At 46.8% G+C, this 230,686-nt stretch carries 233 protein-coding genes, 1 other RNA gene, 4 pseudogenes, 2 riboswitches and 1 other annotated feature (2 of these 241 running past the window's edge); of the genes and pseudogenes, 62 read left to right on the top strand and 176 right to left on the bottom strand.

The annotated features are described in order from the left end of the window. From RUW00_RS12730 to RUW00_RS12700, 7 genes are all read right to left on the bottom strand, one after another. On the bottom strand, window positions 1-227 hold the 5' portion of the coding sequence (locus RUW00_RS12730) for an amino acid adenylation domain-containing protein (protein WP_280144588.1). It extends 6,901 nt beyond the left edge of the window; only the first 227 of its 7,128 coding nucleotides appear in the window; the start codon lies at window positions 225-227; the stop codon falls past the left edge of the window. A gap of 14 nt (window positions 228-241) precedes the next feature. Next, a complete protein-coding gene (locus RUW00_RS12725; RefSeq protein WP_072176762.1) occupies window positions 242-1,168 on the bottom strand; it encodes an isochorismatase in 927 nt (308 codons plus the stop codon). A gap of 18 nt (window positions 1,169-1,186) precedes the next feature. Next, window positions 1,187-2,812 carry a (2,3-dihydroxybenzoyl)adenylate synthase gene (locus RUW00_RS12720; protein ID WP_280144589.1) on the bottom strand — a complete coding sequence of 542 codons (1,626 nt, stop codon included), beginning with the start codon at window positions 2,810-2,812 and terminating at the stop codon, window positions 1,187-1,189. Between the two features lie 18 nt (window positions 2,813-2,830). Further along, entirely contained in the window at window positions 2,831-4,027 is a 1,197-nt protein-coding gene (gene dhbC / locus RUW00_RS12715) for an isochorismate synthase DhbC (protein WP_021495377.1), read from the bottom strand. Between the two features lie 23 nt (window positions 4,028-4,050). Further along, window positions 4,051-4,836 (bottom strand): 2,3-dihydro-2,3-dihydroxybenzoate dehydrogenase, encoded by a 786-nt coding sequence (locus RUW00_RS12710; RefSeq protein ID WP_025650209.1) that lies wholly within the window; start codon window positions 4,834-4,836, stop codon window positions 4,051-4,053. Window positions 4,837-4,971: 135 nt separating this feature from the next. Further along, on the bottom strand, window positions 4,972-5,841 hold the full coding sequence (locus tag RUW00_RS12705; protein WP_123117423.1) for an alpha/beta hydrolase: 870 nt from the start codon (window positions 5,839-5,841) through the stop codon (window positions 4,972-4,974). A gap of 176 nt (window positions 5,842-6,017) precedes the next feature. After that, window positions 6,018-6,614: a sulfite oxidase-like oxidoreductase gene (locus RUW00_RS12700; protein ID WP_280144590.1), complete on the bottom strand. Its 597-nt coding sequence runs from the start codon at window positions 6,612-6,614 to the stop codon at window positions 6,018-6,020. Window positions 6,615-6,713: 99 nt separating this feature from the next. Between RUW00_RS12700 and RUW00_RS12695 the strand changes: the two genes are divergently transcribed. Next, window positions 6,714-7,307, top strand: a complete 594-nt coding sequence (locus tag RUW00_RS12695) for a biotin transporter BioY (RefSeq protein WP_007408702.1) — start codon at window positions 6,714-6,716, stop codon at window positions 7,305-7,307. 47 nt (window positions 7,308-7,354) lie between these two features. Here the strand turns inward: RUW00_RS12695 and RUW00_RS12690 are convergent, their stop codons facing one another. Both RUW00_RS12690 and RUW00_RS12685 read right to left on the bottom strand, forming a co-directional pair. After that, on the bottom strand, window positions 7,355-8,683 hold the full coding sequence (locus RUW00_RS12690; RefSeq protein WP_022553722.1) for a Na+/H+ antiporter NhaC family protein: 1,329 nt from the start codon (window positions 8,681-8,683) through the stop codon (window positions 7,355-7,357). Between the two features lie 132 nt (window positions 8,684-8,815). Continuing rightward, window positions 8,816-10,306, bottom strand: a complete 1,491-nt coding sequence (locus RUW00_RS12685; protein ID WP_007613484.1) for a leucyl aminopeptidase — start codon at window positions 10,304-10,306, stop codon at window positions 8,816-8,818. Between the two features lie 147 nt (window positions 10,307-10,453). On the opposite strand from RUW00_RS12685, the gene RUW00_RS12680 reads away from it, so the two are divergent. Then, a complete protein-coding gene (locus RUW00_RS12680) occupies window positions 10,454-10,930 on the top strand; it encodes a divergent PAP2 family protein (protein ID WP_021495380.1) in 477 nt (158 codons plus the stop codon). A 29-nt stretch (window positions 10,931-10,959) separates the two neighbouring features. Here RUW00_RS12680 and RUW00_RS12675 read toward each other — a convergent pair whose 3' ends face one another. The 4 genes from RUW00_RS12675 to RUW00_RS12660 all read right to left on the bottom strand — a co-directional run bounded on the left by RUW00_RS12675 (window position 10,960) and on the right by RUW00_RS12660 (window position 13,610). Further along, complete coding sequence (locus RUW00_RS12675; protein WP_280144591.1) at window positions 10,960-11,601, bottom strand: 3D domain-containing protein; 642 nt, start codon at window positions 11,599-11,601, stop codon at window positions 10,960-10,962. A 100-nt stretch (window positions 11,602-11,701) separates the two neighbouring features. After that, window positions 11,702-12,022, bottom strand: coding sequence for a YuiB family protein (locus RUW00_RS12670; protein ID WP_280144592.1), 321 nt, complete (start codon window positions 12,020-12,022; stop codon window positions 11,702-11,704). A gap of 68 nt (window positions 12,023-12,090) precedes the next feature. Further along, window positions 12,091-12,216, bottom strand: a complete 126-nt coding sequence (locus RUW00_RS12665) for a YuiA family protein (RefSeq protein ID WP_007408708.1) — start codon at window positions 12,214-12,216, stop codon at window positions 12,091-12,093. 173 nt (window positions 12,217-12,389) lie between these two features. Beyond that, on the bottom strand, window positions 12,390-13,610 hold the full coding sequence (locus RUW00_RS12660; protein WP_007408709.1) for an NAD(P)/FAD-dependent oxidoreductase: 1,221 nt from the start codon (window positions 13,608-13,610) through the stop codon (window positions 12,390-12,392). 310 nt (window positions 13,611-13,920) lie between these two features. Here RUW00_RS12660 and yumC point away from each other — a divergent pair, with 310 nt between their 5' ends. Then, window positions 13,921-14,916 (top strand): ferredoxin--NADP reductase 2, encoded by a 996-nt coding sequence (yumC, locus tag RUW00_RS12655; RefSeq protein WP_007613496.1) that lies wholly within the window; start codon window positions 13,921-13,923, stop codon window positions 14,914-14,916. Window positions 14,917-14,954: 38 nt separating this feature from the next. Here yumC and RUW00_RS12650 read toward each other — a convergent pair whose 3' ends face one another. After that, complete coding sequence (locus tag RUW00_RS12650) at window positions 14,955-15,098, bottom strand: hypothetical protein (RefSeq protein WP_003151982.1); 144 nt, start codon at window positions 15,096-15,098, stop codon at window positions 14,955-14,957. A 217-nt stretch (window positions 15,099-15,315) separates the two neighbouring features. On the opposite strand from RUW00_RS12650, the gene guaC reads away from it, so the two are divergent. Further along, window positions 15,316-16,296, top strand: a complete 981-nt coding sequence (gene guaC, locus RUW00_RS12645) for a GMP reductase (protein WP_053285183.1) — start codon at window positions 15,316-15,318, stop codon at window positions 16,294-16,296. A gap of 62 nt (window positions 16,297-16,358) precedes the next feature. Here guaC and RUW00_RS12640 read toward each other — a convergent pair whose 3' ends face one another. The 7 genes and pseudogenes from RUW00_RS12640 to RUW00_RS12610 all read right to left on the bottom strand — a co-directional run bounded on the left by RUW00_RS12640 (window position 16,359) and on the right by RUW00_RS12610 (window position 21,329). Continuing rightward, window positions 16,359-16,580: a DUF5970 family protein gene (locus tag RUW00_RS12640; RefSeq protein WP_003151978.1), complete on the bottom strand. Its 222-nt coding sequence runs from the start codon at window positions 16,578-16,580 to the stop codon at window positions 16,359-16,361. A 16-nt stretch (window positions 16,581-16,596) separates the two neighbouring features. After that, complete coding sequence (locus tag RUW00_RS12635; protein ID WP_110124330.1) at window positions 16,597-17,124, bottom strand: stage II sporulation protein M; 528 nt, start codon at window positions 17,122-17,124, stop codon at window positions 16,597-16,599. Next, a complete protein-coding gene (locus RUW00_RS12630) occupies window positions 17,121-17,825 on the bottom strand; it encodes an ABC transporter ATP-binding protein (protein ID WP_007613514.1) in 705 nt (234 codons plus the stop codon). Before RUW00_RS12630 ends, RUW00_RS12635 begins: the two co-directional genes overlap by 4 nt. Next, complete coding sequence (locus tag RUW00_RS12625; RefSeq protein ID WP_280144593.1) at window positions 17,818-19,473, bottom strand: hypothetical protein; 1,656 nt, start codon at window positions 19,471-19,473, stop codon at window positions 17,818-17,820. Before RUW00_RS12625 ends, RUW00_RS12630 begins: the two co-directional genes overlap by 8 nt. Window positions 19,474-19,555: 82 nt before the next feature. After that, entirely contained in the window at window positions 19,556-19,891 is a 336-nt protein-coding gene (locus RUW00_RS12620; protein ID WP_003151973.1) for an uberolysin/carnocyclin family circular bacteriocin, read from the bottom strand. A 67-nt stretch (window positions 19,892-19,958) separates the two neighbouring features. Continuing rightward, window positions 19,959-20,531: a hypothetical protein gene (locus RUW00_RS12615; protein WP_007613520.1), complete on the bottom strand. Its 573-nt coding sequence runs from the start codon at window positions 20,529-20,531 to the stop codon at window positions 19,959-19,961. A gap of 258 nt (window positions 20,532-20,789) precedes the next feature. Then, window positions 20,790-21,329, bottom strand: a pseudogene (locus RUW00_RS12610) (GNAT family N-acetyltransferase). Window positions 21,330-21,621: 292 nt separating this feature from the next. Between RUW00_RS12610 and RUW00_RS12605 the strand changes: the two are divergent. Further along, a complete protein-coding gene (locus RUW00_RS12605) occupies window positions 21,622-22,383 on the top strand; it encodes an SDR family oxidoreductase (protein ID WP_014418789.1) in 762 nt (253 codons plus the stop codon). Between the two features lie 142 nt (window positions 22,384-22,525). Here RUW00_RS12605 and RUW00_RS12600 read toward each other — a convergent pair whose 3' ends face one another. The 4 genes from RUW00_RS12600 to RUW00_RS12585 form a co-directional block, all read right to left on the bottom strand. Further along, the gene (locus RUW00_RS12600; RefSeq protein WP_003151967.1) at window positions 22,526-22,888 is read right to left on the bottom strand and encodes a HesB/IscA family protein; all 363 of its coding nucleotides are present in this window, start codon (window positions 22,886-22,888) and stop codon (window positions 22,526-22,528) included. 76 nt (window positions 22,889-22,964) lie between these two features. Then, window positions 22,965-23,819 carry a diaminopimelate epimerase gene (gene dapF, locus RUW00_RS12595; RefSeq protein WP_280144594.1) on the bottom strand — a complete coding sequence of 285 codons (855 nt, stop codon included), beginning with the start codon at window positions 23,817-23,819 and terminating at the stop codon, window positions 22,965-22,967. Between the two features lie 123 nt (window positions 23,820-23,942). Then, window positions 23,943-25,160 carry a NupC/NupG family nucleoside CNT transporter gene (locus tag RUW00_RS12590; protein ID WP_012118346.1) on the bottom strand — a complete coding sequence of 406 codons (1,218 nt, stop codon included), beginning with the start codon at window positions 25,158-25,160 and terminating at the stop codon, window positions 23,943-23,945. A gap of 134 nt (window positions 25,161-25,294) precedes the next feature. Next, window positions 25,295-25,531 carry a YuzB family protein gene (locus RUW00_RS12585; RefSeq protein ID WP_007408721.1) on the bottom strand — a complete coding sequence of 79 codons (237 nt, stop codon included), beginning with the start codon at window positions 25,529-25,531 and terminating at the stop codon, window positions 25,295-25,297. Between the two features lie 266 nt (window positions 25,532-25,797). Between RUW00_RS12585 and RUW00_RS12580 the strand changes: the two genes are divergently transcribed. Continuing rightward, window positions 25,798-26,865 carry an NAD(P)/FAD-dependent oxidoreductase gene (locus RUW00_RS12580; RefSeq protein WP_014418791.1) on the top strand — a complete coding sequence of 356 codons (1,068 nt, stop codon included), beginning with the start codon at window positions 25,798-25,800 and terminating at the stop codon, window positions 26,863-26,865. A 37-nt stretch (window positions 26,866-26,902) separates the two neighbouring features. On the opposite strand, the gene RUW00_RS12575 is transcribed toward RUW00_RS12580, so the two are convergent. Further along, window positions 26,903-27,229: a YuzD family protein gene (locus RUW00_RS12575; RefSeq protein ID WP_017419453.1), complete on the bottom strand. Its 327-nt coding sequence runs from the start codon at window positions 27,227-27,229 to the stop codon at window positions 26,903-26,905. Between the two features lie 79 nt (window positions 27,230-27,308). Between RUW00_RS12575 and RUW00_RS12570 the strand changes: the two genes are divergently transcribed. Then, window positions 27,309-27,644 carry a NifU family protein gene (locus RUW00_RS12570; RefSeq protein WP_169510385.1) on the top strand — a complete coding sequence of 112 codons (336 nt, stop codon included), beginning with the start codon at window positions 27,309-27,311 and terminating at the stop codon, window positions 27,642-27,644. A 40-nt stretch (window positions 27,645-27,684) separates the two neighbouring features. On the opposite strand, the gene RUW00_RS12565 is transcribed toward RUW00_RS12570, so the two are convergent. The 5 genes from RUW00_RS12565 to cotNH all read right to left on the bottom strand — a co-directional run bounded on the left by RUW00_RS12565 (window position 27,685) and on the right by cotNH (window position 34,267). Beyond that, window positions 27,685-29,661, bottom strand: coding sequence for a S9 family peptidase (locus RUW00_RS12565; protein WP_280144595.1), 1,977 nt, complete (start codon window positions 29,659-29,661; stop codon window positions 27,685-27,687). A 102-nt stretch (window positions 29,662-29,763) separates the two neighbouring features. After that, window positions 29,764-30,693 (bottom strand): homoserine kinase, encoded by a 930-nt coding sequence (gene thrB, locus RUW00_RS12560; protein ID WP_014418794.1) that lies wholly within the window; start codon window positions 30,691-30,693, stop codon window positions 29,764-29,766. Beyond that, window positions 30,690-31,748 (bottom strand): threonine synthase, encoded by a 1,059-nt coding sequence (thrC, locus tag RUW00_RS12555; RefSeq protein WP_154817939.1) that lies wholly within the window; start codon window positions 31,746-31,748, stop codon window positions 30,690-30,692. The genes thrB and thrC overlap by 4 nt, the downstream gene beginning before the upstream one ends. Next, a complete protein-coding gene (locus tag RUW00_RS12550; RefSeq protein ID WP_007613551.1) occupies window positions 31,748-33,049 on the bottom strand; it encodes a homoserine dehydrogenase in 1,302 nt (433 codons plus the stop codon). The genes thrC and RUW00_RS12550 overlap by 1 nt, the downstream gene beginning before the upstream one ends. Before the next feature lie 201 nt (window positions 33,050-33,250). Next, window positions 33,251-34,267 (bottom strand): spore coat-associated protein CotNH, encoded by a 1,017-nt coding sequence (cotNH, locus tag RUW00_RS12545; protein WP_029973819.1) that lies wholly within the window; start codon window positions 34,265-34,267, stop codon window positions 33,251-33,253. Between the two features lie 153 nt (window positions 34,268-34,420). Between cotNH and RUW00_RS12540 the strand changes: the two genes are divergently transcribed. Continuing rightward, window positions 34,421-34,921, top strand: coding sequence for a phosphatidylglycerophosphatase A family protein (locus tag RUW00_RS12540; RefSeq protein ID WP_315956625.1), 501 nt, complete (start codon window positions 34,421-34,423; stop codon window positions 34,919-34,921). 26 nt (window positions 34,922-34,947) lie between these two features. Here the strand turns inward: RUW00_RS12540 and RUW00_RS12535 are convergent, their stop codons facing one another. From RUW00_RS12535 to lipA, 4 genes are all read right to left on the bottom strand, one after another. Next, complete coding sequence (locus RUW00_RS12535) at window positions 34,948-35,718, bottom strand: TIGR01457 family HAD-type hydrolase (RefSeq protein WP_007613557.1); 771 nt, start codon at window positions 35,716-35,718, stop codon at window positions 34,948-34,950. Window positions 35,719-35,751: 33 nt separating this feature from the next. Then, window positions 35,752-36,186, bottom strand: a complete 435-nt coding sequence (locus RUW00_RS12530) for a DUF86 domain-containing protein (protein ID WP_280144596.1) — start codon at window positions 36,184-36,186, stop codon at window positions 35,752-35,754. Between the two features lie 25 nt (window positions 36,187-36,211). Then, on the bottom strand, window positions 36,212-36,487 hold the full coding sequence (locus RUW00_RS12525) for a YutD family protein (RefSeq protein WP_003151928.1): 276 nt from the start codon (window positions 36,485-36,487) through the stop codon (window positions 36,212-36,214). 217 nt (window positions 36,488-36,704) lie between these two features. After that, the gene (lipA, locus tag RUW00_RS12520; protein ID WP_003151923.1) at window positions 36,705-37,601 is read right to left on the bottom strand and encodes a lipoyl synthase; all 897 of its coding nucleotides are present in this window, start codon (window positions 37,599-37,601) and stop codon (window positions 36,705-36,707) included. Window positions 37,602-37,803: 202 nt separating this feature from the next. Between lipA and lytH the strand changes: the two genes are divergently transcribed. Next, window positions 37,804-38,781 (top strand): L-Ala--D-Glu endopeptidase, encoded by a 978-nt coding sequence (gene lytH, locus RUW00_RS12515; protein ID WP_280144597.1) that lies wholly within the window; start codon window positions 37,804-37,806, stop codon window positions 38,779-38,781. A gap of 37 nt (window positions 38,782-38,818) precedes the next feature. On the opposite strand, the gene yunB is transcribed toward lytH, so the two are convergent. The 6 genes from yunB to RUW00_RS12485 form a co-directional block, all read right to left on the bottom strand. Further along, entirely contained in the window at window positions 38,819-39,577 is a 759-nt protein-coding gene (yunB, locus tag RUW00_RS12510) for a sporulation protein YunB (RefSeq protein WP_280144598.1), read from the bottom strand. A 126-nt stretch (window positions 39,578-39,703) separates the two neighbouring features. After that, the gene (locus RUW00_RS12505; protein WP_315956624.1) at window positions 39,704-41,098 is read right to left on the bottom strand and encodes a bifunctional metallophosphatase/5'-nucleotidase; all 1,395 of its coding nucleotides are present in this window, start codon (window positions 41,096-41,098) and stop codon (window positions 39,704-39,706) included. Between the two features lie 17 nt (window positions 41,099-41,115). Next, a complete protein-coding gene (locus RUW00_RS12500) occupies window positions 41,116-41,937 on the bottom strand; it encodes a sulfite exporter TauE/SafE family protein (protein WP_007613562.1) in 822 nt (273 codons plus the stop codon). 19 nt (window positions 41,938-41,956) lie between these two features. Continuing rightward, complete coding sequence (locus RUW00_RS12495; protein WP_014418802.1) at window positions 41,957-42,808, bottom strand: DUF72 domain-containing protein; 852 nt, start codon at window positions 42,806-42,808, stop codon at window positions 41,957-41,959. A gap of 26 nt (window positions 42,809-42,834) precedes the next feature. Continuing rightward, a complete protein-coding gene (locus tag RUW00_RS12490) occupies window positions 42,835-43,188 on the bottom strand; it encodes a YunG family protein (RefSeq protein WP_007408736.1) in 354 nt (117 codons plus the stop codon). A gap of 72 nt (window positions 43,189-43,260) precedes the next feature. Continuing rightward, window positions 43,261-44,625, bottom strand: coding sequence for an allantoinase (locus RUW00_RS12485; RefSeq protein ID WP_280144599.1), 1,365 nt, complete (start codon window positions 44,623-44,625; stop codon window positions 43,261-43,263). Between the two features lie 179 nt (window positions 44,626-44,804). On the opposite strand from RUW00_RS12485, the gene RUW00_RS12480 reads away from it, so the two are divergent. Next, the gene (locus RUW00_RS12480; protein WP_280144600.1) at window positions 44,805-46,400 is read left to right on the top strand and encodes a PucR family transcriptional regulator; all 1,596 of its coding nucleotides are present in this window, start codon (window positions 44,805-44,807) and stop codon (window positions 46,398-46,400) included. A gap of 186 nt (window positions 46,401-46,586) precedes the next feature. On the opposite strand, the gene RUW00_RS12475 is transcribed toward RUW00_RS12480, so the two are convergent. The 6 genes from RUW00_RS12475 to allC form a co-directional block, all read right to left on the bottom strand. Further along, a complete protein-coding gene (locus RUW00_RS12475; protein ID WP_021494572.1) occupies window positions 46,587-46,718 on the bottom strand; it encodes a hypothetical protein in 132 nt (43 codons plus the stop codon). A 134-nt stretch (window positions 46,719-46,852) separates the two neighbouring features. Then, window positions 46,853-47,983 carry a response regulator aspartate phosphatase gene (locus RUW00_RS12470; protein ID WP_110124335.1) on the bottom strand — a complete coding sequence of 377 codons (1,131 nt, stop codon included), beginning with the start codon at window positions 47,981-47,983 and terminating at the stop codon, window positions 46,853-46,855. A gap of 439 nt (window positions 47,984-48,422) precedes the next feature. After that, window positions 48,423-49,556: a hypothetical protein gene (locus tag RUW00_RS12460; RefSeq protein ID WP_280144601.1), complete on the bottom strand. Its 1,134-nt coding sequence runs from the start codon at window positions 49,554-49,556 to the stop codon at window positions 48,423-48,425. A gap of 57 nt (window positions 49,557-49,613) precedes the next feature. Beyond that, on the bottom strand, window positions 49,614-50,810 hold the full coding sequence (locus RUW00_RS12455; protein ID WP_094296266.1) for an MFS transporter: 1,197 nt from the start codon (window positions 50,808-50,810) through the stop codon (window positions 49,614-49,616). A gap of 121 nt (window positions 50,811-50,931) precedes the next feature. Beyond that, window positions 50,932-52,143 (bottom strand): pyridoxal-phosphate-dependent aminotransferase family protein, encoded by a 1,212-nt coding sequence (locus tag RUW00_RS12450; protein WP_396334719.1) that lies wholly within the window; start codon window positions 52,141-52,143, stop codon window positions 50,932-50,934. A 60-nt stretch (window positions 52,144-52,203) separates the two neighbouring features. Then, window positions 52,204-53,445 (bottom strand): allantoate deiminase, encoded by a 1,242-nt coding sequence (gene allC, locus RUW00_RS12445; RefSeq protein ID WP_280144603.1) that lies wholly within the window; start codon window positions 53,443-53,445, stop codon window positions 52,204-52,206. A 195-nt stretch (window positions 53,446-53,640) separates the two neighbouring features. Between allC and RUW00_RS12440 the strand changes: the two genes are divergently transcribed. Continuing rightward, entirely contained in the window at window positions 53,641-54,510 is an 870-nt protein-coding gene (locus tag RUW00_RS12440) for an endonuclease I family protein (RefSeq protein WP_007410107.1), read from the top strand. Between the two features lie 49 nt (window positions 54,511-54,559). Here RUW00_RS12440 and RUW00_RS12435 read toward each other — a convergent pair whose 3' ends face one another. Beyond that, entirely contained in the window at window positions 54,560-55,666 is a 1,107-nt protein-coding gene (locus RUW00_RS12435; protein ID WP_280144604.1) for an ABC transporter ATP-binding protein, read from the bottom strand. Between the two features lie 155 nt (window positions 55,667-55,821). On the opposite strand from RUW00_RS12435, the gene frlR reads away from it, so the two are divergent. Continuing rightward, window positions 55,822-56,550, top strand: coding sequence for a transcriptional regulator FrlR (frlR, locus tag RUW00_RS12430; protein WP_012118372.1), 729 nt, complete (start codon window positions 55,822-55,824; stop codon window positions 56,548-56,550). Window positions 56,551-56,574: 24 nt separating this feature from the next. On the opposite strand, the gene RUW00_RS12425 is transcribed toward frlR, so the two are convergent. From RUW00_RS12425 to RUW00_RS12405, 5 genes are all read right to left on the bottom strand, one after another. Then, entirely contained in the window at window positions 56,575-57,429 is an 855-nt protein-coding gene (locus tag RUW00_RS12425; RefSeq protein ID WP_103526640.1) for a PfkB family carbohydrate kinase, read from the bottom strand. A gap of 13 nt (window positions 57,430-57,442) precedes the next feature. Next, window positions 57,443-58,327 (bottom strand): carbohydrate ABC transporter permease, encoded by an 885-nt coding sequence (locus tag RUW00_RS12420; RefSeq protein ID WP_280144605.1) that lies wholly within the window; start codon window positions 58,325-58,327, stop codon window positions 57,443-57,445. 3 nt (window positions 58,328-58,330) lie between these two features. Next, window positions 58,331-59,221, bottom strand: a complete 891-nt coding sequence (locus RUW00_RS12415; protein WP_012118373.1) for a carbohydrate ABC transporter permease — start codon at window positions 59,219-59,221, stop codon at window positions 58,331-58,333. 24 nt (window positions 59,222-59,245) lie between these two features. Next, window positions 59,246-60,511, bottom strand: coding sequence for an ABC transporter substrate-binding protein (locus RUW00_RS12410; RefSeq protein ID WP_029973610.1), 1,266 nt, complete (start codon window positions 60,509-60,511; stop codon window positions 59,246-59,248). 73 nt (window positions 60,512-60,584) lie between these two features. Continuing rightward, window positions 60,585-61,571, bottom strand: a complete 987-nt coding sequence (locus RUW00_RS12405; RefSeq protein ID WP_014418814.1) for an SIS domain-containing protein — start codon at window positions 61,569-61,571, stop codon at window positions 60,585-60,587. 196 nt (window positions 61,572-61,767) lie between these two features. Between RUW00_RS12405 and RUW00_RS12400 the strand changes: the two genes are divergently transcribed. Continuing rightward, window positions 61,768-62,694, top strand: a complete 927-nt coding sequence (locus RUW00_RS12400) for a MerR family transcriptional regulator (RefSeq protein ID WP_017418972.1) — start codon at window positions 61,768-61,770, stop codon at window positions 62,692-62,694. A 33-nt stretch (window positions 62,695-62,727) separates the two neighbouring features. On the opposite strand, the gene RUW00_RS12395 is transcribed toward RUW00_RS12400, so the two are convergent. The 3 genes and pseudogenes from RUW00_RS12395 to RUW00_RS12385 all read right to left on the bottom strand — a co-directional run bounded on the left by RUW00_RS12395 (window position 62,728) and on the right by RUW00_RS12385 (window position 64,782). Then, window positions 62,728-63,318, bottom strand: a complete 591-nt coding sequence (locus RUW00_RS12395) for a sporulation delaying protein family toxin (RefSeq protein ID WP_017418971.1) — start codon at window positions 63,316-63,318, stop codon at window positions 62,728-62,730. 84 nt (window positions 63,319-63,402) lie between these two features. After that, window positions 63,403-64,219: pseudogene (locus RUW00_RS12390) on the bottom strand (sporulation-delaying protein SdpB family protein); the annotation flags it as partial. A gap of 32 nt (window positions 64,220-64,251) precedes the next feature. Beyond that, window positions 64,252-64,782 (bottom strand): SdpA family antimicrobial peptide system protein, encoded by a 531-nt coding sequence (locus tag RUW00_RS12385; RefSeq protein WP_137987873.1) that lies wholly within the window; start codon window positions 64,780-64,782, stop codon window positions 64,252-64,254. A gap of 123 nt (window positions 64,783-64,905) precedes the next feature. On the opposite strand from RUW00_RS12385, the gene RUW00_RS12380 reads away from it, so the two are divergent. Continuing rightward, complete coding sequence (locus RUW00_RS12380; protein ID WP_007410095.1) at window positions 64,906-65,178, top strand: DUF1648 domain-containing protein; 273 nt, start codon at window positions 64,906-64,908, stop codon at window positions 65,176-65,178. Window positions 65,179-65,216: 38 nt separating this feature from the next. Here the strand turns inward: RUW00_RS12380 and RUW00_RS12375 are convergent, their stop codons facing one another. From RUW00_RS12375 to RUW00_RS12360, 4 genes are all read right to left on the bottom strand, one after another. After that, window positions 65,217-65,591, bottom strand: a complete 375-nt coding sequence (locus RUW00_RS12375; protein ID WP_095270506.1) for a nucleotide excision repair endonuclease — start codon at window positions 65,589-65,591, stop codon at window positions 65,217-65,219. Window positions 65,592-65,657: 66 nt separating this feature from the next. Further along, window positions 65,658-66,773: an NAD(P)/FAD-dependent oxidoreductase gene (locus RUW00_RS12370; RefSeq protein ID WP_094296272.1), complete on the bottom strand. Its 1,116-nt coding sequence runs from the start codon at window positions 66,771-66,773 to the stop codon at window positions 65,658-65,660. Between the two features lie 382 nt (window positions 66,774-67,155). Beyond that, window positions 67,156-67,890, bottom strand: coding sequence for a DUF6060 domain-containing protein (locus RUW00_RS12365; protein WP_021493999.1), 735 nt, complete (start codon window positions 67,888-67,890; stop codon window positions 67,156-67,158). A gap of 71 nt (window positions 67,891-67,961) precedes the next feature. Then, entirely contained in the window at window positions 67,962-68,462 is a 501-nt protein-coding gene (locus RUW00_RS12360; protein ID WP_280144606.1) for a hypothetical protein, read from the bottom strand. Window positions 68,463-68,590: 128 nt separating this feature from the next. On the opposite strand from RUW00_RS12360, the gene RUW00_RS12355 reads away from it, so the two are divergent. Then, complete coding sequence (locus RUW00_RS12355) at window positions 68,591-69,052, top strand: DUF2691 family protein (protein WP_071181967.1); 462 nt, start codon at window positions 68,591-68,593, stop codon at window positions 69,050-69,052. A gap of 136 nt (window positions 69,053-69,188) precedes the next feature. Beyond that, the gene (gene csn / locus RUW00_RS12350) at window positions 69,189-70,025 is read left to right on the top strand and encodes a chitosanase (RefSeq protein WP_003151879.1); all 837 of its coding nucleotides are present in this window, start codon (window positions 69,189-69,191) and stop codon (window positions 70,023-70,025) included. Window positions 70,026-70,060: 35 nt separating this feature from the next. Here the strand turns inward: csn and sufB are convergent, their stop codons facing one another. The 19 genes from sufB to RUW00_RS12255 form a co-directional block, all read right to left on the bottom strand. Further along, the gene (sufB, locus tag RUW00_RS12345) at window positions 70,061-71,458 is read right to left on the bottom strand and encodes a Fe-S cluster assembly protein SufB (RefSeq protein ID WP_007410090.1); all 1,398 of its coding nucleotides are present in this window, start codon (window positions 71,456-71,458) and stop codon (window positions 70,061-70,063) included. A 19-nt stretch (window positions 71,459-71,477) separates the two neighbouring features. After that, window positions 71,478-71,921 (bottom strand): Fe-S cluster assembly sulfur transfer protein SufU, encoded by a 444-nt coding sequence (gene sufU, locus RUW00_RS12340; protein ID WP_003151877.1) that lies wholly within the window; start codon window positions 71,919-71,921, stop codon window positions 71,478-71,480. After that, a complete protein-coding gene (gene sufS / locus RUW00_RS12335; RefSeq protein ID WP_014418823.1) occupies window positions 71,911-73,131 on the bottom strand; it encodes a cysteine desulfurase SufS in 1,221 nt (406 codons plus the stop codon). The genes sufU and sufS overlap by 11 nt, the downstream gene beginning before the upstream one ends. Continuing rightward, window positions 73,131-74,444, bottom strand: coding sequence for a Fe-S cluster assembly protein SufD (gene sufD / locus RUW00_RS12330; RefSeq protein WP_014418824.1), 1,314 nt, complete (start codon window positions 74,442-74,444; stop codon window positions 73,131-73,133). The genes sufS and sufD overlap by 1 nt, the downstream gene beginning before the upstream one ends. Before the next feature lie 17 nt (window positions 74,445-74,461). Continuing rightward, a complete protein-coding gene (sufC, locus tag RUW00_RS12325; RefSeq protein ID WP_003327022.1) occupies window positions 74,462-75,247 on the bottom strand; it encodes a Fe-S cluster assembly ATPase SufC in 786 nt (261 codons plus the stop codon). 176 nt (window positions 75,248-75,423) lie between these two features. Continuing rightward, complete coding sequence (locus RUW00_RS12320; RefSeq protein ID WP_003151857.1) at window positions 75,424-75,576, bottom strand: YuzK family famiily protein; 153 nt, start codon at window positions 75,574-75,576, stop codon at window positions 75,424-75,426. A gap of 192 nt (window positions 75,577-75,768) precedes the next feature. Further along, window positions 75,769-76,146, bottom strand: coding sequence for a carboxymuconolactone decarboxylase family protein (locus RUW00_RS12315; RefSeq protein WP_029973602.1), 378 nt, complete (start codon window positions 76,144-76,146; stop codon window positions 75,769-75,771). Window positions 76,147-76,238: 92 nt separating this feature from the next. Beyond that, a complete protein-coding gene (gene metQ / locus RUW00_RS12310) occupies window positions 76,239-77,054 on the bottom strand; it encodes a methionine ABC transporter substrate-binding lipoprotein MetQ (RefSeq protein ID WP_014418825.1) in 816 nt (271 codons plus the stop codon). 13 nt (window positions 77,055-77,067) lie between these two features. Then, window positions 77,068-77,736 carry a methionine ABC transporter permease gene (locus RUW00_RS12305; protein ID WP_012118383.1) on the bottom strand — a complete coding sequence of 223 codons (669 nt, stop codon included), beginning with the start codon at window positions 77,734-77,736 and terminating at the stop codon, window positions 77,068-77,070. Next, a complete protein-coding gene (gene metN, locus RUW00_RS12300; RefSeq protein WP_003151850.1) occupies window positions 77,729-78,754 on the bottom strand; it encodes a methionine ABC transporter ATP-binding protein MetN in 1,026 nt (341 codons plus the stop codon). The genes RUW00_RS12305 and metN overlap by 8 nt, the downstream gene beginning before the upstream one ends. 105 nt (window positions 78,755-78,859) lie before the next feature. Continuing rightward, window positions 78,860-78,966, bottom strand: a riboswitch (SAM riboswitch). A 111-nt stretch (window positions 78,967-79,077) separates the two neighbouring features. Further along, complete coding sequence (locus RUW00_RS12295; protein ID WP_007410085.1) at window positions 79,078-79,428, bottom strand: SCP2 sterol-binding domain-containing protein; 351 nt, start codon at window positions 79,426-79,428, stop codon at window positions 79,078-79,080. A 96-nt stretch (window positions 79,429-79,524) separates the two neighbouring features. Further along, window positions 79,525-79,845 carry a thioredoxin family protein gene (locus RUW00_RS12290; protein WP_003151847.1) on the bottom strand — a complete coding sequence of 107 codons (321 nt, stop codon included), beginning with the start codon at window positions 79,843-79,845 and terminating at the stop codon, window positions 79,525-79,527. A gap of 2 nt (window positions 79,846-79,847) precedes the next feature. Continuing rightward, window positions 79,848-80,213 (bottom strand): toprim domain-containing protein, encoded by a 366-nt coding sequence (locus RUW00_RS12285; RefSeq protein ID WP_280144607.1) that lies wholly within the window; start codon window positions 80,211-80,213, stop codon window positions 79,848-79,850. A 69-nt stretch (window positions 80,214-80,282) separates the two neighbouring features. Then, complete coding sequence (locus tag RUW00_RS12280; protein ID WP_003151845.1) at window positions 80,283-80,519, bottom strand: YusG family protein; 237 nt, start codon at window positions 80,517-80,519, stop codon at window positions 80,283-80,285. Window positions 80,520-80,573: 54 nt separating this feature from the next. After that, window positions 80,574-80,957, bottom strand: coding sequence for a glycine cleavage system protein GcvH (gene gcvH, locus RUW00_RS12275; RefSeq protein WP_003151844.1), 384 nt, complete (start codon window positions 80,955-80,957; stop codon window positions 80,574-80,576). 59 nt (window positions 80,958-81,016) lie between these two features. Next, window positions 81,017-81,373: an arsenate reductase family protein gene (locus RUW00_RS12270; RefSeq protein ID WP_003151843.1), complete on the bottom strand. Its 357-nt coding sequence runs from the start codon at window positions 81,371-81,373 to the stop codon at window positions 81,017-81,019. Window positions 81,374-81,486: 113 nt separating this feature from the next. Further along, window positions 81,487-83,271 carry an acyl-CoA dehydrogenase family protein gene (locus RUW00_RS12265; RefSeq protein WP_017418961.1) on the bottom strand — a complete coding sequence of 595 codons (1,785 nt, stop codon included), beginning with the start codon at window positions 83,269-83,271 and terminating at the stop codon, window positions 81,487-81,489. Between the two features lie 19 nt (window positions 83,272-83,290). Then, on the bottom strand, window positions 83,291-84,466 hold the full coding sequence (locus tag RUW00_RS12260) for an acetyl-CoA C-acetyltransferase (protein WP_280144608.1): 1,176 nt from the start codon (window positions 84,464-84,466) through the stop codon (window positions 83,291-83,293). Window positions 84,467-84,476: 10 nt separating this feature from the next. Further along, window positions 84,477-86,846 carry a 3-hydroxyacyl-CoA dehydrogenase/enoyl-CoA hydratase family protein gene (locus RUW00_RS12255; RefSeq protein WP_280144609.1) on the bottom strand — a complete coding sequence of 790 codons (2,370 nt, stop codon included), beginning with the start codon at window positions 86,844-86,846 and terminating at the stop codon, window positions 84,477-84,479. A gap of 190 nt (window positions 86,847-87,036) precedes the next feature. On the opposite strand from RUW00_RS12255, the gene RUW00_RS12250 reads away from it, so the two are divergent. Beyond that, on the top strand, window positions 87,037-87,177 hold the full coding sequence (locus tag RUW00_RS12250) for a YuzL family protein (RefSeq protein ID WP_003151836.1): 141 nt from the start codon (window positions 87,037-87,039) through the stop codon (window positions 87,175-87,177). A 29-nt stretch (window positions 87,178-87,206) separates the two neighbouring features. On the opposite strand, the gene RUW00_RS12245 is transcribed toward RUW00_RS12250, so the two are convergent. Further along, window positions 87,207-88,115, bottom strand: coding sequence for a proline dehydrogenase family protein (locus tag RUW00_RS12245; RefSeq protein WP_144664277.1), 909 nt, complete (start codon window positions 88,113-88,115; stop codon window positions 87,207-87,209). Between the two features lie 89 nt (window positions 88,116-88,204). On the opposite strand from RUW00_RS12245, the gene RUW00_RS12240 reads away from it, so the two are divergent. From RUW00_RS12240 to RUW00_RS12225, 4 genes are all read left to right on the top strand, one after another. Then, a complete protein-coding gene (locus RUW00_RS12240) occupies window positions 88,205-88,462 on the top strand; it encodes a hypothetical protein (RefSeq protein WP_061862549.1) in 258 nt (85 codons plus the stop codon). An 11-nt stretch (window positions 88,463-88,473) separates the two neighbouring features. Then, window positions 88,474-88,806: a spore coat protein gene (locus tag RUW00_RS12235; RefSeq protein WP_003151830.1), complete on the top strand. Its 333-nt coding sequence runs from the start codon at window positions 88,474-88,476 to the stop codon at window positions 88,804-88,806. Between the two features lie 138 nt (window positions 88,807-88,944). Continuing rightward, window positions 88,945-89,406, top strand: coding sequence for a MarR family winged helix-turn-helix transcriptional regulator (locus RUW00_RS12230; RefSeq protein WP_003151828.1), 462 nt, complete (start codon window positions 88,945-88,947; stop codon window positions 89,404-89,406). A 20-nt stretch (window positions 89,407-89,426) separates the two neighbouring features. Further along, window positions 89,427-91,022: an MDR family MFS transporter gene (locus RUW00_RS12225; protein WP_007410079.1), complete on the top strand. Its 1,596-nt coding sequence runs from the start codon at window positions 89,427-89,429 to the stop codon at window positions 91,020-91,022. A 112-nt stretch (window positions 91,023-91,134) separates the two neighbouring features. Here RUW00_RS12225 and RUW00_RS12220 read toward each other — a convergent pair whose 3' ends face one another. Beyond that, window positions 91,135-92,022, bottom strand: a complete 888-nt coding sequence (locus RUW00_RS12220) for a LysR family transcriptional regulator (protein WP_163094188.1) — start codon at window positions 92,020-92,022, stop codon at window positions 91,135-91,137. 121 nt (window positions 92,023-92,143) lie between these two features. Here RUW00_RS12220 and RUW00_RS12215 point away from each other — a divergent pair, with 121 nt between their 5' ends. Together RUW00_RS12215 and RUW00_RS12210 are read left to right on the top strand one after the other, a co-directional pair. Further along, window positions 92,144-92,890, top strand: coding sequence for an acetoacetate decarboxylase (locus RUW00_RS12215; protein ID WP_014418833.1), 747 nt, complete (start codon window positions 92,144-92,146; stop codon window positions 92,888-92,890). Between the two features lie 13 nt (window positions 92,891-92,903). Continuing rightward, window positions 92,904-93,944 carry a ketopantoate reductase family protein gene (locus RUW00_RS12210; RefSeq protein ID WP_280144610.1) on the top strand — a complete coding sequence of 347 codons (1,041 nt, stop codon included), beginning with the start codon at window positions 92,904-92,906 and terminating at the stop codon, window positions 93,942-93,944. A 189-nt stretch (window positions 93,945-94,133) separates the two neighbouring features. On the opposite strand, the pseudogene RUW00_RS12205 reads toward RUW00_RS12210, so the two are convergent. From RUW00_RS12205 to RUW00_RS12190, 4 genes and pseudogenes are all read right to left on the bottom strand, one after another. Beyond that, window positions 94,134-94,401, bottom strand: a pseudogene (locus tag RUW00_RS12205) (YusU family protein). A 2-nt stretch (window positions 94,402-94,403) separates the two neighbouring features. Continuing rightward, complete coding sequence (locus tag RUW00_RS12200; RefSeq protein WP_280144611.1) at window positions 94,404-95,228, bottom strand: ABC transporter ATP-binding protein; 825 nt, start codon at window positions 95,226-95,228, stop codon at window positions 94,404-94,406. 155 nt (window positions 95,229-95,383) lie between these two features. Further along, window positions 95,384-95,821: a YusW family protein gene (locus RUW00_RS12195; protein WP_280144612.1), complete on the bottom strand. Its 438-nt coding sequence runs from the start codon at window positions 95,819-95,821 to the stop codon at window positions 95,384-95,386. A 118-nt stretch (window positions 95,822-95,939) separates the two neighbouring features. Next, the gene (locus RUW00_RS12190; protein ID WP_280144613.1) at window positions 95,940-97,721 is read right to left on the bottom strand and encodes a M3 family oligoendopeptidase; all 1,782 of its coding nucleotides are present in this window, start codon (window positions 97,719-97,721) and stop codon (window positions 95,940-95,942) included. Window positions 97,722-97,852: 131 nt separating this feature from the next. On the opposite strand from RUW00_RS12190, the gene RUW00_RS12185 reads away from it, so the two are divergent. Together RUW00_RS12185 and RUW00_RS12180 are read left to right on the top strand one after the other, a co-directional pair. Further along, on the top strand, window positions 97,853-98,695 hold the full coding sequence (locus RUW00_RS12185; RefSeq protein ID WP_280144614.1) for an oxidoreductase: 843 nt from the start codon (window positions 97,853-97,855) through the stop codon (window positions 98,693-98,695). An 89-nt stretch (window positions 98,696-98,784) separates the two neighbouring features. Continuing rightward, a complete protein-coding gene (locus RUW00_RS12180) occupies window positions 98,785-99,249 on the top strand; it encodes a Dps family protein (protein WP_007410071.1) in 465 nt (154 codons plus the stop codon). Between the two features lie 46 nt (window positions 99,250-99,295). Here RUW00_RS12180 and RUW00_RS12175 read toward each other — a convergent pair whose 3' ends face one another. Beyond that, a complete protein-coding gene (locus RUW00_RS12175; RefSeq protein WP_032863908.1) occupies window positions 99,296-100,657 on the bottom strand; it encodes a S1C family serine protease in 1,362 nt (453 codons plus the stop codon). 277 nt (window positions 100,658-100,934) lie between these two features. On the opposite strand from RUW00_RS12175, the gene cssR reads away from it, so the two are divergent. Together cssR and cssS are read left to right on the top strand one after the other, a co-directional pair. Beyond that, the gene (cssR, locus tag RUW00_RS12170) at window positions 100,935-101,612 is read left to right on the top strand and encodes a two-component system response regulator CssR (protein ID WP_003151813.1); all 678 of its coding nucleotides are present in this window, start codon (window positions 100,935-100,937) and stop codon (window positions 101,610-101,612) included. Next, a complete protein-coding gene (gene cssS, locus RUW00_RS12165) occupies window positions 101,609-102,964 on the top strand; it encodes a two-component system sensor histidine kinase CssS (RefSeq protein WP_024085775.1) in 1,356 nt (451 codons plus the stop codon). The genes cssR and cssS overlap by 4 nt, the downstream gene beginning before the upstream one ends. Before the next feature lie 27 nt (window positions 102,965-102,991). On the opposite strand, the gene spxO is transcribed toward cssS, so the two are convergent. Then, a complete protein-coding gene (gene spxO / locus RUW00_RS12160; protein WP_007410067.1) occupies window positions 102,992-103,156 on the bottom strand; it encodes an anti-adapter protein SpxO in 165 nt (54 codons plus the stop codon). A 178-nt stretch (window positions 103,157-103,334) separates the two neighbouring features. On the opposite strand from spxO, the gene RUW00_RS12155 reads away from it, so the two are divergent. Next, the gene (locus RUW00_RS12155) at window positions 103,335-104,210 is read left to right on the top strand and encodes a TetR/AcrR family transcriptional regulator (protein WP_014305782.1); all 876 of its coding nucleotides are present in this window, start codon (window positions 103,335-103,337) and stop codon (window positions 104,208-104,210) included. 36 nt (window positions 104,211-104,246) lie between these two features. Here the strand turns inward: RUW00_RS12155 and fumC are convergent, their stop codons facing one another. Together fumC and RUW00_RS12145 are read right to left on the bottom strand one after the other, a co-directional pair. After that, a complete protein-coding gene (gene fumC / locus RUW00_RS12150) occupies window positions 104,247-105,635 on the bottom strand; it encodes a class II fumarate hydratase (protein WP_007410064.1) in 1,389 nt (462 codons plus the stop codon). Between the two features lie 67 nt (window positions 105,636-105,702). Further along, window positions 105,703-105,888: a YvzF family protein gene (locus RUW00_RS12145; RefSeq protein WP_003151806.1), complete on the bottom strand. Its 186-nt coding sequence runs from the start codon at window positions 105,886-105,888 to the stop codon at window positions 105,703-105,705. 116 nt (window positions 105,889-106,004) lie between these two features. Here RUW00_RS12145 and gerAA point away from each other — a divergent pair, with 116 nt between their 5' ends. Genes gerAA through RUW00_RS12130 form a run of 3 tightly spaced genes read left to right on the top strand, consistent with a single transcriptional unit; the run spans window position 106,005 to window position 109,631 of the window. Beyond that, a complete protein-coding gene (gerAA, locus tag RUW00_RS12140; protein ID WP_280144615.1) occupies window positions 106,005-107,447 on the top strand; it encodes a spore germination receptor protein GerAA in 1,443 nt (480 codons plus the stop codon). Next, a complete protein-coding gene (locus RUW00_RS12135) occupies window positions 107,422-108,522 on the top strand; it encodes a spore germination protein (protein ID WP_014418846.1) in 1,101 nt (366 codons plus the stop codon). Before gerAA ends, RUW00_RS12135 begins: the two co-directional genes overlap by 26 nt. Then, entirely contained in the window at window positions 108,519-109,631 is a 1,113-nt protein-coding gene (locus RUW00_RS12130; RefSeq protein ID WP_095270539.1) for a Ger(x)C family spore germination protein, read from the top strand. Before RUW00_RS12135 ends, RUW00_RS12130 begins: the two co-directional genes overlap by 4 nt. Window positions 109,632-109,672: 41 nt before the next feature. On the opposite strand, the gene liaR is transcribed toward RUW00_RS12130, so the two are convergent. The 11 genes from liaR to RUW00_RS12075 all read right to left on the bottom strand — a co-directional run bounded on the left by liaR (window position 109,673) and on the right by RUW00_RS12075 (window position 119,508). Then, the gene (liaR, locus tag RUW00_RS12125; protein ID WP_003151798.1) at window positions 109,673-110,305 is read right to left on the bottom strand and encodes a two-component system response regulator LiaR; all 633 of its coding nucleotides are present in this window, start codon (window positions 110,303-110,305) and stop codon (window positions 109,673-109,675) included. Continuing rightward, complete coding sequence (liaS, locus tag RUW00_RS12120) at window positions 110,283-111,365, bottom strand: two-component system sensor histidine kinase LiaS (RefSeq protein ID WP_003151796.1); 1,083 nt, start codon at window positions 111,363-111,365, stop codon at window positions 110,283-110,285. The genes liaR and liaS overlap by 23 nt, the downstream gene beginning before the upstream one ends. Then, complete coding sequence (liaF, locus tag RUW00_RS12115; protein ID WP_003151794.1) at window positions 111,362-112,093, bottom strand: cell wall-active antibiotics response protein LiaF; 732 nt, start codon at window positions 112,091-112,093, stop codon at window positions 111,362-111,364. The genes liaS and liaF overlap by 4 nt, the downstream gene beginning before the upstream one ends. Window positions 112,094-112,119: 26 nt before the next feature. Then, the gene (gene liaG / locus RUW00_RS12110; protein WP_094296281.1) at window positions 112,120-112,989 is read right to left on the bottom strand and encodes a LiaG family protein; all 870 of its coding nucleotides are present in this window, start codon (window positions 112,987-112,989) and stop codon (window positions 112,120-112,122) included. A gap of 105 nt (window positions 112,990-113,094) precedes the next feature. Then, a complete protein-coding gene (gene liaH, locus RUW00_RS12105; protein ID WP_207169007.1) occupies window positions 113,095-113,772 on the bottom strand; it encodes a stress responsive protein LiaH in 678 nt (225 codons plus the stop codon). A gap of 13 nt (window positions 113,773-113,785) precedes the next feature. Next, window positions 113,786-114,166 carry a protein liaI gene (locus tag RUW00_RS12100; protein WP_007410056.1) on the bottom strand — a complete coding sequence of 127 codons (381 nt, stop codon included), beginning with the start codon at window positions 114,164-114,166 and terminating at the stop codon, window positions 113,786-113,788. Between the two features lie 166 nt (window positions 114,167-114,332). After that, window positions 114,333-115,601: an MFS transporter gene (locus tag RUW00_RS12095; RefSeq protein ID WP_014418851.1), complete on the bottom strand. Its 1,269-nt coding sequence runs from the start codon at window positions 115,599-115,601 to the stop codon at window positions 114,333-114,335. Between the two features lie 164 nt (window positions 115,602-115,765). After that, window positions 115,766-116,335 (bottom strand): cob(I)yrinic acid a,c-diamide adenosyltransferase, encoded by a 570-nt coding sequence (locus tag RUW00_RS12090; protein WP_315956622.1) that lies wholly within the window; start codon window positions 116,333-116,335, stop codon window positions 115,766-115,768. Continuing rightward, a complete protein-coding gene (locus RUW00_RS12085) occupies window positions 116,332-117,558 on the bottom strand; it encodes an ABC transporter ATP-binding protein (protein WP_104678950.1) in 1,227 nt (408 codons plus the stop codon). Before RUW00_RS12085 ends, RUW00_RS12090 begins: the two co-directional genes overlap by 4 nt. Then, window positions 117,555-118,601 (bottom strand): FecCD family ABC transporter permease, encoded by a 1,047-nt coding sequence (locus RUW00_RS12080; RefSeq protein ID WP_014721787.1) that lies wholly within the window; start codon window positions 118,599-118,601, stop codon window positions 117,555-117,557. Before RUW00_RS12080 ends, RUW00_RS12085 begins: the two co-directional genes overlap by 4 nt. Next, window positions 118,564-119,508, bottom strand: coding sequence for an ABC transporter substrate-binding protein (locus RUW00_RS12075; RefSeq protein ID WP_012118415.1), 945 nt, complete (start codon window positions 119,506-119,508; stop codon window positions 118,564-118,566). The genes RUW00_RS12080 and RUW00_RS12075 overlap by 38 nt, the downstream gene beginning before the upstream one ends. Before the next feature lie 187 nt (window positions 119,509-119,695). Between RUW00_RS12075 and RUW00_RS12070 the strand changes: the two genes are divergently transcribed. Further along, entirely contained in the window at window positions 119,696-120,487 is a 792-nt protein-coding gene (locus RUW00_RS12070; RefSeq protein ID WP_003151783.1) for an SDR family NAD(P)-dependent oxidoreductase, read from the top strand. Window positions 120,488-120,538: 51 nt separating this feature from the next. Here the strand turns inward: RUW00_RS12070 and RUW00_RS12065 are convergent, their stop codons facing one another. The 5 genes from RUW00_RS12065 to RUW00_RS12045 form a co-directional block, all read right to left on the bottom strand. Continuing rightward, complete coding sequence (locus RUW00_RS12065) at window positions 120,539-121,417, bottom strand: SMP-30/gluconolactonase/LRE family protein (protein ID WP_017418936.1); 879 nt, start codon at window positions 121,415-121,417, stop codon at window positions 120,539-120,541. 63 nt (window positions 121,418-121,480) lie between these two features. Then, window positions 121,481-123,223 (bottom strand): HAMP domain-containing sensor histidine kinase, encoded by a 1,743-nt coding sequence (locus tag RUW00_RS12060; protein WP_128496878.1) that lies wholly within the window; start codon window positions 123,221-123,223, stop codon window positions 121,481-121,483. After that, window positions 123,220-123,939, bottom strand: a complete 720-nt coding sequence (locus RUW00_RS12055; protein ID WP_003151779.1) for a response regulator transcription factor — start codon at window positions 123,937-123,939, stop codon at window positions 123,220-123,222. The genes RUW00_RS12060 and RUW00_RS12055 overlap by 4 nt, the downstream gene beginning before the upstream one ends. Before the next feature lie 172 nt (window positions 123,940-124,111). Continuing rightward, window positions 124,112-124,348 carry a sigma-O factor regulator RsoA gene (gene rsoA, locus RUW00_RS12050; protein WP_003151778.1) on the bottom strand — a complete coding sequence of 79 codons (237 nt, stop codon included), beginning with the start codon at window positions 124,346-124,348 and terminating at the stop codon, window positions 124,112-124,114. Between the two features lie 3 nt (window positions 124,349-124,351). Further along, a complete protein-coding gene (locus tag RUW00_RS12045; RefSeq protein WP_315956630.1) occupies window positions 124,352-124,882 on the bottom strand; it encodes a sigma-70 family RNA polymerase sigma factor in 531 nt (176 codons plus the stop codon). A gap of 242 nt (window positions 124,883-125,124) precedes the next feature. Here RUW00_RS12045 and RUW00_RS12040 point away from each other — a divergent pair, with 242 nt between their 5' ends. From RUW00_RS12040 to RUW00_RS12030, 3 genes are all read left to right on the top strand, one after another. Continuing rightward, window positions 125,125-125,280, top strand: coding sequence for a YvrJ family protein (locus RUW00_RS12040; RefSeq protein WP_012118419.1), 156 nt, complete (start codon window positions 125,125-125,127; stop codon window positions 125,278-125,280). A 117-nt stretch (window positions 125,281-125,397) separates the two neighbouring features. Beyond that, a complete protein-coding gene (locus tag RUW00_RS12035; protein ID WP_007410043.1) occupies window positions 125,398-126,558 on the top strand; it encodes an oxalate decarboxylase family bicupin in 1,161 nt (386 codons plus the stop codon). A gap of 66 nt (window positions 126,559-126,624) precedes the next feature. Then, window positions 126,625-127,047 carry a regulatory YrvL family protein gene (locus RUW00_RS12030; protein ID WP_315956621.1) on the top strand — a complete coding sequence of 141 codons (423 nt, stop codon included), beginning with the start codon at window positions 126,625-126,627 and terminating at the stop codon, window positions 127,045-127,047. Between the two features lie 37 nt (window positions 127,048-127,084). Here the strand turns inward: RUW00_RS12030 and RUW00_RS12025 are convergent, their stop codons facing one another. Genes RUW00_RS12025 through RUW00_RS12015 form a run of 3 tightly spaced genes read right to left on the bottom strand, consistent with a single transcriptional unit; the run spans window position 127,085 to window position 129,954 of the window. After that, the gene (locus tag RUW00_RS12025; protein ID WP_007613715.1) at window positions 127,085-127,888 is read right to left on the bottom strand and encodes an ABC transporter ATP-binding protein; all 804 of its coding nucleotides are present in this window, start codon (window positions 127,886-127,888) and stop codon (window positions 127,085-127,087) included. 18 nt (window positions 127,889-127,906) lie between these two features. Next, window positions 127,907-128,917 carry a FecCD family ABC transporter permease gene (locus RUW00_RS12020; protein ID WP_025649272.1) on the bottom strand — a complete coding sequence of 337 codons (1,011 nt, stop codon included), beginning with the start codon at window positions 128,915-128,917 and terminating at the stop codon, window positions 127,907-127,909. Beyond that, window positions 128,917-129,954 (bottom strand): FecCD family ABC transporter permease, encoded by a 1,038-nt coding sequence (locus RUW00_RS12015; RefSeq protein WP_029973587.1) that lies wholly within the window; start codon window positions 129,952-129,954, stop codon window positions 128,917-128,919. Before RUW00_RS12015 ends, RUW00_RS12020 begins: the two co-directional genes overlap by 1 nt. 247 nt (window positions 129,955-130,201) lie before the next feature. Here RUW00_RS12015 and RUW00_RS12010 point away from each other — a divergent pair, with 247 nt between their 5' ends. After that, the gene (locus tag RUW00_RS12010; protein ID WP_280144619.1) at window positions 130,202-131,140 is read left to right on the top strand and encodes an iron-hydroxamate ABC transporter substrate-binding protein; all 939 of its coding nucleotides are present in this window, start codon (window positions 130,202-130,204) and stop codon (window positions 131,138-131,140) included. Between the two features lie 146 nt (window positions 131,141-131,286). Then, window positions 131,287-132,201, top strand: coding sequence for a class I SAM-dependent methyltransferase (locus tag RUW00_RS12005; RefSeq protein WP_280144620.1), 915 nt, complete (start codon window positions 131,287-131,289; stop codon window positions 132,199-132,201). A 51-nt stretch (window positions 132,202-132,252) separates the two neighbouring features. Here RUW00_RS12005 and RUW00_RS12000 read toward each other — a convergent pair whose 3' ends face one another. Together RUW00_RS12000 and sspJ are read right to left on the bottom strand one after the other, a co-directional pair. After that, window positions 132,253-133,665, bottom strand: coding sequence for an amino acid permease (locus RUW00_RS12000; RefSeq protein WP_007410036.1), 1,413 nt, complete (start codon window positions 133,663-133,665; stop codon window positions 132,253-132,255). A 111-nt stretch (window positions 133,666-133,776) separates the two neighbouring features. Continuing rightward, window positions 133,777-133,957: riboswitch (Lysine riboswitch) on the bottom strand. A 122-nt stretch (window positions 133,958-134,079) separates the two neighbouring features. Further along, window positions 134,080-134,220 carry a small acid-soluble spore protein SspJ gene (gene sspJ, locus RUW00_RS11995; RefSeq protein ID WP_021494114.1) on the bottom strand — a complete coding sequence of 47 codons (141 nt, stop codon included), beginning with the start codon at window positions 134,218-134,220 and terminating at the stop codon, window positions 134,080-134,082. A gap of 183 nt (window positions 134,221-134,403) precedes the next feature. On the opposite strand from sspJ, the gene RUW00_RS11990 reads away from it, so the two are divergent. Continuing rightward, entirely contained in the window at window positions 134,404-134,886 is a 483-nt protein-coding gene (locus RUW00_RS11990; protein WP_003151759.1) for a metal-dependent hydrolase, read from the top strand. 42 nt (window positions 134,887-134,928) lie between these two features. Next, on the top strand, window positions 134,929-136,785 hold the full coding sequence (locus RUW00_RS11985; RefSeq protein WP_280144621.1) for an LTA synthase family protein: 1,857 nt from the start codon (window positions 134,929-134,931) through the stop codon (window positions 136,783-136,785). 30 nt (window positions 136,786-136,815) lie between these two features. Here the strand turns inward: RUW00_RS11985 and RUW00_RS11980 are convergent, their stop codons facing one another. After that, a complete protein-coding gene (locus RUW00_RS11980; protein ID WP_014418869.1) occupies window positions 136,816-137,742 on the bottom strand; it encodes a substrate-binding domain-containing protein in 927 nt (308 codons plus the stop codon). Window positions 137,743-137,859: 117 nt separating this feature from the next. Between RUW00_RS11980 and modA the strand changes: the two genes are divergently transcribed. The 7 genes from modA (at window position 137,860) to RUW00_RS11945 (ending at window position 144,492) form a co-directional block, all read left to right on the top strand. Further along, on the top strand, window positions 137,860-138,657 hold the full coding sequence (modA, locus tag RUW00_RS11975) for a molybdate ABC transporter substrate-binding protein (protein ID WP_025649275.1): 798 nt from the start codon (window positions 137,860-137,862) through the stop codon (window positions 138,655-138,657). Continuing rightward, the gene (modB, locus tag RUW00_RS11970; RefSeq protein WP_017418930.1) at window positions 138,638-139,321 is read left to right on the top strand and encodes a molybdate ABC transporter permease subunit; all 684 of its coding nucleotides are present in this window, start codon (window positions 138,638-138,640) and stop codon (window positions 139,319-139,321) included. The genes modA and modB overlap by 20 nt, the downstream gene beginning before the upstream one ends. A gap of 94 nt (window positions 139,322-139,415) precedes the next feature. Next, window positions 139,416-140,063 (top strand): response regulator transcription factor, encoded by a 648-nt coding sequence (locus RUW00_RS11965; RefSeq protein WP_003151754.1) that lies wholly within the window; start codon window positions 139,416-139,418, stop codon window positions 140,061-140,063. 5 nt (window positions 140,064-140,068) lie between these two features. Continuing rightward, the gene (locus tag RUW00_RS11960; RefSeq protein ID WP_174747447.1) at window positions 140,069-141,172 is read left to right on the top strand and encodes a sensor histidine kinase; all 1,104 of its coding nucleotides are present in this window, start codon (window positions 140,069-140,071) and stop codon (window positions 141,170-141,172) included. Window positions 141,173-141,291: 119 nt separating this feature from the next. Then, a complete protein-coding gene (locus tag RUW00_RS11955; RefSeq protein ID WP_014418872.1) occupies window positions 141,292-142,227 on the top strand; it encodes an ABC transporter ATP-binding protein in 936 nt (311 codons plus the stop codon). A 23-nt stretch (window positions 142,228-142,250) separates the two neighbouring features. Continuing rightward, window positions 142,251-143,345, top strand: coding sequence for an ABC transporter permease (locus tag RUW00_RS11950; protein WP_061862563.1), 1,095 nt, complete (start codon window positions 142,251-142,253; stop codon window positions 143,343-143,345). 1 nt (window position 143,346) lies between these two features. Continuing rightward, complete coding sequence (locus RUW00_RS11945; protein ID WP_233662451.1) at window positions 143,347-144,492, top strand: ABC transporter permease; 1,146 nt, start codon at window positions 143,347-143,349, stop codon at window positions 144,490-144,492. 32 nt (window positions 144,493-144,524) lie between these two features. Here RUW00_RS11945 and RUW00_RS11940 read toward each other — a convergent pair whose 3' ends face one another. Continuing rightward, window positions 144,525-145,355 (bottom strand): aldo/keto reductase, encoded by an 831-nt coding sequence (locus RUW00_RS11940; RefSeq protein WP_007410023.1) that lies wholly within the window; start codon window positions 145,353-145,355, stop codon window positions 144,525-144,527. Between the two features lie 221 nt (window positions 145,356-145,576). On the opposite strand from RUW00_RS11940, the gene RUW00_RS11935 reads away from it, so the two are divergent. Further along, window positions 145,577-146,062, top strand: coding sequence for a hypothetical protein (locus tag RUW00_RS11935; RefSeq protein WP_025649280.1), 486 nt, complete (start codon window positions 145,577-145,579; stop codon window positions 146,060-146,062). 36 nt (window positions 146,063-146,098) lie between these two features. Here RUW00_RS11935 and RUW00_RS11930 read toward each other — a convergent pair whose 3' ends face one another. From RUW00_RS11930 to RUW00_RS11910, 5 genes are all read right to left on the bottom strand, one after another. Beyond that, entirely contained in the window at window positions 146,099-148,114 is a 2,016-nt protein-coding gene (locus tag RUW00_RS11930) for a Na+/H+ antiporter (RefSeq protein WP_280144623.1), read from the bottom strand. Window positions 148,115-148,462: 348 nt separating this feature from the next. Next, a complete protein-coding gene (cysI, locus tag RUW00_RS11925; RefSeq protein WP_021494124.1) occupies window positions 148,463-150,178 on the bottom strand; it encodes an assimilatory sulfite reductase (NADPH) hemoprotein subunit in 1,716 nt (571 codons plus the stop codon). A 27-nt stretch (window positions 150,179-150,205) separates the two neighbouring features. Beyond that, window positions 150,206-152,014: an assimilatory sulfite reductase (NADPH) flavoprotein subunit gene (locus RUW00_RS11920; protein ID WP_280144624.1), complete on the bottom strand. Its 1,809-nt coding sequence runs from the start codon at window positions 152,012-152,014 to the stop codon at window positions 150,206-150,208. Window positions 152,015-152,188: 174 nt separating this feature from the next. Next, a complete protein-coding gene (gene helD / locus RUW00_RS11915; RefSeq protein WP_280144625.1) occupies window positions 152,189-154,504 on the bottom strand; it encodes an RNA polymerase recycling motor HelD in 2,316 nt (771 codons plus the stop codon). A gap of 171 nt (window positions 154,505-154,675) precedes the next feature. Beyond that, window positions 154,676-155,284 (bottom strand): trimeric intracellular cation channel family protein, encoded by a 609-nt coding sequence (locus RUW00_RS11910; protein ID WP_007410017.1) that lies wholly within the window; start codon window positions 155,282-155,284, stop codon window positions 154,676-154,678. Between the two features lie 222 nt (window positions 155,285-155,506). On the opposite strand from RUW00_RS11910, the gene RUW00_RS11905 reads away from it, so the two are divergent. Further along, entirely contained in the window at window positions 155,507-156,307 is an 801-nt protein-coding gene (locus RUW00_RS11905) for a zinc-dependent metalloprotease (RefSeq protein WP_031378345.1), read from the top strand. 33 nt (window positions 156,308-156,340) lie between these two features. Here the strand turns inward: RUW00_RS11905 and RUW00_RS11900 are convergent, their stop codons facing one another. The 6 genes from RUW00_RS11900 to csoR all read right to left on the bottom strand — a co-directional run bounded on the left by RUW00_RS11900 (window position 156,341) and on the right by csoR (window position 162,900). Next, entirely contained in the window at window positions 156,341-156,760 is a 420-nt protein-coding gene (locus RUW00_RS11900; RefSeq protein ID WP_014305812.1) for a disulfide oxidoreductase, read from the bottom strand. Further along, complete coding sequence (bdbD, locus tag RUW00_RS11895; protein WP_032869683.1) at window positions 156,750-157,421, bottom strand: disulfide bond formation protein BdbD; 672 nt, start codon at window positions 157,419-157,421, stop codon at window positions 156,750-156,752. The genes RUW00_RS11900 and bdbD overlap by 11 nt, the downstream gene beginning before the upstream one ends. Before the next feature lie 117 nt (window positions 157,422-157,538). Further along, window positions 157,539-159,650, bottom strand: a complete 2,112-nt coding sequence (locus RUW00_RS11890; RefSeq protein WP_280144626.1) for a heavy metal translocating P-type ATPase — start codon at window positions 159,648-159,650, stop codon at window positions 157,539-157,541. A 149-nt stretch (window positions 159,651-159,799) separates the two neighbouring features. Further along, entirely contained in the window at window positions 159,800-162,229 is a 2,430-nt protein-coding gene (locus RUW00_RS11885; protein ID WP_280144627.1) for a heavy metal translocating P-type ATPase, read from the bottom strand. Window positions 162,230-162,312: 83 nt separating this feature from the next. Next, on the bottom strand, window positions 162,313-162,519 hold the full coding sequence (gene copZ, locus RUW00_RS11880; protein ID WP_015240581.1) for a copper chaperone CopZ: 207 nt from the start codon (window positions 162,517-162,519) through the stop codon (window positions 162,313-162,315). Window positions 162,520-162,594: 75 nt separating this feature from the next. Further along, the gene (gene csoR / locus RUW00_RS11875; RefSeq protein WP_003151723.1) at window positions 162,595-162,900 is read right to left on the bottom strand and encodes a copper-sensing transcriptional repressor CsoR; all 306 of its coding nucleotides are present in this window, start codon (window positions 162,898-162,900) and stop codon (window positions 162,595-162,597) included. A gap of 137 nt (window positions 162,901-163,037) precedes the next feature. Between csoR and RUW00_RS11870 the strand changes: the two genes are divergently transcribed. After that, window positions 163,038-164,078, top strand: a complete 1,041-nt coding sequence (locus tag RUW00_RS11870; protein ID WP_280144628.1) for an oxidoreductase — start codon at window positions 163,038-163,040, stop codon at window positions 164,076-164,078. A 45-nt stretch (window positions 164,079-164,123) separates the two neighbouring features. Here RUW00_RS11870 and azoRB read toward each other — a convergent pair whose 3' ends face one another. The 10 genes from azoRB to RUW00_RS11820 form a co-directional block, all read right to left on the bottom strand. Further along, on the bottom strand, window positions 164,124-164,759 hold the full coding sequence (gene azoRB, locus RUW00_RS11865) for an FMN-dependent NADH-azoreductase AzoRB (RefSeq protein ID WP_003151719.1): 636 nt from the start codon (window positions 164,757-164,759) through the stop codon (window positions 164,124-164,126). Window positions 164,760-164,952: 193 nt separating this feature from the next. After that, entirely contained in the window at window positions 164,953-166,281 is a 1,329-nt protein-coding gene (locus tag RUW00_RS11860; RefSeq protein WP_280144629.1) for an LLM class flavin-dependent oxidoreductase, read from the bottom strand. After that, a complete protein-coding gene (locus RUW00_RS11855) occupies window positions 166,278-166,565 on the bottom strand; it encodes a glutaredoxin family protein (RefSeq protein ID WP_021494131.1) in 288 nt (95 codons plus the stop codon). The genes RUW00_RS11860 and RUW00_RS11855 overlap by 4 nt, the downstream gene beginning before the upstream one ends. Before the next feature lie 11 nt (window positions 166,566-166,576). Next, window positions 166,577-167,584 (bottom strand): LLM class flavin-dependent oxidoreductase, encoded by a 1,008-nt coding sequence (locus RUW00_RS11850; protein ID WP_094296291.1) that lies wholly within the window; start codon window positions 167,582-167,584, stop codon window positions 166,577-166,579. Beyond that, on the bottom strand, window positions 167,581-168,360 hold the full coding sequence (locus RUW00_RS11845; protein ID WP_072177462.1) for an amino acid ABC transporter ATP-binding protein: 780 nt from the start codon (window positions 168,358-168,360) through the stop codon (window positions 167,581-167,583). The genes RUW00_RS11850 and RUW00_RS11845 overlap by 4 nt, the downstream gene beginning before the upstream one ends. Next, complete coding sequence (locus tag RUW00_RS11840) at window positions 168,357-169,064, bottom strand: amino acid ABC transporter permease (protein WP_280144630.1); 708 nt, start codon at window positions 169,062-169,064, stop codon at window positions 168,357-168,359. The genes RUW00_RS11845 and RUW00_RS11840 overlap by 4 nt, the downstream gene beginning before the upstream one ends. 15 nt (window positions 169,065-169,079) lie before the next feature. After that, a complete protein-coding gene (locus RUW00_RS11835) occupies window positions 169,080-169,802 on the bottom strand; it encodes an amino acid ABC transporter permease (protein WP_017418910.1) in 723 nt (240 codons plus the stop codon). A 22-nt stretch (window positions 169,803-169,824) separates the two neighbouring features. After that, the gene (locus tag RUW00_RS11830) at window positions 169,825-170,637 is read right to left on the bottom strand and encodes an amino acid ABC transporter substrate-binding protein (protein WP_280144631.1); all 813 of its coding nucleotides are present in this window, start codon (window positions 170,635-170,637) and stop codon (window positions 169,825-169,827) included. 25 nt (window positions 170,638-170,662) lie between these two features. After that, complete coding sequence (locus RUW00_RS11825; RefSeq protein WP_014418889.1) at window positions 170,663-171,475, bottom strand: amino acid ABC transporter substrate-binding protein; 813 nt, start codon at window positions 171,473-171,475, stop codon at window positions 170,663-170,665. Next, the gene (locus tag RUW00_RS11820) at window positions 171,472-172,011 is read right to left on the bottom strand and encodes a GNAT family N-acetyltransferase (RefSeq protein ID WP_003151702.1); all 540 of its coding nucleotides are present in this window, start codon (window positions 172,009-172,011) and stop codon (window positions 171,472-171,474) included. Before RUW00_RS11820 ends, RUW00_RS11825 begins: the two co-directional genes overlap by 4 nt. A gap of 151 nt (window positions 172,012-172,162) precedes the next feature. Between RUW00_RS11820 and RUW00_RS11815 the strand changes: the two genes are divergently transcribed. Further along, the gene (locus tag RUW00_RS11815) at window positions 172,163-173,053 is read left to right on the top strand and encodes a LysR family transcriptional regulator (protein WP_094296294.1); all 891 of its coding nucleotides are present in this window, start codon (window positions 172,163-172,165) and stop codon (window positions 173,051-173,053) included. Between the two features lie 38 nt (window positions 173,054-173,091). Here the strand turns inward: RUW00_RS11815 and RUW00_RS11810 are convergent, their stop codons facing one another. The 8 genes from RUW00_RS11810 to RUW00_RS11775 form a co-directional block, all read right to left on the bottom strand. Next, a complete protein-coding gene (locus RUW00_RS11810) occupies window positions 173,092-173,886 on the bottom strand; it encodes an SDR family NAD(P)-dependent oxidoreductase (RefSeq protein WP_014721805.1) in 795 nt (264 codons plus the stop codon). A 114-nt stretch (window positions 173,887-174,000) separates the two neighbouring features. Beyond that, the gene (locus tag RUW00_RS11805) at window positions 174,001-174,306 is read right to left on the bottom strand and encodes a barstar family protein (RefSeq protein ID WP_014418893.1); all 306 of its coding nucleotides are present in this window, start codon (window positions 174,304-174,306) and stop codon (window positions 174,001-174,003) included. A 74-nt stretch (window positions 174,307-174,380) separates the two neighbouring features. Further along, window positions 174,381-174,743, bottom strand: a transfer-messenger RNA (tmRNA) gene (gene ssrA / locus RUW00_RS11800). A 167-nt stretch (window positions 174,744-174,910) separates the two neighbouring features. Next, window positions 174,911-175,381 carry an SsrA-binding protein gene (gene smpB / locus RUW00_RS11795; protein WP_003151688.1) on the bottom strand — a complete coding sequence of 157 codons (471 nt, stop codon included), beginning with the start codon at window positions 175,379-175,381 and terminating at the stop codon, window positions 174,911-174,913. A 139-nt stretch (window positions 175,382-175,520) separates the two neighbouring features. Beyond that, a complete protein-coding gene (gene rnr / locus RUW00_RS11790; protein WP_021494134.1) occupies window positions 175,521-177,854 on the bottom strand; it encodes a ribonuclease R in 2,334 nt (777 codons plus the stop codon). Between the two features lie 18 nt (window positions 177,855-177,872). Continuing rightward, window positions 177,873-178,613, bottom strand: a complete 741-nt coding sequence (locus RUW00_RS11785; protein ID WP_121984745.1) for an alpha/beta hydrolase — start codon at window positions 178,611-178,613, stop codon at window positions 177,873-177,875. A gap of 118 nt (window positions 178,614-178,731) precedes the next feature. Further along, on the bottom strand, window positions 178,732-178,962 hold the full coding sequence (secG, locus tag RUW00_RS11780; protein ID WP_003151681.1) for a preprotein translocase subunit SecG: 231 nt from the start codon (window positions 178,960-178,962) through the stop codon (window positions 178,732-178,734). 123 nt (window positions 178,963-179,085) lie between these two features. Next, on the bottom strand, window positions 179,086-179,271 hold the full coding sequence (locus RUW00_RS11775) for a helix-turn-helix domain-containing protein (protein ID WP_087920807.1): 186 nt from the start codon (window positions 179,269-179,271) through the stop codon (window positions 179,086-179,088). A gap of 195 nt (window positions 179,272-179,466) precedes the next feature. On the opposite strand from RUW00_RS11775, the gene rghR reads away from it, so the two are divergent. The 3 genes from rghR (at window position 179,467) to catR (ending at window position 180,731) form a co-directional block, all read left to right on the top strand. Further along, window positions 179,467-179,877: a transcriptional repressor RghR gene (rghR, locus tag RUW00_RS11770; protein WP_003151677.1), complete on the top strand. Its 411-nt coding sequence runs from the start codon at window positions 179,467-179,469 to the stop codon at window positions 179,875-179,877. A 24-nt stretch (window positions 179,878-179,901) separates the two neighbouring features. Next, window positions 179,902-180,333 (top strand): helix-turn-helix domain-containing protein, encoded by a 432-nt coding sequence (locus tag RUW00_RS11765; protein ID WP_003151674.1) that lies wholly within the window; start codon window positions 179,902-179,904, stop codon window positions 180,331-180,333. Between the two features lie 80 nt (window positions 180,334-180,413). Further along, a complete protein-coding gene (gene catR / locus RUW00_RS11760; RefSeq protein ID WP_007613812.1) occupies window positions 180,414-180,731 on the top strand; it encodes a catDE operon transcriptional regulator CatR in 318 nt (105 codons plus the stop codon). A gap of 97 nt (window positions 180,732-180,828) precedes the next feature. Here catR and RUW00_RS11755 read toward each other — a convergent pair whose 3' ends face one another. From RUW00_RS11755 to RUW00_RS11715, 9 genes are all read right to left on the bottom strand, one after another. Beyond that, window positions 180,829-182,232 (bottom strand): sensor histidine kinase, encoded by a 1,404-nt coding sequence (locus RUW00_RS11755; protein WP_014418896.1) that lies wholly within the window; start codon window positions 182,230-182,232, stop codon window positions 180,829-180,831. Continuing rightward, complete coding sequence (locus tag RUW00_RS11750) at window positions 182,223-182,885, bottom strand: response regulator transcription factor (RefSeq protein ID WP_280144632.1); 663 nt, start codon at window positions 182,883-182,885, stop codon at window positions 182,223-182,225. Before RUW00_RS11750 ends, RUW00_RS11755 begins: the two co-directional genes overlap by 10 nt. Window positions 182,886-182,906: 21 nt before the next feature. Continuing rightward, window positions 182,907-183,680 (bottom strand): lantibiotic immunity ABC transporter MutG family permease subunit, encoded by a 774-nt coding sequence (locus tag RUW00_RS11745; protein WP_022553800.1) that lies wholly within the window; start codon window positions 183,678-183,680, stop codon window positions 182,907-182,909. Continuing rightward, window positions 183,677-184,411: a lantibiotic immunity ABC transporter MutE/EpiE family permease subunit gene (locus RUW00_RS11740; protein ID WP_022553801.1), complete on the bottom strand. Its 735-nt coding sequence runs from the start codon at window positions 184,409-184,411 to the stop codon at window positions 183,677-183,679. Before RUW00_RS11740 ends, RUW00_RS11745 begins: the two co-directional genes overlap by 4 nt. After that, window positions 184,408-185,121, bottom strand: coding sequence for a lantibiotic protection ABC transporter ATP-binding protein (locus RUW00_RS11735; RefSeq protein ID WP_022553802.1), 714 nt, complete (start codon window positions 185,119-185,121; stop codon window positions 184,408-184,410). The genes RUW00_RS11740 and RUW00_RS11735 overlap by 4 nt, the downstream gene beginning before the upstream one ends. A gap of 110 nt (window positions 185,122-185,231) precedes the next feature. Further along, window positions 185,232-185,909 (bottom strand): ABC transporter permease, encoded by a 678-nt coding sequence (locus RUW00_RS11730; protein ID WP_021494139.1) that lies wholly within the window; start codon window positions 185,907-185,909, stop codon window positions 185,232-185,234. A gap of 18 nt (window positions 185,910-185,927) precedes the next feature. Next, the gene (locus tag RUW00_RS11725) at window positions 185,928-186,845 is read right to left on the bottom strand and encodes an osmoprotectant ABC transporter substrate-binding protein (protein ID WP_022553803.1); all 918 of its coding nucleotides are present in this window, start codon (window positions 186,843-186,845) and stop codon (window positions 185,928-185,930) included. A gap of 14 nt (window positions 186,846-186,859) precedes the next feature. Next, window positions 186,860-187,513, bottom strand: coding sequence for an ABC transporter permease (locus tag RUW00_RS11720; protein WP_017418898.1), 654 nt, complete (start codon window positions 187,511-187,513; stop codon window positions 186,860-186,862). Between the two features lie 16 nt (window positions 187,514-187,529). After that, complete coding sequence (locus RUW00_RS11715) at window positions 187,530-188,675, bottom strand: betaine/proline/choline family ABC transporter ATP-binding protein (protein ID WP_014418902.1); 1,146 nt, start codon at window positions 188,673-188,675, stop codon at window positions 187,530-187,532. Window positions 188,676-188,960: 285 nt separating this feature from the next. Here RUW00_RS11715 and RUW00_RS11710 point away from each other — a divergent pair, with 285 nt between their 5' ends. Further along, complete coding sequence (locus RUW00_RS11710) at window positions 188,961-189,494, top strand: GbsR/MarR family transcriptional regulator (RefSeq protein WP_003151660.1); 534 nt, start codon at window positions 188,961-188,963, stop codon at window positions 189,492-189,494. A 33-nt stretch (window positions 189,495-189,527) separates the two neighbouring features. Here RUW00_RS11710 and opuCD read toward each other — a convergent pair whose 3' ends face one another. The 4 genes from opuCD to opuCA are packed head-to-tail and all read right to left on the bottom strand — an operon-like array spanning window position 189,528 to window position 192,964. Beyond that, on the bottom strand, window positions 189,528-190,202 hold the full coding sequence (gene opuCD, locus RUW00_RS11705) for a glycine betaine/carnitine/choline/choline sulfate ABC transporter permease OpuCD (protein ID WP_012118473.1): 675 nt from the start codon (window positions 190,200-190,202) through the stop codon (window positions 189,528-189,530). Window positions 190,203-190,219: 17 nt separating this feature from the next. Next, complete coding sequence (gene opuCC, locus RUW00_RS11700; RefSeq protein WP_089072489.1) at window positions 190,220-191,113, bottom strand: osmoprotectant ABC transporter substrate-binding lipoprotein OpuCC; 894 nt, start codon at window positions 191,111-191,113, stop codon at window positions 190,220-190,222. Between the two features lie 37 nt (window positions 191,114-191,150). After that, window positions 191,151-191,804, bottom strand: coding sequence for an ABC transporter permease (locus RUW00_RS11695; RefSeq protein ID WP_280144633.1), 654 nt, complete (start codon window positions 191,802-191,804; stop codon window positions 191,151-191,153). Window positions 191,805-191,824: 20 nt separating this feature from the next. Continuing rightward, a complete protein-coding gene (gene opuCA, locus RUW00_RS11690; RefSeq protein ID WP_003151651.1) occupies window positions 191,825-192,964 on the bottom strand; it encodes an osmoprotectant ABC transporter ATP-binding protein OpuCA in 1,140 nt (379 codons plus the stop codon). Window positions 192,965-193,224: 260 nt separating this feature from the next. On the opposite strand from opuCA, the gene RUW00_RS11685 reads away from it, so the two are divergent. After that, window positions 193,225-193,782 carry a GbsR/MarR family transcriptional regulator gene (locus tag RUW00_RS11685; RefSeq protein WP_014418904.1) on the top strand — a complete coding sequence of 186 codons (558 nt, stop codon included), beginning with the start codon at window positions 193,225-193,227 and terminating at the stop codon, window positions 193,780-193,782. A gap of 20 nt (window positions 193,783-193,802) precedes the next feature. Here RUW00_RS11685 and RUW00_RS11680 read toward each other — a convergent pair whose 3' ends face one another. Further along, window positions 193,803-194,435: an NAAT family transporter gene (locus RUW00_RS11680; RefSeq protein WP_025649294.1), complete on the bottom strand. Its 633-nt coding sequence runs from the start codon at window positions 194,433-194,435 to the stop codon at window positions 193,803-193,805. 434 nt (window positions 194,436-194,869) lie between these two features. Between RUW00_RS11680 and RUW00_RS11675 the strand changes: the two genes are divergently transcribed. Continuing rightward, window positions 194,870-195,580: a hypothetical protein gene (locus RUW00_RS11675; RefSeq protein ID WP_014418906.1), complete on the top strand. Its 711-nt coding sequence runs from the start codon at window positions 194,870-194,872 to the stop codon at window positions 195,578-195,580. 40 nt (window positions 195,581-195,620) lie between these two features. On the opposite strand, the gene RUW00_RS11670 is transcribed toward RUW00_RS11675, so the two are convergent. After that, window positions 195,621-197,399, bottom strand: a complete 1,779-nt coding sequence (locus tag RUW00_RS11670) for a zinc ribbon domain-containing protein (RefSeq protein ID WP_159354597.1) — start codon at window positions 197,397-197,399, stop codon at window positions 195,621-195,623. A 132-nt stretch (window positions 197,400-197,531) separates the two neighbouring features. On the opposite strand from RUW00_RS11670, the gene RUW00_RS11665 reads away from it, so the two are divergent. After that, window positions 197,532-197,993, top strand: coding sequence for a GNAT family N-acetyltransferase (locus tag RUW00_RS11665; RefSeq protein ID WP_280144634.1), 462 nt, complete (start codon window positions 197,532-197,534; stop codon window positions 197,991-197,993). Between the two features lie 59 nt (window positions 197,994-198,052). On the opposite strand, the pseudogene RUW00_RS23010 reads toward RUW00_RS11665, so the two are convergent. The 14 genes and pseudogenes from RUW00_RS23010 to araE all read right to left on the bottom strand — a co-directional run bounded on the left by RUW00_RS23010 (window position 198,053) and on the right by araE (window position 218,518). Next, window positions 198,053-198,922 (bottom strand): annotated as a pseudogene (locus RUW00_RS23010) (IS3 family transposase). Window positions 198,923-199,236: 314 nt separating this feature from the next. Beyond that, entirely contained in the window at window positions 199,237-199,407 is a 171-nt protein-coding gene (locus tag RUW00_RS11655; RefSeq protein WP_155238646.1) for a glycine zipper domain-containing protein, read from the bottom strand. Window positions 199,408-199,420: 13 nt separating this feature from the next. Beyond that, window positions 199,421-201,595, bottom strand: a complete 2,175-nt coding sequence (locus tag RUW00_RS11650) for a peptidase domain-containing ABC transporter (protein WP_315956620.1) — start codon at window positions 201,593-201,595, stop codon at window positions 199,421-199,423. Then, the gene (locus RUW00_RS11645; RefSeq protein ID WP_095270656.1) at window positions 201,592-204,543 is read right to left on the bottom strand and encodes a type 2 lanthipeptide synthetase LanM family protein; all 2,952 of its coding nucleotides are present in this window, start codon (window positions 204,541-204,543) and stop codon (window positions 201,592-201,594) included. The genes RUW00_RS11650 and RUW00_RS11645 overlap by 4 nt, the downstream gene beginning before the upstream one ends. Before the next feature lie 68 nt (window positions 204,544-204,611). Then, entirely contained in the window at window positions 204,612-204,818 is a 207-nt protein-coding gene (locus tag RUW00_RS11640; protein ID WP_025854095.1) for a class II lanthipeptide, LchA2/BrtA2 family, read from the bottom strand. A gap of 49 nt (window positions 204,819-204,867) precedes the next feature. Beyond that, window positions 204,868-207,954, bottom strand: a complete 3,087-nt coding sequence (locus tag RUW00_RS11635; protein WP_021495219.1) for a type 2 lanthipeptide synthetase LanM family protein — start codon at window positions 207,952-207,954, stop codon at window positions 204,868-204,870. 72 nt (window positions 207,955-208,026) lie between these two features. Continuing rightward, a complete protein-coding gene (locus RUW00_RS11630) occupies window positions 208,027-208,257 on the bottom strand; it encodes a plantaricin C family lantibiotic (protein WP_021495220.1) in 231 nt (76 codons plus the stop codon). A gap of 1,385 nt (window positions 208,258-209,642) precedes the next feature. Next, complete coding sequence (gene eno / locus RUW00_RS11625) at window positions 209,643-210,935, bottom strand: phosphopyruvate hydratase (protein ID WP_007409956.1); 1,293 nt, start codon at window positions 210,933-210,935, stop codon at window positions 209,643-209,645. A gap of 27 nt (window positions 210,936-210,962) precedes the next feature. Continuing rightward, window positions 210,963-212,498 (bottom strand): 2,3-bisphosphoglycerate-independent phosphoglycerate mutase, encoded by a 1,536-nt coding sequence (gene gpmI / locus RUW00_RS11620; RefSeq protein WP_003151620.1) that lies wholly within the window; start codon window positions 212,496-212,498, stop codon window positions 210,963-210,965. Next, window positions 212,491-213,252 (bottom strand): triose-phosphate isomerase, encoded by a 762-nt coding sequence (tpiA, locus tag RUW00_RS11615; RefSeq protein WP_003151618.1) that lies wholly within the window; start codon window positions 213,250-213,252, stop codon window positions 212,491-212,493. The genes gpmI and tpiA overlap by 8 nt, the downstream gene beginning before the upstream one ends. A 25-nt stretch (window positions 213,253-213,277) precedes the next feature. After that, window positions 213,278-214,462, bottom strand: a complete 1,185-nt coding sequence (locus tag RUW00_RS11610) for a phosphoglycerate kinase (protein WP_025649298.1) — start codon at window positions 214,460-214,462, stop codon at window positions 213,278-213,280. 321 nt (window positions 214,463-214,783) lie between these two features. Beyond that, window positions 214,784-215,791: a type I glyceraldehyde-3-phosphate dehydrogenase gene (gap, locus tag RUW00_RS11605; RefSeq protein WP_003151611.1), complete on the bottom strand. Its 1,008-nt coding sequence runs from the start codon at window positions 215,789-215,791 to the stop codon at window positions 214,784-214,786. A gap of 33 nt (window positions 215,792-215,824) precedes the next feature. After that, a complete protein-coding gene (cggR, locus tag RUW00_RS11600) occupies window positions 215,825-216,859 on the bottom strand; it encodes a gapA transcriptional regulator CggR (protein ID WP_003151607.1) in 1,035 nt (344 codons plus the stop codon). Between the two features lie 264 nt (window positions 216,860-217,123). Continuing rightward, the gene (araE, locus tag RUW00_RS11595) at window positions 217,124-218,518 is read right to left on the bottom strand and encodes an arabinose-proton symporter AraE (RefSeq protein WP_003151605.1); all 1,395 of its coding nucleotides are present in this window, start codon (window positions 218,516-218,518) and stop codon (window positions 217,124-217,126) included. 256 nt (window positions 218,519-218,774) lie between these two features. Between araE and araR the strand changes: the two genes are divergently transcribed. Further along, complete coding sequence (gene araR, locus RUW00_RS11590; protein ID WP_022553808.1) at window positions 218,775-219,863, top strand: arabinose utilization transcriptional regulator AraR; 1,089 nt, start codon at window positions 218,775-218,777, stop codon at window positions 219,861-219,863. A gap of 34 nt (window positions 219,864-219,897) precedes the next feature. On the opposite strand, the gene RUW00_RS11585 is transcribed toward araR, so the two are convergent. Together RUW00_RS11585 and RUW00_RS11580 are read right to left on the bottom strand one after the other, a co-directional pair. Next, the gene (locus tag RUW00_RS11585; protein WP_129091113.1) at window positions 219,898-220,905 is read right to left on the bottom strand and encodes an LLM class flavin-dependent oxidoreductase; all 1,008 of its coding nucleotides are present in this window, start codon (window positions 220,903-220,905) and stop codon (window positions 219,898-219,900) included. 113 nt (window positions 220,906-221,018) lie between these two features. Further along, a complete protein-coding gene (locus tag RUW00_RS11580; protein WP_014418914.1) occupies window positions 221,019-221,912 on the bottom strand; it encodes a LysR family transcriptional regulator in 894 nt (297 codons plus the stop codon). Window positions 221,913-222,009: 97 nt separating this feature from the next. Here RUW00_RS11580 and RUW00_RS11575 point away from each other — a divergent pair, with 97 nt between their 5' ends. Continuing rightward, window positions 222,010-222,927, top strand: a complete 918-nt coding sequence (locus tag RUW00_RS11575; RefSeq protein ID WP_003151595.1) for a DMT family transporter — start codon at window positions 222,010-222,012, stop codon at window positions 222,925-222,927. Between the two features lie 34 nt (window positions 222,928-222,961). Here the strand turns inward: RUW00_RS11575 and RUW00_RS11570 are convergent, their stop codons facing one another. From RUW00_RS11570 to RUW00_RS11555, 4 genes are all read right to left on the bottom strand, one after another. Beyond that, window positions 222,962-224,302, bottom strand: a complete 1,341-nt coding sequence (locus tag RUW00_RS11570; RefSeq protein ID WP_003151592.1) for an amino acid permease — start codon at window positions 224,300-224,302, stop codon at window positions 222,962-222,964. A gap of 61 nt (window positions 224,303-224,363) precedes the next feature. Then, window positions 224,364-224,603, bottom strand: a binding site (T-box leader). 343 nt (window positions 224,604-224,946) lie between these two features. Beyond that, complete coding sequence (locus RUW00_RS11565) at window positions 224,947-225,921, bottom strand: LacI family DNA-binding transcriptional regulator (protein ID WP_209387601.1); 975 nt, start codon at window positions 225,919-225,921, stop codon at window positions 224,947-224,949. A gap of 68 nt (window positions 225,922-225,989) precedes the next feature. After that, a complete protein-coding gene (locus RUW00_RS11560) occupies window positions 225,990-226,658 on the bottom strand; it encodes a YczE/YyaS/YitT family protein (RefSeq protein ID WP_280144637.1) in 669 nt (222 codons plus the stop codon). Further along, complete coding sequence (locus RUW00_RS11555; protein ID WP_209387603.1) at window positions 226,655-227,542, bottom strand: Cof-type HAD-IIB family hydrolase; 888 nt, start codon at window positions 227,540-227,542, stop codon at window positions 226,655-226,657. Before RUW00_RS11555 ends, RUW00_RS11560 begins: the two co-directional genes overlap by 4 nt. Window positions 227,543-228,018: 476 nt before the next feature. Between RUW00_RS11555 and RUW00_RS11550 the strand changes: the two genes are divergently transcribed. From RUW00_RS11550 to RUW00_RS11540, 3 genes are all read left to right on the top strand, one after another. After that, a complete protein-coding gene (locus tag RUW00_RS11550) occupies window positions 228,019-228,876 on the top strand; it encodes a MurR/RpiR family transcriptional regulator (protein ID WP_017418881.1) in 858 nt (285 codons plus the stop codon). Between the two features lie 184 nt (window positions 228,877-229,060). Next, a complete protein-coding gene (gene gntK, locus RUW00_RS11545; protein WP_007407372.1) occupies window positions 229,061-230,605 on the top strand; it encodes a gluconokinase in 1,545 nt (514 codons plus the stop codon). 26 nt (window positions 230,606-230,631) lie between these two features. Further along, window positions 230,632-230,686, top strand: the beginning of a protein-coding gene (locus tag RUW00_RS11540) for a GntP family permease (protein ID WP_014418918.1). It continues 1,274 nt past the right edge of the window; only the first 55 of its 1,329 coding nucleotides appear in the window; it begins with the start codon at window positions 230,632-230,634; its stop codon lies beyond the right edge, outside the window.

The following is a 230,686-nucleotide window of genomic DNA, read 5'->3' as shown; positions in this document are numbered from 1 at the left end:
TTGATGATCTGCTTCGGCCCGTCTGCTCCCTCTTCGAAGCGGGCGTGTAATGACGCGGCTTCCGTCAGCACGCGTTCGAGAGCGGTTTTAAATATGTTCACATCGATCGCGCCGTTTATCTCAACGTACTCGCCTGTATTGTAAATCGGATTATCAGGATCAAGCTGCTGCGCAAACCAGATACCGGCCTGTGCGCCTGTCAGAGGCAGCTGTTGTGTATCATGCATTCTATTCTCTCCCTTTATAAATAATCTGCGTTCGGCAAGACTTTTTGAGATCGGGAAGAAAGAAGTCTCCACCACTCTTCCAGCGTCGGGTTCTCCGCCAGTTCCACAAACGTCACTTCAGCTCCGTCACGGCGCCATTGTTCGACAAGGCTCATGATTCTGACGGAGTCAAGACCTCTGTCCAGCAGGTCTTCATGATCCGGAATATCAGACGGTGATTCTTGAAGAATCGCCGCAATTTGTTCCCGCACCCGGTCTTTTGTCAATACGGCGGAAACCTTCTCTTCTCCTTCAGAAACCGGCGCGCCGCCCAGCAGCTCCAGTACTTCGTTTGTCAAAGCCGTGTAAGCGCAGCGCTGAGACGCATATTCGATGGCCATCTTATGTTTTTCTGAAGAAAAATCAGCAACGGCGTCTCCGATAAAGAAGCTTTGGATATCATCCATAAATGCTTCACAGGCTGTGACGAGACAGCCGATGTGTGCATAAATTCCCGTAATCATGAGCTGGTCTCTGCCGCTTTCACGCATGATCTCAAGGAGATTCGTCCGTTTAAACGCGCTGTATCTCCACTTTGTGAGGACAATGTCCTGATCATCCGGGGCAAGCTCCGGAATGACCTTTTCTTCATAAGGCCCGCTTTTTAGCCCCGGCCCCCAAAAATCCGTCAGCAGCGCGCGGTCCGCCGGGTCTTGGCTGCCCGGCTGCGCGGTATACACCACCGGAATGCCGAGTGCTTTGCATTGCTCTTTTATTTTTTTGATATTCTGAGCCGCCTCCGTGATCGGAGCCTCACCTTTCGCAAAAGCATCGACGAAATAATTCTGCATGTCATGGATCAGAAGCACCGCGCGTTTCGGATTCAGCGTCCACGATACTTTATTTTCAGGCATATCTGACGCTGTCGGCAGCGCATATGCGGGAATAGACGGTATAGCCAATGTAAACACTTCCTTTTTTTAAGATTGTTTGATTTCAGCCGGCTTTACTTTTTGGGCGATCGTTTCGCGAAGATCCTTTTTACTGACCTTGCCGACGCCGGTTTTCGGGAAAGAAGCGATAAATTCAATCCGGTCGGGGATTTTATATGCCGCCAATCCGCGCTCACGTAAAAATGCTTTCAGCTCTCCCGGTTTCGGCGCTTCTCCTTTCGGGATGACGAACACACAGGATCGCTCCCCGAGAAAATCATCCGGCATTGAAACCATGGCCGCATCATGAACGGCAGGATGCGCAAGAAGGTGATTTTCCACCTCCTCAGCGGCTATTTTTTCACCGCCCCGATTGATTTGATCTTTCGCACGTCCTTCGACGATGATATAGCCGTCCGCCGTCAGTTTAACGATATCGCCGGTCTGATAAAATCCGTCGGCTGTGAATGATCTTTCATTATGTTCTGGCGCTTTATAATATCCGCGAATCGTGTAAGGGCCGCGTGTAAACAAATGTCCTGCTTCACCAGGGGCGACATCCCGCCCGTCATCGTCTAAAACCCTGACCTCATCAAAAGGTGACATCGGTCTGCCTTGCGTATTGACTATGATCTCTTCAGGATCATCCAGTCTCGTATAATTCACCAATCCTTCCGCCATTCCGAAAACCTGCTGGAGGGTGCATCCGAAAGCGCTCTTTACACGGCGGGCCGCCTCAGCGCTGAATTTGGCGCCTCCCACCTGCAGCACTTGAAGGCTTGATAAATCATCACTTCGCGAACCGGATGCGTCCATCCACACCATCGCAAGCGGCGGGACGAGCGCTGTAATCGTGACACGTTCTTTTTCAATTAACGGGAAGCAGTCATCCGGACTCGGCGTCGGTGACAGAACGACCCGGCCTCCGGCATATAAAGTTCCCAGCACACCTGGCGAGCTGAGCGGATAATTATGCGCTGTCGGCAGAGCGGCCAAATAAACGCTGTGATGATCCAAGCCGCATATTTCCGCGCTGATGCGCAAACTGTATATGTAATCGTCGTGTGTTCGCGGAATCAGCTTGGACAGCCCCGTACTGCCTCCTGAAAGCTGTAAAAAGGCGACTTCCGCCGGGCTTACTTCTTCCAGCTGAACAGGCTCTCTATGCAGGCTGCTCAGTTCTTGAAACTCTTCAGCTTCGCCGGCCACAATGACATGCGCTAAATCCGGAAGTTTGTCTTTCACCTGTCTGGCAAGCGCTCTGTAATCAAAACCTGAATGCATATCAGGAATGATGTATGCTTTCGCCTCTGCAAACTCGCAGAAATACGTAATCTCACTGCTTCTATGAGAAGGCAGCGCGAAAACGGGCAGTGCTCCGAGGCGGAACAGCGCGAAAATCACTTCAAAAAACTCAGCGATATTCGGCAGCTGAACGACAACGCGGTCTTCCTTTTGAATTCCGAGCTTATGCAGTCCCGCCGCTAAACGATCGGCCCTTTCATCTAATTCTTTGTAGCTCCAATGTACATCTTTACACGTCACGGCAGTTTGATTTCCGTATAAAGCCGCGCGCTCTTTCAGCATTCCTCCGAACGTCTCACCCTTCCAGCAGCCGTCTTTTCGGTATTTGTCAGCCCATTCTTCCGGCCATGGCGTAAATCCAGTCAGCACGATCCGTTCCCTCCTTTTTTACAACTCATCTTGGTAAAGCCCCATCGCCCGGAGCATGGTGCGGAATTTGGCCGAGGTCTCGTCCAGTTCATCCTGCGGCTTTGATCCGGCGACAATCCCGGCACCCGCAAAGAGCCGGAGAGACCTTGTTTCCGCTTCGGCGCAGCGGAGTGCGATAATCCATTCTCCGTCACCCTCAGCATCACACCAGCCCGCCATTCCCGTGTAGAAATTGCGGTCAAACGGCTCAATATCCTGAATCGCTTCTCTCGCCGCATCCGTCGGCGTTCCGCATACCGCGGGTGTCGGATGCAGGGCGATGGCCAGCTCAAGTGATGTCGTTGACGGATCACGCAGCTCTCCCTTTACCTCGGTGGACAGGTGCCACATCGCCTCAGTTTTAATGAGTGACGGTTTTTCCGGCACATCAAGCACACGGCAGAACGGTTTAAGGGCGGCGGCCACGGCGGCCACGACTACGGCATGTTCATGCAGATCTTTTGCTGATTGCAGCAGTTCTTCCGCTCTTCTCTGATCCTCGGCGGGATCTGTGCTGCGAGGTCTGGAACCTGCCAGCGGATTGGACAGAATTGATGTTCCGTTTTTGGACAGCAGCAGTTCAGGACTTGCGCCGAAAAGCGTTTTTCTTGTTTCTGACGTTCCCGTCACATCCGCAGCGAATGTATAGCCGCGCGGGTTGTGCTGCGCCAAATGCTTGACGGCCTGAGGAATGTCGATATCCTTTTCAGCGGTCAGATGAAGCGTCCTTGACAGCACGATTTTGCTGAGCGGACCGTCCGTAATGTTGAATACGCCTTGTTCCACACCGCTCATAAAGCCCTCAGGCTCCGGAACGGGACAGATGTCATATGTATTGGATTGCGGCTTTTCTGCGGAAGATACCGCAAACGAAAGCGGGCCTGCCGTATGGACATTCTTCGGTACAAAAAGCCGGGAAGCTTTTCTGCTGTCAAAAGGAATGGCGCCGGCCGCAATCGGATGTTTGATACCGGCTTGCTTTGCCTCAAGAAGCGTCTGTCTCACGCGTTCAGGCAGTGAATCCAGCTGATTTTCCGCGTCTGTATCAGGCACTTCCGCAAACATTCCTTCCGCAAGCATCGTACTTTTCGGGGAAGCTAAAAAGAACGCCCCGGGCTTGTAAGCGTCCAGCACCTCTTTTGCTGACACTTCCGCCAATAAATGTTGATTTGTCATGTTTGTCCCTCCTTCTCGTTAAATCAAACGCCTAAAGTAGCGCCGCCATCAACGCATAAATCATGCATCGTAATATGGTTTGCCTGTTCAGAAGCCAGAAACAAAACGGCATTTGCAATATCAGAAGGCTTCGCCAGCTTTTGAAGCGGAATTCCCGTTTTATATGTATCAAGCGAACCTCTGATGACGTCCCGGGCTCCGTTCTCGTCCTGCCACAGCGCCCGCTGCATGTCGGTTTCCGTTGAACCCGGAGATACGATGTTGCAGCGGATATGATGGGCCGCAAGCTCCAGTCCGAGGCATTTCGTAAACATGACGGCAGCCGCTTTTGACGCCGCATAAGCCGCCATGGAAGCACGCGGAACGCCGGCTGCATTCGAACCGACCGTAACGATGGCGCCTTTTTGACGCTCAATCATGTACCGGCTTACAGCCCGCGATACATGAAAAACGCCGGTCGTATTAACAGAAAATGTTTGATCCCAATCTTCATCACTGAGGGATTGCACCGGACCCGGCCGCAGCACGCCCGCAACGTTCGCCAATATTTCAATAGGCCCCATGTCGCGTTCAACGGCGGCGATGATATCATTGACAGCCGCACTGTCAGATACATCTGCGGCAAACCCCTGCGCCTGCACTTCTTTTTTCCGAAGTCTGTCAGTAAGCCCGAGAAGCAGGTCTTCATTTGTATCTATAGCTGCCACATTTACGCCTTGTTCAGCAAGGGCAAGCGCTGTTGCTTCTCCGATGCCTTGAGCGGCGCCGGTGACAACGGCCGTTTTCCCTTTCATTCCCAATGCGTCCATATTATCATTCCCTTTCTATATTGATAATGATTATCATTATCAATTATGATTCAAGACAATCATATCCAAATCAAAACACGCAGTCAATTAGAAAATTAGAATCAGCCGCATTTAGTTCGAAGGGCCTGTTTTTTCTCATGCGGGAGAATACGGGGTATGCGGCCCTCCCGGATTCAGGCAGAAACGCAGGGCTCTGCTGATTAAAACGGGCAGGACAGAAATATGGCCTTCTCCTTCAAACTCGCTGTATTCAGCACGGACTCCTTCATCTTCAAACCCGGATAATAAAGAGTACAGCGCCTCTGCGTGCTGCGGGATTCTGCTTTTATGTGTTTTTTCAATTTCTCCCGCAGCCAGCAATACGCTGACTTGAAGATTTTCCGCAGAGAGCCGGTCTGACAAACGTTCCGCTTTTTCCTGAATAAAACGCTTGTTCCAGTGAATTGACGGACTCCCGGCAACATAGGTCTGAAACATGTCCGGCCTCGTCAAAAGCACTTGCAGCACAAAAAGACCGCCCAGCGAATGGCCGAAAATCGTCTGCCTGCCTCTGTCGATCGGATAATCCCGCTCCATCGCGGGCTTTACTTCATCTTCTATAAAACTCAGAAACGCTTCCGCCCCTCCCTGTTCGGGCCATGCCGCGCCGCGCGGATGCACCGGCAGTTCTGATTCAGAAAGCGGCATCGTAAAATCACTGTGACGTTCGGCGGAAAACGGCTGATCTGTCGGGTAGCCGATTCCGACAATCACCGCCGGAACAACGCCTGTTTTTTCAGGCCGTCGGCTTTGCACCCGCAAAGCTTCGGCCATTGTGCCGAACACGGAATTCGCATCGAGCAGGTATATGACGGGGAAGCCGGATGCAGGCGGTTCTTCCTGAGGAAAAGAGACAAAGATACGATACGTACGGCCTCCTTTTGAGCGCATTTCTCTTACTTCTGTGCCCGGAACCGCGTATCGGCCGGCCGGCGCGAAACCCCGCTTTATTTGTTTTCCGTCCATTATGTGTTCATCCCCTTTGCGGCAATTGCTTTATCTTTGCTTATTGATAATGATTTTCAATATCAAAAGACACCTCAAATAATAGGTTTTTTGCCAAACAAAGTCAATGGATTTTTGATATAAAAAAAGCACCTTATTTCAATAAGGTACCTAAGAACTATATAGTGATAGGAGGCTTAATCCCATGTAAAGCGCTCATTCTTCCATGGATCTCCCCTCATATGGTAGCCGTTTTTCTCCCAAAAGCCGGGGTGGTTTTCCTTTGTAAACTGAATGCCGCGCAGCCATTTTGCGCTTTTCCAAAAATAAAGATGGGGGAAAACGCCTCTGAGCGGATAGCCGTGCTCTGGCGTTAACGGCTCGCCGTTATGCGCATATGCCAGCAGGGATGTTTCCCGCGTAAAATCAGAAAGCGGCAGGTTGGCCGTCCAGCCCTCTTCAGCGTGCAGAATGACGAATCCCGCTTCTTTGTGCACGCCCGCTTTCTCAGCGATGTCTTTGGCGCATATTCCCTGCCAGATATTATCAAGACGGGACCAGCCCGTGACGCAATGAATATCATTTTTCACTTCGGCTTCCGGAAAGGCTTTGATATCTTCAAAGCTTAACAGCATAGGACGGTCAACAAGTCCGTACACTTGCAGATTCCATTTTGACATATCTTCATAATAAGGAACATTTCCGGCGTGAAGCACGGGAAACTTCGTTGTGACATTTTGGTTTGGCGGAATCCGTTCCGACTGTTTTGTTTGTTTCGTTTTCCCAAAAAACATATGGCTCCCTCCATTTAGTAAACCTGAATTAAATCTTTGTTGACAATCAATCACCCTTCGATTACGCTAATCTGGTACAAGTGTAAGGGGGAAAAACAAATGAAACAACGCAACCTTCGCGCGGGCGATATGGCGCTTATCGGCATGTTTGCCGCACTGATGGCCGTCGGCGCCAACATTACATCAATGGCTCCTTTTTTGCAAGTTGCGGGAATTCCGTTATCGCTGCAGCCTTTCTTTTGTCTGTTAGCCGCGATGCTTCTCGGCGCCAGACGGGCAGCCATTGCAATGACGGTATACGCATTGGCCGGACTCGCGGGTGCGCCTGTTTTCGCTCAATTCTCAGCAGGCTTTGCGCCGTTTATCGGAAAGAGCGGCGGATTTATTCTCGCTTACATCCCGGCGGCATTTGCAGCCGGATGGCTGCTGGAAAAAACAAAAAAACCCGGCCGCCTGCATTATGCATGGGCCTCTTTGATCGGTACCGCCGTCATTTATATCATTGGCACGACCTATACGTATATTGCGCTGAAATTATGGCTTCATGCTCCGATCAGCTACGGAATGGCCTGGTTTTACATGATATGGTTTTTCATAAAAGATATCGTTTTAGCACTGTTACTGGCATCAATCGCGCCTGCCGTTTACAGGTCTATTCATAAAGCGACGGGGTTCAGCAGAAATCCGGCGTAAGATGTTCTCAGCATACAAAAAGGCTCCCCTTTCCGGGAGCCTTTTTTTTACAGGACAAGCGCGGCAATCCAGCCGAATATCACAAGCGGAATGTTATAGAAAATAAATGTCGGTACGCACGTATCCCATATGTGGTGGTGCTGTCCGTCGGCGCTGAGGCCTGAAGTCGGTCCGAGCGTACTGTCACTTGCAGGAGAACCCGCATCACCGACCGCGGCGGCCGCTCCGATTACGGCGATCGTCGCCATCGGGCTGAATCCGAGCTGAGCGCACAGCGGAACGAATATGGTCGTAATGACGGGTACGGTTGCAAATGATGATCCGATTCCCATCGTGATTAATAAACCGACCACCAGCATCAGGAGCGCGCCTACTGATTGACTGTGACCGATAAAGCCTGTTGATGCTTTGACCAAGGAAGCCACATCGCCCGTTTTATTCAATACATTTGAAAAACCGGCCGCAACAAGCATGACAAACCCGATAAAAGCCATCAGAATCATACCGTCCGTGATCAGCTTATCCGCTTCATTGCGCTTCATGACTCCGCTGATAAACAGCGTAAACAAGCCGGCAAGCGCGCCCATGATCATACCTTCCACTCCGAGCACTTGTGACAGATAGAGCTGAACGGCAAGCGACACGGCAATGGAGATCAAGGCGATGGCAATGCTTTTTTTCGTATAAGGAGAAGACGATAGTCCGGCAATCTCCTTCGTCTCATATTTCTTCGGTTTCCGGAAGACGATGACGGCTAAAATTAAACCGACCGCCATCCCGGCCGTCGGGATGATTAAAGCATACGGGATATCACTGAGCGGCACCTTTAAACCGGCTGACGCCATATTATCTCTCAGCATCCCCTGGAAAATCTGTCCGAATCCGACAGGCAGAACGATATACGGCGCAGTCAGTCCGAATGTCATCACACACGCGATCAGCCTGCGGTCTATTTCAAGTTCATTAAATATTTTTAAAAGCGGCGGAATCAATACAGGAATAAACGCAATATGAACGGGCACCACGTTTTGCGAGAAACAGGATATGATTAAAATAATCAGTACGATTAATACTTTTGACAGTGCTTTTTTCCGCGAATCTTCCTTTTTTCCGATTAGTTTGACAGACGCTTCCACCATTGCATCGGGAAGCCCCGTCTTTGTCAGCGCCGCGGCAAATGCTCCGAGCAGCGCGTAGCTGACCGCGACGGTGGCATTTCCGCCGAGACCGTCCGTAAAAGCCTTCACCGTCTCTCCGAGGCCTAAGCCGCCGGTCAGCCCGCCGGCAAGCGCGCCGATCATTAAAGCTATAATAATATTGACACGCAGCAGGCTTAAGACGAGCATGAGCAATACTGCGACAACAACAGCATTCATTGATGAGTCCCTCCAAAAATCCTTTAGTTTGCTAATGTAGTAGATAATTAAAGTTACCATAGATTCTGCGCTTTAGTCAACTAAAGATTTTGGAAATCAAAAAACCCGCTGCATCAAGGCAGCGGGATGCTGTTATCTTTCGGGCGTAAACCGCTCAGTCAAAACAGCCAACGTCCTTGCCATGACGCCTGTTGCGCCGGCAGGGCCGAAGCATGTCGCTTTATTCGCCGTCGCGGTTCCCGCAATATCGAGATGAACCCACGGCGTGTTTTCCGCGAATTCACCAATGAATGCCCCCGCCATAATCGCGTGGCCTTCTCTTCCCGGAGAATTGTTCAAATCAGCCATCTGACTGTTTCTCACCCGTTTTTTATCCTTTTCTGTAATCGGAAGCTGCCAGATCGGCTCGCCGGATTCTTTCGCCGATTCCGCCACCTGTTCATAAAACGCGGCGTGATTAGTCATAGCGCCCGTCATTTCGTTCCCTAAGGCGACAATGACACCGCCCGTTAACGTTGCGACGTCTACGAGGACAGAGGCTCCGTGCTGCTTGGCGTATGTGATGCCGTCGGCAAGCACGAGACGCCCTTCCGCATCGGTGTTCAGGATCTCAATGGTTTTTCCGCTGAGCGAAACGATGACATCATCCGGCTTCATCGCATCGGACGAAATCATGTTGTCCGTAGACGGTATGACGGCGAGCACGTTTTGTTCAGGCCGCAGTTCGCCGATAATCTCCATCGCGCCCAATACCGAGGCGGCCCCTCCCATATCGCTTTTCATGCCGACAATGCCGGTTTTCGGCTTAATTGAATATCCGCCCGTATCAAAGGTAATTCCTTTACCGACCAGGCCGATGACGTCTTCCCACTGATCTTTGCCCTGATACTTCAGAACGATCATTTTCGGCGGTTCGGATGAGCCCTTGTTAACGGCAAGCAGCCCGCCCATGCCGAGCTCTTCCATTTCATCTTTTTCTAAAATTTCACACTCGAAATCGTATTTCGCCGCAAGCTCGGCGGCATATGACGCCAAATCAGTGGCCGTCAGCATATTACCCGGCATATTCACAAGCGTGCGGGCTGAATTCGTCCCTTGGCCGTATGCCGCTCCGACGTTCAGGCCGGCCTGCACTTCCCTCAGGTCTTCTTCGGTCACGGCGCAGACTGATTTCAGTTCCTGATCCGGCTCATTCGATTTATGTTTATAATCCTGCACTTCGTAAACCGCAAGCAGACAGCTTTCTGAAAGCGCATGAGCGGCATCGGCGGCAGGCACTTCACCGGAGACGAATGTATCGAGCAACACGGATACTTCCTGTTTTTTATCTTGATGAATCTGCTGAAATACTCGTGCAAAGCATTCTTTCGTATCTTCAAACGAATAATCCGCTTCTCTTCCCAGACCGATAAAATAAATACGTTTCATACCGGTCGCAGCCGGAGGGTATACTTTTGATACACGATTGCGTTTGGCGGACACATCACCATCCTTTAACAGCTGGGTCAGATGACCGTCCAATTTATCATCCAATTCCTTCGTAAATCCGTTCAGCGTGCTTTTTTGAAAAAGACCGATGACCAGTGTTTCGGGATGCCGCAGTTGATCAGATGCATAAAACATGAGTACACACTCCTTATGTGGGTATTTGTTATGTAAAGTGGTATAATGAAAAAACATTTTTCATTGATTTTATTTTACCAAACTAAGGGCGTTTTCTGCAGTTTTTCGATACGATCGGAATCAGCAGATACAGAAAGGATGTCGCATATGGATGTACTTATGAATTTTCCTTTACTGGCGAGTTTTGCCGCCATTATTTTTGCCCAAGTTGTAAAAGTGCCTATTCAATTTATCGTATCCAAAAAACTTGACTGGTCTCTTGTGACGAGCACCGGCGGCATGCCGAGCTCCCATTCCGCCGCCGTCACCGCGCTGTCAACCGGAGTCGCTTTGGAACAGGGACTGGACTCGCCCCTGTTTGCAGTCGCCGCGATTTTCGCCGTCATTACGATGTTCGACGCTACAGGTGTCAGGCGGCATGCGGGTGAACAGGCGACGGTCATTAATAAACTGGTCATCGACTTTAATCGGTTTGTCAGCGAAGCGAAGGACTTTCAGAAAGCGGAAGAGAAGGAAAAACAGAAGAAACTGAAAGAACTGCTCGGCCATCAGCCGATTGAAGTGTTCTTCGGCGGCGTCACCGGTATTGTGCTGACATTGATTTTAGATTATTTCTTTATGTAAAAAACGCTTCAGCGGACGCTGAAGCGTTTTTATTCTTTTACCGTTTTGTATTGATTTCTGAACACTTGCAGCGACTTGGTTTCGTTCAGCTTTACAAGTTCGTCCTCGGTCACTGTGCCGTTCCCTTTTTTAATAATGTAGACCTCAAGTGTTTTTTTGCCCCAATTGTTATAGACGTCCTTGACGGTGTCAAAGTAGAGGTCAAGGCGGCTGCCTTTAATTTTTGAGCCGGTATCGGCGACAACCCCGTAACCGTAATTCGGTATAAACAGAATCGTCCCGATCGGGAAAACAGACGGATCGGCCGCAACAGTTGAATATAAATCTCGTTTGACCTTCACGCCTGAATATGTAATTCCGTACTGCGGATGCCCGGGAGATTTTCCGGTAGATTCCGCTCCGGCGGTATAACCGGTGGCCGTCACCTTTTGTGACGGATAGCGTTCCCAGTCAAAAGCTTCTTCCAGCGGTTTTACCCTGCCTGATGCCTTCTGATCCGGCTGATTCTGTAAGGATTGAAACGGAGTGCCGATGTTTTTCAAAACGGCGCCGCGATGTTCTGTCATCCAATTAGTCAGATCCTTTGCTTCAACACCTGTTATGGAAAAGTATGTCGCATGGCATGCGCCCAAAAAGAGCACGATCATGAATACGCGTCTGATTATCGTCAATCTGAAATCACTCTCCTCCGAGTCATTGTTCCCAACTCGGTGAGGTGCTATACAAAAAGCGCCGCGACACAAAAAAAGCTTTCTCGAATAAGAAAGCGGCTTAAAACATTTGATATCCTCTTTTTCTGAGCGCCTTTATGGCAATGCCTGACATGATGGCTCCCGCCAGTCCGCCCGCCAAAATCACGACATCCGCAACCGCTAATGACATGATGCGCTGAAACAGGCTTTGAAAGGATTCCCCCGGCGCCTGCACGTAACTGATCATCTTTTTATTGCTGATAATGAAAAGGCATACAATCGGATAGACAACAGCCATAATCCACGACATTCTAAGCAGCATGTTCAACAGAAAGCCTATGCCGAAAAACAGTATAAAAAATAGTACGATTGAGATCAGGACAACCGGCAAACTAATCACAAACATCCACCCCCTACAGCACTTTCAGTGTACCTCGGGGGCGGTAAAAAAGTCAACGTCTGGAAAAATCAGCGTCTCTCTTTGCCGCTTCCCTGGCAGGAGGGACATGTTTCGGAGCCGCCAAGAAGCAATTGAAAATACCCTTTACCTGAGCAGAACGGACACGCCGCCGTGCTTTTTGCTGTCGTTTTCATGCGGATCACCCTTTTCTTAATTTTCTGATAATATATCATATTTACTTGTCAAGCACCAAGTCAGAATATGTAACAAATCAACTCATGTAAGCGGAAACATTCATTTTTTTCTCTTACATGCTTTTTATAGCGCTCTTTTCTAAAAAAAAGAGAAAACCCGCGGGCGCGGGTTTTCAGAAGAATTTAAACTTCCCTTTTTTCAGCGTCAGGCCCAGACCGCCGATCATAAAGAGCGAGCGGTTGTCAATGACCTTTTTCATAAAGGACGCCGGCATGCCTTTGAGCTTCCTGCCGTATACGACTCCGACAGCGTTATGCTCACCGAGGGAGGCGACGGTTCCTTTAATGTCAGGCTTGAACTCTTCAAGCTGGCCTCCTTTAATCAAACCGCCCAGATTTTTGGCGACCGTTTCTCCTTGCTGCATCGCGATCTGAGCAGTCGGCGGGTACGGCCGTTCCGTCTCTTCATTGATAAAGAGCGAGCTGTCGCCGAGAATAAAAACGTCATCATGTCCCGGCGCCCGAAGATCAGGGTTGACCTTGACACGGCCGCGCATATTTTCAAAACCCGCTTCCTCCACGATCGGATGTCCGCGCACGCCCGCGGCCCAGACAACAGTCTGCGATTTGATTTCTTCCGGCTCTTCATCTTTCTTGCCGACTGTGACACCGTCTGCGCGGCATTCTTGAACCGCGGTGCCGATTTTAAATTCAACGCCTTTGCTCTCAAGGTATTGAACGGCGTAATCGACAAGCTCCGGATCAAATCCCGGCAAAACCGTCGGGGCGGCCTCGACACAGACGATCCGGACGAGACTTTCATCTATATCATAATATCTGCATAACTCCGGCTTGCGGTTCGCAAGTTCACCGAGAAATTCAATTCCCGTAAAGCCCGCTCCGCCGACAACGATGGTTAAGCGGTCAGGGCGTTTTTCAGCCTCCGTATTGTATGTCGCAAATTGGAGCTCAATATGGTCTTTCAGCTGGCGCGACGTATTAATATTCGCGATCGGAAAAGCGAATTCTTTTAAGCCTTTAATCCCGAATGTTTCAGGGACGGCGCCAAGCCCGATGACAAGATAATCATAAGGGATGTCCCCTTGTGAAAGCGTCACCTTTTTATTTTGCACATCTATCGCTTTTACGGTATCCTGCACAAATTTGACCCGTGATTCATTGATTACATCTTTTATTTGATATCTGCAGCGGTCATGATGCAGCGTTCCTGCGCTCGCTTCATGCATCCATGTCGTTTCATAATGATAATTGTGTTTATTGACCAAAGTAATGTCAGCGTCATTTGCCCCGATATGCTTCGGAAGCCTTGTTACTGTCATTAATCCACCATAACCTGCACCTAAAACCACGATTTTGGGTTTATTCAATGCCATCACATCCACCTTCTTTTTTTTGCTGTTAGACGCATAATCAAATCAACATTTGTATTAGCTTCAGCTTATTGGCGGGATTTTATGAAATGAAATATAAAATTTTTTAGAAAACCGCACATGTCTGCATATCACCATACTATCCGGAAGAATCAGAAAACATTCAGGAAAAAACAGATTGGAATTTGTCCCCATATTAGCGCGGCCGCAATTTTTTTCAAGAATGAAGCGGCCGGGCGGTTTTCGGCACTCGTCATCCTTTTAAATTGTATGTTATAATTAATAACAATTTTCAATTAGGAGGCAATTTGGTATGCAAGAGGATTCAAAGGTTTATGATATTACGGTCATCGGCGGCGGCCCGGTCGGCCTGTTTACCGCTTTTTACGGGGGAATGAGACAGGCGAGCGTCAAAATCATCGAGAGCCTGCCTCAGCTTGGCGGCCAGCTCAGCGCGCTGTACCCTGAAAAATATATTTATGATGTAGCCGGATTCCCGAAAATCCGCGCCCAAGAACTTGTGAACAACTTAAAAGAGCAAATGGCAAAGTTCGATCAGACCATCTGCTTAGAGCAGGCCGTTGAATCTGTTGAAAAACAGGCGGACGGTGTGTTTAAGCTTGTCACGAATTCAGAAACGCATTATTCAAAAACGGTTATTATCACCGCGGGAAACGGCGCATTTAAGCCGAGAAAGCTTGAGCTGGAATCAGCGGAACAATATGAGGGCAAAAACCTGCACTACTTCATTGACGACCTCAATCAATTCGCAGGCAGACGCGTTGCCGTTCTGGGCGGCGGCGATTCTGCGGTGGACTGGGCGCTCATGCTTGAGCCGATCGCGAAAGAAGTCAGCATCATCCACCGCCGTGATAAATTCCGCGCGCATGAGCACAGTGTCGAAAACCTGCATAATTCTAAAGTCAACGTGCTGACACCGTTTGTTCCCGCTGAACTTGTCGGTGAAGACCGGATCGAACAGCTCGTTCTCGAAGAAGTGAAAGGCGACCGTAAAGAAATCATTGAAATTGATGACCTGATCGTAAACTACGGCTTTGTTTCTTCTCTCGGCCCGATTAAAAACTGGGGCCTTGAAATCGAGAAAAATTCCATCGTCGTCAAAAGCACAATGGAAACGAATATCGAAGGCTTCTTTGCCGCCGGAGATATCTGCACATATGAAGGCAAGGTCAAGCTGATCGCCAGCGGTTTCGGCGAAGCTCCGACAGCCGTGAACAACGCGAAGGCTTACATGGACCCGAAAGCGCGCGTCCAGCCTCTGCATTCTACAAGCATGTTTGAAAAATAATAAAAAAGAGTCTGTGTCATACCGGCACAGACTCTTTTTTATTTAAACATCCAAATATAATTCATGACGGTTCCGACAACAAGCGCAATGACAAGCGCCGACACGACCCAAATCGTGCCTAAAATAATCCGGTCCTGAATTTTCTGGGCTTTCGGGCTGTGCCCGGGCTGTTTTTGTTCCACACCGGCCCCTCCCTTCTTCTGCAAATCTATCTATCGTAACAAATGTCTTACAACACCCAATACTACTATGATAACCAAACTGCAAATGGATGACAAGCTGACCGCATATGAGGCGGCATGAAATCATTTGACATTCCTGACAAAACAAAGTACATTATAAAAAGACGAACATTTTAATTTTATTTAATTATATTATTCGCTTTTAGGGGTGTTATATATGGAAAATGTATTTGATTACGAAGATATTCAGCTGATTCCTGCAAAATGCATTGTTGAAAGCCGATCTGAATGTGATACATCAGTTACGTTGGGCGGACACACGTTTAAACTTCCGGTCGTACCGGCCAACATGCAGACGATTATAGATGAAAACATCGCGGCCTGGCTCGCGGAAAACGGGTATTTTTATATCATGCACCGCTTCGAGCCGGAAAAACGCCTGGCTTTTGTCCGGGATATGAAAGCGCGCGGACTGATTTCTTCCATCAGTGTCGGCGTGAAGGAAAATGACTATGAATTCATCCGGGAGCTGAAAGCACAGGAGCTTGTGCCGGATTATATTACCATTGATATCGCGCACGGCCATTCCAATGCCGTGATCAGCATGATTCAATTTATTAAAGAACATGTCCCGGAAAGCTTTGTCATCGCAGGGAATGTCGGGACGCCTGAAGCCGTAAGGGAGCTGGAACGCGCGGGCGCCGACGCGACAAAAGTGGGAATCGGCCCCGGGAAAGTCTGCATCACCAAAATTAAAACCGGCTTCGGAACCGGCGGGTGGCAATTAGCCGCGCTTCGCTGGTGCGCAAAAGCGGCGAGCAAACCGATCATTGCTGACGGCGGCATCCGCACGCACGGCGATATCGCGAAATCCATCCGTTTCGGCGCATCTATGGTCATGATCGGATCATTATTCGCCGGCCACGAAGAATCACCGGGACAAACGATCGAAATCGATGGAAAGCTGTACAAAGAATATTTCGGCTCCGCTTCTGAATTTCAAAAAGGCGAAAAGAAAAACGTCGAAGGCAAAAAAATGCATGTCGAACATAAAGGGTCTTTACAGGACACGCTGGTTGAAATGGAGCAGGATCTGCAATCTTCCATCTCTTACGCCGGCGGCAATACACTCGAAGCCATCCGCAATGTCGACTACGTGATCGTAAAAAACTCCATTTTCAACGGCGACAGATTTTAACACGCAGCAGAGCCGCAAAAAAGATAAAAAAATGACATTCAATATGAATGTCATTTTTTTTATTAGATACCGAAATAAAGAGCCGCACTGGCCAACAGATTAATCACAAAAATAAACAAAAAGATGTAACGAATGAATTTATTTTGCACCGGAGCAAATATAAAGAGATATAGTCCTGCCACCCCAAAAGTAAGAACAGGAAACAGCCACTCAAAGGATAAAGAAATGATATAACCGATAATCATAACAATCGGCACACCGATTAATGATAATTTACTTCTCATATGATTTCTGCCCCTTTTACTTAAAAATTGGTGTGATGTAAGCTTCAATAATGGCAGCGGCGATCAGCAGACAAATAATAAGCAGCACCAATATTCCAATATGCCTGAACATTGAAGCGATTATCTTTTTTTCCTTAGAAAAACACAGCCTGATGACCAATTCAACGCCCTTAAAACCAATGGCGCCACTTAATAATAACGCAGGAACTTCAAATATACCATGAGGAATTAGCAGTAAAAAAATCTGATAAAAAGGAACCCCGCTATGCAGATTTTCTATAATAGAGCCGCTTAAAATAAACCCGTTGGTGAATAAATAAAAGATTGAGGTCAACCCAAAGGTAAAAAAACCCGCGGCTAAAAACAGACAAGCTATTGCATTATTTTTCAGCAGTTCAACTGCGCCTGACGAGCCGTTGTAAGACGCTGATGAAACAAAGTGATCGGAAAAAAACGCAGCGATCACACCCCCTGAAAAAAACAGCAATGACGCGGTTAACGGAATGGCGGACGTCCTGATTGCCGGCAACAGGCGGTTCATCATGTATAGATACTCTCAGCCAATTCTTCAATCTCTTCTAATGAATGCTCGGATGACTGATACTCCGCCGCAAAAACGCCCTCATGTATAATACCGATCGTATCGCACAGCGAATGCGCCAGCTCCAGCAGGTGAGTCGATAACAGGACCGTATTTCCCTGCTTGACGTACTCCTTTAATAACGTCCGTATCGTTTTACCGCTGATTAAATCAATGCCCGTCAGCGGCTCGTCAAGAATTAATATCTTTGGCTGATGAATGAGCGCGGCCGCAATTGATAATTTTTGTTTCATTCCGTGTGAATATGTTTTAATCAGCTGATTTCCGTCTTGAGCAAGCTTCAGCGTCTCTAACATATTCTTTATATAATCATTTGTCCGCTGAGACGGCACTTGAAACATCTCCGCTGTAAAACGCAAGTATTCGACTCCCGTTAAATAATCATATAAAAAAGCATGGTCGGGCACAAAACCGATATCAGCCGATATTTGCCCCCCCTCTTCTGAATCCAGTTCCTTGCCGTCAATCATGACGCGGCCTGAAGTCGGTTTAAGCAGGCCCGAAATGATTTTCAAAGTCGTTGTTTTCCCGACTCCATTAGTCCCCAGCAAAGCATAGATTGAGCCTTTTTTCACCTCAAACGAAATATCTTTCAACACCTGTTTTTCACTATAGTTTTTTTGTATATTCACTAATTTAATCATTGTTCGCAAACCTTTCCGCCATATTGATTCTGCGAAGAAACAGAAACATGACTCCATAGTTTAATAGTGTGAACAGGACAAAAATACCTGATGCAGAATGAATAAGCATCGTTTCAAGTTCCGGCTTTTTATAGATAAAATAGGACGTGATCGCAGCGATTTGAAGCGACACAATGAAAATGAAAGAACTGTATAAGTTGTTATACGTCTTTGCTTTCCCCGCTTCTCCAATTTCGTACAGATGCTCCCAGTTTTTCTTAGGATACAGGGCGGTGCTTGAAATCTGGACAAGACTGTATAAAAAACCCGAACATAAAAACACAATAAACAAGTAAATCGTCAGCGCCGCGGAAGACGGAAAAAACACCGTAATCAAAATGGTGATGATGAACGAATAGATAAGAGCGGCGAGATTATAAATACATACTTTCGGAAACACCAGCTGCCACGCATGTTTGATATTCCGGTGAAACAAATGCTGATTTTTTATTTCCCCGTCTACTGATAATACTGTTTTGAGCGCATCTCCGACGAGCTGATACGAAAAGTTCGCAATGATAACCGCCGCAGACACGATGGCGGCTGCCGAATACCCGATAAAGTGATGCGATAAAAGCGGAATACAAAAACCTAAAAACAGCATGAACAAATACAGCATACTGCCGAAATTCCTGATAAAAAACCCGTCAATTCTCGATAAGAACAGGAGGTCCTTTTGAAAAACGGCATGAAATATTTTGTTATTTCTATATAATTTCAGCTTTGGCGCAAAATCTGCGTTTGTCAAAAACATATAAGGAATAAGGTCCATTTTCTTCAGGGTGGCCGACCACAGTTTAAACATCCCCGCCGTTAAAAGGACGGCGACCGCTAACACCGCAGCGAAAACGAGCACGGAATGTGAGCGGAATGCTAACCATACATACGGCGTATTCATGAGGATGTTCCGGAAAGCCGGTGACTCCGTAAAGCTAGAAATATCCTTTGCGGTATACTCCCCAAACACGAGAAGATAAACGGCATACCCGACTGCAAGCGGAACCAGCAGGCTGACGCTGAATAAAATGCCTTTCATGATTTTCAAGTAAAACAATTTGCTCCACATATTTGTAAGAAGATAAACAACATAAGAAAACAGCATAGATAAAAATAAATTGAGAAGAAAATAAACGAAGCCCAAGAAAAATACGATGATCGCCGCAGACCCGGTCATGCCTGCGCTTGATAAAAACAAAAAGACCGGAAAAACAAAAAGATACCATACGAAAATGGTTTTTTTGATCGCCTGGCCGGCAAAAACAGAAAACAGCTGTAGAAAACGCACCTTTTTTAATTGATGAATGACCTTACGCGTATCCAGCAGAAAGGCATTGTGATGTTCTTTAAAGAAGCCGGCAGCCCAAAAAAGCTGCTCAAGTGAAACGGCGATTAAAACAAATTGCCCCCATGCGCTGAGGGGCAGCTGAATCAGTTTTGTCCCGAATACTACACCGCATCCCAGGAAAACGAGATATAAACATAACAGAGAAATAATAATGGCAGACAGCAGTTTGCTGTTGAGTTGAGGAATGCCCCAATCTTCCTTTCTTTTTCGAAACGATGACAGGGTATTATATTTGATAAGAGCCGCAATTTGTTTGACTATCATACTTTCAATCCTTACATATGTATTTGGGAGAGAGGCTCTTTTTGCAGCTTGTACAAAAAGAGCAATTATTTATTGATCGATTTTACCAAGCAGCTGCGTATTTTTTGCCGTATTTCTTAATCATTGTTTTTGCTGTTGCAACGATTGCATAAGAAATCGCGCCTGCGCCTGTAACGATACCGATAAGAGAAATGATAGAAGCAATTGTTGATGCCGCATCAATAATATCAATTGCTTTTTTAGCTGCTGCTGTAGAGATGCCGAGAGTAGAAGCTAATTCAGCATTGGCTGAGAATGCATGAGCCGCCGCCACGTTTAATTCAGTTCCCGTTAATAATAGTGCATAAACCAATGTTGCTGCAGCAAGAGCCGCGCCAAACAAAATGAAAGACTTTTTATTAGATTTTACTAAGTTCATCATAACATCTCCCTACTCTGTTTTTTTAATTTATAATAAAATTCAGCTTAATTGACTCTCTCCCGAGCTAAATTTTATCCGCCATAAAATAGTTTAAGAAAATAGTAAAGAGTTTTAGTAAAACAAAACATCCAGTCAAAATGATTCTCTTGCCTTTACTGAGATCGGTCAGTTTTCCTGCGGCAGCATAAAGAGCCGCGATTGATATGAGCAGAAATGGGTCCAGCAGCTGCAGACTCAAGCTGGTGCCGCCGGCAGAATATATAAGCGAGGAATCAGCCGTTAAGTAGTTAACAACTGAAAGAATCAACATTTTAAATGCCGAGATTAAAGAAGTCAGCGTATATAGAAGCAAATATATTTTTTTCGGTTTTTTTGTACCGAGAATAAAAGCGGCAACGAATAACAGAAATCCGCCTATCAGAATTTCCACAAAAGTTGTGAAGATCATAAACCCTTGCAGAAACATGACAATCGTACGAACACTTTTCTCCCCGATATCGTAGGTACTTTCTCCGACGGAAGAATAATACGACTGCAGAACTTTATCTGAAATACTGAATTGGAAGAGTAATGAACAGATCAAAATGATGAAAAAAGAACTTAAAAATATTTTTTTATTGCTCAATTGACCTATCATATTATCATCCTTTTCTTACAAAATAAATTAACTATTCTATACTTTTACAATTTAGTTTAATCCTATCAAAAAATCAATATCCTTTCGAAAAATATGACTTTAGGACGTGTTGACAATGAGCACATCTTTCAGAGTTTTCAGTTCTATATACCCTTTATTTTTTTTTGAATTTGCAAATAGTATGATTTAGACAATTGATTTGAAGTTTTAGGAAGAACCTGTCGAAAGAGACGAAGGATATAAAAAAGGAGGATATCGTCATGTATCCTCCGGATGTATGATCGCCAGCACCTGATGATCTTCCCATTTTCCATTTATTTTTACATTTTTTCTCGCAATGCCTTCTTTATGAAAACCAGCTTTTTCGAGCACCCGGATTGACGACTTATTGTGCGGCATGACTCCGGCTTATATCCGATGCAGTTTCAGCTCATTGAATGCATAATCGACTGCCAGCTTGACAGCCTTCGTCGCATAGCCTTTCCCGTTATGTTTGCCATCTAAAAAATAACCGATAAAAGCGCTTTGGAGGGAACCCCGAACCACCTGAAAAAGGCTGATCGTGCCAATCAGGGTCTGATCTTGAAGAAAAATGCCGAAGCTGTATTCTGTGTCATTTTCCGCATTCTTCAGTGATTGTTCAATTCGTCTTTTCCGGCCTTCCAGCGTATAAAAATCCTCTTGTCTCGACATGGCAAACCGTTCAAAGAACATGCGGTTTTCCGTCTGCAAAACCAGTTCCTGCTCTGCATCATTCAGGCTGAGCGGCCTGATATCAACGCTGTTTCCTTCCTGCATATGCATCGCCGTCCTTTTGTTTTGATCAGAAACGTTTTTTAATTGCCTCTCACCCATGTGATACGGTACGCTTTATCGCATCAATAAAGATCCCAGAATTTTACCAAACAAGTTTTTTTGTTGACTTAAACCGTGCTTTAAGCCGTATCATCATATTGTGACAAGGAAAGAATAACTTTGGCGGTTTCCCGATCATCCAAAAAATATATTGATTGGATTGCAGCTGAAGGATAGAAGCGGGAGCTGAAATGTTATCTAAGAAGCATGAAACAATCGGAAAAGAGGAGTTAATATGAAACTGACGGGAAATACAATACTGATTACAGGCGGAAATGCCGGAATAGGATTGGCTTTCGCAGAACGGTTTTTAAAAGCGGGAAATAAAGTCATTGTGACCGGACGGCGTGAGCACGCTCTTCAAAAAGCAAAGGAAACATTCCCGGATCTTATTACATATGTCAGTGATTTGAGCATTCCATCTGAACGTATATCACTGTTTGATTGGGTGAAAGAAAATTATCCGGAAGTGAATGTGTTAGTAAACAACGCGGGGATTCAACAACGTTTTCACGTGCTGAAAGCGGATGCGAAGGACAATTGGGACTATTTCAATAAAGAAATCACAACGAACATTGAAGCTCCCTTCCACCTGTCTATGCTGTTCGCTCCGTTTTTTGCCGGAAAAAAAGATGCGGCTGTCATTAACGTCTCTTCGGGATTGGCTTTTACACCGCTTGCTATTGCACCGATCTATTCAGCAACGAAAGCAGCGCTTCATTCATTTACAATGAGTCTGAGACATCAGCTTTCTGATTCATCTGTAGAAGTGATTGAAGTTGCGCCTCCGGCGGTGAATACAGATTTAGGCGGAGCAGGGCTGCATACTCAAGGAGAACCGCTGGATGAATTCGCTGATGGGATTTTTAAAGGACTGAAAGAGGGCAAACAAGAAATCGGATATGGTTCTTCAGCGGAACGGCTGCGCATGTCACGGGATAAAGCCGATGAACATACGGCAAATATGTACAATGCAATGAAACATACAATTGAATAACATCTTTGAAAAAGCAAAACCCGCTTCTGTTGAGCGGGTTTTATTTTTATTAAACAGATAAACGCCTTTCTTAACAATGGTGCAAGCGCCATCGAAAAGAAAGACGTCATATTTTTTCATCCTAAGAATGGCGGGTTGACCCTTAGCACTCTTCCGGCGTACCGGCGTTTTTGGCCGTGCGGAAAGATGAACCGCAGCCGCAGGAAGCGATGGCATTCGGGTTGTCAATGGTGAAACCGCCGCCCATCATGGACTGTTTGAAGTCAATGATCGTGCCGGTCATGATATCGAGGCTTTCGCTGTCGACCAAGACGGTGATTCCGTGCTGTTCAAACATGCTGTCTTTTTCGCCTTTTTCATGCTCAAATCCCATTCCGTAAGACAGGCCGCTGCAGCCGCCGCCTTTTACGCCCACACGAAGGAACGCGTTTTCTTCTTCATGCTCTTTCATCATATCTTTTATATGCAAAGCCGCTGCTTCAGTGATGGTTACTGGAACACTCATAGGTAGACCTCCTTTTTTAAAAACAATGCTGATATCTATTATAAACCTTGAGGAGAGTATTTCTCAAACGAGCTGTTTACAAATAAAAGACGCCGCTGCATACGGTTTCGGCGGGTCCCGTCATCAGCACGTGCCCGTTGTCCTGCCAATTAATCACAAGGTCGCCTCCCGCTAAATGAACGGTGATATCCCGGTTTCGTTCGGAAACACCGTTCAATACGGATGCGACAGCCGCCGCACAGGCGCCTGTTCCGCAAGCCTGCGTAATGCCGGAGCCGCGTTCCCATACGCGGAAATGAAGTTCATCGGCGCTGACGGTTTCCACAAATTCGACATTGACGCCTTCCGGAAATCTCGGGTCTTTTTCAATGACGGGACCGAGCGTTGTAAGAGGCGCTTGATTGATATCCGCAACCGGAAAAACAATATGGGGGTTTCCCATTGATACGGCTGTTCCGGAAAGCTCCGTTTCTCCAAAAACAAAGGTTTCATCGATCGTCCGTCCATCTTCATTGCCGAGCATCGGCAGCTCTTTTTTGGTGAGGCGCGGTTCGCCCATATCGACGGCGACTTCACGCACAATCCCGTTGTCCTCTGTAATGTCTGCTTTCACAAGACCTGAAAGCGTCTCAATGAAAAAGGACGTTTCTTCTGTCAGCTTATGTTCGTATGCGTACTTTGCCACACAGCGAAGGCCGTTGCCGCAATTTTTCCCTTCTGAGCCGTCATTATTAAAAATCCGCATTTTGACGGGTGCTTTTTCTGACGGACAGATGAGGATCATTCCGTCAGAGCCGATGCCCGTGTGAATGCTGGACACTTTAACGGCAATCTCAGCCAGCCGTTCTTCCGGCAGCTGTTCTTCAAATTGATTTACATATATATAACTGTTTCCAAGACCGTGCATCTTGGTAAAACGGAATGAATTCATATCGGCCTCCAACTTTTTTTCTTTTACTTAGTATAAAAGCTCTTCTGCTCGGACACAATACAAATATCCCCCGTTTTTCATACATAAAAGCTCCCTGCATATGCAGGGAGCTTTTATCGTTTACTAAATAAACATGCCGGCAATCGCCGCGCTGAGAAGGTTTGCGAGTGTTCCCGCAATAACCGCTCTTAATCCGAGGCGCGCAATGTCCGAACGGCGGCTTGGGGCCAATCCGCCCAGTGTGCCGAGCATAATCGCAATCGAAGAGAAGTTGGCAAATCCGCACAGCGCAAAGCTGATAATCGTAGACGTTTTTTTAGAAAAGTCCGCAATATGCGGACCGAAGTTTGAATAAGCGACAAACTCATTCAGAACAAGTTTCTGTCCGATATAGCTTCCCGCTCCGAGCGCTTCATGCCAAGGAACGCCGATTACAAATGCGATCGGTGAAAACACGTAACCGAGAATGGATTCCAATGTAATATGTTTGAAACCGAACCAGCCGCCGATTCCGCCGAGAATTCCGTTCACTACGGCGATGAGCGCGACAAACGCAAGCAGCATGGCGCCGACATTTAGAGCAATCTGCAGGCCCGTTGACGCGCCTTTTGCCGCTGCATCAATCACATTAGCGGCGCCTTCGCCTTCTTCGTCCATATTAAAATCGCCTTTTATCGTCTGCGTTTTTTCCGTTTCAGGTATTAAAATTTTTCCGAACACGAGACCGGCGGGAGCCGCCATAAAGCTGGCCGCCAGCAGGTATTCGATCGGAATGCCTAACAGGGCGTAACCGAAAAGCGTCGAACCCGCTACAGCTGAAAGGCCGCTCGTCATAATCGTAAACAGCTCGGAACGGGTCAATCCCGCAATCAGCGGTTTAATGGCAAGCGGTGATTCAGACTGTCCGACAAAAATATTCGCAGCCGCCGCAAGCGATTCCGTTCTGCTTGTCCCAAGAAGTTTTGACAGTCCGCCTCCGATGACGCGAAAGATGAGCTGCATGATTTTCAAGTGATACAAAACGGCAATCAGCGCTGAGAAAAAGATAATGACCGGCAGAACGCTCAGCGCAAAAGCCGGGCTGCTGCCCACTTTTAACAGCGGGCCAAAAATAAAGCTGATGCCTTCGTTCGCATAATCAATGAGAAGCTGCACACGGCTTGAGAACCATAAAAATACGGCCCGGCCGGCGTCCCACTTTAATACGATGAATCCGAAGGCCATTTGTAAACACAAACCGACAATGACGGTTCGCAGGTTAATTTTGCTTTTCTTCTCTGATAACAAAAAAGCAATGGCTAATATAGCAACTGCCCCGAGCAGCCCCCAAACGATATTCAATGAATCCACCTCTAAAATTTTATTTAAAAAAAGTCTTTATTAAGATAACAATATTTATTTTTGCTGTCTACAAATTTTTTATTTTGCCAAAACCCGGGGCGCAATAAAAAAGAGACCCCGTTCGGAGCCTCTGATTAAAACATCGGATTTTCTTCTATGAATGTATATATGTTGTCAACCAGTTCAGCAGGCGTGCCTCCCGTGACCACTTCGCCGTTAACCAGGGCAAACAGGGACTCCATGCATTTTCCGCAATAGCTTAAACAGCCGTATTCAAGCACGTCCAAGTTCGGATCCTTCTCTAAGATCTCAAGTGCTTCCTGGGAACCGCGCGCTAAATTGCTGACACAGAATTCAATCATCGGATTCATGCGGTTTCACCTCACATATGTACCTTATCCTAACGGAATTTCCTCTATTCGTCAAAGATCCGGTTTCACACTCAATGTTATCGTAACATATCAATTCAGGTTAAAGGTTTTACTATTACGTGTTTTGTGGTCAATTTGTAGGTTATTTTAAAACTATTATTGTGGTTTTAGATCAAATTCGATATAATTCTAGATGTTATTTTACATAGTTCGTTATTTTGTAACAACATTGACTACCATATTTTTCGGGCAAAAGGGGAATCATTATGAAAAAATTGGTCTTGATCGGCGGGGGTTACGGAAACATGCGGGTGCTGCACCGCTTACTGCCGAACCAGCTTCCGTCAGATATATCCATCACGCTGATTGACAGAAACCCGTATCACTGCTTAAAAACAGAATATTATGCGCTCGCCGCCGGCACGATTTCTGATCATCATATCAGGGTGTCTTTTCCTGAGCATCCGAATCTGGATGTTCAATACGGTGAGGTGGCTTCCGTCGACACGAAAAACAAACAGGTTCTGTTTCATGACCGCGAACCGATTTCTTACGATGACGCGGTGATCGGACTGGGCTGCGAGGATAAGTATCATAACGTGCCCGGCGCGCCGGAACATACTTACAGCATTCAGACCATTGATCAGTCACGCGAGGCCTATCAAAAGCTGAACAACCTCGGCGCCAATGCATCTGTCGCTATCGTCGGAGCGGGATTAAGCGGCGTGGAGCTTGCCAGTGAATTAAGAGAGAGCCGTGACGATCTGAAGATTATGTTATTTGACCGGGGCGACCTGATTTTATCAAGCTTTCCGAAAAGACTCAGCAAGTACGTTCAGAAATGGTTTGAAGAACACGGCGTCACCATTATCAATAATGCGAATATTACAAAAGTGGAAGACGGCATCGTTTATAATCATGATGAAGGAATACCGGCCGATGCCATCGTGTGGACGGCGGGAATTCAGCCGAATAAAGCCGTCAGAGAAATGGACGCTGAAAAAGATCCGCAGGGCCGCATCGTTTTAACACCGCACCACAATCTTCCGGGCGATGAGCATGTTTACGTCGTCGGTGATTGCGCGAGCCTGCCGCATGCGCCGAGCGCCCAGCTGGCTGAAGCACAAGCGGAACAAATTGTGCAGATCCTCCTGAAACGCTGGAACAATGAAGAGCTGCCGGAAACAATGCCGCAATTTAAGCTGAAAGGCGTTCTCGGTTCACTCGGAAAAAAAGCGGGCTTCGGTCTTGTCAACGACCGTCCGCTCATCGGGCGTGTGCCCCGTTTATTAAAATCAGGCCTTTTATGGATGTACAAGCATCATAACGGCTGATAAGAAAAAAGCCGCTGATTGCGATCAGCGGCCATTTTTAAGAGCCTGCCACATAGCCGCGCTTTTCCATTTCTTCATATATATCTTTTAAATGCGGATTCCCTTCCCCCACAATGACATCCTCCACCAGCACGAGCGGATAGAAAAATTCATCGTTTCTGATGCGCTCCGCAAGCTCTTCTGTCTCCTTTTGCTGAGGCGGTGCGTCAATATCAATATACCGCATGTTAAAAGGCTGCTCCGGATATTTCCGTTTCAGCGCCGCCTCCAGCCACTCAAACGTATCTTTGGCGCTCGGCATATTCACGCAGCTTGCGCAGAGCGTTTCAGCGCCGTAAACACTGAGCGTAACCGGCTTTGTCATGTATATCATCCCCTTTACACCAGTATACAAAGGACGGGGCAGCTTTTGTATAAAAAACGGTTTTTATGTTCAAGTTTAAATATGCTATAATGGGGAAAGCAGCTTTGCAAACCAAACATTAGATTTTTACCGTTACTGTGAATATAATGGTTTTATGTATATGAAAGGAGCGAATCTCATGACTGAGGTTGAAATGAAAGAGCAAGTACAGGAAGTATTGGATAAATTACGTCCGTTTCTGCTTCGTGACGGCGGTGACTGTGAGCTTGTTGATGTAGACGAAGGCATTGTAAAGCTTCGCCTCCTTGGCGCATGCGGCAGCTGCCCAAGTTCAACGATTACGCTGAAAGCCGGAATCGAACGCGCCCTTCTTGAAGAAGTACCGGGTGTCGTTGAAGTAGAACAAGTATTTTAATCATAAAACCAGGCTGCATGACAGCCTGGTTTTTTATTTTTTACAAATAGTCATCAAACCATGAACAAATATAACGGATGCGTTTCATCCGCTGTTCCGGATGGCCGCTTCTCGACAGCTCATGCGTGGCTTTCGGAAATCGGATGAACGACGTCGTTTTGTTCAGTTTCTTCAACGCGGTAAAAAGCTGCTCGGCCTGCTCTATCGGACAGCGGTCATCGCGCTCACCGTGCAGAATCAAAAGCGGCGTCGAAACGCGGGACGCATATTTTACAGGAGAACGATCCCAAAGCTTATCCGCTTCCTCAAACAAATCATGTCCGAGCTGCCAGTCGGTAAAAAAGAAACCGATATCGCTGACACCGTGGAAGCTGAACCAATTTGAAATGGAGCGCTGCGTGACGGCTGCTTTAAAACGGTCTGTCTGCCCGACAATCCAATTCGTCATAAACCCTCCGTAGCTTCCGCCCGTCACACCGAGACGGCCGCTGTCAATAAACGGATACGCCTGAACGGCTTCATCCACCGCCTGCATGACATCACGGTAATCTCCGCCTCCGTAATCACCCCTGACACGATTGACAAAATCCTGTCCGTAGCCGTGGCTTCCTCTCGGGTTGACATACACGACAGCATATCCTTGTGCGGCCAGCACTTGGAATTCGTGAAAATACGTATGGCCGTACATCATGTGAGGCCCGCCGTGTATGTATAGAATGAGCGGATAAGTTTGATCCTCTTCAAAAACGGCGGGCTTTAAAAACCAGCCGTTTACCGTCAGCCCGTCCTTTGTTTCATATTGCAGCTTTTCCGGCACGGATATGATGCGCTCCTCAATAAACCGATCATTGTCGGATGTCAATTGCTTCTCTTCCCCATCTTCGAGCGAAATGCTGTAAAGCTCGGAAGGCTGTGCGGGTTTGGCAATGACAGCGATACAGCTTTTCTGATCAGGATGAAAAGCAAAACCGTTCACATACTCTTCTTCTAATCGGATCGGATATACGAGGCCGTCAATCGAGATATAATAAATACCGGTGCTTCCCTGCTCGCTCCCGAGAACGTAAAATCCCTGCCCGTCGTTTGTCCATACCGGCCGGGGCGTCACTCCTCCTATGATTGAATCCGCAATCAGCGCATCGCTCAAATGAACATCCAGCATGTCGGTCAGGCAGGTGAGCCGCTCAGTTTTCACGTCGTACAGCCACGCTTTTTCTAAAGTCGCATTGCGAAATTCATTTTCATGGCCCAGCATCGCGATATAAGAACCGTCCGGTGAAAACACGCAGGAACCGAAAGAACCGCGGTGCGGCGTAATCTGCTTCAGGCTTCCATCCGCCAGATTCATCAGATAGACATCGCTCGGCTTTCCGGCGTCACCCGGCTCGCATAAATTGGCGGTAAACGCAAGCTGCCTGCCATCCGGTGAAAAGGCCGCGTCATAATGATCCGCTTCATGATCCGTCAGCTGCTGAATCTCCCCCGTTTCAAGATGAATCAGCACAAGCTGGGCCCAGCTTCCGTTCAGCAGGCCTTTCCCGTCACGTTTATATGTTAATGACTGAATGTCAACCGGCTCATACTCGTCATGCTTCTTTTTTTCTTTCTCATCGGCGCGCTCCGCTGATGTCAGACTGACGGACACAAGCACGGATCTGCCGTCGGGCGCCCATATCGGATCTGATACGCCCCAAGGAATATCGGCCGCCTGTTCCGCCTCTCCGCCGGCAGCGTCGATGATGTACAGCTGAGGGACGCCGTTCTCCCTGTCAGAAACAAAGGCGAGGCGCCGTCCATCAGGCGACCACCGCGGACTTGTATTTCTATTGTCCCCGAAAGTCCACGGGTTTGAGATGCCGGATTCTGTGTCATATACCATAATGGCTGAGGAATAGGAATCACGCTTATGATTGACTGTTGTCCGGACGTAAGCGGCTCTTCTGCCGTCAGGGGCATATTGCGGGTCTGTCACGGATACGAGTGACGCAATGTCCTCCTCGGTTATGAGTTTTTTCAATCGTATCTCCTCCTTTTCTTTTTTATTTCGCTTCCCTAAATAAAAATCCTTCTCCAGAAAAAGAAAGCGTCCTTCTCTGATGGGAAGAACGCTTTTTTATCATTATACACTTTTCACCTGCTCTAAAGGATTCCGTTCAATTACGCTTCCTTCTGACGGGACGGTAAGCGCCGCAATCTCACAGTGAGGGAAATGCTCTGAAAGCTGTTTTCTCAGCTCTTCTCCCTTTCCTTTTTCAATCAGAACAAGAATCGTCGGTCCCGCTCCGCTCAGCGCCGTTCCGTAAGCGCCTTTCATTTCGGCCGCATGTTCCACCTTTGAAAGCTCAGGAACAAGCATGGCGCGGTACGGCTGATGGAGCATGTCTTTTCTCATCATTTTCCCGGCGAGCGCCCAGTCATTTGACATGATCGCAGCAACGAGAAGGTTGCTGACGGCGCTTGCTTTAACGGCGTGCCGGTACGGCAGCTCTTTCGGGAGCACGTCTCTTGCGTCCCTGGTCAGAACTTCGTAAAACGGAATCACTGCCACAACGTCGATATCCGCTTCGGCAACACGCACGATATGTGTTTCATCTTCTTCGTGAAGGCCGATCACAAGCCCTCCTGCAAGGGAAGCAGCGGCATTATCAGGGTGTCCCTCTTCAAGACTGGCTAAGTGCAGCTTGTCGCTTTCCGAAAGCTGCAGGCCGCATAACTCATCCGCAAGCTCAATGGCAGCGACGATAGCGGCCGCGCTGCTTCCGAGACCCCGCGCAAGGGGGATGTCACTCCATACTTTGACATGGGCGGGCGGCAGCTCTTTCTGATAGCGGTCAGCCGTCCGTTTGGCGACTTGGTAGATGAGGTTGTCCGTTCCTTGAGGGATGCCCGCGACAGTTTCGGTTTCCGCCGAGAACTGCCATTCATCGTTTCGGAAAACCGAAAGCTTCAAATATCTGCTGAGCGCCATCCCGACGGAATCAAACCCAGGCCCTAAGTTGGCGGTGCTTCCCGGAACCGTAATGGAAAACAGCATCTCCGCCTCATTCATACACGCGCCGCTCCATTTAAGTATTCCAGAATACTGTCCTCATCTGTCGGCAGCGTAATCGGTTTTATGTCAGATACGTCTACAGCCGTGTTCGGATCTTTCAGGCCGTTTCCGGTCAAAACTGCGACAACCTTGCTGCCTTTTGGAATTTCACCGGATTTCACCTGTTTCAAAACGCCGGCGATGGATGCACAGGAGCCCGGTTCGGCAAACACGCCTTCTTCACGGGCAATCAGCTGATAAGCGTGAAGAATGTCTTCATCTGTGACTTCATCAATTTTTCCGGCTGATTCTTCCGCAGCGAGCACCGCTTTGTCCCAGCTGGCGGGATTCCCGATTCGGATTGCCGTCGCAACGGTCTCTGGATTTTTAATGACTTCGCCGCGGACGATAGCCGCAGAACCTTCCGCCTCAAAACCGCGCATCTTCGGAAGTCCGGTGCCGTTTTTCTCATGGTATTCTTTGAACCCTTTCCAGTAGGCCGTGATATTCCCCGCGTTTCCTACCGGGATCGCCAGAATGTCCGGCGCTCCGCCAAGCTGTTCGCATACTTCAAAGGCCGCTGTTTTTTGCCCTTCAATCCGGTAAGGGTTTACTGAATTCACTAATGCAATCGGTGATTTTTCGCAAATTGACCGGACGATGGCCAGCGCGTCGTCAAAGTTTCCGTCAATCGCAATGATTTCCGCACCGTACATGACGGCCTGCGCAAGTTTTCCGAAGGCGATTTTTCCGTCCGGGATGATGACGATGCATTTCATGCCGGCTCTCGCCGCGTATGCCGCAGCCGCGGCGGATGTGTTGCCTGTAGAGGCGCACATGATGGTATCATTGCCTTCTTCTTTCGCTTTGGCGACCGCCATGACCATGCCGCGGTCTTTAAAGGATCCCGTCGGATTAACGCCCTCTGTTTTCACATGCAGTTCAATTCCGAGCTTTTCGGAAAGTTTCGGGAGGTGAATCAGCGGCGTATTGCCTTCATGTAATGTCAGGGCCGGCGTCCGATCCGTTACCGGCAGAAATTCTTTATATTGATGGATGAGTCCTTTCCACATTAGCTCCAACCGTTCCCTTCTACGCGATATGTGCTTTTTACTTCTTGTACGACTTCGAGGTCATTTAAGTTTTGCAGAATGTCACTGAAATCTTCTTCCGATGTATGATGCGTGACGATGACGATTTCCGCGAGGTCGTCATGGCCTTTGATCGGCAGCTGCAGAATTTTTTCAAAGCTGACGCCGCGCTCTGAGAAGGCGGATGTGATTTTTGAAAAAGAGCCGACCTGGTCTTTGACGTGAATTCTTAAAAACTGCTGGGCATAGATATCAGACGGCTGCTTCAGATTTCTTTCAAACTGCGGGGCGACAAAGCTGTTTCCGTTTACGCCGAGACGCATGTTTTTCATGACCGCGACCAGATCGGAAACGACCGATGTCGCAGTCGGCATGCTTCCGGCTCCGGGGCCGTAAAACATCGTTTCGCCGACGGCTTCTCCGTACACGTAAACGGCATTAAACTCGTTATGCACCGCAGAGAGCGGATGATGATCCGGAAGCAGTGTCGGCTGAACGCTGACTTCGATTTTATTGTCATCACGCTGGGCGATGCCGATCAGCTTCATCGTATAGCCGAGCCGTTTGCTGAAGCTTATATCTTCATCCGTGATCCGGGAAATTCCTTTTACTTTGACATCGTCCAGATCAACGTCCATAGAGAAGCCGAGACGGGCTAAAATCGCCATCTTGCGCGCGGCATCGAGCCCTTCTACATCGGCGGTCGGGTCAGCTTCCGCGAATCCGAGATCCTGCGCTTCTTTCAGCACTTCCTCATACGGGCTTTTTTCTTTAATCATTTTCGTTAAGATGAAGTTCGTCGTTCCGTTGACGATTCCCATCATTTTTGTGATCCGGTCAGAGGAAAGGCCTTCTTCGAGCGTGCGTAAAATCGGGATTCCGCCGGCGACACTCGCTTCATAATACAAGTCACAGCCATTTTCCTTTGCGGCGGCTAAAAGCTCTGAGCCATATACGGCGATCAGATCTTTATTTGCGGTCACAACATGTTTTTTCGCTTTCAAGGCATCAAGAAGATATTGCTTCGTCTGTTCGACACCGCCGATGACTTCAATAATCACGTCGACCTCAGGGTCATCGATTACATCATAGACTTCTGTCGTCAGCACTTCTTTCGGCAGGTCTGCGTCTCGTTTTTTATCAATATCTTTAACTAGCACTTTTTTGATCGTCACCGGACAGCCGACCTGGTGCATAAGCTTATCCTGATGATCTTGTATAATTTTGACGACACCGCTTCCCACGGTTCCCAGTCCTAACAGTCCAATACGAATCGCTTCCAAAGAGAAACTCCACCTTTCTTCCTTTTGTCCACTAGAAAAGGACAATTGTTAACCCTTCACAGACATTTAAGTTACAAATATTATATAAGCCCGCATTTGTTTTGACAAGCGGCTGAATATTGTTTCTGCGGCTATGAAAACGCTTAACACGCTGATATGACAAGATTCCCTATTTTCTAAATATTTTTACGTCATATTTTCTTACGAACTGATTCCTTTTCCGAGCCACGCCACAGGCGGGACAAAAACCTGTGCCGACCTGACATTCATCATGTCGTGACATGTCTGTAAAAACTGTTCATAGCGGGTGCAGTCGGCAAGAATGTAGTCAAGCTGCTCTTCGTAAAACTGTTTTTCAGAATCATGAGAAATGTAATAGCTCTCCACCGTCTCGAAGAAATGGAGCGGAAACAGCAGGCGGCTGTAAAACAGGCGCTTGGAAAAGGAGGATAACGGCGTAACTTGCTCATATTCCTGCAGAAACAAAAACCCATCTTTGAGCAGGTCGTCACGATGATACAAATATGTGCTGCGCATATATTCTGCAATATCACGGGCGGCATGGTCGAATACCCAATCGCCCGGAATGCGGATCAATGATTCCTCCGACCAGGTATCCCGTTCCATCCGCTGATGGCAGATTGTCCCCGAGTCTTCTGCGCCGGGATTGTCATCCAGCTCCGTATCCACTAAATATTGAATGGCGTTTTCCGCTAAGCCTGAATAATAAGGAAATGCTTCGATCATTTTCTTTTCGAACGGTTCAAGCGGAGACATATGAATTTTCTGCATCCAGAATGATTCCAGCTGATCCACCCGTTTTCCCCATAAGTCCTTCCATTGGCCGATCCTGCCCGCTTCTTTCACTTCGTACGGAAAACCCCGCCCTTTTCTGTGAAATTCGGCAAGCTCCCCTCCGACAGAAAACGACCGGTTTGAGACGGGAATCGGCGCTTTTAAGAGCGCATACGTTTTGCCTTCGTCCTCAAAGGTCAGTTCTCCTTCCTTCGTAAAGATAAACACTGAAACGTATGGGTCACTTTGTTCTTGTAAATACTGACTCATGTAGTAAAGCTCCGTCAGCTCTGATTGCGAAAACCCGGAGACGGGAATAATAAGAAAGAAGGAATTTGGCGTCTGGAAGCATTGGTATTTCTGATAAACGGAGAGCTGTCTGACGTGGATGCCGTACTTTTCTTTAATGATGCTTTTCATCATAATCACCTGCCTGAAAAATTAGAGCTATTCACATCGTAGTCATACGCCGGCGGAATTATGAATACATATTGTAATCCTTTGAATAAGTGGAGAAACATCGTACACATCGGAAGAGTGTTGTATAAACTAGTAAAAAAAGATTGGGTGAAGCAAATGTCAGAAAAGGAACAACTGAATCAGGTGGAAGCTGTCGCCAGGGCGCGTTTAAAAGAACGGGGGGTTGAGACGGACGATATTGCCGAGCTGGTGTATTTCCTTCAAAAAAAATATCATCCTGATTTGACGATGGAGATATGCAGGCTCAATGTGGACCGTGTCATCGCAAAACGCGAGGTGCAAAACGCCATTTTAACGGGAATAGAATTAGATGTGCTCGCCGAACAAAAAAAGCTGTCTGAACCGCTTCAGACTATTCTGGCGATTGATGAAAGCCTGTATGGGGTTGACGAGGTGCTCGCCTTCTCTATCGTGAATATATACGGCTCAATCGGCTTTACGAATTACGGCTACATTGACAAAGAAAAACCCGGCATTCTCGGGCGGTTAAATGATAAATCTACGGGCGAATGCCATACGTTTCTTGATGATATCGTCGGCGCAATCGCAGCAGCGGCTTCAAGCCGGCTTGCTCACAGCGCCAGAAATACAGAATAAGGACGGCCGTCATGGCCGTCCCTTTTTTATAGATGTTCAATCCATTCGGTTAAAGAGTCAATCGCATATGTCGGCTTCTGGTCGTAATCTGCCATATGCTCACGCTTTGTCACTCCGGTATGAACCAGCAGCGTATCCATGCCCGCATTGATGCCGGCCATAATATCCGTGGCATAGTTATCGCCGACCATGAGTGTTTCGGAAATATCCGTTCCGAGCACACGCATCGCCTGTTCCATAATAATGGATTCAGGCTTGCCGATAAAGACAGGCTCAACGCCCGTTGACACCGTCAAAACGGATGTGAGCGAACCGTTCCCTGGTAAAAGCCCTCTTTCAGTCGGAATGGCGACGTCGCCGTTTGTTGAAATGAACCGGGCGCCGTTTCTGATCGCAAGGCATCCCGTTGCCAACTTTTCATATGTAATGCCGCGGTCGATTCCCACAACGACAAAGTCCGCGTTTTCTTCTCCGAAGCTCAGCCCGTTTTCTTCAATGGCCTGACGGATGCCTTCTTCGCCGATCACATATACCGACGCGTCTTTTTTCTGCTGGGCGATATGCTGCGCAGTCGCCATGCTCGTCGTGAAGACCTGCTCTTCAGATGCCGGAATGTCAAAGCTCATCAGCTTGTCCGCCACCTGCTTCGGCGTCCGGGAAGAATTGTTCGTCACGAATAAATACGGAATGCCGCGCGCTTTAAGCGTTCTCACAAATTCACACGCTTCTTCGATTTTTTCCGTCCCGTTGTACATTGTGCCGTCTAAATCTATCAAATATCCTTTATAATCCTTCATACTCAACACTCCTGTGGATTTTCTCACTCGTTGTTATTTAAATGCGGAAACAGGCCCTAATTCTGTTTCCAGGTAGGTTCTTACACGGGCCGGAAAGGCTTTCAGCACATCTCTGTTTAACGTGATCAGCGTTAACAGCTCCTGATGGTCGGCGTGCTGATATTCCTGTACAAGCTGCTTTCTGGAAGAGATCAGTTGCTTCAGCTTATTTCCTTCATCCTCAGCTACCACCTTTTCATCCGTCAGAATATCCATGATGTCGTCATAACTCCCCGGATCGCGCATGATAAAGCCGTCAATCATATCATTTCCGACATCGAGAATGCATTCGATCATAAGATGGCTGATCCGCTCAAGCGCCCTTTTTTCGATATCGCTCTGCCATGCAGGCGTGCTGTCAAACAGCGCCAGCTGGGTCTCAAAAAAACGGAGTGTTTGTTCGATATTATTTCTGTCAACAAAATACACGTGACAGCATCCCCTTCTGCATCAATTATTTTCTGATTCGTTTTAAAACAAAATACGCGCAGCCGAAATTGCAGTATTCGTAAATGTATTCGTCCAATGTGCTGATTTTCGTTTCAAAGGTTGCTTTTTGATTCTGGTCATCAAAGAAGCCTTTGAGCCGCAGCTGACTGTATCCCCAGTCTCCCACAATGTAATCATATTTATTTAATATGTCCGAATAGCGGGCTTTGAACGCTTCTTCATTAAAGCCGTTTTTAAAATCGTGTACGAGTTCAAACTCGGCATTTTGAATAAGAATCATGTCTTCACCTCTTTTATCACTCTTTACTATCATAATTCATTGACTTCTGTCCATCAATTGCAAAATGAGACGGTTCGGACGGACGGAGAATTTTTCCTCTTTATATCCAGTGTAGCGGTTCAGACGATCCTTATTCAAGAATGACTTTTTCCCTGCAAAAACGGCTCCATCACAAAAAACCCAAAACCTGCGGCGTTTTGGGTTTTTTCGGCTTATCTTATGCTTGGGCCTGGCGTTTTTTAGACGCTTCGTTCACTTGTTCATCCGCATGGTAGGAAGAACGGACAAGCGGGCCTGCTTCACAGTGGCTGAAGCCTTTTTGCATCGCGATTTCTTTCAGTTCGGCAAATTCGTCCGGATGATAATATTTTTGAACTTTTAAATGTTTTTTCGACGGCTGCAGGTATTGGCCGATCGCCATGATGTCGACATTGTTCGCAAGCAGGTCGTCCATCACTTCAATAATTTCTTCCTTCGTTTCGCCGAGACCGATCATAATGCTTGATTTCGTCGGGATGTCAGGCTGCATTTCTTTCGCACGGCGCAAGAATTCCAAAGAACGGTCATATGTTGCGCGGGCCCGGACTCTCGGTGTCAGGCGGCGGACGGTTTCAATGTTGTGGTTCAGAATATCAGGACGGGTATCCATTAATGTTTTCAGGTTGTCGTAATTTCCGCCCATATCGGATGGCAGCACTTCAATTGTCGTGAACGGGCTTTTTCTGCGGATCGCCCGGACCGTTTCCGCAAAGACGCCTGCTCCGCCGTCTTTCTGATCATCACGCGCTACGGCCGTGATGACGGCGTGTTTTAAATTCATCAGCGCGACGGAATCAGCTACGCGTTCCGGTTCCTGCAGATCCAGCTCAGTCGGCAGACCCGTTTTTACAGCGCAGAAGCGGCATGCTCTCGTACAGACGGAACCGAGAATCATGAACGTCGCCGTACGTCTGACAGCCCAGCATTCATGGATGTTCGGGCATTTTGCTTCTTCACATACGGTATGCAGATTATTTTCACGCATTAATTTTTTCAGACCCGTATAGTTTTCATTCGTGTTCAGCTTTATTTTGAGCCATTCCGGCTTTCTCAGATGCTCGTCTTTCTTTGCCATTTCCCCATCATCTCCATTATCCCTTTATTCATGTTCGTGTGCGAAAAATTTCTATTTCACGATGGATATAAAACTTGCGGATTTCTATTCAATAGTCACTTTAACATAGGAAAAATTTCTCGACAAGGGAAGAGAATTACTTACATTTTCTCGGATTGTTGCCGCAAACTATTTGTATTCAATCCTGAAAGGAGATCATGTTGTGAAAGTTCTGTTATCTGCTCTTCTCCTTTTATCAGTTTTCTGTCCGGCTGCAAGCGGGAAAGAACAATCGGCTCCTGTTTACGGCGAACGGATGCAGTTGTACCGCAAAGCCGAAGCAGTCACGCAGATTCCTTGGTATGTGCTTGCGGCGGTTGACCAATATGAAGAAAATGTCCGCTCGAACCGAAAGGATCTGCCGGAAAAAGCGGGAATCATCAGCATTTATATTCCGGATCATTTGTGGAGCGGCCCTGAAAATCCAAATCCTAAGGACGATGCGCCCCTCAGCATTAAAGTATTTGACGGGATCGGCCTGGACGGCGACGGCGACGGAAAAGCCGAGGTAAGCAATGATGAGGACATTCTTTATACATTTGCACAGTATTTAGCGGGATTCGGAACGGATCTTGATCATATCCGCATCGGCCTCTGGAATTATTACCGCCGCGATCAGACGGTCGGCATTATCACCGAATTCATAACACTGTTTAAAACGTTCGGCCGCCTTGATCTCGGAGAGCACGCTTTTCCGCTTCCCGTGAAGACGGACTACAGCTACCGCAGCACATGGGGCGCCGCACGGGGTTTCGGCGGGCGCCGGATTCACGAAGGAACGGATCTGTTCGCTCATTACGGGCTCCCCGTCAGATCGACCTGCTACGGTATTGTTGAAATGAAGGGCTGGAACCGTTTCGGCGGCTGGAGAATCGGCATCAGGGATATCAATAACACATATCACTACTTCGCTCACCTGAATGGCTTTGCAAAAGGTGTGCATAAAGGCCAGATCGTCAAACCCGGAGAGGTGATCGGCTCTGTCGGCAGTTCCGGATACGGACCGCCGGGCACCGCGGGAAAATTTCCGCCGCATCTTCACTACGGGATGTATAAAGATAACGGCAGATCGGAATGGTCTTTTGACCCGTATCCCCATTTAAGGGCATGGGAACGAAAAGAAATCGGCAGGAAAAAGTAAACACACAGCCGCCAGGAAAGATTGCGGCTGTGTGTTTTTATTTATCTTTCTTCTGTTTTTCATTCGGCAGCTGGACGGAAGGCGTCACACCTGACCCGCCGCTTCCGTTATAAAACTGCGGCACCTCTCCTTGAATCGCTTTAATGGAGACCGGAATATTATTTGTCACGACTGATGTCTTACTGGCAAACGGAATAATGACCTTTACTTTTATTTCCACAAAGATGCTGATATCGATCAGGGCATTGTTAATGCCGTACGGCTTTATTTTTGTTTTCACATCAGTTAACGCATCGCCGATCAGGTTAAAGCGCACGGGGATTTTCGGCCCCAGATTTCCGAGAATGCTGTTTCCCGTGACCTGCCCTAAAGGGATGTTAATCATAATTTCATCGGCCGTTTTCGCGTTTTTTTCCGTTTCATGCTGCTTATTGTTCGACTCCGCTTCCTTCAGATGAGCCTGAAGCTGCTTTGTCACTTTCGCCTTCATACTGTTGACCATTTGTGTATTAAAATCCATCGTTGTGACTTTCCCGTTTTCATCCGTTTTCATATCGACCATATCTTTTACATTGTCGCTGTGAGACATGTATTCTTCAATGGATTCCGTAATGACCTCTGTTGCCACCCGTTTGGTTTCCATTTCTCCTATGTTCATCAGCACCGGTTTGATTGAGGAGTTGATCATCCAGAGGCTGATGACCGTCGATATGATAAAAAAAGCAAACGACAGAAGAAGCACATACCGAAAAGGCAAAGGCCCTCTCTTGCGAAGAGCGCTCCGGTATCTAGGCAAGAAAAATCCCCCCTTACATATCACAATGTATGCTTGTAAGGGGGGACATAGTATTTTATTTTCACTCTTAAAAAGTCCCGCTTACCTTTACTCGAATGAGATGGAACGGCGGGCAGCTATACGACATTACGGCTGCCGCGCGAGCTTCCAGGCGAGCAGATCCCTTAAAAACTCAGGCATAAAGTATTGTTTTTCTTTTGAATCGCGGATGTAAGGGAACAGCTTTCCGAGTGTAAACATGTCGAGAACGGCAACCGAGTATATCCGCTCCGGATCAATCTCTTCTCCGTTCACTTTCACATTGAGGAGATGCGTCACACCGTCTTCAAGAATGCCGGCCTCTGCCTCCGCTCCGGCATATACCATCCTGCCCATCACTTCCCCGCGGAAGCCGAGACCTTTTATCCGCAGCTGCTCCATTTGTTCCGAGGCGGCCTGGCTGATTGTTTCCTGGAGTTCCCTGCCTGAAAGACGAACGGCCACCGGATTGATCGGATGAGGGCAGATGCGGTGCAGGTCAAGCTTTGTGACAGGCCCCTTCTGTAAAGGCCCCAAAATGACGCCTGAATTCACCATGCTGACTTCACAGCCGCACCAGCTTTTCAGCGCTTCGGCTAATAGAAGCGGGAGCGGCGATTCCTCAAACCACTTCACGCCGGCTTCTTCATTCAGGTTGGCGACTTGTTCGGAGAGCAGGTTTTCCGCTTCCCGTTCTTTCTCTTTCAGAAAAGCCGCCGTATCTTCAGATTCCCCGTGCCAATCAGCCATTTTCTGTACAGATGCCTGTTTGCTGACAATGGTTCGTGATTCACTTTCTATCGTCAGCTCGACACAGCCGACATAGTTCCCGTATTTCTCCGCACATGCAAGCAATACACCGTTTATGTCCTGTCCGTCCTCAAGAAGGTGGTGCGTATGTGATTCAAGAATGACATCGATGTCGGGAAATTTTTCCGCTGCGGCCCGGTCATCGATCAGGCCTAAATGAGAAAGCAGAATGATGATATCCGCTTTGCCCTTGATATCGTCAAGTGATTCTTGAATGCTTTTTTCCGCATCCGTCACCGTCCAGCCTAGTTTTTGATAGACGGGATAATACGGCACCGTGACGCCCAGTATGCCGGCGGTCATCCCGTTTTTCAGCGTTTTGATCACGTAGGGCTCGGCCCATTCCGGCCGCTGTCCGTCCTTGTCAAACAGGTTGGACACAATGACGGGAAACGCGGCATGGGTATATAAATCCGCCAGCTCATCGTGAGGCAGCGTAATTCCTTCATTATTCCCGACGGCAGCCGCATCAATCTCAAGCCGATTTAACAAGTCGACATTCGCTTTGCCGAAGGTCGCTTCCGTTATCATTTGGAATCGGTCCATATGATCGCCGATGTCGAATACGAGTGTTTCCTCCCCGTCTTTTTCATGTTCATTTCTCTTCTGCTCAATATAATGTACGATTTTCGGCCAATTTTCGAAATGGCTGTGCAAATCATTCGTATGATATAAACGGAGCTTCTCTAACATACCATCTCTCCTACCTTTTAGCTGAATATCCCTTGATAAATCAATTCACAGCCGATCAAAATCAAGACGACCCGCATGAAAAGCACGATCGTTTTCGTCTGCACCCGCTTATTGACCCACGCGCCCATTTTGCCGCCGAACCACGCGCCCGGAACGAGGCACAGCGCATACAGCCAATTGACATGGCCCTCTGCGATATGTGACACGGAACCCGTCACGGAGGATAAGAAAATAATGAGCATTGACGTCGCCACAGCCACTTTCGGCGGGAACAAAAATAACAGCATCATGGCCGGAACCATAAGAGAGCCGCCGCCAATGCCGAAAAGACCGCCCAATAAACCGACGAAAAAGGCAATCACGATACCGGTGAAAATACGGTACGAATATGTATAAAGCTCACCTGATTCATCCTCATATGTCCGGATCATGCCTTTATGCGCTTTATTGACCGGTTTTGCTTTCGCCTTCAGCATTAATGTAATGGAAATCAAAATCATAAAAAGTCCGAACCAGACGGAAAACGTATGCGCATTAAAAAGTTTAGACAAATACGCGCCGATGATGCTTCCCGGGCCGGAACCGATAAAAAAGATCAGTCCGCTTTTGTAGTCAACGGTTTTATATTTCATATAGGCCAGAGTTGATGACAGGCCCGTAAAAATAATCACCAAAAGGGACGTGCCGATGGCAGTCTGCGGTGTTACGTCATGGAAAAACGGAGTCATCGTGCTTAAATAGAGCATCGCCGGCACGATGATAATTCCTCCCCCAAGCCCGATCAGGCTGCCGACCGTTCCCGCGATAAATCCTAATATGATCAATATAAGATAAGACATGTGTCTTGAAACCTCTTTTCTAGCTGAATAGGTCGAGCTGCTTCGGAGCAAGCCCGGTATATGAGATATCTAACATTTCAAGCATCTCAAGTCCGTTATCGGCGGCGTCTCCGCCTGAGTTATTGTTGAATAGCACATACAGATTGCGCGACTGTTTTTTCAGCTCCTGAAGATTGTTTTTCCAATCTTTGAGCTCCTGTTTGTTATAGCGGTATAAATATCTGACCTCACGCCAGTTTTGTCCGCCGTCTGGTTTGATCCAGCCCTGTTTGTTCCGTCCGTGAAAACGGACAAGCGTTTTTTCTTCATCCGTTGCTTTCAGGACGGTCGGAATGCTGCCCTCGCCGATTTGCGGCTCGTCACATATGCTGTGAATCCAGCCTTCCTCCTTCATAAAGGAAAGCGTCTGCTCGTAAAATGGCGGGGAAAACCAAGACCGGTTGCGGAATTCAAGCGCGCACGGAATATCGCCCATCTGCTGCCTGCACCATCTTAAATATGCGACGTTTTCTTTCTTGCAGTCAAACCACGGCGGGAATTGGAACAGCACCATGGCAAGCTTTCCATGCTCTATATACGGCGATAATGACAGCTTAAACGCCTCAAACATTTCTTCCTTCGATTCAAAGGGAATATCGCCGCGCTGATGGCCCGTCATTCCTTGATATGCCTTAATGACAAATTGAAAAGATTCCGGCGTCTCTTTGACCCATCTTTCGTTATTGCGGGCGGGCTGTATCGCGTAAAAGCTCGCGTCCAGCTCAACGATGGGAAAATGGGAGGAATACGCCTGCAGTTTTTGCGGGCCCGCCGTTTTAGGCGGATAGATGCTGTCATGATCCCCCCACCCCGTCAGTCCGATATAAATCACAATCCTTCACCTCTCACTCTAGTTTATCACAGGTGTTTTTCTCTTTCCGTTTCCATGTTTTTTCTGAATGCACTTTTCAGGAACCGGTATTGATGTTCATTGGTGTCCGAAAATGCCTCATCTCTGGAAGAAAGAATGTGCTGATAGACGATCGGCTCTGAAAATTGACCGCTCGTGAAATCATATATCTCCCCGTCTATTCGGTTATAAAAATGCCAGCTTGTGCCGGTTTTTGTTTTGAGAATGTCACCGCCGTAAACATCTTGGATGACTAAAGCCGTCACGCCGCACTGGCCTTTGGCCGGGCAATCTTCCGTCCATTTTGTACTAGTCTTGCGCGACCAGGATGCCGTTAATATGTTCAAGATTTGATCATACAATGTGTTTTACTCCTTTTTATAAAAAGATACCACGAGACCCGCTTTCCAAACGACAAAAAAAGCCGATTCTCATCAGAGAATCGGCTCTTTTATTAGAGAAGGCTTCAGGAATGTTCCGAATGCCCCGCTCTGCTTACGACCGCCATCCTGGTACACACAGCGCCCCTTGCTGTAGGTCGCAGCAATTCGGTATGGAAAGGTGCGGCCTTCATACAGGCTTTGCTTATGTTTGGAAAACATCGTTTCTTTTGTGACGGTAAAAGGTTCCGGCCGGACAATGGCAAAATCAGCGTCAAATCCTTCTTCAAGCCGGCCTTTATTCGTTAAACCGAAGCGCTCGGCCGGTGCTTCGGCCGTCCATCGGGCCACATGTTCAAACGGAATCCCATGATCGATCGCTAATTGAATCATGCCGAGAAGCGTAAATTGGCCTCCGCTGATCCCGCCCCACGACAGGAACATATTATCCTCGCGTTTCAAAGACGGATGACAGGGAGAATGATCCGAAGACACCATATCAATCAGGCCCTCAGCCAAAACCCCGATCAATTCCTCTTTATCAGCCTCTGAGCGGAGCGGCGGAGCGCATTTGGCGGCCGCCCCTTTTTTGAGGAAGTCTTCAAAGCTGAATAATAAGTAGTGCGGACACGTTTCAACGGTGACATCCAATCCGTCTTTTTTCGCCTGCTGAATGGAGAGCACGGCCCGTTTCGTGCTGATATGTACAAAATGAAGCGCGCATCCCGTCGCTCTTGCATACTCAATCGCCCGCTGCACAGCCTCGCATTCGGCCTCTTCCGGACGTGAGGAAGCGTAAGCGCGGGCATCAATTTTTCCTTGGAGCGCGTACTCGGCTTCAAGGAATCGGGTGAGGGCGTCGCTTTCTGCGTGCAGGGCCAAAACCTTGCCGCACGCCGCGATTTCCTTCATTCCCTTTAAAAGAGTCCGTTCATCGGCTGATTGAAATTCATCCGTTCCCGATTTAGACAGAAACGCTTTAAACCCGATTGCCCCCGCTTCTGCCATCGGCCGGATATGTTCGGTATATCCGGGCATCAAACCGCCCCAAAGCGCAAAATCAACCGCTGACTTCCGTTCGGCGATTTCCGCCTTTGCCAGCAGGTTTTCAGCAGTTACCGTCGAAGGGATGCAGTTAAGCGGCATATCAAAATAAGACGTACAGCCGCCGGCAGCCAGCATGTTTGAGCCGGTTTCAATGCCTTCCCATTCTTCGCGGCCGGGTTCATTGAAATGCACGTGACAATCGACCGCTCCCGGAAACACATACATGCCGTCCGCCTGCACCACTTGTTCCGCGTTTTCGTCAATGCCGGGCCCGATCAAGGCAATTTTCCCGTCCTTGACGGCGATATCAGCCCGCTCTGTTCCGCCTTTTCGCACAGCTTTCGCACCCTTTACAATTACGTCATAGGCCATTTTATCTTCCTCCCTGTAAGGATGACGATTTTCTGTCAGTTTTTATCACAACATGCGTCTATGATTGCCAGTTTACTGCTACTATGATCGTAATACATCAGCAAAACCGCTATAATTTTTGATGATTTTTATTCATATTAACCAATGGTTGTCTTTAGAACCTGAAAGGAGATTGACTGATGAACATTTATGATGTGATGAAGATTCCCGCTTATGAGCGGGCGGCATTAATCGCAGGCAAGTCCGGCGGCTGGAGGGAGGTGCAGCACGTCAACATGATGGATGCGCCGGACATCGCTGATTTTTTACATAAAAACGAATTGCTCGTCACCACGGCTTACCACTTGAAGGACCGCCCGCAGCTGTTGAAAGATTTGATCCGCCTCATGGCAAAACGGGGCTGCGCGGGACTGGGGATCAAAACGAAACGTTATCTTAATGTCATTCCGAAAGATGCCGCGGAGCTTGCCGACCGGTATGAATTTCCGATTATTGAGCTGCCGGAAGACATCAGGCTCGGAGATATCGTCAACGCCACACTGAGCCATATTCTTGATATGCGTTCAAATGAGCTCCAGCAGGCCATTTACGCCCATAAAAAATTCACAAACCACATCATGAGCGGCAAGGGGCTTCAATCCCTGCTCAAGAAGCTCTCAGACATTCTCCGGCATCCCGTGCTGCTTCTGGATCAGCATACAAAACTCTTATCATCGTCCCACCGCATATCCATTGACACGTCTTTATTGAAAAACATCTGTTATTCCCTTTCCGGGCCTTATTTCACCTGCTTTTCCATGCTGTCCGACAAAAAGGCGTATTCTGTCCTTCCGATTCTGAACGTTGAAAAAAACTGCGGTTATTTGGTGATTCCGGAGCTGGTGCAGACCGCTGATAAAGGCATGATTTTGACAATTGAACAGGCGGCCAACGTCATTTCCTTTGAACTGCTGAAAGAAAATGCCGTCAAACAATTCGGCAGACGGGCGCGCAATGAATTTTTCAGCAATTTCATCGACCGCTCGTTTACCGGCCATGAAGAAATCAAAAGCCGCGCCAAAGAATTCCGGCTCCGCTGGGATCAGAAATACATGTGCATTTGCGGAAAACTCGACCGAAATGAGAAAACGATCAGCTTTACCGAAAATCAGCTCGTTTCCGATCATGTATTTGATCTGCTTGAAGGGGAGCTGTCATCCTTTCCGTTTCCCCCTCATCTCTTTATTAAAGGAAATGTCGGTATTCTTTTAATTGAAGCGACAGACAGCTGGAATGAAATGCACGCGTCTGTCATCAGCTTTTTGGAGCAGTTTCAAAAGCAGGTCCGGACGCAGTTTAAACGGACTGTCTCCTTCGGCATCTCAAACATATGCCAAAAGCTGATCGACGTCCCTGACGCTTTTACCGAAGCTTCAGACGCCATTTCATCCGGGCATTTGTCCAGAAGCGCGGAGTTTATTCAAATCTATCATGCCAAAGACGTGCCGGAGCTGCTCCGCCTGCTTCCCGCGGAAGATGTGAAAAAGTTTTACGAAGCCACCCTCCAAAGCCTGGCCGACCGGCAAAAGGAGGACCAGAGCCTGCTTCATACGCTGTCTGTTTATCTGGAGACCCACTGCCAGATTTCAGAAACGGCTAAGCGCCTGTACGTCCATCGAAATACGGTGATCTATCGTTTAGAAAAATGCGAGGAACTGCTCGGCAAAAGCTTAAAAGATCCGGAAACGACGATGCGCCTGCGGCTCGCGCTGAGAATGCAGCGGCTGATCGGTTAAGGAATCGCCAGAGACAAGGATGCGGGTGTTCTCCCGCATCCTATTTAAGGGGGATTCATTCAGCTACATTCTCAAAATGCTGCTATCAAAATCTGCTTCCACTGATATCATCAGCCGTTAGTTATGATTTTCAGCAGACTCTAATCTAAACTAAAAAAGCCTTTCCGAAGAAAAGGCGTAAGTCGTTCAAGTTTGAAGGCGATCTGAAGCTACTTTGATTGTATCTTGTGCTTGTTTTTCTACTGAGTTCATACCCAACCCACATACTAAAGTCAATGACAGACCCAGGACGATGAAAATGCTTTTTTTAAAATTCATACTGGCACTCTCCTTCTTAGGTTTGATTACGATCAGACGAAACTTGATATGATCCATCAAGTGAAACAGCCGATGTTGCTAGACCGACCCCTGACATTAAAACGACAGCCGACACAATGATAAATACGCCTTTTCTAAAATTCATACAGGCATTCTCCCCTCTGAATTTGTTTTTGCGTTTGAATCATTTTTTGATGATAAAAATAAGATTTGTCATATTGCTTTGACTCTGCATAAACAGCAGCCGTATCAAGAGCAATATCTTCTACATACGAATAGTTTTTATTTTTCTCAAGGTAATCAATTGTTTTTTTAATTCCCATTTGGTCTATTGCATTAATATATAAAGCCTCCAAATATTTTTGCAGAGATTCAAACAGCTTATCTCCTTGAAATATCGCTGATGAAAGTCCCTTTTTGCTGATTTGAATCGCCTCGCTTGTTTTCCCTTGTTTAAATAGAAGCTTTGCGTATGTAAACAAGGAATGCGGAAGGTTACCCAATTTATACTTCTCAGATATCTCCGCTGCTTTTTTTAAGTAGATTTCAGCTTTATTGTATTCTTCTAAGTCTCCGTAATTCTTTCCTATGTTGTAATAAGCAGAACTGAGCAGCCTTTCATTATTGTTTACTTGTTTCGACAACTCTAAAGCTTTCTCTAAATGCGGCAAGCTTTTTTCATAACGTTTAAAGTCTACATAGTTCCCTGATATGACAAATAGACATTGAATTTTCCGGACCTTATACAACTCATACTGATCGTAAATATCGAGCGCTTGCTTTACGTGATGCATGGAGACGTGGCTTTGTTTCATACCGTAATATGCTTCAGCCAGTTTAAAATGAAACTCCGCTCTCTCAATTTCATCATGCACATGAACGAGTTGTTTTTCAGCCTCTTTATAAAAGCCGATCGCCTTTACATACTGCTTTTGATCAAATTCATACATGCCGCGGAAAAATAAAGAATAATAGAACAGCAGGCCGGAAATTCCTTTATTTGATGCTTCGATTTTTTCCAGCAGCTCGTCAATTGTCGGTCTCACGCGGGTAGTCACCGGTTCTAAATAATCCAGCATAAGCTGATGGCGGAATTTCATGAGGGTGTAGTAAATCAGTAGATACTCGTCTTCTTCCATCTCATTTATTTCTTGTTCCACTTCCGCTTTCAAAATCTCCGCATCCGGAACACTGAACTGACGTATCATTTTGTACCATTCATTAATCTTAACGCCAACCTCCGATGATGGTAAAACAGAACTCACAAGGCCACTCCTCCTTTTATATCATATTCTAACATTTCCAAAATTATGTATATCCGCAATAAAACCGCAAAATTTCATTCGTCTTGATCATAAATCTTAGTTTGAGTTTTAAGTCTACAACAAAAAAAGCAGGCCTTATGCAGCCTGCTTTTTTTTGAGAAATTTATCTAAGATGAACATAAATAATGTGAATAATAGAGACATCATCAACATGTCCAGTATAGTTGCATTAGAATTTTCTTTTACTAAGAAGAACCAGAGAAGCTGTAAAACGAAAGAAATCACAAAATACAATATGTACCTGATACTATTCATGTCAAACCATCCCTTCAATGATCCTTATTGTCCTATACAGCGTACACTGAACCATGCTGGAACCTCCTGGTAATGATGAGTAAATATATGCAGAATGAACTGGAGCTGATCTAATCACCTAAACTTATTTTAAAATTTCAAAACGTGCAATTTCCCACTCTTTGTTTGCTTTTAGCGGGATTGTTTTTACCTTTTTGCCTGATTTCCAATCATAAGACGTGATGTCTCCAAGCTTGTTATCGCGCTGGATATCAAAGTTTTTGATTAAAACATACATCTCTCTGTCAGTGAATTGAACATCATTCATTAATTTGTTATCATCCCCAGCATAAAAATCAAAAGATTTTTTCTTAACCATTTTTTTATCAAACACCTGCAGCTTCCCATCAAAAGAAACGGCTAGAACCTGATCTTTTACTATTTTCAATTTTGCAGGATGAAACCCTTTCTCCATCTCGACTTCTTTTTTCACCTTTAGCGTCTCTTTGTCTATTAATATGAGCTTAGAATTCTCTTTCTCATTCACGTTATCATTAACTGCCAGTACAAATGTATTTTCATCTAGAGCTTGGAATGCATCCTTTTCATCCATGAAGTATATCCCTTTATTCGGTATGGATGCCTTGTTCTCTTGCTTATTTGTCTCTGGGTTAATTGAAAGGATGGACATACTTTCTTCATCACTTGAAATGACATAAATTTTATTTTTAGCGACGATTGCTGATCCAAGTTCTCCGTCAAGCTTTATTTGTTTCTTGTTTTTTCGGCTGTTTTCCTTCCAATATACCAATTCACTCTCCAGCCCTTTGTCTGTATATCCAACGTTAATGTCATGGATGATATAACCGTCAGAACTTCTTATAAAGAAAGCACCTTCATCCTCAGTTGTTTTTGACAAACTCTTTTCATTTATTTTGTTTATTGTTCCGGTTTTATTGTCTATCATCAAGTGATTATTGCTTCTATTTGATGAGAAGTACGTATCGTTTTTGTTATGTGAAGATATCGTGAAATTTATGCCATCTTTCAATTCCAAGCTATCCATTTTAGTACCATCTTCACTGTAAACCCCAATCTCACTTCCCCTATCTAAAGTGTTGGAAAAACCAACAATAAAACTCGCATTGTCAATATCCTTTAATACAGTCTTTTGATTGCTGCTTCTTTCCTCTTTTTCATTCCCAGTTGGGATGAGACCGCAAGAGGTTGTGACGATCAGTATACACATGAAAATAAACAGGGTTTTAAGTCTATTCATTTTTTTCCTCCCTATGAGATAGTAAAAAGCCTCCGGATATCCGGAGGCTTTTGATTCTTATCCTTGCTGCGTGAACGGCCGGGTCTGTGTCTTTTTGCCCCAGCCAAGCGCGGCCAGAAAACTGATGGCGAGAATGGCCGCTCCCAGCATATACGGAAATTCCATATTTACATCAAAGAGAAAACCGGCGGCTGACGGTCCGGCGATATTCGCTAAGCTGATGAATGAGGTGTTCATCCCGCCGGCAAACCCCTGCTGGTCACCGGCGAGCTTCGACAGCATCGTATTAACCGCCGGCCGGAGCAGCGATGTCAGCGTAAGGAAAAAGATTGCCGCGGCAAAAACAGTCCAATATGAACCAGCAAACCGGCACCACACAAGTCCTGCAGCCGCCCCGATCAACGTCACGTTAATGACGCGTTTTTCCCCGAACTTGCGGACGAGATAACTGACGCCGACCGCCTGCACAAACACGCCGATGAGACCCGCAGCCGTAATAATAAAGGCAATATCAGAGGCTTTAAATCCGTGTTTATGGTCAACGTAAAGGCCGAAAACGGATTCAAAGTTCATAATTCCGAAGTTCAGCACAAAAACCAGAATCAGCATAAACGCGAACGGCGATTTGAGCGCGCGTGACATTTGCTTAAACAGATGCTCACGTTTTTCCGTTTTAGCCCGGGCTTCCAGCTGCTTTTCACGCCCCAGCGTTTCGGGCAGAAAGAAAAATGAAAGCACCGTTGAAAAGCAGGCGAGACTTGCGGACACGATGAACGGCACAGACATGCCGTAATGAACCAAATAGCCTCCGACACCGGGCCCGATGACAACACCGAGCGTCATCGCCGCGCTGAACAGCCCCATTCCTTTCCCGCGTTCTTCTTCGGTCGTAATATCCGCAATGTAAGCGAACATTGACGGCATTAAAAACGCCGCGCCCATTCCGCCCAAAAGGCGGGATGCGAACAATTGCCAGAGGCTTCCGGCAAAGGCGAAGATCAATTGTGACACGGCAAAGGCGGCGATGCCGAAAATAATCAGTTTCCGCCGTCCGTATTTGTCGGTTATTTCCCCGGCAATAGGCGCAAATAAAAGCTGTGTAAGCCCCGCCGCCGCAACAAGCAGACCCATCGTGCTCCCCGTCGCGCCGAATTCGGTAATATAGGTGGGCATAATCGGAATAATCAATCCGATTCCAAGCATCGCAATAAACATATTCAGCATTAAAATTGACAATCGGCCTATGTACGCCATGATTTCTTACCTTCTCCCCAGACAAACAGATGATCATTCCATATTTGTCATTTTTTATACCATCCAGTATAACGGGGAAAAGGGAAAAAAGTCCAGATGATTTCAATCTCGTTTTCATGTCTCATGACAGCACACCGGTTTCAGCCGGCAGATCATATATGTTAAGGGCCGCCTGCAGCGCTTCCCCGGCTTTAACGGCAACGCCGTGTCTGATCAGAACCGCTTCAAGTCCGGCCAGCACAAACAGTACATTTTCCTTTCTGCAGCTGTAGCCCATCGTTCCGATTCGCCAAATTTTCCCCTGCAGCGGACCGAACGAGCTGGCGATTTCAATTCCGAATTGAGACAAGAGCATCTTTCTGATCGATTCGCCGTCTGCTTCCGGCGGAATCTGCACACATGTGACGACAGGCAGCTTCGCCTCCGGATCGCCGAATAAATCAAGGCCCATCGCTGCAAGTCCCGCCGTAAGCGCTTTTTCATGACGCTGATGCCTGCGGAACCGTTCTTCAAGTCCTTCTTCCAGGACAAGACGCACACCTTCCCGCAGCGCATAAAGCATTGCTGTCGCTTCTGTATGGTGATTCAGCCTTCTTTCACTCCAATAATCTTCGAGCTGGCTCAGATCAAAATAGTTGCTCGTAATGGGCCGATGACCGGACAGCATGTTGCCGTCAGCCGCCGTTGCAATGCCCCGTTCTACCTTTTTACGCGCGGCAATGACAGCTGCCGTCCGGTCATTATAAGTAATCGGCGCCATTCCGGAAGGGACCGATAGGCATTTTTGCGTTCCCCCGATGACTGCGTCAATCTTCCATTCATCCGTTTTTACGGCGCAGCCTCCGATCGTGGCCACGGCATCCACGATAAAGAGTGCGTCTTGGGCGCGGCACGCTTCCCCGATTTCTTTCAGCGGGTGAATCCGCCCCGTTGATGTTTCTCCGTGCACCATAGCGACGATTTTCGGGGAAATCTTTTTCATCTCGCTGATAATCTCGTCAGGCCGGAAGACCGTTCCCCATTCACACTCGATCGTATGAACGTCCGCTCCGTATCGCTCGGCGATTTCAGTCAGCAGATATCCGAAACGTCCGTATATCGGAACGAGCACACTGTCGCCCGGTTCTATCACACTTGCGAGAACAGCCTCAATCCCCGCTCTTGATGTGCCGTCAATCGGATAGGCCCAGCGGTTTTCCGTTTGAAACAATTCACGGAGCATTTGCATCGTTTCGTTCATGATGCCGGTAAATGCCGGGTCAAACTGGCCGATGATCGGAGCGCCCATCGCCCTCAGCACTCTCGGTTCAGCTTCTGTCGGTCCCGGTGTCATAATGGTTCTTTGCGGAATGCACAATTCTTTTCTGGTCGGCACGCCGATTCCCCCTTTACGTTAATAGGCAAGTTTATGTAATACATTCGCCAGCGTAAGGACGCCGGTTTCAAGCTGATGTGCGGGTGTGAATTCAAGCGGCGAGTGGCTGATCCCGCCACGGCTCGGCACAAACAGCATGCAGGCCGGAAAGGTTTTGCCGAGCATCTGGGCGTCATGTCCCGCTCCGCTTACGATCTTCTCCGGGTCCGCCCCCTGCTCTTTTGCAGCCTCTGCTGCGGTTCGCGTCAGTTTCTGATTCATTTGAACCGGCTCTATCCTCATATATTCATCAATAACAGGTCTGACTCCTTTGCTGCGGCTGATGTTTTCAACAATCGATACCAGTTTCTGATGGAAGGCTGCCAGCACGTCTTCCTGCCGGTGGCGAATATCAACGGAAAACTGGATACGGCTCGGAATGACATTCGCCATATTCGGTTCAACCGTCATTTTCCCGCACGTCAGGCGGAGCTCTTCCGGCTGTCTTTCCGCTGAAAGCATCAGTTCGTGGATGATGCTGCTTCCCGCCGCGAGCGGGTCTTTCCGCCATTTCATCGAAGTGGTGCCGGCATGGTTGCATTCACCGTCAAGCGTAACGGTATAGCGTCTCTGTCCGGCAATCCCGGTGACAATCCCGATATCCTTTCCTGATCGTTCAAGCGTTTGCCCCTGTTCAATATGAATTTCCAGAAAGGCTTTGATATCAGTGCGCAGCGGTGCTGGATAACGGCCTGCACCGAAGCCGTTCTGCCTCATGGCTTCTTTCAGAGAAATGCCGGATACGTCTTTCGGCGTTTCCGCATCTGAAAGCGAGAAAGCACCGGTGATATTGCCTGAGCCCCAATAGGTGATGGGAAAACGGCTCCCTTCCTCTTCACAGAGCGACACAGCCTCCAGCGTTTTTTTCGGACGCCCGCACGTCTCATGCAAATGCCGGATCGCCAGCATGCCCGCCAGCACGCCGAACGCACCGTCATATTTGCCGCCGTCAATAACAGTGTCAATATGCGACCCGGTCAGAATCACCTCATCAGGCGATTCTGTGCCATTCAGCCGGCCGAATACGTTACCGACATCGTCAAATGCCGTTTCCAGCCCGAACGCCTCCATTTTCTTTTTGACGGCAAGCTGGGCGTCCATCCATTCTTTCGTATATAAAAGCCTCGTCACTCCGCCGGAAGCGGAAGCGCCGAATTGAGACAGCCATTGTATATCATCGGAAATCCCGATATTCGCCGCCGAAAGCTGCTGGTGTTCCATACACGCCCTCCTTTTTAAACTGCCGACAAGATGATCTTCATTATAGAAGGAGCGCATAACGAGTTCATTATCATATCTTCCAAAAAATCAATGATTTTCCGGATACTTTGACCAATAAGCCGAAGGAACCATTTTTCAAAAAAGATAGAATATTAGATTTATTTTTTGGATAATAGAGGTAAAGGAGGGCAAGTCATGACAAAAAAACTTTGGTTTCTGCCGATTGTCTGCCTGTTTTTCATTTTTGGATGGGCCGCGCCGTCAGCCTCTGCGGGCGCGCCGGCTGACACGAATCTGTACAGCCGAATGGCGGTTTCAACTGCCGGCGGCACAACTCTTTTTCCGCAAACTGCCTCAGCTGTCATCACTCCGTCTGCGGATACGGACACATATTACAAAGAAGCTTCCGGAAAAAGCGGAACGGCCTTAAAAAGCGCCCTGCACCGCATCATCAGCGGACATACAAAGCTGTCTTACAGCCAAGTATGGAATGCATTGAAGGAAACTGACGAAGATCCGGCAAATCCGAACAATGTCATCTTGCTCTACACCCAGGAATCACGGGCCAAAAGTAAAAACGGCGGCAGCGTCGGGGACTGGAACCGTGAACACGTATGGGCAAAGTCACACGGAAACTTCGGAACAGCTGCCGGCCCCGGGACGGACATTCATCATCTGCGCCCTGCAGACGTCCAGGTGAACAGCGCCAGAGGAAACATGGATTTTGATAACGGCGGCTCAGAATACCCGAAAGCGCCGGGCAATTATTACGACGGTGATTCCTGGGAACCGCGCGATGAGGTCAAAGGAGATGTCGCCCGCATGCTGTTTTACATGGCGGTGCGTTATGAAGGAGACGACGGGTATCCCGACCTTGAGCTGAATGATAAAACCGGAAACGGCTCAGCTCCTTACATGGGAAAACTGTCCGTTTTGCTCAAATGGAATCAACAAGACCCCGTCGACAGTAAGGAAAAACGGCGGAACGAAATCATTTACGAAGACTATCAGCATAACCGCAATCCGTTTATCGACCATCCGGAATGGGCGGACGAAATCTGGTAATCGTATCATAAGAAGTGATAAGGGAGCCCCGATCATCAGGCTCCCTTTTTCAATATACGGCGTTTTTAGTGTCGGCATCAAAAAAGACGGCCCGGTTCATATTGACCGCAAGCAGAATGGCATCGCCGGGTTTCACCTGTGAAGCGCCGTCAAGACGGATCGTCATGCGGTCACCTCCGCTCACCGCATGAACGTACATCTCCGCGCCTAAGTTTTCACATACTTCCGCCACAGCGCGGCACGCCGCTTCAGGCGGGTGCTCTGATTGTCCGGCAAGCGTCAAATGCTCCGGACGCAGCCCCGCAATCATCTCCTTACCGCTGTATCCTTTCTGCACAAGAACGGCCGCTTTTTCTTTCGGAATGGGCAGACGAACGGACGAACCGGCAAAATACCATTGCCCGTGACTTTCTTCAATGACGCCTTTTATAAAATTCATACTCGGAGAACCGATAAAACCCGCCACAAACATATTCGCCGGATAATGATAAATCTCATGGGGGCTTGCGGCCTGCTGAATATCTCCTTCATTCATCACGACAATCCGGTCGCCCATTGTCATCGCTTCCGTCTGATCATGCGTCACATAAACGATGGTCGCTTTCAAACGCTGATGGAGCTTGCTGATTTCGGCGCGCATCGTCACTCGCAATTTCGCATCTAAGTTGGAAAGCGGCTCGTCCATCAGAAACACTTTCGGCTCCCGCACGATCGACCGGCCGAGCGCAACCCGCTGCCGCTGCCCGCCTGAGAGAGCCTTCGGTTTCCGCTTGAGCAGATGCCCGATTTCCAAAATATCAGCGGCCGTCCGGACTCGCTCTGCGATTTCTTTTTTCGGCAGCTTTCTGAGCTTCAAACCGAACGCCATATTATCAAACACCGTCATGTGGGGATACAGCGCGTAATTCTGAAAAACCATCGCGATATCACGATCCTTCGGGGGCAGATCGTTTACCGCGTCTCCGTCGATATAAAGCTTCCCCTCAGAAATGCTCTCCAGTCCGGCAATCATTCTGAGTGTCGTAGATTTGCCGCAGCCGGAGGGACCGACAAGCACCAGCAGCTCCTCATCCTTTACATCTAAGTGAAAATCCTTCACTGCCGCCGATTGGGCGCCGTATGTTTTTTTGATATGGTCAAATGTTAATGATGCCATTCGAAACCTCCTCCAATACTGGAAACCGCCACATCTTTCTGTTATGTTAAAAATGTTCGGGGTTTCTGACAGATTCATAAATGAAAAGCAAATTTGTATTATAACGTCATAATACATATAATAGTACTACTACTTGACAAAGGAGGTCCGTCCCATTGTTAAATAACGGGAGCTCGAAACCTTTATATATTCAGCTGAAACAAATTATCGCGGACGATATCAAGAAGGGCGTTTATTCGCCGTCCGTAAAACTGCCGACTGAAAATGAGCTGTGCGAAACGTACAACGTGAGCCGCATAACGGTCAGGAAGGCCATCCTTGATCTTGTGGAAGAAGGCTGGCTCGTCCGGCAGCAGGGAAAGGGAACGTTCGTTAAAAGCCCTAAACTGAAGCGGGAGCTCATCGCGGTCAACGGCTACTCTGAATTTATGGAATCAACGGGGAAAAAACCGAAACACCAGATCCTTTCTCATGAAATCATTGAAGCGCCTAAATCCATCGCCCAAAAACTTCGCGTCGCTTCCGAAAGTCCCGTTCTTGAATTAAAACGCATTTTATTTCACGACGACCAGCCGCTCTCATTCGAAATCGCCCACTATCCGCTCAGTTTATTTCCCGACATCGGCAAGCATATTAAAGGCGGCGTGTCGATGCATGACATTTTGAAACAGCACTATCAGGTGGTGCCCACCCATAATACGAAGCTGTTAAATGTCGTATACGCCAAGCAGGAAGAAAGCCGCTATCTGGCTTGTGATATCGGGGATGCGCTTTTTGAAATTGACAAAACCGCTTTTATGTCAAAAGACCAGCCGATATACAGCTCGCTGTTTTTAATGCATACCGACCGCGTCACGTTTACCATTAACAGTCCCTATGCGTAACAAGTATAAAAAACGAGACAATGCTTATCGTATTCTCGTTTTTTCACTGCTTTTCCCGCCGCCCGGCCTGTAGGGATGCCCGTAACCGAACGCTCCGAACCCTCCGCATGTTTTGGCAGCCGTCCCGGCGGCCGCAGTAAGCGCTCGCCGAATATCCTGATGCTCGAAGAAATCGGTAAGAAACCCGGCGATAAATGAATCACCCGCGCCCAATGTATCTATTATATCAGCTCTTACCACCGGCTGATGATAGACGCGTTCCCCATCCGATAACACCGCGCCATATTCCCCCCTTGTCAGACAGACGATTTTCGCTCCGAAACCGCGGGCTTTTTCGGCAAGCCGCACACATTCACTTTCACTCAAATCACTCCCGGAAAAAAACGCATACGTCACGTACGGACAGACCGCTTCTAAATAGGCTTCGTCACGTTTTACAGAGAAGTCAAAGGAAATCGGCACATGGCCGCTCAGCATCGGAAGGTCACGTTCTATCCTGCTGTATACGCTCGTATGCAGCAGATCATGTCCGGCGATAAATGAGATGTCATTATCCTGAAAAGCGAGCGTCAGACGCGATTGCACGCCGCCTTTATTTGATCCGGCAAATATCCTGTCCCCTCTTTCATCAAGCGTGACGACCGCCATCCCGTTTTCTCCGTATGCCCGGCGGATCAGATCGGCATTCACCTTTTCCAATTTCAGCACATTCAATACGTGATCCGCCGCTTCATCACTGCCGAGAATCCCGATATAAGAAGTTTCGTGGCCTAAGCGCCGGGCAAGCACGGCTACGTTTAACGCATTTCCGCCCGGGTAAAACGTCTCCTGATCCTGATAATAATCTACTACATTATCTCCGGCCGCTATCAGTTTCATCTTTTCATCCTCCTTATCCTTTCACGCTTCCCGCTGCAATGCCGCGGATAAAATATCTCTGCATCAATAAAAACAGCGCGATGATCGGAGCAGCAGAAATCGTCAGCCCGGCCAGCAGCACGCCCCAATCCGTCTGCAGGGCATCTCTGAACTGCATCAGCCCGGCCGGAATCGTCCGTAAATTTTCATCATCGATAAAAATAATCGCAAACATAAACTCATTCCATGTATGGTAAGCCGTCAAAATGCCTGATGTCACAAGAATCGGCACACTCATAGGTAAGAATATTCTGAAAAATATTCCGAAACTTGTACATCCATCCAGATAGGCAGCTTCCTCAAGCTCTTTGGAAATCGACAAAAAATAGGAACGGATCAGAATCACGGTAAACGGAATACGATAGGCGGCGTACGGAAGAATCAATGCCCAATACGTATTGTACAGTCCCAATGACTGGATAATGGAGTACAGCGGCACAAGACTGACCTGCGGCGTCAGCATCAAGCCGCCAAGACAAATGATCAGCACAAACCCTTTTCCTTTAAATTGAAAACGGGCCAGCCCGTATGCCGCCCAGGCGCTCACAAATACGGTGATGAGACAAGTCAGCACGGTCACAATGACGCTGTTCATAAAATAAGCGGAAATCCCTTGGTTCCATGCGGATACGAAGTTTTCGGGATGCCAGACAGAGGGCAGCGACCAGCTGTGCTCAAAAATCTCATCCGAGCTTTTAAAGGCGCTGACCGCCATCCATAACAGCGGATAAGCAACGGCAATGAGGTAGATAAAGAGAAACAGCCACACAGACGTTTCCCCGACATACCATTTTCTTAGTTTTCCGCCTGTTCTGACGGCCTGACGGGCATGACGCAAGTCTGTCTTTTCAGGAAGCATCGGCTACTCCTCCTTTCCGGTCTTAAAGAATTTCATCTGAATAAGCGACAGAGCAAGCGTCAGCAAAAGCACCACCGTCGCGATCGCAGAAGCGTAGCCCATCATATCCTTTGTAAAAGCGCTCTTATACAAAAATGTGCTCAGCACTTCTGAAGCATTGCCCGGCCCCCCGCCGGTCAGAATATACGGTTCATTAAATACGGTAAATGCGCCGGTCAGCGTCATCACCACGGCAACAAACGACATTTCTTTCGTCTGTGGCACCGTAATGTGAAAAAACTGCTGGATTTTTCCGGCTCCGTCCAGCTGCGCCGATTCATATAATTCAGCGGGAATGCTCTGAATCGAGACAATATACAGCATGGCGATGTAACCGACAGACTGCCATTGAGACACAAAAATGACAGACAGCATAGCGGTGTTTTCATCGCCCAGCCACGCCCGGGTCAGTTCATCAAGTCCGACGGCTTCCAGCAGCTGATTCAAAAGCCCGATTTCCGGGTTATAAATAAAATCAAACAACAGCGCAATAACGGTCATGGAAATAACGACCGGAAGAAAAAAGACCGTGCGGAAAAACGGCGACCACTTTCTTACCAATCTGTCTTCCAGCACGGCCGCCAGAATTAAGCCGCCGCCAACCTGGCAAATCAGCGATATGACCGCATACAGCACATTGTTGCGGAGTGCTGTAAAAAACACGGGATCGTGAAACAGGTCAATATAATTTTTCAAACCGATAAACGTCTTTTCGGGTTGAAATGAGCTCCATTCAAACAGACTGAAAAACACATTCTCAATAATCGGAATGTAAACGAACAGCAGAAAAATCAGCGCGGGCGCGAGAAACAGATACGGAATGAAACGTTTTCGGCTGACCAAGGAAATCCTCATCTCCTTTCTCCAAAGAAATCTGTTCTATTCAGATGACGCTCTGACCTGACGCGCCGCTTTCTGCACGGAATTCATCACCTCGCGCGGTGTCATTGTGCCGCCGAGCATCTGCTGAACGCCTGCCGCATACACATCGGCGATTTCAACGTCAACATCCATATCAAACCAGGGCACCATTGATTCGGCGCGGACGATATCCTGCACGGCTTCGCGCTGGATCGGGGTGGAATTGTTTTCTGTCGCCGTTCCTTGAACCGCGCTGTATTTACCGACGTCTTTTATCAGCTTCTCTCCCATTTTTTTCGAGGTTAAAAACTGAAGAAATTCCATGGCTTCTTTCGGGTGCTTCGTTTTTGAGGAAATCATAAATCCTTCCGGAGATCCGGTCAGTGCACGGGGAGATCCCTTTTCGCCGCTGATTTTCGGGAAAGGAAACAAGCCCAGATTGACCGGTTCGACGAGCTTAATTTCTGCCGTTTCCGCATAAATCATCGCCGCTTTGCCGCTCGTAAACTGCTGGCGCACGTATTCGTGATCAACGGAGTTCACGTGCTTTGTAAAGTACGGCAGAAGTTCCTGAAGCTTTTCAAGCGCTTTGACATAGCCTTCGTCCGTAAACTCCCCGGTTTCCGGGCTGTAATCCTTCGCCCGCGTTTTTTCATCCACCATACGCTGGTTCAGCGTCCCGATATAATGAGAAATCGTCCAAGGCGCTTTTGTGCCGAAACTGATCGGAATATATCCGTTCTCTTTCAATTTCTCAGAGACTGTGATCAGTTCATCCCATGTCGCCGGGGGCTTCAAATGTAATGTATGAAAAATGTCCTTATTATAAAAGAATGATTTAGCGTCCATTTGCCACGGAACGCCGTACTGTTTTCCGTCATGCGTAAAGGGTTTGATTTGTGACTGCACAAGCTGTGAGGACCAATCTTTATCCTGCTGATAGTAAGACGACAGATCGAGGGCTTTATCTCCTTTGATGAATTTATAAGCAAACCGGTCGCTCCATGAAAAGAAAATATCAGGGGGGCTCGTTGTTCCGAGCATGACTTTCACCTTGTCTTTATAAGAATCGTTTAAGACCGCTTCCGTTTGGATATGAATATCCGGATGAGCGGCTTCAAATTCTTTGACCGCTTCTTCAAAATAGCTTTTTTCCGGCTCCTTCGGCCACCTGTGAAAAAACTTCAAGGTCACTTTTCCGTCAGAGGAACTGCTTTGGCTTGAACAGGCGGCGGCTGACAGACATACGGCTAACAGAACGAACAGGCAGATGAGCTTTTTCAGATGCTTTTCCTCCTTTGTCACCGGACTATAACGTTATATATCATTATAGTCCGGTGAAATATAATGCGCGTTCTTAATATTCGACTTTCCACATGTAACGCCGCTGGCTTAACGGATGGTTCCTTGCTTCCGCCAGCGCATCCGCATAGCTTCTGAGCACCCGGTTTAATACGAGAGGAGCCAGATAGCCTTTTACAGAATCGTCAATTCCGGAAAAATCATATGCTGCCGCATCAAGCACAGTCAGTTTTTTGCCGTATCTTTTTGAGAAGGAAAGCGCCCGCTCTTCAAGGGGTCTTGTTTCGTCTAAGCCGAGCAGGATAATAAATGGAACGGATTCATCAATGATTTCGAACGGGCCGTGAAAATATTCTCCGGCATGAATGGCGTGGGAATGAATCCATTGCATTTCCATGAGAATGCAGATGCTGTAGGAGTAAGCGACGCCGTAGTTCGCACCGCTTGCCATCGTGTAAATGATATCTTCTTTTTCGTGGGCTTTCGCGAATGCCTTTGCGTGATCCGCTTCTTGTTTAAGCGCTTTGTCATATACGGTCTGGAGCTTATTGAGTCCGTCGATCGCCTGCTCAAACGCGGGATGGTTTTCCAGCACGTGTAAAGCGCCGAACACGATTTGATACAGAACCCCGTAATTCGTATTTATCGCCTGTGCGTTCTCACCCCAGTCATAAACCGCGACATATTCGGCTTCTTTCGCTAACGGCGAATCAGGCTCATAGGTCATCGCAATCGTAAGCGCGCCTTTTTTTCTGGCGAAACCGGCGGCTTTCACCGTTTCCGGCGTATTGCCTGAATGAGAACATAAAATCACGAGAGAGTTCTCTCCGAGCTGAACGGGATTGCGCTGAATAAATTCATTTGAACTGTAGAGATCAGAGCTGATGGCTTTCGCCTCTCTGTCAAACACGTACTTGCTCGGATACATAATGGCTGAAGAACCCCCGCAAGCGACGAAAAAGACGTGGTCAATCGTTTTTCCTTTCAGATCATCCAAGAAAGCCTGAACCTTGTGATTCACTTGTGCGGCAGTTTGACTCAAATCCTTCACTCCTCAGTGTTTTATTATATAACGTTATATAACATTATATAACGTTATATTAATCGCAACAAAGGTGCGTTGTCAATCATATTTTCTGAAATTTCTAAAATATAAAATAAACCCGCCTTATTTCCCGCCCTCTCTTGACCTGACCCTTAGAGACACGTTTAGAATGAAAAGCAGGGAGTGATTCAGAATGAATATAAAAGAAGCCGCCAGGCAGACGGGTCTCACGAAAAAAGCCATCAAATATTATGAGCAGGAAGGTTTAATCACCGTCAGCAAAAACCCTGATAACGGATACCGTGAGTATTCCGCTCAGAACGTGAATACGCTGAAAATGATTGCCGCCCTCCGAATGCTGGCACTGTCTGTAAGCGATATTAAAGCGTTCCTCTTAGAGGGCAGCAGTCTGCATGATATACTGCGCCAGCAGCATCAAAAGCTCAGCCGGCAGATTGAAGAGCTTGAGCAGGAACGGAAACTGACTGAAATGCTGATCAAGCGCGTGGAAGATGCGGAAAATGTCGATTCCATTCTGCATGATATCGGCGAGGTCAAAATAGATGAACCGAAGTATATGGGACTTCAGCTGAAAAAACTGTTCCCGGGAGATTTCGGAGAATTTATCGCCGCGCTGTTTGAACCGTTCCTCGACTTTTCTATTGATACAGATGAGAAAAAAGCGATATGGGCGGAGCTTATTAAAGTATTGGATGATATGGAAGAAGTTCCGGCTGAACACCCGATGATGCAGCTGGTCGGCAAGGAGGATCCGGCTCAGCTCCAGCAGCACAAAGTCCAGCATGACCAATTTATCGAGCGGATTTTGGAGAGAGACCCTGCCACTTGGGACACTCATAAAAACATCATCATTCAGCTTGTGAAAAGAGTGCAGACAGATGAAGAATACAGAGAAAGCCTGATCAAGGTCGGAGAATCCGCTTCTGATCTGCCCGCGCTGAAGGCGGGATCGCCTTTCAGCAATCTTCTTCAAAAGCTCAGCCCGAAATATGACACGTACGTGCGACTTCAGCTTGAACTGAAAAAAGAAGCCGACGAGGAACTCGGCTTTGATTCAGAAGCATATTTAAAAGAGATGCTTCAATCAAAAAAACGCTAAGGTTCGTTTCCTTAGCGTTTTCTTTCTTCAGCCTCAGTGCTGCGCGTTAATGCGGTCAACGACATTAGCGATGAGCTGCTCTTTTCCTAAGTCGGAATCTTCGTCAACGCTTGCTACTGTCAAAATGATGGCCGCTACCGCAAGAGCGATCGTCTCAATGGCGGCCGCCGCGTTTAAAAATACCCATACAGCCGTTGCGCATTGGCCGATGGCCGTTGATTTTCCTTTGTCCATGCTCTTTTTGTCAAACTCTTCTTTCAGCACTTTCGCCATAATCTGCGAACCTTGATCAATGACGCTGTTCACTTTCTCATAATCGCCGCTGTAGACCGCCGCTTTCAACTCTTTAAAATAATCCGGCGATGACTTTTTAATATCAGTGATCACCTGATCGGAAACTTGCTTTAATTCATCCTGATCAATCTTTTTGACAGCCTTGGTATCCCATACTTCAGGAAGGAGCTTTGCGACCTCACCTTGTCCGAAAAAGATGCCGGAAAAAATGTCTTCACCCGAATAAGAGACGGATGGCTCAGTTTTCGCCGCGGCATGCGGGCCGACTAATGCAACCATTAAAACAAACACCAGCATCATGGCAGCTGCGGACTTCTTGCTTTTAACCATATAATTTCCTCCTTTTCCTTTTATTGAAAAAATTGTATCTGATAAAAAGGGGATTGTAATGGTTCAAAGCTACTGTTTTCTCTGCCGGCACCAAAAACAGGACCAAAATACCAGCCACCGTAATGGAAAACGAGGTAAGCCCCAGCATAACGGCAAAGATTTCGTGCATAAAAATGGATATAAACAATATCAGACGCCAATATGTTTTCGGAGCGAACAAAGCGCAGAACATAATGGTTTGCACAATAAGCGTGCCCCAAGTCGGGATGATGACAAGCTTGGACTGCAGGATAAAGTCAAACAGACCGTGAAGCGCATCCGGCAGACCCAGCATCGGATCGTTCAAATAGTAATAAACGGCAGTTCCGTTCTGCCACTCTTCTTCCATCAGTTTGGCAATGACGGAGTTAAAATACAGCATTGCGACCTGTATTCTGATGATTGTCAGCGTCGCCCAGCACAAGGAGCGGTAATAAGGCTCAAGCGGCCTTTTCTCAAAAGACGCCTCGTACGGAGACCAGTGCCATTTCCGCGGATCGGTTAATGTCAGCGGGAGCAGCAGCAGTGTAAAAACGGCAGCCACCTGATCTCCTCCGTCAAGGGTAACGGCGGAGTTTTGGAAGCTGTACGAAATCCACCAGTGAAAAAAACCGGTGATTCGCGGCCGCCAGCCAATGACGACAAGGATTAACATACAGATACAAACGGCTTTGACGATCTCAATGTAACGGAAATCGGGAAACAGCAGAAACAGGCTGAACGTGTCGGAAAAGCTGAGCATTTGATTTTGCGTTTTGAAGAAGACAGATGCCGGATTGAACAGCAATGTCAGCAGCGTGCCGAGCGCGATTAAGCTTCTGGCAAGCCCGTACACATTTGTCCAAGGCGGATTCTTCATCATCCATAAGGTGAGCTGCTTTTTTGCATCCTGAATCAATTGACATCCACTCCGATGTATTTTTTGATGGTTCTTTTCGTTTCGGTATGCTGGCTCCATGCCCACGGGGTAATGCGTTCATATGTAATGATCATTTTCCCTTTCAGCCTTGGGGAGGGGGACTCATTTTTCATTTTCAAAAATGTGGTATCCTTAAAGTCTTGGCCAGCCGCAAAGTCATTCCACTTCTCTTTGGAAGGCAGCTTTTCCAGCATAAGACCGAGCTCTATCCCTTGCGTCCGCCCGTAGCGGTTTAAGCCGATCACATTTTTCAGAGAATTATTCGGCCATCTGAGCTCCTCATCGGCATCAAGAAGATAGATGTTCAAGCTGTCTTCTCTCGGATCTTTACTGAAAAATCCCCAGCTTTGCGGATAAATCATGGAAACGGTTTTGGATTGATGCTTGGTTAATTGGATGGCAGAGCTTGGCAGTGCCGCGATGACGGTAAAAAACAAAACGATGATCCAGGCGGCCATGATAAAAAGAAAGAATGAAAACATGCTGGTTTGCTTCTTGTCAGTCAATTGAAACCCTCCTAGCGTATGGAAATTTCATTGACATGATTATACACCAATCAACAGGTAAAATATTGGTAAATTAGATTTTTCGAACTAATATACTATTATATGTAAAAAAGGAGTGTTCATATGTTTTTGATGAATGATAAAGTGCTGTGGGGAGCTGTGGTTCTCGCCTTTATTCTGTCGATTGTGTTTTATCCGTTTCTTCCTGCTGATATGGCCATTCACTATGACGTGTCAAACCGTCCGAATACATCAATCAATAAAACGGCCGGCGTCCTGATTTTTCCTGTGCTCATGATGATCTGCATGTTATTCAGAAAAAAGGTCGTCCAGCTATTCCTCGTCGTTTACTGTCTGCTGATCGTGCATATTGCCGTGATGTGGCTGGCACTGTAAACATAAAGAAAACCGGAGCCCTTAAGCTCCGGTTTTTCTTATTTATAAAATACTTTCTCAATGTTGTATTTCGACTGAAGGGTATTGATCGCGTACGTTTCGTAAATCTCCCTTTCCATCGGATCATTTACGACACATACTTCAATTTTATACACTTCGTCCCTGTGATGTTTAACAGGCGACACATTGTCTTCAAAATGCTTTTTGATTCTTTGTCTTAATTTACGGGCTTTCCCGACAAACAGCAGTTCATCATGAATGTTATAAAACATAAATATGCCGCCTTTGTCTCTCGGAATTTGGTGAAAATCAATGAAACCGTAAATCGCTTTAATCGCCGGTTCATTCTCCGACGGTGACTGATGCCGTTCCGTAATGGTTACATCAGGAGCAGGAAGGTTTATTTTTATCAAAATGGGTCACGTCCTCTTATTCATTAAAGCTCCATCCTATCATAAGAATGCGCCAAAAGCTATTTTTTATTCAAGCGCCCCGGCCGGATCATAAAGGCTTAAATCAATTTCCGTCTGCTGACCGAGCGCGAGTTTCGCCAGTTCAGCCCCCAGATACGGCCCGCTCGTCAGTCCTGAGGCGCCCAGCCCGTTGGCAACGAGGAGCCCGCTGATATTCGGCACTTTGCCGATGACGGGAAGAAAACCGGGAGTAAACGGCCTGAAACCGACTCTTGTCTCTATTACAGTACTGTCTGAAAGGCCCGGCGCCACGGTTAATGCTTTGTCAAAAATCTCGCGGAGACCGCCGGCCGTCACCCGCAAATCCATGCCGGTATCGTTTTCATGAGTCGCACCCGCTATGATTCTGCCGCTGTCAAAGGCGAGAATGTATTGATCGTTTGGGGGCATGACGACGGGCCAGCCGCCCGTCTCCTCTCCCTGAAGCTCTAAATGAACGATCTGCGCCTTTTGGTATGATACTGAAAAACGGATGCCGAGCGGCTCAAGCAGCTCTCTCGCCCAAGCGCCGGCCGTTACGAGAACCTGGCCGGCAGTAAGCGTGCGTTCTGCGGTTTTCACACCGATGACGGCACCGTCCTCTGTCAATATTGACGCTTCTTCATTGTAAACAGCCGCTCCGTGCTTAACGGCCGCATTTAACAGCGCCTTACGTAGCGCCCTCCCGTTCACCCGGGCCGCGCCGCTGACATGAACTGCCCCGTATTCCTCCGACAGCGCGGGGAACAGCGCCTTCGTTTCTTCCGGAGTCAGTCTTGTAATGTCACCGATTTCAGGGGCATCCTCTCTTCTTTTATAAGCTCTTTCCTCCATTTGGCTGAGCTTTTTTTCATCCGTATGGAGGCTGACGGCTCCGACCTTTTGATAACCGGTTTCTGTTTCTCCGTCAGCTTCAAGCTGCTGTATCAATCGTTCATAATAACGGGCGCCGCCTTTTGCGATCGCATACCATGCCTGATTGCGGCGCTGTGACAGCCACGGGCAGACGATCCCCGCCGCGGCGTCAGTCGCCTGCCCCGGGTGTTTCCGGTCAATGACCGTTACATCCGCCCCGGCCTTTGCGAGATGATAAGCCGCGGACGCACCGAGAATGCCGGCCCCGATAATCATATAAGACTTCATGTGTAACACCTTTTCTATCTGTTTTGTCTTATTTATTTTAACAAATGGAGCGCTTTGCTTCGACCTTTTGCCCCCATATGAAAAAGCAGAAGGTCGACCAATCTCTTCGCTCTCCTATCAAAGATTCCATCTATCAATAGAGAAAAGGTGATGTCTTAAACGTAAATCATCATGGATGTGAAGAAAACACAGACCCTAAATCGACAATCGCAAGCTTTCAAACAGCAGCCAGTATCAATTCAAAAGTCATAATCAACGTATATACAGATCAAGAACAAAAGAGAACATCAAAGAACGCGGCTAAGTATCAAGCCCCGTCCTTATTGAGAGGATAAAGGCATTATCACTATTATCCTTCCACTATATAAATTGATCTATCATACTATTTTTTAGTAAAAACAAAAGTATAGTATCCATCAGCTTCTCCAGTTTTCATCTTAATCGCTGATCTTCCATAGGCTGATTTACTGCTGATTTTACCATGCATTGTAGAATACTGCGTTAGGGTACCTGTAGACTTTCTTTTGTATGGTTTAAAGGCTATATATCCAGATTGGCCTTTTTTGAGCGTAAAGGAATATGTAGTAGAATAAGATTTTGCTGACGTAAAATTAAAACTAGCTCCATAGTTTATAGCTTGAATTTCTGATGAAGCATTAACACTGTAAGACTTAGATACAGTAGCTTGCGTCTGTTTATCTACTCTGCACGATGATGTAGTACACTTAATTGTTGCTGAAACTTTAATAGGGTCACCATAATATTTAGTGGCTGATTTTTCTTTATATCTCCAATATCTAAGATCAACGTCAGCATAGGGCTTAAATTCTAATTCGTCATTACTTTCCTCAGAAACAACAAACTCATTCTCTAAATCTTCGTTTTCTTTTATTTCAGTCGTTTTTTCATATTCATCTTTTGAAACAGGTACAAGCCCATGTTCTGACGCTTTGAATGGTGCGATTACTGCACCTTGTTCCTCATCATAAAATTTTTCTACATTTGAATCAGATAGATTAATAGTATATTGCTCGACAGCGAATCCTTTCGAGGGATTTCCAAAAATCATCAAAAATACCACGAAAACTGCAATCAAAAGCGTAACTTTCTTTTTCATATACACCCTCCTTATTTTTATGACACATTAAAATATTACCAGGGAAGTATATTTTTGTAAACTAGGTGTGATTAATTTATACTAGGAATTAACAAATAATATATTCCAGATTTCTTATCCACATGAGGGGTTACATTATTATCTGTCTGAGTTTCAATTTTCAGATTTTTCGTTTTGTTAAATCCAGCATATAACTTATATTTTTTACCTGAATAAGACTTTACATCAAATGAAATATCTGTCTTATTATTCTGATTTTTAAGCGCTACACCATTTCCATTCTTTACCCATATAACTTTTTTATCTTTCCATGCCAATGTTCCTGTTCCTATACCCATTTGTTTATTTTCTTCAAATTTGTATATCACAACTTTTTCATTGTCAATTTCCTTTGTTTCATATATAAAATCAGTGATATAAGGTGATTCTTGTTTAGCATACTGTAAAGCTTCCTGTTCAGTATTAAATTTTTTCGCTGAATCAGGAGTTTCATTATTCTTAATAAAAAACAAACTGATTATGAAAATAATACAGATGACCAATAAACAAATAATGATCTTTTTCCCCTTCATAACAATAGTCCTCCAATTTAGAAACATATTAGCTATTATTATAGCAATTTTACAGTAATAAAATAAAGCTCCTATGGATTTAATTTCAAAATAGTCAGTCATTAGTTATTCGATTTCCTCATTTTATTATGAAACGCGGCATTACTTTTAACATCCCAAATCAATTCGGACGGTTTGCGGCAGATATATTACAACCGTTCCCGATCTCTCCCTATACGTGGTTTATCGGTGATGGAGAGGCGTATATTGAGTTCAAAGAAGACACCGATACAGACCTGTTTCCGCAAAATCAGCGCATCATTCAGGGTCAAGAACTCCGTCAGCGTCTGGAAGGAAACCCTTATTATATGATTTTTGCTGAATTGAAAGCTTTCCCGGGCGGGATGGTAACGGAAATCAATACGTATGAGGAATATTTGGAGAGTTCCTGTGAGCTTGTGCTTCTCATTGCAGATTGCTCGTATGTAACGTTATATTGCAAAGATCCGGTTATGCTCGAAGCCCTTTATCAGCAGGCTGTACAATGCGGGTTTCACCGCGTTGACTATGTTACAGATGAGAATGACGCGAGAACGGGATTGTCTGTCTGATGAAGGTGCGTTCTTTTTATGAAGCGCCGGATAGGGCTTAGGATTCAAAATATTGACAAATTCGTGTGTTTTCAACAAAAAAACAACCCCCTCATGTATACTGAGTGCGTAACTTACATATGAAAGGGGTATGGCAATGAAAATCAGCTTGAAGAAAAAAGCAGGTTTTTGGAAGAAGACGGCGGTTTCATCTCTTATTTTCACCATGTTTTTTACCCTGATGATGAGCGGTACGGTTTTTGCGGCCGGGCTGAATAAGGATCAGAAGCGCCGGGCGGAACAGCTGACCAGCATCTTTGAAAACGGAAAGACGGAAATCCAATACGGATATGTTGAAGCGTTGGATGACGGAAGAGGTTACACTTGCGGGCGGGCCGGCTTTACGACGGCTACCGGAGATGCGCTGGAAGTAGTCGAAGTATACACGAAAGCGGTGCCGAATAACAAATTGAAAAAGTATTTGCCTGAATTGCGACGTCTTGCGAAGGACGAAAGCGATGACATTAGCAATCTGAAAGGATTCGCTTCTGCCTGGCGCTCACTTGGCAATGATAAAGCCTTCCGCGCTGCCCAAGATAAGGTAAATGACAGCTTGTATTATCAGCCGGCGATGAAACGTTCAGAAAATGCCGGACTGAAAACGGCCTTGGCAAAAGCAGTGATGTACGATACGGTGATTCAGCATGGCGACGGCGATGATCCGGACTCCTTTTATGCCCTGATTAAACGCACGAACAAAAAAATGGGCGGGTCACCGAAAGACGGAACTGATGAAAAGAAATGGCTCAATAAATTCTTGGATGTGCGCTATGACGATCTGATGAATCCGTCAGATGAGGACACTCAGGATGAATGGAGAGAATCGGTTGCCCGTGTCGACGTTTTCCGCGATATTGTCAAAGAGAAGAACTACAATTTAAACGGGCCGATTCATGTCCGGTCAAGCGAATACGGTAATTTCACTATTCAATAAACAAAAAAACCCCGCCATATGGCGGGGTTTTACTATTAACCGATGGAACCTTCCATTTCGAATTTAATCAAACGGTTCATTTCAACTGCGTATTCCATCGGAAGTTCTTTTGTGAACGGCTCGATGAAGCCCATAACGATCATTTCTGTTGCTTCTTCTTCAGAAATACCGCGGCTCATCAAGTAGAAAAGCTGTTCTTCAGATACTTTTGATACTTTCGCTTCGTGCTCCAATGAAATGTTGTCGTTCAGGATTTCATTGTAAGGGATTGTATCAGAAGTTGATTTGTTATCCATAATGAGCGTATCACACTCGATGTTTGAACGGGCGCCGTCCGCTTTTCGTCCGAAGTGGACGATACCGCGGTATGTTACTTTTCCGCCCTGTTTGGAAATCGATTTTGATACGATTGTGGATGACGTATTCGGTGCAAGGTGAATCATTTTCGCACCCGCGTCCTGATGCTGTCCTTTGCCCGCAAGAGCGATAGAAAGCGTCATGCCGCGCGCGCCTTCACCTTTCAGAATGACAGCCGGATATTTCATCGTCAATTTAGAACCGATGTTTCCGTCAACCCATTCCATCGTCGCGTTTTCTTCACAAACCGTACGTTTCGTTACTAGGTTGTAAACGTTGTTCGCCCAGTTTTGAATTGTTGTATAACGGCAGTAGCCGCCTTTTTTGACGATGATTTCAACAACCGCGCTGTGAAGCGAGTTTGTTGTGTACACAGGAGCCGTACAGCCCTCTACGTAATGAACGCTTGCTTCTTCGTCAACGATGATCAGTGTACGTTCGAACTGACCCATGTTTTCGGAGTTGATGCGGAAGTAAGCTTGAAGCGGTGTTTCAACCTTCACGCCTTTAGGCACGTAGATGAAAGATCCGCCGGACCAAACAGCTGAGTTCAGCGCCGCAAACTTGTTATCAGTCGGCGGGATAACTTTCGCCCAGTGCTCGCGGAAAATGTCTTCATTTTCTTTCAGCGCGCTGTCTGTGTCTTTGAAGACGATGCCTTGCTCTTCAAGATCTTCTTTCATATTGTGGTAAACAACTTCGGATTCGTACTGTGCAGAAACACCGGCAAGGTATTTTTGCTCAGCTTCAGGAATACCGAGTTTGTCGAATGTCTGTTTAATTTCCTCAGGCACTTCATCCCAAGAACGCTCTGAACGCTCAGACGGCTTTACGTAATACGTAATTTCGTCAAAGTTTAAAGAGTTTAAATCCCCGCCCCACTGCGGCATCGGCATGTTGTAGAAATGCTCAAGAGATTTCAGGCGGAAATCAAGCATCCATTGAGGCTCTTCTTTCATGCGTGAAATTTCTTCTACGATTTCTTTTGTCAATCCGCGCTCTGAACGGAAAATGGAAACGTCCTTATCGTGAAAACCGTACTTGTATTCACCAATTTCAGGCATTTTTTTAGCCATCCATTTTCACTCCAATCTTTTAATTGCCGCCTTTTTCGCCAGCGACTCCTTTTTCAAGTGCTTTCCATGAAAGGGTGGCACATTTAATCCGGGCCGGGAATTTCGAAACGCCTTGAAGGGCTTCAATATCCCCGAGATCTATTGAGTCGTCATACTCTTTCCCTTGCATCATGTCTGAGAAAATCTTAGACATGGAAAGGGCGGTATCAATATCTTTTCCTTTAATCGCCTGCGTCATCATGGAAGCTGAAGCCATGGAGATGGAGCAGCCTTCTCCTTCAAACTTCGCTTCCTGAACGGTATCGCCGTCAAGCTTCATTGTCAGTCTGATCCGGTCGCCGCAAGTCGGGTTGTTCATATCGACGACGATGCTGTCATCCAAAACCCCTTTGTTGCGCGGATTTTTGTAATGATCCATGATCACTTGTCTGTATAATGTATCTAAATTTGCATTAAAAGACATTTGTAAAGTACTCCTTTGTCTTTTGGAGGGCTTCCGCGAGCTTATCGATCTCTTCCTCTGTATTATACAGATAAAAACTCGCTCTCGCAGTAGCAGATACATCCAGCCATTTCATGAGCGGCTGGGCGCAATGATGGCCGGCTCTGACCGCAATGCCCTCAGCATCGAGGACAGTCGCGACATCATGAGGGTGAACCTCATCAAGATTAAATGTCACAAGTCCCGCCCGTTCTTTCGGACCGTATACCGTCACGCCGTCTAGCTGCTCGAAACGGTCAAGCGCATAGGCTGCAAGCTTATGCTCATGCCGGGAAATCTCGTCGAGTCCGATCTCTTCAAGAAAATCAATCGCGGCTCCCAATCCGATCGCGCCTGCGATAATCGGCGTGCCTGCTTCAAATTTCCACGGAAGCTCTTTCCAAGTTGATTCATAAAGCCCTACAAAGTCGATCATCTCGCCGCCAAATTCGGCCGGCTCCATATTCTCAAGCAGTTCTTTCTTGCCGTACAGCACGCCGATTCCCGTCGGGCCGCACATTTTATGGGAAGAAAGCGCGAAGAAGTCGCAATCCAAGTCCTGAACGTCGATTTTCATGTGCGGTGTGCTTTGCGCCCCGTCCACCACGATGACCGCGCCATTGTCATGAGCAATTTTGGCGATCTCTTTAATCGGGTTGATCGTGCCGAGCACGTTTGACACATGAGCGACTGCCACGATCTTCGTATGGCTTGTAACAGTCTGCCGGACGTCGTCCAACGATAGCGTGCCGTCTTCCTGCATCGGGATATATTTTAAAGTCGCGCCGGTTGCTTTGACAGCCTGCTGCCACGGAATGATATTCGCATGATGCTCCATTTGGGTGATGACCACTTCATCACCGGGTTTTAAGCTGGCGCGGGCATAGCTCAGCGCCACCATATTCAGTGAAGTTGTCGTGCCTTTTGTGAAAATGACCTCAGCCATTGACTTCGCATTGATAAACTTACGGACTTTTTCACGCGCACCTTCATAGCCGTCTGTCGCTCTCGTGCCAAGAGTATGAACGCCTCTGTGGACATTGGAGTTGTATTTGTTGTAATACTGATCCACTGCTTCAATGACAGCACGCGGCTTCTGGGAAGTCGCCGCGCTGTCAAGGTACACGAGGTCATGTCCGTTCACTTGCTGATGAAGGATCGGGAACTGTTCACGAATATCGGTGATATTCATTATTTTACTTTCCTTTCGATGACGGAGACGAGCTGTTTCTTAACTCCTTCAATCGGAAGCTCTTTTACCACCGGAGCAAGGAATCCGTAAATGACTAAGCGCTCCGCTTCTTCTTTCGGAATTCCGCGGCTCATTAAGTAGTAAAGCTGGATCGGGTCCACACGGCCGACAGATGCCGCATGTCCTGCAGTTACATCGTCTTCATCAATTAAAAGAATCGGGTTTGCATCTCCGCGTGCTTTTTCACTCAGCATCAGAACGCGGGATTCCTGTTCAGCGTTTGCTTTAGACGCGCCGTGCTCGATTTTGCCGATTCCGTTAAAGATGGAAGATGCGGCATCTTTCATGACTCCGTGCTTCAGGATATAGCCTTCAGAAGCCTTACCGAAGTGGATGATCTGCGTCGTAAAGTTTTCCGTCTGTTCTCCTCTTCCGACAACTACGGTTTTCGTATCGCCGTATGTGCCGTCTCCGTAGAGGTTTGTCGTGTTTTCAGAAATCGTGTCGCCGTCGTTCATCAGTCCGAGCGCCCACTCGATTTTGCTGTCGCGTCCGCGCGCGGCTCCGCGGCGGTTGACGTATGTTGTGACGCCTGCTGACAGGTTGTCAACGGCGCCGTACGTCACGCTGGCATTATCAGCTGTGACCACTTCACTGATAATGTTGAATACAGCTTCTTTCGGATTCACCGTGCTGATGTAGTTCTCAACGTAAGTGACGGAGCTGTGGTCTTCAGCGACGATCAGCACGTGGTTGAACAATGCCGTGTCATTGCTTTCATGAACGTAAACGGCCTGAACAGGCGTCTCCACCTGAACGTTTTTAGGAACATAAAGGAATGCCCCGCCGTTCATTAATGCTGCATGAAGCGCGGTCAGTTTATGCTCGTCGACCTTAACGCCGTCTTTCATGAAATACTTCTCAACGAGGTCGCTGTGCTCACGGGCAGCCGTTAAGATGTCCGTAAAGATGACGCCTTTGTCTTTCAGTTCTTTAGAAAGAGAAAGGAAAGCGGGCGTTTGGTCACGCTGCACATATAACGTTTTGTCTTCGTTTTCGATATCGATCAGCGCTTTTGCTTCATCAGCTAAATCTTCTAAAGAAGCAAGCGGCGCATTTTCTACTGTATGCTTGTTGAACTTTGTAAAGTTCCAATTTGTGATTTTTGTTTTATCAGGCTTAGGCAGCGGCAGATCTTCAGCTTTTTCAAGAGCCTGTAAGCGCAGGTTTTTCAGCCAGGCAGGTTCTTGATGCTTTTCGGAAAAGCCTTTGACATATTCCTGATCTACGGATAGTTTCGTTTCCAATGTCATGATTATCCCCCTAACGCTTACGCTTCTTGGCCTACAGTTTCGTCTTCAATGCCTAGTTCTTGTTTAATCCAGTCATAACCTTCCGCTTCAAGGCGCTGTGCAAGCTCCGCGCCGCCGGATTTCACTACGCGTCCCTGCATCATAACGTGAACGACATCAGGCGTGATGTAGTTCAGAAGGCGCTGGTAGTGAGTGATCATTAAGCAGCCGAAGTTTTCGCTGCGCATTCTGTTAATTCCTTTAGAAACGACTTTAAGCGCATCGATATCAAGACCTGAATCGATCTCGTCAAGAATGGCGATTTTCGGCTCGATCATCATAAGCTGAAGGATTTCGTTGCGTTTTTTCTCCCCGCCTGAGAAACCTTCGTTCAGGTAACGCTGCGCCATTTCAGGGTCCATTTCAAGGAACTCCATGTTTTCGTCCATTTTGCGGATGAATTTCATAAGAGAAATTTCATCGCCTTCTTCACGGCGGGCGTTAATCGCAGAGCGAAGGAAATCGGCATTTGTCACACCGCTGATTTCGCTTGGGTACTGCATCGCAAGGAAAAGACCCGCCTGAGCGCGCTCGTCCACTTCCATTTCCAGTACATCCTTGCCGTCAAGCGTGATGCTGCCTTTTGTAACTTCGTATTTCGGGTGTCCCATAATCGCTGCTGAGAGCGTGGATTTACCGGTACCGTTCGGCCCCATGACAGCGTGGAATTCGCCGCCTTTTATTTCAAGGTTTACACCTTTTAAGATCTCTTTTCCTTCGATTTCAACGTGAAGATCCTTGATCGTTAATGTTGAAGCAGCCATATCTATACCTCCAAAATATATAATCATTATTCTCAATTTATTCTCATTCTAATTTTATAACAAATGAAAAGTAAATACAACTTTTTATATTACCCGGAACATTCCTAAAGTTTATCAAAGATCAAGGCGTAATTAAAGCTGTTTGAAACAGAAAAAGGGCGGAAATCCACCCTTTTTTACTGACCGATTTTCTCATTAAGCTGCGCTGCGAGGAACTTGCTTTTTTGATATTCAAGCTCCCTCTGCCGTTCGACTTCCATCCTTTTTGAAAGACGCCGTCCGTATTCCTCGTAGCCGATGCCGTGTGACTTCTGCATCGCTTTTTCCATTTCAGGCGTATAGTCAAGGTCCAGTCTCTCGTGGCTGGTGCAGATAATGAATCAATCCCTTCATATATTTGTTTCTATTGTAACAATGATCCTCTGCTCCGGCCAAAGAGAGTGTGCCCCTGAATCCTTTCGAATGTGCCGAAAACCGGCGCTCGCTTTATCTGAAAAACGGTATTCACACGATTGCTCTTTCTAATGCGTCGTATGTCCGAATTCCTGAATGCACTGCTGCACGAGGGTCACTCCCTGACTGAGAGCCGCACCGCCCCCGAATGCCGCCGCGACGCCGATGACCTCAAGGATGTTTTCTTCTGTCGCCCCTTGGTCAAGGCAGCCCTTCGTATGATAAATCATGCAAAATTCATCTTGAGCGCTGATGCTGATGCCCAGAGCGATTAATTGTTTCTCTTTTTCAGTTAATGAATCCGCTGAGAAACACTGCTCAGTAAATTCATTAAACTTCCGCCCCATCATCGGCATTTTTTGCTCGAATATGCCTAAACCTTCTTTATATTGTTTCAATGCGTCATGCACGCTTTTCCCGTTATCCTGGTATTGGGCCACTGCCATTCCCTCCAATCGTTAACCTTCCTTTTTATTATGGACAGTTCTCCGATTAATACCCGAAAAAAACCCCGGATGATTCATCCGGGGTTTTCGCTTTATTCAGATACGGGAAGCACGGCTCCGTCGTATTTTTTCTCAATAAAGTCTTTGATTTTCTTAGAGTGAAGCACTTCCATAAGCGCTTTGATTTTCTCTGATTTTTCGTCACCTTTGCGTACGGCGATGATGTTTGCGTACGGGTTGTTTTTCGTTGATTCCACTTCAATCGCATCTTTTAACGGATTCAGTTTGTTTTGAATCGCATAGTTGACGTTAATGAAGACTGCATCGCCTTCTTCTTCATTATATGCTTTCGCTGTTAATTCAGGGGCGATTTTTTTGAATGTCAGGTTTTTCGGGTTTTTCGTAATGTTTTTCGTAGTGGCTTCAATCGTTTTTACCTTCGGATCAAGTGTGATCAGTCCGGCTTTTTCAAGCATCGCCAGCATACGGCCTTGTTCAGCGACATTGTTCGTCATGATGATGGTCGCGCCTTTAGGCAGGTCTTTCAGTGATTTGTATTTTTTCGTGTAAATTCCGAATGGCTCAAGGTGAACGGCTCCGGCATTCACGAGTTTGTAATCTTTATTTTCTTTCATTTCCTGTTCAAGGTAAGGAACGTGCTGGAAGAAGTTCGCATCCACTTCATTATCAGCTAACGCTTTGTTGTACATTTTGTAATCGTTCAGCACTTTTACTTTTAATGTGTAGCCTTTTTCCTTCAAGAGCGGTTCCGCTTCTTTTAAGATTTCAGCATGCGGTGTTTTTGTCGCGGCGACGACGATTTCCTTTTTATTTGAGCCGTTTGATCCGCAGGCGGCCAAAACTCCCGCGAACACAAGCAGCAGCGCACTTAATACAATCTTTTTCAATGTAAATCCTCCCTTACCTTTTGTCTATTATATTTGTAATTACATCACCGATAATCTGAATGATAAAGACGATGATGAGTATAAATACTGTCGCTACAAACGTTACATCCGTATTATTGGACTGGTAGCCTTCTACATATGCAAGGTTTCCGAGTCCGCCTGAACCGATGGCGCCGGCAATGGCGGTAGATCCGATCAGGGCGATGGCCGTAACGGTGATGCCTGAAATTAACGCAGGCATTGATTCAGGAATCAGCACTTTGAAGATAATCGTCGATGTCTTTGCTCCCATTGATCTGGCAGCTTCAATGACTCCTTTATCGACTTCCCGCAGCGCAATTTCCGCAAGACGGGCGTAAAACGGCGCGGAGCCGATAATCAGCGCCGGCAATGCGGCGTTCGGTCCTAAAATCGATCCGACCAAAATCTTAGTAAAGCCTAGAAGCAGAATAATTAAAATAAGAAACGGAATAGACCTGAAAATATTAACGACCGCCGCAATCACGGTGTTAATGATTTTATTTTCCCATAAGCTTCCCTTGCCCGTTAAAAAGAGCAGAAGACCGAGAATCGCTCCGATGACAAATGAAAAAACTAATGCGATGACCGTCATATAAAGGGTCTCGTATGTGGCCGTCCACAGCTCGGTTATATCAACGTTCGGGAACCATTTTTCAAACATTTGTGATCACCTCTGCTTCTACCTGTTTGTCTTTGATGAACCGGATCACGTTTTCTACTTCTTTTTCCTGACCGTCAATATGAATGAATAAAGAACCGTAGGCTCCGTCCTTCGTCTGTGAAATCTTCCCCTGCAGAATATTGACGTCCACATCAAAGTTTCGGATCATTTCCGTAATGAGGGGCTGCTCGGCGGCCTGCCCGACAAATGAAAGCTGAATCGTTTTTCCTGTCGCTGTTTCCTGCAGAAAATGCTGGATGGTTTCTTTCGTCTCCTCCGGTTCTGTCACCTGCTGAACGAAACGCTTGGTCATCGGTTCGCGCGGGTTTCTGAAAACTTGGAGTACTTCGCCTTCTTCAACGACTTTCCCGTTTTCCATGACGGCGACTCTGTTGCAGATTTTTCGGATGACGTGCATTTCATGGGTAATGAGCACGATCGTCAGACCGAGTCTGTCATTTATATCGGATAAAAGATCCAAAATTGAATCGGTCGTCTGCGGATCGAGCGCTGATGTCGCTTCATCGCACAGAAGGACTTTCGGATTATTGGCGAGCGCCCGGGCGATGCCGACACGCTGCTTTTGACCGCCGCTCAGCTGCGACGGATAAGATTTTTCTTTCCCCTCTAATCCGACCAGTTTAATCAATTCATCGGCGCGGCGGACCCGTTCGCTTTTTTTCACGCCGGCGATTTCCAGCGGGAACATAATGTTCTCCCGGACGGTGCGTGACCACAGAAGGTTAAAATGCTGGAAGATCATGCTGATTTCCTGGCGCGCTTTTCTCAGCCCGCGGCTGCTTACTTTATTTAATTCCGTCCCCGCGACTTCCACGGTTCCCGACGTCGGCTTTTCAAGGCCGTTCAGGAGACGGATTAAGGAACTTTTACCAGCTCCGCTATATCCTATAATTCCAAATATTTCGCCCTTTTTGATATCAAGAGTGACATCTTGGACAGCATTGACATCCCCATGCTTCGCTTTGTAAATTTTTGAAACATTTTGAAGATGGATCAAAGCAATCACCCGCCTTACACTATTCTAAGAAATCTTCCGGGTTTCTCCGCAAAAGAAAAGCCTTTCTGCAAAAATGAGCAGAAAGGCTTATTGAAAAAGGCCTTTCTCTCATCTTTCAAAGCAGACCGCTTCGAGTGAATTGGCACCATTTCAACATCGTTGATGGTTGCCGGGCTTCATAGGGCACTTCCCTCCACCTCTCTTGATAAGAGAAAACATATCGTATTTTCGTCCGGAAATTCTTACTGTAGAATAGCACGGCGAATGATAAAAAGTCAATAAAATAAATATTGGAAGCTATTGTCACATAGTAGATTGGCAGTTTAAGGCCGTTTACTGATCGCCTGAAAAAATCCGTTTGTCAGCCAGAGGATGGCCTCCAGCTTCAGCAGAGCTCTGAATGATCCTTTTACTTTGAGTTTTCCGCTTTGGATAAGCTTTTGCAAAGAGACATCACCATGAAGGAGATGGATGATTTCCGTCTGGTTTCCGTAGAAGGTCAAATTAGATTTTTCCTTTGAAACCGACGTTTTTCTCATTTCTCCCTGTCCGTTAATTGAGACCGTTAAGGCTTCTGTTTCTCCTTGGAATGTAATCAGCAGAGTTGAGGCGTTTAATAGCGGTTTCAAAAACAGATGCTGTCCGTCATTCTCTGAAACTTCTATTTTCTCCACTCGTATAACCTCCCGTTTTAATGGCCATACATACACTTTCTCTTTTTAACGGACAGAACCCTTTATAAACCGCACGACATTTTCCTGTAAATATTGTCACATCGGGAATGTTTGCGATGTTTTTTGTTTAATCAGCTCATATAAATAGGAAACGGAGCGGAAGGCGTATCCTTTCTCAACAAGCTCTCCGCCTTTAAACAGCAAAAAGCACGGAACGCTTTCAATCTGATAGGCTTTGGCGAATGCGGGGGAATAATTCACGTTGTTTTTATAGAAGGCGGCGCCGGGCAGCATTTCTTCAACGACAGTAAGCATTTTGGACGCCAGCTGGCATGTGCCGCAAAACGGGGTGTACAAATACAGGAGATAAACGTCATCCTGAATCGATTCGAGTTCATTTTCTTGGAGTTCTTTCATGATTACCACCTCAGGTCGTTCTTTTTCAAAAATACAGTGTCAGCATCAAAGCCGGCTCTGATCAGCACAGATGCGAGATGATGGCCCGGACACGACTCGACTTGCCTGTATGCTCTGTCTATATAAATATGGCGCGCTTCGGGAAGCTCCCGTTTCAGCTGTTTTCTTAATTTTTCTCCGGAGTCATCTGCGTCCGTTAAAATATAGACGTCTCTGTCAAACAGGCGGTCCGCCAAATCTTCCAGTTCGGTTTGGCCGATCGTTCCGTTAGTACAGACGATTTCCGCGGGTTCGATGAGCACTTCCCTAACTTTGATTTTATCAGATTTTCCTTCTACGATAATGACCTTTTCATCTCCGTTGTACATAAGCGCGTCACCTGCCGATTGTTTTAGCGTCAGATTGAAAAAGAAGGCAGTGAAATTCACCGCCAACTGTTAACACCAGCCATTCTCATAATCGCAATCGACATATTTCGGATCGCTGCCGTTTATGACATCGGCTGTTTTATAAAATTTTTGATTTTCAAATGAAAAGCCCTGTTTGAGCTCGTACTGGTCCATGCCTGTCATCTCGCCGATGGCTTCATTTTCATGAAACAAGGAAAACCGGCCGTTTTGAAAGCGGCCCGTAACGTTCTCCGTCACATCGACCTTTTGTTTATCAAAAGCCATTTTAGACACCTCCCGTTACAGATAGAATGTCCAAATGGCCCCTTTGCTATCCGATCAGTCTTCCTGTGTCATTTCGTCATATTGCTCGGAAGTCATGAGGTTTTCGATTTCTTCAGCATCAGCCGGTTCCACGACGATCATCCACGCTTTTTCATACGGAGACTCGTTTACGAATTCAGGACTGTCATCAAGGTCTTCGTTCACTTCCGTCACCGTTCCGTTAATCGGTGCGTACAGTTCGGATACGGTTTTGACGGATTCCACGCTGCCGAATGGCTCGTCCGCTTTAATTTCGGCGCCGACTTCCGGAAGCTCGACAAAGACGATGTCGCCAAGTTCGGCTTGCGCGAAATGTGTAATCCCGATGCGGGCTTTTCCGTCCTCAACTTTGACCCATTCGTGCTCTTTGGAATAACGCATATCTTTCGGTGTGCTCATCTAAATCCCTCCATTTTTTTCTTATAATAAGAAGATACCATAATTCTTTGAACCTGGCATTACATCCAATATTTTTCGAATTGGTCTTCTTTAAAGCCGACAGTGACTTTTTCGCCGTCTGTCGTAATCGGGCGTTTCAGGAGCATACCGTCTGATGCCAGGAGTTCAAGCTGTTCATCCTCTGACATGTGGTACAGTTTTTCCTTTAAGTTCAGCTCGCGGTATTTCATTCCGCTCGTGTTGAAAAACTTTTTGAGCTCAAGACCGCTCTTTTCATAGAGGTCTTTAATTTCTTCTTTCGACGGAGTTTCCTCCGCGATATGTATTTCGTTTATTTCCTTACCGCGGTCTTCCAGCCATTTTTTCGCATTACGGCACGTTCCGCATTTAGGGTACCAGTAAAAATTTAACGACATCTTCTTCACCCCTTGTAAATGATCGTCGTTATTTTAACACAATCACTTGTAAAAACCTATAACGTTGCTTCATGAAAAAGCGCCCCTGATGAAGGAGCGCTTTCAGCATGTGATCAGACCGTATATTTTTCTTCACGGAAGACGGCGGCTGCCGCTTCACGTTTTTTCTGAATGAGGTTTTTCGGCGTCAGGCGCGTCAGTTTGCGCAGCACGGAAAGCATCATGCGGAGGGAATCTCCTTCCTCCATGGCGATCAGTGATTCTTTGGCGTGCGCTTCAATGTTCTGAAGGGCTTCCTGGGCAAAGATTTCCGTATATAACAGCTTCTGCGCGGCTTTTTCGGCACCGTCCGCCGCAATTGCTTTTTCCGTTCTGAGGACGGCAGATTCCAAAGCGTACAGCGCGCTGACAATATCGGCAATGTTCACCATGATTTCCTGCTCGCCTTCGATCTCTTTGCCGTATTTCTGCGCCGCGAGACCCGCTGTCAAGAGGGCGATCTTTTTCGCCTGTCTGACAATGTATTTTTCCTGTTCAAGAGGTTCTGAGCCCGGCTCTTCAGGCATCAGCATCATGAGTTCTTCTTGGAGCGCTTTTGCTTTTTCAAAGAGCGGCAGCTGACCTTTTACGGCTTTTTTCAGGAACGTGCTCGTTACGATCAGGCGGTTGATTTCATTTGTGCCTTCAAAAATTCTGTTGATTCTTGAGTCGCGATAGGCGCGCTCCACTTCATATTCCTGCATAAATCCGTAACCGCCGTGAATTTGAACGCCTTCATCGGCAATGTAATCAAGCGTTTCAGAACCGCACATTTTGTTGAGCGAGCATTCAATCGCGTACTCGGCGATTGACTTCGCGACTTCGCGTCCGTCTTTTTGCTCCTCTTCCGTCAGTCTGCTCATATTATCTTCGAATAAGCCCACTGTTCTGTATACAGAGCTCTCCATGGCGTAAAGCCGAGCTGACATCGTCGCAAGCTTTTCCTGAGTGAGCGTGAAGCTTGAGATCGGCGTTTTAAATTGCCGGCGCTGGTTTGCATAAGAGGCAGACAGCTCAATCACCCGTTTTGAAGCGCCGATTGTGCCGACGGCAAGCTTGTAGCGCCCGATATTCAGAATATTAAAAGCGATGACATGGCCTTTTCCGATTTCGCCGAGAAGGTTTTCTTTCGGGACTTCCGCCTGATCTAAAATCAGCGTTCTTGTCGATGAACCCTTAATCCCCATTTTTTTCTCTTCCGGGCCCGTTGACACGCCCGGATAGTTCTTTTCTACGATAAATGCGGAAAATTTATCTCCGTCCACTTTAGCGTAGACGACAAAGACATCTGCAAAGGCGGAGTTTGTAATCCATTGCTTTTCTCCGTTAAGAATATAGTGTGTGCCTGCTTCATTCAAAACAGCTGTCGTTTTCGCGCCGAGGGCATCTGAACCTGAACCGGGCTCAGTTAAGGCGTATGCCGCGATTCTTTGTCCTGAAGCCAAGTCCGGCAAATAGGTTTTTTTCTGTTCTTCCGTTCCGAAGAACACGATCGGCAATGAGCCGATCCCGACGTGAGCGCCGTAAGACAGCGAAAAGCTGCCGGCACGTGAAAACTTTTCCGTAATGAAGGCTGAACTGATTTTATCCAGGCCGATGCCGCCGTACTCTTCAGGCACGTCTGCTCCGAGGAGGCCGAGATCTCCGGCTTTTCTCAGCAGTCTGACCGAATGCTCGAACTGATGGTTTTCAATTTCATCAATATAAGGAAGCACATCGTTTACGACGTAGTCTTCTGTCGTTTTGCCGATCATTTTATGTTCGTCTGTAAAGTCCTCCGGAGTGAATATTTGATCATATCCCGTCTCTTCAATCAGAAAGCTGCCGCCTTTTTTGACGTTGACCGTTTCCTGTTTCATGCTTCGTTTCCCCCTTGTTTTAAATGAGCTCAAATACGCCGGCAGCGCCCATGCCGCCTCCGATGCACATCGTCACCACGCCGAATTGCTCGTTTCTCCGTTTCATTTCATGAATGAGTGACAGGGTCAGCTTCGTTCCCGTGCATCCGAGCGGATGTCCGAGCGCGATGGCGCCTCCGTTGACGTTCACCTTTTCTTCATCTATCCCAAGCGATCTGATGACTTGAATGGCCTGTGAAGCAAAGGCCTCATTCAATTCAAAAAGTCCGATATCCTGTAATTCGAGTCCGGCAAGCTTGAGCGCCCGCGGAATGGCTTCAATCGGACCGATCCCCATTACCTCAGGCGGAACGCCGCCTACGGCAAAGGAACGGAATTTGACAAGCGGCGCCAACCCGAGCGACGATGCTTTTTCGCGATCCATCAGCATGACAGCCGCCGCACCGTCACTTGTTTGTGAAGAGTTCCCGGCCGTCACGGTTCCCGTTTTAGAAAAAGCCGGACGGAGCTTCGCCAAGACGTCAGCCGATGTGCCGGGACGAACGCCTTCATCTTGTGAAAAGGTAAATTGTTTTTTCCGCGGCTTATGGTCATCACCGACTTCTGTCAGCGATACTTCAACCGGCACGATTTCGTCATTGAATTTGCCTTCTTTAAGGGCTTTTGCGGCATTCTGATGGCTGCGGACGGCAAATGCATCCTGGTCTTCTCTGGATATGCCGTACGTTTCGGCGACCTGCTCCGCTGTGTGCCCCATGCTCATGTAATACTCAGGCGCATGCTCCGCCAAAGCGATATTCGGCCGTGTCACATGCCCCATCATCGGAACTTGCGACATGGATTCCGCACCGCCCGCAATGACGGTGTCACCCGCGCCGATCATGATTTTTTCAGCACCGTAAGCGATGGATTGGAGCCCGGAAGAGCAGTAGCGGTTCACCGTAATGGCCGGCACCGTATGAGGAAGCCCCGCCAGTGCACCGATATTCCGCGCCATATTTAATCCTTGTTCGGCTTCAGGTGTTGCACAGCCGATAATTAAGTCATCGATGTTTCCTTCATAGCCGCCTGCCCGTTTCAGCGTTTCTTTTACACAAAGCGCGCCTAAATCATCAGGACGAACGGCTGCAAGCGATCCTTTTTTCGCTTTACCGACCGGGGTTCTCGCACCGGCCACAATGACTGCTTCTCTCATAAACACCCTCCTAGTTCCGTAAAGGTTTGCCTTTGACAAGCATATGCTGCATTCTCGCTTGAGATTTCGCCTCGCCAGCGAGGCTTAAAAAGGCTTCTCTTTCAATCTCGAGTAAATATTCTTCTGAAACCTCCGTGCCGAACGGGACTCTTCCGCCGGCAATAACATGGGCCAGCTTCTTCGCAATCTTCATATCGTGATCGGATAAATAACCCGACCGTCTCATTTGGTCTGCTCCGAGCAGTAATGCCGCACAGCCGGTTTCTCCGGTGACTTTCACTTTTTTGCGGGCAGGCGGGCGGTATCCGCTGTCATATAAGGAAGCAGCCAGCTGTTTCGCATCGTGCAGCAGGTGATCCTGATTCATGCTGATACGGTCTGCCGCGGACAAAATCTTCATATCACGGGCTTCGTGTGCCGAACCGGACACTTTGGCAAGCGCGATTGTTTCAAAGGTTTTGATGGCCGCGTCCATCAGTTCACTTCCGCCGTCCAAATAATTCATGTACAGCTCTTTGTTTCCTCCGCCGCCCGGAATAAGGCCGACGCCGGTTTCAACAAGACCCATATACGATTCGCTCGCCGCCTGAACGCGTGCCGCCGGGAGACAGACTTCCGTGCCGCCGCCGAGTGTCATCCCGAATGGCGCCGCGACAACGGGTTTAGCGCTGTATTTGATGTTCAGCATCGTCTGCTGAAAACGGCGGATGACAAAATCGACTTCCATGAAGTTATCATCCTGAGCTTCCATCAAAATCATCGCAAGGTTTGCCCCCGCGCAGAAATGTCTGCCTTGGTTTCCGATGACAAGTCCTTTATAATTCCGCTCGGTTTCCTCAAGCGCATTGTCAATCATCTGAATAATGTCTAAGCCGATCGCGTTGCTTTTCGTATGAAATTCCAGCAGCGCGACATCATCGCCGAGATCAATCAGACTTGCGCCGCTGTTTTTAGTGATAACGCCTTTTGTTTCTTTTAACGTTTGCAGGCTGATCCGTTTCGGATTTTCTTTCACAGCCCTGTATTGGCCGTCTGAATAGTAAAATGGTGTTCCGTTTTCCTTCATATAAAATGTTTCATGGCCCTGATCAAGCATATCTTTCACCCAGCCGGGGATTTCTGCGCCTTCTTCTTCAAGCCGCTCCGCTGATTTTCTGACGCCGATGGCATCCCACATCTCAAACGGGCCGAGCTCCCATCCGAAGCCCCATTTCATGGCGTCGTCAATCGCTTTGATATCATCAGCGATCTCACCTAAAAGCCGGGCTGAGTATAAGAGTGTTTGCGATGTAATATTCCAAAGCAGGCGTCCGGCGCGGTCATCAGAGTATATAAGCGCTTTCATTTTGCCTTTGGCACCCTTTGCCTGTTTGGCGGCTTCTAACGCGGGCGTCTTCATTTTCGAGCGCTCACCGTATGTCATGGTCAGCGGATCAAGTTCATATATTGTTTTACCTTCTTTTTTGTAAAAACCTTGGCCTGATTTGCTGCCCAGCCAATTGTTTTTCAGCATGTCATTCATAAATTCAGGCAGCTTAAACATGTCTTTTTCAGCGCCGTCGGCTTTATCATACACATTTTTTGCCACATGAGCGAAAGTATCAAGCCCCACAACGTCAAGGGTTCTGAAGGTCGCGCTTTTCGGTCTGCCGATCAAAGGCCCGGTCACCGTGTCCACCTCGCCGATGCGGCAGCCGGAAGAAAGCATTTCTCTTACCGTGACCAGCAGGCCGTACGTACCGATGCGGTTGGCGATAAAATTAGGCGTATCTTTCGCGATGACGACACCCTTCCCGAGCGTGTTTTCTGCAAATGAAGTCATAAACTCCAGCACGTCAGGATCTGTTTCCTGAATCGGAATGATTTCCAGAAGCTTTAAGTAGCGGGCCGGATTAAAGAAATGGGTTCCTAAGAAATGAGCTTTAAAATCGGCAGATCGGCCTTCCGCCATTTTTGTGACGGAGATACCGGACGTATTGCTCGACACGATGCTTCCCGGTTTCCGGTATTCATCAACGAGTGAGAAAATCTGTTTTTTTACGTCAAGATTTTCGACGACGACTTCAATAATCCAATCAGCATCCTTCAATTGAGCTGCGTCATCTTCCAAATTCCCCGCCGTTATATAGTCGAGATTGGCAGCCGAAGTCAGCGGCGCCGGTTTTTGCTTCAGCAGCTTTTGCATGGCCGATCGGCTCAGCCTGCTGCGGACCTCCGGGCTTTCTAATGTCAGCCCTTTTTTCATCTCATCCTTTGTCAGCTCGTTTGGCACAATATCAAGCAGCAGGACGGGAATTCCGATGTTAGCCAAGTGCGCGGCAATTCCGGACCCCATGACGCCTGATCCGAGAACGGCTGCTTTCTTTATAAACTTGTGCATGAGTCATCCCCCTTGAACTTTGAATGAATAGTCATTCATTTTTTCGGCAAAAAAAATGAAACCCTTTTCTTCTTTCATCTTAAAAGATTTTCAGGATGACTTCAATAGCAAATATGGAATTTTTTTAAATTTTTCGGCTTCCGCATGTTCCATGGCGCGGGCGGGAAACTTAAACCCGGAGGTGAAGGGAATGGTGCGAGGGAGAAAAGATCCGTCTTCTGCCGCAGTGAGCGCGGCCAGCATGAAAGGAAATGCGGGACCGAAGCAAAAATACGGCGGCGGCAAACGGACGAGCCAAAATCAGCAATATAAAAAAGACAACATGGAATAACATGCTGCGGCTGCTTTTTGGAGCAGCCGTTATTTTTTGAAGATCCCTTTCAGCACAAACGCCGCGTTTGCCGGGCGCTCGGCAATTCTTCTCATCAGGTACCCGTACCAATCGGTTCCGTACGGGACATACACCCTCATCCTGTATCCTTCTTCGGCAAGCTCCTTCTGGCGCTCCGTTCTGATGCCGTACAGCATTTGGAATTCAAACTGCTCCCGGGGAATTTGATGTTCACTGATGAGTGTTTTCGTATAAGAAATGATGTCATCATCATGAGTCGCCACCGCCGTTTCATGGCCGCTCAAAAGCTGCAGCTTAATCAGCTGCTGAAAATGAAGATCGGTTGCTTTTTTATCAGGGAATGCAACGGCCGCCGATTCTTTATAAGCGCCTTTTACAAGCCTGAGCCGCGGCTTGTATGGCATCAGACCGCTGATGTCTTCAGCTGCCCGGTACAAATAAGCCTGAATGACGGTACCGAGCATCGGAAAATCCGGCTTGCACCGCTTATACAGCTCAAGTGTACGGCCGCATCTTGAATAGTCCTCCATATCAATCGTTACAGGCACACCGCGTTCTTTTGCCTCCGTCAATATGTCTCTGACATGCTGTTCCGCGAGTTTCTCGGAAATATCCAGACCGATGGAAGTTAATTTCAGCGACAGCTCACAATCCAGTTGATTCTCGGCAATCGCCCTGATTGCTTTTTTACATTCTTCCGCCGTCCTTTTCGCATCCTTCTCTGAACCCGCATATTCACCTAGATAATCAATCGAAGCCGACAGCCCTTTTTGGTTCAGCCGCTTTACCGTTTTCACAGCTTCTGTGAGTGTTTCCCCTGCAACGAACCTTCCCGCGCCGAAGCGGATTCCGTAAGCCTGGGCGAATTTTGTAAGCATTTTATTTTTCGACAAAAATAAACATATGCTCCGCAGCAAGGATGAACTCCCTCCTTTTTCTTTTATTCGTGTATGAAATCCCGATCGCAGAGAAAGCTAAAAAGAACAGAATTGAAGGAGGCGTTTATATGAACAACCAAGAGCAGCACGGAAACTTGCCGCCTGCCGTCATCTCAACGAAAGACCATTTGTATCTTGAGGACATGCTGAACTGGAATCTGCTTGCCATGAAAAAAGCGCATTTTATGGCGGAACACTGTCAGAATCAGACGTTAAAACAAGAGCTTGATCAGATCGGCCGGATGCATCAGAAGCATTATCAGCACATATTGGACCGCTTGAACCCTGATCAAGGCGGACAGACAACAACAGGCTATATGCAATAGGAGGACAATACATGGAACAGCAAAATCAAAAAATCACGAATCCGCAAACGCCCGTGCCCAATACGGCGCAAATGAATGACAGAGACTTGGTGAATGAGCTGCTGACGACGGAAAAATACATCACGGCTTCATATTGCACAGCCCTGCACGAGTTCAGCCACGAGTCTCTTTATCAAGATATTCAGGCGATTTTCGATGAGTCACAAAAAGCGCAAAGAAGATTATACGATGTGATGTTTCAAAATGGCTGGTATTCCATTGAAGCAGCCGATACCCAAAAGCTTCAGCAATCGTATCAGAAGTTCCGGCAGACCATTCAGCAGCAGTCTCCCTACCAGCAGTAAAACGAAGAAGGATTTGATGTTTTCGACAAGCATCAATCCTTTTTTTATTTTTGCACAAAAAGATTGACTTATCATTAATCCTTATTTATATTTAACTAATGTTAATTATTTTCTCAAGGAACAAGATGAGGAGGAGTTATGAAAAACGCGGATCAATATGTGTCTGACATCCAGAAATCTCTTCAGACGCTGCTGCAAAACATACAGCCTGAAATGGTGGAAAGCATGGCAAAACACGAGGTGACGCCTGCCCAATTATTTGTTTTAGCCAGCCTGAAAAAACACGGGAGCTGCAAAGTTTCCGAAATTGCGGAACGCATGGAGGTAAAACCGAGCGCAGTGACGCTGATGGCCGACCGCCTCGAGCAAAAAGGACTTATCGTCCGCAAACATAACCAGCAGGACAGACGCGTCATCGACATCAGCCTCACCAAAAAAGGCGAAACAAAATTCGAAGATGTTGTGGAAGGACGGAAAGCGATACTGGCGCGAAACCTATCCGTTCTGACTGACGATGAACTGATTCAGTCCGTGAACATCATCCGCAAAGTAGCGGAAGCCGCCGAGAAATACGCGGCTGATCAAAAAGAAAACGAATAGAATAGAGGAGCTGCCGAAACATGAGCATTGAAAAGAAAGATCCAAAACGCACATTATTAATAACCGGCTTAATCATCGCCATGTTTTTCTCAGCCCTTGACGGCACCATCGTAGGAACGGCGATTCCTAAAATCGTGGGTGACCTCGGGGGATTAAGCATGATGACGTGGCTGACCACGGCATATCTTTTAACTTCGACGACGATCGTTCCGATTGCGGGGAAACTTGCAGATTTATTGGGGCGCCGCGTCGTCTATGTGTCAGGTTTACTGATTTTTATGGGAGCTTCCGCACTGTGCGGAATGGCCAGCAACATGACGGAACTGATTATTTTCCGCGGACTTCAGGGAATCGGCGGCGGTGTCATGATGCCGATGGCTATGATCGTCATCGGGGATTTGTTCACAGGGAAACAGCGTGCCAAGTTCCAAGGGCTTTTCGGGGCGATTTACGGGCTTGCTTCCGTGATCGGCCCGCAAATCGGGGGCTGGATTGTTGACTCATTAAATTGGAAATGGGTTTTCTATATCAACCTGCCTGTCGGAATTTTAGCCGTCATCTTTATCGCAAGAGGACTTCAAGGCAGAAAACAGACTGGACCGATTAACTTTGACATCGCCGGCATTTTCACAATGATCGTCGGAATCGTCAGCCTTCTCCTCGCACTCAGCTTCGGAGGAAAGGATTACGCATGGGGCTCTTGGCAGATTCTCGGTCTCTTTGCGCTTGCGCTTGCCGGGATTGTCGGCTTCATTTTCGCTGAAATCAAAGCAAAAGAGCCGATTCTGCCGATGTACCTGTTTAAAAACAGAACGTTTACCGTACTGAATCTGATCGGCTTTTTCATGAGTATCGGCATGTTCGGCGCCGTTACGTTCGTTCCTTTCTTTATGCAGGGAATTATCGGAGTCAGCGCCACCGCGTCCGGCACGATTATGACGCCGATGATGGTATCTATGATTATCACAAGTATTATCGGAGGCCAGTTGGTTTATAAGATCGGTATTAAACCGCAAATCATGATCGGCATGCTGATCATGGCCGTCGGCTTCTTCTTATTAACGACATTGCAGCTGGATACAAGCAAGCTCGCGGCGACGTGCTATATGGCCGTGATCGGTCTGGGAATGGGGCTCGTCATGCCGCTTCTCACACTCGCTCTGCAAGAAACGTTTTCAAAAGAAGAGCTGGGTGTTGTGACCTCTTCAAGCCAATTTTTCCGGATGATCGGGGGAACGTTCGGCATTACGGTGCTCGGCGCTGTCATGAATGCCAGATCAGGAAGCCTTTTAACCGACAGACTGGTGCCTTACTTAGACTCACTCCCGAAACAGGCAAGTGCCTTTGCCGCCCAGTTTAAAGGTATGATTGACAAGAATCCTGAAGGGCTGCTTCAATCCTTGTTCAGCCAGGAATCGATTAAGCAAATCCCGGCCGCATTTTCTTCCCATATCGTGCCGGTTTTGAAAACGTCACTGATGGATTCGCTTCACAGCGTGTTTTTCACAGGCCTGGCCTTTATCGCTGCCGGATTGATCCTCACGCTGTTTGTTAAATCAATTAAACTGACAAACAAAAAGACAGGCAAACAAGAAGAAAAGGCGAAAGCCGTTTAACAAAGAAAAATCCCGCGGATGCCGCGGGATTTTTTTATATCATCTGGGAATGGCCAGTCTTCCGCCTCATTGGAATTGGGGGAAAAATTCAAAAAAATAATGATGAAACCCTTTAATAAACCTTAAACATTTCATAGTTATCTTTATAGTACGACATAATAAAGTCACGAAAATTTCTTACCGAAGAAGATAACAGCTTATGTCTTAACCAAGATAAGCCGACTGGATATGAAGCAGAGTGATCAGTCACTTTTATAAAATTCAGCCCCAATGTTCTGCAAACTGAAATAGGAAGCAACGCCACACCTTGATCCAGCTTTATAATCTCGACCAGTAAATGAGAATCCGCCTCAAATGCAATATTTGGGGTGAAACCGGCTTTCTCACAAAGCGAGGCTGTAAAACCGCTGTACTCTTCATTATTAGCAAGGGTAATAAATGGTTCATCGGCGGCAAGACGTAAAGAAATTTCTGTTTTACCCGTAAATCGGTGGTTTGAGGGCAAAGCCAGAACAATATCTTCATTTACCAGCACACAACTCTCTATCTCTTCATCTTGAATCGGATGACCTGTTATTCCTAAATCAATGTCCCCTTTTTTTAAACTTGTTATGATCTCGCTTTTAACTCCGATTGCTTGGAGAATTTTTGATTGAGGGGAGCGGTTGATATATTCACTCATCAGTCCTGCAAGGAATCTTGGATTGGAAATAGATATTCTGATGGTGTCAGACATTTGATGTTCCTCCAATTGAATTTCCGTTTGTGCATTTTCAATCTCAGTAAAAATCCTGTTTACATGTTTTAAAAGAATTTTCCCTGCTGAACTCAGCTTAATATTTCTGCCTTTTCTCTCAAACAAGGTTGTTCCCAGTTCATTCTCAAGTCTTTTTATAGTGAGACTTAAAGAAGGCTGGGCAATCTTTAATTGTTCTGCTGCTTTAGAAATATGTTCAGTATAGGCAACTGTCTGAAAGTATTTTAGCTGCAGCAATTCCATCTGTCTGCACCCCTCTCATTTATTTCAATAAATATATATATACCTTATTATGTATTAGATTAAATGTAAATGCGGATGTAAGATAATAGCATAGTTAAAGAAAAGGAAAGGGTGTCATTCAATGAAAATTGATGTGAAAGATATAGCAAAAAATTTAAATACGCCACTAACGGCTCCTGCTTATCCTATCCCAACCTATAAATTTGTTAACCGGGAATATCTTAATATTATTTACCGAACGGATGAAAAAGCTTTACGTGCGGCAGTGCCGGAACCTCTTGAAATTACTGAACCTTTAGTGAAATTCGAAGTGATGTGGATGCCCGATGTTTCCGGACTTGGTGCCTATACAGAGGCGGGACAAGTCATCCCTGTCAGCTTTAATGGTGAAGAAGGGGATTATGTACATTCTATGTATGTAGACAATTTCCCGGCTATTGCAAGCGGACGGGAACTTACTGCATATCCAAAGAAATTGGGTGCCCCTAAGCTGTATATAGACTCTGATACTCTTGTTGGCACACTGGATTATGGCAGTCTTCGTGTGGCAGCTGCGACTATGGGATATAAACATTTCGAAATGGACAAGGAAAAAGCGAAAAGGGAAATTTGCCGACCTAATTTTATGGTGAAGATTGCTACTGATTACAATGGTGATTTAAGGGTTTGTGATTTGGTGCGAACGCAAATAACGAATATAGAAGTTAAAGGTGCCTGGACTGGACCGGCGCGGCTTCAATTATTTGAACATGCTCTGGCACCGCTTGCAGATTTGCCTGTACTAGAAGTTGTTTCAGCATCTCATATTATTACGGATTTAACCTTAAATGCAGCACAGCCGGTTTATAACTACTTAGAGGAAAAATAAGGAGACGTTTACAATGAGAATTGCAGTTTTAGGAGCAGGTTCTTTAGGAACCATTGTTGGAGCATATCTGTCTGCTGGCGGAATGGATGTCGAATTGATTGATTCATACAAAGAACATGTAGATACTTTAAATCAAATAGGTGCTAAAGTAGTTGGTACAACGGAATTTCAAGCAAAGGTGAAAGCCATTACCCCTGAAAACAAGTCAGGCAAGTATGATTTCATATTACTTCTGACGAAACAATTATATAATGACTCCATTCTTAAGGAGTTACTGCCTTTTTTAAAGGATGACAGTGTAGTATGTTCCTTGCAAAACGGTATACCTGAACAGAAAGTCGCTTCGATCGTTGGTGATGAACGTGTTATTGCAGGTTCTGTTGAATTTGGTGCTACGTTTATTGAACCGGGTGTATCCAGACTTACAACTGAGTATACTCAATTTAAAGAGTACGCTTTTCAAATTGGAGAATTACATGGTGAAACAACAGAAAGAATCCAGCGTATTAAATCGGTTTTAGACCTTATCGGCGGAACACATATTTCCGATAATTTAGTTGGAACGAAGTGGTCAAAATTACTTATCAATAATGCATTCAGTGGTTTATCGGCAGCATTAAACGGAGAATACGGAGACATTCTTGACCATGAAATCGGCATTGTTAGTGCAGTCCATATCGCAGATGAGACGATTAAGGTTGGACACGCCAATGGTGTCAAATTTGCGAAAATGGGCGGCCTTGATTTAGAATCTTTGGAATTAAGAAGTGAAAATGATATTCCTGAACGTATCCAAACATTTAGGTCAGCCATGGAACCATCTAGGCTGCTAAGAGCAAGTATGCTCCAGGATCTTGAGAAAAAACGCAAAACTGAAATTGATTATATTAATGGAGTTATTCTCAAAATGGCAGAAGGTACTGGCATTTCAACACCTTTTCATGATTTGGTTGTAGCACAAGTCAAATGTGCCGAGGAATCTCAAACAGTGCCCAATTTTGATACAAATATAAAAGCATTTGAAGAGTTATTACGTATCCGAAAGGAAATGTGATATATAGGAAAGAGAGAAAGGGATTGCTGCGGCGGTCCTTTTTTCTTGGTTCAGCAAGCGGAAGAAATATACGTTAACAAACGGGTGCGTTACATTAAAGTTCTTCGCTATGAATTGAACGGCGCCTTTATTGATTCCTTTTCAGAAAAAAAAAGCTTCCGGCACCTCTCTTTGATGCCGAAAGCTTTTTTATTGTTTTTTTCTGTGTGCTTCATTGAGCTGTTTAATGTGCTGTATCGCAGCTTTGATGCCCTCTTTGGCGTCCGGGTAGGATTGATTCCAATGTTTGACGAGCGGAGGCATGCTTTTTGCGATATGTGTATACAAAATCCACTGCCTGACTTCTTCCTTTACATCCGGGTTTGTTTCGCCAAGCAATAGTTCCGTGTATTTTTCAAGCAGGCCGTCCAGCTGCTGCTGCAGTTTCTCTTCCATACCGTTCCCTTCCCTTTTTCATGATTATGACAATCGGGCGGTGAGGGCCGCTTCCTGCACGATACATCTGCCGCGTCCGTGCGGAATGCAAAGCGGCGTGCCGAACAGCGGGTCTTGCGTTACCTGGCAGTTCATCGCAAAGACCTGCTGTACAAGGTCGCAAGTGATGACTTCTTCGGGACGGCCCTCTGCGTAAATCTGTTTATCCTTAATGGCGACCAGATAATGGGCATAACGGCATGCCAGATTGAGGTCGTGCAGCACCATGACGATTGTGCGTTTTTCTTTTTCATTTAATTCAAACAGCAAATCAAGAATTTCAATTTGATGCGTCATGTCGAGATAAGTTGTCGGCTCGTCAAGCAGAATGATATCCGTATCCTGAGCGAGTGTCATCGCAATCCATGCGCGCTGGCGCTGTCCGCCTGACAAGGAATCCACAGGACGGTCGGCCATTTCCTCAAGCTTCGTCGCTTTAAGCGCTTTTGCGACTGCGTCTTCGTCCTCTTTGGACCATTGCTTCAGCCAGCTTTGATAAGGGTATCTTCCCTGCTTCACAAGCTGATGCACCGTCAGGCCTTCGGGAGCTGACGGACTCTGCGGCAAAATAGCGAGCTCTCTTGCCACTTCCTTCGTCGGAAGCTTAGCGATGGCTTTTCCTTCTAAAAGCACAGAACCGCCCCTCGGTTTCATAAGCCGGGCCAATGAACGTAAAAGCGTCGATTTTCCGCAGCCGTTGCTTCCGATCAATACAGTTATTTCGCCTTTTGGAATCGCGACATCCAATTCGTCAATGATAACAGTTTCTCCGTACCCTAAGCTCAGCGTCTCTGTAGAAATTGCACTCATACCGCTAACCGCTCCTTTTTTGAGTTTCCCAACACTATGTATATAAACAAATTGCCTAAACATTCAACGTGAGATCATGATTATATTGTAACAGAAATTAATGACTCTGAATATCATTATCAATTAGTTTTGGGCAAAAAAGCAGCGGACGGCGGTTATTTTTTTATTTCTGTCATTTCTCCGTCGTTCTTTTTCAGTTTCAGATAAAAATGGTCATAGCGGCTGTCCAAATTAAAAGCCGAGAGCACCTGCCGGACGACCTCGCTTTCCTGCATCCGGCTGTTTACGGCAAGTTCTCCGAGGATCATCTTCATTTCATCAAGCGCTTCCTCGCCCTCTCTGTGAACCCCTGAGAGCTTGTCCCGGATGTCCGCCTTTTCATGACCGCTTTTTCTCTCATACAAACCTTCATAGCGGTTATGCTCTCCGGGTCCGTAGCTGACGCGCAGAGCAAAGCTGCTGTAAGGAACCGGCTTCGCGGATGACACGGGTGTGCTGTCTTGTTCCGCTTCCCGTTTTTCTTCATTCAATCGGCAGCCGGCAATCAGCATCAGCGTAAGACATAAAACGCCCGCCGTCCTGAACCATTTCATGCGATTCACTCCCATTCCATTCCGATCGTTTTTAGGTATTTCCAAGGGAGGCGGCTGTCATTCATGGAACAAAAAAGAACCGGAGCGGTAACACTCCGGCCGGTTCATCTCCAGATTATCATTCAGTCAGCTCTAAAAATTCCTGCACATCCTGTACGGCAAGGCGGACCGCGTCTTCCCAAAACGACCGTTCCGTCAGATCCGCTCCAAGGTGCTTCATCGCCAAATCCTCAACGGTCATCGAAGCCGTGTCACACAAAAGCGCGATATATTTTTCTTCAAAATCCGCTTTTTCCCGAAGAGCTCTTGCATATATTCCAAGCGAAAATAAATAACCGAACGTATACGGAAAGTTGTAAAACGGCACTCCCGTAATATGAAAATGCAGTTTCGACGCCCAGAAATGAGGGTGGTATTCCCCTAATGAATCGCAAAATGCTTCTTTCTGCGCCGCTTCCATCAGTTCATTCAGTTTCTCAGCCGGAACGACGCCCTGCTTGCGCTCTTCATAAAAACGCGTTTCAAATAAAAATCTCGCATGAATATTCATAAACATGGCTACGCTTCTTTGAATTTTATCCTCAAGCAAGAACAGCTTTTCATCCTTTGTCTCCGCTTGTTTCAAAGCGGCGTCGGCGACGATCATTTCCGCAAAGGTCGAGGCTGTTTCAGCGACATTCATAGCGTAGGCTCTGTTCAGCTGCCGCACTTGAAGCATGGCCTCCTGATGGAACGCGTGACCGAGCTCATGCGCCAGCGTCGATACATTCGAAGCGCTTCCGGAAAACGTCATAAAAATCCGGGATTCCCCGCTGTCGGGAAAGCTGGTGCAGAAACCGCCGACCCGTTTGCCGCTGCGGTCTTCCGCTTCTATCCACCGATCGCGGAACGCTTTTTCCGTAAATGCGGACAGCTTTTTGCCAAACGTCGAAAATTGGCTGACGATCAGATTGGCCGCTTCATCAAATGTGTATTCTTTCGGAGCCTCGCCGATCGGCGCGTCCACATCATACCAGTTCAGCCGCTCAAGCCCTAAAAGAGACGCCTTTCGATTCAGGTATTCGGCAAAAGGCTTTTTATGATCGGTAATGACCTGCCACATGACATCCAGCGTTTCTTTTTTCATCCGGTTGATCGCAAGCGGCTCTTCCAAAGCGCTTTTCCAGCCCCGCGCTTTATAGATTTCCGTGCGGAAGCCGGCCAGATGGTTCAGCGTGCTGCCGAAAAGCTCCTCTTCTCCTTTCCACGCTTCATTAAGCTCTTTGAACACTTGATGTCTGATGCGGCGATCCGGATGCGCCATCATATTTTCCGCTTGGCCGACCGACAGCTCTTTATCCTCAAACGGAATCTTCATTCTGCCGACAGCCGCATTATACAGGTCGCCCCATGCGTGATAGCCGTCAACGGCCAGGCCTTCAATCAGCCTTTCTTCTGAAGCGCTGAGCTTCTCTTTGACACGGTCTCTTCTCTCATTTAAAACATATGTGAGATCCTGAAGTTCCGGTTTTTGCAGCAGCTCCTCCCAAACCCGCTCGTCAATCCGGGCAAGTGTATCGTCAAGGGTGACCAGAGCGGATTTAAAATCACTGCTCAGCTGATTAATCCGCGCCCTCCATTCATTCGCTTTCTGATCATGAGTGTTCTGAGCCTGAAGACAGCCGACGAACGCTCCCGCCTGCCTGATCATGATCGCTGACCGTTCAAACCTATCAATCAGATTTATCAGCTCCCGGCTTTCATCCGCATGCGCCGGAACTGTAAACGCTTCAACCGCATGTTGAAAAGCGCTTAGATGCTTTTTGAGCTCTTGTATGTATTGCTGAAACTCTTCCGACCGGCTCCCGCCCTCAAAAATGGAGTTTAAATCCCATGTTTCCTTCAATCCCTTTAATGCCATCTTTTCTTTACCCCTTTCTATCCGAAGCTGACTCCATTATAAAACAATTCTGACATATTTCCGAACGATTTCTCCTTCTTTCAGCGAGATGTTATACACTAGAGATAAGAACAAACGGGGAGGATTATAAGATGAACAGAAAAATTGCCATTGTAACTGGCGCGACGAGCGGATTCGGGCTGCTGACAGCGCTGAAGCTCGCCCGGTCTTATCACGTCATCGCAACAGCCAGACAGCCGGAGAAAGCTGAAATACTGAAAGAGGCCGCCGCTCAAGCGGGTGCATCCGAACATGTTACGGTCGTTTCTTTAGATGTGACAAATGAGCAGTCGGTGTCTGACTTCGGGAACACCATCAGCGGTTTCGGACCGATTGACCTGCTCGTCAATAACGCCGGCTCTGCGTACGGGGGGTTTATTGACGATGTGCTGATGGAACATTACAGACAGCAGTATGAAACGAATGTATTCGGTCTGATTCACGTCACAAAAACCGTGCTCCCGTATATGAGAAAACACGGCGGAGCGAAAATCATTAACATCAGCAGCATCAGCGGACTGACCGCCTCTCCGGCTCTTTCTCCGTACACTTCTTCCAAATTCGCGGTTGAAGGATTTACAGAGTGTCTGCGCCTCGAACTGCTGCCTTTAGGAATTGATGCAGCTTTAATAGAACCGGGCTCCTATAAAACGTCTATTTGGGAGACGTCTCTCTCCAATCATCTTACGGCACCCGCCAAAGATTCGCCCTATTACCGCTATTATCAGCAAATCGAAGCTTACTTCAAAGCCAACGCATCCAAAAGCGGCGATCCTGATGACGTAGCGGAGCTGATTTATCAATTGGCACAAAGGAAACGGCTGAAGAAACTGCGGTATCCGATCGGCAGGGGCGTTAAGCTGGCATTGGCTTTCCGCTCACTCTTCTCGTGGTCCGCCTGGGAATCTGTTGTGAAGAAAAAGCTGTTCACTTAAACCTAAATTATAATTATTATAATTTAGTATTGATTTTTATTTGATATGTGGTATAATTAAATTAACAGATCACAGGGAGGACGATGAATATGAATACACAAAACGCGAAAAAAACTGAAACTCTTGTTGAGAAATCAATGAACACACAATTATCAAACTGGTTTATCCTTTACTCTAAACTGCACCGCTTCCATTGGTATGTAAAAGGCCCTCATTTCTTTACGCTTCATGAAAAATTTGAAGAACTGTATAACGAAGCGGCGGAAACGGCGGATGCCATCGCAGAGCGTCTTCTGGCCATTGGCGGACAGCCTGCGGCGACTTTACACACTTATCTTGAACAAGCTTCCATTACGGATGAAGGCCAGGAAAAAACGGCTTCTGAAATGGTGGAATCACTGGTTCAAGACTATAAACAAATCAGCCGCGAATCAAAATTTGTCATCGGCATCGCCGAGGAACAAAATGACCCGTCAACTGCCGACCTGTTTGTCGGATTAGTTGAAGAAGCGGACAAGCACGTGTGGATGCTGTCAGCCTACTTGGGAGAATGACGAAAAAAGCTGAACCTCAGTTGAAGGTTCAGCTTTTTTTATGCGTTCAGCTTGCGCTTTCGGTTTGTTTCGTTAATGTGACGTTCAGCGTCTTTTTGCTTCCGCTTCTGAGAACTTGAACAGTCGTCTTATCGCCGATTTTCAGCTGGTTATATAAGATCTGTCTGATATCGGCGCTGCTGCCGACATCTTTGCCGTTCAATTGTACAATGACGTCATTTGATTTGATGCCCGCTTTCGCAGCCGGTGAGCCGGATTGCACTTCTTTTACGTAAACACCCTTAGACAGCTGGTCGCCGAACAGTCCGAGCGTGTTTTCCTGATAGGTTTCCGGCACTTGCGACATATCAATCATCTGCACACCTAAAAACGGGCGCTCGACTTTTCCTTTTGCAAGCAGCTGGTCGACTATCGGTTCTACATCATTGCTCGGAATGGCAAAGCCGAGTGACTCCACGCCGCTTTCACTGACTTTCATGCTGTTGATCCCGATAACCTGGCCGCTTGAGTTGATTAACGGGCCGCCGCTGTTTCCGGGGTTAATCGCCGCATCCGTCTGAATCACGTTCATTTCCACCGTGCCTTGAGATGTATCGGCGTCTACCGTTCTGTTCAGCCCGCTGATGACACCTTGTGTGACGGTGCCGGAAAACTGCTGGCCGAGCGGGTTGCCGATGGCAATTACTTTATCGGCAATGCGGAGCTTGGAGGAATCCCCGAAGCTGGCCGCTTTTTTGACATTGGACGAGCTGATTTCCAATACAGCCAAGTCACTGATAGCATCCTTTCCGACAAGCTTTGCCGTTTCGGTTTTCCCATTGTAAAGAGTGACCGACAGTTTGTTCGCACCTTCTACGACATGATTGTTTGTAATGATGTACGCTTTTTCGCCGTCTTTTTTGAAGATGACGCCTGACCCCGTGCCGCTCTCCGTTTCAGAGCTTGAACCGCCGTCAAGTCCGAACTGGCTGCTTTGCGAAGCTTGGTAGTTGGACACTCCCACAATCGCAGGCTCCAAATCTTCTACCATATCCGCTACGCTTGATGTATTTTTCAAAGGCGTTGACGTAAAATTCGAAGACTGAACTTGTTTCGTATCAGAAACGGCTTCTGTCTTATGCTGCTCACTCGGCAGGTTCGGCACAATGCCAAGCACGAGGCCTCCGCCGATAATACCGCCTAAAATCGGGCTCAGCCAAGCGGCTCTCCGTTTTTTTTCTTTTTTCACGGCAGCCGTTTTTTCAAATTCCGCGCCGGCGGCCGTCTCGTTTTCCGCTTCTTTCGAGACGGGCCCTTCGAGCAGCTCCGGCTCCTGATGGCTGATCCGCTGCTGTTCATTTCTGTTTTGTTCCGTATGTGAAAGATCTGACTGATCGCGGCTTCTGCCGTCATCTCGATGATCATTCATATTCACGCACACTCCTTTTAGCATGTTTTCATTCTATCGATTACATATTCATCGCATGTACAAGTTCTATTGTCCCAATAATAAGGAGAAAAGCAAAGCTCCAAAACAAAATGTGTTTGAACATGTTATCTTCCCCGCTTTTTTTCTTCCTTTCTTCCCTTATACACATCATAAACAAACATTGTGGGATAAAAATGAAAAGAATATGTGAAATTATGAAAATGCGGCTTGAGTGTGTTAAAACTAGTATAATGACGTTGAAAGGATGTGAAATGCCTTGTCATACACCATTTATCTAGTTGAAGATGAGGATAACCTGAATGAACTGCTCACAAAATATTTAGAGAATGAAGGCTGGAACATTACATCTTTCACAAAAGGCGAAGATGCCAGAAAGCAGATGCAGCCGTCTCCCCACTTGTGGATTCTCGACATCATGCTTCCGGATACGGACGGCTATACATTGATAAAAGAAATAAAAGAAAAAGATCCCGATGTGCCCGTCATTTTCATTTCCGCGCGGGATGCCGATATTGACAGAGTCCTCGGGTTAGAGCTTGGAAGCAATGATTATATCGCCAAGCCTTTTTTGCCGAGAGAGCTCATTATACGGGTTCAGAAGCTGCTGGAGCTCGTGTATAAAGAACAGCCCGCCGCAAAGAAAACCGGCATCACCGTTTCTTCCTACAATGTGATCGAAGATGCCCGAGAGGTTTATGATGAAACCGGCAGCCTGGTCAATTTGACGTCTAAGGAATTTGATCTGCTGCTTTTATTTCTTCACCATAAAGGACACCCCTTTTCCAGGGAAGATATTCTGCTGAAAATATGGGGCCATGATTATTTCGGCACTGACCGGGTGGTCGATGATCTTGTGCGGAGGCTGCGGAAAAAAATGCCGGAGTTAAAGGTTGAGACCATTTACGGATTCGGCTACAGGATGATGACGTCATGAAAAATAAGCCGCTTGCTTTTCAAATATGGGTGGTCATCTCAGGCATCCTCTTAGCCATTTCGATTCTGCTTCTCGTGCTGTTCTCAAATACGCTGCGTAACTTTTTCACGGATGAAACGTATACGACCATTGAAAATGAACAGCATGTACTGACGGAGTACCGGCTGCCCGGATCGATCGAGCGGGGATATTACAGCGAAGATGCGACCGCTCCGACGACTTTCCGATCCGTTCAGCACGTTCTTTTGCCTGAACGGGAGGAATCGGCCAGTGACAAAGACTTGAACTACTTTTCTTCTTCCTTTATCCATAAAGTGTACAAGCTCGCGGGCCGCCAGCACAGCGTCACGAAACGATACAGCGCGGACATCAGCGGTGAAAAAGTATTTTTCGTCATTAAAAAAGGCCTCACCATTAACGGCCAGGATGCGATGATGCTGTCTTACGCCCTTGATTCTTATCGTGATGATCTGGCATTCACCCTGTTCAAGCAGCTGCTCTTTATCATTGCCGGCGTGATTTTGTTAAGCTGGATTCCGGCGATTTGGCTTGCCAAATATCTCTCGCGCCCGCTCGTTTCCTTAGAGAAGCATGTCAAACGGATTTCAAAACAGGATTGGGATGATCCGGTCATCGTCGACAGGAAAGACGAAATCGGAAAATTAGGCCATACCATTGAAGACATGCGGAGCAAGCTGGTGCAAAAGGATGAAACGGAAAGAACACTCCTGCAAAATATCTCTCATGATTTAAAAACGCCTGTTATGGTGATAAGGGGCTATACTCAATCAATAAAGGACGGGATTTTTCCTAAGGGGGATCTGGAAACCACAATTGATGTCATTGAAGGCGAAGCAGAAAAACTTGAGAAGAAAATTAAGGATTTATTATATTTAACGAAGCTTGATTATTTAATGAAGCAGCGGGTGCACCATGAGACATTTGACATTGTGAAGGTCACGGAAGAAGTCATTGAACGGCTCAAATGGGCCCGGAAGGAATTATCGTGGACCGTTGATACAGAAGATGCATTAATGATGCCCGGTGATCCGGAACAATGGAGCAAACTTCTTGAAAACATTCTCGAAAATCAAATCCGCTATGCAGAAACGGCGATTCACATTCGGATCAGCCAAAATCAGCAGCAGATTGTCATGACGGTTAAAAATGACGGGCCTCCGATTGAGGATGAGATGCTATCCAGCTTGTACGAGCCTTTTAATAAAGGGAAGAAAGGCGAGTTCGGCATAGGACTCAGCATCGTAAAACGGATTTTAACCCTGCATAAAGCATCAATTTCAATTGAAAATGGCCAATCGGGTGTAATCTACCGAATTATCGTACCAAAGTAGACTGTAATGTTTCATTGCAGTCTTTTTTTATGTGAAGGAGTAGCCGTTAAAATCTCTGTAGTTTGTTTTCAGCGGTTTTTGGCATTGATGAACCCATTTCTTTTCACAAATTGTCTTTTTCGGATATTTCACCTTTTCGACTTTAATTCCTCTGTTTCGCAAGCGGCTGATCATTTCATCTAATTCTTTCATTTTCAGATTCACCCTTTCGCCAGAACTTTGACCATTCGGTCAGCTCACTTTATAATATAAATAAAACAAAACAAAAAAACAAGTTACAATCAGGTTAAATTTACGGAATATCAATATGACCATATAGTCATACATAAGAAGCACAAGCCAGCCTCCTGGCTCCGAAAGGGTGGAACCATTGAAGGAAAAAGAAAAGCTGATCATTGAAGCAGCAATTAAACTGTTTGCCCGAAAAGGGTACAAATCTACATCGGTTCAGGAAATCGCCGATGAATGCAAAATCTCAAAAGGCGCTTTTTATCTATACTTTCCTTCCAAAGAAGCACTGCTTCTATCCATGCTGAATTACTACTATGATAAAACGTTTACCCGAATCACGACGATCCAAACGGAGGGTGACAGCCCGAGAGCCGCTTATCAAAAACAGCTTGCGGTGTTTTACGAATCGATTCTCGCCCATCAGGATTTTATTACCATGCAGATGAAAGACGGTTCACTTCCTTATACCGAAGAAGCGGCGCAGTGCGGAAAGAGAATCCGCCGGTCGATCCTGCAGTTTCATATCGACAGTCTTCTTGCTATTTACGGAGAAAAAGCTGAACCATACACAGCCGAGCTTTGTTTTTTAATAGAAGGAATCAGTCAGATGTATCTTGAATATCTCATTCTGACCGGCCGGTCCGTACAGCCTTCGCTTTTGGCAAATACCGTGATTCACAGAATTGATGACATCGTAAACGGAATGGCGGACAGACATGATGAAGCGTTTATTTCTCTTGATGAGGCAAGCTCACTGTTTGGGCCCCTTCATAACGGGCAGCCCGATCCTTTAAGCCAATCGATCTTGCAGACCCTCCGCACGCGCATCGGCACGATGGACAAGGCGCAAGCATCTGAATTCACCGAGAGCTTGGATATTCTGGAAGCGGAAATGAAGAAAAAGTCGCCGAAACCGGCAATCATCAAAGGAATGATTTTGAATTTGAAGGAATCCGACCTGCTGGCTGAAGATGCAGAACAGCTCAGATTTTTACTGAAACAGCAGTTTATTTAGAAGAACGGCCGCAATGACTGCAGCCGTTCTTTCTTTTTATGCTTTCGGGTGCACCATATCTTCCGGACGCACCATTTCATTAAATTGTTCTTCTGTCAGAAGGTTCAGCTGTAATGCCGCTTCTTTCAGCGTCAGGCCTTCTTTGTGGGCAAGCTTGGCGATTTTCGCGGCGTTTTCATAACCGATGTGCGGGTTAAGCGCCGTAACAAGCATTAATGAGTTAGAGAGATTTTCCTGAATCGTCTCTTGGTTCGGCTCAATACCGACAGCGCATTTGTCATGGAAGGAATTCATTCCGTCACTGAGCAGCTGCACGGTCTGGAGGAAGTTATAAATAATAACCGGTTTGAAGACATTCAGCTCGAAGTTTCCTTGGCTGGCCGCAAATCCGATTGTCGCGTCATTTCCCATCACTTGCGCGGCGATCATTGTCAGCGCCTCACTTTGCGTCGGGTTGACTTTGCCCGGCATGATAGAGCTTCCCGGCTCATTTTCAGGAATGACGATTTCGCCGATTCCGCAGCGCGGGCCGCTGGCCAACCATCTGACATCGTTGGCAATCTTCATCAGGTCGGCAGCCAATGCTTTTAACGCGCCGTGAACGTGAGTGATTTCATCATGGCTTGTGAGCGCATGGAATTTGTTAGGCGAACTCTTGAATGTCTGCCCCGTTACTTTTGTGATTTCTTCCGCGACGAATTCACCGAACTGCGGATGGGCGTTGATTCCCGTGCCGACTGCCGTGCCTCCGATGGCAAGCGCGCGGATTTTTTCCGTTGACTCAAGAATCATTTCTTTCGAACGGTCAAGCATGTATACCCAGCCGCTGATTTCCTGTCCGAGCGTCAGCGGAGTGGCGTCCTGCAAATGCGTGCGTCCGATTTTCACAATATCCTGATAAGCTTTCGCTTTTTCATCAAGCGTCGCGCGCAGCTGATCAAGCGCCGGAACGAGCTGCTCATATACGGCAAGAACCGCCGCAACGTGCATCGCCGTCGGGAATGTATCGTTTGAGCTTTGGCTGCGGTTAACGTCATCATTCGGATGAATCTTCAGCTCGGAATTTTTTTCTTTCAATAAAGCAGTCGCGCGGTTGGCCACCACTTCATTCATGTTCATGTTGCTTTGCGTGCCGCTTCCCGTCTGCCAGACAACGAGCGGAAAGTTATCGTCGTATTTGCCGTTTAAAACATCGTCACATACAGCGGCAATCGCCTGTGCTTTTTCAGACTCTAAGTTGCCGAGGCGTTCGTTGGCGATCGCTGTGCTTCTTTTCAATATTGCAAACGCCTTCACAACACGCTGAGGCATTTTCTCTGAACCGATTTTGAAGTTCTCTTTGCTGCGCTGTGTCTGAGCGCCCCAAAATTTATCTGCCGGAACTTTAACTTCTCCCATGGTGTCTTTTTCAATTCTGTAGTCCATTTATGTATCCCTCCATAACAGTTGCTTCACCCTGAGTATTATTCGCCAGTAACAGATGAAACCCTTTTTATTTTTCGGCCTTGGCCGTTTTTAATTTCAGCTCAAGATAGACGCGCGAATCCTTTGAGTATTTATACTTCGGATTTGTTTTACGGTATTCTTTCGACGTGTAAGCCACTTCGTAATGCGCTTCAAATGATTTGATGAGCTGTTCAATTTCTTCGGCATTTCCTGCCAGTCTGACTTGTGCCACATCTCTCCTCCGCTTTCATAAAAAAACTTGTACCATTAAATACTTTATCATAGTATATCATTTTTTTAACAGGAAAAGATAACCTCAATTAAGGATTGGAAGGCGGGTGACTGTCGATGGCGCAATCGGAATTCAAGGAATACATACACGTTAATCTGGCACTGGTGCTTCCCCACGTAGAGCAGAATGATGACCTGGTTCAAAATAAAAAGATGCTTCCGAACGGGCTTGTTTTTTATTATATGTATCTGAGTGAAATGAACGACGAAGACAAAATAAAAGAGGCGATGGAAACGCTGCTTCGGGAGGAAGACACTCTGACGCTGGATACGGTGACGAAACGTCTTGATAAGATCGACGCCCGCCCCGTCTTTACGTCGAAGGAAGCAGTCATCTCCATTCTGCGTGGAAAATGCGCCGTGTTTATTAACGGACTTGACAGCGTTTACATTTTGTCCACGGGAAAAAGAGAAAAAAGAAGCGTGAATGAACCCACATCCGAAAAGGTCGTAAGAGGTCCGAAAATCGCCTTCATAGAAGATTCTGATACAAACGTCGCCATGATCAGGCAGCGCACGAACCATCCGAAGCTGAAAACGAAAAAGGTTCCGATCGGAGAAAATAAGTTAAAATACGCCACGGTCATGTACATAGATGATAAGGCGGACCCGTCTGTCGTCAGCGATGTTGTAAAGCGCCTCAGCGAAGTGAAGATGGACGATATCCAGGATTCCGGAACGCTTGAGGAGCTTATTGAGGATAATAAGTATTCGCCCTTTCCGCAAATACAAAATACGGAACGGCCTGATAAAGTCTCTTCCGCCTTGTTCAACGGCCGCGTCGCCATCCTTGTCGACAATTCGCCGTTTGCGCTGGTGGTCCCGGCTTCTTTAGGAATTTTAATGCAGTCTCCCGATGATTATTATGAACGGTGGATTTCCGCCTCGCTCATCCGGGTGCTGCGGTTTACGTCTATTTTTATTACGCTGTTTTTTTCGTCCATTTATATCGCCCTCGTTTCGTTTCACCAAGGGCTGCTGCCGACGTCGCTTGCAGTCACCATCGCGGCGAACAGAGAAAACGTTCCCTTCCCGCCTATCATTGAAGCGATGGTAATGGAAATTACGATAGAGCTGCTGAGAGAAGCGGGCTTGAGGCTTCCCAGCCCGCTCGGCCAGACGATCGGATTGGTGGGCGGAGTTGTCATCGGCCAGGCGGCCGTTGAAGCGAATATTGTCAGCTCCATCATGGTCATCGTGGTCAGCATTGTCGCGCTCGCTTCATTTACGGTGCCGCAGTACGGGATGGGTCTGTCGTTCCGTGTGCTCCGTTTCATTTCGATGTTTACCGCGGCAGCTTTCGGGCTGTACGGCATGATTTTATTTATGCTGGCGATCTACACTCATTTATCGAGACAGCGAAGCTTCGGTTCTCCGTATTTCTCGCCGAATGGATTTTTCAGCTTAAAAAACGCAAACGACTCTATTCTCCGTCTCCCTATTAAAAATCAACCAAAAGAGGCGAAAAACGTAAATGAGCCAGAAAACAACTCACAATAAGCTTACAAGCTATCAAGGGACAGCGTTGATTTCAAACACGATGCTCGGCGCGGGACTCCTCACCATGCCGCGGGCGCTGTCATCAAGGGCAAATTCGCCGGACGGCTGGATCGCGTTATGTCTGGAAGGCGTCATCTTTATCTTTTTGATTTATCTCAATACGCTCATTATGAAAAAGCATCAGTACGGATCATTATTTGATTATATGAATGAAGGACTCGGCAAATGGGCGGGAAATATCGTCAATCTTATGATCTGTCTCTATTTTATAGGAGTCGCCAGCTTCGAAGCCCGGGCGATGGCGGAAATGGTCAAGTTCTTTTTATTGGAAAGAACACCCGTGCCGGTCACGCTGTTTATCTTTATCGCCTGTTCCGTTTATTTAATTATCGGCGGCATGAGCGATATCGGCAGGCTCTTTCCTTTCTATTTAACGATTACGATCATTATTTTGCTGGTGGTGTTTTCTTTCAGCTTTAAAATATTTGATCTGGACAACCTGCGGCCGGTGCTCGGGCAGGGGTTTTCTCCCGTTATGGCTTCCTTGACCGTCGTTTCTGTTTCCTTCTTGGGAATTGAGATTATGCTGTTTCTCCCCGAGTACCTCAAAAATAAAAAGCACACATTCCGCGTATCGGCCATGGGCTTTGGCATCCCGATTATTTTATACATCATTACCTACGTACTCGTCGTCGGCGCCTTAACCACCCAAGATGTCAAAACAATGATCTGGCCTACGATCGCGCTCTTTCAATCATTTGAAATCAAAGGGCTTTTTATTGAAAGGTTCGAGTCCTTTTTGCTTGTTGTCTGGATCATCCAATTTTTCGCCACCTATGTCTCGTACGGGTATTTCGCGACATCAGCTCTTAATAAAATTTTCGGGCTGAAGCAGAAAAAAGGCATCATCTTCGTTGGGATCGCGACATTCTTCGGATCATTGATGCCAAAAGACGGCAACAAACTGTTGATGTTCAGTGATATTCTCGGTTATATCTTCTTGGTTTTCTTTTTGCTGCCTTTACTGATGTTTGGAGTCGTCGCTGTGAAAAGGAAGGTGAAAAAAGCGCAATGAAGAAATACATCGTAATCATGCTTTGCACATTGCTTTTGGCCGGGTGCTGGGACAGCCGCAATATAGAAGACTTGAGCCTCGTTATCGGGGTCGGGCTCGATAAACCCGAGGAAGAAAATGTGGAAGTGACACAGCAGATTCTGGTTCCGCAAAAAGCAAGTTCCCAGCAGTCGTCGTCAGGCGATACGACAAAAGTAACTTCCACTCCCGGGGAAACCGTCCATCAAGCATTAAGAACGGCATCGTTAAAAAATCACCCCGCATTCTCCCAGCACTTGCGTATCATGCTGTTTTCCGAAGCGCTGTTAAAGGATAACATTCCGCTTGACGCATTGATGAACCAATTTATCAGGGACAACGGTACGAGAAGAAGCTGCAATGTGATGACGGTGCCGGATAAAACGAAAGATATTTTCAAAATCAGTGACCAGGGAGAACCTGCGTCAAATACGATCTATGACTTAACGGAGAATAATTCGGTCACCATCCGGATGATGGAGCCCGTGACATTGGGGGAAATATCCGAGAAAATCGCCAAAGGCGAGACCTTTGCCCTTCCTCAAGTGCGCCAAGTGGGCAGCAGACTGGAAATCTGGGGCGCTACCATTATTAAAAATAAATTCTGGTATGCGAATTTAACGCCTTTACAAGTCCAGAATATGAACCTGTTCACAGGCACGGTAAAGGGGGGCGTCACGTTTGCAAAGCATGACAATCATTATTTATCCTTCGAAGTATTTTCCAGCAAATATAATGTGAAAACACAATATAAACACGGAAAATTCAAGTTTATCGTCACCCGGTTTGTTGAAGGCCGTCTGTCTGAGGATTGGAATCCGAAAGAAGATTCCTTCAAGGAGTCCTATATAAATGAAATCAAAAACGCGGTAAAACGCAGCATTCATTCAGATGTCATGGCATTCATTGATTACATGCAGCATGAGTTGAAAGTGGATATTACCGGGTTAGGCGATCAAGTCCGGATTCATTATCCCGATAAATGGAAAAAGATATCCTCTGACTGGGACCATCACTTCAGTGAATCGGATATTGAATACAAAGTCAAAGTCGCCATCAGGGATTTCGGAACAAAGGGAATGTCCCAATGACCCTGTCTTCGGGAGAGTGTGCTGGCGCCGCTCTCCTTTTCTTATGTCACGAGATGATTGCGGTGGGCATATACGGCTGCCTGCGTGCGGTCACTGACATCAAGCTTTGACAATATATTCGTAATGTGGGTTTTTACCGTTTTAATCGTAATGAACAGCTCTTCACCAATCTCTTTATTCGTCTTGCCTTCCGCGACGAGACAGAGGATTTCCAGTTCTCTTTTTGTCAGCGTTTCATGCGGAAGCTGATTCTCTGAATGGCGCAGCCTTGACAGCACTTTTCCCGCCACCTTCGATTCAAGCTTCGGTTCGCCCTTGGCAGCCGCTCTGATGGCTTCGGCTATTTCTGCCGCCTTGGACGTTTTCAGCAAATAGCTGAGCGCTCCCGCTTCGATCACCGGATACACTTTGTCGTCATCAATAAAGCTCGTCAGCACGATGATTTTCGGGTCATTGAGTTTCGCGCAGATCTGTTTTGTCGCTTCAATGCCGTCCATGCCGTCCATGACAAGGTCCATTAAAATCACATCCGGCAAAAGCTCTGCGGCCAGATCGACGCCCTGCTGCCCGTCTGATGCTTCACCGGCGACTTCAATGTCCGGCTGTGCTTCTAAAAATGCGGCCAGACCCATCCTGACCATTTCATGATCATCAATCAGTAACACTCGAATCACTGTCGTTCTCTCCTTTTGTTTTCTGATAAATCGGGACTTTCACGTCGATCTGCGTGCCTTTTCCCTTTACGGAGATAATTTCCGCTATGCCGCCGATTTCACTCGCTCTTTCCTTGATGGAATGCAGGCCGTATGAGGATGCTTTCACTTGATCCATCGTAAAACCCGCCCCATTATCAATGACTTTAAGCTGCAGCTTTTGATGTTTCGCGCCGAGCCTGACGGTGACCTTGGTCGCCTTTGAATGTCTGAAAACGTTGGAAAGCGCCTCCTGCACGATGCGGAACAGATGGTCTTCAACGCCTTTTGACACACCCGTATCGCTGATGTCCCACTCAATATCCAGCGGCTGCTTCGCTTTGAACTCTTTTAACAGCTCAATCAGCCCTTCTTTTAAGCCTTTTCCTTCTAAAGTGACGGGCCGCAAATGCAATAGCAGCGCTCTCATCTCGTTTTGCGCTTCCCCCGCCATATGTTCAACCATGCGAATCCGTTTGACGATTTTGTCATCCGCATCTTTCACCTGCTCTAAAACGGCGGATGTCATCATAGAAATGGCAAAGAGCTGCTGGCTGACGGCATCGTGCAGATCGCGCGCCAGCCGCTGGCGTTCTTCAGTGATGACCGATTTTTTCATTTGATCCTGCCATTCCGCCCGTTCGTTGGAGAGCTTTTGCAGCGATGTGACCTGGAGCTCGACCCGCTTGGCCATTTCGTTGAGCTGATCTGCCGCCAGACCGATTTCATCATCGCCGAGCGGCGGCACCCGATAAGCAAAATTGCCGTTTTCAAATTTCAAAACCGCTTCAATCAGGGTATCCATTCTTGTTTTCAGGCGGCCGCCGTATACATAACCGGAAATCAATCCCGCCGAAAGAGACGCCAAAAGCAGGATGACCACAAACGGAATACCGAACCAGCCGGAAGAAAACAGCAGCATCGGATCAAGCCCGTAATACAGCAGCATCAGCGTAATAAACACCGCGCAAAGGAGCAGACTGAGTCCCGCGGTCATCCGCATGGCGCGCCACTGAATATTGGCGAGTAATTTTTTCCTCATAAATACTTCACATCCACATCGCCGATGAATAACGAAATTGAAATTTTAATCCGCCGCGGCGAGTCGCCGTACTCAGACGATACTTTATACAGATTCGGGCTCATGCCGCTTTTCTTAGAGCCGAGCAGGTTCATATCGCCGATAAAAGCCGATGAACTGACGGACACTTCGATATCCGGCGGGACGTACACATCGACATTGCCGATGACACCGCTGATGGTCATCGTACTTTCTCCTTCGGGAATCATCGCTTTTGACAAATCAATTTTCACATCGCCGATGAATCCGGAAACATTTAAATCATTCAGCTCAAACGGGTCCTTCATCATCCGGAGCTCGCCGATAAAAAAGCTGCGGAGGTCCGGCTGTCTGCTTTCCGTCTGGGCGGAAGGCTTTGGCTGCTCTTCTTTTTCAAGATTGATTTTCTTCTCTTTATGTTCATACACGCGCTTTCCTTTCAGGAGCCTGTAGCCCGCGTAGATGAGAAAGGCGGCGAAGGCATAGCCGAACAGGTTAAAGGTGGCGCTGAACAGGTTTCTCAAAAATAAAAAAGCGGCGAAGATATACAGGACGGAGCCGAGCCAGCCGCGGGAATATTTATTGAAAATATAGCCTGTGATCAGAAAAAAGAGCGGCCAAAATAAGAAGTCGCCGATGCCGATAATACGCAAAAACATGCTGACGCCTAATAAGGCGATGATAAGTCCGAGAATCTGTTTTTTTGCCATCAGCTGCTTGCCCCTCCTTTCCTTGACTATTGCAGTGCAATATTGCCGCTCGTCACCTTTATATCAATCGGCCTGGCGCCGCTGCCTTTCATGCCGGTAAATGCCCCGCCTTCCTTCCTCGTTTTCTCAAAGGAATAAGACGGCTGAATCCTTCCGCTTGCCGTCTCGGCGTTCACCGTAAAACTTCCGTCTTTCGGCAGGGTGATCGCTGCGCTGCCGCTCGCAAGCCTGACGGATACGGGAGCATCCGCCGTCTCAAGCGAGGCGTCGACACTGCCGGAAGCGACCCGCACGTCAAGGGCCCCCGCCACATGTTGAAGCCCGACATGTCCCGAGGATAAGCGGACATCCCCCGTTTTTGCCGCAAGGCCTGCTGCTGTGAGATTGCCCGACAGCCCCTTCGCTTCAAACACATCCGTCTTCACGTGCTTCAGCGACATATTCCCGCTTACAGAACGGACGCCGAGGTGCGCAAGAGACAGCCCCTTGTTTCCGTCGACGGCAATGCTGCCGTTTGATGTATGGACGGTGATGTCCCGATGATAATCATACGGAATGCGGACAATCAGCAGAGGGCGCTGAAAGAGATTCAGAAATTGGAACCCTTTCTCCTTCGCTTTAAGATTGAGGGTCTTTCCCCTGTTTTGGACAAACATTTTCCCCGCCGGTCCCGTCATGTTTGCCGCGATATCATTCCGCGCTTCCGCGATGATTTTCACATCCGTCTGTTCCGATGAAACCGACAGGCTGTTGACGGCACGCGGCGGTATGCTTGCCGATTCCGCTTCTGTTTCGTACAGCGGAAAAAAACGCCCGGCAAACACTTCTTTCACCAAAAACAGACAGCAGATCAGAACGGACGCCGCCATCAGTCCTTTGGCAATCTTACGCTTCATTACGTTCCATCCTTTTTCATTCATTTTATTATAAAGGAAAAGCCGGAGAATTGATACGTGCGTATAGGGAAGAGGCGTAAACGCGCCGATCTTCCCTTGTGCACATTATTCATGAGCCGCTTTTTGACGCTCTGTTTTTTCCAGAGAAAGCGAGCGCATTTTTTCAATCTCAGCTTCCACCTCATCTGAATATTGGGAGCGGCTGTATTCTGTGTTCGCCTCAGCTGAAGTGCCGTATTTAACGCGGACTTCCATTTCTTCAATGCGGCTTTCCATTCGAAGGAACTCTCTGTAGGCGCTTTCGCTGTCAATTTTGTCGAAAGAAGCGTTCATATGTTCCTTCGCATTTGCCGCGTTCGCGCGGGCGATGAGCGCCTGTTTTTTATCCTTTACGTCGCGGAGGCGCGTTTCTAAAGTTTCCAGCTGCTCTTTCAGCTCTGCCAGCTGTGTTTTCGCCTGCTCATACGCTTTTTCATGTTCGGCCGCTTTTCCCTCAAGGTATTTCATTTCAGTCAGCGCCTTTTTCGCTAGCTCCTCTTCCCCGGCGTCAAAAGCAAGCTGAGCCTGTTTTTTCCGTTTTGCCGCCGTTTCGGAGGCGTCTTCCTGTTTTTTCTTAAACTGATGGACGATCGTGTGCTGTTTGACAATCGTTTGTTTCGCCTTGGCGATGTCACTTTCCATATCACGCACATATTGATTCAGCATGACTTTCGGATTTTCTAATTTATCAAGCCCTTCGTTAACAGATGCGACGAACATATTTCTTATTCTTTTTAAGACCATTTTGTCTTCCTCCTTATTTTTTCTTCAGAAATTCTTCCCACTCAGAGTCAAATCCGGATTGATAGCCCGGTGATGCCGCTTCCGGTTCATACTGGCGGGAAGCGGTGTCTGAGCCGCCCTGCTTCATCATCTTCCACCCGAAATACACCATGGCGCCGGCCAGTCCGATCGCAACGATAAATGGAAGAGAACCGACGAGAATCATAGCTCCGATGACGCCCGCGATGATACCCGATACCGCCCGGCCTTTTGAAAAACGTTTGATTCCCCAGTAAAGCATCAGGCCTCCGATCGCCAGCGGGATGATAAATGCGAAATGGCCTCCTCCGAAAAAGACAGAAAGTCCGAACACAATCAGCAGAAAGCCGCCTGCCGTTTTACCATTTATATTCATGCAGATCCTCCTTTCGTTTTCCTTGTCTTTACTATAAACAAATCCCGCGGCCGGCAAAACGAGTCAGAGATTGATTTTCATATCAGACCGGAGTCGTATAAGCCCCCGGACCTTCGCATAAAAAAACGCCGCTGCACCGGACGGCGCAGGGCGTTTTACGAAAAATCTATATTCTGATGCTCGCTTCTTTTTCCCTGATGAGATCTGAGCGTTCGGCTTTGGCCAGCTTCGTAAAGAACAATATTCCGAGACCGGACAGGACTTCAACGAGACCGCCGGCGGCAATGACTTTTCCGGGACCGAAGGCGTTAGCCGCGTACCCGCAAAGAACCGCGCCGAGCGGAATGGATATGTTTGAGATCATATGGATGACGGCATAGACTTGCGGCTGGTCATCATGGTCCACAGACGTCTGAATAATCGTATATTCCGGCACATTAATCGCGCTGACGGCAGATCCGAACGCAAACGCGGCGAGGAAGACGAGCGGCAGAAAAGTGTTGAGGCCGGTGATAAAAAATGCCGCCCCTTCTATGATTCCCGCTGACACAAACAGGAGACCGTATTTGTTCACCTTCACCTTAGCCAAAATAAAACCCATTAAAAAGGCTCCGCCCGTTCCTGTCGCTTTCAAAAGCGAGTAGATGATCGGCGGCATGTTTAAATCTTCGGCGACATAAACGGCAGAGAGCGCCTCCCACGGAGCGGCCGCAAAATTCATGAAGATACAATAGATGGCGAGCGGGTATAAAATCTGGTGTTTCCTGACCAGAACGAAACCCCGTTTGAGCCTTCCGAAGTACGTCCCGCGCTGTCTGACGGCGACTGTATCCTGTTTGGCATGCCGGACTTGGTATGACATAAAGAGTACGAGAAAACCTGATAGAAGATAGAATATAAGAGCGATAAACAAAGAATAAGCGGGACTGATAAATGTTAAGAACACCCCGCTCAGCGTAATGGCGGCAAGCCTGACGATCTGGCCTGATGACTGGATGACCGCATTCGCTTTCTGCAGGCTGTTTTCTCTGACAATATTGGGGATTAACGAGATGGATGCAGGATTATAAGCGGCTCCCGTGGCTGAATGCACAATCATGAGAAGCATGACAAACCATAAAGGAGAAAAACCGTTAAAATAACAGATCGGAATAATCAGCACGACCGCCGCGCGCGTGAGGTCGGAGAAATACATCCAGAATTTCAGCGTATGCTGCTTCATAAAAGGCCCGGTAATCGGCGCCAGCATCGCCTCCGGAAGGAACGTGACCGCAATGAGCAGGGACGTGCCGATCGCGCCTTCCCCGTCAAAAATCAAAAACCACAGAATGGAATTAAAGGCAAAACCGTCGCCCGACAATTTAACCAGCCTTGAGATAAACAGAAGGGTGAAATTTTTATTCCAGATGCTCTCGCTCTTATTATATGTATCCATCTATCAAATCCCCCATTATTTTACAATGTTTCTTATAATATCTCATTTTTTAATTTTTCAGTCAATAATTCATAAGATACATTTTCCTCCTGTCAATAAAGGTTCAATTGATGGATATCTCTATAAAAAAACAGCCGGCTTGCTGCTGCCGGCTGAACAAAACGTTATTCATCATCACGGAATACCGCGGCGCTTCTTTCATACTCTATATCCTGAACGCCCTGTCTTGCGTTAATCGCTCTTGCCGCCGCGAAAAAATAATCAGACAGGCGGTTCAAGTAACGCATCACCGTATCGTTTATCTCTTCTGTTTTGCCCAGTTTCACGACGAGACGCTCAGCCCGTCTCGTGACGGTCCGCGCGATGTGAAGCTGAGCAGCCGCCTTATGCCCGCCCGGAAGAATAAATTTCTCAAGCGGGGGCGCTTCAGCCGTGTAACGGTCTATGCAGTCTTCCAATGCGAAAATAGATGTCTCTCTTAATGTATAGCTTCTATGTTCAGAAACCGTCGCCAAGTCGCCGCCGCAGTCAAACAGCTCATGCTGAATGTTTCGGAGTTCGGCTTTCACATCACCGCAATTCTCACAATCATCAAGCTCTGCAAGCGCAAGCCCGATAAAGCTGTTCAGCTCATCAATCGTCCCGTAGCTTTCAACCCGCAGATTGTCTTTATCCGTTCTGCCGCCGATCAGGCTTGTCTGTCCTTTATCGCCGGTTTTCGTATACAGCTTCATCGTTGTATTCCTCCTTCTTCCGCCGCTTTTACACATGCCGCGGTTCCTCTTCTGACGGCTCTTTCCGCTTGAGGGACGTCCATCGCCTCTCCTGTCTGCAAGGCACAAATGACAATGTCGCCTTTTGCCTGTCTGCCGGAAAGAGCCTGCATTCTCGCTTCTGCCGCTGCCGTTAACAGCCGTACAAATCCCTGTTCTGATAAACGTCCGCTGATCAGCACCCAAACGGTATGCTGCGCAGTCACGGCAATTGTGACCGAATCAAACGTACGGCAGATCAAACCAGCGGCCGCTGAGCCGGAAAGCCGGCGGCTCCACGAAAATCCCGGGCCGTCAGATGCGGTTGTCAACATTCTGAACGGCCGTTCTGTATGAAGCGTTACGGTATTTCCGCTTTTGTTTATCAGAGAGGCGAACGGAACGTTGACAGGCTCTCTTTCCTCCCGCGCTTCCGGCATGAAAGCGATCAGCGGTTTCGGCGACGATTGCTGGGCAACAGCGCTGACAGTGATGCCGTAAATGTCTTCAATCGTCTCTTTTTTCAAAGCCTGATCCGGCGTCTGCTTCGGAAAAGCGCGTCCGTCTTTCATCATCAGGAGCTGATCACAATATTGGCCTGCGGCGTTTAGGTCGTGAAAAATACTGATGACCGTCAGGCCTCTTTCTCTCGTCAGCCGCTTCACCGTATCAAGCAGGTCTTTCTGATATTTGAGATCAAGAAAGGTCGTCGGCTCATCCAGACACAGTACCTCCGGCTGCTGAGCCAGCGCCTGCGCCAGATAGACGCGCTGCCGCTCCCCGCCGCTCAGATTGCGGACGGATTGCTGCGCATATCGGTCGATGCCCGTCATTTCCATCGCTTCCCGGACAATGTCTTCATCATGTTGATCCATCTGTCTGAAGAGTCCTTTTTGATACGGGTATCTGCCGAAGGACACTGTTTCCTTAACGGTAAATGTAAAAGCTTGCTCCGTATGCTGCGGCAAAACGGCCATGATTTTCGCAAGCTCCCGCGGCTTGTATCCGCCGACAGGCCTGCCTGCGACGAGCGCCTCGCCTTTTGACGGAGAGAGCATTCCCGTCAGCAATTTCATCAGCGTTGTTTTTCCCGAGCCGTTCGGACCGAGTATGCCGACAAATTCACCTTTTCCGGCGGTAAAACTGACATCTTCTACAATCATCCGGCCTCCGTACCCGCCGGACAGGCTGCTCACCCTGATCATAAGCGTTTCCCTCCATGATGCTGGCGAAGCAGAATCAAGGCAAATACAGGCGCTCCCGCCAAAGCCGTCATAATGCCGATCGGCAATTCGACAGGCTCAATGACGGTGCGGGAAAACAAATCCGCTAAAATGAGAAACCCGGCGCCCGTCAATGCTGACAGCGGCAGTAAATGGCGATGATCCGTTCCCCACAAAAGCCGTGTCACATGTGGAATGACAAGGCCGACAAATCCGATCGTCCCCGAGACGGCAACCGCTCCTCCCGTCAGCAGAGATCCGGCGGCGATCATCAGCAGTTTTCTTTTTCCCGTACTGACGCCTAACAGCCTTGCCTTTTCTTCTCCATAAGTCATAATGTTTAATTCTTTGCCATTGATAAGCAGAAGCGCCGTCCCGGCCAGAAAAAAAGGCAGAAACAGCGCGACATAGCCCCAGCCCCTCATTGACACGCTTCCTAACAGCCAGCGGACAATCGGGAGCAGATCATTGCCCGTTAAAGCGATCACAAGCGAAATGAGAGCTCCGAGAAAAGAATTCATGATGATGCCTGTCAAAATGAGTGTCGAAACCGACATCGACGCATGAACGAGGCGGCTGAAAAACAGAACCGCCGCCATGACCGCAATGGCTGCGGCGATGCTGACAACCGGTAGTGTGAACCGGCCGATGACGGGTATCTGAATGCCGAAAAACAAGGTGATAACGGCTCCCGCCGAGGCTCCCGAAGATACCCCGAGTGTATAAGGGTCGGCGAGCGGATTTTTCAGAAGTCCCTGAAACGCCGCTCCCGCAATGGATAACGCGGCTCCGACAAGGGCAGCCAGAACGACTCTCGGCAGGCGGATATTCATCATAATATTTACATTCATAGGGTCAGCCGAGGATGTCCGGCCGATCCCGATCCAAAAAACGTCGGATAAAGGAATATGCAGACTGCCGATTGAAATGCCGAGTGCCGTACAAACGGCTAAAAACAGCAGGCTGACCGTGTAGGCCAGCGGGCGGTTACTTTTTAAACGTTTCAGGATAAACGCTTTCTGCAAGCTTCTCGACCCCTTTGACAAGGCGCGGGCCTGAGCGTGTGACAAGGTCAGGATCAACAGAATAGACATTGTGGTGTTTGACCGCATTGACGGCACCCCAGCCGGCGCGTTTTTCCACTTCAGCGGCCTTTACGCCGTCTGTCGTAATGATGACATCCGGATTCATTTTGACAATCGCTTCATCCGTCAATTGCACCCAGCCGGTCTGGCTGCCGGCGGCGTTTTTCGCATGTATATCTTCAAGCATTTCGTTCATAAACGTACCTTTCCCCGTCGTGTAGCCGTCAGGAGACACTTCGACGAATACTTTCTTTTCGTCTTTTTCAGAAATGGCCGCCGCTTTCTTTTCTATGCCGGAAAGGTCGGATTTCATCGATTTGATCAGCTTATCCGCCTGCTTTTCTTTGCCGGCCGCTTTTCCGATCATACTGATTGATTTGTACACGTCTTGGAACGATTGCGCATCATTGACCGTTAAGACGGTGATGCCCGCATCTTTCAGTTGCTTCATCGCATCGGCGGAAGCGGACATAGAGGACGCGTGGGCAAGCACGAGATCCGGCTTCAGCGCGATGACTTTTTCAGCGTTCACATTCATATCTCCGACTTTCGGTTTTTTTACCGCTTCTTTCGGATATGTATCATTTGTCGTGACGCCTGCGACCTTATCTCCCAGTCCGAGCGCGTATGTAATTTCCGTATTGCTCGGCATGAGGGAAACGATTTTTTCCGGTGCCTGCTTTATGGTTACTTTTTCGTTCGCGGCATCCTTAATGGTTACCGGGAATGCTTCGGTTGAGACGGCTTTTTGTTTGGCCGCGCTTCCTTCTTCCTGTGCGCCGGAACAGCCGGCGATCACAAAGGCGGTGACCAAGAGCGCCGCCCAGACGGCAGTGATCTTCTTCATTCTTTTAACTCCCCCTGATTATGGTAAACGATTGTCTCTTTGACATTCGTATCCTTTTTTCGCAGTAATTATACTATAAGTCTTTAAAGCTTGTATATCCGGCCTTTTTGCATGAAAGCAAATTGTTCGTACACACTAAAATTCATCATGTATACTGTTACACAATGGTGTAAAAAGGAGGATTATCATGGAATTACAGCTTGAACGAAAGCTCGTGTTGATTACAGGATCGACTTCAGGGATCGGAAAAGCCGCGGCAAAAAGCTTTTTAGCCGAAGGCGCCGAGGTGATTGTAAACGGAAGAAAAAAAGAAACTGTGGAACGGACGGTTGAGGAGCTTTCCGCTTACGGAACGGTTCACGGCATCGCTGCGGATTTATCGCGTCAGGATGAGGCGGATGACTTGATCAAGCGCGCCGGCGGAATCGGGGAAGTCGATATTCTCGTCAATAATCTCGGCTTTTTTGAAGTAAAGGACTTCGCTGAGGTGTCTGATGACGAATGGACTCGGTATTTTGAAGTGAATGTTATGAGCGCCGTGCGCCTGTGCCGGCGTTTTCTGCCGCAAATGCTCGAAAGAAACAGCGGACGGATTCTGAACATCTCCAGTGAAGCCGGAGTCAAACCGCTTGCGCAAATGATTCCGTATTCAATGACGAAAACGGCGTTAATCAGCTTGTCCCGGGGAATGGCGGAAATGACGAAAGGCACAAATGTCACGGTCAACTCCGTGCTGCCGGGACCGACATGGACCGAAGGCGTCGCTTCTTACATGGAAGGAGCCGCAAAGGCTGCCGGAGAAGACACGGACAGCTTCGTCCGGGATTATTTTAAAGTGAATGAACCGACATCATTGATTCAGCGCTATGCAACCCCGGAAGAAGTTGCCAATACGATTGTATTTCTCGCTTCATCAGCGGCTTCTGCCATTAACGGCACCGCACAGCGGGTTGAAGGCGGCATCATCCGCTCCATTTAACACAAAAAAGCCCGGCACAATGGGAACTTCCCCATATGCCAGGGCTTTTTTTTACATCATGCCTGCAAACGGAACCGGCTCCCAGCCGCCCGTCTCAAGCTCTGCTGAAAACAGGCCGCCCGCATGCGGCTGCTCAAGTCTTTCGGCTTCCGTCAATTTTTCCGTCGCGGTCGTAATGTATAACGTGTTCAAGTCTCTGCCCCCGAACGCGCAGCAGGTGACGTATTTCGCCGGAACTTCGATAGATGCAATTTCCTTATGCAAAAACGGGTCAATCCGGACGGCACGGCCGCCTCCGAACAGAGCCACCCACAGCATTCCGTCACGGTCAATGGTCATTCCGTCGGGAGATCCTTGCGACTCCGGAAAGCGGTAGACCGTTTTCGGATCTGATACGGCTCCGGTTTCAGGATCGTATGCATAACAGACGATTTCCTGCGTCGGAGTGTCGATATAGTACATCAGGTTTCGGTCCCGATCCCAATCCAAACCGTTCGAGGTGGAGACCTGGTCTTTTATTTTGGCAAGGCTGCCGTCCGTATTCAGACGGTACAGCGAAGCCTCCTCTTCTTTGCCTTCCATGCTCGTCGTTCCCGCCCATAATCTGCCGGACGGGTCGCATTTTGCGTCATTGAAACGGATATCTTCCCGCATGTCTCTCGGCTGCTTCATCTTCGTCAATGTATCTTCCCGAAGATTGTACAGGTAAAAACCGTCTTTCATCGTCATCACCAGCTCTTCCTTTGAATACAAGGCCAGAGCCGTGACAAATGATTTGAATTTAACAGAACGGTTGATTCCGTCAGCCGGAGTGAAGATATGGAGCTGGCTGCCCAGTATATCCACCCAGTACAGGCATTGCTTGTCCTTGTCCCATAAAGGGCCTTCTCCGATAACCGCTCTCGTATCTGCTCGTAATGCTGCTTCCATGTGTGAACACCTCTTTTGCTTGTCAGTCTTCTATTGTTATTCCCGACAAAGCGGCGTCCAAACTCAATCTTTTTTAAAAAGAATCGTAATCACCGTTCCGGCGCTGATTCTGCTGTTGACATGGATGGTTCCGTTATGAAGGTGTACCAGCTCCTTGGCAATGGCGAGCCCGAGTCCCGTTCCTTCTGACGGGCCTTTCGTATTCGTTCCCCGGTAATAACGGTTAAACAGCTGGTGAATCGTTTCGTCGTCCATCCCTCTTCCGTTATCTTTCACCTTCAGAATGAGCTGTTCGGCTGATTCCTCAAGCATGACCCGAATGGCGGTCCCTTTCTTATTATGCTTAACCGCGTTTGCCAGCAGATTCTCCAGAATACGGCGGAACCACGCTTCATCAATGGCGAAAAGAATGTCTTCCTTTTTGGTTTCAAAGGCGATGTCATAGCCTTCCGAGAACGTGTTTTTCGTGAAATCGTTCGTGACGTTTCTGATAAACGGCACGACGTTGATCAGCCGCCGTTCGATCGGGAGGGCCGCGTTTTTGAGGCGGTATGTTAAGTTTAAGTCCTCAATCAGCTTGGACATATATTCTGATTTTTCCCGGACGATCTGCCCCATTTCTTTGACTTCTTCCGGGGTCCAGTCGTATTGCTTCGATTCAAGCATCATGCTGTAGCCGTAAATCGTGCTCAGCGGGGTTTTTAAGTCATGGCTCAGCCCGGCGATCCATTCTTCCCTTGTCGCCTGGATTTTTTCTCTGTTTTTCTTATCCCGCTTCAGCGTGTCGGTCAGCTGATCCATCGATTCGAAAATCTCGGCGAAAAAGCGGAACGGCTGCTTTGTTTTGCCTTTTTTGTTTTTGCTGACCGGCTGTCCTTTGCGGTTCTTCGGCTCTTCAAGCCGGCCCTTTGATAAATTGACGAGCCATTTGATGGTATGAAACAGCGGCCAGCCGAAACGGAAAGAGTACCAGATGGTCAGGATGCAGATCATAAATACCAGGATTCCGATCAAGAGGAAGAGGGTTTTCATCACATTTCTCAAAAATGATTTGTTAAACTCGTGATCGGGGATGTACACGGGGTTCGGCACCGACGCGACCATCCATTTCGTTTTATCGAGTCTTTTAAAAGAAATTTCCCGTTTGTAATTCCACGGCTTGGAATTGTATTTCAGCAATTCAAGCTCATTGACGGTGTTCCGTTCTTTTTTCGTGCTGTTGATATCCCCGAGCAGCCTGCCGCTGTCTTCGAGAAGGTAGACCGCCCCTTTTTCCCGTTTAATATAATCAATCGTGCTTTTTTTATATTGAGAAAGGGAAGCGAGGGATGGCTCCTGTGATTCGATGTAAGTGAGAAGCTGCTCACTGGCGGATTTCCAGCCGAACAGAATCAAATAGGTCTCATCATTTATCGTGACCGTCCAGTAATTCAGCTTGTAGTTGTCAAAATTCCGGTACTGGTAAATGGATAAGAGGTCTTTTCTGCTGTAATGGCTCGGGACGTCTTTCGGCACTCTGTACGCGTAGTCCGTTTTTTCATTGTCATTAATGATCTGCAGCCAGCCCTTCTGCTTTCTGACCGACATCTTTAAAAACTCATCGACATCCCATGTGCCGTCTTCGTTTTTATCAAGCCACGCTTCAAACGAGTCCGCCGTCGCTTTGGTCAGTCCCGCATTGGCCTCCGCTTCGCTGAAACGCCAATCCAAATAGAAGAAAGAAGCGACGGCCAAAACGGACATCAGCAGGATGACAAGCAGCAGCTGTCCGAAAAAGTGGAGCAGAAATTTTCCGCGCATTCTCATGAGCGGGTTCCTTTTTCTCCTTGATCGGGAATAAACCGATAACCGAGGCCGCGCACCGTTACAATATAGGACGGATTGCTGGGGTCTTTTTCAATCTTTTCTCTGAGCTTGCGGATATGCACCATGACGGTGTTGTTGTCGCCGTAAGACGGATATCCCCATACTTTTTCATAGATCTGATCTTTTGAGAGCACCACATCAGGGTGTTCACAGAAATATTGAAGCAGCTGCAGAAGCTGTGCGGAGCAGCTGACGGGCTCGCCCCCGACGATCAGCTCGGCGTTTTGCGGTGAATAGGAAAAATGGCTGTATGAATACGTCTTTACCGCCGTTTTCTCTTCGCGCTTATAGGTTCTCTTTAACGTCGCCCTGATCCGCGCCGCCAATTCGAGCGGATTAAACGGCTTTGTTATATAATCGTCAGCTCCCAATGCAAATCCTGACAGCTTATCCGCATCAGAAGAACGGGCAGTCAGAAAAAAGATCGGAGCGTCGGTATAGTTCCGGATTTCGGTGCATGCTTCAAAACCGGACATGCCTTCCATCATCACATCCAGCACGAGCAGATCCGCGGTTTCATGTTTAACAAACTCGATCGCTTCCTCAGCGCTTCCGGCTGTCTTAATGTTGTGATAGCCTTCTTTGACGAGAACGCGTTTGACCATATCAACGATCGCCTTCTCATCGTCTACAATTAAAATTGACGCATTTTCCACTTGGACGTTCCTTTCTCTTTGTTTTTTTCATCATATCATTATATGGATAAGATTTGGTACTTTTTTAGTGCGGAGGTCTTGCGGGGAAACAGAAAAGAAAAACGAGACCGGACATCTCTTCTCGTTTTTCTCACGTTGTCAGAGCGGAATATCCATCATTCCGCCGCTTTTGTCAGGAGCTTTCATTTATAAGATGAAGAATAAATTCCCAAAAACCCGGCACTTCCTGGCATAACAGCATGTCCGCTTTTTCAACTATTTTAATCTTCAATTCTTGTTCAAGATCTTCTCTTTCCTGGTATGATGTATTGCTCAGTTTTTTTTTTATCATTGGCGAAAAACGCGAAATCAAAAGTTCCATTTCGTCGGTATCTGTGTTCTCTTTGTTGAAGTCAAATGGCCCGTTCACTGCTTATTTTCCCCCTTTTTTTTGCTTGTCCAGCTGCTTTCTGAGATTGTCGAGCCCTTTTTTATGAATATTGGAAATGTTCTGCCGTGATTCACCCAGCGACTCGGCAATCTCCTTCATCGTCGCTCCGTGAAGATAAATATTCGTCAGCACGCTTTTTTGTTTATCGGTTAACGTCTGAAGCGCTTCGTATAAATCTCGGTTTTGGACATGCTGGCTCAAATCCCCCTGCTTCCGCAGAAACTCTTCATACGCGTCTTTTCCCATTTCACAGGAAAGCGCTTCACCTCCCTCCGGCTGATCCACCGTCAGCGGATAGCGCTTCTGATTTTTACGGATGCGCTTGTCAAAATCGATGGAGAAAATCCGGATCATAGAGTTCATATATTTGATGATCCGGATTTCCTTATAAAACTGTTTAAAATGGTCGTCCAGTGATTTTGCATCCTTCTCGTCTGAATGTTCCAGCACATTTTTAAATTTCTCGTAATGCTTTGGGTCACTTAAAAAATGTTTAACGATCGGATGTTTCATAATTTCCTTGCATTTTGACCGTAAAAGAACTTGATAGTCCATAAAACCGCCCCCTATTTAAATTAAATGAAAGAAAGCAAAAAAAAGTAAACTACTCCTTTCCGACTAAGATTCCGTATTCCTTATGTCCCGGTTTTGCCGGAACAAAAAAAAGACCCTCAACCGGGATATCAGGTTTACAGGAGCCGCTCTTTCTTTCACTTATATACATGACTGCAGGTCAAGTCAGGAGGTGGCTGATAATGGATCAGGTTTTTATAGAAGAAGCGGTCAGACAGATCGGCAATCTCGGCTTTCCGGCTCTGATTGCCATGTATCTTCTCACACGGTTTGAGAAGAAGTTTGACGCCCTGATCGAACTGATGACGGAACTGAAAGATCAGAAAATGAAAAATTAATTTTCACTCGAAGTTGACTTTTCATCGGAACGCATCACTTAACAAAGCAGAAGGGAAAACGAAAGGCCTTTCACATTCTCTTTCTGAAAAAACAAAGCTTGAGAGGAGACGATTTACATGTCAAAAGAAAACAACTGCAATATCCCGCAGCCGATCAGAGGAGACAAAGGGGCGACCGTCACGATTCCGCGCAACCTTGAAAGAGACCGCCAAAATCCGGATATGCTGACGCCGCCGGAAACGGATCACGGCACAGTGGATAATATGAAATTCTCTTTCTCAGATGTGCACAATCGGCTGGAAAAGGGCGGATACGCGCGTGAGGTGACCGTTCGCGAGCTGCCGATTTCTGAAAATCTGGCATCTGTCAACATGCGTTTAAAACCGGGCGCCATCCGTGAGCTGCACTGGCATAAAGAAGCGGAATGGGCATATATGCTGACGGGCAAAGCGCGGGTCACGATTGTTGATGAACAGGGACGCAGTTTTATCGATGACGTGAAGGAAGGAGATCTGTGGTACTTCCCGTCAGGCCTGCCGCACTCCATTCAGGCGCTGAAAGAAGGCTGTGAATTCCTCTTGGTTTTTGATGACGGTTCCTTCTCAGAAAACAGCACATTCCAAGTGACTGACTGGCTTGCCCACACACCGCTTGATGTCATCGCCAACAACTTCGGGGTTTCAGAAAAAGACCTCGCCGGCCTGCCCGGGAAAGAAAAATACATCTTTGAAGAGCCTGTTCCCGGGAAGCTGAAAGATGACATTGTGGAAGGCCCGAACGGTGAAGTGCCTTATCCGTTCACTTACCGACTGCTGGATGAAGGCCCGACTGCTGAGACGGATGGCGGCAAAGTATATATCGCGGATTCCACAAACTTCAAAGTGTCCAAAACAATCGCTTCAGCGCTTGTCGTGGTCGAACCGGGCGCAATGAGAGAGCTGCACTGGCATCCGAACACGCATGAATGGCAGTATTATATTTCCGGTAAAGGACGGATGACGGTTTTTGCATCGGACGGCCATGCAAGAACATTTAACTATCAGGCCGGGGATGTCGGTTACGTTCCGTTCGCAATGGGCCACTATGTGGAGAATTTGGGAGATGAGCCGCTCGTCTTCCTGGAAATCTTCAAGGATGACCACTATGCCGATGTGTCCCTGAACCAATGGCTTGCCATGCTCCCCGAGAAATTCGTCCAGCAGCATCTGGATCTGGGCAAAGACTTTACGGATATTCTTTCAAAAGAGAAACACCCTGTCGTCAAAAAGAAATGCTGAAGATACACACCGACTTGCAGAGTTCCGTCTCTGCAAGTCTCCTCTGTGTGAAAAGGAGCTGAACAGATGATCAATCAAAACGGGACGAAAATGTTATTTCTTCAGGTGCTCCGGTATGCCCTGGCAGCCGCTGCCGTATTATTCGGGTATTTTATCGTGATGATGGCTGTATTTTCATTAGCCGGGACGAGCTACGGATCGATGGCGTACGTCCTGCTTTTTTCCGTGCTTTTTATTCTTCTCGGTTTATGTTTTGAACCGCTTGAGCGGCTGATGATACATAGCTTTACCTTTTTTGGGACGGGCAGGCTGCCTTTTCTCCTTTTAGCCAGCACCGTTCAGCTGCTGTTCCTCTGGATGACCGCGTATACGACGGATAAACTGATTGAAAAGATTTGGCTGTCAACGACGGAGGAGCTGATTGTGGCGGGAGTTTTTTTCGTTTTGGATAAATGCGTCTCCGGACAAAATCAGCCCCGGGTGCAATAAAAAAACGCAGGCCGGAATGGCTCTGCGTTTTTTTTCATCATACCGTTGCGTTTTCATGCCGGATTAAATCGTAGGTTAAGCAGACCGGTTTGTTCGTGCGCGGATCTTTTACAATCTGTGCGTCAATCTGAAAAACGTCTTCCAATATGCCGGGAGTCATGACTTCCTCCGCCGTTCCTTCCTTGATGACGCGCCCTTTTTTCAGGGCGATCATGTAATGGGAAAAACGGGCGGCATGGTTCAGATCATGAATGACCATTAAAATGGTGCGGCCCTGCTCCTTGTTTAATTTGTCCAGCAGCTGCAAAATTTCAAGCTGATGGGCCAGATCTAAATAAGTGGTCGGTTCATCAAGAAGCAGCAGCTCCGTTTCTTGAGCGAGCGCCATGGCGATCCACACACGCTGCCGCTGCCCCCCGGAAAGCGCTTCGATCGGCCGGTCGTAAAATTCGGCCATCCCCGTCTCTTCAAGCGCCCATTTGATCATGTCACGGTCTTTATCACTCAAACGGCCCATTCCGGACTGATGCGGAAACCTGCCGTAAGAAACAAGTTCGTACACCGTCAGCCCGCTCGGCGCTTCAGGCGTCTGCGGAAGAATTGCCATTTCCTTGGCGATGTCCTTCGTGGATTTTTGCATGATCGCCTGTCCGTTTAAATAGACGGCGCCGGATTTCGGTTTCATGATTCTTGACATCGTTTTGAGAACCGTCGATTTTCCGCAGCCGTTCGGACCGATCAGCGTTGTAATTTTTCCTTTCGGGATGGCGATATCCAATTCTTTCGCTATCAAACGGTCGCCATAACCGACAGTAAGCTGTTCCGCCGATAATGAGTTCATCGCGGCAGTCTCCTTCCTCTATTTCGTTTTCATCAGCAAATATACAAAATACGGCGCTCCGAGTACGGAAATCACCAGGCCGACGGGAACTTCCGACGGTGCAAGCACATTTCTCGCCAGCGTATCGGCAAGCAGAAATAAAAATGCTCCGATTAAAGCCGAAACCGGGATAAGCGTCTGGTGGCGCGGCCCGGTAAGCCTTCTGGCCAAATGCGGCGCAATGAGTCCGAGAAAAGCGATTCCGCCGGCTGCCGCAACACATGACGCGGTCAGGGCAACGGCGGACATCAGCAGAACGCGCCGCTCCTTTTCAACCCGGGTGCCAAGCCCCGCCGCCAGCTGATCACCGAGCTGAAGCACATTTAAATACCTGGCTTTATAGAGGCTGAACGGTAAAAGAACCAGCAGCCACGGCAAAATAGACAGCACCATTTTCCAATTGGCGTTCCAAATCGAACCGGAAATCCATACAAGCGCCTGCATGAAATCCCGCGGGTCCATTTTCAGCTGAAAAATCAAGAGAAGCGCATTAAACCCCGCATTGACGCCGATCCCGACCAAAACGAGCCGGACAGGTGAAACGCCTTTTTTCCAAGCCAGCACATAGATGAGCAGCGCAGCCAGAAAAGCCCCCGCCAAAGCGCTCACCGGAAGCAGCCATGTACCGGCCATGCTTAAATCAACAACTGATCCTTGGAAAAAGAAGATAAACAGAACGACCGCCAAAGACGCTCCGGCGTTAATACCGAGAATGCCCGGCTCCGCCAAGTCATTTTGAGACACGCTTTGAAAAATCGCGCCTGAAACCGCGATTCCGGCGCCGACCAGCAATGACAGCACCATGCGCGGCAGTCTGAATTCAAATAAAACGAGCTGATCCCGGGCATCCCCCTGTCCGAAAAAGACACGCAGCGTATCAAGAGGCGCAATCCGGATCACCCCCATGTTTAAGCTGATAAAAAAGACGATGCATATGAGCAAAAACGTAACGGCCATGACCGCCAGCGGTTTTTTCGATTTTACATTCATTACAGCCCTCTCCTTTCCCTGCGCGCCAAATAAAAGAAAAAGGGAACGCCGATAAGGGCGGTTAAAGCGCCGACCGGTGTTTCAAACGGCGCATTGACGAGTCTTGCGGCAATATCACTGAAGACTAACAGAACGGCGCCGAATACCGCCGAACAGGGAATGATCCACCTGTAATCTACCCCGACTAAAAATCGGGTGATATGCGGAATTACCAAGCCGATAAAAGAAATGGCTCCGGCGACTGAGACTGAAGCCCCCGTCAAGAGGACAACGACAAACATTCCGATTACTTTCACAAGCGATGTGTACTGCCCGAGCCCTTTGGCCAGTTCCTCACCCAAGCTCAGCACCGTCACTGAGCGCGCAATCAGAAATGCCAGCAAAAGTCCGATAACCCCGACCGCCAAAAGCAGCTGCACGCCTTCCCATTTGACGGAAGCGACTCCTCCGGCATACCAGAACTTCACATCCTGGGCGACATCAAAACGGATCGCAATCGCGCTTGAAAGCCCCGTTAAGAAATAGCCGACTGCCGTACCGGCCAGCGCGAGCTTCACCGGTGTCAGACCGCCTTTTGAAAACAGGCCGATGCCAAACACAATAAGCGCTCCGATTCCCGCTCCCGCAAAGGACCACAAAACAAGTCCCGCCGCAGACAGCCCCGGAAAAAAAGCAAATGCCAATGCGATCGCAAATCCTGACCCCGACGTCACGCCCATAATGGAAGGCTCAGCAAGCGGGTTCCGCGTCAGCCCCTGCATAATCGCCCCGGACACAGCTAAAAAAGCCCCGACGAGCGCGGCGGCGGCAGTTCTCGGCAGCCTCAGATCGCGTATGATTTGATGAGATGTATTTTGCGGCTGAAAGTGAAAGAGAGCATCCCACACCGTCCGCAGATGAATATCGGCAGCTCCGATGGAAACAGACAGAGCCGCGCCGATCAATAAAACCGCAATACCGGCACACAGCAGCACAGCAGCCCGGAATGAACGCGCCGTCCACTGGATTTCACTCCCTGATGCCCCTTGAGCCGTCATTGTCTGTTTCTTTTTCAATAGACCCAACACTCGTTCTTCCTTTCTCAAAACAAGAATGGTAATGATAATGATTATCAATGACTTGTTTCAGTATAGCACTTTTATCTTCTCTTTTAATAGACCTAATTTCATATAAAAAAAGAAAGTTTTTCTTTAAAAAGAGCGTGCTTCTCTATGAAAGCAGTGATATAATCACACTGATAATGATTCTCTTTATCACTAATTTTTATGAAAGAAGGAATGTCAGATGTTCCATACATACAAGAAAATCGGCGCAGCGCTGATTGCCGTGCTGCTCATCGCCGCTTTGGCCGCATGCGGCAATTCTTCAGACACGAAAGGTTCTTCTGAAAAAGAAGAAACCATCACGTATAAAGCCGAAAACGGCAATATTAACATTCCGAAGCACCCGAAACGGGTCGTCGTCATGGCTGACGGCTACTACGGCGACTTTAAACAGCTCGGCATCAATGTTGTCGGCGCGCCGCAAAACGTATTTAAAAACCCTTATTACAAAGGGAAAACAAAAGGTGTGACAAACATCGGCGACGGCACGTCCGTTGAAAAAATCATTGACTTAAAGCCGGATTTAATCGTTGTCTGGACGACACAAGGCGCCGATATTGAAAAACTGGAAAAAATCGCGCCGACAATCGCCATTAAATATGACAAGCTCAGCAACATTGATCAATTCAAAGAGTTTGCGAAAATGACAGGCACTGAAGATAAAGCAGACAAATGGCTGGCTGAATGGGATAAGAAAACCGCTGCCGCTAAAACAAAGGTTCAAAAAGCGGTCGGCTCAAAAACCATCTCCATCATGCAGACAAACGGAAAAGACATCTATGTATTCGGTAAAGACTTCGGCCGCGGCGGAAGCATCATTTATGACAAACTCGGGCTGAAGGCCACAAAACTGACGCAGGAAAAAGCCATTAATCAAGGGCCGGGCTACGCCAGCATTTCACTCGAGAAACTGCCTGACTTCGCGGGAGACTACATCTTTATGGGGCCATGGCAGGCCGGCGGTGACGACAAAGGCGTGCTTGACAGCTCAATCTGGAAGAACCTCGATGCCGTCAAACAAAACCATGTCTACCGCATTGATCCGATCGGCTTCTATTTCTCAGACCCGATCTCACTTGAAGGCCAGCTCGACTACATCACAAAAAGCTTAACGAAGTAACCCCGAAGCCGCTGTCACAGCGGCTTTTTATTACGCTTAAAACTTGACAAAAAAATTCATTTATGCTATAATTTACATTTTTAGATTAACATGTATAATAAGATTCTCCCGGCCGGAGATTGATGTAAATAACGGAGGATCTTTATATGAAAGAAAACAAGGCGAGTATGACTTCCCTGCTGTCCGCTTTCGGAAGGGCGTACCACAGTAAATACGACACCCCGGTGATATTTGATGATTTTTTGGCACAAGATCTGATTTCTGAAAAAGAGCATTCGGACATCCGCGCTCATCTGATTCAAGGTATATCATTTTTCAGCAAAGACATGGCCCAGAGGCTTCAAGGCCAACCGGATGACATCTTAAAATGGGTGACTCAAGTCCAGCTGTCTCCTACACCGTTAGCCCGTGCCGCATATTGTGAAGAAGTGCTTTTCAATGAAGTGAAGCTCGGGGCCAAACAGTATGTCATCCTTGGCGCGGGGCTGGATACTTTTTGTTTCAGGCATCCTGAGGTGACAAACGCCTTAGACATATTTGAAATCGATCATCCCGCTTCACAGGAAGACAAAATAAACAGATTGAAACATCTGAAGCTCGGCATTTCCCATCATCTACATTTTGTACCGATGGACTTCGCCGCTTCGCTTTCTTTCAGCCGTCTGTATCAGGAAGGTTTTTCACGCCAAAAAACCTTTTTCAGCCTGCTCGGTGTGTCATACTATCTTACGAAAAAGCATCTCGCCCGCCTGCTCACACAATTATTTGCCGAAGTCCCGCCGGGAAGCTCTATCGTGTTTGATTATGCAGATGAGTCGCTCTTTGAAGAAAGAGGACTGTCAAACAGAGTGGAAAACATGGTGAAAATGGCTGCAGCAAGCGGAGAACCGATGTTATCGTGTTTCAGTTATAAAGAAATCGAAAAAATATTAGAATCATCAGGTCTGCTTATTTATGAACATTTATCTCCGGCGGACGTCAATGACCGTTTTTTCAGCGGACGCACTGACCATTTAACCGCATTCGAGACCATTCATTATATACACGCCGTCAAAAAGTAACCCGCTGCCCCAAACAAAAAAGACATCTCACAGACGTGAGATGTCTTTTTGTCATACTGATTGTCTGTTGTTTGCAAATTTCTTTGAGACGAAAGGATATAACAGCAAACCGACGAAAAACAGCCCGATACCGAGAATAAAGGTCGTTAAATCGGCCGTTCCGGTAATAATGACGTAAAAAGAATAAATGCAGGCAAGGATGGCGATGATACCGTCTCTTACTCTTGAACCCTTTATCTCGTCATACGTTTCACCCGTAAAAATGAGCTTCAGGCTGTAAAACGCTGATACGAGATACGGAATCAGATAAGCGAGCGTCGCCGCCGTTGTTAAAAACGTAAACGCGTCACTGATCGTCCGGGAAATAACTGAAAAGATAAAGATCTGTGACATCACGTTCGTTACGATTAACGACACAACCGGGCTTCCCTGTTTATTCGTTTTTGCAAAAGCAGCGGGAAAGTCTCCGGATTTCGCCGCTTGATACGGAACTTCAGAGCCGAGAAGAATCCAGCCGAGCATCGTTCCGAACAGACACAAAATCGCCAGTATTGCCATGATGACGCTTCCCGCGTTGCCGACGATCGCGTACAATACGTCAACAAACGGTTTTTCCGAGCCGACAAGCTTACCATGCGGAAGCACGCCCATCGTAATTAATGTCACGATGATATAGATGCCAAGCGCGATCAATAATCCGGTAATGGTGGCGCGTTTCACGTCGCGCTGCGAACGGGCGCGTCCGGATAAGATGACTGCCGATTCAATTCCGACGAACGCCCATAATGTTGAAATCGCCGCATTGTGGATCTGCCCGCCGATTCCCTCAACTGTGTGAGGACCTGTTTGAACCGGAAAATAAAAATGATCGAAAAACGACGTTTGAAACACAAATAAACCTGCAATGATAAAGAAGATAAATCCTAATACTTTTGAAAACGTCGTGACAAAATTTAATTTACTCGCACCGTTAATGCTGGTGACGAGAATCGTGTGAGTGCCCCATAATAAAACCGTACATACGGCAAACGTCAGCAGCTGGCCGAGCGTAACAGCCTGACCGCCGATCGAAAACATTTCACGCTTATCCGTTAAAATCGGGAAAAATGATGTTAAATATCCGGCAAGGCTCGTGATGATCGCCACGTTGCTGATCCAGCTCGCCACCCAGTAGCCCCACACCATCGTGAAGCCCGCTGCATTCCCTTTTTTCCGATCGCTGAACAGCGCACGCGCATAGCTTTGCGGTCCCGCCGTCAGCTCAGGCTTGCGGATGGATAAGTGGCCGAAGACCAGCGCGATCATTAACACACCGGCTCCCGTTAAAAGCCATGCCGATGTAGCGCCGAACGGGCTCGCGATTTTTGCGAGCGTACTCGGAAGCGAAAAGATGCCCGAGCCTACCATATTTCCTACGACAAACGCCGTTAATAACCAAAAACCCCATTTTTTCGTCTGTTCCATTCCTGTACCTCCTGGTTGTTCATTCGTACGGACCAGACCCCGAGACCATATTTACACGCAAAAAAAAGCCTGAACAAAAGTCCATGCTTAAAGAAACACACACACCCTTGATCTCCGGATAGCCCTCCGCGAAAAAGCACGCGGCAGTCCTGCACTTATTCAGATACAGTCCCAGCATAAAGAAGGATCGGCTTTCTTTACACTTCGGCGCTGATGCCTTTAACACATGTTTTGCGGCCCCTATCAGCCTGGCATGTGCGACTCATCATCAAGCGCAACCTCTACCTCACCGAGAAAGAGTGAGGATTTTTATCATTCAATTCTACTCAGAGGTTATCAGAGATAAAAAGATCTGTCAAAGGGAAAAATTAGATGGAAAACGGATAGAGCGTTCGCCCTACCCGTCTTATATGGTCAGCGGTTGTTTTTTTTCTTTTGAACAGCTTCTTGAAGCGGATCGTCTTTCAGAGCTGCACCGGCGTCGTCAAGCGCGCCTTGAATGACGTTTTTGTTTTTATCGCTGTTTTTTCCTTTTTCTTTGTTAAAGAAAGCCATCTGTATCACCTCTTTATCAAATATAGGTACACCTATAATGTGTCTTTTTCCGCGGCAGAATATGCGGAATCCGCGTCTCCTTCCTTTTGGCGGAACAGGTAAAGTTTGTTGATCAAACATGCATTCTCTTGATATATTTGTAATTCAGGGGATTTTGGCAAAAATAAAAAGGAGAAGCGAAAAATGACAGGAAAAACACACATCATGGGAGGCATCGCTTCTTGTTCCGCAATTGCGTATTATTACGGGTATGATCCGGTCCTTATGACCTCAGCGGGTGCCCTCGGGGCGCTGATTCCCGACATATGCCATACGAAAAGCAAAATCGGCAGGACGCTGCCCGTTCTGTCCAAAATCGTAAGCACGGTGTTCGGCCACAGAACGTTTACACACAGTCTGCTGTTTATGCTTATTATGTTTTTCATTACGGCAACCTATATTCCGAATCCGAGCATTTCCGCCGGACTGATGATCGGAATGGCGAGCCATCTTGTGCTTGACGCATGGACCGTCAACGGCATTAAACTGCTGTTTCCGTCCGCCATCCGCTTCCGTCTTCCCCTTTATATGAGAACGGGGAGCTTTTCGGAGCAGCTTGTGCTGGCCGGCTTAACGATTGTATCCTGCTATTATTTATACGAACTGGTTCACGGACGCATCTCTTAAACAAAAAGCGTCTTTTCGCTTTTAGGGTGAGGAGTCATACATATGAAGAAAACCTTTTTCAGCAATCATCGGTTTTTATGCCTGTCCATCCTGTTCATGTGGATGAAAACCTATGCCGTTTATAAGCTCGGTTTTGATCTGCAGAACAATTCGGTTCTTGAGGAATGTCTGCTTCTCATTAATCCGCTGAGCTTCATTGTGCCGCTGTTCGGCATCGCCCTGCTGCTGACGGAAAAAAAACAGCGGATCTTTCTGCTTTCGGCAAATGTGATGCTGACGGGGATTTTAATCGCAAATACGGTGTTTTACGGTTTTTATATTGATTTTATCACCATACCGGTTTTGTTTCAGGCGAGCAATATGGGTGATATGGGGAGCAGCGTCCAAGAGCTGTTTCACCCGCTTTATATCGCTTTATTTTTGGATATTGCGGTTTTGTTTTACCTTGGTAAAAGGTATAAAGCCGGTAAAGGAAAAACGGGCGCCCGTACCGTTAAAGCGTATGCGTGGGCATCAGCCGGCCTCATGCTGTGCAACCTTGCGCTGTCTGAGGCCGAGCAGCCGAAGCTGTTCAAGCACCCTTTTGATCGTGAAGCGCTCGTAAAAGGAATCGGCCTGTTCCACTTTCATTTGTATGACACCATTTCGCAGACGCTGAATGCAGGGGCAAAAGCGTTTGCCGACGAAGACAGCCTTGCCGCGGTCGCGAATTACACTCAAGCCGACTACAGCAGGCCGTCCGAATCAAAGTTCGGGCTGGCAAAGGGGCGCAATGTGATTTTTGTTACGCTCGAATCAACACAGCGTTTTGTAATGGATGAGCGGGTCAACGGGCGGGAGATTACCCCGTTTTTAAATAAACTGCGGAAAAAAAGTTATGACTTCACTCATTTTTATCAGCAGACTGAACAGGGAAAAACCTCAGATTCAGAATTCATTACTGCAAATTCGCTGTATCCGTCTTCAAGCGGCGCCGTTTTTTTTACAAAAAGCGGCCACCGGTTCAATACGATGTACCATATGTTAAAAGACCGTCAATACTATTCAGCCGTTCTGCATGCCAATCATAAGGCCTTTTGGAACCGGGATGAGATGTACGGGACATTCGGAATCGACCGTTTTTTCGACGCGGATGAATTTAAGGTGACACAGGAAAATTCAACAGGCTGGGGCCTGAAGGATAAGGAATTTCTCGAACAGTCAGCGGAAAAATTAAAGAAGCTTCCGCAGCCGTTTTACGCGAGCCTGCTGACTTTGACCAACCATTTTCCTTTTGAAATTGAAAAACAGGATCAGCTCATTGAGGAACCGGACACAAGCAGCGATTTATTAAACCGCTATGTGACGACGGTCCGCTATGAAGATGAGGCCCTGAAACACTTTTTCAAGAAGCTGAAAAAAGAAGGACTGTATGACAACGCGATGATCGTCCTGATGGGAGATCATTACGGTATATCCGAAGCCCATAATCAAGGACTTGCCGAATTCTTAGGGAAAGAGGAAATCACTCCGTTTGATACGGTTCAGCTTCAGCGCGTGCCGTTTATCATTCATATTCCCGGGGTGACCGACCGTGCGCCGGAAACGATTGCTTCCGCCGCGGGACAGGTTGATGTAAGACCGACGCTGCTTCACCTGCTCGGCATTGAAACGAAAGGCAGCATTCAGTTCGGCAATGATCTGTTTTCCGGAGAGCGGACCCCGTTTGCGGTGCTGAGAAACGGCAGCTTTATCACGGATGATCATATTTATACGAAAAATACGTGTTACAGCCGTAAAACGGGTGAACCGCTTTCTGACATGAGCGCGTGCAGCGATGAGAAAGAAAAAGCGGAACAAGAGCTGATGCTTTCCGATAAAATATTAAACGGCGACCTGCTGCGGTTTTACAAGCAATAAAAAAATCCCTCCGTTATATGGAGGGATTTTTCATGTTTCATATATGAGCCGTCCGGTCATTTTCGTATCATATCCGGATAATTGAGAAAGCTGAGACTTGAATTCCTCAGAATTGAGGATGTCCTGCACGCTTTGAACAAGCTCCCGGTTTTGTTTTAAGACGACCACATCGTACTGTTCACTGATCACCGGGATAAAGTCCGTGCCTGCCATATGCGCCGCATGCTGCGACCCGACTCCGATATCCGCCTTTCCGCTTGACACTTGTGAAGCCGCTGACAGATGATCCGTGACAATGTCATGGTAGCCGGCGACATCAGACGGCGTAATACCGAAAGATCTGAGCTGTTCATCCAGCAGCACCCTCGCGCCTGATCCTTTTTCGCGATTGACGATACGGACATCCTTTCGGCTCAAGTCCTGAAAGCCCTGAATGTTCAGCGGATTGCCCTTTTTCACATATAATCCGGCCTGCCGCAGCACGACATGAAAAAGCGCAAACGGCTCCCCTGAAAGAATGCGCTTCACGTACGGGATGTTATACTGCCCCGTCTCCCCATCGTACAAATGCAGACTGACGATGTCACAAGCCCCGCGGTACATCTCGATCAGGCTGTTCAAACTGCCGCTGTACTTGCGGAGCGGAGCCGCCTGTATTGTTTGTTCCAGCTGTTTGCTGAGGAGGTCCATCGACACATCCTGCCCGCTGATGATAACGGACTGCCTTTTTTCCGGCTCCCGCCCGCGGGACGGGTCAGCAGCTTCTGATACGGATGGCTTTTTTGACATTCTCATGTTTGTTTTATATTGTTTTAAGTCCTCTTCATCGACCCTCATCTGTCTTCCGACCCTGTACGCCGGAATGAGTCCTTTTTTTATCAAATCATATACTGTCAATTTGGAGACCTTCAAAAGGCCCGCAACTTCTTCTATTGTATAGGAAGTGGCTTCTGTCATATTATCACGCTCCATTTTTATTATAACTGTTCAGATATTGAAAAAAAACCGCACCATTACGTACAATTGCGTTATAATTAGTTTGATCTAATGATATTTAGCTATAAGGGGTGCACAATGTTGAAAAAGAAAGCGACACTACTCACAACTGCGGCTATGGCCGTTTTCCTCGCAACTGCGGGCTGCTCATCCGGACAATCCTCCAAAGGCGGACAAAACGAAAAAGTCACGCTGACCGTTTCTGCGGCAGCCAGCGCTCAGGATGCACTTGAAGAAATCCAGACCAACTACGAAAAATCACATTCAAACGTAACCATTCAAGACAACTTCGGATCATCAGGCACATTGCAGAAACAAATTTCACAAGGCGCGGGAGCTGATTTATTCTTCTCGGCAGCCGAAGATAAATTCGAAAAGCTCGTTCATGACGGAGATATCGATAAAAAGGACAGCACGGATCTTTTGAAAAATGATCTCGTCATGATCGTGCCTGAGAAAAACAGCGCACACCTGACACATCTGAATGACCTGAAAAAAGACAGCGCGGAAAAAATCGCGCTCGGCACGCCTGAATCCGTTCCGGCCGGACAATACGCCAAACAGTCATTGACGGCATTATCCCTGTGGGGCAAGGTAAAAGATAAAGTCGTCTATGCAAAAGACGTTCGCCAGGTGCTTTCTTATGTTGAAACCGGAAATGTCGATGCCGGGCTTGTCTATAAAACAGACGCGCTGATTTCGAAAAAGGTGAAAATCACCGATGAAGCGCCGGCGAAAACGCACGATCCGATCGTTTATCCGCTCGGCATCGTCAAGGATACAAAGCACCGTAAAGAAGCAGAAGCGTTTTATCAGTATCTGCAGTCTGATGAAGCGATGAAAGTGTTTAAGAAATATGGATTTACTGCCAAGTAACATTACGGCTTCGGAATTTTTCACTCCCGTCGTACTGTCGTTTGAGGTGGCTTTGGCATCGGGCCTCGCCGTCATCATTCTCGGGACGCTTGCCGGCGCTTGGATGGCGAAAGCGCGATTTCCCGGAAAAACGGCTGTGGAGACCCTGTTTATGCTCCCGCTCGTTCTTCCTCCTACCGTTGTCGGCTTCATTCTCATTATCATTTTCGGAAAACACAGCTTTATCGGCCGGGCGATTGAGCGGATTTTTCACCAGCCCGTCATTTTCACGTGGTCGGCCGCGGTGATCGCTTCGGCCATTGTCGCCTTCCCGCTTATGTATCAGTCCGCTAAAACCGGCTTCGCCGCGGTTGATGCCGACATCGAGGGAGCGGCGAAAGTAGACGGAGCCGGCAGGTGGCAGGTGTTCACCCGTATTTCCGTCCCGCTTGCCTTTCCCTCCCTCTTGACCGGAAGCATTCTCAGTATTGCAAGGGCGCTAGGTGAATTCGGAGCGACTTTAATGTTTGCGGGAAATATTCCCGGCGTCACCCAAACGCTGCCGACAGCGATTTACGTCGCGATGGACTCCGGCAATGAAACACTCGCCTGGGTGTGGGTGATCTGTATTGTGATCATTTCTTTTCTGATGCTGTTTTTCATCCAATTGAAAAAACCCGCTTGACCGATCCGCCTTCCGTGCACCTTTCGCCGGGAGGCTTTTTGATTTAAAATCGGATGGTATATAATGAAACAAAAAACACACAAAGGGTGCGGCCATGAAGATTAATGTCATTATCGCGGATGATAATTCTTTCATCAGAGAAGGAATGAAAATCATTTTGCATACATATGAGGAATTTACTGTATCGGCAACGTTGGAAAATGGCCTGGAGGCGGCAGAGTATTGTAAACACAATCCCGTCGATATCGCCTTGTTGGACGTCCGCATGCCGGTGATGAACGGCGTCGAAGCCGCAAAACGGATCGCGGAGGAAACGGATACGAAGCCGATGATCCTGACGACATTTGACGACGATGAGTATATTTTAGAAGCGATTAAAAACGGCGCGAAAGGATATTTATTAAAAAATACCGAACCGGAACGGATACGCGATGCGATCAAAAGCGTCTTCAACGGGCACAGCATTCTTCAGGACACCGTGCTGGATAAAATAAAAGACAGCCTTTTCCGGCCGGCGGAAGCCGCGCATCAGATTGATGAAAGCCAGTTTACTGAAAGAGAGCTCAGCATCATGTCGCTTATTGCGAAAGGACTGTCGAACAGGGAAATTTCAAAACAGCTTTTCATTTCTGAAGGGACGACGGCCAATTATATTTCATCTATTTTAGGGAAAACAGGGCTTGAGCACAGAACGCAGATCGCCATTTTTTATATCACCGGGAAGGTGGATAACGGGCGTTGAACGGTATGGATTTTTGGATGCTGATGAGCAGACTGATCGCCATTTTTTATACGGCTTTTTTGTTCGTATCGGCAGACCGCCCTTACACGCCGTACGCCGTCTTGTTTCTGCTGCTTTATCTGTCTTTGGGCATTGCGGTCTGCATGATCAGGCCGCCCGCTTGGAGGCGCGGGATCACCCTCATGACGCTTGCATTGACTGCTTGGCTTTCCGCCTTAGGCCATCCGGCGTTTCTATTTCTTTTGCCGCCCGCCATTTTTGCCGTTCTTGCCGAATATCCGGTTCACCGCTATGTGTTCTGCCTGCTCGTGTTTTTGCCGTTTTTATTTGTCCCGTACGGCGACCTTCCGACTTATATCGTCATGACCTTGTTCTGCTTGGCGATATTCGTTTTGGCCGCCCGGTCCAGCGACCGGCTGAAAAAATATGAAGAGCAGTCAGACAGCATGCGCTCAAGCATTGAAAAACTGACGAAACAGCTGCACAGCAGCACAGAATATATCAAACAATCGGAGTATACCGGCAAACTCGAAGAAAGAAACAGATTGTCCCAAGCCATCCATGACAAAATCGGCCATTCCATGACCGGCGCGCTCATTCAGATGGAAGCGGCGAAGCGGATGCTCGGCTCCCATCCGGACAAAGCGGCTGAACTGCTCCAAAACGCCATTACCATTTCCAAAGAAGGCATAGAGGATATCCGCATAACGCTGAAAAATATGAAACCGCCCGCTGAACAAATGGGCATTCACAGATTAAGAACGTTTATTGATGAATTTTCGGCCAAAAACGGCATGCCGGTTCCGTTTACGCATCAAGGCGATTTGGACAGGCTGACGCAAATGCATTGGAGAGTCATTCAGGAAAACGTAACCGAAGCCTTGACCAATGCAATGAAATACGCCGATGCCACGCAGATTTTCATTGATATCCATGTGCTGAACAAAGCCGTGAAAGCGGAAGTCAAAGATAACGGAAACGGCGCCGTCCGCTTTAAAAAAGGCCTCGGCATGCTCGGTATGGAAGAACGGGCGGCCGTCCTGCACGGAACCGTTATTTTTGACGGCACGGCCGGTTTTTCCGTTACGACATTGCTTCCGGTTGAATAAGTGAATGTTTTCATGTGAAAAATATGAAGATTCTCATGTCAAAAGGGTGAACAGCTGCACTAACGGCCGTTCATTCTTTTTTTTATAATAAGAGCATCATAAGACATAGAGGTGGAAACATGAACATTTTGGAGCTCAAACAGCTGAGTAAGAAATTCGGTGATTATGCCGCCGTTGACCAGATGTCGCTTGCCGTAAAAGAAGGTGAGATTTTCGGGTTTCTCGGCGCAAACGGAGCCGGAAAAAGCACGACGATCAATATGATCTCAGGTCTTTTAAAACCTTCAGGCGGAGACATTCTGTTTCTCGGAAAAGATATTTTCAAATATAGCAAAGCAACGAAAATGAATATCGGCATCGTCCCTCAGGACCTCGCGATTTACGAAGAATTAAACGCCTATGAAAATGTGAAGTTCTTCGCCGGGCTGTACGGCCTGAGAGGGGCGGCTCTGAGAGAACGGGTCGAGGAAGCCCTGACATTCGTGGGCTTGAGCGATAAACACAAATATTTGCCGAAGCATTTTTCCGGCGGAATGAAGCGCAGGCTCAATATCGCCTGCGCCCTTGCCCACCGGCCGAAACTGATCATCATGGATGAACCGACGGTCGGTATTGACCCGCAATCAAGAAATTATATTCTGCAGTCAGTGAAAAAGCTGAATGAAATGGGCTGCACGATCATCTACACGAGCCACTACATGGAGGAAGTTGAAGAAATATGCACGCGCATCGCCATCATTGACCACGGGAAAGTCATCGCAGAAGGCACAAAAGAACAGCTGACCTCCATCATTACCGACACGAAGGACGTCGTGATTGAGCTGTCATCCGGAAACGGCATCAGCCTCGGCGATATTCAGGAGCTGCCCGGCGTCAGAGCCGCCGCACTGGAAGAAAACAGCGTGAAAATCAGCTCTGACACAGGGGTCAACAATTTAAACCGCCTGATCCGGTACTTCATGGACAAAGGCATTGAAATCCGCTCCTTGCAGGAACAGGCCCCTGACTTAGAAACGGTATTTCTCACGCTGACAGGCAGAAGCCTGCGCGACTGACCCCATTGAAAGGAGGATTGCAAATGAATATTCTGCACATCGCCGTGAAAGAAATCAAAATCAGTTTCCGTGACAGACGGACTTTTATTTTCATGCTTGCTTTTCCGATCGTCTTCATGCTGATTTTTACTGCGGCATTATCAAACGCCTTTGATTCAGAGGTGACGGTCGGAAACATCAAGGTCGTATATACGGACCAGTCAAACGGCCCTCTTTCTCATTATTTTACTGAGTTTATGAAAGCCGCCAAAAAAGAGCATGTCTATTTTCAAAAAGCGGACACGGAGGCAAAAGGCAAAAACGAGGTTCGAGAAAATCAGGCGGATGCTTTCGTCACTGTAAAAAACACCGGTTTTCAAGTCTATACAAATGACCGGAGCGGCATAAACGGCACGATCGTCCAAGGCATGCTGACCGCTTTTACCAATCAATACAAAGCAGGCGCCGCCGCTTACAAGGCGCATAAGGCGCCTTCCGCCGGACAAATCAAAAGCGATTATATGAAGCAGACGTCTTTACACAAAGCGAAAGAACCGAAAGCGAAAGATTTTTACGCGATATCCATGACGACGATGATCGGGCTGTACGCCTCGATTTTTGCAAGCACCTTATTCCGCGGGGAAAGAATACGGCACACCGCGGATCGCCTGATCGCCGCTCCGCTCCGGAAAAGCGATATCTTTCTCGGAAAGATGCTCGGCATTTTGGCTGTGAATGTTCTGACGATTCTTGCCGTTGTCGCCTTCAGCAAATTTATCTTAAAAGCGAATTGGGGCAGCCACCTGGGACTTGTGCTTCTGATTCTCGTTTCTGAAATTCTTTTGGCCGTCAGCTTCGGGCTCAGCCTGAGCTATTTGACCAGAAAACCCGAAAGCGCCAGATTAATCACCGTCATCATCGTTCAGGTGATGTCCATTATCGGCGGCGCCTATTACAAATATGAAGGCGGAGGAATTTCCGTCCTGTCGCCCTTATCATGGATCAATAAGGCGATTAACAACATCATTTACGCAAATGATGTATCAGCGGCATGGCCTGCACTCGGTTTAAATACAGCATTGGCGGCACTCTTTTTGCTGATCGCCGCATTTACGTTTCAAAGACGGGAGGGACTGTAATATGAAAAACTTCTGGTGGCTGTTTGCACACACTCTCAAAGGGATTACAAAAAGTAAAAAACAGCTCATTCTTTATATCGGGGCTCCGCTGATCGGCGTCTTCCTCTCCTTCATGACCAATGCCAACGGCGGAGCCGAAACGCTCAATATCGGCATTCTCAATCAGGACGGCGGAGAAGTGGCACAGGATACGGTCACGTTTTTAAAAGGACTGGATCATGTGAAGATTTCGGAGGAAACGGCTGCGTCCGCCACATCCAAGATCGCTTCAGGAAAAATGGAGGCGCTCATTACGTTTGAAAAAGGCTTCTCCCAAAGCGTAAAAGACGGGAAACCGGCTCACATCGGCATGACCTCGCTGAAAGGCGCCCAGGTCACCGGATATGTCAGCTCTTATTTGTACAATTATATGAACAGCGCCGCCTCAATCGGCAAATCTTCCGGCGGAGACGCAAAGGCCTTTCAGGAGATGTACGCCGATTTCAAGCATTCTCCCATTCAAACGGAGTCCGCTGTTTTACAAGATACATCGAACCATAAAGAAATGACTTACTCAGTCATCGGGTATCTCATTATCATTATGCTCTATTCCGCCGGCAACCTGACGGAACTGATGATTAAAGAGCGGGAAAACAGGACGTACTACAGGCTTCTGTCAACGCCGATCACATCAAAGCAGTATGTACTGGCAAACGCGGCGGTGAATATCATTATCATGGCCGTCCAAATTCTATTCGCCGTTCTCTTTATGGGCGCCGCTTTTCATATTCATCCGTCATTCCCGCTGTGGCAGCTGTTCGTCCTGATGATGCTGTTTGCATTAAGCGCGATCGGGATCGCCTTTATTGCCGTCGGTTTTTCCAACAGCAGCGCTTCAACATCGGCGCTTTTGAATTTGATCGTCGTGCCGACATGCTTGCTCGCCGGCTGCTTCTTTCCGAGCAATATTATGCCGAAAACGGTGCAGACAATCGCCGAATTTCTGCCTCAGCGCTGGGTGCTCGATACGGTCGATCAATTGCAGCACGGCCGCACGCTCCAAAGCCTGATGCTGAACATCATCATTTTGGGAGCCTTCGCCGCCGCCCTGTTATTAATAGCCGCATACAGGTTCAGCGTAAAACGTCAGACACAGACATTTATGTAAAGAAAAACAGCCCCGTAAAGGGCTGTTTTTTCTTAGAACAGAAGCTCGTCCGGATTCGGGCCGACACGCTCGTCTTTGTTCAATGCGCTGATCTTTTCCATTTCTTCCTGTGACAGTTCGAAATCAAAAATATCGGCATTCTCTATGATGCGGTGCTCTTTAATCGATTTCGGAATGGTAACGACTTCGTTTTGAAGATCCCAGCGCAAAATCACTTGAGCAACTGATTTGTTATGTTTTTCCGCAATTTGTGACAGCACTTCGTTATCGAGGAGCTGTCCCTGCATCAATGGAGACCAAGCTTCCACTTGAATGCCCTGCGCTTTGCAGAAATCTCTTACTTCTTTTTGAGTCAGGCGCGGGTGGAATTCAATCTGGTTGACCATCGGCTTGATTTCAGCATCTTTCAGCAGCTCTTCTAAATGATGCACTTGGAAGTTGCTGACGCCGATGGCGCGGATTTTGCCGTCTTTGTACAGCTTTTCAAGAGCGCGCCATGTGTCTTTATATTTATCCTTGCCCGGCCAGTGAATCAGGTAAAGGTCGAGGTAATCGAGGCCGAGGCGCTCAAGGCTTTTCTCAAACGCGTCAAGTGTCGTTTCGTATCCTTGATCTTCATTCCACACTTTTGACGTGATGAACAGCTCTTCTCTGGCAACGCCCGCAGCTCTGATGCCTTCGCCGACACCCTCTTCATTTTTATAAATAGCCGCCGTATCAATGCTGCGGTAGCCGTTTCTGATTGCCGCTTCGACGGAGTCCGCCGCTACGCTTCCGTTTTCCACCTTGAAGACGCCAAGGCCGAACCACGGCATTTCAACGCCATTATGAAGCTTTACAGTATCTTTTAAGCTTTTTGCCACGTTGAACCATCCTTTCTAGTCATTATGTAAACGGTTATTATTATCTCACATTTCCGCCGTAAGAAACCAATTATACGCTCATCGTTATCACAAAAACCATCTTTAGTGCCCAAGCACCACTGCCGTTATTATTTTCCTATTTTTCAAAAATTACGGTTAACCGGGTAACTGTCCGGGTAAATCGCTACTGTAGCCACCACACAATTGAAGGAGGAAATCATATGAAACGTATGCGTATCCCGATGACCGTTGCCCTTGGCGCCGCTTTGTCTCTGACTCCTCTGTCCTTTGTATCCGCAAAAGAAACCCCGGTCCCTCAAAACATGGCACAGCAATCATCAGATGTCTCAGCAAAAGATGTCGGATTAAACATTGACGTTGACCTGCTCGGCATCGGCAATTCGATTGCTGACGCGATTAAGTCGGCGCAAAACCGTGACGGCTTCGTCAAAAACTTAATGGAATCTTCATTCTACGCTTCCGGACAAAAATATAACGTCATGGTGTTTAATTTAAGCCAGGAATATGAAGATCATTTTAACGGCGTTCAGTTTTACGGTTCCGCCGTTTATGACGGCATCACGTACGGCATTTGGGTGTTTGAAGACGGAAGCTTCACCAATAAAGGTGATGGCGGCTGGATCAACTGGGCCTTCAGAGGCTGGTTTGACCGCGACGGCGATCACGTCGAATTCCATCGTCCGTAATCAAAAAAAGTCCGGCGAACAGATGCCGGACTTTTTTTATTCACCTCCGTCAAGCATGGCCGCTTCCACATCATTGATGTATTGGCGAAGCTCATGTGACATATCGCGGGAAATTTCCCGCTCTTCGAATAATGTTTGGATTTCGTTGCGGATGGCCTGAACGGCCCGCAGTTTGATTTCAAGTTTTTGATTTTCAAAACGGCGGCTCGGACTCTGTTCGTGATACGAGTGCCCCAGCCTGAAAATCAAGTGATTGTAAAAGGAAATGACGGCAAGCGTCACATCTTTATTTTCTTCAGTCATGTGTTTTTTCAGGCTTTCAATGGCCGCTTTTGCCGTTTTAACCCTTGTGGTGCGGATGAGGCCTTCTTCATTTAAAATCGACATTTCCGGCTTTTTTTGTTCACCGAAAAAGATCCAGTACATCAGGCGTTTCAGCTTTTTCTTAGATAAGCCGACTTTAAACGGATTCGTATACAGCACTTCCAGTTCATCAAACCGTTCCTGAAGGCTGTCAGCCGTTTCTTCCGGTATGTCGCCCCGCTCAATCAGCCGCAGCAATTCTTCCTGTTCAGCCTGTATCCCTTGGGCGCGGACTTTCCGCTCATCTTTTTTCGTGCGGTTTTTGACGGTGAACTGCTGAAACCTGAGATTTTTCATTTTCTCATTGTATTCGGCAATGACCGCAAAAGAAGCCGTTTTGTTTGTCTCATTCATATTTTCTTTAATGGCGGTTAAGGCAGCTTTTATCAGCTTCCGTCTCGCTGTCAGCAATTTGACTTTCTTCTCTTTCACATTGTCTTCCGGCTTATCTGTCAAAATCGGCAGTACGATTGTCGCCAGCACCAATGTGCACATAATAACACCCGCGGCTAAAAAGAGAATCAAATTCCGTTCAGGAAACGGCGAGCCGTCAGAGAGCACGTACGGAATGGAAAAGGAACCCGCAAGCGTGACCGCTCCCCTGACGCCTGAAACCGAAATCAGCAGGGTCGAGCGCAGGCCGGGTTTATAAATGCTCTGATCCTTGTTAAAAAACCACTTGCCATTCCAAAAAAACAGCACCCACAAAAACCTGAGAATCATTAACGTCAGCGTAATGACGATAATGTACCCGATGACCATCATATTGTTAAACGCGGTATCATTAAAGATGACAGAAACCACATCCGGTATTTGCGCACCTAAAATAACGAAAACAAGACCGTTCAGAATGAATAAAATAATATTCCACGTACTTGAAGAGACGATTTGCAGTTTGACCATCGTTGATTCAAGACGGTCCTGCTCCACCGCATGCGTGATGCCGCCGGCCACAACCGCTAAAATGCCGGAAACGCCGATTTCTTCAGCCGCGAGATAGATGACGAACGGCGTCAGAATTTGAATCAGCATATGCATCGTGACATCCTGCATGCCGAGGCGGCGCAAAAACAGCCGGAAACGGATAATCAAAAAAGAAATGACAACACCGCTGAGTAAACCTCCGGCTGAAATCAGAACGAAACTGAAGGCGGCCTGCGCCAGCGAAAATGCGCCCGTCACGGCTGCCGCAATCGCAAATTTAAAAGCGACCAGGCCGGATGCGTCATTCATCAGTCCTTCTCCTTCAAGGAGACGCAGAATGCCTTTTGGCATCTTCACTCGCCCTGACAGCGCGCTGACCGCGACAACGTCAGTCGGTGACAGTATCGCCGCCAGCCCGAACGCGGCAGCCAGCGGAATGCTCGGAATCATCCAATGAATCGTGTAACCGCCGACAATCACCGTGGCAAACACGAGCCCGAGCGCAAGCAGCAAAATCGGCGCCCTTAAATTCCAAAGTTCCGCACGCGGCGTCCGTTTTCCATCGTTAAAAAGCAGCGGAGCGATAAACAAAACAAAAAACAATTCAGTATTCAGTTCAAAATGAAGCCCCTGCGGAAATGACGCCGCAATGATACCGAACGCCACCTGAATCAGAGGCACCGGGATAAAGGGGACAAACCGATTTACGATATTTGAGATCGCGATGATGGTTAAAAGTACGAGTACGACTAAAAATATGTCCAAAGCATGACCTCCTTCATCTGCTGCATCATATCATTATTGCCTGTTCTCTGCCTTTGCCAAAGGCCTGAGCCGATGATCGGGCAGATTCAATATATTTTCCGTACGCAACCATTCTTCTTTTATTTTACCCGTTTTTATTTAAAATTTCTCATAACGTGCTCACGGCGAACTTTTTTTGCCTTCAGCTACATTTTTTCCGGAAAAAGAAAAAGCCTGTTTTCTCTGAAAACAGGCTTTTTCGCAAGCTGCGTCATCTGTTTCATGACGCGGTGCAGCGCTTATGCTGCTTAGTAAAGGATAGAGAACGCACCGTCAGTGTGTCTCTATCCTTGGTTTTAAGTGCTCATCTTATTCGTGAAAATTCGTGCCGTCTGTCGTCGCTTTAATGATGCCCGCGCGGATGACGAAATCGCCGAAGTGTTCGCCTTCCTCACGCTCTTTCGCGTAGCGCGGGAGAATAGTGCGAAGCTCACTCAGGATTTCCTCTTCACCGATATTTTCCCGGTACATTTTGCTCAAACGGCTGCCGTCAAACGCCGCTCCTAAATACATATTATATTTTCCGGGCGCCTTTCCGATAAATCCGATTTCGCCGAGCGCATGGCGGGCGCAGCCATTCGGGCACCCGGTCATACGGATGGTGATTTCTTCATCCCGCAGCCCGTTTTCGTCAACAATGGCTTCAATCTTATCAATCAATTTCGGCAGATACCGCTCGGCTTCGGCCATGGCGAGCCCGCATGTCGGAAGCGCGACGCAAGCCATTGAACTGCGGCGGAGGGCGGAATGCTGCCGGCCGTCTGTCAGACCGTATTGTTCGATTAATGCGCTGATTTGTTTCTTTTTCTGGCTCGAGACATTGCCGATAATCAGGTTTTGATTAGAGGTGAGACGGAAATCTCCCGTATGGACTTTGGCGATTTCACGCAATCCCGTCATCAGCTTATAATTCTCATAGTCCGTGACGCGGCCGCCTTCGATAAACATTGTAAAGTGCCATTTACCTTTTACGCCCTTCACCCATCCGTAACGGTCGCCGTTATGGTCAAAATGATAAGGTTTCGCTTCATCCAGCTGCCAGCCGAGGCGGTTTTCCAGCTCGGCTTTTACGTTTTCCAGCCCGAGACGGTCAACGGTGTACTTGAATCTGGCATTCTTTCTGACGGAACGGTTTCCGTAATCGCGCTGAATCGTAATGGTTTTTTCCGCTACATCATACAGCTGCTCCGGTTTGCAGAAGCCGATGACTTTTGAAAGCTGCGGATAAGTGGCCGTATCGCCGTGCGTCATTCCCATACCGCCGCCGATTGCCACGTTGAATCCGATAAGTTTGCCTTCCTCCACGATGGCAATGAAGCCGAGATCTTGAGAAAAGACATCGATATCATTGGACGGAGGCACGGCGATTCCGATTTTGAATTTCCGCGGCAGGTACAGCGGCCCGTACATCGGTTCCGTTTCCGTGTCAGGAGTGCCCGCCACACGTTCCTCATCAAGCCAGATTTCATGATAGGCTCTCGTGCGCGGAAGAAGGTCATCGCTCAATTTCTTCGACCATTCGTATACTTCCGCATGAATTTCAGACTGGTGCGGATTTGAAGCGCACATGACGTTTCGGTTGACATCTCCGCAGGCCGCAATGGTATCAAGCAGCGCCGCATTGATTTTCTGAATCGTTTTTTTCATGTTCCATTTTAAAATTCCGTGCATTTGGAACGTTTCACGCGTTGTCAGCTTCAATGTATTGTTTCCGTATTTTTGCGCCAGTTCATCCATGACAAGCCATTGTTCCGGAGTTGACACGCCGCCCGGCATCCGGACGCGCAGCATGAACTGATAAGCCGGTTCAAGCTTTTGTTTTTGACGCTCATTACGGAGATCGCGGTCATCCTGCAAGTAGCTTCCGTGATGCTTCATCAGCCGGTTGTCTTCGTCCGGGATGCCGGCTGAAATCCGGTCGAGCATGACTTCTTTCAATGTGCCGCGCAAATAATCGCTTTTTTCTTTAATTTCCTCAACATCACTTGGAGGGCCTTCCGGCGCTTTTAAAATGTTGTTCACCATGCTGAATAAGCTCCTTTCAAACCAAAATCAATATACGTCACGCTGATAGCGTTTTTTCTGCTGCATGTCTGCCAGGAAGCTTTCCGCTTTTTCACGGCTCATGCCGCCTTCTTCCTGAATGATATCGAGAAGCGCCTGGTGCACGTCATGCGCCATATGCTGTTCATCACCGCAGATGTATACGGCGGCTCCCTGCTGCAGCCATTCATACAGCTCTTTGCTTTGTTCTTTCATGCGGTGCTGCACATATACCTTTTCCTCCGAATCCCGGGAAAAAGCGACGTCCATTTTTGTGAGAACACCGTTTTGCAGCCATTTTTGCCATTCCGTCTGGTACAGAAAATCAGTGACAAAGTGCTGATCCCCGAAGAACAGCCATGTTTTCCCTTCAGCTCCGGTTTCTTCACGCTCCTGCATAAAGGAACGGAACGGCGCGATGCCTGTCCCCGGCCCGACCATAATGACCGGTGTATCCGGATTTTCCGGCAGCTTGAAGTTTTGGTTGTGCTGAATGTAAATCGGAAGCGTATCTCCCGGCTGGAGTCTTTCCGCACACAGAATGCTGCAGACGCCTTTTCGTTCTCTGCCGTGCGCGTCATATCTGACCGCTCCGATTGTCAGATGCACCTCTTCCGGATTCGCTTCTAAACTGCTTGCGATCGAATAGAGCCGGGCCGGCATTTTACGCAGGATGGAAAGAAAGTCTTCCGCGGAAGCTTCCCACGGACCGAAATCCCGGACGAGATCAAGCAGATCACGGCCGTTGATGTATGCTTTCAACTGCTCTTCGTTTCCTTCGGCCAGAAGTTCACTCAGCTTTTGGTCAGCCGTAAACTGTGCGGCCTTTTGCAGGAACGGTTTTGTTAAGACGGTTATTTCAAAATGAGAAGTAAGCGCATCTTTCAGCGGGAGGCGCTCTCCTTGTTTATTCACCGCCACTTCCTGTTTTGGGTCCCATTTCAGCTCATTGATCAGCTCATCAACGAGCGCCGGATCATTTTCCGGATAGATGCCGAGGCTGTCTCCGGGCTGATACGCGAGGCCCGATCCTTCAAGCGAAAGCTCGAGATGGCGTGTTTCTTTATTCGAACCGCGTCCGTTCAGATTGATGTTCTCAAGAACCTCCGCCCGAAACGGGTTCGTTCTGGAATAAACGGATTCACCGAGAGCCGGCGTCTCGGCAGGCGCTTCGGCTGTTTGATTTCCCGCTCCTTCGTTCAAACCGCCGATGACCGCGTCAAGCCATTCCGCAAACGGCTCATCATAATCAAGATCGCAATCAACCCGCGGCGCAAGCTGGGTGCCGCCGAGCTCTTGAAGACGCTCGTCAAACTCTTTGCCGGTCTGGCAGAAAAATTCATACGAGCTGTCCCCGAGCGCCAAAACGGAGTAACGGAGCGCTTCAAGCTTCGGCGCGCGTCTGCCGTGAAGAAATTCATGAAAGGCCAGCGCGTTATCCGGCGGATCGCCTTCTCCGTGCGTGCTCACCACGATCAGTAAATTGTTTACTTTTTTCAGATTATTCGGCTTAAAATCGTTCATCGACGCGACGGTGACCTGGAATCCCCGTTCCTCAAGCGTCTTTACCGTCTGTTTCGCAAGACCTTCCGCATTTCCCGTTTGCGATCCGTATAATACGGTCACTTCTCTTGAGACTGCCGGGCTTTCTGCTGGAGCCGGGGCAGCGGGTGCGGCTGTTTCACCGGATTCGGACCGGGCCGCAGCCAAATAACCGCTCAGCCAGATTTTCTGTGATTCTGTCAAGGTCGGCAGAAGGCGGTTAAGGAGCTCTGCCTGCTCCTGATTAAACGGACTGTTCATGACCTGAAGTTGCAACGATATCCACCTCACAAGGAATTAAACGTAACGTACGTTATTTCTATAGGAATTGTCAAAATAATATTCTAATTGAAACTTTACCGAAAGTTTGTATGTAAGTAAAATATATAATCATGATGACAATGATTAAGATTACTAATGATAAAAAGCCCTTTGCACTTGGCAAAGGGCTTACACGAATAAGCCGGCGGGCACTTCTTTTATAAAAGGAGAGGGTTCTCCCGGAGACAATACGGTCAGATGATGCATCGCCCGCGTACAGGCCGTATATAACAACTTACGGTCATGTTCGCTTTTGTACTGGGCAGCAGAGGCGTCAGCGGCAATGACGGCGTCAAACTCAATGCCTTTTGCCAAATACACGGGAATGACGCATACCCCTTTTTGAAAAGGCTGGTTTTCTTTATTGATCAAGCGGACACCGCTCCCGTCGCTGACCGCCTGAAACACTTTTTTGGCTTCCGCGGCCGTTTTGCAGATGACGGCGACCGTCTCCCAGCCTTTTTGTCTGAGCTCCCGGATTGTATCCGCCAATTGTTCCCGCCGCGCATTTTCTGTATCCGTCCGCAAAACACGAGGTTTTTCCCCGTTCCGGTTAAAAGGCTCAATATCATCGCCGTCAGCCAGCAGCGCTTTCGTAAATTCAACAATCTGCCGCGTCGATCTGTAAGTCCGCTTCAGGCTGACATACTTTTCTGCACCATTGCGAAAGCAGCCGGCGAGGGAAGAAGGGCCCGTAATGGTGTGGGCATAAATCGACTGGCTGACATCACCGAGCACCGTCATCTTTGCCGCTGGGAAGATGCTTTGAATATACGTGAGCTGAAATGGGGAATAATCCTGCGCTTCATCAATGAAGACGTGCTTCATTTGTGTGTTTTTTCTTTTTCCTTCTAACAGATCCTGCAAATACAGATACGGGGCGGCATCTTCATACGGAAGTGACCGTTCTGCAAATGCGTTTCTGGTCAAAGCGCCGATGCTCTCCCAATGATCGGGCTTTTCATCAGCTCCCCAGTCTGAAAACAGCCCGAGATACATCCGTTTTATATCGAGAAAGCCGAGCCGTCTGACGGCCTGCTTAATCGGTTTAAAGGCTTTGCCGACAATAATGGCGCCAAGCAGCCGCTGTTCGCGCTGATGGTCGTCAAATGCAGGTTCATCATCTGCCGCCGGCTTCTTGAGTGTTTGATAAACTTCAGCATAGTCTTCCTTATCAAGCAGCTCGCTCTCCTGCAAGACCCATTCCTTCTTACGCTCCTTTTTTTCGAGAGCGCTGATTTCCGCGAGAAGCCATTCCGCTGTCAGCTCCGCTCTGTTCGGAATCGGCAGCTGCTGATCAAGCGAATAAAAATAGTCTTCAATCCGCTCTTTTGAAATCAGGATGTCTCCCCGGAAGCTGATCTGTTTACACATCAGGCCCGAGCCGGAAAGCGAGCCGGCATAGCGGTCAATCATGGCCTGGAAAGCTGATGACGCTTTGTAAGCAATGGCTGCGATCCTTACGGAAAGTGCGTCCTGGTTTTGTTCAGTCAGGCAATATTCAAGCTGCTCGTACGGGCTTTCACAATCAAACTTTCGTCCAAGCCGGCGGATGATATATTCCTGAAAGGTGGCCTGCTCCATATTCTCTTCTCCCAATTCCGGCAATACGGCGGACACATAACTGTTGAACAAAATGTTCGGGGAAAACAATACAATCTGACGGGCATCAAGCACCCCGCGCCCGCGGTACAGCAAGTAAGCGGCCCGCTGAAGCGCCGCGGATGTTTTCCCGCTTCCGGCGGCTCCCTGAACAATGAGATATTTGCTTTTTTCATCCCGGATGATTTCGTTCTGTTCTTTTTGGATGGTTGACACGATGTTTTTCATATGCTGTCCGGAATGACCGCTCAGCACCTCTTGCAGCATTTCGTCACCAATCGTCATATCCGTGTTAAACATCGCTTTAAGCGTCCCGTTTTTAATGATAAACTGCCGCTTCAGTGTGATGTCTCCCTCTATCGTTTCTTCCGGAACTTCATAGCGGGCTTTTCCCGGGGAATATTGATAGTAAAGAGATGAGATGGGCGCGCGCCAATCATAAATGAGAAATTGCTCGTTGTTTTCATCCATCAAAGAAGTCAGCCCGATATAAATCCGCTCGGAAGAGGACTCCCCTTTTTCCGTAAAATCGACACGGCCGAAGTAAGGAGAGGTTTTCAGCTTTTGGATTTTTTGAAGCTGCCGGTATTGAAGCCGATGAGTCCGTTCACGTTCAGAAAGCATTTCTGCCTGCTGTTTAATGCTTGAAAATGTCTCAGCCGCTTCGTGGGCATCATCCATATTCACGGTGACATCATCCCAAAACGTTTTTCTCAAGCCCACAATATCCTGCTTCAATCCGCCCGATGAGGCTTCAAGATGAGTTTGTTTCTGTTCCAGTTCCTTCATGACAAAATTGATTCTTTCCTGCTCTTCTTTCCACTCTTTATCACGTTTTGCCATCAGCGGCACCTCCGACATCAAGCTGACAAATCCGGCTTTCATCATACAAACATATATGCAACATATTATTCAGCATTATGGTCAAATACCCTTTTTCTTATCATATCGGGCGTCTTTTTTTATCAGAAGCCGTTATGAAAAAAAACCGATTTCGTTTGTGAAATCGGTTTTTTACTGATCTATATGATAGGAACGATTCGGCAGGCGCCACCTGAACACATAACTGCAGATGCGGCATGCCACAAGCACAAGAAACAGCACATACAAACCGGCGGCATCCCCGGCCCAGCCGAGGCCCACGATTAACCCTCCGAGCGCGGCCCAGACCGCATAAATTTCCGCCTTGAGCACAAGCGGCTTCCTGCCCGCGAGCAGATCCCGTATGATGCCGCCCCCGCTGCCGGTCAGGACCGCTGCCGCAATCACCGCACTGAGCGGATGGCCCATTTTCACGGCATATAAAGCGCCTTGGATGGCAAACGCCGAAAGCCCGATGGCATCGGATAGGTTGCCCCATTTACTCCAATGCCTTAACAGCAGCTTCGGAAACAAAAAGACAATCGTAACTGATGCGAGAGCGATTTGAAAAAACGCGCCTTGCTCCCACAAGGCGGAGACCGGAACACCGATCAGCAGATTTCGGATGGCTCCTCCGCCGAACGCCGTTACAATCCCCAAAATATACACGCCTAAAATATCATACTCCTCTTCCATCGCAACAATCGCTCCGCTGACCGCAAACGCAATGATGCCGATTACACTAAGCAGCTCCCAGGCCATTCCATATGCTCCTTTTTATTTGTTAAATTTTCTGACGACCATTAGATTTTATAATCGCTTTCTCTTAAAATCAACCTTATTTTTGAAAGATTCTGATTCCTAATCCGGGACAACCTCACCCGCAACGGCTGAGAGCGAGAGTATTTTCCTATTTTATACTTTAATGGAAGGTTTATTAGAAGTTTCATTGAATACTTTCTCTAACAAAAAGGGGGTTATGAGATGAAAATCAGTTCACTTGTTTTTCCTGTTTTATTGGCCGCCGGATTCATTCCCGGCCTGCCGTCAGCCGAAAGCCATACACATTCGCACACTCATGCGGAGCCGGCGAAAACGGTGTATACAGACCCGCTTCCGAAAGCCGATCATTTTAAAGATCTGAAGGGCCCGGTCCAAGTTGAACAGACGGTTGACACAAAAATTCTGGATGAAAACGGCAAGCAGGTCGGCACGAAACGATTTAATGCCAATGTCAGTCAGGATAAAGCCTCAACTAAAGCCAGTACGGGCAGCCAGAAGGTCAGAGTGCTGGCGGTGGCGGACGCTGAATACCGCGCCAAATACAGCGACTGGCAAACGCGAATCGTCCAGATCGTGGAGCAGGCGGATGTCGCTTTTAACCGTGATCACAACATTGATTTCGTCGTACAGGCCGTGCAGGCTTGGAATTCCTCCGGCTCAAACAGTTCTCAGATTTTATCGAATCTCCAAGGCAGCTTCAGAAATCAAAATTATCATTTTGTCGTCGGTTTTACCGCAAAATCAAGTTTTGACGCCGGCGGTATCGCGTATGTATATAACGGCAAACCGAGCGGCCCTGCTTTCAGCGTGAACCTTGATCAAGGAACGGCCAACACGGCGAAAGCGGCACAGCACGAGTTTTCCCATAACTTCGGACTTCAGCATGACGCCCAAGGCAGCGGCATCCGCTGCGTCATGAATTATGATTATGCCTATTCCGTGGATATTTGGGACAGCTCCCATAACAGACAGATTGAGACAAACAAAGCTTGGTACAAATAATAGAAAAAGAGCCGCTCCTATGGAGCAGGCTCTTTATTTTGCCGTGCGTTCCGTTTTGACAAAACACATGCAGATCATAATGAGAATAAATGCCGTCAATGCCAGGAAAGGAATGGTAATGAAACCGAACCAGTTAATATATTCAGAAGAGCAAGGCACGCCGTAGACACACGGCTTGATGCCGCTGAAACCGGGGACCTTCTGCTCAAGGTAATGCATGATCGATATAAACGCGCCGATGACGGCCATCGGCAGCACATATTTTTTCACGCGCGTGTCACCCTGGAAGGTGGCGATTCCTAAAATCAGGACAAGCGGGTACATGAGAATTCTTTGATACCAGCACAGCTCGCACGGTATGAATTTTCTGATCTCGCTGAAATATAGGCTGCCGAGCATGGCAGCAAGAGCTATCACCCAAGAAGCATATAAAAATACGATTCTATTTTTCATTTTTCAGCTCTTTCTTAATCGTTTTTGAAATCTCCTCATAATCAGAGAATTTTTTAATCACTTTGTTATTAACGTAAATCGTCGGTGTCGCCGTAATGTTTAATTTATCATTCAGGTCAGTGTCAGCTTTCAGCTCTTTTGCAAATGTCTCTTTATCAAGGTTTTCCTTCAGCTTGTCAGGATCAACCTTTTTCGCGGTGCTTTTGACCGTTTTTTCAAGCAATGCAGGCGTGACCCATTCCTGTTCGCTTGACGGCTGCTGTTCAAACAGCTTTTCATGGAATGCCCAGAATGATGCCGGGTCTTCTTTCCACACCTCTTCTGAAGCAAGAGCCGCCAGACGCGAGCCGCTTCCGTGGTACATGACGTTCACAAATGAAAATTTCACGTCGCCTTTATCGATAAAATCTTTTTTGATTTTCGGAAAGATATCGCTGTTAAATACTTTGCATGACGGACATTTGTAATCTCCGAATTCAACTACCGTAACAGGCGCGCTGTCTTTGCCGAGCACGGGCTGTCCTTTAATGGAAGGCTGTTCGGCGACTGTTTCGCCCGCTTTTTCCGTTTGGTTGTTAATAATTACGATGGCCGCAAATAAAACGACAACGATTAACGTCAGTATCACCGCAAATTTCGCAGACGATTGTTTCTTTTTCACTCAGACACCTCATTGTTTTTAAAATAAAAAAGAAGCGGATGCCGGATGGCCCGCTTCTCTATTTTACCAAGACAACCTTGTTTAAGAAAACCCTGAAAAACGAATTATCTTTGACAATTATTCCGCTTTCACTCTCATGACGCGCATCGCGTTGGCAACGGCGATCAGCGTGACGCCTACATCTGAAAAGACCGCTTCCCACATGGTGGCAAATCCGAATGCGCCAAGCAGGAGAAAAATGATTTTTACGCCTAAAGCAAATCCGATGTTCTGCCAGACGATCCGGCGTGTGCGGCGTGCAATCCGGATGGCTTCGGCTGCTTTTGACGGCTGGTCTGTCATCAGGACGACATCGGCCGCTTCGACGGCGGCATCAGAGCCGAGAGCCCCCATGGCAGCTCCGATGTCAGCTCTGGCAAGCACAGGCGTATCATTAATCCCGTCGCCGACAAACATCAGTTTTTCATTCGGTGCAAGCGCCGCTTCAAGTTCTTCGACGCGGTCTACCTTGTCACCCGGCAAAAGCTCTGTGTACACGTCATCAATACCGAGCTCTCGGCCGACAGCTTCTCCGGTCTGCTTTGAATCACCCGTCAGCATCACTGTCCGCTTCACGCCGAGCGCTTTTAAATTGGCAATGGCCTGTTTGGCGTCCTCTTTGATTTCGTCGGCGATCACGATCGCCCCCGCATACCGCTGATCAACGGCGACATAGACGACGGTTCCGTTGTTTTCAGCTGTGCCCGAAGCGATTTGTTCTTTTGCCATCAGTTTTTGATTTCCGGCCAAAATCGTTGATCCGCCGATTTTCACCCGAATGCCGTGTCCGGGTATTTCTTCATATTCTTCAATCTCGTCTGCCGCGAGCGGTTGATTGTAAGCTTCACGGATGGAAGAAGCAATCGGATGATTGGAATGGGCTTCTGCGAGCGCGGCCGCATGAAGCAGGCTGTCTTTCGTAAATCCCGCCGCCGGCTTGATATCAGTAACGGCGAAATTGCCTTTCGTTAAGGTTCCCGTTTTATCAAACACGGCGTATGCCACCTGATTGAGCGCTTCTAAATAGTTGCTGCCTTTCACGAGCACCCCTGCTTTAGACGCAGCCCCGATACCGCCGAAAAACCCGAGCGGAATGGAGACGACGAGTGCGCACGGACAAGAAATCACAAGGAAAATCAGCGCGCGGTACACCCAGTCGGATAGCGCCGCTGAAGGCACGAGAAGCGGCGGTAAAAAGGCGAGAAGCACCGCAACAATGACAACGGCCGGTGTATAATACTTGGCAAACTTCGTAATAAAGTTTTCCGTTTTCGCTTTACGTCCGGCCGCATTTTCGACCAGATCCAATATTTTTGACACGGCAGAGTCTTCATATCCTTTAGAGGTTTCAATATGAAGCACGCCGTTCTGATTCATAAATCCGGCCATCACATCTTGCCCCGGCTCCGCTTTTCTCGGCACGGATTCGCCCGTTAAAGCGGATGTATCAACCATCGAAGAACCGCTCAGCACCTTTCCGTCCAGCGGAATCCGTTCTCCGGGATTCACGACGATGACCTGTCCGACTTTGACGTCCTGCGGCGGAACGGCAGTCATGCCGTTTTCCGTTTTCACATTGGCGTACTCAGGACGGATGTCCAATAACGCGCTGATCGATTTTCTGGATCGGCTGACGGCCGCTCCCTGAAACAATTCACCGATTTGGTAGAACAGCATGACCGCGACGCCTTCCGGATACTGATGAATCACAAATGCGCCGATCGTGGCAAGCGCCATCAGAAAATGCTCATCAAATACCTGGCCGCGGACAATGTTTTTTCCCGCTCTGGCTACGATATCGCCGCCGATGATCAAATATGAAGCAAAAAAGAGCAGAAACTCAAGGACGGCGCCCGTGTGCGCGAAGTAAGCGATGACGGCCAAAACGGCTCCCGCTGCCAGCCTCACTAACATCAGCTGCAGCTTTTTGCGGTATTCATTCTCGCCGGGTTTATCTTCATGTTTCGCACGGACGGTCACATGAGGATCAATGGACTTTACTTTTTTCGCGACTTCGTCTTTCATCCATTGCTCGTTTTTGCCGCCGGCTGAGACCGTGATGGTGCTTGCCGCAAAATTGACAGCACAGCCGTCTATGCCGTCAATGGCTTTTACGCCGTTTTCTATTTTTTTTGCACAGTTGCTGCAATCAAGTCCGTCTAATACAAATTCACCTTTGGCTGCTTTCATTTTCGACTCACCCTACTTTCCGTAATAGGATTCCCATAACATCAATACAGCTAAACGAATTTATATATATGAACATATACTCATATATGTGTTTTCTCTATTATATGCAGGCTTTGAATAAAGTGTCAATAAAAAAGACAAAACAGGCATCAGCCCATTTTGTCTTTTTTCACCTTCTGTAAACGCAAAGCATTAAGCACGACCGATACTGAGCTGAACGCCATGGCAGCGCCTGCCACCCACGGGGCCAGAAAGCCGGACGCCGCAATCGGAATGCCGATGCTGTTGTATCCCAATGCCCAGCCTAAATTCTGCTTGATGTTTCTCATGGTCAGCCTGCTCATGCCGATGGCGTCGGCAATGCCGTTCAGGTCACCGCGGATCAGCGTAATATCCGCCGCTTCCATTGCGATATCTGTGCCGGTGCCGATGGCCATTCCGATATCGGCCACAGCCAGCGCCGGAGCATCATTGATGCCGTCACCGACCATCGCCACGCGCCGGCCTTCTTTTTGCAGCCGGGAAATTTCCGCCGCCTTTTGTTCGGGAAGCACTTCGGCGATCACGCTGCCGATGCCCGCGGCTTTTGCAATGGCTTCCGCGGTCTTTTTGTTGTCACCGGTCATCATGATGACGTCAAGCCCCATGTCCTTCAGGCGTTTCACCGCGGCCGGAGATGTTTCTTTGATTGTATCGGCGACTGCGATAAGCCCCGCCGCTTTGCCGTCTGCCGCAATAAGCATCACCGTTTTTCCTTCCGCCTCCAAGCGGGCCATGTGCGGAAGCAGCGCCTCATGTTCAATGTGTTCTGATTCCATCAGCCGTCTTGATCCGGCAAGAATCGTTCTGCCGTCAGCCTCGGCGTATATTCCGGAACCGATCCGGGCTTGGAACCGGGTGATTTTCGGGATGGCAATCCCCCGTTTTTCGGCTCCTGACACGATGGCTTCTCCAAGCGGGTGCTCTGATCCCGTTTCGGCGGCCGCCGCCAGCCGCAGGAGTTCCTCTTCGTTCATTCCCTCTGCCGGTACGGCATCTGTCAGAACAGGTCTGCCGTTTGTCACCGTTCCTGTTTTATCCAGTACGATTGTCGTCAGACGCTGTGTTTTTTCTAAATGCTCTCCGCCTTTAAAAAGAATGCCGAATTCAGCTGCGCGGCCGGAGCCCGCCATAATGCTCGTCGGAGTGGCGAGCCCGAGTGCGCACGGACAGGCAATGACAAGCACGGCGATGAATTTGCCGATCGCTTCAGAAAACTGTCCCGGCGCGGCCCATACATACCAAATGAGAAAAGTCAGCACGGCCAGCCCCAGCACAATCGGGACGAAAATGCCTGAAATGTGATCCGCGAGCCGCTGAATGGGGGCTTTTGATCCTTGGGCTTCTTCCACGATTTTAATAATGTGTGCAAGCGCAGTATCTTTCCCGACATTTACCGCTCTGATTTTGAGAAAGCCGTTTGCATTGATCGTCGCCCCGGTGACGGTGCTTCCGGGAGACTTATCGACAGGCATGCTCTCTCCCGTAATCATCGATTCATCAATTGCGGAATGGCCTTCAATCACTTCGCCATCGACAGGGACGCGTTCTCCCGGTTTCACGTATACGATGTCCCCCGTCCGGACCTCATCAATCGGAATCACCTGTACCTTCCCTTCCCGCTCAACCGCCGCCGTCTTCGCCTGAAGCTTCATTAACTTTTTAATCGCTTCTGATGAGCGGCCTTTCGCTTTCATCTCTAAAAGCTTTCCAAGCAAAATCAAAGTCAGCAGAATGGCGCTCGTTTCATAATAAAGCCCCTCAACATGTCCGTCTCGTCCGAGAGACGCAATCGTCATGTACAGGCTGTATGCGTAAGCGGCCGTCGTTCCGAGCGCAACGAGAACATCCATATTGGCGCTTTTGTTTCTCAGCGCCTTGTACGCCCCCGTATAAAAAGGCCAGCCGATGACGAGCTGCACCGGGGTGGCAAGCGCGAATTGCAGCCACGGATTCATCAGGATATCCGGCATCCAGATAAAAGAAGTAAAAGAAAAATGGCTGACCATCGACCATAGAAGCGGAAAGGAGAGAACGGCAGAAAATATCAGCCTGATCAGCTGTTTTCGCTGCTCTTTCTCCTTTTGGGATAATCCGCCGTCTCCATCAACCGCTTTCTTCTCGTCTAATCTGTAGCCAAGTTTTGCCACGGTCTCTTTCAGCTCTTTCGGTGTCACCTCTTTCGGATTGTATTCAACGGTGACTGTTTCCAGTGCGAAATTCACCGGTGCGCTGTCAACTCCCCCTATTTTGTTCAGGCGCTTTTCAATCCGGTTGGCGCAAGCGGCCCATGTCATGCCTTCAATCTGAAACTCGGCTTTTTCCGTCACGACGTGATAGCCGAGTTTTTCAATTTTTTCTTTTATGGCGCTTGCTTCGATTTTGTCAGGGTGATAGGAAATGTTTGAAGTCTCAAGCGCAAGATTGACGGAAGCGTCATTGACGCCGTCCATCCGTTTCAGCCCTTTTTCAATTCTTGAAGCGCAGGCAGCGCATGTCATGCCCCCCACTTGAATGGTCATTTCTTTCGGTTCACTCAATGTCCTCATCTCTCTTCATAAACCCCAGGGGGGTATAATTATGATAAAAGAAAACCGCGCCCGTTTCCGCAGCGCGATAAATCCTATACGACGTCATAACCTTGATCTTCAATCGCGTCTTTTATATCTGATACGGAGACTTTGTTCTCATCAAACGTCACATCCACCTGTCCGGCTTCCAATTTCACCTGAACCGCCGTCACTCCGTTCAGTTCTCCTACTCCGGTCTCTACTGCTTTGACGCAGTGCTGACAGGACATGCCTTCGACTTGCAGTGTTTTTTGTTCCATGATGATTCCCTCCACGTCTTGTTTTTTCTTCTTCATGTTACCATACCCCTGTAGGGTATTTCAAAACATTTTATTTTACGATTTTGCGATTTTTTTCACAACGTCAAGCAGCTCGGCAATCGCCTGCTCCCCGTTTCCGCTCTCAATGGCGCCGGCTACGCAGTGATGGGCGTGATCTTCCAGCAGATGAAACGCGACTTTCTGCATGGCTGCCTGTACGGCTGAAATCTGCACGAGAATATCCACGCAGTATCGTTCGTTATCCACCATATTCTGAATGCCCCTGACCTGGCCTTCAATCCGTTTCAGCCGGTTCAGGATCTGATCTTTTTCTTTGGCGCTTTTATGATTTAACGATTGATGCTCGGTATGTTTGTCCATTTTCCACCTCGGTTTTTTCTTCGTTATCTCCATTATACAGACTTGAAAATCCGGTGTAAAAAATTTTCAACACACAAGTTTTACCAGTACTCCCGCGGGGTATATAATGTTATCACATATCAAGAGGGGGAAATTCATTGAAAACGATACAGGTTGGCATATTGGGATATGGTTTGTCGGGTAAAGTTTTTCATGCGCCGCTTTTGGACGTCCTTGATGATTATCAGATCAAAAAAGTCATGACCTCCAGAACAGAGGAGGTCAAACGTGATCTGCCGGGGGTTGAAGCCGTACGCGCGATTGAAGACATTACCGGTGATCCTGACATTGATCTCGTCATTGTTACGACACCGAGCGGAATGCATTATGAATCAGCGATGAAATGCCTCCTGGCGGGAAAACACACCGTCGTGGAAAAACCGATGACGGCGACTTCAGCAGAAGCGGAGGAACTGAGAAGAACGGCTGAAGATAAAGGCGTCTTACTGAGCGTGTATCACAACCGGCGGTGGGACAATGACTTTTTAACGATACAAAAGCTGATTCGGGACGGGGCGCTTCAAGACATTCATACATATCAAGTCAGCTACGATCTATACAACCCGGTTGTACAGGAAAAATGGCGCGAAAAGAACGGACCCGCCACGGGAACGCTGTATGATCTCGGTTCACATATTATTGACCAGACACTTCTGCTTTTCGGAATGCCGGAATCCGTCACCGCACATATGATGAAGCAGCGGGACAACAGCGAAACCGTTGATAATTTTCTGGCCGCGCTCCATTACGGCAAACTTCAGGTCATCCTTCAATCCGGCTCCATGAATGCGGCAAGCGGCCCGCGCTATCAGATTCACGGACGGAATGCAAGCTTTATCAAATACGGAATGGATGGGCAGGAAGATGCGCTTTTAGCGGGCAAAAAGCCGGTTGACGACAGCTGGGGCGCCGATGATCCTGACAACTTCGGAGAGCTGACAACCGCAGCGGATGAGAAAAGGCATACAGAAACAATCCCCTCTGAGAACGGCTCTTACCTTACGTACTACAAACTGCTGGCAGACAGCATCTTAAACGGAAAACCGCTTCCCGTTACGGCAAAAGAAGGCATCGATGTCATCCGTGTTATTGAAGCGGCGATGAAAAGCAGCGAACAAAAACGGACGATTGCCCTTTAATATGAAAAACCTCCCAGCCGTGTCAGCTGGGAGGTTTTTTTACGATCAGAATGATTTTCCGGCTTCTTTCGCGCGGGCAATCGCATCTTCTTTAATTTGCTGTGCTTTATTCGGTTCAGCATTATGGCCTTCAACGATTAATCCGTCGAAAGAAGGAACGCCGAAGAAGTTCATCATGATGCCGATGTAACGGTGGCCCATTTCCATGTCAGCCGCCGGTCCTTCAGAGTAATAGCCTCCGCGCGCCTGAATGTGGAGCGCTTTTTTGTCAGTCAACAGACCGATCGGGCCTTGCTCTGTATATTTGAATGATTTTCCGGCTACAGCAACGGAATCAAGGTACGCTTTCATAACCGGCGGGAATGAGAAGTTCCAAAGCGGTGTGACGAATACGTATTTGTCAGCTGACGCGAATTGATCGCTCAGCTCGTTCAGACGGCCGACTTTCGCCTTTTCGTTTTCAGAAAGCTCTTCAAAACCTGTGCCGGATTGAAGTTTTCCCCAGCCGCTGAATACATCCGCGTCGATATGAGGAATGTTCTCTTTGTAAAGGTCGATATGTACAACCTCATCATTCGGGTTTGATTCTTTATAAGAATCGATAAACGCTTTTCCTGTCGCCATGCTGTAAGATGTCTTTTCATCATGAGGATGAGCAGTGATATAAAGTACTTTTGCCATTATAAACAGCCCTTTCGTTTTCAGATTACACACACATTTATTATGAAATATGAATGTTTTTTTATACTGATCAGTTCTGTAATAATTATAGTTACAAAAAAATCATTTAGCAACAATAATATCTCGAAATCAGTATATTTTTTTGAAAAGGCTGTAATGACGGGAATGGCAAGCAGCAGAAAAAGCAGAAACCTCAGTTTCTGCTCAAAATCGGATTGGGTCTGCAGGCCGGAATATCCAATCCGAGATTCCCCCGCAGTGTATCGGCCGGATAGCTTTTTCGGTACAGCCCCTTTTCCTGAAGGATCGGTATGACTTGATCCACAAAGGCTTCAAGCATGCCGGGGATGTCAGAGTGAATGATAAACCCGTCCGCCGCTTCCCGCTGAAACCATGTTTCAATTAATGATACCACACGTTCCGGTGTGCCGATAAAATGGGTTCGCGGAAACGCGGCTTCGCGCGCCACTTGACGCAGCGTAAGATTCCGGGCTTTCGCCTCTCTTTTGATACGGTCTGTCGTGCTTTGAAACGCGTTTTTCCCAACGTCGCCCAAATCAGGAAACGGCTCATCCAGCGGAAAACGGCTCAGATCATAATCGTCAAAGAATCTGGCCACATATTTAACAGCGTTCTCTATCGGAATGAGCTCGGCGAATTCTTGGTATTTCGCTTCCGCTTCTTCTTTTGAGCCGGCTATAATCGGACTGATTCCCGGAAAAATCCGCAGCTTGGAAGCGTCCCGGCCGTATTCCGCCGCCCGCTTCTTCACATCATCATAAAAAGCTTTCGTTTCCTCAAATGAATTGGAGTGCGTAAAGACTGCATCTGCATTCCTCGCGGCAAACGACCGGCCGGTTTCTGAAGACCCCGCTTGGAAAACAACCGGCTCTCCCTGTTTGGACCGGCCGATATTCAGCGGGCCCTCCACTTGAAAATACTCGCCTTTATGATACAGGCGATGCAGTTTGTCAGGGTCAAAAAACTGCCCGGTTTCTTTGTTGCGGACGAAGGCATCTTCTTCCCAGGAATTCCACAGGCCGCGCACCACGTCCACATGTTCCTGGGCGATGGCGTAGCGCCGGCTGTGGTCGGGAAGGCTTTCTTTGCTGTGATTGCGCGCGGCTCCCGCCTGCGGAGAGGTGACGAGATTCCAGCCCGCCCGGCCGCCGCTGATATGGTCAAGAGACATCAGCTGTCTTGCGATGGTGAACGGCTCAGTGAACGATGTGGAAAATGTGCCGATTAAACCAAGATGGGTTGTAGAGGCGGCAAGCGCCGATAAAATAGTGATCGGCTCAAACCGATTTAAGAAATGCGGGATGGACTTTTCAGAAATGAACAAGCCGTCCGCAATAAAAGCAAAGCTGAACAGCCCTCTTTCAGCAGTTTGCGCTTTTTGTCTGTAAAACGCCGCATTCGTGCTTGCTGTCGGATCGGCGTCGGGATGACGCCAGCCGTCCGTTGTGCCGCCGACACCGTGAATCATGGCTCCGAATTGAATAAGATCCGTCCGGTTCATTTTCTCTCCCCCTTTTTCCCCTCGTAATCGGCAAGCGCCCGTTCTACATGTTCAATGCCGACTTGAGTAACGGCCTGATACACACGGCTGTCACCGCTGCCGATTTCAACGACGGGGACATGACGGATGCCGTACTTCGTCTGCAGCACGTCACGCATTTCATCCCGCTCTGTCACATCAATTGTTTCGTATGCAACGGCTTTTTCCCGCAAATATCCTTTCACTTCATCGCAATAGGAGCAGCCCTGTTTGCTCCAGACCACTACGTTTACTTCATGACTCATGTTCATCCCTCCTATAATTGTGGGGCCGGCTGCACCGCTTCGCTTAACAGCCGGTAAGACAATCGTTTTTCCTCAGCGTTTTTGATAGGCGACAAAATCACAAAATCAGTAATGCTGTATTGAACGGATAATCGTCGCAGCTCGGCGGCGGCCTCTTCTTTTGTCCCGGCAATCACACCCGTCTTTTGTGTAATCAGCTTATATGGCTGCGTGACTTGTTCAAGAAACGCTTCCGCTTGTTCCCGGGAACCGACATTCACCTTTTTGCCGTCTTCGAGAATGATTTTGACCGACTCACGCGATACCACGTGTTTTTCCGCTTCTGCTTTTGTATGCGCGGTAAATACCATCGGCGCAAGGTGAAATTCTGCCTTCGACCCTTTCGGCAGATGCTCGTCAAAGGCGTGGCGCGCTTTTTCTAACGCAGCCTCTTCACCGTTTATGAAATAGGCGAAAACGAAGGAAATGCCGAGTTTGGCCGCGGATATCGCGCTTTCCGCGCTGCCGCCGAGCAAAAAGAGGTCAGGCGCATACTCAGTATGCGGCGCCGGCCGCAATGACGCGTAGCGATGCGAGTCCGGAAAATCATTTCGGATGAAATGAGTCAGCTCCTCAAGCTTTTCTTCAAATAAACGGGCGGGCTGGATAAGCTCCCGCTGCAGCGCATCGGTTGACAGCTGAAATCCGCCGGGCGCTTTGCCGACACCAAGCGCCACACGGCCGGGAGCAAGGGCGGACAGAACCCGGAACTGCTCCGCCACTTTATAGGGACTGTAATGCTGCAGCATCACCCCGCCGGATGCGAGACGGATTTTTTTCGTGCTTGCGGCAAGATACCCCAGAACAATTTCCGGCGCTGATCCCGCTATCTCTTCATTGTTATGATGCTCCGCCGCCCAGAAACGGTCATATCCGTATTGTTCGGCCTCCTGAGCCAATTTCACCGTTTGCCGCAAGGCTTCTTCTGCGGTTTGGTTTTCCGCGGTGACACTTTGGTCTAAAATGCTTAAACGAATCATACGACAGGCTCCTTTATGCGCTCTTTTATGTCATAAACGTAATCAGGCAGCACGCGGCGGAGGAACTTCTTCGTTCTTTCTTTTTTCGTCTTGTAAAAGACTTCCTCAGGCGTTCCTTGTTCCACGATTGCTCCTTCATCCATAAACACAATTTGGTCGGACACTCTTCTGGCGAATTCCATTTCATGTGTGACAATGATCATGGTGGCGCCGGTCCGCACAATGTTAAGCATCACCTCGAGCACCTCGCCGACAAGCTCCGGATCGAGGGCTGCGGTCGGTTCATCAAACAGCATGACATCAGGATGAATAGCAAGCGCCCGGGCAATCCCGACCCGCTGCTTTTGGCCTCCCGACAGTTGATTCGGATAGGCGTGCAATTTATCTTGAAGCCCCACCTTGGCCAGTTCCCGCTCGGCAATGGCGTACGCATCTGGTTTTTTCATTTTCCTTGCGACCGTCAGGCCTTCCATGACATTTTGAATCGCCGTTTTATGCGAAAACAAATGATATTGCTGAAAAACCATCGCCGTCTGTTTCCTCAGTCTGAGAATGTCTTTTTTGGCAGGCTTTTTGCAGTTAATGACTTCACCGTGCAGCGAAATGGCGCCCTCATCCGGCCGCTCAAGTAAATTAAGGCAGCGCAGAAAAGTGGTTTTCCCGGAACCGCTCGGGCCGATGATGGTCACGACTTCTCCTTTCCGGACACTTAAATTGATCCCCTTTAGCACGTGATGACTGCCAAAATGTTTCTGAATGTTTCGGATTTCGATCATAATGCGCCTCCTTGATATCTGGCTGCCCTTTTTTCCGCCAGACTGTTTACAGCTTCGAGAATCAGCGTTAATCCCCAATAAATCACGGCCGCCCCGATAAATGCTTCCAGAAACGCATAGTTATCGGATGCCGCAATCGTCGCCGTTCCTGTAATTTCAGGCACTGCAACAATTGCAGCGATGGAAGTGGTATGCAAAAAGCCGATGCCTATATTGGTGAAGTTCGGCAGCGATATCATGAACGCCTGCGGCAGAACCACGCGCCGAATCATCTGTCCCCGCGTCAGGCCGATTGAATATGCCGCCTCCGCCTGCCCTGTATCGACGGCCATGATCCCGGATCGGAGAATTTCCGTCATATAAGCGCCTGCCATTAATGACAGTGCCATGATGACAAACACGGCGACCGGAATCTGATTGGCCGACCAGCCGAGATGAAACGCGCGGCTGAATTGATCGGCAATCAGCGGAATCCCTAAATAAATCAGCATAATATGGAGAATCGCCGGGGTGCTGCGGAAAAAAGACACGTAAAACGATGAGCAGGCCAGCAGCCATTTGATGCGGAATATACGCACCGTGATATTGCCGAGAGCTATGAAAAATCCGGTGATAATCGGAATGACCGTCATCGCCAATGTAAGCGGAACGGTTTTCACCATTTGTTTTATCGCAGTGCCGATAAACGGAATGTCCAGCTCCACTGTTCTCCCTCCTTTTCAGCCGTGCGCGCTCATGTCAAAAACCGTCACAAGGCGCGTCTCATCTTTCTTGATTCGTTTTTCGGCCCATCTGAAGACACGTTCAAATAAAAGGGCGGCCGCATAATACAGAACAGAAAGCGAGATATACACTTCTAAAGAATGATTGCTCGATGTAATCAAGGTCTGTCCTCTGCCCGACATATCCATCACCCCGATCGAAAAAGCGAGTGATGTATCTTTTAAGAAACCAATCACCATATTTCCGATGTTGGGAAAGGCCTGCACGAGCGCCTGCGGCAGAATGATGCGCCGGAATGTCTGCCCCCCGTTCAGCCCGATGCTGAACGCCGCCTCCGCCTGCCCGCGGTCGACGCTGTTCACACCTCCCCTGATGATTTCGGCCGCTCTTGCCGCGCTGCTCAGCGCATACGTGGCGATGGCCGCATACAAAGGGTCCATTTTGGAGGTATCAATCCCGGCGAGCGCCGTGAGCGCCGGAATACCGTAAAATACAATGAACAGCTGCACCATGATAGGCGTTCCTCTGAAAAAAGAGATATACAGCTTCGCAAACTGATTCAAAACGGGAATGCGATAGATGCGGGGCAGCGCCAAAAGCAGCCCCAATAGAAAGCCGAACAGCAAAGACACCGCCAATATATACAGCGTGACGGGCAAATACCCGAGCAATGTCGGCACAAAGGACGCGATCATACTGATATCAAACGCTTTTTCCATTGCCGATCCCTCTCTTTTTCACTTAATATTGCTCCTTTGAATAATCCGCGCCGAGCCACTTTTCACTCAGCTTTTTAAGCGTGCCGTCATCAATGATTTCCTGCAGGGCTTTATCAATGTCATCGCTCAGCGTTTGTTCATTTTTGTTAAACATAAAGAACACTTTGGCATTTGACAGCACCCCGCCGACTGTTTTTTCTTTGATCGCGCTCGTTTTGTTTTGGAAATCGACGGCAAACGGCGTTGAAATCGTCGCATCGGCGCGGCCGGATTTCAGCTGATTGGCCGCATCGTTGGAGCCTTGGCCGGCATAAGCGATTTCAAACGGACTGTCGTGTTTTTCATTCCATTTCTTCAGCACAAGCGCGCCGTTTGACGTCGGACTCGTAATGACCCGCTTCCCTTTCAAGTCATCAATGCCGTGAATGTTCCCGTTTTCTTGAAGCACCGTGATTTTCAGCGGGAAGTTGTTATACGCGACTTGATTGAACAGAAATTTTTTCTCCCGTTCGGCGCTTTTTTCCATTTGATGGGCTATGATATCGACTTTATGCTGGCCGAGGCTGACAAGCAGGTTGGAGAAATCCATCGTTTTAAAGGTGAAACGATAGTCCGGCAGGCGCCTGTCAAGCTCTTTCACCAGCTCAACGTCGTAGCCCGTCAATTTGCCCTTATCATCAATAAAGCAAATATTCGGAAATTGAGTTCCCGTGCCGACCGTGATGTTGTTCACGTTTTTCTGATTGCCTGATGCCGCCTCCCCGCCCGCGCCGCAGGCTGATAACGCCGCCGTTGCGGCAATTGTTAATGACATGACCGCCAATCTTATTTTCATGTGATCGCCCCGTTTTCTGCTTCAATTATTTCGTGAAACTTGATTTTGAATAATCCGCGCCGAGCCATTTTTCACTCAGCCTTTTCAATGTGCCGTCCTTCTCAAGCTTTTGAATCGCCCGATCCGTATCGTCCGCCAGGGTTTGGCTGTTTTTATTGAACATAAAATACACCTCGGTATCCAGCAGCACATCACCGACCGTTTTTTGTTTGAACGCGTGCGTCTTATTTTGAAAATCGACGGCAAACGGCGTGGATACGGTGGCGTCAGCGCGTCCCGTCTCAATTTGGTTTGCTGTATCATTGCTGCCCTGCCCGGCGTATTTCAAATGTATCGGGCTGCCGTGGGTTTTGTTGTATGCCGTCATATAGTCCGCCGCGTTTGACGTCGCGCCGACGATGACGGTTTTCCCTTTTAAATCCCGGAGCGTGTGTATCGCGTCATTATCCGCCTTCACCGTGATGTACATCGGCGAGTAGTTATACGGGATCTTGTGATACAAAAAGCGTTTCTCCCGTTCCTTATTTTTCGCCATATTGTGCGCGATCACGTCAATTTTCCGGTTTCCGAGACTTGTGAGCAGATTCGAAAAATCCATCGTCTTAAAGACAAATTTGTATTGCGGCAGCTGTTTATCAATGGCTTTCATCACTTCAATGTCATAGCCGGTCAGCTCGCCTTTTTCATCCATAAAAGCAATGTTCGGAAAATCAGTTCCCGTGCCGACAATGACGGTCTGCACGCCGCTCCCCGCTTTTGTGCTTTCTCCTTGCCCGCACCCGGCCAGCACGCCGAGCAGCAGAAGCAGACAGCCGGCTCTGATCCGTTTTTTTATCATTGCGCCCAGCTCGGTGTGCCTAACAGCGACGCGTCAAACCGCTCCGGTATGAGCACCTTTCTCATCATGACTCCGATGTCTCCGTCTTTCTCCTGCTCAAAATACACTTCATACCCCCTCCGTCTGTACATATCTACAAGCCAGGGATGCTTGCGCGCCGAAGTGCCGAGCGTGATGGCCGGGGCCTTCAGCGTATCCCGCAGCACGTGTTCTTCCACATAAGTCAAAAGTTTGCTGCCGATGCCCTGCCCCTTCAGCTCAGGAAGCGTCGCAAACCACCAGACAAACGGATATTTTGACGGAGGCGTGTCACTCTCCCACGGAAAACGGATCGTAATTGTTGAAAGAAGCCGTCCGTCCCGTTCGAGCACGACGGCTGAATGATTTTCAATATTTTCTGTTACCATATCGATGTCGGCCCGCGCCGACGGCCAGTCAATCTCCAAATTGCGGATCGGCTGAAACGCGCTGTACAGCAGCTCTAAAAACTCCGGCGCATCCTTTTTCTCAGCCAATCGAAAAATGTCTTCACTCATTCAAGTCACTCTCCCCGCAAAAATATATAATTCCAATTTGTTTACTAAGCTTTGATTGTTTATACTATAAAGCAAACTGATTTATTTGACTAATCAAAAAAAGTAAAGGAAAGGTTCAAGAAAATTAATGAACAGCCGGGAGGGGATTTCGTTGGAATTACGCACCATTAAAACGTTTCATACCATCGTACAGTCAGGCAGCTTTTATAAGGCCGCCGAAATTCTGAACTACTCACAGCCGACGATTTCAATGCGGATTAAACAGCTGGAACAGGATGTAGGCGCGCAGCTGTTTGAACGGGGAAAGAAGCTGAAACTGACAAGGGCGGGGCGGCTGTTTCATGAGCGGGCCGGGCAGCTTCTCGCGCAATACGAGGTGCTTGACCATACTTTGGCCGACATCAGACAGGGCCAGGCCGGCCTTATTCAGATCGGCATATCCGAACCGACGGCAAGTCTGATCTTCCCTGCCGTACTGCGGGGTTTCTTACATGATTATCCTGACATGTCGGTCAATGTCAGCGTGGATGATGCCAATACATGCAGCCGCAAACTGCTGGAGGGCTCCATTGATTTTGCCGTATGCGGCGAGCCGGAGCTGATTCTGGAAAATTATTTCGATCCGTTTTTCCATGACTCGCTCAATGTCATCGTGTCAGACAGACATCCCCTTGCCGACAAAGCAAGCGTCAATCTCGAGGATTTAGAAAATGAATGCCTGATTTTCACGCCCGCCAATTGCCCGATCCGGATTCAAATTGAACAGCACCTGCAGCGTGCCATCGGGAGCCGCTATCGAAAAATGGAGCTGACCAGCAGCATGGCTCATCAATACTATGTCAGGGAAAATATCGGCGTCTCAATCTTTACGGCGACGGCGCACTCAGAACCGATCGAGGGCACGAAGGTCATTCCGATCAATAACTTAACAATTTCACCACCGGTCGGGCTGTTGACAAACCAAAAAGAAGAGCATTTTGACTGCGCCACAAAAGATTTAATCAGCAGGATCATCGGCCGGTTTCAGCGTGATCCGCATTAAAAAAACCCCCGCTTTACGGGGGTTTTTTTACGTTCATCTTATATAATGCTCCGCACCAAGCCGCCGTCGATCCGCAATGCAGATCCGTTAATGGCAGACGACAGCGGGCTGCTTAAAAAGGCGACAAAGTGGGCGATTTCTTCCGGACGGATCAATCGCTGAATGATCGACGTCGGACGATTTTCCTTCATAAATCGTCTCTCCGCCTCCACCGCGGTCAGGTTTTCACCGGGATAAAGCGACTCGAGCATTGTTTCGACGCCCTCTGTTTTCGTGGAGCCGGGCATGACCGTATTCACCGTCACATTCGTCCCTTCCGTGAGCTCGGCCAGACTGCGTGACAGCGACAGCTGCGTCGTTTTCGTAGCGCTGTAATGGGCCATTTCCTGAGAAGGCATGACGGCCGCTTCACTCGCGATAAAAATCACCCGCCCTTCCTTCCGTTCAATCATCCGCTTTGCATACCGGCGTGTCAGCCTCACGCCGCTCATGATATTCACCTCGAAAAACCGGAGCCACTCTTCGTCAGGAATATCAAAGTATTCCGCAGGTTCAAAGATTCCTAAATTGTTGACGAGAATATCCACATCCGGATACTGCTGAAAAATCGCGCCGCACCCTTCCGCCGTGCCTAAATCAAATGCGGCCGGATAGAGACGGGCATCCGGCGTCTGTTTCTCTAGTTCCCGGATCGTTTCGTTCACCTTTTCTTCACGGCGGCCGTTAATGATCACGGCCGCACCTTCTGCAATCAGCGAAGCCGCAATCGCCTTCCCGATGCCTGACGTAGATCCTGTCACAAGCGCCGTCTTCCCTTTCAACTGCAAATCCATCATCCATTCCTCCCTATCGCAAGTCTCTTCTTATATATGGACAGAAATCGAAAGCCTGAAACCTTCCGTCCCTATTATCGGATAGAAAAATAGATGAGGGGAAGTACGCACTTTTTAGTGCCTGTCCGTTGTCCCGGCTGACGGCTGATCGATTTGAATGAAAAATTCACCATCTAATTCTGCCTGAGCCTTTTTTAATATCCTTAATACATCATCAGCATCCGAACCCAATGCCTTTTGACTGGCCTCAAAATTCTTCCACACCAAAGTCAGCGGATATTCTATCCAGCCTGTCAGACAATCCCATAAGGCATTCAGATTTTCACCATAATAGTCCGGGAAATCTAATTGATCTTTTAAGATTCGGTGTAATGCTTCTGTGCTTGTAACATCTTTTTCGTCTATGATGACGATTTCCATTCACTTTCACTCCTTGATTTCGGCATGAAAAAACCGCAGTGCGTCATGTGACGGCACTGCGGTTCCTCTGTTATGTATGGAGACGGTGGGAGTCGAACCCACGTCCAGAAACATCGATTACTTAAGCGTCTACGAGCGTAGCCTGCATATATCGTGTTTCACTCGTCTTCGTGCCTGCGGGCGGGCCTTCCGAGAGCTAGTCTGTCAGTCTCTTCTTACGTTCTCAGACGGGAACGCAAGCGTAGCCTACTTGGATGTGCTCTTCACGGACACATAGGCAATGTCAGGAAGAGCTCGCTGCGTTTATTAGGCAGCTAGTGCTAAGTTTTGGTTAAAACTTTTAGTTTTGCCAGTTATATTTAGGTGCGTGTTAACGAGATCGCCTCTCGGCTCGCAGCTCAAGCTCGATCCATCCCTGTCGAATCCGTAACGTCCCCTTGTTAAGGGTATACGGGAGATCTATCAAGCTCTTGCTCAACTGGCTGTACTGTTATTATACCATGATCACAGGCAAATTCAATTGGGAATATCTTCAATAAACAGCCTGTGAATCTGATGTGTGAACAGTATAGCATACGGCAGTTATCACATCAAGGCTCATGCATCAGAAGCCTTTTTGTCTGTCTCTGAACGCTCTTTCGATTTCTCTTTTGGCGTCTTTTCGTTTTAAATCTTCGCGTTTATCGTATGTTTTCTTCCCTTTTCCGAGGCCGATTAACACTTTGGCGAAGCCGTTTTTCAAATACAGCTTCAGCGGCACGAGGGAATAGCCTTTCTCTTTCGTCAGGCCGATCAGCTTATTGATTTCTTTCCGGTGCATCAAAAGCTTTCTCGTCCGGAGCGGGTCGTGGTTATAGCGGTTTCCCTGCTCGTACGGGCTGATGTGCATGTTGTGGAGGAACACTTCGCCGCGCTCGATTTTCGCAAAGGAATCCTTCATGTTTACGCGGCCGGCGCGGATGGACTTAATCTCCGTCCCTTGCAGCACGATGCCTGTTTCATAGGTTTCTTCTATAAAGTAATCATGGTTTGCTTTTTTGTTTTGCGATAATACTTTGCCTGATCCTTTTGGCATGCCTTATCCTCCTCTCTCCGCAAAAACCGTTCATGTGTGCGATACGCTTTATTTTAGCAAATGGAGCGTTCCGCGACAATGAAAATGCGGCTTGCGAAAGAAAGCAAACAGAGCATTTTGCCCCATTTGCTTTTCGCATTTACTTCTTCTTTTTGCGTTTTTGTTTCGGCGCGTTTTGGAAACCGCGTTTTTTCTTTTTCTTCTTCGGTTTTGTAAACCATTCCCCTTTTTCCTCCGATTTCGGCGGTGAAGCCGGGGTATTGCTGTTTAACACGCGTTTCCGCGCCGGTCTGCCGCGTTTTCTGCGGTCGCCTGTCGTTTCTCTCGGACGGCGGGTGCCTTTCATGCCGACAATTTCAAAGTCGATGTTTCTCTCATCTTTATTGACGTCGACGACTTTGACCGTGATTTCGTCTCCGATGCGGTAAACGTTGCCCGTGCGTTCACCGATCATGGCGAAATGCTGCTCGTCAAAACGGTAATAATCATCCGTCATAAAGCTGACGTGCACAAGACCTTCAATCGTATTCGGCAGCTCGACAAACATTCCGAAATTCGTGACGGAACTGATCATGCCGTCAAATTCCTCGCCGATTTTATCAAGCATATATTCCGCTTTTTTCAGATCGTCCGTTTCCCGCTCGGCGTCAACGGCGCGACGTTCCATCGTTGACGTATGATCAGCGATTTCCGGAAGGCGTTCGGCCCACTTTTCTTGAGTCGCTTCGTCCGATTGTCCGTTGATCAAATACGTTCTGATCAGCCTGTGAACGATTAAGTCAGGATAACGGCGGATCGGCGATGTGAAGTGTGTATAAAACTCAGTCGCCAGCCCGAAATGGCCCAGGCTTTGCGGGTCGTATTTCGCCTGCTTCATGGAACGGAGCATGACGGTTGAAATCACCGTTTCTTCCGGGCGGTCCCGTACTTCGTCAAGAATGCTTTGCAGCGCGCGGGGGTGAATGTCTCCGGCTTTTCCTTTGACGATATAACCGAATGTCGTGACGAACTCCAGGAACTTTTGCAGTTTTTCGGCGTTCGGCTCTTCGTGAATCCGGTAAATAAACGGCACGTTCATCCAATGGAAGTGCTCGGCCACCGTTTCGTTTGCGACAAGCATGAATTCTTCAATCAGCTTTTCCGCTACTGAGCGCTCTCTGATGACGACGTCTTTTACGGCGCCTTCCTCATCGACGAGCACCTTCGCCTCTTTGAAATCAAAATCCACGGCGCCGCGGTCCATCCGTTTCGCCCGGAGAATTTCCGCCAGACGTTCCATGTCTTTAAACATCGGGACGAGCGGCTCATATCTTTCTTTCAGCTCGGCGTCGTCTTCTGTGAGGATCCGGTTGACATCTGAATAGGTCATTCTTTCCGTCGTTTTAATGACGCTTTGGAAGATCTCGTGCTCTGTTACCTGCCCCTGCTGGTTGATTGTCATTTCGCAGGAAAGCGTCAGCCGGTCGACCTTCGGATTTAAAGAACAGATTCCGTTAGACAGTCTGTGCGGAATCATCGGAATGACCCGGTCAACCAAGTACACGCTTGTCCCTCTTTCCAGCGCTTCTTTGTCAATCGGGGAATTCTCCGTGACGTAATGGCTGACGTCGGCAATATGAACGCCGAGCTTGTAGCTGCCGTTATCAAGCTTTGTCACGGTGACGGCGTCATCCAGATCCTTCGCATCCGCGCCGTCAATGGTGACAATGACCTGATCGCGGAGATCACGGCGGTCTTTGATGTCTTTTTCATCGATGGTATCGGGCGTGCTTGTTGCCTGCTCCATCACTTCAGCCGGAAAGTCCCCCGGCAGGCCGTGCTTATGGATAATTGATAAAATATCGATCCCCGGATCATTTTTATGGCCGAGTATTTCAACGATTTCTCCTTCGGCGTTCATTCTGCCTTCAGGGTAGCTTGTCAGTTTGACGACGACTTTATGGCCTTCCGCAGCGCCGTTATTGGCATGTTTCGGAATAAAAATATCACTCGTGATTTTCTTATCATCCGGGATGACAAAGCCGAAGCTTTTCGTTTCTGTGTATGTGCCCACGACGCGGTCGATGCTTCTTTCCAGGATGCGGATGACCGTGCCTTCCTGTCTCGATCCGCTTGACTGGGAATTGAGCCGCACCATAACGATATCGCCGTTCATGGCCGTATTCAGCTCATTCGGCGGAATAAACACGTCGCTTAAAGAGGTATCCTCCGGCAATAGAAACGCGAATCCCTTTGCATGCGCGGAAATTTTTCCTTTTACTAAATTCATTTTTTCCGGAAGCCCGTAGCGGTTGCTTCTGGTGCGGACGATCTGTCCCGTCTCCTCGAGCGCCACCAGCGCTTTTACCAGCTCTTTAAATTCATCTGCTTCCGTGATGTTCAGCATCTCCTCGAGTTCCTGAACGGTAAGGGGCTTGTACGCCTCTTCCTTCATAAACGCGAGAAGACGGTCCATAAACGCTTCTTTTTCCATTATTCGACCTCCTGTTTGTTACCAATCGAGTTTCTCTAAAAATTCGTACACATCCTGATGAACGAGGTCCCGTTCTTTATCGAGCGTGATGACATGGCCTGATTCTTCATACCATTTCAGCTGTTTGTCGTCCGTTTCCACCTCGTTGTAAATGATGTTCGCACTTTCTGTATTGATCATATGGTCATGCCGTGCCTGAACCACAAATGTCGGGGAATAGATCATGTCGACGTTTTTGCGCACATCGGCAATCAGCTCTTGAAGCGATTTGAGCGTATTCATCGGTGTTTTTTCAAACTCCTTCATTTCCTTTTCAATCTGCTCCGGCTGTTTTCCTTCGAATTTTTTATAATTGCGCGCGTAGGAAAGAACTCCTTCGTACATAACCTCTTCACTTTTAATGTGCATCGGCGCACACATAGGAACAATTCCCTTTATGGGTACAGTGTAACCCAATTTCAATGAAAAAACCCCGCCAAGCGACAGTCCGCAGGCCGCAATGTTTTCATAGCCTTCAGACCGTAAATATCCATAACCGTCCATGACGTCTTTCCACCAATCTTCAGGCCCCGTATGTACCAGCTCTTCCGGCGGAACGCCGTGCCCTTTATATTGAGGCGCGTGACAAGTGTAGCCGCGCTCATTCAAGTAGCGGCCGAGCATTCTGACGTCTGCCGTATTTCCCGTAAATCCGTGCAGCAGAAGCACCGCTTTGTCTCCGCCTTTAAATGTAAATGGTTTTGGTGTCACAATTTTCATGCTCATAACCCCTTTTTTGCACATTCAATTTAGTTTTCCACAGTTTTGCGAGAAACAAACGCCGTCTCTCAACAAGAAAAAGGCCTGATATTAAATCAGACCTTATACAAACATTGCCTTATACGATATACGCCAGCGAAATCGTCAACACGAAAAACAAGACTGCCAGCACAACGGTTGTGCGGTGAAGAATCAGATCAAGGCCCCTTGCTTTCTGTTTTCCGAAAAGCTGCTCCGCCCCGCCTGAAATTGCACCCGATAAACCGGCGCTTTTGCTGGTTTGAAGCAATACGACAATAATAAGTGCAATACTGACGATAACCAATAAGGTAATCAATAATGTGTGCATCCCATACACCTCCAGACTGACTGGCCTACATTGCTTCTATTTTACATGAAAAACAAAGGCATGTCACGCCGTATCGGTGCACATCATGTCAGAAAAACGGAAATGCGTTTGAATCTTCCATCATCATTGACTTTTGTCAACAAAGTCGTAGTAAAAAAGATCTTCAAATTTCATGTCAAAGTAATAGAGCATTTTTCCGATGACCAGCTGTCCCGGCCTCCGCTCTCCATTCAGTACACGGCTCAGTGTGGCGGGAGATATTCCGATCTCCAGGGCGAGCTGGTTTAACGAGTAGTCATTATTGACCATATACTGCAGCACATAATCTCTTCTGATCTGTATCTTTTCGACCACTTTCTTCACCTTCCGTTCTGTCAAATACTTTCTTTCTTATACATAAGATACGGCTTTTGTTAACTTTTGTCAATACTTTTCCAGCCTGGCTATTCCCTTTAGTCAATAAACATACTAGAATATAAATAGACCGCGGGAGGGGGAGAGACTGTGGAAAGCTTCGGGAAACAATTGCGGACATTGCGGGAAAAAAGGCATCTGACAGTGAACCAGCTGGCAACGTATTCAGGCGTCAGCGCCGCGGGAATCTCGCGGATTGAAAACGGCAAACGCGGGGTGCCGAAACCTGCAACCATTAAAAAGCTTGCAGATGCGTTAAAAATCCCGTATGAGGAACTGATGCAGACGGCGGGATACATAGAGACCGTCCAGGAAACGAGAGCCCCGTACGACACGGGCTGCACCTTGCTGGAAAAAGCCGAAACGTATGAGCTGCATGATTTATCCCTATTGGAGCGGGAGAACTGGCGGCACCTGTCGAAAGAAGACTTGGTTCTGCTTGATAAATACTTTGCGTTCTTATCGGCGGAAGCCAAAAAAAGAACAAACGAAGACTCATGACTTTGCACATGTGAGGCGATCTTATTGAACACATTCGGAAAGCAATTAAGAGAGCTGCGCCGCGCCCGGAAGCTTACCGTCAATCAGCTTGCCGTCTATTCCGGTGTCAGCTCGGCGACCATTTCCAGAATTGAAAACGGGCACCGCGGCATTCCTAAACCCGCGACCATCAGAAAATTGGCGGACACATTAAAAATTCCGTACGAGGAGTTAATGGCGCGGGCCGGACACATCAAGGCATTTCAGGAGGAAATCCGCGAAACATCCGAAAGCTATCAATCCATCTGCGCCATCTATCAGACCGCCGTTGACAGAGGCGCGGAGCATCTGCCGCTGTTTGACAGCAAAAAGTGGCAGCACTTCACAAAAGAAGATATTGAAAGCGTCAGCAAATACTTTGATTTTATCGCGGCTGAAGCGAAAAAGCGCTCCCCGGATTCCTCATCCTCTTTTTGATTCCCTCCCAACTTAACGAGCGCCAGACATACGTTCCCTCCGATTTTGCGGTATAATAGCAGAAGACGAGGTGAAAAAGCATGAACCAATCAGAAATGTGCCCCAGATTCGAAAAAGCGGTCGACATCCTAAGTAAACGCTGGGTGGCTCTAATCGTCTTTCAGTTATTGAACGGACAGCAGCGATTTAGCGAAATTGAAGCGGCGCTTCCGAATTTAAGCGGAAGAGTCTTGTCAGAACGTCTGAAAGAACTTGAAACAGAAGGTGTCATCAAACGGGATGTTATCCCCGAAACGCCTGTCCGCATTGAGTATTCATTAACGGAAAAAGGCTGCGCATTAGCCCCTATTTTAGAGGAAATTTCCAAGTGGTCTTCACAATGGATTGATCCTTCCTGATAAACTCTTTTCCGCATAAGCGGCTGATCTCTCAAACGGGCAGCCGTTTTTATTTTTGCCTTTCTCAAAGAAACATGGAAACAGAAAAAACAAGCCCTCATACGTGCAGGGCTTGTTTTTGTCTGACGCCTTCCAGCGGAATTCGAATCTCCGCCCGGGCTCCTCCAGACTCCTGATTTTCAAGTATTAATTCGCCGTGGTGAAGATGTACGACATGATGGGCGAATGTAAGCCCCATGCCGTGATGCCCCGCCGAATGTCTGCTTTTATCCTCCGTGTAAAAAAGCTGTGTCGCTCTTTTCAGCGCTTCCGGCGAGAACCCGCTTCCGCTGTCGGATACGGCAAGATGGAGGGCGGAATCGGTGCACAGGACGTCCACACGGATTTCTCCTCCTTCCGGCGTATAGTCGACGGCATTTGCCGCGATATTCATGACCGCCCTGTGGAGCAGCTCATGATCGATCGGCGCTTCTTTTCGGTCACTTCCCCGTTCGCTGAGGACGAGATCAATCTGCTTCGGCCCCGCAAGCGCCGCCGCGTCACGATATATGTTTTGAATCCACTCTTTGAGGTCAGTATATTCCACATGAACGGCAACTGCCTCCTCCGCTTTGGAAAGCTGGATCAGCTGTCCGACATAATGCTCGATTTTGTTTCCGGCATCCAGAATATACTGCGCATATTCCGCCTGCTCCTCATCAGGCTCTGTTAACTGAAGCAGCTCGGCATTTCCTTTAATGATCGTTGCCGGAATTTTAATATCATGCGCAAGCGCGCCGATCTGTTCTTTCTTTATCCGCTCCGCCTCCCACTGCGCCGCCAGAGATGCTTGAAGCGCGTCTTTCATTTTCAGCAGAGAGTCAATGACATCGTCAAATTCTTTTATACGCGACCTTTTTGGATTGATATTTAAATTCTGTTTTTGAATGCTTGCCGTAATGGAGCTGAGTGTGCTGAAATGCCGTCTCAGCTGATTGGCGAAACGCGTCGTCACGATAAAAACGGTCAAAAGAAGCAAAGTGATCAGAATCGTAAGACCCGTCCATTCATAATTCGGCAGATAGCGCCTTAACAGCGGCGACTGAAATTCCGACCTGAGTGAATATTGGAGAACGCCGTATTCATCTTTCCGATTTATCACCATGAATCCTTTTTGAGCATAATTAAAATACGGCTGATGCTGAATCTTTTTTCTGGCGTTGGCCGCATCTTGTTCCGTCATCGTTCCTTTCGTCATCCGCTTTGTTTTTTTATCAAAAACGGCGTATGTCATACCTGCGGGGATCATATCTTCTGTTATCTTTTCCGCTGATTTCAGGCGGGGTTTGATCTGTTCCGCCTCATGCTCGCTGTAGTTTGCGGGCAGGATCGCTCCGGCATTCATGGCAATGGCATTTAAGGCGACACATAATGCCGCCACCCCCATCGTGCTCAGACACAGCGTGATGGTAAATTTGACAAGCTCTTTGCGGATGCTGGATTTTCCTTTTGCTATTCCCATTTGTATCCGACACCCCACACCGTTTTGATCGGATCAGCCCCGTGTTCTTTACATTTTTTCCGGATGGTTCTGATAAACTCCGTAATGGTTGAATAGAGCGCATCGCCGTCCAAGCCGTACACTTCCTCGTAAATCTGCTCCCGTGAGAATGTTCTGTTTTTATGCTGTGCCAGAAATTCAACGATTTTATATTCGTTTTTCGTAAGAGGCAGTTTCCGGTCATCCATCCACACTTCTTTATTGTCAAAATCAAACATGAAGCCTGATATCAGCCGTTTCGTCTGATGCTTCTCACGCCGTTCCCTTCTGACATGCGCGTTTACCCTTGCCATCAATTCCTGTACGCCGAACGGCTTTGTGATGTAATCATCAGCGCCTGTCATGAGGCCTTTCACAATGGATTCTTCGTCAGACTTTGCCGTTAAAAACAGGATCGGGCTGTCCACCAGCGGCCGAATCCGCCGGCAGAGTTCAATCCCGTCCGTTCCGGGCATCATGACATCGAGAAGAATCAAATCATAGCCTTGAAAAAAATCCAATGACTGATCCTCCGCTTTTTCCAGAATCGTTACTGTATGCTGATCACGCTGTAAAATGTTTCTGATCAGAACGAGAATATCTTTTTCATCATCAATTGCTAAAATGTATGCCACCGGCTGAATCGCTCCTTGCCTTTATTCATATGAACGCCGCCCTTCCCATCTTCTGCACCAAAAGAGGCCGGCCAGACATAATATCACTATAGAAAAATATAACATTATTTCTCCGAATCTCATATCGTATCTTACATAAGGGAGGAACTCTTTTTTGACTTTGTCAAAATGCAGCAGTCCTGCAAGGCCTGAAAGCCGCACGCTCCATCCCCACGGGAAAAAACGCCAGATGATATCGCCAAGTCCCGTATTCATGAGCGCCGCCATTAATAATCCCGCACCCCCTAAAAGTCCGGACGGTCCCATGCCGTACTTTACGCCGACAAAAAAAGACATCATATAAAGCGGAATACTGCCGGCAATCAGCCACGCCCCTCCTTTTAAAAACGTAAGATAGGGGAGATCATTGATGTGAAGAACAAATTTCATCCCCGCCAAATAAAGACAGATGACAAGACCTATCGATAACACATTCAACAGCAGCAATAGAAGCAGCTTGCCCGCAAAACTGACGATTTTCGAATACGGAACCGCCAGCATCATCTGAAAATGGCCCGCCTGTTCCTCGACGGAGGCAGACATGCCGCAGACAATACTGATGATGAAAGGGTATAAAACGGCAATCGCGCTGAAGAAGACGCTGTACAGCACATAAGGCTCCTGAATCCTTCCATACATCATATATAACAGGAAAAATCCCGCGCATACGGCCGGCGCCGCAACATGCATCCATATGAGCGGCGTGCGCTTCATTTTTAATACATCGGCCCACATATATCGTAAAAGCACGGTCATGACCGGTTTCCCCCTTTTGAAAAAGACACTGCGGAAACAAAACTTATCGCGATAAAAGAAAGAATAGAAAGAATAATAGCCGGAATGATCACGTTTCCGTTTAATAAGCCGCTGTCTGCGGGAAGCGGAATTCCGTTCGGATGGATCCCAAGAATCGGTGACATCACCCGGACTGACCAGCTCCATGGGCTCAGCCACCACAATGAACCGGACGCCGGCACAATACCCAAAACAAAAGCGGCGATCATATTCACGAGAATGACTGCCGTAAATCCGAACTGTCTGGCAATCCATAAGCAGAACGGAATTTCCCAAAGCGTCGTCAGCCATAAAAGGGAGCCTGCTTCAACGCCTTTCAGCTGCAGCGCAGCAATTCCCGGAAATACAAGGCCAAGTAAAAACATGATGATGAAAAAAACGATTTGCGACAGGAGTGAATACAGCGCGATCAAGCTTATTTTTGAGAGCCATATGCTTTTTAAATCTGCCGGCAATGAGTACACCGCGCGGTCATTCGCAGATTTTTTCTCTTTTTTAACAGATAAACCGCACATTAGAGCAATCATGAGCGGCATGAAAATAACCGCCCACCAATTGAACGTGCCCGTCATAAAATAAGCCGTATTCAGCAGAAAAGAAAAAGCCGTGTTCAGAAGCGGAATCAGAATGATGAGCTTTCTGATAAATGTTCTTTTAGATGTAAGATGTTCCGCCTGCATGTACTGAATCATTTTCCTGTCCCCGCTTTCTCCCGTGTTGATTTGACTACCTCCAGAAACAACTGCTCCAGATCATCTTCCCGGCTGATTTCTCCCTGATATCCTAAAACGCCGTCACTGATGATCCCGATATGGTCTGCGATCTGCTCGACTTCTGATAACAGATGGCTTGATAAAATAACCGTCATGCCCTGTCCGGGGAGGGAGCGGATAAATTCCCGCAAATCCTGAATTCCCATCGGGTCCAATCCGTTTGTCGGCTCATCAAGAATTAAGAGCGACGGACGGCTTAATAATGCTAACGCAATGCCGAGACGCTGTTTCATTCCCATGGAAAATTGTCCGGCGCGCTTTTTTCCGGTTCCCGTTAATCCCGTGATTTCCAGCACTTCCGCAATTCTTGAATCAGGCAGTCCGAGCATCACGCAGCGGACTTTCAGATTTTCAGCGGCTGTCAGGTTGCTGTAAAGCGGCGGCGCTTCAATCAGGGAACCGATGCTTTTCAAGTCTTCGCGCTTCCATGTATGTCCGTCGAACAGGACCTCGCCGGATGTTTGCTGCAGCATGCCGGTCAATATTTTAAGTGTTGTTGATTTTCCCGCGCCGTTCGGACCGAGCAGGCCGTATATACTGTTGCGTTTTACTGATAGAGACACATCAGCCACTGCCTGTTGTCTGCCGAATGATTTTTGCAGCTGTCTCGTTTCTATGATGTTGCTCATTTGATTACCCCTCTGCTTTGTTATTTGATAAGTAAGACTTTACAGCGCAGTTATCAAAATTTAATCAAGAAATCAAAAAAAGCATCCTTCTCGCGGAAGAATGCTTTTTTTCATGAGGCTGAGCGTACGATCAGCTTTCTTTTTTGTTTTTTCACCGGGCTGAGGGCTCGTTCCAGCCACGCCATCAGCAGGTCTGCGGCTACCGCCATCAGCGCGGTCGGGATGGCGCCCGCCAGAATAATGGCGGTTCCGTTTGTCGCGTTCGACCCTCTGACGATCATATCGCCGAGGCCGCCAGCCCCGACGAAGGTGCCGATCGCCGTGATGCCTATGGCAATGACGAGCGCCGTTCGGAGACCCGCCATAATGACGGAAAGCGCAAGCGGCAGCTCCACCATACGAAGGATTTGGTATTTCGTCATGCCCATCGCTTTTCCCGACTCGAGATAAGCGTGCTCGATATTGATAATGCCCGTGTGCGTATTTCTGAGAATCGGCAGCAGGGAATACAAAAACAAAGCCGTGATGACCGTATTGGCGCCGAGTCCCATGACAAGCATCAGGACGGCGAGCATCGCCAGCGCCGGAACGGTTTGAATCACATTCGCCACAGCAAACACCCAGCCGGAGAGACGCCCGTGCCTTGCTGTCACAATTCCGGCCGGAATGGCGAAAACGGCGGCGAAAACGACGCCGTACGCCGACATGAGAAAGTGCCGCCAGCACTCATACAGAACATAGCTGCCGTTTTGAGCGTAATACGTAAACAGCTCCTTCATCGTGTCCATCCGCACATCTCCTTTCCGTTATTCAAAGTAATGATGTTTTTCTAAATATTCCTTGGCCACGACGGACGGCTCTTTTAATCGGCCGTCAACTTCGTAATTCATTTTCTGCATCATCTTTGTATCAATCGCGCCGATCATTTTATTGATCACGCCCTCCAGTTCGGGATGCTCTTTTAATACTTGATCCGGAACGACGGGTGAACAGTCATACGGAGGAAAGAACCGCTTATCATCCTTCAGCGTTTTCAGTCCGTAAGCGATGATTCTTCCGTCGGTGGAATAAGCGAGCGCGATATCCATCTTTCTGCTTTTCAGCGCGTCGTAAACGAGGCCGATCTGCATCGGATACGTGCCTTCAAATGACATTCCGTATGTGTTCATAAAATCCTGATATCCGTTGCCTCTCAGCTTCATCCAGTAGTTATCTACGCCGAATTTCAGATGAGACGCTTCTTTTTTGACATCGGATACCGATTCTAAATGGTACTTGCGGGCAAGCTGTCCGGAAACGGTAAAGACGTATGTATTATCAAAGCCGTAAGAATCAAACCATTTCATGTCATATCTGTTTTGAAATTCACGCTGAACGAGCCGCAGCGCTTTGTCCGGGTCTTTTTCCGGCTCCATGCGAAGCGTCCCGGTCAGCGCGTCACCTGTATAGCGCGTAGCGGCGATATCAATATCACCGTTGATCAAGGATTGCTGCTGTACGGCGTTGGAACCGAGATTTTTAATAACGGATGTTTTCAACCCGCTGTGATGTTCGATCATCTGTCCGAGCATGCTCGCGATAATTTCTGATTCGGTCATGCTTTGCGCGCCGATTTTAATGGTATCCTCCGATGCGGCGCTCAATCCCGGGAGCGAGCATCCGCCAAGGAGCAGCATGCCGATACAGGCGATTGCGAGCAGCCGTTTTTTGCATCTATTCCCCATGAGAGACCTCCTCCTTATGAAGCATCCTTTATGCTCTTCAGCCCGTCAGGCGTGACTTTCCGTTCTGTCATCCCCAGCATGTAATCGACGGCGGCCGCCAGCACTGTGACCGGAACGGCGCCTGCGATAATATACTCCGGCTGATAAAGGTTCAAGCCGATAAAAATGTAATCTCCCAGCCCGCCTCCGCCGATAAAGGAGGCGAGCGTCGCCCAGCCGATTAAATAAATCGAAGACGTTCTGATGCCCGCCATGATGACCGGAGCGGCAAGCGGGAGCTCTACAAGCCTGATCTGCTCCCATGCCGTCATGCCGATTCCTTTTCCCGATTCCAGAAGATGCCGATTGACGCCGAGAATCCCCGTATACGTGTTTCTGAGAATCGGCAGCATGGAATAGAAAAACAGCGCCGCAACGGCCGGGACCTTTCCTACGCCTAAAAGCGGAATAAAAAACGCAAGAATGGCAAGGCTCGGCAAGGTTTGAATGATGTTGACGATGCCGATGACGGCGCCGGCTCCTCTTTTCATCCTCGTCAGCAGGACGCCGAGCGGAACGGCGGCGAGAATGCCCGCCATGACGGCGATTAATGAGATGTACAGATGCTCCCATGTTTTATAAAGCATCTCTCCTCCATTTGCCTGTAAAAATTGCACGGTCTGATTCATATCAATTGAAGCCTCCTCATGACATCACCGCGAGCTGATTCTCTTCTCCCCAGATGGAGTCATAGACGATGTCAACGAGGCTTGCCCTTGTCACGATTCCCGTTAATCGGCCGGCTTCATCAAGGACCGGCACAAATTTCATGCCTCTTTTTAAAATTTTATGGACGGCGTCGCGGAGCAGAGTGCCGCTTCTGACCGTGTACAGATCCCGTTCAAGCACTTCCGCGACGGTTACCGCCTGTCTTCGTTTGCGGTCAATCATCTCCACATCGACATAACCTTGGAGAACGTTCTTTTCATCAATGACGAGCAGCGAATCCACCCGCTCGGCACGCATCAGCTGAATGGCGGCTGACAGTGTTTTCTCAGGTGTTACCGTCACGGGATCGGGATTCATGATCTGCTCCACCCGTTCAATATCAGGGCTGGATGATTGGATCAGCCGTTCCTTGCCGATAAACTCCTCAACAAATTCATTCGCCGGAAATCTGAGAATCTCATCAGGCGTTCCGGCCTGGACGATTTCTCCCGCTTTCAGAATGACGATTCTGTCCGCTAGCTTGATGGCTTCATCCATATCATGGGTAACAAATACGATGGTTTTATGTAAGGTTTTTTGCAGTTTTTTAAATTCTTCCTGAAGGGAATCTCTCGTAATCGGGTCAAGCGCCCCGAACGGTTCATCCATTAAGATGAGCGGCGGCTCTGCGGCAAGTGCCCGTAATACACCTATTCGCTGCTGCTGTCCTCCGCTCAGTTCATGAGGGTAACGGTCTAAATATTCAGGCCCCATATCAACGAGCTTTAAAAGCTCCCGCGCCCGTTCCTTCCGTTTTTCGGCAGGATGCTTTAAAAGCTTCGGAACGAGCGTAATGTTCTGCTGAATGGTCATATGCGGAAACAGCCCGATCTGCTGGATGACATAGCCGATGCTTCTTCTGAGTTCCACCGGGTCTTGTTCCATAATGTTTCGGCCTTCTATCAGGATTCTGCCTTCTGTCGGTTCAATTAAGCGGTTGATCATTTTCATCGTCGTCGTTTTACCGCAGCCGCTCGGTCCGATAAAACAAATAAATTCGCCTTTGGCGATATTCAGGTTGATGCTGTTGACGGCTTTTTTCCCGCCTTTATACATTTTCGAGACATTTTCTAATGTCAGCAAACACTCACACCTCCATGATTAAGTTTATTCAATTCGTTAAATTCAAATTTAACTTTTCAGACAATTGAACGTTTCCCATTATAAATTAAACTTTGTAAATTAAAAAGTTTACAATTTGTCCATATTATATATAAAGGTTGTGTAAGCACTGATTAACCCGTATTGACCGGCAAAGTTCTTCTTATTGCTCCGGATTACTGCCAAATTCTCTCGGAAGAGCATTTCCGCCGGTTTAAAAATGTGGTATATTGACATCGGAATTGCTGACTGAAAGGATTGAAACTGTTGGAGAAAGATCCGTTACACGTAATCGAACAAGCTGAAGATCATTTGATAGAACGAATCGCTGAAAATATGCATACATTCGGAATGCCCGCGACGGTGGGGCGCATTTTAGGCATTATTTATATGAACCGCAAGCCGATGACCTTAACTGAATTATCAGAAGCGACCGGCATGAGCAAGACGAGAATGAGCCAGGCGGTCCGTGAAATGCTTGACGTCAATCTGGCGGAAAAAGTGTTTGAAAAAGGCGTCCGCAAAGATTTATACGACGTCGAGCAGGATTATTACCAAACCTTTATTACGCTGTTTACGGCCACATGGAGCAAGGTCGTCAGCAAAAATAAAATGATGCATAAAAAGCTGAACCGCGAACTGACAGCCGTCCTTGAAAACGGCGTGCCGGAAGAAGCTGAGGAAAAAATCAACGAACTGCTGAAAGAATTAAAGGATTGGCTTGATTACTACAACTGGATCAGCCGCCTGATCGAGTTTTTTGAAAGCGAAGAAATTTTCAAGCATGTTCCGAAGCCATAAGAAAAAAACGCCCTGACCCGCAAGGCGTTTTTTTCATGCCGCATTCGGCGCTTTGGTTCGTTTTTTCTTTCTCACCGGACTCAGCGCCCGCTCCAGCCATGCCATCACAAGATCTGCGATAACGGCCATCAGCGCTGTCGGAATGGCGCCGGCCAAAATAATCGCGGTTCCGTTCGTGGCGTTTGAGCCCCTGACAATGATGTCACCGAGTCCGCCCGCGCCGACAAACGTACCGATTGCCGTAATGCCGATCGCGATGACGAGCGCCGTCCGCAGCCCCGCCATGATGACGGAAAGCGCAAGCGGCAGCTCCACCATGCGGAGCACCTGAAATTTGGTCATGCCCATCGCTTTTCCCGATTCAAGATAAGCGTGTTCAATGCTGGCGATTCCCGTGTACGTATTCCGGATGATCGGAAGAAGCGAATATAAAAACAGCGACAATATCACCGTATTGGCGCCGAGCCCCATGACGAGCATCAGCACCGCAAGCATCGCAAGCGCCGGCACGGTCTGAATCACGTTTGTCACCGCGAATACCCAGCCGCTTAATGTTCTGTGCCTGGCAATGAAGATGCCGAGCGGAACCCCGACGATCGCCGCAAATAAAACGCCGTATACCGACATGAGAAAATGGCGGTAAAACTCCTGAAGCACATAGGCGCCGTTTTGAGAATAATAAGTGCCGAGCTGCTGCAGCACTTCCATTTGCCCCACCTCATTTCTTATTCAAAATAATGATGTTTCTCTAAAAATTCTTTAGCGACGACGGACGGTTCTTTCAGCTTGCCGTCCACCTCGTAATTCAATCCCTGCATCGTTTCCGTATCAATTTTGCCGATCAGTTTATTCACAATGCCCTTCAGTTCAGGATGCTGCTTCAGCACGCTGTCGGGAATGACCGGCGAACAGTCATACGGCGGGAAAAACTGCTTGTCGTCTTTTAAAATTTTCAGATCGTACGCTTTGATCCGTCCGTCCGTTGAATAGGCGAGGACGGCATCCATTTTCCCGTTTTTCACGGCATCGTATACAAGTCCGATCTGCATCGGATAGGTTGTGCCGAATTCAAAGCCGTACGTGTCGGTAAAGCCTTTATAGCCGTCACCTTTTCTTTTCAGCCACGCATTGTCTACACCGAGCTTAAATTGATCGGCATGCTTCTTAATGTCGGACACTTTGTCTAAATGGTCTTTTTCCGCAAGCTCTTTCGTGACGGTAAAAGCGTATGTGTTCTCAAATCCGTAAGAATCAAACCATTTGTAATGGAAGCGTTTCTCAAATTCCTTCTGGACGATGGCTAATGCTTTTTTCGGGTCTTTTTCCGCTTCCATGCCGAGGGTGCTCGTTAAATCCGTTCCCGAGTAGCGCGTCGCGGCGATATCGATTTCACCGCCGAGCATCGCCTGCTGCTGGACATAGTTCGATCCGAGGTTTTTAATTAATGCCGTATTCAAGTCTGTATTGTGTTCAATCATCTGTGCGATCATATTGGCGATAATTTCTGATTCCGTCATGCTTTGCGCCCCGATTTTGATCGTATCATCGGAAGCCCCGCTCAGGCCGGGAAGGGAACAGCCGCCTAGAAGCAGAGCAGCCGACAGCGCCAGTGCGCACATCCATCTCTTTTGGTTTTTTTTCAAAACAGCCAACTCCTTATGATACTTCCTTCAGTCCTTTCAGCCCTTTCGGCGTCACCTTCCGTTCCGTCGCCGCCAGCAGATAATCAATGATAATGGCTAAAATGGTGACGGGCACGGCGCCGCCGATAATATATTCAGGCTGATAGAGATTCAGGCCGATAAAAATATAGTCTCCGAGCCCGCCGCCCCCGATAAAGGAAGCAAGCGTCGCCCAGCCGATCAGATAAATGGTGGATGTGCGGATGCCCGCCATGATCACCGGAACCGCAAGCGGCAGTTCCACAAGCCTGATCTGCTCCCAGACCGTCATCCCGATGCCTTTTCCCGATTCCAGCAGATTTTTATTTACGCCTTGAATGCCGATATACGTGTTCCGGAGAATCGGCAGCACCGAATAGAAAAACAGCGCGACGATCGCGGGCACCTTTCCCACGCCTAACAGCGGGATAAAAAACGCCAGTATCGCGAGACTCGGCAAGGTCTGCACAATGTTGACGGCACCGATGACGGCGCCTGCGCCCTTTTTCATTCTCGTCAGCGCCACTCCGAGCGGAACGGCGACGACAATGCCTAATATGACGGCGATGATCGAAATGTATAAATGCTCCCACGTTTTATATAACAGTTCTCCGCCGTTCGTCTGCAAAAACTTGATCATTTCATTCATTGTAAGCGCTCCTCCCCTTGTCAGCCTGTCACCAGCTGGTCTTCCTCGCCCCAGATTGAATCGTAAACGATGTCGACAAGGCTCGCTCTCGTGACAATTCCGACTAAATGCCTTTGTTCATCAACGACGGGTACATATTTCATTCCGCGCTTTAAAATTTTGCGTACGGTATCACGCAGCAGTGTCCCCTGCTCGACCGTATACAGATCAGAGCGGAGCACGTCGCCGACGAGGCTCGCTTTTTTCCGGTTCTGATCAATGATTTCGACATCCACATATCCTTGCAGCACATTCAGATCATCAACGACAAGCAGGGAATCGACACGGTGTTCCCGCATCACCTGTATCGCCTGCGAAAGCGTTTTGTCCGCCGTAACGGTGACAGGCTTTTTGTTCATCATCTGCTCGACGCGTTCAATATCCGGTCTTGATTGCAATAACCGTTCTTTGCCGATAAATTCTTCGACAAACTCATTAGCCGGATTCCGGAGAATGTCATCAGGAGTGCCGGCCTGAACGATCTCTCCCGCTTTTAAAATGACGATCCGGTCAGCCAGCTTAATAGCTTCATCCATATCGTGTGTTACAAACACAATCGTTTTATTCAATGTTCTTTGCAGTTTTTTGAATTCTTCTTGAAGGGAATCCCGCGTAATCGGATCAAGCGCTCCGAACGGTTCATCCATGAGAATAAGAGGCGGTTCCGCTGCAAGGGCGCGCAGCACGCCGATTCTCTGTTGCTGTCCGCCGCTCAGCTCGTGAGGATAGCGGTCTAAATATTCCGGGCCCATATCGACGAGCTTCAAAAGCTCCCGTGCCCGTTCCTTCCGCTTTTGTTCCGGCCATTTCAGCAGTTTCGGCACGAGGGAAATGTTCTGCTGAATGGTCATATGAGGGAAAAGTCCGATCTGCTGAATGACGTAGCCGATTTTCCGTCTCAGCTCCACCGGGTCCTGCTCCATAATGTTTTCGCCATCGATAAAAATCTTTCCGGATGACGGCTCAATCAGTCTGTTAATCATTTTCATCGTCGTCGTTTTTCCGCAGCCGCTCGGCCCGATAAAACAAATAAACTCGCCTTTTTCGATATTTAAATCAATGCTGTTGACAGCTTTTTTTCCGCCTTTATAGACTTTCGATACATTTTCTAATCTCAGCAATCCGTGCACCTCCGAAGGGTTCCGTTATTTTTCTGAAAAGTATAATCTTTATTATAAGATGAAATTTGTAAAATAAAAAGTTTACAATGTGTTGAAATTATATACAATATACGTATTTTTTCATGTTATCCCGCTGACAATGCGGATGTTCTTACAATCGCTCCCGATAGCTCGCATATCCTGCCGCATCATCTTTTTCATCAACTGTAAAAAATATGATATATTGTCAGCATGAAAAGCCAGTGAAGGGATGATCAGCCGTGGAAAAAAACGCTCTTGATATCATCGGGCATGCTGAAGAGCATCTCATTGAGAGAATCGCCGAGAATATGCATACATTCGGAATGCCGGCCACACTTGGACGTGTGCTCGGTATTATTTATATGAACCGCAAGCCGATGACGTTAAATGAGCTGTCAGAGGCGACCGGGATGAGCAAAACGAGGATGAGCCAGGTGGTCCGCGAAATGACCGATGCCAATCTGGCTGAAAAAGTGTTTGAAAAAGGCGTTCGGAAAGACCTTTACGACGTCGAGCGTGATTATTACCAGACGTTTATCTCCCTGTTTACGGCAAATTGGACAAAGGCGGTCAGCAAAAACAAAATGCTCTATAAAAAGCTGAACCGTGAGCTGACTGAGCTTCTGGAATCGGAAAATCTCAGTCCCGATATTGAAGAAAAAGCCCGCCAGCTTTTGGATGAACTGACGGATTGGCTCCATTATTATGACTGGCTGAGCCGTTTGATAGAATTTTTTGAGAGTGAAGAAGTGTTTCAGCATGTGCCGAAAATAGAAAAAAGCAGCACCCGAAGATAACCGGGCGCTGCTTTTTTAAGTCAGGAAACCAATATCGGGAACATGCCTTTCAGACCGGCGCCGATCATGCCGATCGCCACCACCGCCAAAATCAGCCCCATCAGTCGGGTAATGACGTTCATTTCGGTTTTCCCGAGCTTATTGCTGATGAAAGATGAATAGTGAAAGAAGATAAACGTCATCGCGATGACGGCCGCAATGCCGATAAGCACGCTGATGTAATGGATGATGCCGCCATGGCCGGCCGATAGACTCATCACCGTCGCGATCGTACCGGGACCGGCGATAATCGGAATCGACAAAGGCGTCACGGATATATCGGCTTTCTCCTTGCTCTCCCCTTTCTCTTCATGATGGAGAGACTGTACATGAGATTTCTTCGCGTTCAGAAGATTATAAGCGATGCCGAAAATAAAAATGCCGCCCGCGATACGTAAGGCATGAATGTTAATGTCAAACAGTTTAAAGATCAGATGGCCGAAGATTAAAAAAGCCGCCAAGATGATAAACGACAGCACGGAAGCCTTGCGCGCAATCGCTGTCCGTTCTTTCTCCGAGTACCCTTCCGTCAGTGAAAGAAAAATCGGCACGTTTCCGATGGGATTGGAGACTGCAAACAGTGAAATGAAGACATGAATGATGAATGAAAACATGCGTACCTCCTTATGGCTTGCCGTTATTGAGTTATGTTTTGTTCTCCGCTGTTTCTTATGCATGGTTTTTACCCCGGGGTCTGCTTTTTATAACCTCAGCCGGACGATCCGGAAACAGAAAAAAACCGTCCTAAGGACGGTTTTTTTGTTTGCTATCTCCATAAGCCTTTTCCGAATTTCAACAGCCGATAAAGCATTTTCAATTTTTTTAGCATGCGTTAATTTCCTTTTTCACTCTGAATCAATGCGCCGAGAGACATGATATCTATCAGCTCCATTAAAATTCTACCATAATGGGTACTTTTTCTCTATTATCAATTCATAGAGAAAGTGATTTGTATATCTTTAGAAAACTCCGTTACATCCGCCCTATTTTCTTTTATAATGTAAATATTGAACAAAATCCCTATATTACTTGTAAAAGGAGTTTTAGAATGTATTGTTCTCAATGCGGCCATCATACTGATGGCGGAAAGTTTTGTGAAAAGTGCGGTGCGCCCCAGCCCGGGCAGGGAGGCGCAGGCCAAACGCAGGGCCAGGCCGCTCAGGCCGGCGCCGCCGCTAAGCAGGCTTCAAAGCAATTTGCCTTATTCGTGCTTGATGTGTTAAAGAGACCGTACCAAACATGTAAAACGACAGGCGGCGAACAGCTTGTCAGCAGCATCATCAACATGGTGCTTTTCTGCCTGGTGACGCCGATTATGTTTTATATTCTTCTATCAGACGGCTTTCGTGACGTCAGTTTTACCGCGGTTGTGATCAAACCGGCGCTTACCTTTGCATTATGCGTTTTCTGCCTGTATCTCTTGATTTTTATCGCTTTGAAGGCCGGCGGCGCGCAGGTGTCATTTAAAGATTCGCTGTCCAGATTCGGGGCCTTTTTGATTCCGTTTACAGCTATTTTGCTTCTTGCCCTTATTTTTATGCTGCTTCATACAACCGTTTGCTTCACCATTCTGGCTGTCGGTCTTTTAGGAGCGGCATTTGCCGTGCCTCCGCTCATGCTGGCGAGCTATCAGCATCAGCTCACTACTAAGGCGGATATCATTTATTCTGTTATCGTCATCTATTTGATCATTTGCGTAACGTTTCAATTCACGATCAAGCATTATATAAAAGAACTCATGAATTATTTCTTCTTTTAAAAACGGAAACCCCCGCCGCCTGATTGGCGCGGGGGTTTTTTTATTGAATGGATGTTAAATAAATTCTTCCGTCTTTAACAACGCCGCCATACGTCCAATTGTATGTTCTGAGCTTCGGACTGCCGCCGGCTTTCGTAATATAAAACTCCTCGTACGTGTGAATCGTCAAATGGGAGCCTTTCTGTGAAAAGCTTTTGACATTCACTTCATTAAATACTTCGGTCGTCCCCTCGCTGTGCAGTTTTTTGACCAATTTCTGCTGATCAGCATACAAAGGGCTCCCCTCTTCTAAATTGCCCGCCATGATGGCAAAATTGTTAAGGCTGACGGCGCTTGATTGATTTGTCAGGTAATCAGTCATAAACGATGTGACTTGCTCGTTTGTCACGCTGCCTGAAGCTGTATTTCCTTTGGATGATGCCCATGCGGATGTATAGGTTTTCGGCTGGTCGTTTTTTATTTTTTTTACATTTGTCCCGGAAGAATCTGAGGCAGGGTCAGCTTTTTCGAAAACCCATTTTTTATGTTTTGTATCATATGAGAGTACATAGTGAAAACTCGGCTCAGCCTCTTCCATATCAGGCTTCGTATTCCCGTCAAAATAAGCAGACTCATGAAGCTCTTTACCCGTAACAGTTACTTGCCAGCGGCCGTTCTCTTGAGAAATCGCAAATGAATCCAGATCAAAGCTTGTCTCTTTATACTGATCCTTCAAAAAGGTGCCGGAACTCTTCATGCCGGATACCACTTCTTTCGTCTGCTCTTTCCAGGCGGAACCAGCCTCGGTCATCTGATCAGTATTTCCGTCTGCCATCGCTTTTGTATACTGCTTCGTTGTTTTGACAATCGTGTCCATGATTGTTTGTTGTGTATCTTGATCCGGGATAAGCGTTAAGTCCACATCAGTACTGTTGATCGGAACATCGGCAGTTTTCATTTTCCCCCAAGGAAAATCAGCCTCCACGGCGGCTGTCATGGAACCGTCAGTTAAGAGCGGACCGTATGTAACGGATGTAAACGGATCTTTATGGACGGACTTGCCGTTTATCAGCAGATCGCCTTTCGCGCTTTTGAAGCTGTCTGCCGGAGTGAATGTCACATCCTCGGCGTCTAACGGCAGGTCAAACTCAACATTCCGGCTGCCGGCCGCCTCTGCCTCTTGCTTTTTGACAACGTCAACCGTCTCATTTTTAAGCTTGGCTTCCGCCGTGTAGACACCGGGTGCATACGGGCCGAAGATTTGGGTTTCATCGGCTTTTTTGACCGTACCTGTTTTCTCGCTGTTAATATAAAGATCGGCGCCTTTATAATTGCTTGTGACGCGGAAATAAACCGGATCGACTTTCAGTTCGTAATGGTCAAACAAAAGAAGGGTTTTTCCCTCTTTTTTGACGTATACCGCATCTTTTTCTGATGAATTGCCGCGAAGCGATGCCAGCAGTTCATCGTGTTTCTTTGCGTATGCAAGGAGCGGTTTGACATTGGTCTCATTCAGCTTCAGTTTTTTGTCTGAAGGAGTGAGCAGGGCTGCGAGCTTTTTCGTGTCCCCGTCATGAACCGCCTGTTCGAATTGATCTGTGAGCCTTTTTTCAGATGTCAGCCAGGCTCCGGTTTTATATGCGGCAATCAATAAGATCAGCGCTGCGGCAATGCCGCCCCATAGGAAGAGCGTTTTTTTAGGGATCGGCTTTCTCGGCTGTGATGCGGATTCAGCCGCCTGCCGCTCCAGCCGGCTTCCTTTCCCGATCGGTTTTCCGCATTCTTTACAGAAATGCGCCTCTTCGTTGTTCTGCTGGCCGCAATACTTACAAAAAAACATGACTTTCCTCCTATTCAATCTGCAAAAACTTGTATAACTTTTCCTATGTTTCATATTTTATAATAAAGTAGAATGATTTTGGAGTTATTTTGAAAAATAGCTGTCGATCATAACGGAGGAGGAGAAACGGACATGCAAAAACTGAGCATCCGAAAAGCCGCGGAGCCGGATGAAGCGCTGTATGAACTATTGCTGCTGGCCGATCCGTCGAAAGAGATTGTCGATGATTATCTTGTAAGAGGAGAATGCTATACGGCCTGGACGTCAGACGAGCTTGCAGGGGTCTTCGTCCTTTTGAAAACAAGACCAAAAACAGTAGAAATCGTCAATATTGCGGTGAAAGAATCAATGCACAACAATGGCATCGGCAGAAAGCTCATAGAAGAGGCCGTGAATAAGGCAAAACAAATGGGAGCGGCGACTATTGAAATTGGAACGGCAAACTCCAGTATAGGCCAGCTTGCCCTTTACCAAAAATGCGGCTTCAGACTTCAAGCCATCGACCATGATTTTTTCATCAGGCATTATGAAGAGGAGATTTTCGAAAACGGGATACAGTGCCGGGATATGATACGGCTTTATTTGGACCTTTAATAAAAGAACTGCCAATGATGCGATTAAACCCCGTTTTCGAGACAGGGATAAAAACACTTTTAAACAGCCAATTGCCGCTCGTCTATCAATGATTGGCTGTTTAGTTCGTTTGAATACGAATATTGTTATTATAAATGTAATCGTTGACAGTGCATTCTACGATGACGGGCGTGGTTTTGTTTTAACAGCTTTTCTGACACTATGCAACACGCAGCTCTCAGGCAGAATTGGCAACTGATCAAGTGTGTGTCCCCGGATTAAGGATGCAAGAAAAATGAGCATATTTATGCCGTAGCTGATAATATGGAACTTTCAGTCTAATCTCCCTCTTGAAAAAATAGTAACGGACTTCCCGTATTTGCCTTATGGACAGAAAACTGCTACTGATTTTTCTGAATGATACGCTGAAACGTTTTATGGTTAACACGCATTTCCTTTTTTATTAGGGAAGTGATGATCCAATAGCCCTATCGATACCCATGCTTTCGGTATAATGCGCCAATGTGTTTTTCCAAATGCCCTTTGCACTGATTCTTCTTCACATTTTTCTTTCAGAGACAATAAGACGCTCGTGAGATACCTAAAAGATCACAGATATCCTGCAAAACCTTCTACAAGTCCGACTGAAGTTTGGCTTTTAACTTCCTTTCTAATTCGTTGTACTCTTTTAACACTTCATTCGGCTGTCGCAAATAACGATTCTCTGCCTGCAGTCTCTGGTTCGGAAGTAAACCCCAGACCATTCCGTAAGTATATTGCTTTTCAACAGGCTGTTCGGATGTATATCCCCAGCTTTATGCTATCTAATCCAAGTCTGCACGTCCGTGTATTCTTAATATTTAATTTCTGCATCATCTCTTTCATCGGCACGCCTGCCAATCTCATGTCTACACCTTCTGTTTGACTTCAACCGGATCACTTACTCTTATTCCATAGAAAAAACACCTCCAAGTCTAATACCGATAACAGTCATCCGTTTTCAAACTTGAAAGTGTTTTTTTTTTGGCTCATCTTATAGGTCAGTCCCTTTGTTTTTTCTAAAGACATAAAGTTGCAATCTTTTGTTGGTAGGAACATCAAGTAATAGATTAAAACTTAATAATCCATAAAACTCTTATGTTCTTTATACCATTCTAATTTTAAATTCATTAAAATAATTTTAAAGTTTAACACAAATTTCTCAGTTGCTGCCCAAAGGAATAAAATCTCCTCATTGATCTTGATGTTTAAGATATAATTATACTTATTTATTATTATTTTTGTATCTAGCATAAAAATAAAGGTCAATTAACGATCCAATCAATATTCCTATGGAAAGACCATACGGTAAAATATCAAAAACAACTCCTAAAAAAAGACCTAAACAAAAACCTATTACTAGAAATACCGCTCCATCTCCTTTATAGTTTTTCAAATCAAACAACTCCTTAATAGTGATTATGATGAATATGTTTTTTGTTTTTCGTTTGTGAACGATATAGATTACTATATACCCCTTCTAAAGCAATCAGTTCTTCATGTTTACCAACCTCCACCACTTCACCTTTATCTAGGACAATTATAAAATCCGAATCCATAATTGTTGACAATCTATGCGCGATAACCACTCTTGTGCATCCCATTTCACTTAAATATTTAGAAATCAATGTTTCATTCACCAAATCTAATGAACTTGTAGCCTCATCTAAAATTAAAATTTTAGGGTCATTTAAAAGTGCTCTGGCTAGTACAATCCTTTGTCGCTGGCCACCTGATAAATTCATACCCATTTCTGAAATAGGTGTATTATATTTCATTGGCATACTTTCAATTTCTTTATCTATTTGTGCTGCTTTCGCTACTTTTCTCACTTTTTCTATACTAATATTTTTATTATTCAAAGTGATATTTTTCAGTATAGAACTATTAAACAAGGTAATATCCTGGGGTACAATTCCCATTTGTTTGTATAACTGTTTTCTATCTAATTTTTCAAGAGGGATACTATCAAAACAAATTTGTCCTTCAGTCGGATCATAAAGCCCCATTATTAACTTACTAAGTGTACTTTTACCAGAACCAGATGAACCTACTATAGCAATTTTCTGCCCTTCTCTTATTTCCAAAGAAATATTCTTAAGCACCTTTGGAGAATGTTTAGTATAAGAAAAAGAGACGTTTTCAAGCTTTACATTTCCTCTTAATTTAAGGTTTACTGCATTTTCAATATTTTTTTCACATTCAGTCTCTGTAATATCTTTAACTCTTTCTAAGTAAGAAGTAGCTAAGATAAACTGAGTATAAGTACCAAATAAAGCAGTTGTTAATCCAAAAAAAGTAACAGATAAAGAATGATATGCGATAACCTCTCCCATTGTAAATTTATTATCAAAAAATAATAGCAGTTCTAATATTAAAATAACCAAGGGAGCAATTGTTTGAAAAACCTGAGTTACTGTATTAACTACATTTTGTAAAATGGATCTTTTTTTGAATCGCTTTATTACTTCATTAAAACTGTTATTCCAAGTTGAGAAAATTTCATTTTCCATTCCCGAAATTTTAATGGCTGCGATAGAAAAAATAGACTCGATTTGAATGGCTTGAGATTTACTTTGCTCAGCTACTTCATCATCGATGGCCTGCGCGACAGCAGGTCTAGTCAAAAACATGAATATAGTGTTAATTGCAAATATTAATATTGTTATCAAGGTTAATGGTATAGATTTAAAGAACATATACGCTAAAATAAAAACTACCGCTCCTAAATCAATTAGGCCAGAAATTAGTTGAGTTGATAAAAGCTCTCTGAATCCATTCATGCTATTTAACCTAAATAACAAGTCACCAGGTGATCTAAGATCAAAGAATTTAAAAGGAAGTTTTAGAAGATGAGCAAATGTATCAACAACAAGATTTTTACTAAGGAATATATTGAGGCTTATCATTTTGAGCCCTCTAAACAAAACAAACATTCCATACAATATTGATATTAAAAATGTTATCCAAACAATATTACTTATTGAATTTAAATTATTATACTCAATACTTGTATCTATAAGCTTCTGTACCAAAATAGGTACATACAACGTCAATAAATAACTTATTAGAGATAAAAATACTATAATAGAAAATAACAATTTATAGTTTGTAATATTTTTTAATACACCAAACCATACATTCTTATCTTTTCGTTTATTGGGAGTGAAACTTTCTGAAGGAACTGCATATAAAATATAGGACGAGAAACCTTTCTTAAACTCTTCTTCTGTTAATTTTCTTCGTCCATTAGCCGGATCTATAATATAATAATAATTTTCCTTTATTTTTTCAACGACTATAAAATGTTCATTATTCCAATATGCAATAAAAGGAACATTAATTTTTTTTAACCCTAGAATAGTGGATTTATATATATCCGCCTTAAATCCTTTATGAACTAATAAGTTTTTTAACTGCTTAATAGTAAGTCCGTCTCTTCCAGCCTCCAAAAATGACCTTAACTCAAAAAGAGTTTCGTTACTGTTATAAAAACGGATCAACATAGCACAACAGCAAAGTCCACATTCAGTTTGTTGCAATTGTTTTACAATAGGTACTCTCTTTTTTTTCTTCACTATCATTCATTGTAACTCCTTACTTCCATTGCTAACAATGAAGGATTGACAGGATTGTGTAACCTTAATAAGCTGTAGCCTACGCCTCCAAGTCCCAGCATAAATGTATTTAAATCAAAATGATCCTGTAAACCTGGAATAAAACCTTTATTTCTAATATAATTAATTGCATTTTGAGCTTCTTTAAATGCTACTTCCTGAAGATCAATATCATTGAGAAGTTCACTTAATTTCAATAATATATCTATATTACCAAAAATACCATGACATAAGCTATGATCAGTTGTTTTTTTAAATCCATCGGAAAGGAGCTTGCTTATAGCGCAATTTAAATCTTTATCAACTTCTTTATCAACTTCTTTATCAACTACGTTCTCTTTGTTCTTTAACAGATTTTTTAAAAAAGCTCTTGATAGAGCTATACCTCCCGCACCATGACACCAATATACTGGATCAGAGTTCCCCTCTCCTTCTCTTAAATCCTTCCAATTAGAGGTATTCAAATCAAAAAACTTATTTTCTCTTTTCAATAACTCTTTTCCTAAAGTTGTGTATTTTTCGTCTTTAGTAATGTGACCCAGATAACAAAGAGCCCACGTAAAACCAGAATATCCATGTGAAAGTCCTGTTAGATAATTATATTTACCATTCTTTTCTAAGCATTGATATAAAGTATTACCTAGTTTACAACACACGGAGTTTAAAATATCTAATTTAGTTTCCTTATATAGGTTTAATAAAAAAACAATAAGACTAGATACTCCCCCTACAATATCCAATGGTATATCTCCTGAAATATTCATTTCATTTATTTTATTAATATATTTTTTAAATTTTTCATAGTATTTATAATCATTTGTATAAGTGTATAGGTGGTAATATATATAGGCTAAGGAACCTATCCCTGTAAATAATGATAACCGGCCATCCATCTTATCATCACTCAAAAAAAGTTCTTCAATACCTCTCATTCCTGCAAAGGCTAAATCAAAGTACTCTTTATTACCAGTTTCTTTTCCAAGTAAAGCTAAGAATAATATTACTCCTCCACCTTCATATAAGTCAAAGTTCAATGGACCCAATTTTACTTTATTATTCTCAGATATTATAGGTGTTACCCAAGTACATTTGCTTCTATCATTATTCCATATTGCTGTTTCTAAAAATAAGTCTCCTATTTCTGTTGCACACTCTAAATAATTTTTATTATTATTTCCAAATAATTTAGGACGATATTTCTTATTGTGTTTGTTTGTTCTTTTCCAACTGTCTTTTATAGTTGTAGTAAGTGACATTCGAATATAATATTGCTGTTTTTTTAAACTTGTTTTACTTATACTTTTAATTTTGTTTAATACAACATCAAGTAAACACTCTCTAAAAAAATTTACTATACTTGTACTTTTATTACAAATCAAATCCAAAGAATTATACATTGTTGAAAAATACGGAACATCATTACACATTAAAGATTCCAACTCATTTAAATTCTTCTTGCTAAATTTATCTGTTACTCCTTCCGCAATATTTATTTTTTTAAATAATTCCTTTCTTTCCTCAAAACTAGATAAATAATTTGGATGAGTGGAAGCTTCTAAAAACCTTGCATATATACTGGTAGCTCTTAAAACTTGCCTTACTTCCAGGTTGCTGCTTCCTACTGTTTTTACCAAATCATAAAAACCACTTTTATTTTCTAAAACAAAATTATAACAATCTGTAAAACCTTTTAATATTTCTTCAATATAATCTTTAGGGTCTGCGGCTTTCCCATTATATGCAGCTCTGTTTTGAGTACTGTTCATTATTACTGATTTTTTAGTTAACTGAATTTCATCAGTTCCTTCGAAATCTATAATATACGATTTCCATATTTCTGATGTTTGATTTTCATCATTTGATATTCCGCCAAGGTCAAAATCAAATATAGAAGTTTGTAAATTTAATGGGAGAAGCATAGTGCCAAGAACTGAGTAATTAATATCCTCATGAAAATTATCAATTAAATTATTATTTCTTGGTTTATACATAGAATTATTTTTTATCAGAGTCTCCAAGTCAATAACAACAGGATATTCGCCATGTGCAATTAAGTTTTCATGATGCAAATCATCGCATCCTATAATGTGAAAAATAGATAAACTTACACCTACTCTATAAAAATAGAAGTTCAGTTTTTCGGAAGTCTCACATTCTTTATAATCAATAAACTCTTGATAGCCATAGTCTTTATAATTAAGCGTTCTAATTTTATAAATTTTTTTTAGAATTTTATCTGAATTATTAACATAGTCAACTATACTATTAAATAAGATATCAGGAGATAAACTATGCGGCTTATATACAATTTTCCCTTGGTTTGTTTCAATTATTAAGACATTTTTCCCTCCATTATGAGTGTCTCCGCTGCTAAAATAAATATTGGAGACTTCATCAAATTCAATTTTTAGTTCTCTATAAATGTCTTGACGATTTTTTCTTAAATTCTCTAGAACTTCTTTCAAGTACAAGATTTTATTTGATATTCTACTAGAAATTAAATAGGTTAAAACAGGATACTTATTCAAAATTCCAGCCACATATTCACTCTTAAAAATTAAATTATTATAATTCTTATAGCGTAACCTTGAATCTTTTCCTTCTAATAAACCATTTTCTTTTCTTTCATTAATATCAACGATTAAAGTTCTTATACATAACTGAATTAATTCCTGGCTAAAAGCCTCTAACGCACTACTTATAATTTTATGTTTGTTAAGTTTTAAATTATTTTCCTTACTTGCGTTTTCTAAAGTATTAACTAATTTTTGTTGATAAAAATCTAAAAAGAATGTATAAAAGTTGCCAAAGTAATCTTTGTTTTTTATTCTTAATTTTTCTACTTCGTTTGTCGGCGAACTGAAATTAATTACAGCATCTCTGATGAAATTATTGTTTTCATAGCTAATATCCATTTATAACCTCTCCAAAAGATTTAATAGAGAATTGTTTGTTAAAACAATTCTCTATTAACACATTATGTTTATTTGTTACACTGTTTTGTACACGCTGATGTTGGACATGATGCTGCACTTAAAGTAACTGTAAAAGTCGTTCCAGTGAGTCCAATAGTTGCAGTTAAAACGACTGTTGGAGTAGCTCCTCCAGTAGCATTATCACCATTAGCTAATGATATAAGTTCGTCTTCTTCAATAAAACCTGAAGCCTTTTTGACCATATCTTTCTTCATACTTCTCTCACCTCCTTTCAAGTATGACTTTGAATAAGAGTGTTAAAGCTTATTCTAGCCATAAAAAATTAGGAACAATTTCCGGAGCATAATTTTTGATCATTGAGTAACCTATTCCTGATAATCCGATCATTAAACTATATGATCTAGTACAGACTAAGTCTCTCTTTCTCCATTTCTTGGTCAAAACATTTTCAAATAGGTCTTGATAAGTTCTTAAACATCTATTCTTCAAATTAATATTGTTAGTTAAATCAGAAGCATAATTCAATATAGAAAGCACACCTAAATCTCCATGACAATATGTAGGGTTATTGCCAATGCCATTACGAATAGAAGAATCTATTGCAGTCGATATTTCTTTTTCAATGTACTCGTCTTCAAAACCATTATCTTTTAAAATCAATTTACTTAAAAGTATACCTGGAGCTCCGTGACACCATCCATTAGCTAACTTATCTTTATTTTCTGTGGTATACCAATTATTGTGGTCTTCAGAGTACAATCTCCTTTCAAATCTTAAGGCCCTTTGAATGACTTCCAATAATTTTTCATCATTTGTTAACTTAAAATATTTATATAAGTATGCGATAAAACCAGAATTACCATGGGAAAACCCTGAATATGCTGCTGAAAATTTCCCTGGCCACGATATTTGCTCCTCAAAATTTTTTGCTACACTTAATATATGTTCACAATGAGTATGTGAAATCTTTAAAATTTCCTTTTTGTTATTCTCTTCAGTAATATCTGGTATTATGGAAAGCATAACTGCTAAACTACCTAAAGACCCTCCTATTAAATCGTATACTTTATCGAATTTACCTAACTTCGATAAAACACCGATGTTTTCAAGCGAGGTCTTCCTTAATTCTGAATCTCCAAATAAATTAGATAACTTATTTAATGTATAAAAATATCCTGATATACCTTGAAATGCACCTATTAAATATGGGTGATCTTCTTTTATTTCAGAGATAAACTTCTGTATTGGTCTCATAGTTTCGATAGCTGCTTGCTTAAAATCCTTTCTGTTGAGGATTTCGCCCAAGTACCCTAAAAATAGAGCAATCCCTGAATTACCATTATATATATCGAATCCCAATACATTTGCATTCCAAATGTCTTCCTCAATACCCTCAAGACTAGGACCTATCCACATTCTATCTTTTTGTTTTTTATTTATACCACATACACTGTTTTCAACTATAAATTCGCCTATCTGGGTTGCTTCATCTATCCAATTTTCTGACTTAATTTTATTTAAGCTTGCAGCTTTAGAGAATTTTATATCAGTAACTTCTTTCAATCTTTTTTCATTACTAATGTAAGACATTTCAATAAAATCAATCTGTCTTTTCAAATCTTCTTTCGAAAGATTGAAAATCTTTTGCTTTACTGTTTTTATTGGAGGTTCTTCCAGAATGCTGTGAATTCTTTTCCCTCTAGAATCTATTAAATGTTCATGTTCAATAGAGGATCTAAAAAATGGAACGTCCCCAGTTAATAAATCTTTATATTCTGAGTTCAATATATCTTTATACTCTTGTATATAATCAATGCCGATTCTATGTAAAATAATCTTACGTCTATAGGTATCTCTCATAAAATCTGGATGACTTGAGATTCTTAAAAGCTGAGTGTATAAGTAAGTGGGTCTGAAGATAAACCTGCTATTTGTTTCTTTAAAAGTTTGAGAAATTTTATCCCAGAATTCATCTTTATTTAACATCACCCAACTATATAAACTTGCAAAACCATCTTTAATTTGTCCCGTATAATTTTCTGAATATAAGTAAGACCCTGTTTTAATGGAAGGGTTGTTTAATTGAGGTTTAATGAAAGTATTTTTTCTTAAAATTTTAATCGTATCTGTTCCTGCATTTTCAATTACTAATGATTTATGAGGAGAGAGTTGTTCCTTATAGGCAGCTAATCCCCCTATATCTAGACTTATGTCTTTGTCTCCTACTCTCTTAGAAATTTTTGTAGGCAATAAACTTATTGACTGTACAGAGTTATCAACTAATTCAGTTGCTTTAACAACAGCTGACTTTTTATCAATTTGGTCAACCTTTAGTCTTGCATGAAATAATGATTCTAAGTCAACTAATACTGGGAAAGAACCATGGGCTATTAAATTTTCATGATGAAAATCTACTGCATTTAGAAGATACAGTAAACAAAGAAGATTACCTGAACGAGTATAGAAATCATTTGCTTCGTTTTTATTAAAACAACTTTTATAATCTATGTGCTCCATCCAACCTGAATCATTTACTGTATGTATTTGAACTCTTTTGAAATTTAAAATTCCCGGTATGTTTTTCTCGCCCAACCAATATAATACTTCCTGGAAACCTTGTTCAAGCGTTAAATCTCTGGGTTTATAAATTATTTTCTTGCCACTTTTAAAATATATTGTTGAAACAGATTTTCCTTTTTGATGAGTATCTCCTAGACCGGTGGTTATATTTGTTATTGCACCTAAATCGTTATCAGAGTTGAATTTAGAGTTTAATGAACTAATTTCTCGTTTTGTGTTTTTTATTATTTCCATTACATATGTGAAATAATCATCAATCGTTACACATAATAAACTTGTTAATACTTCATATTCTTTATAAACACTTTTTAAAAATGATTCATCATTTAAAGATACAACTAAAAAATGATTTAGTCTTTCTTCCGGGGTAGTCCCCTCTAAATTCCCCTCTAATCTTGCAATATTCACTTCCAAAACAAGAACCCTAAAAGCTTTTTCAAACATTAAATCCATTATATGTTTAATTACCTTTTTCACAAATTCATCCTCATTATCTACTGCATCTTCAATTCTTACTTTTACTAAGAATTCTTCAATTTTGCAGTTAAGAAAAGGAGAAAAAAAATGAAAAAATGGATTATGCTCTAAAAATTCTTCAGAATTTCTCACTAAAAAATCACTTTTTTTATGATCTAAGACTCTATCAATATCTATAATACTTTTATTTTGCTCAATATTAGTATCGTCTCTAATTAATGATTGAATCGTCTTACCAGATACATTTAAAAAAATCTTTTGCAATTCATCTTTATTGTTAACCTCAGGAAACATTTTCATCCAGTATTGGAGATTATATTTGTTAGTTTTCAAAGTTAATGATCCTACCTTAATATATTTTTTGCAAAATAGGCAGTTAATTACACTGCCTATTTTATACTTATTTCAGCAAGTACCTTGACATTCTTTAGTACCTGTACAAACTTTGCCTTTATTTCCAAGAACCTCACTTACTAAAATCCCCCCCAGGCTAGTAGTTGTTGTATTCCAGGTATTGAAAGCTCCTGAAACTTCATGTTCTTTAATTTCTTCAAGAACATCTCCACATGGGTCTATCAAATTTAAATCTTTTGTCACTTTCAATTCTGGTGTTTTTAATATCTTTGTCTTCTTCATACTATCTACCTCCTCATTTTTTACTGGATAAAATCTCTATTAACCTGTTCAATAATAATCTACCATATTTTCCTATAGTAAACAATGGGTTTTATGTAATTTTTTTATTTTATGAGATTCTCGGGGGGGTATTTTATACTTTATTTTAACAGGGCAGTTTTTTATACTACCAAAAAGAAGTCCTTTGTTTTTAGGAATGTAATTTTTAAAATGCTTTAGGAAAGAAATAAAACGGTTTTCACATTACTGCATTACAAATTTTAAAATAAAAAATATCGTAATCCTGCCTTTTGCGCAAGTAAAAGAACAACAGTTATGTTACACAGGAACTCTTATTTAAAGGAGAGAATACTTTCTTTTGGAGTTGTCATCAAAATTATTTAGATTAATAAGGAATTAAGTAACTATTATTTTGTTCTGAGAGGGCGTCAACACAATCAGCTACTACCTTAACTTTTATAAGTATTATATGCAGCTAAATTCCGGGCAGCTGTAGACCATTGTTTTTTATCTAGGGCACAGCTAATGACTATCCGTTCTGTATCTGAGATGGCTGAATTAAGGATATAAGTATCTGTGATCACAAGATTGTTTACTTCTCGTTTTAGGAATATTGAAAGGGTCAGACCATGCTTTGTCATTAACTAAATACTAGTTATACTCACAACCTTACATTAATTGAATGTTTTCATTAAATTTGAAGAAGTGTCCGAGTTGGTGAGTTTTATTGAGCGGATACCATGATCCAATGTATACAGTTGTTCAAACATGGTTTATTTTTCAATACTTCTCTCGGGGTCTAAGAGAGTTTTCTCCTGATGCAGTAACCAGATTCCTACTAGATACCGGGAGTTCCATATCATAAAATGCAAATGTTATCATTTCTTGTATGTTTTCTTGATTCCAAGCGTCTGCTATTCGCTAAACCGACAGTTACTCCGTAAAATGTAATAACCATCCTCCTGTAAGCTTTAAAGCTTCACTGTCCTTTTTCAAGATCGGCTAGTGAAATTTTTAGCCTCAGATATTCGATCCGAGTAATATTAGTAGGTCTGTACTCTCGAACATCCATTCATCAAGGGAGATATCTGGTTTTATGCGCTAAGCTCGAGCGTAGTTATCATTTCTTTATTCACCCTATTGTCATGACTTTTAAAAGTGCGGCATCTTATTTGAAACTTTGCAAGTTCAGTTTGGTCTTAATTATCCATATTCCCAACCTAACATTGTAGGAAATGCGTAAAGATAAACTGATTTTGATCATTCAAACACTCCAACTCAAAAAAACCCTGACTGCTTTTGTCAGGGTAATAGAAATTCTAGAAATTCAGCTCTCCCACACTTAAAAGAGCTTGGCTGCAGATGCAGCCAAGCCCTTTTTATGCTTACTTATTCAAGTTATAGAAAGAGTTGATACCGTGGTATTGAGCAGTTTCAGCCAACTGATCTTCGATGCGAAGAAGCTGGTTGTATTTCGCAACACGGTCCGTACGGGACGGAGCACCTGTTTTGATTTGTCCTGCATTAGTTGCCACAGCGATATCAGCGATTGTGCTGTCTTCAGTTTCACCTGAACGGTGAGAGATAACGGCAGTGTAGCCCGCGCGTTTCGCCATTTCGATCGCATCGAATGTTTCAGTCAATGTACCGATTTGGTTTACTTTGATCAGGATAGAGTTGCCTACGCCGTTTTTGATACCTTCAGCAAGCTTTTTCGTGTTTGTAACGAAAAGGTCGTCACCGACAAGCTGAACTTTTTTGCCAAGACGCTCTGTAAGAAGTTTGTGGCCTTCCCAGTCGTTCTCGTCAAGTCCGTCTTCGATAGAGATGATTGGGTATTTAGAAACCATTTCTTCGTACCAGTCAACCATTTCAGCAGATGTTTTCACAACGCCTTCGCCAGACAGATGGTATTTGCCGTCTTCTTTGTTGTAGAACTCAGAAGATGCAGCATCCATAGCAAGTTTCACTTCTTCGCCAGGTTTGAAGCCGGCTTTTTCGATTGCTTCAACGATTGTTTGAAGCGCTTCTTCGTTAGAACCAAGGTTCGGAGCGAATCCGCCTTCGTCACCGACAGCTGTGTTCATTCCTTTAGCAGAAAGAACGGATTTCAGGCTGTGGAAGATTTGAGCGCCCATGCGAAGCGCTTCACGGAAGTTAGGCGCGCCTACAGGCATAATCATGAATTCTTGAATGTCTACGTTGTTGTCAGCATGCTCTCCGCCGTTTACGATGTTCATCATCGGTACAGGAAGCGTTTTTGAGTTGAATCCTCCAAGGTATTGGTAAAGAGGAATCTGTAAGAAATCAGCAGCTGCGCGCGCACAAGCCATAGATACGCCAAGGATTGCGTTCGCACCGAGTTTGCCTTTGTTTTCAGTTCCGTCAAGCTCGATTAAAAGCTGATCGATTGCGTTTTGTTCAGTTACGTCAAAGCCGAGAAGCTCTGGAGAAATGATTTCGTTTACGTTGTTAACAGCAGTTAACACGCCTTTTCCAAGGTAACGGTCTTTGTCGCCGTCACGAAGCTCAACCGCTTCGTATTCACCTGTAGAAGCTCCGCTTGGCACTAATGCGCGGCCGAAAGCTCCTGTTTCTGTATATACTTCAACTTCAACTGTTGGGTTGCCGCGGGAGTCAAGGACTTCGCGTGCATAAACATCAACAATGTATGGCATGAGTTTGTCTCTCCTTTTGATTTACGCTTATTTTTGAATTAAAGATGTTCCGGTCATTTCTTTCGGTTTTTCAACACCGAGAAGGTCTAATAACGTAGGTGCGAGGTCGCCTAGGATTCCGCCTTCGCGCAGCGTCACGCCTTCTTTCGTCACAATGACAGGGACTGGGTTTGTCGTATGGGCAGTGTGCGGTTCGCCTGTTTCTGTAATCAGAATGTCCGCATTACCGTGATCAGCGGTAATGATGGCATGTCCGCCTTTAGCGATGATGGCGTCAACCACTTCGCCTAAGCATTCGTCCACTGCTTCAATTGCTTTAATCGTCGGTTCGACCATTCCGGAGTGGCCGACCATGTCAGGGTTTGCAAAGTTCAGGATGATCGCGTCGTGCTTGTCAGCCGCGATTTCTTTTACAAGAGCATCCTTCACTTCATACGCGCTCATTTCAGGCTTCAGGTCATATGTCGCGACCTTCGGCGAGTTAATGAGGATGCGCTCTTCGCCCGGGAATTCTTCTTCGCGGCCGCCGCTCATAAAGAACGTAACGTGCGGATACTTTTCAGTTTCTGCAATGCGAAGCTGTTTTAACCCGTGCTGTGCTAATACTTCACCGACCGTATTGTCAAGGTTTACCGGTTTAAAAGCCACATATCCGTCAACAGATTCACTGAAGTGAGTCAGGCAGACGAAATACAGGTTTTTCGGATGATTTTCACCGCGGTCGAAATCGCGGAAATCTTTGTTGGTAAACGTGTTTGAAATCTGGATGGCGCGGTCCGGTCTGAAATTATAGAAAATCACAGAATCGCCGTCATGAATTTTCGCAACGGGTTCACCGTTTTCTTTTGTGATGACGGACGGAATGACGAATTCATCATGAATGCCGTTCGCATAAGAATCGTCGACTACATCCATCGCGCTGCGGTAAGACGGGCCTTCGCCGTAAGCCATTGCGCGGTACGCTTTTTCCACACGGTCCCAGCGTTTGTCGCGGTCCATGGAGTAGTAGCGTCCGGAAATGCTGGCGATTTCGCCGACACCGATTTCTTCGATCTGCTCATTCAGCTGCTGAATGTAAGTTTTCGCTGTTTGCGGACCTACATCGCGGCCGTCGAGGAAACCGTGAATATACACCTTCGTCAGTCCTTCACTTTTCGCAAGCTTCAGCAGCGCGAATAAATGATTGATATGACTGTGTACGCCTCCGTCAGAAAGAAGGCCGAACAGGTGCAGCGCTTTGTCGTTGTCTTTCGCGTTTTTGATGGCGTCAAGGAACGTTTGATTGCGTTCGAATTCGCCTTCGCGGATGGCAACGTTCACGCGTGTTAAGCTTTGGTACACAATACGTCCTGCGCCGATATTCAAATGACCGACTTCAGAGTTCCCCATCTGTCCTTCAGGCAGTCCGACTGCTTCGCCTGATGCCGTCAGCGTCTGATGAGGGTATTGGTTCCAATAACGGTCGAAATTCGGTTTTTTCGCTTGTGCGACTGCGTTTCCGACTGTTTCATTGCGTAATCCGAACCCATCAAGAATGATGAGTGCAGCTGGTTTTTTACTCATATTGACCTTCCTCCAATAATTGAACGAATGACTGCGGTTCAAGGCTTGCGCCGCCGACCAAAGCACCGTCAATATCGGACTCTGCCATATATTCTTTAATATTTGCAGGTTTTACGCTGCCGCCGTATTGAATGCGGAGCTTGTCAGCAGTTTCCTGGCTGAAGCTTTCAGCAACGACTTTACGGATATGCGCGCAGACGTCGTTAGCATCTTTCGCTGTAGAAGATTTGCCTGTTCCGATTGCCCAGATTGGCTCATACGCAATAACGGAAGCGGCAACTTGCTCTTCAGAAAGACCCGCAAGACCTTTTTTCACTTGATCGGCAACAAGATCATTTGTTTTTCCGGCTTCGCGCTCTTCAAGCGTTTCACCTACGCAAATGATCGGCACAATGCCGTGTTTGAAAGCGGCATGCGCTTTTTTGTTAACTGTTTCATCAGTTTCAGCGAACATTTCACGGCGCTCAGAGTGGCCGATGACGCAGTAATCCACGCCAAGGTCTTTCAGAGCGACCGGGCTGATTTCACCTGTGAACGCACCGTTTTCTTCAAAATGCATGTTTTGGGCGCCGACTTTCAGGTCAGTTCCTTTAACAGCAGAAGTCAGCTTTTCTAAGAAAAGAGCTGGTGCGCAAACAACGGCTTCCGCTTTGTCTGCTGCTGGAATGGAAGATTTCACTTCTTCAACGAAGCTGACAGCTTCGCCGAGTGTTTTGTTCATTTTCCAGTTACCGGCTATAATTGGTTTTCTCATCTGTTCCACTTCCTTATAGCAGTTTTTATTTATCGTTCAGCGCAGCTACACCCGGAAGCTCTTTGCCTTCCATGAATTCAAGGGATGCGCCGCCGCCTGTTGAGATATGGCTCATTTTGTCAGCAAGGCCGAATTTTTCAACGGCTGCCGCAGAGTCTCCTCCGCCGATGACAGAGTATGTATCGTTTGCCTCTGCCAATGCTTCAGCCACTGCTTTTGTGCCTTGAGCGAACAAGTCGATTTCGAATACGCCCATCGGTCCGTTCCATACGACAAGTTTGCTGTTTTTGATAACTTCAGCATACGTTTCGCGAGTTTTCGTTCCGATGTCGATCGCTTCTAAATCACTTGGAATCTCAGAGATCGGCACGATTTGAACGTTTGCATCGTTAGAGAAATCATCAGCAACGAGCACGTCTTCCGGCATATAGAATGTAACGCCTTTTTCTTTCGCGCGGTCCATGAATGATTTTGCAAGTTCGATTTTATCTTCTTCAAGCAAAGATTTACCGACTTCATAGCCAAGCGCTTTTACGAATGTGTAAGCAAGACCTCCGCCGATGATCAGGTTGTCCACTTTATCAAGCAGACTTTCGATTACGCCGATTTTGTCTTTTACTTTCGCGCCGCCGATGATTGCCGTAAACGGGCGCTCAGGATTTGTCACGGCTTTGCCGAGAACGTCAAGCTCTTTTTCCATCAGGAATCCTGCAACCGCCGGCAGATGCTCGGCAATTCCGGCTGTAGATGCGTGAGCACGGTGGGCAGCACCGAATGCGTCATTGACATATACATCCGCAAGCTCAGCAAATGCTTTAGCAAGCTCAGGATCGTTTTTCTCTTCACCAGGGTAGAAACGTACGTTTTCCAATACAAGAACGTCTCCGTCCTTCATATCAGAAATTTGTGCTTTTACAGCATCGCCGTAAGCTTCATCCGCTTTTTTCACTTCTTTGCCGAGCAGTTCGCCTAAGCGTGCAGCGACAGGAGTTAAACGAAGCTCCTCAACCGTTTCGCCTTTCGGGCGGCCTAAGTGGCTCGCAAGAAGGACTTTCGCGCCTTGGTCTGCAAGGTGTTTGATTGTTGGAAGCGCAGCTCGGATACGAGTATCGTCTGTTACTTCCCCGTCTTTCATTGGAACGTTAAAGTCAACGCGGCAGAATACGACTTTGCCTTTTACGTCGATGTCTTTTACTGTTTTTTTATTCATGCCTTAGGAGATCCTCCTTCAAAATGGTTTGCATAGCACGAAAAACGTGAAACGTGAAACCGCCTCATGATGCTTCCGCCGCGGGGCAGATTGCAGCTTCCGGGCACGGGGCAGATCGTCTTCTGAGCCAGGGCAGGCGGCTCAGAAAACGAAAGTGCCGCGGAAACTTCAAAACGCGGACGTTCTGCAGCAATCCGGCGCTTTCTGAAAGCCGGTTCTCATGGAAAAAGGGAAAGGGAGTCCGTCCCCTTCCCTTGTCCGCTTTCATTATAGCGTTTCTGTCCGAAAGAACCAAGTCCGGCCCTTTCCGGGAGCTATGAATTAAAGACCTTGTTTTGCGATGTAAGCTGCAAGGTCAACAACGCGGTTAGAGTAGCCGCTTTCGTTATCGTACCAAGAGATTACTTTTACCATGCTGCCTTCCATAACCATTGTAGAAAGAGCATCGATTGTAGAAGAGTTAGCATTGCCGTTGTAATCTCCGGATACTAATGGCTCTTCGCTGTAGCCGAGAATTCCTTTAAGATCGCCTTCAGCCGCTTCTTTAAGAGCTGCGTTTACGTCTTCAGCCGTTACGTCTTTGTTAAGTTCAGCAACTAGGTCAACAAGAGAAACGTTTGGAGTCGGCACACGCATAGCTCCGCCGTTCAGTTTGCCTTTCAGTTCAGGAAGAACAAGGGAAACTGCTTTAGCAGCACCAGTTGATGTAGGAATGATGTTTTCAGCTGCTGCACGCGCACGACGGTAGTCTTTGTGCGGAAGATCAAGAATTTGCTGATCGTTTGTGTAAGAGTGAACAGTTGTCATCATACCGCGTTTGATGCCGAATTTGTCGTTAAGTACTTTTGCAAACGGCGCAAGGCAGTTTGTTGTGCAAGATGCGTTAGAGATAACATGGTGGTTAGCCGCATCGTATTTGTCTTCGTTAACACCCATAACGATTGTGATATCTTCTTCGTTAGCAGGTGCAGAGATGATAACTTTTTTCGCGCCTGCTTCTAAGTGTTTCGCAGCGTCTGCGCGTTTTGTGAAGAAACCAGTAGATTCAACTACGATTTCAACGCCTTGTTTGCCCCAGCTGAGTTTCGCAGGATCGCGCTCAGCAGAAACTTCGATTGTTTTGCCGTTAACAACAAGGTTGCTGCCGTCAACTTTAACTTCTGCATCTAATTTTCCGTGTACGGAATCATATTGTAAAAGATGAGCAAGCATGTTAGCGTCTGTTAAATCGTTAACCGCTACTACCTCAACTTCAGGATTGTTTAATGCTGCGCGGAATACGTTACGTCCAATACGACCAAAACCGTTAATACCGACTTTTACTGCCATGATTATTTCCTCCTTTAAATAAGTGAGAGATATTTATATTGAGGGACTGTTATCCCTTAATAACTTCTTTGCGGCTCCTTCGTCCGTGACGAGAACCGTGTTTCGCTGCTTTTTAAAATAAGCTTCGATTGCTTCTGCTTTTGATGATCCGCCCGCTACCGCGATAATGTCGGGAATGGCATCGAGGTCATCAAGCTGCATTCCGACTGAATGCACCTTGTGAACGACTTCTCCGTCCGCATTAAAGTAGTAGCCGAATGCCTCTGTCACCGCATGATTGTCATCTATTTTCTTCAAATCTTCCAAAGGCGTGTTTCTTCGCTCCGCCATTGTTCTAGCTTCGCCGATTCCGTGAACGAGCATACTCGCTGATTTAATCGTGTGAAGCACCTCTTTTACGGAAGGCTCTTCAATAATAGATGAGTAGGCGCCTTGTGACAGCTGCCCGGGAACGAACAAAAGCCGGTAAGTGCCTGAAGCCTTTTCCGCCATATGCGCGCATATGGTGTTCGCCTGGTTTTTCACATCTTCGCCTAAACCGCCTCTTGCGGGCACAAACAGGAGCTCGCGGTTTTTTGAATCCGGCGTCATCATATCGGCGACGGCTTCAATTGTCGTACCGCCGGTTACAGCGACGATATTTTTGCCTGAAAATCTCTTTTTCATACATGCAACGGCCGCTCTCCCTAATTCTTTTTTGACCCAAGGAGATTGGTCGCTGTCTCCGGAAACGATAATGGCGTCTTTCAGATTAAGCCGCTCTTTTAATGTCTTTTCCAAAAGCGTCAATCCTAAAACATCCTTCATCGTATCTTCCAGAATCGAAAGCAGTGAGTAGCCCTCTTCCGTCATTGTCATGCCGTTTGTTTTAATATCGATGAGATTCTGTTCTTTCAAAAACTGAACCTCGCTTCTGAGAACGCGCTCGGTCAATCCGAGACTGGCTGCAAGACTTCTGCGGCCGATCGGTTCGGTAAGCCTGATATACTGCAAGATTTCAAATCTTTTCTGCATCACAAGCAAAAGATCAGGCAATAATTTTTTTTGAGCTTGTATTAACTGGTTCATGACTCAAACGTTCCTTCCTATTCATACTGGACAGAAAATGTCCCGCTATGACAAAAAACGTCCCATCATAGCCAAAAAAAATTATGTCTGCTTTCTTTAATTATTTTAACAGGATGACATTGTTAATTCAACTGTTAAAGGTCAATTCGTCGACATTCTTCGCAGGATTTCCCAGTATCTCCTTGATACAGTCATTATATACAGAAACGGAATGAAGGTGACAGACAAAAGCCCGCCGGAGCGGACTTTTGTCGTAAAACGCTTTCATTTTATCCAGAGTTTTTCTATTTCTTCTAATGATTTATTTTTCGTCTCAGGGCAGATCGTCACGACAAACAAGAAACAGAGAATATTAATGACGGCGAATATCCAGAAGGTGTACGCGAGCCCCAACCCGCTGATCATCATCGGCACGAACTGGCCGATCGCCCAGTTGGCCCCCCATAAGAATATCGTCGCAATACCGGCGGCGCGTGCGCGGAGGTGGTTCGGAAAGATTTCCGAAATCATGATCCACGTAATCGGCCCGACTGATACGCAGAAAGCGGCGACGAATCCCAATATGATGACGACTAAAGCCGGACCGCTCGCCAGCTGAAAATAAAAGGATGCCCCGATTAAGATCATGAACAGCGCCATAAAGGCTGATCCGACCCCCATCAGCTTTTTCCGGCCTACCTTATCGACTAAAAGAACCGCGATAATGGTGAAAATCACTTCAACGACACCGACGATGCATGTCGTGATAAACCCCGCATTCTGTCCGAAGCCCATCATTTTGAAAATTTCCGGCCCGTAATACGTAATTGCGTTCATGCCGATGACCTGATTGAATAAAGCCAGCAGAATCCCGATCACAAGCGCTTTTCTCAGCCCCGGTTTAAACAGCTGAGACAATGACCCCATTTTTTCTAATTGTAAAGACGTTTCGATTTGTTTGATTTCTTCTTTCGCGGTCTGCTCGCCGTTAATGCGCGTCAGCACGGCGAGGGCTTCATTCCGGCGCCCCGCTTTCGCAAGCCAGCGCGGGCTTTCAGGCACGATAAGCAGCACGATAAAAAAGATGACGGACGGAATCATGCCGTAAGCGAGCATCCAGCGCCAGCCGGTGTGCACTCCCCATTCATACGAGCCGGACTGCTGAACGGCGAGGTTAATAAAATAAGTGCCGGAGATCCCTAATATCGTAAACAGCTGATACAGTGAAGACAGACTGCCGCGTATGGCCGGCGGAGCGGCTTCGGTAATATACGTGACAGAAAGCGAGGAGCCCATGCCGATTCCCAGACCGCCGATGACTCTGGCGATCACTAAGGAAGACACACTTTGCGAAAGCGCAGAGACAACCGCTGACACCGCAAACAACAGCGCCGCTGCCATCAAAATCTTTCTCCGTCCGAAACGGTCGCTCAAAAATCCGGAAATCCCGACTCCGAAAACACCGCCGATCATTATGCTTGAAATCACGAGCCCTTCCATAAAAGGACTTAAGCGGTACAAATCTTTCAGGAAACCGATGGCGCCGGAAATCACCGCCGTGTCATAACCGTACAAAAGCCCTCCCAGTCCGGCCGCGCATGAGATGAGAATGACAAACCACTTGGAATGCTGCCGAGTGACAGGTACATTTGAGCCAATTGGTGCCGGGTGATTCTTCATGAATTTTACCCTCCCGCGAATAATAGAATAAAAACGCTTACAAATCTGAGTGCGGCGCTTGATGTTGCTTTGTTTTCTTCAGAACCGCCACATTTGTACGTACTTATAAAGAATTTTATCTAAAAATAAGGAAAATTAGTACGTACAAATAAAGAATAAGCAGTTTTTCATAATCTGTCAATTATTTTTACAGCTTGATGAAAGGGCTTACTATGTTATACTGGAATTTGTCCGTATACATTTTGGAGGAATTGATATGCTACCGAAATATGCTCAAGTAAAAGAAGAAATTTGTTCATGGCTGAATCAAGGAAAAATACAGCCGGACGAAAAGCTGCCTACGGAAAATGAGCTGATGCAGCAGTTCGGCGTCAGCCGCCATACCATCAGAAAGGCGATCGGAGATTTGGTCTCGCAGGGGCTGCTGTACAGCGTTCAGGGCGGAGGCACCTTTGTCGCTTCACGCACGGCGAAATCAGCCATGCATTCAAACAAAACGATCGGCGTCATTACAACGTACATATCAGACTATATTTTTCCGAGCATCATCAGGGGAATTGAATCTTATTTAAGCGAACAGGGCTATTCCATGCTGCTGACGAGCACCAACAACAATACAGAAAGTGAACGGCGCGGCCTTGAAAACCTGCTGTCCAAAAATATAGACGGGCTGATTGTCGAGCCTACAAAAAGCGCGCTGCAGACGCCCAACATCGGCTACTATCTCAATCTGGAGAAAAACGGCATTCCGTTTGCCATGATTAACGCCTCTTATGCGGAGCTGGCCGCACCAAGCTTTTCCGTCAATGATGTCAAAGGCGGCATGATGGCTTGCGAATACGTCATGTCCCTCGGCCACACGCACATTATGGGAATCTTTAAAGCGGATGACACGCAGGGCGTCAAACGGATGAACGGCTATCTTCAGGCGCATCGGGAGCGCGGGATTTTTCCGTCTCCGGACATGATCGTGACTTACACGACTGAGGAAAAAGAAACCGTGCTTCTCCAAAAAATTAAGCATACCCTTGAGCAAAACAGCGGGTCACATCCGACGGCCATTCTTTGCTACAATGACGAAATTGCGCTGAAGACGATTAATCTTCTCAGGGAATTCGGGTTAAAGGTGCCTGATGACGTATCGGTCATGGGCTATGATGATTCACATTTCGCCCAGATTTCCGAGGTGAAGCTCACCTCTGTCAAGCATCCGAAATCCATTATGGGGAAAGCGGCGGCAAAATACGTCATCGACTGCTTAGAACATAAAAAACCGAAGAAGGATGACGTCGTGTATGAACCGGAACTCATCATCCGGAATTCAGTCAGGCGGATCGGCGAATAAAAAAGCAATGTGCGCGGCACATTGCTTTTTTTGCTCAGCTGTTTTTTAATTCGGCGATGATTTCAAATGATCTCATTCTGTCGGCATGCTCAAAGCTTTCTGAATTCACCATGATTTCATCCGCCTGTGTTGTCCGGATGAAGCTTTCCAGCTTCTCCTTCACACGCTCCGGTCCGCCGACGATCGTTGAACTGAGCTGTTCATTGACCATCGCTTTTTCATACGGCGACCAGATTTGATCCATGTCTTCTACAGGAGGCTTCAGCTGGTTCGGCGTGCCGCGGACGAGGTCTAAAAATCTTTGATAATGCGATGTTGCCAGATGCTCCGCCTTTTCATCCGTATCGGCGGCAATGACGGTGACGCCGACCATCGCGTACGGTTTATCCAGTACATCTGACGGACGGAAGGAGCTGCGGTACAGCTCAAGGGCGGGCACGGTGTTTTTCGGTGAAAAGTGAGCCGCAAAGGCGAACGGAAGCCCGAGCTCTCCCGCAAGACGCGCGCTGAAGCCGCTTGAGCCCAGAAGCCAGATCGGCACGTCCAGCCCTTCGCCCGGAATGGCGCGGACTTGATTGCGCACATTGCCTGTCGGTTTGAAGTAATTTCTCAATTCTTCAAGCTGCTCCGGAAAATCTTCCCCGCTGTTTATGTTTCTTCGTAAGGCTCTCGCCGTTAATTGGTCGGTTCCCGGCGCGCGTCCGAGTCCGAGGTCAATCCGCCCCGGATATAACGTTTCAAGGGTTCCGAATTGCTCCGCGATCACAAGTGAAGAATGATTCGGCAGCATAATACCCCCAGAACCGACGCGGATTTTTTTCGTGCCGCCGGCGATGTGGCCGATCAGCACCGCTGTTGCCGAGCTGGCAACTCCTTCTATATTATGATGCTCCGCAAGCCAATAGCGGTTATAGCCCCACTCCTCGGCGCGGCGCGCTAAATCCATGCTGTTGCGGAACGATTCAGCAACCGTTCCTCCCTGTACGACCGGCGATAAATTCAATACGGAAAACGCAGTATCTTTCAATGTATGTTCAGCCATCGTTTTCTCCTTTGCGGTTTAGTGTAAGCAGATCTTAAACAAGGTCTCTACCACACACCTTACCACAGCTTTTCCCGTGAGTTAAACAATTTGATTCGATGATCTTCGAACAATCAGTCAGCGGCGGTTTTCTTACGGATGAACAGCTCCTCGGCGACATCAATAAAAAGCTTGGCGGCAAGTGATGCGTCTTTCATGGAAGGAACCGCCAGCTGCACCTCCCTGAATACATCCGGCGTAAACTCTTTAATCACCACTTCTTCCGGGAGGGGATTGCCGGCCATGGACATATCGGATAAGATTGCCATGCCCAACCCCTCCCGCACCATATTGATGGACGTACTGACATTAAACACGGTAAAGGCGGCGCAAAGTTCGGCACCGGCTTGTTTAAACAGGCCTGCAAAAGGTGACGTGTAACCGCCTTCGCAAACCACCATCGGTTCACCGTCCAGATCTTTTATCGTTACGGTTGAGCGTGCGGCGAGAGGATGATCTTTATGCATAACCGCTGCCATTTTGTCTTTTTTCAGCAGAAAGGAATCCATATCCTCTGTCGGGAACAGCAGAATGCCCGCGTCAATCATCCGGGATTGCAGCCATTCTTTTACTTCGTCCGCCGTTCCTTCATGAAGCACCAGTTCAAGCTTCGGATACCGTTTTTTAAACACGCTGATCAGCTTTGGAATGAAATAAGCGGAAGCGGCCGGAAATGTGCCGATGTGAATCGTTCCCTGTTCAAGACCTCTTTCCGCGGCCGCCAGCTGCTCGGCTTTTTCTATGCCTTTGAGCACCTCTCTGATATGGACGAGAATTTTTCCGCCCGTGTCCGTGAGCCTTACGCCGTTGCGGCGCTCGCGGATGATCAGCTTGATGCCGAGCTCTGACTCAAGCGCAGAGATGGCATGGCTGACGGCGGGCTGCGTCATATTCAGCGCCTGCCCCGCTTTTGTAAAGCTTCCCGTTTCAGCGATTTGAACAAAAACCCGCAGTTGTGTAATCGTCATAACGTTTTACTTATGCTCCTTATAAAAAAGATTCATTTTATTTATCTTACTGATTACCGTATCATATGATGGAATTGTTCTACAAGGAGTGAACGACGTGAAACAGCTTTCGAAAATACAGACGGCTCTTATGCTGGCGTTTCTAGTCACGGTATGGGGAATTAACTGGCCGCTGACAAAGGCCGCGCTTGCCTATTCGCCGCCTCTTCTGTTTGCCGGAATCCGCACGCTGATCGGCGGACTTCTATTATTAATGGTGGCGCTGCCCCGTTTTAAAAAGCTGCGTTTTAAAGAAACGTGGCCGATCTATCTTATTTCTGCCATTTTAAATATTACTTTATTTTACGGCCTGCAAACGGTCGGCTTGAATTACCTGCCTGCCGGCCTATTTTCAGCCATCGTGTTTTTCCAGCCGGTGTTAATGGGCGTTTTTTCTTGGCTGTGGCTCGGGGAATCGATGTATCCTTTAAAAATAGCCGGTCTTATTCTGGGCTTTGCCGGTGTCGCCGTCATCAGCGCAGCCGGTTTCGGAGGCCATATTTCCATCGCCGGCATTCTTTTGGCCTTAGGCTCTGCGGTCAGCTGGGCGCTCGGCACGGTATATGTGAAAAGAACGGGCGGACGCGCGGATTCTATCTGGATGGTCGCTCTTCAGCTTCTGATCGGCGGCGTGCTGCTTGTCAGCTCCGGCCATTTTTCAGAAAGCTTTTCAGCGATTCAATGGAAAGCTCCGTTCATTCTGAGCCTTCTGTTCATTTCAGTTTTTGTTATCGCGCTCGGCTGGCTCGCCTTTTTTACGCTTGTCGGTTCAGGGGAAGCAAGCAAGGTTGCCTCTTACACCTTCCTGATCCCGCTCATATCCATTGTCGTCAGCTCGATATTCCTGCATGAGCCGCTTACCGTCAGCCTTTTAGCCGGACTGCTTCTGATCGTCACAAGCATTTGTTTTGTGAATATAACACCGAAAAAACTGAAAACACCTGCTCTGGCCGCAGAAAAAAAGGCCGTTCATTAAAAAAACTCTTGCCGCGGGGCAAGAGTTTTTTTATTTATTGACGTCTCCCTTTCACAAGATACGCAGCCGTAATGAGGAGATAGATGGCCGCAGTGATGCATGTGATGACGATGGATGTCGTCGCAATTACGCCGATCAGGATGGCCAAAAGCGCAAGCACCGCGAACCATGTCGTGTATGGGAACCATTTGACGTAATAAGCCGGCTGTTCTGTTGAATGTTTTCTTGATTTCAAATGGGCGAAGCCGATAATCAGCCAGATGAACAGCACCGTATAGCCGAGTGAACCCATCAAATAATTAAACGTCCGGCTTCCTGCGAATAAAGAAATCAGGACGCCTACATATAAAAATGACGTACAAGTCAGAATCGCATAGACGGGAACCTTTTTCTTCGATAGTTTTGAAAAAATTTTCGGCACCCGGCCGTCAGAAGCCTGCGTAAACAAGACGCGGGATGATCCGTACAGTCCCGAGTTCATAGACGAGATAATCGCAAGAAGAATGACGGCATTCATAATATGGTCGGCACCCGGAATTCCGATCATCTTAAATACTATGACAAACGGGCTTTCGGGAACGCTGTTGACTTGATTCCAAGGAATCAGGCTGACGATGATGAAAAACGGCAGCAAGTAAAAAGCGACAATCCGCGTTAACGTGCTTCGGACAGCTTTCGGGATCACCTTTTCGGGGTTTTTTGTCTCCGCCAGCGTGACGCCGATGATTTCCGTTCCGCCGTATGAGTAGATCACGACGAGCATCGCCGTGATGACGCCCCCCGCTCCATGCGGGAAAAATCCTCCGTGATCCGTTAAATGAGACAGCCCCGGCGCCGTGTGATTGCCGAATGAGAAAAATAAAAGCAGAATACCGCATAAAATAAAGATGACAATCACTGTAATTTTAATAAGCGCGAGCCAGTACTCCGTCTCGGCAAACAGTTTCACAGAAAGCATGTTTACGACCGTCACCACGATGGAAATGATCAAAGCCAATATCCATATCGGACATTCCGGCAGCCAATATTGAATGAAAATGGCGGCTACGACCGCCTCCGCGGCAATATTGAGCACCCACATTTTCCAATAGATCCAGTCTAAAAAGTATGCAGCGTACGATCCGAGCGACTGCTGAACCAAATCACGGAACGTCCTTGCATGTTTGTTTCTGACTGCCATTTCGGCCAGCCCTTGCATAATAAACAGCAGAATGATTCCGCCGAGGAGGTAGGCCAACAGCACGGACGGCCCCGCCTCATCAATCGCCGTGCTGCTGCCTTTAAAGAGCCCGGCCCCGATCGCGCCTCCAAGCGCCATCATCATAATGTGTCTGGACGACATCGTCCGTTTTAACGTTTGCTTGTCCTTTTCCATCTATCACACGCCCTCTCGCAAAAAGTGTTCATCACATAAAAAAGCACGCCGCCTCTTTAGGAAAAGAGACGGCGTGCCTCAGGCAGCCGCGGTACCACTCTTGTTGATCCCGAATATCCGGAATCCAGCTTAAAAACCTTTTAACGAAGGTCAGCCGTTAGGACATAGGGAATATTCCGACAATTCCGTTCCGCCCTGCCACTTCCGGGCGAGTTCAAAGAACAATCAGTCCGCGTTGCACCAACCCGCGGCTCTCTTTTTCTGACTGGATTCTTTTACTGCTCCCGTTCACAGTGTTTTATGTTAAATGAATCTCTTGAGTTTTTATTTTCTGAATATAGTATCATAATATACAGTCTTCTATTTTCAAAGTCAATACTAATTTTTGCCGATGGTTTTCTTATCACCTATATAAGACATTTTGACTGACATAGTTATATTCATATGCGGGTTGAGCCGGCCCCTAATATGGCGTAATCAGCACTTTATATATATATTGTTCAAACAGAAATTCCGAAAAGTTTCTACGATTCCATGAAGCCCTTCAGTTTTATAGATGAAACGAAAAAAAGAGCTCATTTCAAAGCGCCTGCCCCAGAGCTGATTCTATGCTAAGCAAAAAAGACCACCGTAAAGTGGTCTTTTTAAGTTGACTTTCTTTTAATAAATTTTAGATCCAACTTATTTATGTTGGGGACATCTTTGTTATTCATTAAGTTATATAATAAATTTGCTGCTGTTTGTCCCAACTCTTTAATAGGTTGATGTATCGTTGAAAGTTCTATTACCTTAGATATCGGCTGATTATCAAATCCTATAACCGCCAGTTCTTCAGGTATTCGTATTCCCTGTCTTTTCGCTTCATAAATGATCCCCGCCGCAACATAATCACTTCCTACAACCATTGCCGTAGGACGAGGTGACTTATTTAGTAATAATTTTGCTATTTCTATACCATTCTCAATAGTGTACTGTTCCTCAAAGTACCAATTATCACTCCATTTCAATCCGTATTCATTTTGAAAGTGAAAAAATGATTTTTTTCTGCTTATGCCAACACCGCTCTTAGGATTTCCTATACATAGACCAATGGATTGATGTCCTTGATTTCGCAGATGATCAATTGCCATTTTGATTCCTGACTCATGATTAATAAATATATGTGCAACCTGTTTGCTTGCAGAAGCTTCACAGGAAACAATATTACCAAACCCAGATATCTCGTCGAGTACGTGATGGGGGCTTACACAGGATCCCAAAATAAGACCGTCAATAAGTTTGTATTTCAATCTGTTAAAAAACTCCATTTCTTGTTCAGGATCATTATTTGATTGGTGCACAAGTAAACTATAATTATGTTTATTACACTCTTCGCCTATTCCGGCAATCAGTTTACTGAAAAACGGATGGTTGATTTTAGGAACAATGACTCCGAATACATTCGTCTTCCCCCTGGATAGGTTAATCGCGTTGAAATTTGGTACATAATTTAATTCCTTCATAGCTTTTAACACAGCGTCCCGCTTCTCAGGTTTTACATAAGGATGATTATTGAGAACTCTAGAGACTGTTGTCCGAGAAACGTTCGCTTTCTTTGCTATCTCTGTAATGTTTGTCATTACTGTTACTCCTTTTTAGACAGCGTTATCAGGATTTCACACTGAATAACACAAGGGAAAATAAGCATTTAATTAATTGTTTTATCATGGCCTATATGATTATGTGCGCCTTCCTGTCCCACACTATAGAGAGAACGGGGCTGCCCCATCTTGTGTAATAGTTTGTCAAATAAACCTACTAATATCCCCAGACATAGCAACACAATGATGGTTCCTATCCCAATCGGCCCCTGAAGAATGATTGCAAGCACAAAAGCTAAAGCTTCCCCTATCGTCTTTGTAATATTAATACCCCAACCTGTACGTTCAGTAATAGCCAACATTAATTCATCATTCGGTATCGAAGGAAAAGATGCTCTTAAATAAATAGCGATTCCCATAGCCAATATACTCAACCCTATCAAAAATAAACTCCATTGAAGAATTACAGCATCTGTTTTTAAGAACGAAAGAACCTTTAAGTTTAAAAGGTCAACAAAACTTCCAATAATAAAAATCGGAATAAAACCGGCTAGATTAGGAAACCGCATTTTTATGAGGCTGTTTATAAAGATAAGGATTCCTCCGACAATGAAAACCCATGACCCGATTGTAAGGCCAATGAGTTCTGATAAAGCCACGTTCAGAGCATCCCAGGGGGCAATCCCGGTATTAGATTTAATCATACATACAACCCCTACGGATAAAATAAACAATCCGGCAATATAGATTAAACATCTTTTCACAAAATGGCTCATGGCTGTATACTCCGCGGTTTAGGGTCTTCTTCTTTCGTCAGAATGTAATGATCAAAAGCATAAGATACACCACACTCATCATTCGATAACGTTTTAAAAGCAGCCAATTGAATAAGCTTCTTATCTGCATTTCCCATGGCTATCCCTATTCCTGCTACATGAAACATAGGCAGATCATTTAAATTATCACCTATTGCGATTGCATTCCGCGCATCCGTTCCATAATGTTCACAAAGTTTATTTAATGACGCTCCTTTATCTACTCCTGCACTTGTGATTTCAAGATTGAATGCTCCTGAACTCGTTACGGCACACTCCTTTAGTTGTCCAAAATATTCTTTAGCTTTTTTTAATTTTCTTTGGTTTGGCGAAACGATCATACATTTTATGACATAACGATAATCGATAGGGTCAATTGTACCCGGTATTTCCTCTAACCCGTATTGATGTATCTGAGCTTTAATAGAATTCCAAAATACTTCTTGATTAAAATGAGGTTCTTCCGCTACTGTATTGTAAAGTTCTTTTTCAAGCTGCTGAATTCCTTGATTTGATACGGCAATTTTGTCAGATAAGTAAAGCTGATAATAGATTTCCTCTTTATTTAACCATGTTATGATAGGTTGGATTACATCTGAATCCATAAAATGTTCGAATATTACCTGATTTTCCACATCAATTTGAGCGCCGTTTGAAGCAATAATCGAAAAATCCAAATCATATTTATTGATGATGTGTTTTGCATCAAATAAAGCTCTCCCTGTAGCGATTGTTATAATATGACCTTGTTTTTGTCCAAGCTTTAAAGCTCTTACATCTTGTTCTTGGATAGTTAAGTTCTCTGATAACAGCGTGCCATCTAAGTCAATTGCAATTACTTTCATGTGAATTTCCTCCTCAGAGTTTAAAAATCATTGAAAGTATAATGTATGGTACGCGTTTCAGAGCAATTAGATTATTATATTAATTTGAAGTTTTTCTGAGAAGCTGATTAGAATTGTGTTTCTAAGGTATTCTCCGACTTAATGATCCTTCTCTTTCGATCAATCCAGTTAATAATAATGGCGGAACACTTATTTGAAGTAGAACTTCAAGCGCTGGCAACTCACTAGAAACTGGACTGTAGCAGGACAGCAGCTTACCATCATGAGTTTGGCTTATGGCCGGCGACTTGAGCACCGGCACTTTTTTAGAGAACGATCACTTTTTGTAAAAAATTAAGTTTCATTGAGGCGGTGTCCCCGATATACTATTCTCTTTTCTTTAATATGCGGTAAAGAAAGCAAAACCTGATTCCCTTATGACAGAACTTGCTTTATCATAAAAGTATGCGTTTACATTCGAGTAGGGAGGTTATAGCATGACCCCTGTGAATTCAAGCAGCATCGGGAAGATTCAGGCGGCCAGCAAAGGTTTGTCGCCAAAATTGAGAGCGATTGCAGACCATATCGTGAAGGAACCGAAAGACGTGGTTCACCTTTCCATCATTCAGCTGGCGGAAAAAACGAAAAGCTCTGAAGCGACGATTTTCAGGCTGTGCAAACGGCTCGGTTTTTCCGGCTATCAGGATTTAAAAATCGCGCTTGCTCAGGAGATCGTTCAGGAGCCGGTGCAGCACATTCATGAAGAAATGAGCCCCGACGACGATATCGAAGTCATCATCCAGAAAGTTTTCCGCACAAACATTTCCGGTCTGACCGATACCTTTCATTTATTAGATCCGGCCGACGTTGAAAAAGCGGTAGAAATGATCCACCGCGCAGACAGAATCGAATTTTACGGAAACGGCGGTTCCGGGCTGATCGCCACTGACGCGTATCACAAATTTATGCGTACGGGTATAAATTGCATCGCACACACGGATTCTCACTTTCAGGCGATGTCAGCGGGTCTTCTCGGTCCCGAAAGCGCAGTCATCGGCATTTCTCATTCGGGGAGCAATAAGGACGTGCTTGACGCGGTGAAAATGGCCAAATCGCTCGGCGCTGGCACGATCGGCATTACAAGCTACCAAAAGTCGCCGCTCACCCAGATTTCCGACGTGGTGCTGTATACGTCAACAAGGGAGACGGCTTTCAGAACGGAAGCAATGTCCGCAAGGCTTGCCCAGCTGTCGGTCATTGATACACTGTATTTCGCCACGGCCCGGCTGCGGCAGGAGAAAACGCTCGCCAACTTGCAGCAAATCAGAAAAATGATCGCGCACAAACGTTTGTAATCGCTTTCTGAATATTTATTTTTCAAAAGAGAGAATACCGATACAGCGGGAATTGAGGCAATTTTATGAAAAAAATTTTCTTCTTCATCGTTGATTTATAAAAAAATTATTCCTATAATTGACTTTGTAAGGGCATACATTATCAATCTATCTTATTATTCAATCAGATTAGGCGGGATATATTATGAAGGAAACCCAAGCTGTTATCGGTCTGGATATCGGCACGACCAGTACGAAAGCCGTTCTGTTCGGACCAAGAGGCAAAGTGTTAGCCAAGCATTCGGTTCACTATGATTTAATACAGCCAAAGCCGGCATGGGCCGAGCAGGATCCTGAGCACATTTTGGAAGCGGTTATCGGAAGCATCAGGGGCGCCGTCACAAAGGCCGGACTGAGTCCTGACAATCTGCTTGCAATCGGCATCAGCACCGCCATGCACTCATTGATAGCTGTCGATCAAAACGGCGGCCTGCTGACCAAAAGCATCATTTGGGCGGACAACCGCAGCGCCGAGCAATCAAAACGGATTTTAAAAGAGATGAACGGTTTTGATATTTATAAAAGAACGGGTACGCCGATTCACCCGATGTCTCCGCTTTCCAAAATTGTCTGGATGAAAGAACAGGACAAGGAGACATTCGCGAAAACCGCCAAATTCATCAGTATTAAAGAATATATTCTGCACGAGTTTTTCGGAACTTATGTCGTCGATTATTCGATCGCTTCGGCAACGGGGCTGTTCCGTTTAGATACGCTTTCCTGGGATGAAGAAGCGCTCCGGATTGCCGGAATCCGGGAAGATCAGCTGTCGGACATCGTGCCGACCACTCATCAGCTGCGCGGCCTTGCGCCGGAAATCGCTGCACGGATGGGCATTCATGCGGATACACCGTTTATTATCGGCGCAAATGACGGCGTGCTCGCCAACCTGGGAGTAGGCGCGATCGGCAAAGGCGAAGTGGCCGTTACGATCGGAACGAGCGGAGCCGTGCGTTCGGTGACGGATGCGCCGATTACGGATGAAAAAGCGCGGACATTCTGTTACGCGCTGACTGACAAGCATTGGGTCATCGGAGGCCCGACGAATAACGGAGGCATTATGCTGCGCTGGCTTCGAGACGAATTCGCTTCTCCGGAAGTCGAAACGGCGAAGCGGCTCGGCATTGATCCGTACGATTTAATGATTGATATCGCTGATAAAGTGCCCGCAGGCTCTGAGGGATTGCTGTTTCTGCCGTTTTTATCAGGGGAGCGCGCGCCGTTTTGGAATCCGAATGCCCGCGGAACGTTTTTCGGCATCAGCCTCCGCCATAAACGGGAGCATTTTATCAGAGCGGTGCTGGAAGGCGTCATCATGAGCGTCTTTTCAATCGGTGTCGCACTGAGAGATTTGGCGGGCCCCGCAAAAGACGTGCGGGCTTCAGGAGGATTTGCGAGATCACCGCTTTGGAGGCAGATTTTGTCCGATACGATGGGACGGGAAGTCCTCGTTCCGGAAAGTTACGAAGCCTCGGCGCTCGGAGCGGCCGTTCTCGCTTTGCACAGCCTTGGCGAAATGGAACGGATCGAGGATGTTCAGGACTGGATCAGAATTTCTCACCGTCATGAACCGAACGTCAAAAACAGCGAAACATATATTGAGCTGTTTTACTTATACGAGCGGCTGTATGACAAGCTCAAAGATGAATTTGACGTCATCAGTGAATTTCAGCTCAAACAAAGCCGTTAATTCTTCTTTGAAAGGGTGAAAAGGTCATGTTACTGTTTATTGTCATTGCCGCTATTATCGTTTTACTCTTATTGATTACGG

Origin of the sequence: Bacillus sp. IS1 (genome assembly GCF_032461585.1) — a bacterium.
GTDB lineage: Bacteria > Bacillota > Bacilli > Bacillales > Bacillaceae > Bacillus > Bacillus velezensis.
This window is presented reverse-complemented; position numbering and strand designations above follow the sequence as displayed.

What these genes read in the sequence shown, in the direction of transcription:
- RUW00_RS11560 (WP_280144637.1), bottom strand. Translation starts at nt 226,658, where the DNA reads ATGAGCCATTTTGTGAAAAGATGTTTAATCTATATTGCCGGATTGTTT.
- RUW00_RS12015 (WP_029973587.1), bottom strand. Translation starts at nt 129,954, where the DNA reads ATGACGGCTCAAGGGGCATCAGGGAGTGAAATCCAGTGGACGGCGCGT.
- RUW00_RS12420 (WP_280144605.1), bottom strand. Translation starts at nt 58,327, where the DNA reads ATGCTTCCTGAAAAGACAGACTTGCGTCATGCCCGTCAGGCCGTCAGA.
- RUW00_RS11805 (WP_014418893.1), bottom strand. Translation starts at nt 174,306, where the DNA reads ATGGAAATCGTCATCATAGACGAAAAAGATGTTACAAGCACAGAAGCA.
- cysI (WP_021494124.1), bottom strand. Translation starts at nt 150,178, where the DNA reads ATGGTGAACAACATTTTAAAAGCGCCGGAAGGCCCTCCAAGTGATGTT.
- RUW00_RS12370 (WP_094296272.1), bottom strand. Translation starts at nt 66,773, where the DNA reads ATGAAGTCTTATATGATTATCGGGGCCGGCATTCTCGGTGCGTCCGCG.
- RUW00_RS12035 (WP_007410043.1), top strand. Translation starts at nt 125,398, where the DNA reads ATGTCAAAAGAAAACAACTGCAATATCCCGCAGCCGATCAGAGGAGAC.
- RUW00_RS12630 (WP_007613514.1), bottom strand. Translation starts at nt 17,825, where the DNA reads ATGATTAAATTAGTGAATATACAAAAAAACTATAGTGAAAAACAGGTG.
- csn (WP_003151879.1), top strand. Translation starts at nt 69,189, where the DNA reads ATGAAAATCAGCTTGAAGAAAAAAGCAGGTTTTTGGAAGAAGACGGCG.
- RUW00_RS11860 (WP_280144629.1), bottom strand. Translation starts at nt 166,281, where the DNA reads ATGAACCGGACGGATCTTATTCAATTCGGAGCCATGATTCACGGTGTC.
- RUW00_RS11585 (WP_129091113.1), bottom strand. Translation starts at nt 220,905, where the DNA reads ATGGCTGAACATACATTGAAAGATACTGCGTTTTCCGTATTGAATTTA.
- RUW00_RS12285 (WP_280144607.1), bottom strand. Translation starts at nt 80,213, where the DNA reads ATGTACAACGGAGATGAAAAGGTCATTATCGTAGAAGGAAAATCTGAT.
- guaC (WP_053285183.1), top strand. Translation starts at nt 15,316, where the DNA reads ATGGAAAATGTATTTGATTACGAAGATATTCAGCTGATTCCTGCAAAA.
- sufS (WP_014418823.1), bottom strand. Translation starts at nt 73,131, where the DNA reads ATGAATATCACCGATATTCGTGAACAGTTCCCGATCCTTCATCAGCAA.
- RUW00_RS12220 (WP_163094188.1), bottom strand. Translation starts at nt 92,022, where the DNA reads ATGGAATTGCTGCAGCTAAAATACTTTCAGACAGTTGCCTATACTGAA.
- araE (WP_003151605.1), bottom strand. Translation starts at nt 218,518, where the DNA reads ATGAAGAATCACCCGGCACCAATTGGCTCAAATGTACCTGTCACTCGG.
- liaS (WP_003151796.1), bottom strand. Translation starts at nt 111,365, where the DNA reads ATGAGGAAAAAATTACTCGCCAATATTCAGTGGCGCGCCATGCGGATG.
- RUW00_RS12255 (WP_280144609.1), bottom strand. Translation starts at nt 86,846, where the DNA reads ATGCACAAGTTTATAAAGAAAGCAGCCGTTCTCGGATCAGGCGTCATG.
- RUW00_RS11990 (WP_003151759.1), top strand. Translation starts at nt 134,404, where the DNA reads ATGACAGGAAAAACACACATCATGGGAGGCATCGCTTCTTGTTCCGCA.
- rnr (WP_021494134.1), bottom strand. Translation starts at nt 177,854, where the DNA reads ATGGAAAAAGAAGCGTTTATGGACCGTCTTCTCGCGTTTATGAAGGAA.
- RUW00_RS11730 (WP_021494139.1), bottom strand. Translation starts at nt 185,909, where the DNA reads ATGGACACGATGAAGGAGCTGTTTACGTATTACGCTCAAAACGGCAGC.
- eno (WP_007409956.1), bottom strand. Translation starts at nt 210,935, where the DNA reads ATGCCATACATTGTTGATGTTTATGCACGCGAAGTCCTTGACTCCCGC.
- RUW00_RS12355 (WP_071181967.1), top strand. Translation starts at nt 68,591, where the DNA reads ATGAAACGCGGCATTACTTTTAACATCCCAAATCAATTCGGACGGTTT.
- RUW00_RS12085 (WP_104678950.1), bottom strand. Translation starts at nt 117,558, where the DNA reads ATGATCAGGGTGAGCAGCCTGTCCGGCGGGTACGGAGGCCGGATGATT.
- RUW00_RS12020 (WP_025649272.1), bottom strand. Translation starts at nt 128,917, where the DNA reads ATGAATGTAAAATCGAAAAAACCGCTGGCGGTCATGGCCGTTACGTTT.
- RUW00_RS11735 (WP_022553802.1), bottom strand. Translation starts at nt 185,121, where the DNA reads ATGAGCAACATCATAGAAACGAGACAGCTGCAAAAATCATTCGGCAGA.
- RUW00_RS11720 (WP_017418898.1), bottom strand. Translation starts at nt 187,513, where the DNA reads ATGAATCAGACCGTGCAATTTTTACAGGCAAATGGAGGAGAGATGCTT.
- RUW00_RS11950 (WP_061862563.1), top strand. Translation starts at nt 142,251, where the DNA reads ATGAATATTCTGCACATCGCCGTGAAAGAAATCAAAATCAGTTTCCGT.
- sufB (WP_007410090.1), bottom strand. Translation starts at nt 71,458, where the DNA reads ATGGCTAAAAAAATGCCTGAAATTGGTGAATACAAGTACGGTTTTCAC.
- tpiA (WP_003151618.1), bottom strand. Translation starts at nt 213,252, where the DNA reads ATGAGAAAACCAATTATAGCCGGTAACTGGAAAATGAACAAAACACTC.
- RUW00_RS12060 (WP_128496878.1), bottom strand. Translation starts at nt 123,223, where the DNA reads ATGAGAATGCGCGGAAAATTTCTGCTCCACTTTTTCGGACAGCTGCTG.
- fumC (WP_007410064.1), bottom strand. Translation starts at nt 105,635, where the DNA reads ATGGACTACAGAATTGAAAAAGACACCATGGGAGAAGTTAAAGTTCCG.
- RUW00_RS12500 (WP_007613562.1), bottom strand. Translation starts at nt 41,937, where the DNA reads ATGTCTTATCTTATATTGATCATATTAGGATTTATCGCGGGAACGGTC.
- RUW00_RS12625 (WP_280144593.1), bottom strand. Translation starts at nt 19,473, where the DNA reads ATGATAGTCAAACAAATTGCGGCTCTTATCAAATATAATACCCTGTCA.
- RUW00_RS11905 (WP_031378345.1), top strand. Translation starts at nt 155,507, where the DNA reads ATGAAAATCAGTTCACTTGTTTTTCCTGTTTTATTGGCCGCCGGATTC.
- RUW00_RS12210 (WP_280144610.1), top strand. Translation starts at nt 92,904, where the DNA reads ATGAGAATTGCAGTTTTAGGAGCAGGTTCTTTAGGAACCATTGTTGGA.
- RUW00_RS12665 (WP_007408708.1), bottom strand. Translation starts at nt 12,216, where the DNA reads ATGAAAACGACAGCAAAAAGCACGGCGGCGTGTCCGTTCTGCTCAGGT.
- RUW00_RS12010 (WP_280144619.1), top strand. Translation starts at nt 130,202, where the DNA reads ATGTTCCATACATACAAGAAAATCGGCGCAGCGCTGATTGCCGTGCTG.
- RUW00_RS11755 (WP_014418896.1), bottom strand. Translation starts at nt 182,232, where the DNA reads ATGGGAATAGCAAAAGGAAAATCCAGCATCCGCAAAGAGCTTGTCAAA.
- RUW00_RS11740 (WP_022553801.1), bottom strand. Translation starts at nt 184,411, where the DNA reads ATGATTCAGTACATGCAGGCGGAACATCTTACATCTAAAAGAACATTT.
- RUW00_RS11850 (WP_094296291.1), bottom strand. Translation starts at nt 167,584, where the DNA reads ATGATTCGTTTAAGCATTTTAGACCAAAGTGTCACCGCGGAAAACCAA.
- RUW00_RS12240 (WP_061862549.1), top strand. Translation starts at nt 88,205, where the DNA reads ATGAACAACCAAGAGCAGCACGGAAACTTGCCGCCTGCCGTCATCTCA.
- RUW00_RS12065 (WP_017418936.1), bottom strand. Translation starts at nt 121,417, where the DNA reads ATGGAAGCAGCATTACGAGCAGATACGAGAGCGGTTATCGGAGAAGGC.
- RUW00_RS11555 (WP_209387603.1), bottom strand. Translation starts at nt 227,542, where the DNA reads ATGAAAGTAATTGCAATTGACTTAGATGGCACGCTGTTATCAGAGAAC.
- RUW00_RS11910 (WP_007410017.1), bottom strand. Translation starts at nt 155,284, where the DNA reads ATGGCCTGGGAGCTGCTTAGTGTAATCGGCATCATTGCGTTTGCGGTC.
- gerAA (WP_280144615.1), top strand. Translation starts at nt 106,005, where the DNA reads ATGGCGCAATCGGAATTCAAGGAATACATACACGTTAATCTGGCACTG.
- spxO (WP_007410067.1), bottom strand. Translation starts at nt 103,156, where the DNA reads ATGAAAGAATTAGATGAAATGATCAGCCGCTTGCGAAACAGAGGAATT.
- RUW00_RS11835 (WP_017418910.1), bottom strand. Translation starts at nt 169,802, where the DNA reads ATGGAAAAAGCGTTTGATATCAGTATGATCGCGTCCTTTGTGCCGACA.
- RUW00_RS12130 (WP_095270539.1), top strand. Translation starts at nt 108,519, where the DNA reads ATGAAGAAATACATCGTAATCATGCTTTGCACATTGCTTTTGGCCGGG.
- RUW00_RS11570 (WP_003151592.1), bottom strand. Translation starts at nt 224,302, where the DNA reads ATGGAAAAGGACAAGCAAACGTTAAAACGGACGATGTCGTCCAGACAC.
- RUW00_RS12215 (WP_014418833.1), top strand. Translation starts at nt 92,144, where the DNA reads ATGAAAATTGATGTGAAAGATATAGCAAAAAATTTAAATACGCCACTA.
- RUW00_RS12660 (WP_007408709.1), bottom strand. Translation starts at nt 13,610, where the DNA reads ATGGCATTGAATAAACCCAAAATCGTGGTTTTAGGTGCAGGTTATGGT.
- RUW00_RS11745 (WP_022553800.1), bottom strand. Translation starts at nt 183,680, where the DNA reads ATGACCGTGCTTTTACGATATATGTGGGCCGATGTATTAAAAATGAAG.
- secG (WP_003151681.1), bottom strand. Translation starts at nt 178,962, where the DNA reads ATGCACACATTATTGATTACCTTATTGGTTATCGTCAGTATTGCACTT.
- RUW00_RS12440 (WP_007410107.1), top strand. Translation starts at nt 53,641, where the DNA reads ATGACAAAAAAACTTTGGTTTCTGCCGATTGTCTGCCTGTTTTTCATT.
- RUW00_RS12365 (WP_021493999.1), bottom strand. Translation starts at nt 67,890, where the DNA reads ATGAAAAAGAAAGTTACGCTTTTGATTGCAGTTTTCGTGGTATTTTTG.
- RUW00_RS11935 (WP_025649280.1), top strand. Translation starts at nt 145,577, where the DNA reads ATGAAACGTATGCGTATCCCGATGACCGTTGCCCTTGGCGCCGCTTTG.
- RUW00_RS11665 (WP_280144634.1), top strand. Translation starts at nt 197,532, where the DNA reads ATGCAAAAACTGAGCATCCGAAAAGCCGCGGAGCCGGATGAAGCGCTG.
- araR (WP_022553808.1), top strand. Translation starts at nt 218,775, where the DNA reads ATGCTACCGAAATATGCTCAAGTAAAAGAAGAAATTTGTTCATGGCTG.
- yumC (WP_007613496.1), top strand. Translation starts at nt 13,921, where the DNA reads ATGCAAGAGGATTCAAAGGTTTATGATATTACGGTCATCGGCGGCGGC.
- RUW00_RS11980 (WP_014418869.1), bottom strand. Translation starts at nt 137,742, where the DNA reads ATGACAGAAGCCACTTCCTATACAATAGAAGAAGTTGCGGGCCTTTTG.
- cssS (WP_024085775.1), top strand. Translation starts at nt 101,609, where the DNA reads ATGAAAAATAAGCCGCTTGCTTTTCAAATATGGGTGGTCATCTCAGGC.
- RUW00_RS12265 (WP_017418961.1), bottom strand. Translation starts at nt 83,271, where the DNA reads ATGAAACAGGAAACGGTCAACGTCAAAAAAGGCGGCAGCTTTCTGATT.
- RUW00_RS12030 (WP_315956621.1), top strand. Translation starts at nt 126,625, where the DNA reads ATGATCAATCAAAACGGGACGAAAATGTTATTTCTTCAGGTGCTCCGG.
- RUW00_RS11645 (WP_095270656.1), bottom strand. Translation starts at nt 204,543, where the DNA reads ATGGATATTAGCTATGAAAACAATAATTTCATCAGAGATGCTGTAATT.
- RUW00_RS11670 (WP_159354597.1), bottom strand. Translation starts at nt 197,399, where the DNA reads ATGTTTTTTTGTAAGTATTGCGGCCAGCAGAACAACGAAGAGGCGCAT.
- RUW00_RS11695 (WP_280144633.1), bottom strand. Translation starts at nt 191,804, where the DNA reads ATGAATGAAATGATCAAGTTTTTGCAGACGAACGGCGGAGAACTGTTA.
- RUW00_RS12180 (WP_007410071.1), top strand. Translation starts at nt 98,785, where the DNA reads ATGAATACACAAAACGCGAAAAAAACTGAAACTCTTGTTGAGAAATCA.
- modB (WP_017418930.1), top strand. Translation starts at nt 138,638, where the DNA reads ATGGATTTACTGCCAAGTAACATTACGGCTTCGGAATTTTTCACTCCC.
- opuCC (WP_089072489.1), bottom strand. Translation starts at nt 191,113, where the DNA reads ATGTGCGCACTGGCGCTGTCGGCTGCTCTGCTTCTAGGCGGCTGTTCC.
- cggR (WP_003151607.1), bottom strand. Translation starts at nt 216,859, where the DNA reads ATGAACCAGTTAATACAAGCTCAAAAAAAATTATTGCCTGATCTTTTG.
- RUW00_RS11580 (WP_014418914.1), bottom strand. Translation starts at nt 221,912, where the DNA reads ATGACGATTACACAACTGCGGGTTTTTGTTCAAATCGCTGAAACGGGA.
- RUW00_RS12290 (WP_003151847.1), bottom strand. Translation starts at nt 79,845, where the DNA reads ATGAAAGAACTCCAAGAAAATGAACTCGAATCGATTCAGGATGACGTT.
- liaF (WP_003151794.1), bottom strand. Translation starts at nt 112,093, where the DNA reads ATGGCAAAAAAACAGATTCTCGGACTTATCATCGCCTTATTAGGCGTC.
- gcvH (WP_003151844.1), bottom strand. Translation starts at nt 80,957, where the DNA reads ATGAGCACACCGAAAGATATGCGTTATTCCAAAGAGCACGAATGGGTC.
- RUW00_RS11960 (WP_174747447.1), top strand. Translation starts at nt 140,069, where the DNA reads ATGGATTTTTGGATGCTGATGAGCAGACTGATCGCCATTTTTTATACG.
- RUW00_RS12090 (WP_315956622.1), bottom strand. Translation starts at nt 116,335, where the DNA reads ATGAAGCTGTATACGAAAACCGGCGATAAAGGACAGACAAGCCTGATC.
- RUW00_RS12190 (WP_280144613.1), bottom strand. Translation starts at nt 97,721, where the DNA reads ATGGCATTAAAGGGATTGAAGGAAACATGGGATTTAAACTCCATTTTT.
- RUW00_RS12585 (WP_007408721.1), bottom strand. Translation starts at nt 25,531, where the DNA reads ATGAATCCGATGATTGAATTCTGTGTCAGCAATTTAGCGCGCGGTTCC.
- RUW00_RS12000 (WP_007410036.1), bottom strand. Translation starts at nt 133,665, where the DNA reads ATGGAACAGACGAAAAAATGGGGTTTTTGGTTATTAACGGCGTTTGTC.
- RUW00_RS11900 (WP_014305812.1), bottom strand. Translation starts at nt 156,760, where the DNA reads ATGAAAAATAGAATCGTATTTTTATATGCTTCTTGGGTGATAGCTCTT.
- RUW00_RS12475 (WP_021494572.1), bottom strand. Translation starts at nt 46,718, where the DNA reads ATGAATTTTAAAAAAAGCATTTTCATCGTCCTGGGTCTGTCATTGACT.
- catR (WP_007613812.1), top strand. Translation starts at nt 180,414, where the DNA reads ATGAACCAATCAGAAATGTGCCCCAGATTCGAAAAAGCGGTCGACATC.
- RUW00_RS12380 (WP_007410095.1), top strand. Translation starts at nt 64,906, where the DNA reads ATGTTTTTGATGAATGATAAAGTGCTGTGGGGAGCTGTGGTTCTCGCC.
- RUW00_RS12485 (WP_280144599.1), bottom strand. Translation starts at nt 44,625, where the DNA reads ATGGCCTATGACGTAATTGTAAAGGGTGCGAAAGCTGTGCGAAAAGGC.
- RUW00_RS12460 (WP_280144601.1), bottom strand. Translation starts at nt 49,556, where the DNA reads ATGAATAGACTTAAAACCCTGTTTATTTTCATGTGTATACTGATCGTC.
- RUW00_RS11630 (WP_021495220.1), bottom strand. Translation starts at nt 208,257, where the DNA reads ATGAAGAAGACAAAGATATTAAAAACACCAGAATTGAAAGTGACAAAA.
- lipA (WP_003151923.1), bottom strand. Translation starts at nt 37,601, where the DNA reads ATGGCAAAGAAAGACGAGCATCTGAGAAAGCCGGAATGGCTCAAAATA.
- RUW00_RS12455 (WP_094296266.1), bottom strand. Translation starts at nt 50,810, where the DNA reads ATGGCGTACATAGGCCGATTGTCAATTTTAATGCTGAATATGTTTATT.
- RUW00_RS11785 (WP_121984745.1), bottom strand. Translation starts at nt 178,613, where the DNA reads ATGAAAATTGTGACACCAAAACCATTTACATTTAAAGGCGGAGACAAA.
- RUW00_RS12075 (WP_012118415.1), bottom strand. Translation starts at nt 119,508, where the DNA reads ATGAAGAAGATCACTGCCGTCTGGGCGGCGCTCTTGGTCACCGCCTTT.
- sufD (WP_014418824.1), bottom strand. Translation starts at nt 74,444, where the DNA reads ATGACATTGGAAACGAAACTATCCGTAGATCAGGAATATGTCAAAGGC.
- RUW00_RS12615 (WP_007613520.1), bottom strand. Translation starts at nt 20,531, where the DNA reads ATGATAGGTCAATTGAGCAATAAAAAAATATTTTTAAGTTCTTTTTTC.
- RUW00_RS11565 (WP_209387601.1), bottom strand. Translation starts at nt 225,921, where the DNA reads ATGACAAACATTACAGAGATAGCAAAGAAAGCGAACGTTTCTCGGACA.
- RUW00_RS11945 (WP_233662451.1), top strand. Translation starts at nt 143,347, where the DNA reads ATGAAAAACTTCTGGTGGCTGTTTGCACACACTCTCAAAGGGATTACA.
- RUW00_RS12195 (WP_280144612.1), bottom strand. Translation starts at nt 95,821, where the DNA reads ATGAAATGGTTCAGGACGGCGGGCGTTTTATGTCTTACGCTGATGCTG.
- RUW00_RS11855 (WP_021494131.1), bottom strand. Translation starts at nt 166,565, where the DNA reads ATGAGTCATGAAGTAAACGTAGTGGTCTGGAGCAAACAGGGCTGCTCC.
- RUW00_RS11830 (WP_280144631.1), bottom strand. Translation starts at nt 170,637, where the DNA reads ATGAAAATAAGATTGGCGGTCATGTCATTAACAATTGCCGCAACGGCG.
- sufU (WP_003151877.1), bottom strand. Translation starts at nt 71,921, where the DNA reads ATGTCTTTTAATGCAAATTTAGATACATTATACAGACAAGTGATCATG.
- liaH (WP_207169007.1), bottom strand. Translation starts at nt 113,772, where the DNA reads ATGGTCTTAAAAAGAATAAGAAATATGTTCGTCGCATCTGTTAACGAA.
- RUW00_RS12575 (WP_017419453.1), bottom strand. Translation starts at nt 27,229, where the DNA reads ATGACAAAGCCGGTTACGCTCAGTGTTTACGGCGCTGAAACGCTCTGC.
- RUW00_RS12395 (WP_017418971.1), bottom strand. Translation starts at nt 63,318, where the DNA reads ATGGTTAAAAGCAAGAAGTCCGCAGCTGCCATGATGCTGGTGTTTGTT.
- RUW00_RS12695 (WP_007408702.1), top strand. Translation starts at nt 6,714, where the DNA reads ATGAAACAACGCAACCTTCGCGCGGGCGATATGGCGCTTATCGGCATG.
- RUW00_RS12320 (WP_003151857.1), bottom strand. Translation starts at nt 75,576, where the DNA reads ATGGAAAAAGCGATGCAGAAGTCACACGGCATCGGCTACGAGGAATAC.
- RUW00_RS12535 (WP_007613557.1), bottom strand. Translation starts at nt 35,718, where the DNA reads ATGAAGGATTATAAAGGATATTTGATAGATTTAGACGGCACAATGTAC.
- RUW00_RS12095 (WP_014418851.1), bottom strand. Translation starts at nt 115,601, where the DNA reads ATGGATACATATAATAAGAGCGAGAGCATCTGGAATAAAAATTTCACC.
- sspJ (WP_021494114.1), bottom strand. Translation starts at nt 134,220, where the DNA reads ATGGCTTTCTTTAACAAAGAAAAAGGAAAAAACAGCGATAAAAACAAA.
- RUW00_RS12635 (WP_110124330.1), bottom strand. Translation starts at nt 17,124, where the DNA reads ATGATGAACCGCCTGTTGCCGGCAATCAGGACGTCCGCCATTCCGTTA.
- RUW00_RS11675 (WP_014418906.1), top strand. Translation starts at nt 194,870, where the DNA reads ATGTATTGTTCTCAATGCGGCCATCATACTGATGGCGGAAAGTTTTGT.
- RUW00_RS11610 (WP_025649298.1), bottom strand. Translation starts at nt 214,462, where the DNA reads ATGAATAAAAAAACAGTAAAAGACATCGACGTAAAAGGCAAAGTCGTA.
- allC (WP_280144603.1), bottom strand. Translation starts at nt 53,445, where the DNA reads ATGGAACACCAGCAGCTTTCGGCGGCGAATATCGGGATTTCCGATGAT.
- RUW00_RS11965 (WP_003151754.1), top strand. Translation starts at nt 139,416, where the DNA reads ATGAAGATTAATGTCATTATCGCGGATGATAATTCTTTCATCAGAGAA.
- RUW00_RS12425 (WP_103526640.1), bottom strand. Translation starts at nt 57,429, where the DNA reads ATGAAACTGATAGCGGCCGGAGATAATGTAGTAGATTATTATCAGGAT.
- thrB (WP_014418794.1), bottom strand. Translation starts at nt 30,693, where the DNA reads ATGAATGAGGCGGAGATGCTGTTTTCCATTACGGTTCCGGGAAGCACC.
- helD (WP_280144625.1), bottom strand. Translation starts at nt 154,504, where the DNA reads ATGGCAAAACGTGATAAAGAGTGGAAAGAAGAGCAGGAAAGAATCAAT.
- RUW00_RS12505 (WP_315956624.1), bottom strand. Translation starts at nt 41,098, where the DNA reads ATGTTAGAGAAGCTCCGTTTATATCATACGAATGATTTGCACAGCCAT.
- RUW00_RS12270 (WP_003151843.1), bottom strand. Translation starts at nt 81,373, where the DNA reads ATGTCGTTAAATTTTTACTGGTACCCTAAATGCGGAACGTGCCGTAAT.
- RUW00_RS12260 (WP_280144608.1), bottom strand. Translation starts at nt 84,466, where the DNA reads ATGAGAGAAGCAGTCATTGTGGCCGGTGCGAGAACCCCGGTCGGTAAA.
- RUW00_RS12200 (WP_280144611.1), bottom strand. Translation starts at nt 95,228, where the DNA reads ATGAGTGCAATTTCTACAGAGACGCTGAGCTTAGGGTACGGAGAAACT.
- RUW00_RS12710 (WP_025650209.1), bottom strand. Translation starts at nt 4,836, where the DNA reads ATGGACGCATTGGGAATGAAAGGGAAAACGGCCGTTGTCACCGGCGCC.
- RUW00_RS12135 (WP_014418846.1), top strand. Translation starts at nt 107,422, where the DNA reads ATGAGCCAGAAAACAACTCACAATAAGCTTACAAGCTATCAAGGGACA.
- RUW00_RS12605 (WP_014418789.1), top strand. Translation starts at nt 21,622, where the DNA reads ATGAAACTGACGGGAAATACAATACTGATTACAGGCGGAAATGCCGGA.
- RUW00_RS12025 (WP_007613715.1), bottom strand. Translation starts at nt 127,888, where the DNA reads ATGAACTCATTATCGGCGGAACAGCTTACTGTCGGTTATGGCGACCGT.
- gpmI (WP_003151620.1), bottom strand. Translation starts at nt 212,498, where the DNA reads ATGAGTAAAAAACCAGCTGCACTCATCATTCTTGATGGGTTCGGATTA.
- RUW00_RS12185 (WP_280144614.1), top strand. Translation starts at nt 97,853, where the DNA reads ATGAACAGAAAAATTGCCATTGTAACTGGCGCGACGAGCGGATTCGGG.
- RUW00_RS11890 (WP_280144626.1), bottom strand. Translation starts at nt 159,650, where the DNA reads ATGAAAGCAGCCAAAGGTGAATTTGTATTAGACGGACTTGATTGCAGC.
- RUW00_RS11985 (WP_280144621.1), top strand. Translation starts at nt 134,929, where the DNA reads ATGAAGAAAACCTTTTTCAGCAATCATCGGTTTTTATGCCTGTCCATC.
- modA (WP_025649275.1), top strand. Translation starts at nt 137,860, where the DNA reads ATGTTGAAAAAGAAAGCGACACTACTCACAACTGCGGCTATGGCCGTT.
- RUW00_RS12480 (WP_280144600.1), top strand. Translation starts at nt 44,805, where the DNA reads ATGAACATTTATGATGTGATGAAGATTCCCGCTTATGAGCGGGCGGCA.
- RUW00_RS12315 (WP_029973602.1), bottom strand. Translation starts at nt 76,146, where the DNA reads ATGGCAGTGGCCCAATACCAGGATAACGGGAAAAGCGTGCATGACGCA.
- RUW00_RS11955 (WP_014418872.1), top strand. Translation starts at nt 141,292, where the DNA reads ATGAACATTTTGGAGCTCAAACAGCTGAGTAAGAAATTCGGTGATTAT.
- RUW00_RS12250 (WP_003151836.1), top strand. Translation starts at nt 87,037, where the DNA reads ATGGTGCGAGGGAGAAAAGATCCGTCTTCTGCCGCAGTGAGCGCGGCC.
- RUW00_RS11810 (WP_014721805.1), bottom strand. Translation starts at nt 173,886, where the DNA reads ATGGATTTGCAGTTGAAAGGGAAGACGGCGCTTGTGACAGGATCTACG.
- RUW00_RS12620 (WP_003151973.1), bottom strand. Translation starts at nt 19,891, where the DNA reads ATGAACTTAGTAAAATCTAATAAAAAGTCTTTCATTTTGTTTGGCGCG.
- csoR (WP_003151723.1), bottom strand. Translation starts at nt 162,900, where the DNA reads ATGGACAAACATACCGAGCATCAATCGTTAAATCATAAAAGCGCCAAA.
- RUW00_RS12415 (WP_012118373.1), bottom strand. Translation starts at nt 59,221, where the DNA reads ATGAGGATTTCCTTGGTCAGCCGAAAACGTTTCATTCCGTATCTGTTT.
- RUW00_RS12450 (WP_396334719.1), bottom strand. Translation starts at nt 52,143, where the DNA reads ATGACACCGGGACCGACAGAAGCTGAACCGAGAGTGCTGAGGGCGATG.
- copZ (WP_015240581.1), bottom strand. Translation starts at nt 162,519, where the DNA reads ATGGAACAAAAAACACTGCAAGTCGAAGGCATGTCCTGTCAGCACTGC.
- RUW00_RS12600 (WP_003151967.1), bottom strand. Translation starts at nt 22,888, where the DNA reads ATGAGTGTTCCAGTAACCATCACTGAAGCAGCGGCTTTGCATATAAAA.
- RUW00_RS12070 (WP_003151783.1), top strand. Translation starts at nt 119,696, where the DNA reads ATGGAATTACAGCTTGAACGAAAGCTCGTGTTGATTACAGGATCGACT.
- dapF (WP_280144594.1), bottom strand. Translation starts at nt 23,819, where the DNA reads ATGAATTCATTCCGTTTTACCAAGATGCACGGTCTTGGAAACAGTTAT.
- opuCD (WP_012118473.1), bottom strand. Translation starts at nt 190,202, where the DNA reads ATGGAAGTGCTGCAGCAGCTCGGCACTTATTATTCTCAAAACGGCGCC.
- RUW00_RS12230 (WP_003151828.1), top strand. Translation starts at nt 88,945, where the DNA reads ATGAAAAACGCGGATCAATATGTGTCTGACATCCAGAAATCTCTTCAG.
- gap (WP_003151611.1), bottom strand. Translation starts at nt 215,791, where the DNA reads ATGGCAGTAAAAGTCGGTATTAACGGTTTTGGTCGTATTGGACGTAAC.
- RUW00_RS11650 (WP_315956620.1), bottom strand. Translation starts at nt 201,595, where the DNA reads ATGATAGTGAAGAAAAAAAAGAGAGTACCTATTGTAAAACAATTGCAA.
- RUW00_RS12435 (WP_280144604.1), bottom strand. Translation starts at nt 55,666, where the DNA reads ATGGCATCATTAACATTTGACCATATCAAAAAAACATACGGCGCCCAA.
- RUW00_RS12175 (WP_032863908.1), bottom strand. Translation starts at nt 100,657, where the DNA reads ATGAATGATCATCGAGATGACGGCAGAAGCCGCGATCAGTCAGATCTT.
- RUW00_RS12045 (WP_315956630.1), bottom strand. Translation starts at nt 124,882, where the DNA reads ATGAAACATCCGATCGTTAAACATTTTTTAAGTGACCCAAAGCATTAC.
- sufC (WP_003327022.1), bottom strand. Translation starts at nt 75,247, where the DNA reads ATGGCTGCTTCAACATTAACGATCAAGGATCTTCACGTTGAAATCGAA.
- dhbC (WP_021495377.1), bottom strand. Translation starts at nt 4,027, where the DNA reads ATGACAAATCAACATTTATTGGCGGAAGTGTCAGCAAAAGAGGTGCTG.
- RUW00_RS11680 (WP_025649294.1), bottom strand. Translation starts at nt 194,435, where the DNA reads ATGTTTTCATTCATCATTCATGTCTTCATTTCACTGTTTGCAGTCTCC.
- RUW00_RS11550 (WP_017418881.1), top strand. Translation starts at nt 228,019, where the DNA reads ATGACCCCTGTGAATTCAAGCAGCATCGGGAAGATTCAGGCGGCCAGC.
- RUW00_RS12100 (WP_007410056.1), bottom strand. Translation starts at nt 114,166, where the DNA reads ATGAATATAAATGGTAAAACGGCAGGCGGCTTTCTGCTGATTGTGTTC.
- RUW00_RS12040 (WP_012118419.1), top strand. Translation starts at nt 125,125, where the DNA reads ATGGATCAGGTTTTTATAGAAGAAGCGGTCAGACAGATCGGCAATCTC.
- RUW00_RS12235 (WP_003151830.1), top strand. Translation starts at nt 88,474, where the DNA reads ATGGAACAGCAAAATCAAAAAATCACGAATCCGCAAACGCCCGTGCCC.
- RUW00_RS12225 (WP_007410079.1), top strand. Translation starts at nt 89,427, where the DNA reads ATGAGCATTGAAAAGAAAGATCCAAAACGCACATTATTAATAACCGGC.
- cotNH (WP_029973819.1), bottom strand. Translation starts at nt 34,267, where the DNA reads ATGATGAAAAGCATCATTAAAGAAAAGTACGGCATCCACGTCAGACAG.
- RUW00_RS12540 (WP_315956625.1), top strand. Translation starts at nt 34,421, where the DNA reads ATGTCAGAAAAGGAACAACTGAATCAGGTGGAAGCTGTCGCCAGGGCG.
- RUW00_RS12400 (WP_017418972.1), top strand. Translation starts at nt 61,768, where the DNA reads ATGAATATAAAAGAAGCCGCCAGGCAGACGGGTCTCACGAAAAAAGCC.
- RUW00_RS11825 (WP_014418889.1), bottom strand. Translation starts at nt 171,475, where the DNA reads ATGATAAAAAAACGGATCAGAGCCGGCTGTCTGCTTCTGCTGCTCGGC.
- RUW00_RS12680 (WP_021495380.1), top strand. Translation starts at nt 10,454, where the DNA reads ATGGATGTACTTATGAATTTTCCTTTACTGGCGAGTTTTGCCGCCATT.
- RUW00_RS11820 (WP_003151702.1), bottom strand. Translation starts at nt 172,011, where the DNA reads ATGAGTGAAGACATTTTTCGATTGGCTGAGAAAAAGGATGCGCCGGAG.
- RUW00_RS12700 (WP_280144590.1), bottom strand. Translation starts at nt 6,614, where the DNA reads ATGTTTTTTGGGAAAACGAAACAAACAAAACAGTCGGAACGGATTCCG.
- azoRB (WP_003151719.1), bottom strand. Translation starts at nt 164,759, where the DNA reads ATGGCAAAAGTACTTTATATCACTGCTCATCCTCATGATGAAAAGACA.
- RUW00_RS12360 (WP_280144606.1), bottom strand. Translation starts at nt 68,462, where the DNA reads ATGAAGGGGAAAAAGATCATTATTTGTTTATTGGTCATCTGTATTATT.
- RUW00_RS12640 (WP_003151978.1), bottom strand. Translation starts at nt 16,580, where the DNA reads ATGAGAAGTAAATTATCATTAATCGGTGTGCCGATTGTTATGATTATC.
- RUW00_RS12305 (WP_012118383.1), bottom strand. Translation starts at nt 77,736, where the DNA reads ATGTTTGAAAAATGGTTCCCGAACGTTGATATAACCGAGCTGTGGACG.
- RUW00_RS12705 (WP_123117423.1), bottom strand. Translation starts at nt 5,841, where the DNA reads ATGGACGGAAAACAAATAAAGCGGGGTTTCGCGCCGGCCGGCCGATAC.
- gntK (WP_007407372.1), top strand. Translation starts at nt 229,061, where the DNA reads ATGAAGGAAACCCAAGCTGTTATCGGTCTGGATATCGGCACGACCAGT.
- RUW00_RS12005 (WP_280144620.1), top strand. Translation starts at nt 131,287, where the DNA reads ATGAAAGAAAACAAGGCGAGTATGACTTCCCTGCTGTCCGCTTTCGGA.
- RUW00_RS12280 (WP_003151845.1), bottom strand. Translation starts at nt 80,519, where the DNA reads ATGGCTTTTGATAAACAAAAGGTCGATGTGACGGAGAACGTTACGGGC.
- thrC (WP_154817939.1), bottom strand. Translation starts at nt 31,748, where the DNA reads ATGTGGAAAGGACTCATCCATCAATATAAAGAATTTCTGCCGGTAACG.
- smpB (WP_003151688.1), bottom strand. Translation starts at nt 175,381, where the DNA reads ATGCCAAAAGGATCAGGCAAAGTATTATCGCAAAACAAAAAAGCAAAC.
- RUW00_RS12685 (WP_007613484.1), bottom strand. Translation starts at nt 10,306, where the DNA reads ATGTTTTATGCATCTGATCAACTGCGGCATCCCGAAACACTGGTCATC.
- liaG (WP_094296281.1), bottom strand. Translation starts at nt 112,989, where the DNA reads ATGAAGCGTAAGATTGCCAAAGGACTGATGGCGGCGTCCGTTCTGATC.
- RUW00_RS11775 (WP_087920807.1), bottom strand. Translation starts at nt 179,271, where the DNA reads ATGGTCAATAATGACTACTCGTTAAACCAGCTCGCCCTGGAGATCGGA.
- RUW00_RS12580 (WP_014418791.1), top strand. Translation starts at nt 25,798, where the DNA reads ATGAAAAAATTGGTCTTGATCGGCGGGGGTTACGGAAACATGCGGGTG.
- RUW00_RS12525 (WP_003151928.1), bottom strand. Translation starts at nt 36,487, where the DNA reads ATGATTCTTATTCAAAATGCCGAGTTTGAACTCGTACACGATTTTAAA.
- RUW00_RS11845 (WP_072177462.1), bottom strand. Translation starts at nt 168,360, where the DNA reads ATGATCGAAATCCGAAACATTCAGAAACATTTTGGCAGTCATCACGTG.
- RUW00_RS11640 (WP_025854095.1), bottom strand. Translation starts at nt 204,818, where the DNA reads ATGAAGAAAGATATGGTCAAAAAGGCTTCAGGTTTTATTGAAGAAGAC.
- RUW00_RS11725 (WP_022553803.1), bottom strand. Translation starts at nt 186,845, where the DNA reads ATGGGGAATAGATGCAAAAAACGGCTGCTCGCAATCGCCTGTATCGGC.
- RUW00_RS12690 (WP_022553722.1), bottom strand. Translation starts at nt 8,683, where the DNA reads ATGAATGCTGTTGTTGTCGCAGTATTGCTCATGCTCGTCTTAAGCCTG.